Here is a 225,095-nt window from a genome sequence, read left to right on the forward strand (position 1 = left end):
CACGCCGACGTCCTTACCGGCCTGCTCGACCCCGTTTTTCACAACGTTCCAAAACGCATCGTTGGCCTGGCCGTGTGAGACAACCACGATTTCCTGCGCAAACGCAGGAATGGCCAGGGCCAGAGCCCCCGCAGCAAGTGCGCCTTTCACAAATTTCTTCATTTCAGGTTCCTCCCATGATTTCAGTCTGATCTTCCGTCGGGGAACCAGCCCCGATCATCCGGCTGTGCCGAATCTGATTGGCTGCGGCGCAAAACCGAGCTGACGTAAGTTTGAAGAATTTCGATCATTTTGCAACCGGTTTCAAAACTTCTTCCATCCGAACCGGTTTCCCGGAGTGCATTGACAGGGTGGCGGCCTCGGCCATGGCAAGCGCGGCAACGCCATCCTTCAACGAAACCGGCACGTCCGACCCATTCGCAACAGCTTCGACAAAAGCGGCCCATTCCACCCGGTAAGCGGGCATGTAGCGTTCCAGAAAGAAATAGGTTGGCTTCGCCCCAACAACGCCCTCGGCCGTTGATTTGACCACGGTATTTTCAAGCGCATTCTGTACCTGCAACAAGCCCTTGGAACCCAGTAACTCGACCCGTTGATCATACCCATAGGCCGCGCGGCGCGAGTTTTTAATGACAGCAATACGACCATCTGCGTAAGTCATTGTCACCACAGCGGTATCCACATCGCCGGCTGCACCAATCCCGGCGTCGACAAGCGACGATCCGACGGCCGAGATGGTTTGCGGCACATCCCCCATCAAAAAATTCGCCATGTCGAAATCATGAATCATCATGTCCCGAAACAGCCCGCCTGAAACTTTTACATAACTGACCGGCGGAGGCGCAGGATCAAATGATGTAATCGACAGCAGCTCGGCTGTGCCGACTTCGCCCGCCTCCAAACTATCTTTCAGCGCCGAAAAATGCGGGTCAAATCGCCGGTTAAACCCAATCATCACAGGCTTACCCCGCCCGGACACTGTTTTTAAACATTGCACGGCACGGTCCAGGCTCAGGTCAACTGGCTTTTCACACAGAACAGCCTTGCCAGCAGCGGTCGCCGTCTCAATCAGGTCGGAATGCGTATCCGTCGGGGTTGCGATCAAAACCGCATCAATTTGGGGGTCTGCTATGATCTCATCTGATCCGCGCGCTTGCGCCCCATATTCGTTAGCAAGGCTTTCTGCCGCTTCCGGTACAGCGTCTGAGACTGCACAGAGTTTGCTGTTTGAATGGGCCGAAATGGCTTGCGCATGTACACGTCCGATGCGCCCAGCGCCCAGCAAACCTACCTTCAACATGCAGTTCTCCCGAATCTTGGTATTGGGCGTAACAATGATTCTCTTTGCAACCGGTTGCAATATTTTTTTTCAACAGACTTGAGATTTCGCGACAGAACTCTCGAAACGATTGCCCTAAAGGGGCCTGGGGAAGTCTTCATGCAATGCCGTGTACGCCGAAATCCGCGTATTTTCGCATCTACGGGAATCCCCCAATTTCCGAACGCGGTGAATCAGGGTACGTTTCAGTTAAGGAACACACACTACCACTCTGTGACCCCTTAAAAGGGGCTGGCATGACCCCCTCGTCCAGCCCCTTTATTCTTCCTAAACTATTGATGGCTTGGCTAACTCTGATTTGGCAAGAACACAGGCCGGCAAACGTCAGAGCCGCCTTGCTATAGGGCTTTTTCACGGCTGCAAGAGCAGATGCAGCCGTACTTCAGTGCGCAACTTGTGAAAATGGCGATCCCTGAAGGACTCGAACCCTCAACCTGCTGATTAGAAGTCAGCTGCTCTATCCAGTTGAGCTAAGGGACCGCTACGCCCTTCTTGCTGGTTTTACCCGCAGGGTTCAAGAGGCAAGCGCATGAATGCGCTGTTGGGATCGGCCTCGTACCCAAAGATCGGCTCGCAATAGGAATAACCCAAAGCCTCGTAGAGCTTACGTGCCGCATCATATTCCGCCAGATGTGCGGCACCGGTTTCCAGAACAAGGGCTTCAATCCCCTCGGCGCGCGCAATGTCAGCCATGTGCTGCATCATCAGTCGCGCCAACCCACGACCCCGCGCCTGTGCCAGAATGTGCACGGACTTCACCTCGGCGGTTCCGTCCGGCAGCATCTTCAACGCGCCACACCCCAAGGGCTGCTGACCCTCGTAAATCGCCCAAAACCGAATCCCGGGCCCCGCCAGCGACTCAGCATCCATTGTATGGTTGCTTTCGGCAGGGCCTGCCGTTTCGCTATGGGAGAAATGCGCATCTACCACGGCGCGAAGCGCGTCCGAGGTCGGGTCGGCCTTACGAATGTCGATCATTTAGTGAGTCCAGGGACCGCGCCTGTCGGTAGCAAAGTTCTCGCCATAGCCACGGGCACGCAGATTTGGCTTACGTTTGTGCGGCTCGCTGACCTGAACTTCGATGCCGTTGTCCTTGGCGTAATCCAAAGCTTCTTCCTTGGTGTCGAATTTCAAGCGCACCTGAGTCTGCGTATCGTTGGACGACGTCCAGCCCATCAGCGGATCAACTTCACGGGCCGAAGCAGGGGCATATTCCAGAACCCATTTGCGGGTCTTGGCCATCCCCGAAGTCATCGCGTTTCGCGAAGGCTGGTAAATCCGTGCGCGCATGTCGCCTCTCCGTACTCACTTGGCTGAGCTGTTTATGCGTCAGAGCGTGCCCGGGGGCAAGATTGCAATTGTCGCGGCTGTTGCCCGCGAACTGATGTCAGAAATTGTCGTTGGCTTGGGGTAGTTCAGAGTCAAATCAAACAGCGCCGCATCACAAAGTGTCACCAACCGCATGGCATCAGACTGTGTAGAGCGCAATGAATCCGGATCAGCCCTTGCAGACGGACAAAATAAGAACAAATGTAGGGGCCTGATTGCGGAGCCTGCCGATGCCTTACGCCCATTCCGACAAAACCCAACTGACCGCCGAAGATGTGCGCGCCCGCCTGAAACTGGAAGGCGGCAAGCAGTTTGTGATGCACACCGAATTCAACCCCGCGGGCGACCAGCCAACGGCGATCAAGGAACTGGCTGGCGGCGTATTGGACGGCGAGCGCGACCAGGTTCTGCTGGGGGCAACCGGCACGGGTAAAACCTTCACCATGGCCAAGGTGATCGAGGAAACCCAGCGCCCAGCCATCATTCTGGCCCCAAACAAGACACTGGCGGCGCAGCTTTACGGAGAGTTCAAAGGCTTTTTCCCCGAAAATTCGGTCGAATACTTCGTCTCGTATTACGATTACTACCAGCCCGAAGCCTATGTGCCGCGCTCGGACACGTACATTGAGAAAGAATCCCAGATCAACGAACAGATCGACCGGATGCGCCACTCGGCCACGCGGGCGTTGCTGGAACGTGATGATGTGATCATCGTGGCGTCAGTGTCTTGCATCTATGGCATCGGTTCGGTCGAGACCTATGGGGCGATGACGCAGGATCTGAAAGTCGGCAATGAATACGACCAGCGGCAGGTGATGGCCGATCTGGTCGCCCAGCAATACCGTCGCAACGATCAGGCGTTTCAGCGTGGATCGTTCCGGGTGCGGGGCGATTCACTGGAAATCTGGCCCGCCCACCTTGAGGATCGCGCCTGGAAGCTGTCGTTCTTTGGCGAGGAACTGGAACAGATCACCGAGTTCGACCCTTTGACCGGGGAACGCGCCGCCACGATGGAGCAGGTGCGGGTCTACGCAAACTCGCACTACGTGACGCCAAAACCGACCATGCAGCAGGCGATCATCGGCATCAAAAAGGAACTGCGTATCCGGCTCGATCAACTGGTGGGTGAAGGCAAGCTGCTGGAAGCACAACGTCTGGAACAACGCACCAACTTCGATCTGGAAATGCTCGAGGCCACTGGCGTCTGCAACGGGATCGAGAACTATTCGCGCTACCTCACGGGCCGCGCTCCGGGTGAACCGCCGCCAACCCTGTTCGAATTCATCCCCGACAACGCCATTGTCTTTGCCGACGAATCCCACGTCAGCGTTCCGCAGATCGGCGGTATGTACCGGGGCGACTATCGGCGCAAATTCACGTTGGCCGAACACGGGTTCCGCCTGCCCTCGTGCATGGACAACCGCCCCCTGAAGTTCGAGGAATGGGACGCCATGCGCCCGCAATCCGTCTTCGTCTCGGCCACCCCTGCGAAGTGGGAGATTGAACAGACCGGCGGCGTCTTCACCGAACAGGTGATCCGCCCCACCGGCCTACTGGACCCCGAGGTCGAGATCCGCCCGGTCTCGATGCAGGTCGACGACTTGCTGGACGAAGTGCGCAAGGTCGCCGCAAATGGCTTCCGCACGCTTGTCACCACCCTGACCAAACGCATGGCCGAGGATCTGACCGAATACCTTCACGAACAGGGCATCAAAGTCCGCTACATGCACTCGGATATCGACACTCTGGAACGCATCGAAATCCTGCGCGATCTGCGGTTGGGGGCGTTCGATGTGCTGGTCGGCATCAACCTGCTGCGCGAAGGGCTCGACATCCCGGAATGCGGGCTGGTCGCCATTCTGGATGCCGACAAGGAAGGCTTCCTTCGGTCCGAGACCTCTCTGGTGCAAACCATCGGCCGCGCGGCGCGAAATGCCGATGGCCGCGTGATCATGTATGCCGACAAGATCACCGGTTCGATGGAGCGCGCGCTGAACGAAACCAACCGCCGCCGCGCCAAACAGCTTGCCTATAACGAGGAACACGGCATCACGCCTGAGACGGTTAAGAAAAATGTCGAGGACGTTCTGGCCGGTCTCTACGAAGGCGACGTCGACATGAACCGCGTCACCGCCACCATCGACAAACCGATGCACGGCGCGAATTTGGAAGCCCATCTGGACGGGCTGCGCGAGAAGATGCGTAAAGCCGCCGAGAACCTGGAATTCGAAGAGGCCGCCAACATCCGTGATGAGATCAAACGTCTGGAAGCGGTCGATCTGGCCGTCGCCGACGACCCCATGGCGCGGCAATGGGCGGTCGAGAAAACCTCGGAAGATGCGGTGAAATCACGCGGGCGGTCAACGGCTGGCAGGCCGGGGCAGCGAGGTGGGAATGTGAAGAGGCGGAAGCGGTAGATCGAGACCTTTAACCTTTATTTTAGCGTACCGATTTTGAGCCCTCTTCCAAAAGACAAATTAGGAAGGAATAAGCCTTGGCTGGACAAGGACAAGCCGCAGAGAACCAGCACTACGTACCAAAACTAATTCTAAGGAACTTTTTACAAAATGAAGAAAAAGAACAGGTTTCCGTGCTGTCAAAGAGCAAAAAACGGGAGTTCATCACTTCGATTAAAAACATTATGGCGGAACGGCGCTTTAACGAGTTTCGTGTTAACAAGGATTTTCTCGCCTCTTTCGAGGACACTGCCAGCAAGTTAGAGGGAGAAGTTGCGCCAATTTATAGAAAAGTCGTTGAGACTCGAAGGCTTCCAGAGGGTGCCCAACAAAAGGCTCTCATGGCAATATTCGTAGCGTTTCAATTTGTGCGGACGAGGGGGTTCAGAGATCAATTTAAGTTCTTTGATTAGCAGTTGAAAGAGAAGATCGAAAGCACCGGCGGCACAATGGGGGATGTTAAAGGTTACGAACCGCTGACCGAAGATACTCTGAAGAAACAACATCTGGAATTTATCAAAGAGAGCCTCGAGAGGTTTGCCAGCCTCATAGCTGACAAAGACTTTTTCCTAATGGAACCACCTGAAGGACGCTCGTTTTATCTAGGTGACAACCCAGTCTGTTTGCACAACAGTTCAGAGCAAAAGGGCCCCTATGGCAACATCGGACTAGCCGTTCGTGGGATTGAGATTTATTGCCCACTTTCACACAACTTATGCCTCGCAGCGTGGTGCCCAACTATCGTTGACCAACTCCGGCGCAACATTGCTATGAACCGTAGGCACGTTGCTCAGTTGACCCTTTCGCCAAGCGCTGTTCAGCATGGCGACCACAAAGTTATTTCTGAAATCAAGGCTCTTTCCGCAAACCTTGAAAGCTATCTGTCTCAAATTGAATCAGACAATCCTATCGCTTTGGACGGAGAGAACATGGATTTCTTGAATACCCTCCAAGTCGGAACCGCTCGGGAGTTTTTAATCTGCAAGTCCGGCAGCTTCAAATTGGCTCGAGATTTCATAGATAAGGAGGGCGTTGGGGATGGCCGATGGATGACATTTGGTTAGTTCCCCGAGCACTCCACAGTTCAAACTTGCAGCCGAGCTGCTGTCTCCTTCACGTTTGAAATAACAAACGGTTTGTCCAAACGGTTGTCCTGACGAACCCGAACATCCTGACCGACCAAAAAAGGGCGGGTAACTCCCCGCCCTAGCCTTTACCCCTTATCCCAATGGGCAATCACGTCGTACCCAACCGGCGTCGGTGGACCTTCCATAAACTCGGCGAAATGGCCCCACAGCTCGGCCACTTTGGGCGCGTTTGCGTTCGAGGTCGCTTCGCTTTCCACCACCGAGATCACATAGCCTGATCCGTCCTCGTTCATCACGTTGGTAAAGCAATGCATGCCGGGCATGCCCATGATCTCGGATTTCAACTCGTTCATTTTTGCCGTGGCGGCCTCGCGCGTGCCGGGCTTCATTTTGAATTGGGTAATACGTGCAAACATTACTTTCCTCCCTCACGTGACAGAACTGTCATGTGGTGCAACCAGAACGGCCACGCCGCGCGCATCCTAGCACAGGGGACTGGAATCTCAGATTGATACGTGGGATTTTCGGCCATTTTCAACCACGCGCCTCACTGCGCGCAAGCCTCTGACACTTCAGGGTTGCAACCTAGCGCCCCGCGGAACTTGCCTTGCCCTGTTCGGCGGCTATGTCCCCTCTCATGCGTGCAATCCTGACCTCTCTGATCTTTGCCACCCCGGCTTTCGCGTGGGAGGCGACGCTGGGCGATATCTGCACGCTGTCGCATGACACCGGTGCCGCGACGATTTTCCTGACCTATGACCCGTCCGCGCCGCTCTATACACTGACGGTCACTCGGAAAGATCAGGTCTGGGTCCAGTCCCCGTGGTTTGCAATGCGGTTCGAAGGACGAAACCCCATCGAAATCGCCACCCCACGCCATGTCTTGTCCGACGGAGGGTCCGCGTTGACGGTGACAGATACAGGTTTTGGCAATGTGCTGGATGGGTTGGAGTACAACCAAGTCGCTTATGCTTTCACGCAAGACGGGATCGCAGAGTTTCCCCTGAACGATGCAGCGCCTCAGGTACGTATCTTTCGCACCTGTGCAGGCGCGCAATTGTCCTGAATGCGTTGAGTAAATCCACTAAGGACGCACAAACTTGGCATTGCCAACCGCACGTTGCTGCGGCTCTGGGCGGCTTTCTGCTTGCGCGGCCTGCGGTGCAGGCGCCTCGGCAAACCCACAAGCAACGCCGTCTCCATCCGGGTCATTGCGCGTGTGGTACCCCGGCTGGCCTTCGCGGAACGGCCCGATGCCCATGGCCTGCGTCGCGTCGCACCCCGCCAGCGCGATCAGGTGGATCACGGCCTCGTCCCTATTATACTCGGACATCCGTATGAAAACGCCCACCGCGATCAGTACAGTCGTAAGGGGCAGCAATAGTACCATGATCAGTATGCGCACCGGGGACAGTGCCTGTCGGCGCGCGGCCTCGGCCCGCTGGTGCCTACGGGTTGATCTTGGGTTGAGGTCAGGCGCGCCCTGCGTCGGTTTTTTGAACAGCATGACTGGGTCTTACGATGGATATGTGGCAAAGCCGAGGCAATCGGATCGAAAGGTTGGCAGGCCACCGATTTACACTTTAGTGTCGCTGCCAAACCCTGATTGCGAGGTCTCGCCAAACCGTGACCAGTCCCCACCAAACCCCAGACGAAACGGTCCGCGCGCAGGCCAGAGAGCTTTTGGGGCAGGCACGTTTTGCTGCGCTGGCTGTGTTGCACCCCCAAACAGGTTTGCCAACACTATCCCGTATCGCGCTGGCCACGGACAGGGATGGCTGCCCTGTCACGCTGATCTCGTCACTGGCCGAACACACCCAAGCCTTGAACGCCAACCCGAATTGCGCCCTTCTGGTCGGAGAGCCCGAAGAAAAGGGTGACCCGCTGACACACCCCCGCCTGACGCTTCACGCTGTGGCGCTTTGGGTACACCGGGACATGCCAGAGTATGCTCCGCTGCGTGAGCGGTATCTAAGCCTGCGGCCCAAGGCAAAGCTGTATATCGATTTCGCCGATTTCAGCTTTGTCAGGTTCACCATCAAGGATGGTTTACTGAACGGCGGTTTTGGCAAAGCCTATCGCCTAACAACGGTCGATTTCTGATGGTCAACGAACCACGTGGACAGCGCAACTTGCATGTCGCACGACGTGGGAAGCCGTCGAGCCCAGCAAAAGATCCTGCATCCCCGGACGGTGCGACGCCATGATGATCAGGTCGGGTTTATTGGCTTCGGCCCAGTCCAGAATGGTCCGACCAGAATGCCCTTCGATCACCAATCCGCGTGCATTCGGAACCTGCGACGCCAATTCATCCAGCTCGGCCTGAATCGCCTTGCGCGCTTCGGTCAGGTATTCGGGTGGCATGTACGAAATCGCATAGTTCGGAATATGCTCAACCACATGCAACAACGTCACCTGGGCGTCTGGCGTGGCCAACAGCTGAGCCAGTTTCATAGGCCCGGATGTGTCTCTTTCAGCGTCGAATGAGATCGGGACAAGAATGTTGTGATACATAGCGTGAGCCTCCGTTTTGCAGGCTAACTTTGAAACATATTGTTGTTGCAGGCTTTGATTCAGGTCAGGAATCTCAGAATGTCTCGGCCACGTCATACATGACCGGCTCAAAGCTTTTGCACAATTCGTTGATCTTGCGATTGCGGTCGCGCATCTCCGGCGTCCTCAACATGGCAAGGAAATCGTCACGACGCTCCCATTGCGAGTAATTGGCGATACGGGTTTGAGCATCGTTCACATGCAACCCTGCAGACACAAAGCCCGGCTGTTTTGAGATGAAATCGGCATAGGCTTCAGTGAGGGCTTCCAACAGATCCTGACAGGTGCCTGGCGTCATTTCAAAGGTTGTGATTACGGTTTGAACACTGGCGTTTTTGGCGATTTTCGGCATTGGGATTCTCCGTTTGTTTTCCTCAGACTAGCACACCCAACAAAAAGGTCGCCTATTTCCTGCCAGCGCAGTAAAGGAACGCCAGTTGTGCCTGGCATAGCACTAAGAATTGACCGCCCTATTCAGGGCGGCCACTGATGTCTTTATTTGTCCATCCGAATCAAAGCAGTGACTTCGCCCTTAACTTGCTCAGGCCATTTAAGGGTCAAATTAACACCAAGAGACCCCTGCTCGGGTAAAACGTGAGGTGCCGCAAAAACCTGGTTATTGAAAACCCCTGTAAGCCCACCGATCACTGTAACACTATCGCAACTGCGCGCTTTGCCGTTGAACGGCAGTTCGCCATTTGACAAAACCGGCCAAAAACTTGCGGCCGAGTTTTGCTGACGCCGGACTCTCAGAGGATGCGCGGTCTTTTTTGTGACACCGTGATAGGTGTTGTTCTGGAACGTCACATTCGCGTGCTTGTTGTTGTTCAAATTCGCTAAAGACGTATCGATCCTTTCCGCCCGATCTATTGAACCGCTTGTGGCCCTAAACTTGTTTCCAGTCACAGCCAAACCATTCAGGAAATGCCCGGCCCCATAGGGACGCACAATGAAAAAACTGAACCAGGACGGCGCTTGACTTGAATAAAAGTTATTGTCGGTGATGCTCATTGCGCTGAACGAGAATCCGCTGGTGAAAGCGGGTGAGGCATCCCGTTCGTTGGTCCATTCGATGAAACAATTGTCGACATAATTTTCGGCAATAGTGGAACTGTTATACGTGCCGATCATGATCAACCCAGCCGTGCGAACGCCCTGCGGTATGCCATCGCCCTGGAAAAAATGGTTGCCCAAAACCATGTTGTTGTCGCCGCCCAGAACGGCAAAGTGCTTGAAACGCACTGCCTGGTTGTGACGCAGTTTTACGTCATTTGAATTGGTGTTCAGCCCAATTGAAGAACGATCCGTCACATCGAAGGATTCTTCCGCTGACAGGAACTGACAATTGTCGATCAACATCCCCTTGCACCCTGTCGCAATCGAGGTGATCCCCCGGTCTTTGGGGCGACTGACAAAACAATCCTTCAACTGAAATGTGCTGCCCGACGCCGCAAGACGGATGGCGCTGCACCTGCTGTTGCACTGGAATTCAATCTGCTCCATGCCGAACTTGCGCAACGTGTTAAATCCGCTGAAGTCCAGAAGGTACTTGAACGCGTGGAACGTGAAGGTTTGCGTACCCGACGCATCATAGATTGGTGCGTTCAGGATGATCTCACCAGCACCTACGTTTTTTGACCGCACGTAGATTTCGCGGCCAACACCACTGCCCTGCACCAAAGAGCCCACAGGAATATTCGCAACATTGGCGACATTGGTCAGTCGTGTTTTGTCCGAAGGATCATAGGTTGCCACCGATGTGAATGTCTCGGTATCCCAAGCGCTACTGCTTTTGACATCGAACTGACCGTTGCGGATCACGCGGCGGGTGGAAAACCCGCCTTGTTTGTTCGGAACCGTTGCAGCCATGTCAATCGGAGCTGTCACCGAAATTTTGCGACCGCCCAGATCCAGTGATTCATGATCGGTGTTATTCAGCAGCGCCTGAAACGCCTTTTTGAAAGCCAATTCTTCATCGCCAAAGGCCGCTATATAACTTGGCAGATGGAAGTCTTTGGTCAGCAACAGCATCTTGTCATCTGGCATCGTGACTGTGCCTTCAAATTCCATCTCAGAGGCCATGCTGGTGTTTTCCCCAAGATGATAGGTACCTTGCGGCACATAGACTCGACGACCACCAGCTGCCTGATCTGCGGCCTCAAATGCGGTGGAATCGTCGGTTACACCGTCTCCCACAGCGCCGTAATCCCGAACGTCCACCAGGCTGATCATTTCACGAAGGAAAACACTGGTGACGTCGGTGATCTCAAGATCATCAACACGCACCAAAGCACCATTGGCCCCTTCGATGTCCAGACCGAAATGCCCGTAAAGCGCAGCAAGCCCCCAGGGCATATCTACGCCCGGACGCTGGCCGTGCCCACAATGGCCGTGATCTCATGTACCGAGCCATAGCCCGATAGCTGCGTAGCCGGCCCTTGCTCGACAACGCCCGCAACGTGCGCGTCCCCCGCACCGCCTGCCCATGCTGCGACCCGTACAGACGGTAACGGGCCGCTAATTGCTTTCACTCGGGCTTTGACCTGCAAATAGCAGCCGGGCAATATCGGCGTCTGCCCCATATAACGCAACTGCTGCGTGGTGTTCACCTTCAGAATCTCAAGACATCCGCCAAAATCCGCATCTGATGGTACAAATACGCCGGTGCCGGACCCGCCGTAGGTAGGCGAACCGGGCGTCCCGTCCCCCGCAGACCAGACAGTCAGGCCATTCGCAAACTGAGGTGGCATGAACACGATGCCGTCGGTGATTGCCTTGTTCATAGAAAACCCTTTCTCAATCGCGCCGCGCCAATTTGGCGACGCGTCCAAACCTCGTGTTCACGTCCGTCCCGAACGCGCCAGTTTGAATACCGAAAGGGGATTAATCACGGTTCATCGCACCGTGACGGTGGTGTTGCGTCAGACCGCAGGATCCGAGTTGCTCAAAAGCTGAACCCCGTTGATCTTCCAGCCACTCTCCAACGGAACCATCTGATAGTCCAGAATATGAACCAGCCCGTTTCCGTCGGTGATCATTACCTTCTGCCACAATGACCCGGCAATCTCGCGCAGTTCCAGAAAGCGTACATCAGCAGGCCGCCAAACCATTGGATACCCATTGCGTACCATCGCTCCGAAATTGTCCGGGTTTCCGAAGAGACGCTGGATATTGGGGCTGGCAAAGGTAAAGGCCGTGGCAAAATCATCCGCCTTGAAGGCCTGCATCTGGGCCGCGATATTGGCCTCGATCTCGGCGCTCTGGGCAAACGCACCTGAGGCCAGACCGGCACTCAAGGACAGGGCAAGTAGTAAACGACGCATGGGGCTACCTCCTGACGGAACGGTAGCCCCTTGCGGGATCAGGTCAAATCAGACCAGCTCTCCGGCCAGGGCCTTGTCGATCAGCGCAATCGTTTCCGGCACGCCATAGAGGGCAATGAAGCCACCAAAACGCGGGCCTTGCGAGGCACCCAACAGCACCTCGTAGAGTGCGGTGAACCAGCCACGCATCGGGTCGAACCGCTCGCGGCCGATCGAGTAGACCACCGACTGCAGCGCCTCATCCTCGGTGGGGCCATCATATGCTTCAAGCGCTGCCTTCAGTGCCTCCAGCGCCTCACGTTCCTGATCCGTAGGCGCGCGATGCTTGCGTGTCGGTTTGACGAAATCGTTGAAGTAGCGCACGGCAAATCCTGCGGCCTGATCCAAATCAGGATGGCTTTCCGCAGTCGCTTCTGGCGCATAGCGGCGAATAAAGCCCCACAGCGTCTCTTTGTCTTCCGCGCCAGACACCGATGCAAGATTCAACAGCATCGCAAAGGGCACGATCAACGTCGATTCAGGAACGTCACCGCCGTGGATGTGCCAAACCGGGTTGTTCAACTGCGCCTTCAGATCCTGCCCCGGATAGGCACGCAACTGCTGATGATACTCATCGTAAGCTTTCGGGATCACATCAAAATGCATCCGCTTGGCCGTTTTGGGCTTTTGGTACATGAAATACGCCAAGCTCTCTGTTGGCGCATAGGTCAGCCATTCGTCAATCGACACGCCGTTGCCGGACGATTTCGAGATTTTTTGACCGTTTTCATCCAGGAACAGCTCATAGCTGAAATGCTCGGGCGCACGACCACCCAGCACACGGCAGATCGAGTCATATATCTTTTCGTTCGTCGCATGCTCTTTGCCGTACATCTCAAAATCGACGCCCAACGCCGCCCAACGCGCGCCAAAGTCCGGCTTCCATTGCAGCTTCACATGGCCCCCGGTGACGGGAACGGTCCATTCCTTGCCTGTTTCATCGTCAAAGGTCACGGTGTGTGTTTCTGCACAGACCTTTTTCATCGGTACATACATGACCCGCCCGCTTTCAGGGTGCAGCGGCAGGAAAATCGAATAGGTCTGTTGGCGCTCTTCCCGCAAACTCTTGAGCATGATCGCCATGATCTCATCATAGCGTTCAACCGCACGTTTGAGGATTTCGTCAAACTGCCCAGACTCGTAGAACTCCTTGGCCGAGTAGAACTCATATTCGAACCCGAACGTATCCAGGAAACGCCGCAGCATCGCGTTGTTATGCGCGCCAAAGCTGTCATATTCACCAAACGGATCCGGCACCGAGGTCAAAGGGCGTTGTAAATGCTGCTCCAGAATCTCCGGGTTCGGTACATTGCTGGGCACCTTCCGCATCCCGTCCAAATCATCCGAGAAACAGATCAGCTTGGTCGGAATGTCAGAAAGCGCTTCGAACGCACGCTTTACCATTGTGGTCCGAGCAACCTCACCGAAGGTACCGATATGCGGCAGACCCGAAGGGCCATAGCCGGTTTCAAACAACACATACCCCTTTTCCGGAGCACTTTTCTGATAGCGTTTGAGCAACCGGCGCGCCTCTTCAAAAGGCCAGGCCTTGGACGACATCGCGGTTTCACGCAGTTCAGACATTTCAATGTGCTCCATAGGGAAAGGTGCTCTGGTTGCCCCATGCAACCGGACCGGCCCCTCCTATTGTGCCAGTGCAGCATGAGTCAATAAAGCAGTCGCCCGTTTCCTGCCATAACTGACCAGAAACCGGTGTTTCCCCATGCTCAAAGAGCTAAAGTCTCTTGCACTGCTCCGAATACTCGAACGCTTTCTTCAATAGGCCCGAGACGCAGGTTTCACAGCTCAGCCTTACTGAAGCCACAATGCTGGGACGATTGTGCTCTCCGAAACAAAAAAGACACGGGCCGCACGCTCTGGCTTGACCTGCATATTTCACGGGCTTCTCAGGCCATGTATGACTAAGGCAAGATCAGGAAGCTTACCGGACCAGAGGACAGAAGATGCGACGCGAAACCACCAATCTGATCCGCTTTGTGCTTGAGGACATCGTACCGCCAATCTTGCGCGACAGCGCCGCGTTTCACTGGCTCGCACGTCGGGTCTGGGGTGAACATATCACCCGGCTAGCGGCATTCCGCGAACGCGCGCCTTTTCTGACAGACGAAGAATACGAAACCCTGTATCGCGACCATCCGCGCGTTCATGACGGAACCGACAATTCCGAAGCCTGCATAGATCGGATTGCCAAAGACATCATCGGCGACAGCATCTGCGATGTCGGTTGCGGCACCGGCGTTCTTTTGCAGCGTATCCGTGCCCAGCGCCCAGACATAACCGCCATGACCGGCGTGGATTTTGTGGTCGACGACGCGGAAGCTCTGGACAACATCAGCTATGTCGCCGCACGGATCGAGGATCTGCCCTTTGAAGACAACAGCTTCGACACCGTTATCTGCACCCATGTGATCGAGCACCTGTTGGATTATCGCCAAGCGATTGCGGAACTGCGGCGGGTCGCGCGCAAGCGCGTCATCATTGTGGTCCCGCGTGAGAGGGAATACCGCTACAGCTTCAATCCGCACTTTAACTTCTTCCCCTACACCCACAGCTTTTTGCGCGCTGTACATCCCAGCCCGAGCGTACATGTCTGCGAAGATATCGGGCGCGACATCTATTACTGCGAAGACCGCCCTGTGGATCAAAGCAACGAAAAGCCCGTAAAGGATCAGGCGGCATGAGCGCCACCGCGCCAACGGTTCTGATCTGGACGGGCTTGCTGTTGACGCCTGTCATGATCTCCGCCGGTCAGGTGTTGTTCAAGCTTGCAGGCGGGCGGATCGACGGGCGCGACGCCACAGGCTTAGTGGGCGTAGTACACACCCTTTTTGACCCTTTTTTGCTTGTCGCACTTGCGATCTACGGGTCCGCGACGATCCTTTGGATTTACGTCCTCAGACATGTGCCTTTGTCGCAAGCTTATCCGTTCATGGCGCTTAGCTTTGTGCTGGTTCCCCTCGCCTCGTGGCTGTTCTTTGGCGAAACGCTGGGGCTGCGCTATTGGATCGGGGCCGGGCTTTTACTGAGCGGAATGGCGGTGATGAATACCTGACCGGTTTAACCTGCCACACAAACGCGGCAAACAAGATGTTGAACCTGCCCTGCCCCCCTTCTATCCTGCGCCTTTGAAGAACCCCAAGCAGGATGCACCGAATGACCGAGCAAGTTCCCCACCCGATGTCCCCACAGGATTGCCTTGTGGCGATCATGGTTGCGATTTCGGCATCTGACGAAACGATCCGAACCGCTGAACTGGTCAAGATAGAAGTTGCGGTGAACATGCTGCCGGTCTTCGCCGGGTATGACATCGACCGGATGCGCCATGTGTCACAGATCGTTTTTGATCTGTTCGAACAAGAAGACGGCTTGGATGCTCTGTTTGGGCTGATCCGCGACAACCTTCCTGAACGGCTGAACGAAACAGCTTATGCGCTGGCCTGCGATGTTGCCGCCGCAGACGGATCGCTGGCCGAGACCGAGCTGCGTTTGCTGGAAGAAATCCGGTATGAGCTCAGCATCGATCGCTTGCACGCTGCCGCAATCGAACGCGGTGCCCGCGCGCGTCACGCCGTCTGACAACAGGCGTCGTCGGGTTTCACAGCTTAACTGCCATATAGCGAGCCCCACCGTTCAAGCAGTGCGCGTTGCAGCTTTCGCGACCTTCGGTTCCAGCTGCGCGCGCCATCCGGACGTTCACGCTGAGCACGCGGTATTTTCGCGCGTTTCGCCACGTCTGCCGTGAAGATAGCAAAGGCCAGGTCGACCCCGTCTGCTGTTGTCAGGAAACCGCCCAGCCCGGAAACAAAGTTCAGTGTCCCGGTCTTGGCGTCAACCTTAACTGGGTGGTTCTTGACGACTCGACCATTCCGATCGGTCAAGGCAAAAGGTTTCATCAACGGGCGCAATATCCCCGACTTCTGTGCGACCACCAAGGCCGAAACCAGATCTGCGGGTACAATGCGCGAAGCATCACCAAGACCGGAATGATCGACCATGGCGATACCGTTCACACCAAAGCTCTCCAAAGCCCATCGGTTCATCTCGGCCGCCGACTCTGCCAAGTTCCTGGGATAAACACCCCGTGCCTTTGTCGCCGCCAGTCCGACCATCTCAGCCGTCAGATTGGTCGAGTATTTCAGCATCCCACGCAGAATACTCTCCAGCGGATCACTGCGATGCACCACAAGATCCAAGCCCTGCGGGCGCTCTCGTGTCACCTGCACCCGTCCCAGCACGATCCCGTTTGACCGCGCCAGGGTTCGGAACACATCCCCTGCATAAAGCGCGGGTTTACGTACTGGCAACCAGCGGGCTCCGCCATTCCCCAACGCACCTTTGGCCACGGTCCAGCGATCCTGGCGCGCGCTTGGTTGATAGGTATAGATCGGCAGGCTTCGGCTCTCGACGCGCATCGAGGCTACATCCACCGCAGGAACATAGCGTGCACTGCGCGCGTCCATGCTTACGTCATATCCTTTGCCCGCGCGCTTCCACTCAAAGTGCACCCGGTTGAAATTCAACGAAATCCCGCTGATGGCAGGACTGTACCCCACATGATCGGGCTGTCCAGGGTCGATGCTGAAAACAAATGGCAGTGCCCCGTCGTAGACCTTGAACGCACCACGCACCTCGGTAATCCCAGCCTCTCGCAGGTTGGCCGCCATCGAGGCTAGTGCATCAGTATCCAACAGTGGATCCCCACCGCCCGCCAGGATTAAATCGCCATGCAGGATGCCGTTTTCGATCGGTCCATCCGCCACCAGACGGGTTTCAAATCGGTGATCCGTGCCCAAAACGTCCAGGGCATAAAGCGCGGTCAACGCCTTGCCAACGCTGGCGGGGGGCAAGGCGGCCCCTTCTCCAAACACCTCCAGCTGCGCTCCGGTCGCTACATCCGCAACCGCAAACACAACCTCGCCTTTTAACCCGGCCGCAGCCACCAGGCGTTCGGCCCCGCTTAGCGGCACACCGCGGATCTGCGGCCTGAGAGAAACTAGCGGGGCCTGTGCAAGACCTGCTGCCGGGATTAGAGATGCCCCTAATCCCCCCAGAAACACACGACGTGAAAAACGATCAGCCATAGCTGAATTAAAATCCCACAGAATAAAATCGCACAACCTCTCGCTGAGATTATGCGCCCATAGGGGCTATTCCGGCAACACTTGTGCGCGCCACTCTCCGCGCGTTCGGATTTCGGTCGAGCTGACATCAACCATTGGCACGTTCACGAAACACCAGGCCGGGGCTTGCGCCTGACCCAAAAGATGTCGCGCCTGCCCATCGATGCGATACTTTGCATAGACCCGAGCCGCAGGTGACATCCGCGCCGAAATCCGATCCCCCGGCCGCGCGACGACGCCGACTGGCACGCTATCCATGATCAGCCGCCAATCTTTCCAACGATGAAACTGCGCCAGGTTATCCGCCCCCATCAGCCAGACAAACCGAACCTGCGGGTACAGCCGCCGAAGTGCTGCCAGAGTATCCGCTGTCGCCCGCGTGCCCGTCAGCGCCTCGATATCCGTCACGTCGACCTTCGGGTGCTGCATCACGGCTTTCGCGGCTTGCAACCGCCGCGCCATCGGGGCTGGTCCATGCTCCTTCAACGGATTGCCCGGCGAGACCAGCCACCACACCCGATCCAGCCCAAACGCCTTCATCGCCTCGCGCGTGACGTGCACATGGCCTTTGTGCGGAGGATCAAAAGACCCGCCGAACAGCCCGATCACCTGCCCGGGTCGCGCATATGGAATATGATAACGCTCCATCCCCTGCTGATGTTCAGAACTCAAGGGGGTTGTCAATCAACAGGTTGCACCGCATCACCCAGCTTGACACGCCCCGGGCGGAGGACTTCGGCACACCAACCCCCATGCCCGCGCACGGCAGAGTAACCGCCCTGGCCCAGAGCCTCTTCCATCCGACTGCACGGCGCGCAGATCACGGTAAAGCGCAGGATGGCCTCGCCCACCTGCACCTCACGCCCCTTGAGGGCCGCCAGATTGATCCCCGACACCACCAGATTACGCCGTAGGATTTCAGGCGCCACAGGTCCTTGTCCGAGATACGACCCAATCGCCGTCAAATGTTACTGCTGGATCAGAGTCACCGCCCGCTTGCCAGCGCGGCCACGGTCGCCGTCGAGCCCGCCAATGGAGATCACGGCCTCATTCACCTTGACCATTTCCACACGCCGCTCGGGTCGTAGCCCGATCCATTCGACACGTCCCGGCTGCGCCCAACCGGCAATCAGCTTTGCCAATTCAGACAATTTTTACCCCTTGTTTGGTCAAGCCTTTTTAGGTGAAGCCGGCACTAATCGAAATTCACAAAACCACCAGCTTGCCCCGCACGCCGCGCTCAGATATCCAGCGTTCCAACTCAATTTCCCCGACCCAGAGGACGCGACATGGCCGCCTATCAATATGTCTACCACATGCAGGGTGTCTCCAAGACCTATCCCGGTGGCAAGAAGTGCTTTGAAAACATCCACCTGAGCTTTCTGCCTGGTGTGAAAATCGGTGTCGTCGGCGTCAACGGCGCGGGTAAGTCGACTCTGATGAAAATCATGGCCGGCCTCGATACCGATTTCACTGGTGAGGCGTGGGCGGCTGAGGGTGCCAAGGTCGGCTATCTGCCGCAGGAACCGCAGTTGGATGAATCGCTGACCGTCCGCGAAAACGTCATGCTGGGCGTCGCCGCGAAAAAGGCCAAGGTCGACCGTTTCAACGAAATCGCGATGGAGATCGCCGAGAATTATTCGGACGAGCTGATGGAGGAGATGACCACCCTGCAGGACGCGATCGACGCGGAAAACCTTTGGGACCTCGACAGCCAGATCGACGTCTCGATGGAGGCACTGCGCTGCCCGCCGGACGAGGCCAATATCGCCAACCTCTCGGGTGGTGAGAAACGCCGCGTGGCGCTCTGCAAACTGCTGCTCGAAGCGCCCGACATGCTGCTCTTGGACGAACCGACCAACCACTTGGACGCCGAGACCATCGCCTGGCTGCAACAGCACCTGATCGACTACAAAGGCACCATCCTGATCGTCACCCACGACCGTTACTTTCTGGATGACATCACCGGCTGGATTCTGGAACTCGACCGTGGCCGGGGTATTCCTTACGAGGGCAACTATTCCGCGTGGCTGGAACAAAAAGCCAAACGGCTGGAGCAGGAAGCGCGCGAGGACAAGTCCAAGCAGAAGACCCTGCAGCGCGAATTGGAATGGATGCGTCAGGGTCAAAAGGCCCGTCAGGCCAAATCCAAGGCCAGAATCAACGCCTATAACGAGTTGGCCGAGCAGTCCGAACGCGAAAAGCTGACCCGCGCTCAGATCGTCATCCCCAACGGCCAGCGCCTTGGCGGCAAGGTGATCGAGGTCGAGGGTCTGTCGAAACACATGGGCGACAAGCAACTGATCGAAGGGCTGGACTTCGCCCTGCCCCCCGGTGGCATTGTCGGCGTCATCGGCCCCAACGGTGCGGGTAAATCGACGCTCTTCAAGATGCTGACTGGTCAGGAACAGCCCGACAGCGGCACCATCACGCTGGGCGACACGGTCGAACTGTCATATGTCGACCAATCGCGCGACGACCTGAAAGACAACGACACCGTGTGGGAAGCGATCACCGGCGGAGCCGAGATCATCCAGCTGGGCGATGCACAGGTCAATTCCCGCGCCTACTGCTCGTCCTTCAACTTCAAAGGCGGCGATCAGCAGAAAAAGGTCTCGCTGCTGTCAGGGGGTGAGCGCAACCGCGTCCACATGGCCCGCCTGCTGAAAGAGGGCGGCAACGTCCTGCTGCTCGACGAACCGACCAACGATCTGGACGTCGAAACCCTGCGCGCGCTGGAAGACGCGCTGGTCGATTTCGCCGGTTGCGCTGTTGTGATCTCACACGACCGCTTCTTCCTCGACCGGATTTGCACGCATATTCTGGCGTTCGAGGGTGATGCGCATGTGGAATGGTTCGAGGGCAACTTCGAGGATTACGAAGAGGACAAAAAGCGCCGTCTGGGACCGGATGCGTTGGAGCCCAAGCGGTTGAAGCATAAGAAGTTTGCAAGATAGGCGTTTCTGTAGGCGGCAATTTTGCCGCCTTTTTTCCAACCAAAGAAACAGAAATGCAGAAAAAACTTACAGAACTTCGATTTTGGCTGAAACAAGCCCTTTGGTTTGTTCCCTTTGCCTACTTTCTCAACTTTATTTATGCTGTTTACTCCGATCAATCCGGCGGAGCTTTTGGAGACACCTTTGGCGCGGCAAACGCCCTCTTCTCAGGAACAGCTTTACTCTTGTTAGTGCTTGCGGTCAGCCTTCAACGAGAAGAGCTCGAACACGTCAAAAAGGAACGAAATGACACTCTAAAACTCCTTGAAGGGCAAGAAGGTATCAATGAAGCGCAAAGAGTTGCTCTAGAAAAGCAATTGTTTGAAAGTTCCTTTTTCTCTCTATTTTCCCTGATAAACGAGGAGAAAGCCCGGTTGCTATAACAAGAGGGCGCAGCCGGAAAAGAAACAGTTCGCTTAGAACAGTACCGCAGAGCATCCGAGAGTCTCCTCGAAAACAAAGCCATTGAAAGTGAGTTCCATCCCAGTCAGCGGCACCACTTAGATCTAGAAGCAAACAAGATTTTCAACCTCGTTAACTTAATTTCCGCAGCAGTTGCACTAGTCAAAGGCGCAGAAAACAACGAACGCGACACCGAATTTTATACTTCGTTGATTCGAGGCACAGTAGATTACGATACGGCAATTTGCTTCGCCTGGTTTCACGCTTCGATAAATGACAAAAAATCAACCGTGTCATTGGCTTACGAAACTCTTGATATTGAGCAGTCGTTAGCTCCTCTTCACACGAAATGCGTTGACCAAATTTTACGAAAGGAAGAACCGTAAACACATAGTCAGCGAGCGTACGGTGGGTACTCGCACCCGTCACTCCTCAATTTCCGATAATTCAACCAAATCAAATGACTGGTGAAATCACCCATCTTGGTGTTCTCCGAACGCCCCTTCGTTCACGCCACTGCTCCACTCCGGCCCTACCCAACCCGAACGAATATCTCGATGGTTTGATAAACAGGGTTACGTCGCTGGATGCCATCCAGCCGCTCTGAATTGCATAAACACCCCTCGAAGCAACCAAACTCCGGCGTCCCAGTCAAAACTCTAATGGATGATAGCAGTTGCAGCCTTTAAGCTGACCGGTTTCTGCGAAATTTGCCAAGACCAAACAGCCCGGCCAACGCGCCAACCAGCAGCAACCAACTGGCGGGAATCGGGACAGCCGCAAGGTTTGCCTGCGCCACGGCACCTTCCGTTACGCCCTGCTCTTGGTTGGAGCTTTTCCCCAACAACGCCAGTTCTTCAAGATGCCGGTCATGTTCAGAGGGTTCGGGTGCTTGGGTCAAACGGAGATTTTCCCATTCCAACTCTTCACGATGTCTTTCGCTGTCAAAGCCTGAGAAAAGCTCGGATGTAACTTGATCACCGTCAGCAGTCGAACGTTCCGACCCATCTGAAATGGTCAAAGCTTCTGACGCTCCGGCCCAAAACAGAACCGCTAATGTGCAAATAACTCTCATAAACGCCCTCACGACACTACCGTTAAGCATAGCATCCCAGCATCAATTTTCAAACATCACAATAATTGAATTAAAATGAAGACTTATAAGATCAAAAGATACCGTCCAAACAAGACACCTCTGATCCTGTGCCTAAAAGGGCACCAAAGCAAAGCTGCGATTCTCAATAGTCTCGTTATGCGTTTATTCGGAAACCGGGACGACCACCGGTCGTATGAGCCAGGCACGGCAATTCCCACTCTTTGATCAAAGACCCCTTGAATCACTGCAATATGCTCTGGGGCCAAGGTTCAATCCTGGCGATCATCCCTTGCCACATGGCCACCTCAATGCCATATGAAAGGAGCTTACGTTTTTCTATTTCGACCCACTGTCTCCTTTTACGGCGCTCAGTCTATCGATCCAGACAACGACGCCAGGCTGCCGCATCCACGTGGGCAGCACCAAACAGGAGACAACGGATATGCCCGCAGGCACCGTAAAATGGTTCAACACCACCAAAGGCTACGGCTTTATCGCACCCGAAGATGGCGGCAAAGACATCTTCGTTCACATCTCATCCGTCGAGCGTTCGGGCCTGACCGGACTGGCCGACAACCAGAAAGTCACGTACGAGCTGCGCGCTGGTCGTGACGGTCGCGAAAGCGCCGACAACATCCAACTGGCCTAAGCCGGTAAAAGGGTAAGGCGCGTCTTTGCCCTTTTCTATCCGGCCGCCTGCGTGGCGGCCGGAACACATCACGACCACGTGATGTTTGCCCCAGAATTGACCAAATATCATATCATACTGAAACTGTTCTTAAGTTTCCTTGGTCATTCGATGAGGGTTTTCCATGTTTACACGCCGTGTTTTTCTGGCCGGAACAGCAGCCAGCCTGTTGCCGGGAATCGCCAGCGCCAAGAAAGCGGTCGAATATGATCCGACGCCGCAATTCGTGCGCATCAAAAAGCAATTCGTGCCTGGGCAGCTTCTGGTCGCCCCCCGGTCGTTCTATCTCTACTACGTGACCGAACCACGCAAAGCGATCCGCTATGGTTGTGGTGTTGGAAAGGCGGGGCTGGAATTTACCGGATCGGCGACCATCGATGTGAAAAAGGAATGGCCCACCTGGCGTCCGACCGATGAAATGATCGAGCGTGACCCGGTTACCTACGCAAAGTTCAAAGACAATGACTATGTGCAGCCCGGTGGCGGAGATAACCCTTTGGGCGCGCGGGCGCTGTATCTATTCCAGAACGGCGTCGACACATATTTCCGCATCCATGGTACAACGCAGCCGCAAACCATTGGTCATGCAGTGTCAAACGGGTGCGTCCGTATGCTGAACGAACATGTCATTGACCTATACAATCGTGTCCCAATCGGAACAGTGGTCACGGTCGTCTGATCAAAGTCAGGGGGCCGCTGCCTGCCCGACAAGTTCCAGAACGGATGGGCCCAGCGCATCCACGATCCGGGCGACCCCGTCGGCATTTGGATGAATGCCGTCGGCCTGCATGAACTGAGACACTGCGCCGGGATCGCCCTCGGCTGTCAGCCCTTCAAAGAAACTGCTGGCAAACAAGACCCCATAGTCCTGCGCCAATTCGGGGTACATCGCGTCAAATGCCTGTTTGTAGTCCTTTCCGTAATTGCCCGGCGCTTGCATTCCGATCAGCAGAACATCAACGCCGCCATCCCGCGCAACCTCCAGAATTTCGCGCAGGTTGGCCCGTGAGACTGCAGGGTCGATTCCGCGCAATAGGTCATTTCCGCCTAAGGCGACGATCATTCCATCCACATCCGGCGTCAGGGTCCATTCCACCCGCGCAGCTCCGCCTGCCGTTGTGTCACCTGAAACGCCGGCGTTGATCATCTGCACATCCGCGCCCTGCGCCCGAAGCCAACGGTCAAGCTGAGGTACAAACCCGTCTTCTTCCACCAGCCCATAGCCTTGCGTCAACGAATCCCCTAAGGCGGCAATCACCACTTGCTCGGCTGTGGCCGTGAAACCGCAGAAGATAAACAGACCTGTCATCAAAGCCTTGCGCAATGTGGTGATCGCTCCATATCCCAAAGGACCGCTCCTTAATCGGGTAAACCCATGACATCTGCTGTTCTCACCCTCCAAAATGCTGCTTTGTCGCTGGATGGCAATGCCGGGCGGGTCGATATTCTGCATGACATTACGTTGTCTGTGACCAAGGGTGAAACACTGGGCCTGATCGGGCCGTCCGGTTCGGGCAAATCTTCGCTCCTGATGTTGATGGGTGGGTTGGAGCAAGCGACCAGCGGACAGATCACCGCGCTGGATCAGGACCTGACAAGCATGGACGAAGATGCACTGGCCCGCTTTCGCCGCAACAACATGGGAGTGGTGTTCCAAAACTTTCACCTGATCCCGACCATGACTGCGCTTGAGAATGTCGCAACACCGCTGGAGCTGTCAGGGCACAGGGATGCGTTCGACCTGGCCGAGACTGAGCTGGACGCTGTCGGGCTATCGCATCGGCGCGATCACTATCCGGCGCAACTGTCGGGCGGTGAACAACAGCGCGTGGCACTTGCCCGTGCCTCAGCGCCGCGCCCCAAGATTTTGTTGGCAGATGAACCCACCGGGAACCTGGATGAAACCAACGGCGCTGCGATTGTTGATCTCCTGTTTGGACTGCGTCAGAAATTTGATGCGACCCTCGTTCTTGTCACTCACAGCCGTTCCTTGGCGGAACGCTGCGATCGGGTTGTTCGCCTTCGCGATGGACGGATTGCGGAAGAAACTCGGCAGGAGGCCGCCGAATGAGCCTGCGACTGGCGGGGCGGCTCGCCCGTCGCGAGCTGCGCGGAGGCTTGCGGGGGTTTAGGATCTTTCTGGCCTGTCTGGCGCTTGGCGTCGCAGCCATTGCAGCCGTAGGGTCGGTACGGCAAGCCATTCAAACCGGATTGGCGCAAGAAGGTGCTTCGCTTTTGGGCGGCGACGCCCAGCTTGAATTCACCTATCGCTTTGCAGATGAGGCCGAGCGCGCCTGGATGCAGCAAGCATCCGAGCAGGTGTCCGAGATCGTCGATTTCCGCTCGATGGCTGTTGTGCCCCGTGCCGAAGAACCGGAGCGCGCACTGACGCAAGTGAAATCTGTCGACACTGCGTACCCCTTGATTGGTTCGGTCAGACTGGATCCTGACATAACGCTGGATGACGCCCTAAACGGGACATCCGGCTTGCCCGGAGCAGTCATGGAACAAGTTCTGATCGACCGGCTTGGGCTGGCCGTTGGTGATCGCTTCAAGCTTGGGGCGCAGGAATTTGTCCTGACAGCCGCACTGGTGAACGAACCCGACAGCGCGGCAGATGGGTTTGGCCTTGGACCGCGCACATTGGTGAGAACCGAGGCGCTACAGACGTCTGGGTTGTTGGAGCCCGGCACTCTGTTTTCGACCAAATACCGTTTGAACCTGCCAGACACGATCGTCCTTGCCGAAATCGCCGCCGAAGCTGACAAAGCCTTCGACGGCACGGGAATGCGATGGAGCGATGCGCGCAACGGTGCCCCCGGTATTTCCGAGTTTGTCAGCCGCTTGAGCGCCTTTCTGGTTCTTGTCGGCCTCTCGGGCCTTGCGGTGGGCGGCATTGGCGTTTCAGCCGCCGTGCGCGCGTACCTGAGCCAAAAAACAGAAACCGTGGCGACCTTGCGCACCTTGGGGGCTGATCGCGCAACGATTTTTCAAACCTACATGCTTCAGATCGGCGTGCTGTCTGTCATCGGAATTGCGCTCGGCCTGGCGCTGGGCGGGCTGGCTCCGCTGCTTCTGGCGCCTCTGTTGGAAAGCCAGTTACCGGTTCCGGCAGTATTCTCGCTCTATCCACAGCCACTGATTGAGGCCACAATCTATGGGCTGCTTACCGCATTTCTTTTCACGCTTTGGCCATTGGCCAGAACAGAAGACGTGCGGGCCGCAACCCTGTTTCGCGATGCGCTGAGTACGGCCCGAGCGCTCCCACGCCCGATTTATGTCATCGCCAACGCAATTGGTCTCGCATTGCTTGTCACCGTTGCCGCCTGGTTCAGCGGTTCCACACGATTGACCCTTTGGACAAGCGGCGGGCTGGTGGGTGCGCTGGTTTTATTAAACCTCTCTGCCTATGCCATTCGCAAACTGGCCCGGGCCGGAGCTCCTCTGGCACGCGGCCGCCCTGCCCTGCGATGGGCCTTGTCTGCCATTTCAGACCCGCGTGAGGGCGCAGGCTCGGTTGTTCTGTCGCTCGGTCTGGGTTTGTCCGTTCTGGCTGCAGTTGGACAAATCGACGGCACGCTGCGCAACGCAATCTCAGGCAACCTACCAGATGTCGCGCCCTCATATTTCTTTGTCGACATCCAAAAGGATCAGATGCCCGGCTTTACCGATCGCCTGACCTCGGACCCTGCCGTCAGCCGCCTCGAAAGCGCGCCAATGCTGCGTGGGATCATCACGCAGATCAATGGCCGCCCTGCCCGTGATGTGGCTGGTGATCATTGGGTGCTCGAAGGAGACCGTGGTGTCACCTATTCTGCCCGACCCCCGGCAAACGCTAATGTAACCGATGGGGAGTGGTGGGCCGAGGATTATTCGGGCACACCTCAGGTCAGCTTTGCCGCTGAAGAAGCCGCCGAAATGGGCCTGCAACTTGGCGATCAACTGACCGTCAATATCCTTGGTCGCGACATAACCGCAGAACTGACATCCCTGCGCGAAGTGGATTTCTCGACCGCAGGCATGGGGTTCATTATGTCGATGAACCCCTCTGCCCTGTCCGGTGCACCGCATAGTTTCATCGCCACTGTCTATGCAGAAGAGCAGGCCGAGGCTGCCATCCTCAGGGATCTCGCAGGTCAGTTCCCCAACATAACCGCCATTCGCGTACGCGATGCCATCGACCGCGTTTCAGGGCTGCTGGCCGGCATCGCCGCCGCCACATCTTACGGCGCAGGTGTGTCCTTGCTAACCGGATTTCTGGTCTCGATCGGAGCCGCAGCGGCAGGCGAACCTGCCCGCAGATACGAAGCGGCAATCCTGAAAACCCTCGGGGCCAACCGGGGCCGGATCCTGCGCAGCTTTGGCCTGCGCTCTGTCTTATTGGGGGCCGCCGCAGGCTGCGTCGCCTTGCTGGTCGGCATTCTGGGCGGATGGGCCGTTGCCACCTACATTTTCGAGACGGATTTTGCGATTATCTGGTCTTCGGCGTTGGGCATTGTTCTGGCCGGGATCGGCGTCACGCTTTGCGCAGGTCTTGCCTTTGCTCTGCGCCCGCTTTCGGCCCGGCCAGCCCGTATCCTGCGCGCCAGCGACTAAGCTCAGCGCACACAGGCCACGGGCTGCAAAAGCTTCAGCAACGGATCATTGTCACAAACCAAAGCATCCAGCGAAACATCATCGAGAGAAGCATAAAACACTTCGGCCGCGTCCTGCAGCGCCAACCGCAACCGGCAGGCATCCGTCAAGGGGCAGGTATTGTCCGCATCCGCAAAACATTCGGCAATGGGCAAGGCGCCCTCAACGTGCCGGAACACCGCGCCGATCCGAATTTCTTCCGCCGGGCGCGCCAAAGACATGCCGCCATTGCGCCCCCGTTGTGTGCTTAGATAGTCCAACTGGCTCAGTTGGTTGATCACCTGCGCGAGATGATTTTCCGAAATGTTGCACACTTCGGCAATTTCCGACTTGGTGACCAACCTGTCCGGGTGCGCTGCGCAATACATCAAAAGGCGCACGGCAATATTTGTCCGTTTCGTAATCCGCATGAGGGCCTCCCTGAATTCAAGATGCAGCCTTATTGCATGTCCGGGAAAAAAGCGGTTTGACATACATCAATCGATCAAAAGGACGCCTTATCCATGCCTGACCCCTATTTCTTTGGCTATGGCAGCCTTGTGAACCTCGCCACACATGATTTTCCCGACCCGCGTCCGGCAAAACTGAAAGGCTGGAGGCGGGCGTGGCGTCATACCGATCTGCGCCCGGTCGCGTTCCTGACCGCAGTTCCCGACCCCGAGGCTGAGATCGAAGGAATGATCGCGCATGTGCCAAAAAACGACTGGGCCGCACTGGATCAGCGGGAATGGGCCTATGACCGGATTCCGGCAACTGAAGCGATTTCACACCCTCTTTCGCATGAAGTCGAAATCGCGGTTTACGCAGTGCCCCATGACCGGCACAACGCGCCCAGCAATCGCCATCCACTGCTGCTCAGCTATATCGATGTAGTGGTGCAAGGGTATCTCAGGGCGTTTGGACAAGACGGCGCGGACCGGTTCTTCGCCACAACCGACGGCTGGGACGCGCCTGTTGTGAATGATCGGACCGAGCCGAAATATCCCCGCCACCAACAGCTCAAACCTGACGAGACAGCATTTGTAGATGACCGCCTTAAGCGCGCATCGGTAAAGATAATCCAGCCGCACCAACAAAAAGAGGCAGACGAATTGCCTGCCTCTTTCAAATTCTAAATTCATACCGTTTCGGTACGGGGCATTCAGCCCCGTGCGCGGATCACCTGCAGCAAGGGCAGCAGAGCCGCCATTTCCGGCCCCCGCTCCATCCCGGTCAGGGCTTTGCGCAGCGGCATGAACAGGCCCTTGCCCTTGCGGCCTGTTGCCTCTTTCACCGCTTTGGTCCAAGTACCCCAGGTCTCGCCATCAAACGGGCCATCGGGCAACAAAGCGACCGCTTCGGCAATAAACTCACGATCTTCATCGGCAATCAATGGTTCGGCCCCATCGCGGCACAGTTCCCACCAGCCTTTCAGATCAGCCAGAGTGGTGATGTTTTCGCGCGCCATTGCCCAGAAGGGTTCCGCCAAATCAGCCGGAACTCCAGCGTCTTCCACCGCATCAGCTACATCTGTCAGCGGCAGCGATTGCAGGTGCTTTGCGGTCAGAGGGAACAGGTCCTGTACGTCAAACTTGGTCGGTGCCGCACCAAACCGGTTCACATCAAACCCTTCGATCAGTTCCGCCATGTCCGAGCGCAACTCAACCGGGTCAGACGACCCCAGACGCGCCATCAGGCTCAACAAAGCCATCGGCTGCACGCCCTGTTCGCGCAGATCGCGCAGAGCCAAAGTTCCCAGACGTTTCGACAATGCCTCACCCAGCGGGCCGGTCAGTAGCGAGTGGTGGGCAAAACGGGGGCACTGGCCGCCCAGCGCTTCGATGATCTGGATCTGCGTAGCGGTGTTGGTCACGTGGTCCGACCCCCGCACCACATCGGTCACACCCATTTCGGTATCGTCCACAACGGACGCAATCGTGTAAAGCACCTGACCGTCACCGCGGATCAGCACGGGGTCAGAAACTGAAGCAGCATCAATCGAGATGTCGCCCAGAATACCATCAGTCCATTCGATACGCTCATGATCCAGCTTGAAGCGCCATACACCGTTGCCACGTTCGGCGCGCAGGGCGTCTTTCTCGGCATCTGACAGGTTCAGCGCGGCCCGGTCATAGACCGGTGGCTTGCCCATGTTCAGTTGCTTCTTGCGTTTCAAGTCCAGCTCGGTCGGCGTCTCAAACGCCTCATAGAACCGACCCATCTCACGCAGCTTGTCCGCAGCTTCGGCATAGCGATCCAAGCGGTCCGACTGGCGTTCAACCTTGTCCCAATGCAGACCCAGCCACTCCAGATCCTGCTTGATGGCATCGACATATTCTTCTTTCGAGCGCTCGGGATCGGTGTCGTCAATTCGCAGGATGAATGTACCGCCCGCCTTGCGAGCGATCAGATAGTTCATCAGGGCGGTGCGCAGGTTGCCCACATGGATGTATCCGGTGGGCGACGGGGCGAAACGGGTGGTCGTCATGGGTGTCTCCTGTTGGCGCGGCTCTTGTCATAAGACGCGTGTTTTGTCCAGTCGCAGGCCCGCTCACGCGAACGTGGAGTGGCAGCCGCCCTGTTCCGTCCTATCTATTTGAAGCTGGCACCTAAAGGGAGACCCCAAAATGACTTTCAAACTTACACGCCGCGCCGCGTTAGGCGCAGCCGCATCTTTGCCATTTGCGTCTGCCGCTTCACCGCTTCTGGCTGCAGGCTCGGGCACCAAAGCAAACTCGACCATCGCCAAGTCCTTCAAGCTGGGCGACTTTACGGTAACCACGCTGCTGGATGGCAGCATTGCACGCGATGGTGCCAAAGAGATCTTTGGCGGCGGAGCGACAGATGAGGAATTCGCCAAGGTTTCAGCGGACAATTTCATTCCGGCAGATGCAGCCCAGTTTTTTCTTTACCCCTTCACTGGTCAACACAGGTTCTGAACTGGTTCTTTTTGACACCGGATTGGGACAAGGTGGCATTCAGGCAGCTCTGGCTGATGCAGGCGTGACGCCGGACCAAATCGACGTCGTGGTGCTGACACACATGCATCCTGATCACATCGGAGGCATGACCACCAACGACGCACCTACATTTGCAAATGCGCGTTACGTGACCGCTGCGCCCGAATATGATTTCTGGGCGGCGCAGGAGGCGGGCAACCGCGTCGGCGATCTGGTGGCCGCCAAGGTAACCCCACTGGCAGAAAAGATGAGCTTTATCGGCGACGGTGGTGAAGTAACGTCAGGCATCACGGCAGTCGCCGCGTATGGCCACACACCAGGTCATACCGTGTATCATCTGGAAAGCAACGGACAGCGCCTTATCCTGACGGCAGATTTGGCCAACCACTATGTCTGGTCTTTCGCGCATCCCGAATGGGAGGTCCGATTTGACATGGACAAGGCAGCAGCAACAGCCGCGCGTCGCAACGTTCTGGGGATGCTGGCGGCAGATAAGGTGCCGATGGTCGGCTATCACATGCCGTTTCCCGGCGCGGGCTTTGTCGAAACCCGAGGCGACGGTTTCCGCTTTGTCCCGGTCAGCTATCAGATGATAGGCTAAGCCGTTAATACCCCGGATCCGGCCTCACTTTCGAGCCGTCGGTGAACCGCGAAAGGCGAAAGGCGGCCGGATCCACGCAAGGCGTCGTTTCAGCGACAAGATCGGCGATCAACCGTCCGGCGCTTGGACCAATGCCAAATCCATGGCCAGAGAATCCTGTGCCAATGAATAGGCCCTGCAACTCATCAACACCTGAGATCACCGGAATGGCGTCAGGCGTAACGTCGATCATTCCGGCCCAACTTTGCACGACTTCGCTGTTCAGTAGTGCCGGGAACCCTTTGCAGGCGCTACCCCAAGCGTGCCGCAAAACCTTTTGAGACGGTTCAGGGTCCAGAACCCGGCACTTTTCGAACGGGGTCACATCGGTTGGCTGCCAGCGTCGATCCTGACGCGCTTCGATCGTCCAGCGTTTGGACAGGCGAAAGCGCAAGGATTTCCACTCCTGCGCAAAGGCAGGCAAGAACCGATTTGCAAGCCGGAAGCTGTCGGGCACAATGTCCACCGTGTTTTCGTGGCCAGACGCAATGGTATAGCCGCCATCCGCGCGCTTGCGGATCGCAAAATCGTCGGACCACAGCGCAGGCCCAGGCCCATCTTGCACGGGGGATGTGCGAAGCACTGTGTTCAAAACCTTGAGTTGCGGCAGCTCGACGCCCGCGTTGCCAGCAAACAACCGCGACCAGGCCCCACCCGCCAGAACGACGCGTCCGCAAACCACTTTTCCACGCTCGGTAAAGACACCGGAAATGTGCCCATCCTTGGTTTCGACGCTGCGGACTGCACATTGCGTCATGATCACAGCGCCCCGGTCTCGTGCAGCCTCGGCAATAGCCGGAGCAGCCCATTGCGGCTCGGCACGACCGTCCTGCGGCATGTAAAGCGCCGCTGTCAGACCTGTTTGGTGCCCATGCAGTAAATCGGAAAGTTCACCGCCGGACACCATCCTGGCCCCAGTCTGCAATCCCTCAACATGACGCATCCATTTTTGCAGATTAGCCGCGTCTCTTGCACCGGACGCCCCAAACAGTATGCCGGATTGGGTGTAGCCCGTTTTACGCCCCAGACGGTCGTCCAGCGATTGCCAGATACGCAAAGCCTCTTGCATAAGGGGAATTTCCCTGGGATCGCGCATACCCAGACGCACCCAACCCCAGTTGCGAGAACTCTGCTCTGCTGCAATCTGACCTTTTTCACACAAAAGAACGGACGCGCCGCGTTCAGCTAGCTCCAATGCCGTTGAAACGCCGATGATGCCACCGCCAATAACAACAACATCCACATGTTTGGGCAGAGCCAGATCAGATTCAACTGGGGTCGGTTTGGGTGCGGTCATCAATAGGTCTTACATCGGTCGCTTGGACCAGTATGGAGACCTGCCTGCCGCGTATAGGCAATGTGAATTCCGAGCGTTGTTGCAGTATTTTCGACACCTGTGGCCCAGGTGCCGAAATCGGTGTCAGCAACGAGCGTATTAGGCCGCGCCGGACAACTCTGCCCATTTCTGGCGCAAGATCGCCGACAACCCGTTTTGTTTGGATGCCGCTTGATTTGTTACTTCCTTTTGCGGCAGCAACCTCGGAAACTCGGTTCGGAAATTGAGTGCAGCAAGCTCATCCAATTCTCGCTGTTCCTCCATTAGATTGGCGATCGCCGCATCCAGCTTTTCTTCATCCAATTCTTGCGGCTGCGTCTCTATAGACCGCCATTTCAAAGGTGTATGAAGCGAATTGTCATATTCCTTGTACATTTTACCACCACACCGTTCACTCAGACATCTAACCCGGGATGCGTCGCTCGTACCGCGAACCAATTTTACGCGTACAGATTAAATTGCGTCGCACCCGCCCCACATCGGGCAACTTCTAAGCAAAAATGTGGCAGAAAAATGTCGCGCAGGCAAGCTTGAGGCAGCCGTAACCGCCTCAAATCACAATCAATTTCTCACACTTGGGATACAATTTTGCCTAATCTATAGACACTGTTTCCAAACTGGCCGTCCGGCCCCTGGTTTTCAGGTCCGATCGCGCCATCGATTCACAATTGGATAGCGCCGATCCAGCCAGAACGCCCGCTTGCTGAGGCGCGTACCGGGGGCAGACTGGAACCGTTTGTATTCACTGATGTAAATCAGATGTTCGACCCGCCGGGCCTCGGCTACGTCATACCCGGCAGCGACGCAGTCGGCGATTGAGCCATCCTGATCGACCAAAATCTCAAGGATACCGTCCAGAACCGGGTAGTCGGGCAAGCTGTCGCTGTCCTTCTGGTCTGCGCGCAGCTCGGCACTTGGTGGTTTGTCGATAATGGACGGGCGGATCACCTCGCACTTGGGACCCATCATCCAGTCACGATGATTGACGTTGCGCCAACGGCAGGTTTCAAACACGCGGGTTTTGTACAGATCTTTGATCAGATTATAACCGCCATTCATGTCGCCATAGATCGTGGCATAGCCCACTGCGACCTCGGACTTGTTGCCGGTGGTCAACAGCATTTCACCAAACTTGTTCGAGATCGCCATCAGCAACAGTCCACGCAGGCGAGACTGAATATTTTCCTCGGTCAGTCCTTCGTCCAGCCCTGCAAACAAAGGCGCCAGAGTATTCGTTACCGCGGCCCGGCCCTCGGAAATCGGCACAAAATCATAGTGCACGCCCAGCGCCTTGGCGACGGCCTCGGCATCATCCAGCGAAGCCTGGCTGGTATATTCCGATGGCAACATCACACAGCGCACGTTTTCGGCCCCGATGGCGTCAACCGCGATGGCCGCCACCAAGGCAGAATCGACCCCGCCTGACAGACCAAGAAGCGCCTTTTTGAAACCCGTCTTGCCCATATAGTCCCGCAGCGATTGCACCATCGCGCGGTAATCCTGCTCCCATACATCTGGCTGAGGAACGATTTCGGCCGGCGTAATCCGCCAGCCATCGTCACCACGCTCAAGGTCCACTTGTGAGACAGTTTCGTCAAAAACAGGCATCCGGAAGGCCAGCTCTCCACCCGGATTCAGGCCAAAGCTAGCACCGTCAAAAACCTGATCGTCCTGCCCGCCCACCATGTTCAGGTAAATCAGCGGCAGACCTGTTTCGACAACCCGTGCCACCATGTGATTTAGGCGCACGTCATACTTGTTGCGGAAATAGGGCGATCCGTTGGGGATCAGCAGAAACTCGGCCCCGGTTTCCTCGAGCGTTTCTGCGACGTCCGGGTGCCAGCCATCCTCGCAAATCGGGCTGCCAATTCGGAAGTTTCCAACTGAATACGGCCCACCCAACGGTCCGGCATCGTACAGGCGCACTTCGTCAAAAACGGTTTCGTTCGGCAAATGATGTTTCAAAACCTTGCTGGTGATCCGCCCGTTCTTGAGGATCAGGTAGGCATTGAACAGCTTGCCTTCTTCGGCCCAAGGCGAACCGATTGCAATCGCGGGGCCGTCTGCACAAGTTTTGGCCAACGCCTCGACGGCCGCCATGGCCGCTCGGTGAAACACTGACTTCTGAACAAGATCCTGCGTGTTGTACCCGGTGATGAACATCTCGGGGAAAGCCACCAGATCAGCACCGGCCGCCTTGCCTTGTTGCCACGCGGAAACGGCCTTGTCTGCGTTGCCTTCGATGTCGCCCACGGTTGGGTTCAGTTGCGCCAAAGTGATGCGGAAACGGTCGGCCATGCTGCCCTCTTGCCTCGTCAGTACTATTGCCATTTAGCAGATCACCGCGCGAGTAAAAGGCCAATGCGGCAAAAGCCGTTGCCCTGCCTTCGACGGTATCCTAGTTTTGCTTTCAAAGATGCAACCAGCGATGACCCGGCAGGCAGGACCGAAAATGAACGTGATCCGATACTCGATTTTGGCAGCGGGGCTAAGTCTGTCCGCGGCGACAGCGTTTGCGCAGGACGGAACGGTCATCGTCAAAGATGACGAGGTTGGCGGCGTCTATGAAGGCACCTATGAAAACGGTTTGCGTCACGGGACGGGGACGTACAGGCTGCCCAACGGGTTTGAATACACGGGCCAGTGGGTTGAAGGCGAGATTCAGGGTCAGGGCTTGACCCGCTATCCGGACGGGTCGATCTATGAAGGCAGTTTTGCCAAAGGCCAACCCGAAGGGCGCGGTAAGATCGTTTACGCCAATGGCAGCAGCTATGACGGCGAATGGTCCAACGGGTCGATAAACGGTACGGGAATTGCAGAATTTGCAAATGGCACGCGCTATGAAGGTGAGTTCAAAAACGCCCAGCGACATGGCAAAGGCATTCTGACTTTTCCCGACGGATACATCTATGATGGCGACTGGGTTGATGGTCAGCGGCAGGGCAAGGCCAAAGTCACCTACGCGGACGGCAGTGTGTATGAAGGCGACGTCAGTGCAGGTTTGCGCGACGGCACGGGCACGCAAACCATGCCCGATGGAATGACCTATTCCGGTGAATGGGCGCAGGATCAGATCACCGGCACCGGTCGCCTGACCTATGCCAATGGCGATGTCTACGAGGGCGAACTGGTAAAAGGGCGCCGTCAGGGCAAAGGCAAAGTGACCCACGCGCAAGGCGACGTGTACGAAGGCGACTTTGTCGATGATCGCCGCCAGGGCAAGGGCACGTTCACCGGCACGGACGGCTTTGTGTATACCGGCGACTGGAACCAGGGACAGATCGAAGGTCTGGGAGAGCTGACTTATCCCGACGGTTCGGTCTATGTCGGTGATTTTGTTGCCGATCTGGCCGAGGGAACTGGCCGCATCACCTATCCCGATGGATCAACTTATGAAGGCGATTGGATCGCGGGCGTGATCGAGGGTCAGGGCACGGCCACTTATGCCAACGGAATGATCTACAAGGGCCAGTTCAAGAACGCGCAAAGCCATGGCAAGGGCGTCGTGACACGCGCGGACGGTTCGGTCTATGACGGCGACTGGGTCGATGGCGTTCGCCAGGGCAAAGGCAAAGCGACCTATTCCGACGGGACCATCTATACCGGTGATTTTCTGAACGGAAAACGACATGGCAAAGGGGAAATCGTGACCCCTGCCGGTTTCAAATACGTGGGCGACTGGTCCGAAGGTAAGATCGAAGGTGTGGGTGTTGCCACCTATTCGAACGGCGATGTGTACGAAGGCAATTTTGTCGATAACAAGCGCCAGGGCAGCGGAAAGATGCGCTATGCCAACGGGCAGGAAGAAACTGGTATTTGGGAAAACGGAGTCTTGCCGGGCCGGGCCTCTGACCAGCAAAGCGAGTCAGACACGCCGGATCCACAGCCCGCGCCGGATGATCAGGCCGAAACGCCCGAGGCCTCCGACGGGTAAACGCTCACCAAGGAACGGGTTGTCCGGCCCAATCAAAGAAACCGCCGGTATCCTCTGGCGTCAGTCCATTGATCACGGATAACAGGTTTTGGGCGGCGACCTCCGGCTCGACGGCGGGATGCCGATTCAAGTACTTCTGAGTGAACGCAGTTTTCACGGTCCCTGGATGCAAGGCGACACAAATCGCCTGCTTATGCGTCCGCGACAGCTCGATGGCTGAGGTATGGACAACCTGATTTACCGCAGCCTTGGCGGCCCGGTAGCTGATCCAGCCCCCCATCCGATTGTCCCCGATGGATCCCACGCGCGCCGAGAGAACCGCAACAACCGATCGTCCCTTGCGTGGCAAAAGCCTGTGCGCCCGGCTCAGCACCAAAGCCGGACCTACCGCGTTGAGTGCAAATTGATCCATCATCGCCTTGGCTGAAACTGCACGAATTGTCTTTTCCGGTGCAGCGCCTTCGATCTCCAACGCTCCGGATGCGACCAGTATCAAGTCAAAGAGATCGGACAGCCCATCAATGATCGGCAACGCACGGTCAGGGTCAGTAAGATCGAACCCATCCATTGACCGCGACAGACCCGTTACCGAGACGCCTTGCGACTCTAAGGTAGTACAAACCGCAGCGCCAATGCCACCCGAGGCTCCGATGATCAATGCTGTTTTCATCTGCATCCAGCTAGCTGCGCAGAGGGCACAATCAAGTTGGTCTGGAATTAGAAAGCCAGCGCAGGACCTGTTGGACGCAAATTGGCCTTTTCATTCCTGGCGGGCTCTGTATAACCTCAATCCCATGATCAACCGTGCAGATATCCTTTGTGCCGACACCGCCATGCGCGGTGCGTCTCTGCGTGGCCTACTGATCCTAATCCGCCTCTGAGCGTGCCATCCGGCGCGCCCGCTCAGAGGAGGACGCCAGCGCGCCAAGAAGGCTTTAGGACAGACAAGAAAGAGATTCCCATGACAAACGTGACCGACCAAGACCGCGTCTTGATCTTCGATACCACTTTGCGCGACGGCGAGCAGAGCCCCGGCGCGACCATGACCCATGACGAAAAGCTGGAGATTGCCGAGCTGCTGGACGAAATGGGCGTCGACATCATCGAGGCTGGCTTTCCAATCGCGTCCGAGGGTGATTTCAAGGCGGTGTCCGAGATCGCCCAACGCGCGAAGAACAGCCGCATCTGCGGTCTGGCGCGCGCTAACTTCGCCGACATTGATCGCTGTTGGGAGGCGGTGAAACACGCCGAGCAAAACCGGATTCACACGTTTATCGGCACTTCTCCGCTGCACCGCGCCATTCCGAACCTTACAATGGATGAGATGGCCGACAAGATCCACGAAACGGTCAGCCACGCGCGTAATCTGTGCGAAAACGTACAGTGGTCGCCTATGGATGCGACGCGGACGGAGTGGGACTACCTGTGCCGCGTAATCGAGATTGCGATCAAAGCCGGGGCAACCACGATCAACATTCCAGATACTGTAGGATACACCGCACCGGTCGAAAGCGCTGACCTGATCAAACGCCTGATCGAAACAGTTCCCGGCGCGGATGAGGTGATCTTTGCCACCCATTGCCACAACGACCTGGGCATGGCGACCGCGAACTCGCTGGCCGCAGTCGCCGGTGGCGCGCGTCAGATCGAATGCACCATCAACGGGTTGGGCGAACGTGCGGGCAACACCGCGTTGGAAGAAGTCGTGATGGCCCTGCGCACCCGCAATGACATCATGCCTTGGCACACCGGTATCGACACCACCAAGATCATGCATATCTCCCGTCGCGTGGCGACAGTGTCGGGGTTCAACGTGCAGTTCAACAAGGCCATTGTTGGCAAGAACGCCTTTGCGCATGAAAGCGGCATCCATCAAGACGGGATGCTCAAGAACCGCGAAAACTTTGAAATCATGCGCCCCGAGGACATTGGCCTGTCCGGTACTTCTCTGCCGCTGGGCAAACACTCGGGCCGCGCGGCGCTGCGCGACAAGCTTGAGACTTTGGGTTTTGAGGTTGGTGACAACCAACTCAAAGACATCTTCGTGCGATTCAAGGATCTGGCCGACCGCAAGAAAGAGGTGTTTGACGACGACCTCATCGCGTTGATGACGATGGATGATCACGATGACTACCTGCAGCTTGTCTCGATGAAAGTGACCTGCGGCACAGGTGGTCAGGCGGAATCCACGGTCGAGTTGGAAATGGACGGCAAGGACGTTATCGCCACTGAACATGGTGACGGACCGGTGGACGCGACCTTCAAAGCGATACGGGCAATCTATCCCAACACCGCCCGCCTTCAGCTGTATCAGGTTCATGCGGTCACCGAAGGCACAGATGCGCAAGCTACCGTTTCTGTTCGCCTGAGCGAGGATGGCATGATCGCCACAGGCCAGTCAGCCAATACAGACACGGTGGTGGCCTCGGCCAAAGCGTATATCCACGCGCTGAACCGCCTGATCGTACGGCGCGAAAAAGCGGGTCCCGGTGCTGATACGCGTGAGATCAGCTATAAAGACCTGACCTGAACGGCCCAAGGGCTCCCGCACCCGCGGCGGCCCGGCTTCGCCGTCCCTTCTTGGGCTTTGGGCCCGGCAGCGCGCTTATGGCGCGCTGCCGGGCCCAACTTCTTTTCAAAGCTGGTCAAACAAAGTGGACAGACGTTCCACTTCGTCTTCGATGCCAAACGGGGCGTTGATGATGAACATGCCGGAGCCGACCATCCGATGCCCTTGACGAACCGGAGGGAACGTCACCTCGTGACAGACAGCTTTGGGGTAGTTTTGCAACTTCAAAGCACGGGTCATGGGCAGGTGGCGCTTATCCGAAAGGATGGGATACCACAGCGCAATGATACCGACATTCCACTTACGGTGCAGCTTGGCGATGATCCCGGGCAGCCGGTCATAATCGGTTTTCACCTCATAACTCGGGTCGATCAGCAGCATACCCCTGCGAGGTGTGGGTGGAAGCAGGGATTGCGCCAGCGCAAAACCGTCTTGCTGGTAAACCTTGGCCCCAAAGGGCGACATGGCCAAGGCCAGAGCGGCATGTTCTTGTGGGTGAAGTTCCGCAAAATGCAAGCTGTCCTGATCCCGCAGCAGATTGGCCGCAACCAGTGGCGATCCGGGATAAGCAGAGGAACCGTGCCGCGCCTGCACGCGGTGCAAAACGCGCGCCATTGGATGATCATCCCCGAACCAACCCTCTTGCTGTGCACGCTTGATCCCTGCAGCCGCCTCGCCGGTGCGCACGGCTTCGGCCGCATCCAGCTTGTACAAACCCCGCCCGGAATGCGTTTCGATATAGCTGAGCGGCTTGTCCTTGCGTGTCAGATAATTCAGCACCCAGGCCAACAATGCGTGCTTTTGGACATCAGCCAGATTGCCGGCGTGGTAAATGTGTTGATAAGAGAGCATTTTGCCTTCTAAAGTCCCAATCAATAAGGCGGAAAGGTGCTGATTGTCGCGGAATCAGCCCTTTTACCGGGCGTGATGGCACCCTATAAGTCATCCGTCCCGGAACCGTCGAGTCGCGGGCAGTAGAAAAACCGACATACAGGATCAGGGGAAACATGGGGATCTTTGGCAATCTGGGCGGCCTGTTCACAGCGGATATGGCTATCGACCTTGGAACAGCAAACACGCTGGTTTACGTCAAGGGGCGCGGTGTCATCCTGTCTGAACCCTCGGTGGTTGCCTATCACGTCAAGGACGGTGTGAAAAAGGTTCTTGCTGTTGGCGAGGATGCCAAGCTGATGCTGGGCCGGACCCCCGGTTCGATCGAAGCCATCCGCCCGATGCGCGAAGGTGTGATTGCCGACTTCGACACAGCGGAAGAGATGATCAAGCACTTCATCCGCAAAGTGCACAAGCGCTCGACCTTCTCAAAACCCAAGATCATCGTCTGTGTGCCTCATGGTGCGACGCCGGTCGAAAAACGCGCGATCCGTCAATCGGTTCTGTCAGCGGGCGCGCGCCGCGCGGGCCTGATCGCCGAACCGATTGCAGCCGCAATTGGCGCAGGGATGCCGATCACCGACCCGACCGGCAACATGGTCGTCGACATCGGCGGCGGCACAACCGAAGTTGCGGTTCTGTCGCTGGGTGACATTGTTTACGCCCGCTCGGTCCGCGTTGGTGGCGACCGTATGGACGAAGCCATCATCTCGTACTTACGTCGCCAACAAAACCTGCTGGTCGGTGAATCCACCGCTGAGCGGATCAAGACCACCATCGGCACCGCCCGTATGCCCGACGATGGCCGTGGCCAGTCGATGCACATCCGAGGGCGCGACCTGCTGAATGGTGTACCCAAGGAAATTGAGATCAGCCAGGCCCAGGTTGCCGAAGCACTCTCGGAACCCGTACAGCAGATTTGCGAAGCGGTTATGACCGCTCTGGAAACCACTCCGCCCGATCTGGCGGCAGATATTGTGGACCGGGGTGTGATGCTAACCGGCGGCGGTGCGCTTCTGGGTGATCTGGATCTGGCCCTGCGCGAACAGACTGGTCTGGCCGTGTCGATTGCAGATGAAAGCCTGAATTGTGTGGCTTTGGGCACCGGCAAGGCGCTAGAATATGAAAAACAGCTGCGCCACGCGATTGACTACGAAAGCTAAGGCGCGCACCCTCTGCACATAGGGTAAATTCGGCACGAGCAGCACGGGAAGGTAACCTGTGGCAAAAGACCGATCACAGCGCGATGACTACACAACCCCCTTGCGGCGTTTGCTGTTGGGCATCGTTATTCTGTGTTTACTGGGTATCTTTCTGGTCTGGCGTATTGATAGCCCGCGCGTGGAACGGTTCCGTGCGCAGGTGGTAGATACGGTCGTTCCTTCGATGGAATGGGCCATGATTCCCGTAACGGCCACAGTCAATCTTGTGCGCGACTTTCAAAGCTACCAACGCCTGAGCGAACAAAACCGTGAACTGCGCAGCGAATTGCGCCTGATGCGCGCCTGGAAAGAGGCCGCGCTGCAACTAGAGCAGGAAAACGCGCGGTTGTTGGATCTCAACAACGTACGTCTTGATCCGCGCCTGACTTATATCACCGGTGTTGTGATGGCCGACAGCGGCTCGCCTTTCCGGCAATCTGTTTTGCTGAACGTAGGCGAGCGCGACGGTATCGTCGATGGATGGGCCACGATGGACGGCATCGGTCTTGTTGGACGGATCTCGGGTGTTGGTTCCGATACAGCCCGCGTTATTCTGGTGACAGATGCCACCAGCGCCATCCCTGCTACCATCCAACCATCGGGTCAGACTGCGTTGATCAAAGGCGACAACACGCCTGCGCCTGTGGTCGAGTTCCTTGAGAACCGAGAACTGGTTCGCCCCGGAGATCGCGTCATTACTTCAGGCGACGGCGGCGTGTTTCCGGCTGGCCTGCTGATCGGCCAGATTGCAGCGGATCCGGGTGGCCAGTTGCGCGTGCGCTTGTCGGCTGATTTCGAACGGCTGGAGTTTTTGCGGGTTCTGCGATTCAACTCAGCCCCGACCATTCGGGACCCCGGTGGCATCGTCGGCCCCACCCGCCCCGAAGCCGCTCTGTCTCCTGAAGAATTGAGCGATGGATAAACCAGCCTCTCATAACTGGGCCATGCGAGGCCTTTTTGCGGCGCTGGCCTTCTTGGTGCTGTTCCTGCACTTGTTGCCGCTGGATGCACAACCCAACCGCTGGCCCTTTCCTGACGTTCTGATTGCCCTGACCTTTGCCTGGGTGCTGCGTCGCCCAGATTATGTCCCAACCCTGCTGGTTGCGTTCGTGATGTTGATGGCGGATCTTCTTCTGCAACGCCCACCCGGTCTTTTGGCGGCACTGGTTGTCTTTGGATCAGCCTATCTGCGTTCGGCGGCACCCGGTATGAAAGATGCCGGTTTTGTCGGAGAATGGATGTCCGTTGGCGTGGTCATCACGGGCGTCTTTCTGGCGAACAGGGTCATTCTTTCGATCTTGTCTGTGCAACAGGCCGCGTTGTGGCCCGTCATGATCCAGCTTATTCTGACGATCGCCTGCTATCCCGCCATTGTGGGACTCAGCCAAAGCGTGTTCGGGGTCCGTCGCATGTCCGCGTCGGATGCCAGTGCTGTAGGAGGTCGGGCATGAAGCCACGCAAGCCCAAGTCTCAGGGTCTGGCCTATAAACGCCTGCCAAGGCGGGCTCTGCTTCTGGGTGGCCTGCAAGCGGTCTTTGTTGGCGGACTAGCGGCACGTATGCGGTTCATGCAGGTGGATCAGGCCGATGAATATCGCCTTCTGGCCGAGGAAAACCGCATCAACATCCGTCTAATCCCCCCGGACCGCGGGCGGATCTATGACCGGAACGGGCAGATCATTGGCCAGAACTCTCCATCCTACCGTATCGTCATTGTGCGCGAAGACGCTGGTGATGTGGACCAAGTGATCCGCAAGTTATCAGAACTGATCCCGCTGAACGAGGATGAGATCGAACGGGCCATGACCGAGATGCGCCGCTCAGCCCCGTTCTTGCCGGTCACGCTGGCCGATCAGGTCACGTGGGAAGACATATCGAAAGTCGCGGTCAATGCCCCTGCACTGCCGGGTGTCACGCCCGAAGTGGGTTTGACACGACAATATCCACGCTATGAGGACTTCGCCCACATCGTTGGATATGTCGGACCGGTCAGTGACTACGACCTCAGTCAGATCGAAGACCCTGAACCCGTTCTGCGAATCCCCCGATTTCAGATCGGAAAGGTGGGTCTTGAGGCAAGGCAGGAAATCTCATTGCGCGGCAAGGCAGGCGCCAAGCGTGTCGAAGTCAACGCCACCGGTCGTGTCATGCGCGAGCTGGACCGGCAAGAAGGTCAACCCGGGGCCGACTTGCAGCTGTCCGTCGATGCAGACCTTCAACAATACGCCCAAGCCCGTTTGGCCGGGGAAAGCGCCGCCGCTGTCGTGATCGATTGCGAAACTGGTGATCTGCGCGCAATGGCCTCGGCGCCCAGCTTCGATCCCAACCTGTTCGTACGTGGTATCTCGGTCGCGGATTACCGTATGCTGACACAGGACAAGTATCGCCCGTTGGCAAACAAGACGGTCCAGGGCACTTACCCGCCCGGTTCGACATTTAAGATGGTTACCGCGTTGGCAGCGCTTGAGGCCGGAGTCGTCGGCCCCGGCAACACCGTTTACTGCCCCGGCCATCTTAAAGTCGGCAGCCGTCGCTTCCACTGCTGGAAGCGTGGTGGTCATGGTATGGTAGACCTGAACACTTCGCTAAAACGCAGTTGCGACGTGTATTATTACGACGTGGCGATAAAAGTCGGCATCGACAGAATCTCCGAGATGGCCAACACACTTGGACTGGGCATAAAACACGACATCCCCATGTCCGCCGTGCGCGCCGGGCTAGCACCCAATCAGGAATGGAAACAGAAGGTGCATGGCGAAGATTGGCTTATCGGCGATACGGCCAACGCGTCCATCGGACAGGGGTTCATGTTGGCGTCGCCCATGCAACTGGCTGTAATGACAGCACGGATTGCCACCGGACGCGCGGTCTCGCCCCGTCTGGTGCGGTCTGTCAACGGGGTTGAGCAACCTAGCGGTGCAGGTGAACCGCTCACGATCAACCCAACCAATCTCAGACACATCCGAGAAGCGATGTGGTCCGTTTCAAACGACCGTCGCGGCACTGCTTATCGCAGCCGTATCATCGCAGATGATCTCCGCATGGCGGGTAAAACCGGCACAAGTCAGGTGCGCAACATTACCAAAGCCGAACGTGCCGCCGGTGTGATCCGCAACGAGGATCTGCCCTGGGAACGCCGCGACCACGCGTTGTTCGTCAGCTTTGCCCCCTACGACAAACCCAAATACGCCATTGCTGTCGTAGTTGAACATGGGGGCGGGGGGTCCAAGGCGGCAGCCCCGGTGGCGCGGGATATCATGCTTCAGGCCCTTTACAACGGCACGCCGCCACTCGACGCGTATCCCGTCGGCGACCGGGACCGTATCAAGGAACAGCAAAAACGGCTTGAAGGTGACCGTCGTCCCAAAGCGCGTCCTGACGGAAAGGACCGCGCATGAGCTATCTTGAATATGCCGTCAAATCCACACCGTCTGGATTCCGGAAATTCCTCTACATGAACTGGCCCCTGACCCTGCTGCTGATCAGCACGGCCAGCGCTGGATTCCTGATGTTGTATTCGGTTGCGGGTGGTTCGTGGACGCCCTGGGCCGAGCCGCAGATGGAACGGTTCGGTCTTGGCCTGACAGCGATGTTCATCATTGCACTGGTGCCAATCTGGTTCTGGCGCAACATGTCCGTTCTGGCCTATCTGGGCTCGGTCGCTTTGCTGGTGTTTGTTGAACTGTTTGGCACCATCGGCATGGGCGCGCAGCGCTGGATCGACCTTGGTTTCATGCGTTTGCAACCATCAGAAGTCATGAAGGTCGCACTGGTTATGGTGCTGGCGGCCTACTACGACTGGCTGCCGTCGCACAAGACATCCCGACCGCTGTGGGTTTTTATCCCCGTGGCACTGATCATCCTGCCTACCTTGTTGGTTCTGAAGCAACCGGACCTTGGCACATCGATCCTTCTGTTGGCCGCTGGTGGCGGGCTGATGTTTCTGGCGGGCGTCCACTGGGCTTATTTTGCGGCTGTTATCGCTGCGGTCGTGGGTTTGATCGCCGCTGTGTTCAACAGCCGCGGGACGGATTGGCAATTGCTCAAGGACTATCAGTTCCGCCGGATTGACACCTTTCTTGACCCCTCGACCGACCCATTGGGCGCGGGGTACCATATCACGCAGTCCAAGATCGCCCTCGGGTCCGGCGGCTGGAACGGGCGCGGTTTCATGCAAGGAACACAGTCCCGTTTGAATTTTCTGCCTGAAAAGCACACCGACTTCATTTTCACGACGCTGGCGGAAGAGTTCGGATTTGTAGGAGGTATCACGCTGTTGATCCTCTACGCGCTGATCCTTGTGTTCTGTATGGTTACGGCTCTTGCTACCAAGGATCGGTTTTCCTCACTGGTCACTCTGGGCATCGCACTGAACTTTTTCCTTTTCTTTGCCGTCAACATGTCGATGGTGATGGGCATGGCCCCGGTTGTCGGCGTACCTTTGCCAATGGTCAGCTATGGCGGATCGGCCATGCTGGTGCTGATGGCTGCGTTCGGCATCGTCCAAAGCGCACATATTCACCGCCCCCGCTGATCTGAAAGGCCCACGATGCCCGCTAACGTCCTGTTTTCCGCACGCTCTGCTCTGTGGCCCGTGTATGAACCGCTGCTGACTCAGTGCCTGGCTGACGCAAAGGTCGACGCGCGGCTCAGCACGGAATTTAAACCGGATCAGGTCGACTATGTCGTTTATGCCCCCAACGGCGGAGTACACGATTTCACGCCCTTCACCCGTCTGAAAGCTGTACTGAGCCTTTGGGCTGGTATCGAGAAAATCGCGGATAATGAAACGCTGACCGTCCCATTGGCGCGGATGGTGGATCACGGATTGACGCAGGGCATGACTGAATGGGTGGTTGGGCACGTGCTGCGCTACCACCTAGGGATAGACCGGCACATCCTTGTGCAGGATGGCGTCTGGGAACCGGAGGCACCGCCATTGGCAAAAGAGCGTGTCGTCTGCATTTTAGGGCTGGGCACGTTGGGCGAGGCCGCAGCCCTAGCCCTGACTGCGCTTAACTTTCAAGTCACCGGTTGGAGCCGCACCGCCAAAGACATCCCCGGCGTGACCTGCTTGCATGGCTCCGAAGGGCTTCGCCAAGCGCTTTCTCAGGCTGAAATCGTGGTACTATTGCTGCCCGATACCCCCGCCACGGAAAACGCGCTGAATGCCGAAACGTTGGCCTTGCTGCCTAAGGGCGCGCGGATCATCAACCCGGGTCGCGGCCCGCTGATTGATGACGACGCGCTTCTGGATGCGCTGAACTCTGGTCAGGTTGGGCACGCAACGCTGGACGTGTTCCGTGTCGAGCCCTTGCCCGAAGACCATCCCTACTGGACACATCCGAACGTGACTGTGACCCCTCACATCGCGTCTGAGACCCGCCCGGTCACAGCCGCGCAGGTCATTTGCGAAAACATCCGACGTGGCGAAGCCGGTGAGCCCTTTGTGCATTTAGTGGATCGCACGCTGGGTTACTGAATTCAGGCCGCGATCAAGCCGCGGCCTTTCAACAGGGCGTCCACGCCCGGTAATCGACCCCGGAACGCCAGATACAGGTCTTCTGCTTCTCGCGACCCGCCGGTGGACAGAATGTTGTCTTCCAGTGCCTTGGCGCGTTCGGTATCAAAGGCACCGCCCGCCTCTTCAAAGGCGGCGAAGGCGTCAGCATCCATCACCTCGGACCACATGTAGCTGTAGTAGCCCGAGCTATAGCCATCACCGGCAAAGACATGGGCAAAGTGGGGCGTGGCGTGGCGCATCCCGATGGCATGCGGCATCCCGAGGTCCGCCAGAACTTCGGCCTGTTTTGCCATCGGATCTGCCGGGGCATCCCCATCATGGAAGGCCAGATCAACAAGGGCCGAAGCAACATATTCCACGGTCTGGAACCCTTGATCGAAATTAGCGGCTTTCAACACTTTCTGCAGCATCTCCTGCGGCATTGGCTCACCCGTTTCGGCATGGGTCGCAAATTCGGCCAGAACCTCGGGCACTTCCAGCCAGTGTTCGTAAAGCTGGCTGGGCAGTTCGACAAAATCACGCGCGACCGAAGTGCCCGAGATGCTTTCATAGGTCACATTCGACAGCATCTGATGCAGGGCGTGGCCGAATTCGTGGAACAATGTCCGCGCGTCGTCATAAGACAGCAGCGCCGGATCACCCTTGGCAAAGTTGCAGACATTGATCACAACCGGCGCCTGATCTTTCGGGAACTTCGCCTGCGCCCGCATCGCGCTGCACCACGCACCAGACCGTTTCGATCCCCGCGCAAAGTAGTCACCGATGAAAACGGCAATATGCTGCCCGCCACGTGTGACTTCCCAGGCCCGGCAATCCGGGTGATAGAGCGGAACGTCCAGCGGCGCGAATTCCAGCCCGAACAGGCGGTTTGCGCAGGCAAGAGACGCCTCGATCATACGATCCAGTCGCAGATAGGGTTTCAGGGCCGCCTCATCCAGATCGTGTTCCGCCTTGCGCCGCTTTTCGGCGTAATAGCGCCAATCCCAGGCTTCCAGCGGACCGTTGATGCCGTCTTCCTGCATCATCTGCGTCAGGATCTCGGCGTCAGCATCGGCACGGGATTTTGCCGGTTCCCACACCTGCATCAACAGTTCACGCACGCGGTCCGGTGTGCGGGCCATTTCGGTTTCCAGCTTGTAGTCGGCGAAACTGTCATAGCCCAGCAGCTTGGCGCGTTCCTCACGCAGCGCCAAAATCTCGGCCGCAATGTCGCAATTGTCGGTGTCGCCCCCATTGGCTCCGCGCGCGGCCCAGGCGCGATATGCTTTTTCGCGCAGGTCCCGACGGGGCGAGAATTGCAGGAACGGCACAATCAGCGACCGCGACAGGGTCACCACTGGTCCCTGTGCCTCTTTCTCTTGCCCCGCAGCGCGGGCCGCGCCCACGACGAAATTCGGCAGGCCCTGCAGGTCCTCTTCGGTCAGGTCCATGAACCATTCCCGTTCATCCGCCAACAGATTCTGAGTAAAAGACGTCCCCAAAGAGGCGAGGCGAGACTTGATTTCTTGCATCCGGGCGTCGTCTTCGCCTTCCAGCGCCGCGCCAGCACGCACGAAACCGCGATGGGTCAACATCAGCACACGCGCCTGTTCTCCGGTCAGGTTCAGATCATCGCGCCGCGCCCATAGATCGGCCACGCGTTTGAACAGCGCCTTGTTCGAAGAAATGCCGGAAAAATGTGCCGACAGTTTGGGGGAGAACTCTCGCTGCAACTCTTCCCGTCTGGGATTGCTGTCTGCCCCTGCAACCGTGAAAAAGACCGACAGAACCTTGTCCAACTGCTCGCCCGCAGCCTCCAAAGCCTCAATCGTATTGGCAAAGGTCGGAGCGTCAGAATTCTCGGCAATCGCAGCGATCTGATCGTTATGCGCCGTCATTGCCTGATCCAGCGCCGGGGTAAAATCATCGTCCGAAATTTCGGCAAAGGGAGCAATTTCAAACGGGGTGGTCCAGCTGGACAGGATCGGGTTGGTCATTCGGATCTCCTTTGACCCTATAGCTAAGTCGCCAAGGCCTGGTGTTCCAGAACCCACAGCCTGAGGAAAGAAAGGTTAATCGTTCTCGAGGCCGCAAACAGGGCAATCGTCGCGGCGGGTCAGCGTGATTTTTCGGCTTTCGCCGTACAGCGCGTCATAGATCAGCATCTCGCCGCGCAGCGCCGTGCCTGCGCCAGTGATCACCTTGATCGCCTCGACCGCCATCATCGACCCAACAACGCCGGGCAAGGGGCCGATTACTCCGGCCTCAGAACAGGACGGGGCCAGACCGGGGGCTGGCGCTTCGGGGAAAATGCACTGATAGCAGGGGCTGCCGTTGGCCGGGTCAAACACACTCAGCTGCCCCTCCCACTGCGACAAGGCCCCCGAGATCAAAGGCTTGCCAAGCGCGACGGCCGTGCGGTTGGCCAGATAGCGCGTGTCAAAATTATCGGTCCCGTCAAGGATAAGATCGAAGTCGGCAAACAAATCGGTCGCGATCTCTTCGTTCAACCGTCGTTGATAGGGCAGAACCACCACGTTCGGGTTTTGCGCCTCCATCGCTTGTTGGGCCGAAAAGACCTTGGGCATCCCGATATCTGCGTCCCGGTGAATGACCTGCCGTTGCAGGTTGGCGTTCTCGACGATGTCGTCATCTATGACGCCGATTGTGCCCACCCCAGCTGCTGCCAGATATTGCAAAGCAGGGGCCCCCAAACCACCCGCGCCAATCACCAGCACCCGTGCTTTTTTCAGCTTTTTCTGCCCCGGACCGCCCAATTCGCGCAATACGATGTGACGGGCATAGCGGTCCAGCTCGGTCTCGGTAAATCGGTCGGAGGGCATGGTAGGTTCCTGATCTGAAACGGACTCTGCGCGATTGCGCAGGGCTTTCAGCACCCTTCCATACACCAAAACAATCGCGCCGAAACCCACAAGGATCAGCCACATTGCCGCCGAGCCGCCCGTCGCCTGACGCAGCGGATGCCCGTCTGGCAAGATCAGATGAGACAGGATCACTCCGGCCAAAAGCACACTGACCGAAACCACACGCGCTGTTTTTGACGTGCCGGCGATATAGCCCACACCCCAAAGTCCCGCAGCCAGAACAAAAACCAGCAGCATCAGCCGCGCCCGGTTGAGCCAAAGCCGCCGGACCCGCGACCAGTTTCGCCCAATTCCTCAGCCAACTCGAAGGTGGCCTGCACGACAGGCGCGACCACCAGTTGCGCGATGCGCTCACCATGGGCAATTTCGAAGCGGTCCTGACCTGCGTTCATCACGATCACGCCCAAGGGTCCGCGATAGTCACTGTCGATGGTGCCTGGCGTGTTGGGCAGTGTAATCCCGTGTTTCAGCGCAAGGCCCGAGCGGGGACGGACCTGAATCTCGTACCCCTGGGGAATTTCGATACGCAGGCCAGTTGGCACGAGTGTGCGTTGGCCAGGTTCCAACACGATAGGGGTGCCGTCTGGCAGATTGGCGCGCACATCCGCCCCGGCGGCACCAGCCGTTTCGTAAGACGGAAGCGCGACAGCGGGGTCTGCACCGTCTTCGCGGATCACTCGAATTGCAACCATGCCCATGCCTTTCCTTCAGCCTGCCAATGCGTCCGCGATCTTTGCCGCCAGACGCCGAGCAACTTCGTCCTTGCCCAAGCGCGGCCATTCTTCGGTGCCACTGCCCGAGATCAGAATGACCGCATTCTCGGACCCACCCATGATGCCGGTTGCCGGGCTTACATCGTTCGCAACGATCCAATCGCAGCCTTTGCGAAGGCGCTTGGCGGTGGCGTGTTCAACCACATCGTCCGTTTCCGCCGCAAAGCCCACCACCAGCGGCGGGCGGCCCACATCCATCTGGGATACACGTTTCAGAATGTCCGGGTTTTCGGCAAATTCTAGAACCGGCAAACCATCCCGGCTTTTCTTCAGTTTCTTGTCCGATGCGCTTGCCACACGCCAATCCGCGACCGCCGCCGCGAATACACCCGCATCGACGGGCAGAGCGGTATCGACCGCGTCAGACATCTGTTGCGCCGTCTCAACGGGTACGACCTGTACACCTGCCGGAGGGGGCACGTCGGCAGGGCCAGTGACAAAAATCACCTCGGCCCCCAAATGCGCCAGTGCCCGCGCCACAGCAGCACCCTGCGCACCGGACGACCGGTTCGCGATATAGCGCACCGGATCAATCGGTTCATGCGTCGGGCCAGACGTCACCAGCACGCGTTTGCCAGCCAAAGGTCCCGCAGTCAGCTGTGCCTCAATCGCCGCGACAATTTCCAGCGGTTCAGACATGCGTCCCGGGCCGAATTCGCCGCAGGCCATGTCACCCTCATTTGGCCCGACAAAGCGTACCCCATCGGCTTGAAGCTGCTTGAGGTTGCGTTGCGTGGCCGGGTGGTCCCACATCCGTACATTCATCGCGGGCGCGCAAAGAACGGGCGTGTCCGTCGCCATCAAAAGGGTCGACGCCATATCGTTGGCCAGCCCAGAGGCCATCTTGCCCATAAGATCTGCCGTTGCGGGGGCGACAACGATCAGATCGGCCGAGCGCGACAATTGAATATGCCCCATCTCGGCCTCATCGGTAAGATCGAACAGATCGCGATAGACTTTCTCTCCGGCCAACGCAGACACTGACAAAGGCGTCACAAATTCTTCCGCTGCACGGGTCAGAACCGGTGTCACAGCAGCCCCACGCTCTCGCAGCCTGCGGATCAGATCCAGCGACTTATAGGCCGCAATCCCGCCGCCGATTATCAGCAGAATACGTTTGGATGACAGCATGTTCAGCCCTTCCTGTGCCGGTCGGCCCTGACATTAGGCAAGGCCAGCAGGTAGTTCCAGCGATTAATTCTGCACCTGAAACGCCGCACAGGGGTCTTCACGCTCTATCGACGGGCTGTCGATTACCAAGTCGAAGTCGCCATCGATAATGCCATCTTCGGATTGCCCTACCGCAACCACTTTCCATCCTGGCTGAAGGCGCGCAAGATAAGTCGGGATACCCCGATCTGTCCGCGCGTGGCCATTGCCTGTGATCACCGCAACCGGCCCTCCGGTTTCCTCCATGGCGCGCACCACCGCACGGGCCAAAACCGCATCGCGCAAGCGTTGGATCGCAACCATCTGCGGCAGCATTTCAACTGGCAAAGCATCGCAATGAGCGGCCAGTTGATCCGCCTCCCGCGCGGATTGTTCCTCGGGCGACAGCGGCACGGTCAGACCATACCGTGCCGCGTCTGCGCCCAAAGCCGTCGCCGCACCGCGTTCCATCGCTGCGCGCGCAGCTGTGCGGGGCACCATTGCCCCATAGACGGGCGCACTTGAGGCTTGGAAAACCGGGTAATACATACTGAGCGGAGGCCACCCGCTTTCGGCCCATTTAAGGATGCGCCCCAGTTCATCAGGGTCAGACACTGCCTTTTGCGACAGCCGCTGAGCACCCTCTTCTGTCACCATCTCCCATACAACGGCCGATGGTGACAGCGCTTCAAGTGCTTCGGCCTGTATGTGGTGGTGCCTGGGGTTGTCATGTACTTCGCCCAAAATCACCACATCGACGCCCCGCATCGCTGTCAGAACGTCATCAGGGATCAAATCCTTCGCCGCGCCTGAACGCGCGGCGAAAACCGTAAGGCCAAGAACACACACAAGAATCGCAACATGTTTCATGCGATGAAGTGTTGCACCTCGCGCGACTGGGCTTCAAGGTTCTTACGCATTTTTGAAAACGCCGCGGCTTCTAGTTGGCGCACGCGCTCCTTGGACAATCCCAGTTCATCGCCCAAGCTCTCCAACGTTCTGGCGGGTTCGCGCAACTTGCGTTCGCGCACGATGAAACGTTCGCGGTCGTTCAGCGCATTCATCGCGGTCAGCAACCACTCGCGCAGTTGAGCTGTGTCATGGCTGTGCTCAACAGAATCCGCAGCCTGTTCGCGATCATCCTCTAACGCATCGATCCACTCGCGCCCGTCTTCGTCCGCAGACTGAACCGCGTTCAGCGAAAAATCCGAACCGGACAAACGCCCTTCCATCATTTCCACGTCGCGCAGAGGAACGCCAATCTCGGTAGCAATCATCTGATGCAGCTGGTGTCGATCCAACTCCAAGCCTTCGGTCGCCGCCTCACGCTCTAGCCGTGCCTGCACCCGCCGCATGTTGAAAAACAAGGACTTTTGGGATGAGGTGGACCCAGTCCGCACCATGGACCAGTTCCGCATCACATAATCCTGGATGCTCGCCTTGATCCACCACACGGCATAAGTCGAAAAACGCACACCACGGTCCGGGTCGAACTTGTCTGCCGCTTTCATCAGGCCCAACCCGGCCTCTTGAATAAGATCGTTCATCGGCGCGCCATAGCGTTTGAATTTGGCTGCCATCGAAATGGCCAGACGCATATAAGCGGTAATTAGACGGTGCAAAGCCTGTTCATCACGGTCATCCCGCCAGGCGTACGCCAGTTTGAGTTCTGTTTCCGCATCCAGCAGCTCGGCCTTCATCGCTTGCCGGGACATCGAAAAGTCTGTCGCATTATCCAGTGCCATAAACCTCTCCCCTGTTTTGCAGGCGCTGGCCGGACTTGCTTTGCCGACCTATGACCTTTACGCAAAACAGCACCAATCGGATCAACTAAAGGTAAGAATTGTGTCTCCAGATTTAACCTTGGTTCTGGGTGGAGCCTCCTCGGGCAAGTCGGTTTTCGCTGAGGAACTAGTTGTTTCCGCTGGGAAAAGCCGCGTTTACCTCGCGACATCACAAGTGTTTGATAACGAGATGCGCCAGAAGGTTGATCGCCATCTCGTGCAACGCGGCGACGGCTGGAGCACGGTTGAAGAACCCCTTGATCTGGGGCCGGTTCTGGCCCGCTTGTCCCAAGATCAGATTTGCCTGATTGATTGCGCTACAATGTGGCTGAGCAATCATCTGCTGGCGGACACGGATCTGGAAACGGCACAGACCAACCTGCTGGATGCCCTGAACGACTGCCCAGCCCAGGTTGTGATTGTCTCGAACGAGGTAGGTTACGGGATCGTCCCGGACAACGCCCTCGCTCGTCAATTCCGCGAGGCGCAGGGGCGGCTGAACATCGCCTTGGCGGCGCAGGCGGATCTGGTCGTACAGGTGACAGCCGGATTACCATCTGTTCTTAAAGGCCAATTGCCATGACACGCCTGCATCTTGTCCGCCATGGGCCGACACATGCAAAAACCATGGTCGGTTGGTCAGATCTGCCTGCGGACCTGAGCGACACAGCAGCCTTGAGACGCCTGCATGATCATCTGCCGTCCGAGGCACTTGTGATCTCTTCCGACTTGTCTCGTGCCGTGGACACTGCCTCAGCCATTCAGGGCCCGCGCCGGCGCTTGCCTCATAACCCTGACCTTCGTGAGATTCATTTTGGCAGCTGGGAACTGCGTGGTTTCGCCGATATCGAAGCAGATGATCCGGAGCTGGCTTTCGCTTATTGGGATAATCCTGGGGATGTCCGCCCTCCGCAGGGCGAAAGCTGGAACGATGTCCGATCCCGGGTCGATGCCGCAATCGACATGCTTTTAGCCGAGTACACGGGGCACGATCTGGTGATCGTCGCGCATTTCGGCGTGATCCTCACGCAAGTGCAACGCGCTTTGGATCTGGACGGGCAGCAGACCTTTTCGTACCGGATCGACAATCTGTCTGTCACGGACATCGGCTTGGAAGACAACACATGGTCGGTCGGCAAGATCAATCACCTTCCGTGAACTGACCCCGCACAAATCACTGTTTTACTGGGCCACCGGCCTGCGGCATCGTTCAAGCATGACTTATGATTTGTATATCGGTGACCTCCTCTTCTCCAGCTGGTCGATGCGCGGCTGGTTGATGCTTGAGAAGTTCAAACTGCCTTATCGCAGCCACATGATCGGCCTTTATTCGGGCAGCATGAAACAAGACATGGAACCGCTGACCCCGGCCCGACTGGTTCCCGCGCTGCGTCTGCCCGAAGGGACGGTTGTGGGCGAAAGCCTGGCCATGGCCGAGACGCTGGCCGAGCGTCACCCTGAAGCTGGGCTGTGGCCTGCAGATCCCGCAGCGCGGGCAACCGCCCGCTGGCTTTGCGCTGAGATGGTTGCAGGGTTCAGCGCCCTTCGTGGCCAATGCCCGATGCAATTACAGCATGTGTGGCAAGGATTTGTCCCATCATCCCAGACTTTAGCCGATCTTCAACGGATTGAGACACTCTGGGCACACGCGCGGCGTATCTCGGGTGCGCAAGACGGTCCGTTGTTCGGCACCTATTCGCTGGCAGATGTGTTCTACACGCCCGTCGCAGCACGGATCATGGGCTATGGGCTGCCAGTGTCCGAGGTGAACCGGGTCTATTGTTTAGACCTCCTGTCGGACCCAGCCGTGAGACAATGGCGCGCAATGGGTATGACAGTTCAATACAATCCATTCCCCTATCCGCGGGAGTTGTCATCGATGCCCTGGCCGGTCGGAGGGGACTCGAACGCCAAACCGGTATCAGGCGGCCCTTCCCTCAACGAGGCTTGTCCGTACTCCGGCAAACCGGTTGCGGATTTTATGGAATTGGATGGCCAATGCTGGGGGTTCTGCAATCCGTTCTGCCGCGACAAAACCGTGGCTGATCCCGGCGCATGGCCCAAATTCACCGCCTTGCGCATGTCCGTTAACGACTCTTAAACCACACCCATGGCAGCAACGTCCTGTTAACCAAGAACAGGACTGCCATGGTCGCCCGTGCACATACCGTTGCCTTCCAAGGGGTCGATGCCCGCCCGGTCGAAGTGCAATGCGCCGTATCCCCCGGCCTGCCGGCCTTTTCCATCGTGGGCCTGCCAGACAAGGCGGTATCCGAAGCCCGTGACCGCGTGCGCAGCGCGCTGAGCGCGATGGCAATCGCCTTGCCCTCAAAGCGGATCACCATCAACCTGTCCCCCGCCGACCTACCCAAAGAAGGCAGCCATTTTGACCTGCCCATAGCCGTCGCGCTGTTGTCGGCCTTAGACATCATTCCAGCCGATGCCGCAGAAAGCACCGTAGCTTTGGGAGAGCTTTCACTTGACGGCTCTCTGGTCCCGGTGGTCGGTGCTCTGCCTGCGGCAATGACTGCGGCATCTGATGACCGGATGTTGCTTTGCCCCCGCGCCTCCAGCGCCGAGGCGGCCTGGGTCGACGCAACGCAGGTGATCGGCGCGGAGTCTCTCGGCGATGTCGTACGCCACTTCTCGGGCCAATCCCCCCTACCAGCCGCGCAGCCTGGCGAAGTAAACCTGACGCCCAGTGCACGGGATCTGCGTGATGTAAAAGGGCAGGAGCGCGCCAAACGCGCCCTGGAGATCGCTGCCGCAGGTCGTCACCATCTGATCATGATCGGAACGCCGGGATCGGGTAAATCCATGCTGGCCGCGCGGCTTCCCGGCATCCTGCCGCCCCTGACCGCAGTTGAGGCTTTGGAAACCTCAATGATCCAGTCTTTGTGCGGTTTGCTCGACGAAGGCGGCATCAATCGCACGCGCCCGTTTCGCGAGCCCCACCATACGGCCTCGATGGCCGCAATCGTCGGGGGCGGCAAAGGCGCAAAACCCGGTGAGATTTCGCTGGCTCATAACGGCGTGCTGTTCATGGATGAATTTCCTGAGTTTCCACGCACCGTTCTGGAAACCTTGCGCCAACCCATCGAAACCGGTGAAGTTATGGTGGCGCGCGCAAATGCGCATGTGAAGTATCCCTGCCGGTTCATGTTGGTGGCCGCAGCCAACCCTTGCAAATGCGGATATCTGACAGACCCCTCTCGCGCCTGCTCACGCGCGCCGGGCTGTGGCGAGGACTATCTGAACCGCATATCAGGGCCGTTGATGGACAGGTTCGACCTGAGGATTGAAGTACCGCCGGTGGAATTCACTGATCTTGACTTGCCGCCATCCGGCGACAGCTCTGCTACGGTTGCTGAACGGGTCGAAAACGCCCGCGCCATTCAGGCGAACCGATTTCAAGACACCCCACATATGCGCCAAAACGCGGATGCAGAAGGGAAGGTTCTGGAAGAGATCGCAACACCCGATGCAGAAGGTAAAGAGCTGTTGCTGAAAGCGGCAGACCGGTTTGGCCTGTCCGCCCGCGCGTTTCATCGCATTCTGCGCGTGGCGCGCACAATTGCCGATTTGGAAGGATCCGCAAACGTCCACAGATCGCACGTAGCCGAGGCGCTGAGCTTTCGCATCAGCGCCCGGGTCATGGCTTAGATTTTGGCTTCGATGGCCTGCCAGATTTTTTCGGCAATGTTGACGCCGTCAAAGCGCTCAAGCTCTTGAATGCCGGTGGGTGAGGTCACGTTGATCTCGGTCAGATAGTCGCCAATCACGTCGATACCGACAAAGATCTGACCTTTTTCTTTAAGCAGGGGGCCGATGGCCGCGCAGATCTCAAGATCACGCTCTGACAAGCCAATCTTTTCCGGACGCCCGCCTACATGCATGTTGGATCGCGTTTCACCTGCGGCAGGAACCCGGTTGATCGCACCAACAACTTCGCCGTCGACCAAAATCACCCGCTTGTCGCCATTGCTGACGTCCGGCAGAAATTTCTGCACGATCAGAGGCTCACGCGAGAAGCCCGTGAACAACTCGTGCAGAGACGTCAGGTTTCGATCATTGGCATCCAAACGGAACACGCCTGCGCCGCCATTGCCATAAAGCGGTTTGAGGATGATATCGCCATGCTTTTCCTTGAACGCTTTGATCGTTTGCAGATCACGCGCGATCATTGTCGGCGGTGTCAGGTCAGGGAAATCCAGCACCAGCAGCTTTTCCGGATAGTTACGCACCCAGAAAGGGTCGTTGACCACAAGCGTCTGACCCTTGAGACGATCCAGCAAATGCGTGGACGTGATGTAGTGCATGTCAAACGGAGGGTCCTGTCGCAACCAGACCACATCGAAATCAGCCAGATCAACCTCGCGTTCGGGTCCCAAGACGGCCGGATCACCTGCGACCCGCTGCACTGTCATGTCGTGGCCACGCGCTGTGATGCGGCCTTCCTGATAGGCCAGTTGATCCGGCCCGTAGAAAAACAGCGAATGCCCGCGCGCCTGCGCCTCTTCCGCCAGTCGGAATGAGCTGTCGGCGTTGATGTCCACGGCCCCGATCGGGTCCATTTGAAAGGCGATTTTCATGGCGTGTCCCTCAGTTTCACGCCAGATACATGGCCCAGCAGGCCCTGGGGTTCAATGGGCTTAGGCGTGACCAAAGGCGTTTTCGATGATTTGAACTGCGCCAGACCCATCCACCAGAGCCGCGTCAAAGCGCACTTCAGTGAGTTGCCCGTTTGGTTCTTTTTCTAGAAACTGAGCAGCCGAAGCGTAGATTCGATCAATCTGTCTGGCGCTGATCCGGGCCGCCGCCTTTTCAAAACTACTGCTTTTCTTGACTTCGATGAACACAAGCCCAGCCCCGTTGCGCGCGATCAGATCGATTTCACCGCCCGGGCCGCGCCAGCGTCTATGCAGAATGGTCAAGCCGCGGCGCTCATAATCCTCAGCAACCCGAAGCTCTGCCGCCTGCCCGGCGTGGTAGGAAACAGAGCCCTGATTTGTCCGCCGACCCATGTCATCATTTTCCCAGTTTCAGAGCTTTCTGGTAAATCGGTCGGCGCGGCAGGTCATACATTTTTGAAACAAGATCTGCCGCATCCCGAACCGAGTGGCTTTCCAACGCTCGCTTCAGTGCCTCTTCTACATCGGATTCGTTAACGCTTTGCGAATGGCCGCGATCGACCAGCACGACGATTTCACCTTTGACCGTCTTGTCTTGGTACTGCTCGGCCAAATCGGCCAGGGTGCCACGGCGGATCTCTTCGAACTTCTTGGTCAATTCGCGACACAGCGCTGCCTGTCGATCCGCCCCCAGAACCATGGCCAGATCTGACAAGCTGGTGGATACACGTTTTGGGGATTCGTAGAACACAAGCGTGCCGGGAATGTCCTTCAATGCCTCAATCCGGGCGCGGCGTGCCCCGGATGCATTGGGCAAAAACCCTGCGAAAAAGAAAGCGTCTGTCGGAAGACCTGCCAAGGTCAGCGCTGTCAAGGCCGCCGACGCGCCGGGGGCGCAGGTAACCATATGACCGGCCTCAGCCGCCTGCTTGCCCAGATCATAGCCCGGATCCGCAATCAGCGGCATGCCCGCCTCGGACGCATAGGCAACCGATTGCCCCTGCGCCAATGCCTGCATGAGTTTATCGCGCACGCCTGCGCCGCTGTGGTCGTGATAGGCATGGATTCGGCGCCCCTCGAGCGGGATGCCGTGGATTTCCATCAATCGGCGCAGGCTTCGGGTGTCCTCCGCTGCGATCACGTCGGCAGATGCCAGAACATCCAAGGCCCTGAGCGTAATGTCGCGCGCGGTTCCGATCGGAGTGGCAACAAAATACAGGCCCGCAGTCAATCTGATCTTTTGGAAATTCAAAGCTGGACCCTCACAGCGTGACGTTTATTATCGCGGCTCGACAGAACAGAAGCATTCATAGCCGTCGGATCAGGGAGTTTTCATTTAGATGTTCACCGTTTGCAAGCCCGTTAGCAAGTTGGCGAAAGCCGCCGCTGCCCTGACAACCGCGGCGTTTCTGGCCGCCTGTGAACCCGGCGGCCTTGGGGGTGGACCTTCGATCAATACTTCTGCTCCGGTTCCGGTGGCCCTGCTTGTCCCCAGCGGGTCTGGCCAGTCAGGCGATGCGGCATTGGCGCAAAGTCTGGAAAATGCCGCGCGTCTGGCAATGTCTGATCTGCCCAATGTGACAATTGACCTGCGCGTTTACGACACTGCCGGAAACCCGAACACGGCAACGGCCGTGGCCCAGCAAGCAGTTGCGGATGGTGCCAAGATCATTATCGGCCCGGTCTATGCGCAGGCCGCAAATGCCGCCGGGTTGGCGGTGTTGAGTAACAACGTCAACGTTCTTTCGTTTTCGAACAACACCAGCATCGCAGGCGGCAACGTCTTTGTCCTGGGCCCAACATTCGACAATACGGCCAACCGGCTGGCGAACTTTGCGGGCAGTCAGGGCAAGGTCAACACGGTGATCGTGCACAGCAACGACGCCGCAGGCCAATTGGGCCAAGCTGCGATTGCCAACGCGCTGGCCAGCAGCCCGGTCAACAACGCCGGCACTGTTGGCTACGACCGCTCGCAGCAGGGCGTTATCAACTCGGTGCCCACAATCAAAGCAACAGTTGATTCGACCGGAGCCGATTCGATTTTCCTAACTGCTACGACGGCGGGTGCCCTGCCATTGTTCTCGCAATTGTTGCCCGAGGCCGGAGTTTCTCAGGCCACGACGCAATTCATCGGTCTGACGCGCTGGGATATTCCCCCGCAAACATTGGAACTGCCAGGTGTACAAGGCGGCTGGTTTGCGCTGCCCGATCCGTCCAAGGCACAGGCATATCGCCAACGTTACAACGCGACATATGGCGAAGCGCCCCACCCGATCAGCGGTTTGGCCTATGATGGTATTGCTGCCATCGGGGCTCTGGTCAGCCAAGGCAAATCCGACGCTCTGACCTCTGCGGCCCTGACTCAGAACGCCGGCTTCCAGGGCGTCGGCGGCATCTTCCGCCTGCGTCCGAACGGCACCAACGAACGCGGCCTGGCGGTCGCCACGATCCAGAACAAACAGGTGGTTGTTATTGACCCTGCCCCACAAAGCTTCTCTGGCGCCGGCTTCTGATCAGCCGGGCGTCAGCCCTTTGCCTAAGAGCTCATTAATCTGCCCCGCCGAAGACATCTTCGACAGTGCCAACGTCAACGACGCGCTGGCGCTGGCGTTTGAATCATGCACGGACAACAGCAAAGTACGGGCCGAAACGGTGCGTATCTTGCGCGATGCGCAAAAAGCCGGGCGCGCGGCGATTGCCGAAGCCTTTGGCAAACAGCCTTTCGAGGCCCGCGCACTGACACGGTCCTACACCTATCTGACGGATCAGTTGGTCGGAACGGCAATGCAGGTGTCCAGCACACGCCTGCATCCGCTTGCGACACCCACCCAAGGTGAAAAGATCGCGGTTCTGGCGGTCGGCGGTTACGGGCGTGGAGAAATGGCGCCATCGTCGGATGTCGACCTGTTGTTCCTGACCCCCTATAAAATCACAGCCTGGGCCGAAAGCGTCATTGAATCGATGCTATACATTTTGTGGGACCTGCGGCTAAAGGTCGGGCATTCGTCGCGTACGATCAAAGACTGCTTGCGGCTGGGCTCCGAGGATTTCACGATCCGCACCGCCATGTTGGAACAACGCTATCTGGCAGGCGACAGGGCGCTGGCGGACGATTTGGATCAACGCCTGAAAAACGAGTTGTTCAAAGGGACTGAACGCGAATTCATCGAAGCCAAGCTGAAGGAACGGGACGAGCGGCACCTGAAACAAGGTGAGCGCTACATGGTCGAACCGAATGTGAAAGAAGGCAAAGGCGGTTTGCGTGACCTTCAATCGCTCTATTGGATCGCAAAATATGTCTATGGCGTGCAGGACGTGGCCGAATTGGTTCCATTAGGTCTGTTCACCCCAGAAGAGTTTGAGACCTTTGTTCAGGCCGAAGAGTTCCTGTGGGCCGTCCGGTCTCATCTGCATCTGGTGACGGGCCGCGCCACCGAACAGCTGACTTTCGACATGCAGGTCGAGGTGGCCGCACGCATGGGCTATGAAGACCGCGCCGGTCGCCGCGCAGTCGAGGTGTTCATGCAGCGCTATTTCCGCGAGGCCACCCGTGTGGGCGAACTGACTCGGATTTTCTTGACCAAGCTCGAAGCGCTCCACATGAAAAGCGCGCCGTTGCTTGAACGTATTTTCCGCAGAAGCCCAAGAGTAAAGGCCGGGTACAAAGTGATCCACGGACGTCTGGACGTGGCGGACCCGGAAACATTCCTGCTGGACAAGGTAAACCTACTGCGTCTGTTCGAAGAAGGGCTGCGCACCGGCATGTTGATCCATCCCGACGCGATGCGGCTGGTTAGCGCCAACCTGCATCTGATCGACGATGAAATGCGCAACGACAAAGAAGCCAAACGCATTTTTCTGGATCTGATGCTGAAACATGGCAACCCGGAACGTGCCTTGCGCCGGATGAACGAACTGGGCGTTCTATCAGCCTTCTTGCCCGAGTTCGAACACATCGTAGCGATGATGCAGTTCAACATGTATCACAGTTATACGGTGGACGAGCATACCATCCAGTGCATCGTCAATCTGGCCCAGATCGAACGCGAAGAACTGGTGGAATCCCTGCCTCTTGCCTCTTCGATCCTTAAACTTGGTGTCAACCGAAAGGTGTTGTACGTCGCGTTGCTGTTGCATGACATCGCCAAAGGTCGCCCCGAGGATCACTCGATTCTGGGCGCGCAGATCGCACGCAAGGTGGCCCCGCGGCTGGGGCTGAGCAAATCGGAATCCGAAACCGTTGAGTGGCTGGTGCGGTATCACCTGCTGATGTCAGACATGGCGCAAAAACGCGACATTTCAGACCCACGGACCGTTCGGGACTTTGCCAAGGCTGTTCAGACGGTCAAACGGCTGGACCTGCTGACGGTTCTCACCGTTTGCGACATCCGCGGCGTGGGCCCCAACACTTGGAACAATTGGAAAGCCACATTGCTACGCGCCCTTCATGCGGAAACCAAGCGCGCGCTGGAAACCGGTATGGAAGATCTCAACCGCGCCAATCGCGGGGCTGAGGCAAAGAAAGCCCTACGTGCGGAACTGGCAGGATGGACCAAGGCGGACCTAAAAACGGAAACAGCGCGCCACTATGATCCCTATTGGCAGGGCCTCAACTTGGCGACGCATGTCGAATTCGCTGAGATGCTGCGCGCACTGGAACGCGGCGGCGATCCGGGCGCGATGGAAATCAGGCTTGAACCAGACGAAGATCGTGACGCAACGCGAGCCTGTTTTGCGATGGGCGATCACCCTGGCATCTTTGCACGTATTGCCGGGGCTCTGGCTCTTGTCGGCGCAAACGTCGTGGATGCCCGCAGTTACACAACCAAGGACGGCTACGTCACAGACGCGTTCTGGATTCAGGACGCCGAAGGACGCCCCTTCGAAGCCGCGCGCCTGCCCCGTCTGACGCAGATGATCCACAAGACGCTGCGCGGGGAAGTGGTTGCCAAGGAAGCCCTGAAGTCACGCGACAAGATCAAGAAACGTGAACGAGCATTCAACGTGCCGACCCATATCACTTTCGACAATGATGGGTCCGAAATCTACACGATCATCGAAGTTGATACGCGCGACCGCCCCGGTCTGCTCTATGACCTGACCCGGACGCTGGCGGCGGCGAATGTGTACATTGCCAACGCCGTGATTGCGACCTACGGCGAACAGGTGGTGGACGCTTTTTACGTCAAGGACATGTTCGGGCTGAAATACCACTCGGAAAGCAAGCAGCGCGGGCTTGAGGCGAAGCTGCGCAAGGCGATCACCGAGGGTGCCGAGCGTGCAGCCTCATGAAGCAAATCCGGTTGATTTCGGGCTTTTTCACGGTTGGCTTCTGGACACTCGCCAGCCGCATACTGGGGTTTTTGCGGGAAATTCTGCTGACCGCCCTCATTGGCCCTGGGCCGGTTATGGACGCGTTTGTTGCAGCCTTCCGCCTGCCGAACATGTTCCGCCGCTTTTTTGCCGAAGGCGCCTTTAACGCGGCCTTTGTGCCCATGTTCTCGAAGCGGCTGGAAGCGGACGAGAATCCGCAGGGCTTTGCGCAGGATGCGTTCAATCTTTTGGCGCTTGCTGTTCTGGCACTGGTCGGACTTGCGCTGATTTTCATGCCCGGACTGGTTTGGCTGACGGCCGAAGGTTTCTATGGTGATGAGCGGTTCGATTTGGCGGTGGATTATGGGTATGTTGTCTTTCCTTACATCCTGTTCATGTCTCTGGCCGCGCTCTTTTCTGGCGTCCTGAACGCAACGGGGCGGTTCGCGGCCGCAGCTGCCGCACCAGTTTTGTTGAACATCTTTGCCTGCACGGCGCTGATCGCCGGAGCCCTATCAGGCGGCGAGGTCATTCGGTGGCTGATCTTAGTCATTCCGGTTGCGGGCGTCGCTCAATTGGCGCTGGTTTGGGTCGCAACCGAACGTGCCGGCATTCGTATCCGGCCCGGTCTGCCTAAACTGACGCCCGAGATGCGCCGTATGGTCCGCATCGCGGTCCCCGCAGCTCTGGCGATGGGGGTCACGCAGGTCAATCTGGTTGTAGGGCAATTGGTGGCGTCGAAAACCGAAAAGGCCGTGAGCTGGCTGTTTGCGGCAGATCGGCTTTATCAACTGCCACTCGGCGTGGTCGGTATCGCCATCGGTATTGTTCTGCTGCCCGACCTGTCGCGCCGTCTGCGCGCCGAAGACAAAGAAGGCGCGCGCAACGCGTTTTCCCGTGCCGGAGAGTTCATGCTGCTGCTGACCCTGCCTTCGACGGTGGCGTTTCTGGTCATCCCGAACCCGCTGGTCTCAGTCCTATTCGAGCGGGGGCAATTCACCACTGAGGATACCACAGCCACAGCGTTGGCCGTTGCCATCTATGGCATCGGACTACCTGCATTCATGCTGCAAAAACTGTTGCAGCCATTGTATTTCGCGCGCGAGAATACGCGTTCTCCGTTTCACTATGCTGTTGTGGCAATGATCGTGAATGCGGCTTTGGCGTTTGGCCTCTTCCCGCTTGTGGGCTGGATCGCACCCGCCATTGCCGCCTCCATAGCGGGTTGGGCCATGGTCGTTCTGTTGGCCATAGGCGCGCGCAACATGGGAGACGAAGCCCGGTTCGATGACCGGTTCAAACAGCGCGCGGGCCGGATCGTACTTGCCTCTATCGGAATGGGCGCGGTTTTGTACATAGCACTTCAGGCGTTTGGGTGGACGCTGGGCGTTCCCGGTTGGAGATATCTGGCGCTGCTTGTCCTGATTATGGTCGCTGCGACTTCTTACTTCGGCCTGGGCCAACTCATGGGCGCATTCAAACTGTCCGAGTTCAAACGCGCCCTGCGCCGCTCCTGATCAGTCGCGGCGTATGCGCCCAACGATGCGATCCCAGGCGCCGGGTGCGACAAAGAAAGATACTCCGAAACCGGTGGCAAACCCGCCCAGATCGGCGACCCACTCCCAATTGCCGCCGAAGATCAGACCAAACAGGAATTGAATGCCCATCAGGACGGCAATGAGTTGAAAAGCCCGTGCCTGATTTGCGCCAACCAAAGACAGCTTACGCCACAATAACCAGGTAAATGCGCCGATCAGGCCGTAAACTGGTGGAAACCCTCCGATCAGAGGATAGCGCGGGTCCAGCAGAACAGCATAGGCCAACGCGCCCCCGATCCCTGAGACGACAAAAATCAACAGCATGGGGAAGCCGCCAAACACTTCACCGACCATCTTGCCCATGGCCAGAACGAAGACGCAAACAAACACCGCCTGCGTGAAATTGGCTGAGACAAACGGATAGGTCACGAACCGGATCACATGCTCAAATGGCCAGCGCCCGTTCAGCACCATCCAGTCGAAGATATCCGCCGAAAACGCATAGTGTTGTATCGCGTCCAGCCGCCAGCCGACCGCTGTTGGCCCTCCGACCAAACCGCGCGATCCCAGCGTAAAAGCGAGTTCAATGCCGATGATGAACAGAACCAGCGCCACAACAACGGGCGGCAAAGGGTTCACGGCGGGTGTGTAATGCTCACTGCTCATTGGGCGGGCCTTTCGCGGCTGTTGACGTCCCTGTGCCTCATGGGTAAGCGACGGGGGCTGATTTTTCCAGACGGGAGTTCCCTTCGATGACCGAGACCCAGTTCACGCCGCGCGTGTTTTCCGGCATCCAGCCTTCGGGCGGGCTGACCCTGGGCAACTATCTGGGCGCAATGAAGCGCTTTGTGGATATGCAGGGTGCAGATTTCGAAACCATCTATTGCATGGTCGATCTGCACGCGATCACCACATGGCAGGACCCCGCCGCGCTGTCCCACAACACCCGTGAACTGTGCGCAGGCTTCATCGCGGCGGGCATCGATCCTGAACAGTCGATCCTTTTCAACCAAAGCCAGGTGCCCGAACATGCGCAACTGGGCTGGATCTTTAACTGCGTTGCCCGGATGGGATGGATGCAACGGATGACACAGTGGAAGGACAAGGCAGGCAAGAACCAGCAAAACGCATCGCTGGGGCTTTTTGCCTACCCGTCGCTGATGGCGGCTGACATTCTGATCTATCACGCGACCCATGTGCCGGTCGGTGAGGATCAGAAACAGCACCTTGAGTTGACCCGTGATATTGCGATTAAATTCAACAACGACTTTGGCGTCGATTTCTTTCCCGTTACCGAGCCGGTGATCGAAGGCGCGGCCACCCGCGTCATGAGCTTGCGGGACGGGTCCAAGAAGATGTCAAAATCCGATCCGTCAGACATGAGCCGGATCAACCTGACCGACGACGCTGACGCGATTGCCAAGAAAATCCGCAAGGCCAAGACCGACCCGGACGCGCTGCCGTCGGATGTTGACGGGCTGGAGGATCGCCCCGAAGCACGCAATCTGGTCAATATCTACGCGGCGCTGAACGATCAAAGTGTTGAACAGGTTCTGGCCGAGGTAGGCGGCAAGCAGTTTGGTGACTTTAAACCGATGCTGGCCGATCTGGCGGTGGCGAAACTGGCGCCGATCTCGACCGAAATGTCTCGTTTGATGGCAGATCAGGCTGAAATTGATCGCATCCTGGCCCGCGGGGCCGAACGCGCGCGTGAGATCGCAGCTCCGATCCTGCAAAAGACCTACGAAATCGTGGGTATGGTTGGATCAGGAACGCGCTGATTGGGCTGGACCTTCGCCTGACGCGCTCCTAGGGTTTGCCTGAATAACAGGAGGGCGTCATGGCAACCGGCAAGAACATCCGGACCTATTTTGAAGGGCAATGGCACGAGGGCGATGCGCCCATCATGCGCGCAGCCGATCACGGTGCCTGGCTGGGATCGTCCGTCTTTGACGGAGCACGGTATTTTGACGGCCTTGCGCCCGACTTGCATGCGCATTGCGCACGGGTGAACCGGTCCGCCGAGGCCTTGATGCTGACCCCGACAGTCGCGACCAAAAAGATGGTCGAACTGGTACACGAAGGATTGCAGGCCTACGGACCGGACACAGCCGTTTACATCCGTCCGATGTACTGGGGGATCGACGGGGACCAAACCGCGATCGTCCCTCAGGAAAACAGCACAGGTTTCGCCATTTGTCTGGAAGAGATACCGATGGCACCAGAGACCGCCACGGTCACGCTGACGACGACACGCTTCCGCCGTCCTGTGCTGGAAAGTGCGGTCGTAAATGCCAAGGCCGGTTGCCTGTACCCCAACAACGCACGCATGCTGCAAGAGGCACGATCCAAAGGGTTCTCGAACGCTCTGGTTGCTGATGCGATGGGGAACGTGGCCGAAACCGCTACGGCCAACATATTCATGGTCAGAGATGGCGAAGTGTTTACGCCCGCCCCGAATGGCACATTTCTGGCGGGGATCACGCGGGCGCGGCACATCAAGAATCTGCGCGAGGATGGTGTGACGGTTCACGAGACTGTTCTGAGCTTTGAGGATTTTCACGAGGCGGACGAAGTGTTCATGTCCGGCAATATGAATAAGGTCACGCCGGTTACCGCTCTGGACGATACACAATTTCAGGTTGGCCCTATTGCCCGTCGCGCTCGTGGACTTTACTGGGATTGGGCTGCAAGCCAACGCTAGCTCAGCGTTGTGGACGTCTCCAAGTTGCCAGCGCGCAACCTCTGGGGCATGATCCCTGAAACTTGAAGAGGACACCCATGCGTAAGTTTCTAGTTGTTCTGGATGACAGCAGCGAATGCTTGAATGCGATGCGATTCGCCGCAATGCGGGCTGCACATACCGGCGGCGGAGTGACGATCCTGTCGGTGATCCCACCGGACGAATTCAATCACTGGATCGGTGTTGCCGAAACCATGCGTGAGGAAGCACGCGAACGTATCCATGCACATTTCGAGGTCTTCGCAAAATGGATGCGTGACAAACAAAACATCGAACCTGAGTTGGCCATTCGCGAAGGCGATCCGGTGTCGGAAATCATTGAACATGTCCAATCAGACCCCGAAATCGGCGTGCTTGTGCTTGGCGCAGGCACCGACAAGAAGGGCCCCGGTCCGCTGGTGACGCAGTTGACGAAGAATTCGGGCAGCATGCCGCTTCCGATCACTATTGTCCCAGGCGATCTGAGCAAAGAAAAACTGGAAGAGATCACCTGAGGTTCAGAGATGGCGAAAACGATACAGTTCTGGTTCGAATTCGCCTCAACCTATTCCTATCTCAGCGCAATGCGGATCGAAACCGCGGCGCAAGCCAAGGGCGTTTCGATTGAATGGCACCCTTTTCTGCTGGGCCCGATTTTTGCCGATCAGGGCTGGCGGACCTCTCCTTTCAACCTCTACCCGGCAAAGGGGCGTTATATGTGGCGCGACATGGAACGCCTCTGTGCTGCACGGCAATTGCCGTTAGTGCAACCCGATCCCTTTCCGCAGAATTCCCTCGGTGCAGCGCGCCTGACGCTTGCCATTGAGGATCACGCGAAGAGGGCTGAATTTGTCAAGGCGGTCTATACTGCCGAATTTGGGGCCGGCCGCAATATCTCGGACCCAAACATACTGAAGGATTGTCTGAAAACGGCCGACCTGCCATCTGCCATACTGAGTCGTGCGCAGGACCCCGACGTCAAGGCGGCCCTTTTTGCGCAATCCACCCGCGCCAAAGAGCTTGACCTGTTCGGAGCACCCAGTTTTTTAGTCGGAGACGAGTTGTACTGGGGCGATGATCGTCTGGACGCGGCTTTGGATCATGCCGCCTCAATTTAGAACCGTTCCAAATCTTGACTTCCCGCGCCCCTGCGCGCATATCAGAGGCACATCAGACGGAGCTGCCTCATGTTCATCCAGACCGAATCCACCCCAAACCCGGCCACGTTGAAATTTCTGCCCGGCCAAACGGTGCTTGAGGCTGGAACTGCGGACTTCCCAACAGCGGAAGCGGGCGAGAAATCCCCTTTGGCCAAACGCATCTTTGCCGTCAACGGCGTAACGGGTGTGTTCTTCGGTAACGATTTTGTCACTGTAACCAAGTCTGACGACATTCAATGGGATCACATCAAACCCGCCATTCTGGGTGCGGTGATGGAACATTACCAATCGGGCCAAACTGTGATGGGCGCGGATGCGACTGCTGCATCTGGTCATGCAGAACACACTGGCGAAGACGCTGAAATCGTCAATCAGATCAAAGACCTGCTGGACAGCCGCGTGCGTCCGGCAGTGGCTCAGGACGGTGGTGACATTACTTTCCACGGCTTTGATCGCGGTATCGTTTACCTGCACATGCAAGGCGCCTGCGCAGGCTGCCCGTCTTCGACGCTGACGTTGAAGATGGGTATCGAAAACCTGCTGCGTCACTACATCCCCGAAGTGACCGAGGTCCGCCCTGTTGCCGTCTGACCCGACGATTTTGGCATTTGATACATCGGCCGCGCATTGCGCGGCCGCTTTGCTACTTGGCGGTGAAATCGTTGCCTCTCGGGCCGAAGCAATGTCACGCGGGCAAGCCGAGCGCCTAATGCCTTTGCTTGAAGAGCTACTTGCCCAGGCTGGGTGCACATGGTCCGATCTTGACGCCATCGGTGTAGGGATCGGCCCCGGCAATTTCACCGGCATTCGAATCTCGGTCTCTGCCGCGCGTGGGCTTGCCCTGGGTCTTGATACTCCGGTCGTCGGCGTTTCAGGGTTTGATGCTTTGACGAAACTGAGCGATGAGAACCAGCTCCCCTGTATCGCTGCGCCGCGCGATCAGGTTTATGTTCAAGTCCCCGGCAGCAAACCAAGCCTGATGCCAAAGAGCGAGGCCGAGGCGCTTGGGCCTTTGTTTTCCTGCCAGGACCCAGAGAAACAGGTCCAGGCCATTGCCCGCCTGACCGCTGAACGGTGGCACGATGTCAGCGAACCACCTGCGCCACTATACGTCAGACCTGCGGACGCAGCGCCCTCGCGTGATGTGTCACCGGTCTTGTTGGACGAATGACGCCGGACGAGATGGCATCGACTCATGCCGCTGCGTTCACGCAGTCGCGCCCTTGGTCCGCCAGTGAATTTGAAAGCCTGCTGGAGAACGCCTTTACCCACTATGTGGGAGACGCTCGCTGCTTTGCCTTGTATCAAGTGATCGCGGGCCAGGCCGAACTGCTGACAATTGCGACTCACCCCTCGGTGCAACGTCAGGGCCTAGCACTGCAAACAATGCGCAACTGGCACAAACGGGCCGCCGCGTTGCATACAAGCCGGGCCTTTCTGGATGTGGCTGCGGATAATGAGCCTGCAATCGCGCTATACAAACGTTGTGGTTACCATCGTTGCGGGATGCGACCGAACTATTATCCGCGCGAAACGGGCCTAAAAGCCGACGCTCTGGTGATGGAATGCCGCCTGCCCTAAGGGCAAGGGGACATTTTTTGGACCATTTGGTCAGGAATCAATTGACCACGACGGTTGCAAACCCTCTTAATACCCGCCATCACAACAGTTATGCTCGCTAAACGTGGGTAAACGGGACTAATCTAATCCTGTGCCAACATAAAAACTGGGAGACCGAAATGACCCTGATGAAATCCTTGATGGGTGCTGCCGCTGCGGTTGCACTGACTGCGGGTGCCGCTCTGGCCGAACCGGCGCTGATCTTTGATCTGGGCGGCAAGTTCGACAAATCGTTCAACGAAGCGGCACATAACGGCGCACAGCGTTGGGCAAACGAAACCGGCGGCAAGTACCGCGAAATCGAATTGCAATCGGAAGCCCAGCGCGAGCAGGCCCTCCGCCGCTTTGCCGAAGCAGGCGCGAACCCGATCATCACCATGGGATTTGCCATGGCAGACCCGCTCAGCACGGTCGCACCTGACTATCCTGACACCAAATTTGTTGTTGTTGATGTAACCTGGCTGGACGCACCGAACCTTCGTCAGGTCGGCTTCGCCGAACACGAGGGCTCGTACCTTGTTGGAATGATGGCGGCCATGGCGTCTGAGTCCGGCACGGTTGGCTTCATCGGTGGTATGGATGTTCCACTTATCCGACACTTTGGGTGTGGCTATGCACAGGGCGCCAAAGCCGTTAACCCCGAGATCAACGTCATTGCCAACATGACAGGAACAACCCCAGCTGCATGGAACGACCCGGTAAAAGGGTCCGAGCTGACCAAAGCACAAATCAGCCAAGGCGCTGACGTGATTTATGCCGCGGCGGGCGGAACCGGTGTTGGCGTTCTGCAGACCGCAGCCGACGAAGGCATTCTGTCGATTGGCGTGGACAGCAACCAGAACCACCTGCATCCCGGAAAAGTTCTGACCTCGATGCTGAAACGTGTGGACGTTGCTGTTTATGAAGCGATGAAAGCAGGCGACAAGGTCGAAACTGGTGTGTTCGTCATGGGTCTGGCCGAAGACGGTGTTGGCGTGGCTATGGACGAAAACAACAAAGAGCTTGTTTCGGTTCGTATGAGCGACGCTGTGGATGAAGCCCGTAAAGGCATCATCAACGGCGATATCAGCGTTGTCAGCTATTACGAGAACGACAGCTGCCCCGCGCTGCAGTTCTAAGACACATGCGGGGCGGGGGTCTCCTCCGCCTCGCTTCCCACTCTGCCGCGCCGTCTGTGCGGCCCCTTCGGCAATTGAGGACAAGACATGACCGTCCCCGCCATTGAGCTCAAAGGGATTTCCAAAGCCTTTGGGCCGGTTCAGGCCAATAAAGACATTTCCATCAGCGTCGCCCCCGGTACGATCCATGGAATCATCGGAGAAAACGGTGCGGGCAAATCCACGTTGATGAGCATCCTTTTCGGCTTCTACAAAGCCGACAAAGGTGAGATTTGGATCAACGGTACCAAGACTGATATCCCGGACAGCCAGGCAGCCATCGCCTCGGGCATCGGGATGGTGTTCCAGCATTTCAAGCTGGTGGAAAACTTCACCGTTCTGGAGAACATCGTTCTGGGTGCCGAAGATGGCGGGTTGCTGGCCCCATCTTTGGCCAAAGCCCGTAAAGAGCTGAAAGAGCTGGAAGAAGAATACGAGCTGTTCGTTGATCCTGACAAGCGCATCGATGAAATTGGCGTGGGCATGCAACAGCGTGTCGAGATCCTGAAAGCACTGTATCGCAAGGCCGAGATACTGATTTTGGACGAACCAACCGGCGTGCTGACTCCGGCTGAAGCAGATCAGTTGTTCCGCATTCTCGACCGCCTGCGGGCCGAGGGGAAAACGATCATCGTGATCACGCATAAACTGCGCGAGATCATGGAAAACACTGACACCGTGTCGGTTATGCGACGCGGGCAGATGACTGCGACTGTCAAAACGTCCGAAACCAGCCCTGAAGAGCTGGCCGAGCTGATGGTAGGCCGCAAGGTTCTGTTGCAGGTCGACAAGGTCCCTGCGAAACCCGGCAAACCCATCCTGGAAATTGAAAAGCTGAGCGTTTTCGACTCGGCTGGTGTGGAAAGGGTCAAGGGGATCGACCTCACAGTGCGCGCTGGTGAAATCGTCGGCATCGCCGGGGTGGCTGGCAACGGTCAATCAGAGTTGCTTGAAGTTCTGGGCGGTATGCGCCCGGGTCAGGGCACGATCAGACTGAACGGTCAGCCTCTGGCGCTGAGTGGCGCAGGTTCGGACGGTCAGGCCCGCCGCGCCCAGCATATCGCGCACGTGCCGGAAGACCGGCAGCGTGAAGGTTTGATTATGGACTTCCACGCGTGGGAGAACGTCGCCTTCGGCTATCACCGCGACCCTGCTTATAAACGCGGTATCTTTATGGACAATGCCGCCCTGCGTGCCGATACCGAGGCCAAGATCGAGAAATTCGATGTCCGGCCGCCCGACGCATGGCTGGCTGCCAAAAGTTTTTCAGGCGGCAACCAACAAAAAATTGTCGTCGCGCGCGAGATTGAGCGGAACCCAGACCTTCTGCTGGTCGGACAACCAACGCGCGGCGTAGATATCGGCGCGATCGAGTTCATTCACAAGCAGATCGTTGCGCTGCGCGATCAGGGCAAGGCAATCCTGCTGGTTTCGGTCGAACTGGAAGAGATATTTTCGCTATCCGACCGGATTGCGGTGATGTTTGATGGTCACATCATGGGCGAACGCCTGCCTCACGAAACAGATGAAAAAGAACTGGGCCTGTTGATGGCCGGTGTTGCGGGGGAGGCCGCGTAACATGGAAAAAATGCCCAAATGGGCCGATGTGATCCTGATCCCACTGATCAGTTTACTTTTGGCTGCATTCCTGTCGGCGTTGGTGATTCTGGCCATCGGCGAAAACCCGATTGACGCTGTTAAGCTGATGGTAACCGGCGCGCTGGGGTCGACCTATGGTTGGGGCTACACGCTCTACTACGCGACCAACTTCATGTTCACCGGCCTTGCGGTAGCCGTCGCCTTTCACGCCCGGCTGTTCAATATCGGCGGTGAGGGTCAGGCCATGCTGGGCGGGCTTGGTGTCGCAATCATTTGTCTTACGATTCCGTGGCCGCACTGGAGCATTGCTTTGCTCGCTGCCTGCGCCGCTTCGGCCCTATTTGGTGCTGCCTGGGCTGCAATACCGGCCTATCTGCAAGCCAAGCGTGGCAGCCATATCGTGATCACCACGATCATGTTCAACTTCATCGCTGCCGCCGTCCTGAACTATATGCTGGTGAATGTCATGAAACCGGCCGGCTCGCAGGACCCTGCAACGGCGCGCTTCCCAGAAGCCACGCACTTGCCGAGCTTCCAGTCGATGTTCTCGACCGCAGACAATGTTGTGTTCCGGGGGGCGCCTGCCAACATCTCGTTCTTTGTGGCAGTTCTGGCCTGTTTTGTAGTCTGGGCACTGATCTGGCGGACACGGCTGGGCTATGAGATTCGAGCCTATGGTCATTCTGAAACGGGTGCTGTTTACGCCGGCATTTCGCCTGTGCGGATCACTATCATTGCGATGCTGATTTCGGGTGGATTGGCAGGCATGATGGCCATCAACAACGTCATGGGTGAGGCTGAACGTCTGGTGCTGAACCCAACCGAAGGCGCTGGTTTTATCGGTATCGCCGTCGCGCTGATGGGCCGGTCACACCCGTTTGGGGTTTTCCTGGCGGCGCTGTTGTTCGGGTTTCTTTATCAGGGCGGCGCGGAGCTGGCGCTTTGGACACAAATCCCGCGTGAACTGATCGTGGTTATTCAAGCCTTGGTCATTTTGTTCACCGGTGCGCTGGACAACATGGTACGCATGCCGCTTGAGAAACTTTTCCTTGGCATGCGGAAGAGGGCTGAGTGATGGAATTCTTCGTTACCCTCATCCAGGTACTGGATTCGACGATCCGCCTGTCCACGCCCCTGCTTCTTGCGTGTCTGGCTGGTCTTTTTTCGGAACGTGCAGGTATTTTTGACATTGGCCTCGAAGGCAAAATGTTGATGGCGGCGTTCTTTTCCGCAGCTATAGCAGCCGTCACGGGATCTGTCTGGCTGGGTTTGCTTGCTGGTATCGCATCCTCGTTGTTACTGTCCGGGCTGCACGGGTTGGCGTCAATCACCTTCCGAGGCAATCAGCTCATCTCGGGTGTGGCCATCAACTTTCTCGCCTCTGGGCTGACCGTTTTGATCGCCCAAAGCTGGTTTCAGCAAGGTGGGCGTACACCGTCCCTTTTTGGCGGAGGACGGTTCGAGCCCATCAATTTCCCGTTTGCAGAATCGCTCAGCAGTGTACCGATTGTTGGTCCGGTTTATTCCGAATTGCTCTCGGGTCATTCGATTCTGGTCTATGTGGCATTTCTGATGGTTCCAGCGACGTGGTGGGTCCTTTATCGCACACGGTTCGGCCTGCGCTTGCGGGCAGTGGGCGAAAACCCGGCGGCGGTGGATACAGCCGGCGTGTCCGTGGTTGGCCTGCGTTTCGCGGCGGTTGCCATCTGTGGCGTCTTGTGCGGTATCGCGGGTGCCTATCTGGCCACTGCCCTGCAAGCTGGGTTCGTCAAGGAAATGACCGCTGGGCGCGGGTTCATCGCGCTGGCGGCGCTCATCTTTGCGAAATGGCGCCCTTGGCACGCCATGTGGGCTTGCCTGTTGTTTGGCCTTTTGCAAGCCATCGCACTGCGGTTCCAGAACATCGATCTGGGCGGGATCGTGATCCCGGTGCAGGTCATGGATGCCCTGCCCTATATCCTGACAGTTGTGATTCTGGCTGGATTCGTTGGCAAAGCTGTGCCCCCGCGTGCAGGTGGCGAACCCTATGTAAAGGAACGCTGATAAGTCCAGTTCAGGAACAATTCTGGGTCCTGTTCGCTGCAGAGCGGCATGCAGAGTTGATTTTGCATGCCGCACCCGCTCTAAGGGGGTATGCAAGTCTACCTGTCCATAACCAAAGATTCTGTCAGCCCTTCATTTATGTTGGGCGGTGCCGGCAGGAACGGAATTGATCTCACCTTGCATCCAGAAGACTTCTTTTGGCTCATGGAGCCTGGAGGCATGTGACAATGACCTACATGCAACAGACTGCATCAATGGCTTATCATTTGACCGCATGCGGCAGCGCGGAAACGCAAAATACAAAGTGACGGTAATATGTACATCTACCTGCCCATAGCCGAAGTATCGGTGAACGCATTCCTCCTGCTTGGTTTGGGCGGAATGGTTGGCGTCTTGTCCGGAATGTTCGGGGTCGGTGGGGGCTTTCTTATGACGCCGCTGCTGTTCTTCATTGGCATTCCGCCAGCTGTCGCTGTTGCGACCGAAGCCAATCAGATTGTGGCATCGTCCTTTTCCGGTGTACTGGCGCATTTCCGACGAAAAACCGTGGACCTCAGGATGGGAACTGTGTTGCTGATCGGAGGTCTTATAGGCGCTGCTTTGGGTGTGGTTGTTTTCAACTATCTCAAGAGTCTGGGTCAGGTCGATCTGCTGGTTAAGCTGTGTTATGTGGTTTTCCTTGGCGTCATCGGTAGCCTGATGTTCGTGGAAAGTCTAAGGGCCCTGCGCAAGGCCAAAATGGGTGGGGCCGCCCCCGCCAAACGCCGTCAGCGGGGCTGGATCCACGCCCTGCCCTTCAAGATGCGGTTTCGCACATCAGGCCTTTATATTTCGGTCATTCCACCCGTTCTAGTTGGGCTTTTCGTCGGCATTTTGTCTGCAATCATGGGTGTTGGCGGCGGCTTTATCATGGTGCCCGCCATGATTTATCTGCTGGGTATGCCAACAAAGGTTGTTGTTGGCACATCGCTGTTTCAAATCATCTTCGTGACAGCCTTTACCACGATGCTTCACGCCACAACCAACTACACTGTCGACGTCGTTCTGGCAGTACTGCTGCTTGTTGGCGGTGTGATCGGCGCGCAGATCGGTACTGTTATTGGCGCGCGCATGCCAGCGGAACAATTGCGCGTTTTGCTGGCAGCTTTGGTTCTGGCAGTTTGCGGCAAACTGGCGCTTGATCTGCTTCTGGAGCCTGCCGAGCTTTACTCGCTCGGAACAGGTGGAGGACACTGAAGATGCTGCGTTCACTTATTGCCGCATTTTGTCTGTTCTGCCTTCCGGTGTCCGCAGCGGAAGAACAAGTTGTCCTGGGTCTTAGCCAGGATCGCGTTGCAATCACGGCGACCTTTGACGGCTCCGAGATTCTCATTTTCGGGGCCATCAAACGGGAAACCCCGATTCCGTCCGGCCCACCGGTCGAGGTCATCGTTGCTGTCGCCGGCCCATCCGAACCTGTCACCGTGCGCCGTAAGGATCGAAAGCTGGGGATTTGGGTGAACACCGACAGCGTCCTCGTCGATCTTGCGCCCAGTTTCTACGCTGTCGCAACCAGCGGACCATTAAACGAAATTCTCAGCGACACCGATGACCTGCGCTATCGTGTATCGATCGAGCGTGCGATCCGCTCTGTTGGTGCCGCAATGCATATCCGCGGAGCGCAGGATTTTGCAGATGCAGTGGTTCGCATCCGCGAGGAAGAAAAGCTGTATTCCATCCGCGAAGACACGGTGGCTGTAGACGAACAAACCCTGTTCCGCACCTCAATCGACATGCCTGCAGACCTGACAGAGGGGGACTATGTCGCCCGTATCTTCCTGACGCGCGGTGGAGAGGTAGTTTCGCACTACGAAACAACCATTGATGTCCGCAAAGTCGGCCTGGAACGGTTTCTGTACAACATGTCGCGCCAGCAACCTGTCTGGTATGGCTTGATGTCGCTGGTTATTGCGATTGCGGCAGGCTGGGGTGCCTCGACGGCTTTCCGTTTGCTGCGCGAAAAGTAACCTTCATCCCCTGCCGATGTAAGGCATGGTCGTGGCCATGACGGTCATGAACTGAACGTTCGCCTCGGGCGGCAAGGTTGCCATATGCATAACTGACCGTGCTGCGTCCTCAACAGCCATAGTCGGGTCAGGCGTGTCCCCTGCCGCCTGCGCGGCGTCGACAAGACCCTGAACCATCTGTGTGCGGGCGTTCCCGATGTCGATCTGGCCACAGGCAATTCCAAAGGACCGCCCGTCCAGAGACAGGCTGCGGGTCAGTCCGGTAATTGCGTGTTTTGTCGCTGAATAGTGCACAGAGTTCGGACGCGGAACATGGGCGGCAATGGAGCCGTTATTGATGATCCGTCCACCCTGAGGGTCCTGATGCCGCATGATGCCAAAGGCTTCGCGAGCGCACAGGAACATACCGTTCAGGTTGACGTTGACGCTTTGGTACCAATCCTCAAGCGCGATCTCGTCAATCGTGCCACCCGGAGCAAAGATTCCTGCGTTGTTGAACAAGACGTCCAGACGCCCAACCTTGTTCGCGAACTTGCGGAACACGGTCTTCACAGCTTCAGGATCGGTGACATCAGCAGGCAACGAAACTGCGTTGGCATGTTTCTGTGCCAGGGCATTCAACTTGTCCGCACTGCGTGCCAGCATGCCAACCGTCCACCCTTGGACCAGAAACAATTCGGCGGTGGCCAGACCAATGCCAGAGCTTGCGCCCGTCACAATTATGGATGTCATGTCTCTTCCGCCTCCAATGTCAGCGACGCCGCTGGTACAGCCCGTAAGTCATCCACCCGCAGCGGGTATGTTGGCTTTGATAAACGGTTGCGAACCACCCAAATCAACCGCTCTTGCGCCCGAGTGATCGCCACATAGGCCAAACGTTTCCACAAGGGTTGTCCGGCCTCGGTCCGACCCATTAGGGCCGCAGCGTAGATGTCAGGCGCAAAAACTTGAACCGTATCCCATTGCGAGCCCTGCGCCTTGTGGATCGTAACCGCCGCACCGTGCAGGAACGTTGCGCCCATACGCGCGGCAAAAGGAATGAATGGCTCTTCCTCGTTCGGTTTTTCGATTTGTACAATCGACGCAGCGCTGACCTGAGGGTCTTCGGCCCCCATAACGTGCAATCGCGAAAACCCCGGTTTTCGCCCCGGCCCCAGATACACAACCTGAGCCCCCTTGATCAGCCCGCGCGCCTCAAGATCCAGCCGTTTCTTGCGATGTTTTAAAGGCAGTTCGATCCCGTCGCAAATTAGCGGTTCCCCCTCCAACAGCTCGGTCTCTGGTGCGCCATGGACGTTCCTGAACGCCTGAATAAGTCGAATGCGTGTTGCATTGCGCCAAACCAAAACCGGGCTGCGCGCCATCAGGTCGACCTCGACCCGCTGCCCCCAGACCACCCTGTCGTCACGGCGGGCTGTCTCTTCGACCAAACGCTCGAAGTCTTCAAACCCCATTTCGGGGTCTGCCAGAGCATGGGCCAGATCGAGAATCGGGTTGTCCGCATCCTGCCTGTGAACCCGTTGAAGCGTCAGCTTTCGGGGCTCGGGCAAGGCTTCAAAAACCATGCTGCCCGACTGGTTCACCGGTGCCAGCTGCGCCGGATCACCGAATAACAGAAGGGTTGGAAAAATCTCTTTCAGATCCTCGAATTGACGATCATCCAGCATCGACGCTTCGTCGACAAATCCGATGTCCAAAGGTTCGTCGCGTCGCTTCCACCCAGTGATGAAATCTGATCCCCGCAAACCGGCTGCGGCCAGTGCCCCGGGCATGGACTTGTTGTTTTCGTAAAACGCCGCAGCCCGATCCAGGGCTTCATCTGTCAGTCCTTCAATCTCGGGGCGTTCATCGTTGCCCGCCAGCCATTCAGCGATGCGCTCGTATTCCGGGTCGTACACCGGCGTGTAGAGAATGCGATGAATTGTCGTGGCTGGCACACCTCGCAGGCGCAGAACGCTTGCAGCCTTGTTTGTTGGGGCCAGAATGGCAAGACTGCGCTTATCCCTGGATTTCCGGCTTTCATAGTCACCGGACACGACCTGTACCCCGGTCTCAGCCAGCGCCTTGTACAGTTCGGCCAACAGTAGCGTTTTACCCGAACCAGCCTTGCCGATCACGGCCATTACACCGGATTTTCCTGCCCCCGGCAGCTTAAGAAGTGCGTCATCTTCCAGATCGACACCCGCCGCGCGCAGCATCTCGGCGATGCTGTCAAATGCGGCGGCCTGATCATCCGAGAAGGTTACATTTTGCAAAGACATGGCGCGACCCTACAGGGCCGCGCCGACCATCACCAGATGCGGAATGGCGATTTCAGCCGCTCAGGCGGACAGTGCAAATCGGTGCTGCTTTTTGGGCCCAAAAGCCGTGTTGAACCAAAGGCGTGACAGTTCGCGTGGGATGCCCACGCGCTCCGCCACGCGGTTGCAGTCATCTGCAGAGTAAGGCCACAACCCGACCGAGATCTGATCCCGCCCGCTGCCCTGGGTGCCCAGAACCTCGGGCGATGAGCCGATCAGGCGATAGATACGGATCATACGCGCATCAAACACACCGGCGATGTGTGTCAGCCCAAAACCCTCCATCATTTCACCCCCGCTCAGCATAATGGCCCCAGCCGTATGCGGGCCTGCGTCGCGTGACAGGCAAAACCGTGTAACTTCCCAGATCAGCGGGATGCAAATGGGTTTGCCACCGTTAAGATGCCCAAACACCTCGTTGATCATCACCCGACCCGTTGTCGGCAACACCCGCATCGACCCGCCATGACGGCCGTCCGGCTCTTCCCAGATGACATAGAGCGGGTTGAGCGCATCATACTCATCCCGCTCTTCCCCCTGTTCATTGACGTGGACATCCCACCCCAGCCGGGTTTTGAACTGATCCGCTCGATCCTTGAACATCCCCTCTGCCAGAGTTGGAAATCTGTGCAACTCATCGGCATATAAATAACGCAACATGACTTGTTCCCCTTGTCGTCCTGTGCAGGAACGAAAGGGGTACAGAGTCGTGGTTAATGTTGCGTGTGGGGTGCGCGCTGGCCTTAAACCACTATTAAGCCTCGGCTAAGTGCGGTTGCGATTGCATGAGTTGTGTTATGAGCGCCCAATTTGGATCGGGCGCTTTCGATATAAACCCGCAGCGTATGCTCTGATATCGACAGAGAATGCGCCACTTGAGCCCGGCTGTATCCCAAAGCCAAAAGGGTGATCGCGTCAATTTCCCGTGGAGACAGATTACGTTTGGAATCCGGCTGCCTGTCCTCTTCGAACTCAAGCGCTTTGCGATTGATAAAATGCGCAACAAGGATCAAGTCTCGCCCGAAGGTGGAAATAAAGCGCTGCCAGGTCCGATCATCGCAACTGTGGTTTACTGTGAATAGGGCAAACTGCCCGTTCGGGCCCCGGATCGGAATGGAATAGCCCTGATTGCCAACACCGTGGTTTCTGGCATCTTCAAGAAAGGACTTTGCAATCCTGCTCGACCAGTCCAGAGATTTCCAGTCAACCGGATGAAATCTTTGGAAACACCCAAGAATAACCGGATCAATACGATGGTAATTCTTGTCCCGATAGCGTTCGTCCCAAGCATCTGAATATGTGGTGTAACCGTACTGATCACCAGCACCATCGACCCAGTGATAGGTCAGATGTTCGACCTGAAGAATACCACGTAATTGCTCTGCAACATTGCTGAGCTCTTCAAGCGTGTTGGTGTTTTCCAAATCCTGAAGGATTTGACCCAATTCGACTTCTGTTCCCATCCGCGGGCGCTCGTGCCTCGTTCTTCAGGGACGCAATCTCGGCCGCCGCGATCAGCCTTGTGTCATCCAGCTGCTCGGCAAGCGCGCTCAACCCGTTCGCAACGGCGAAAGCATTGAGATCCGACAATACGTCCAATATCCACTCATTCTGCGCCATTAGGGTCTCTCTGAAACAGTTAACGAAGCGTTAACACAACCATAACATGTATAATCTTTTTCGACCTATTCACCGGTTTCTACTCCCCAAAAATGGCGGGGGAGGAAAATGTAAGTGTTTGAAAGTCCGAAAGGCTTTGTCAAAACGCAAAACACCCGCGAACCGGTAAGGCGATTCGCGGGTGTTTTTTTGTCTACAACCCAAATGGGGATCAACCTGCGTCGAGAACTTCTTCCAGGGTTCGCAGGCCAGTGCGGGGCGCTTGAACAAGGACAGACATGTTCCCCGGCTTATGTTCGTTCCGGAGCATCTTCATGTGCGCCTCTGGCAGATCGTTCCAAGTGAACACTTCCGACATGCAGGGGTCCAAGCGACGTTCAACCATCAGCTTGTTTGCAGCAGCCGCTTGTTTGAGGTGCGCAAAGTGCGATCCTTGCAGGCGCTTTTGATGCATCCACATGTAGCGCACATCAAAGGTACAGTTGAAACCTGTTGTACCGGCGCAGATCACGACCATACCACCTTTTTTGACAACAAAGGTCGAGACCGGGAACGTGCTTTCACCGGGGTGTTCAAACACCATATCCACGTTGTTGCCCTTGCCGGTGATGTCCCAAATCGCCTTGCCGAACTTGCGGGCTTCTTTGAACCATTCGGCATATTCCGGCGTGTTTACCGTGGGCAATTGGCCCCAACAGTTGAAGTCTTTACGGTTCAGCACGCCCTTGGCACCTAATCCCATAACGAAATCGCGCTTGCTTTCGTCCGAGATTACACCAATCGCATTCGCACCGGCCGTGTTGATCAGCTGGATCGCATAAGAACCAAGACCGCCAGACGCACCCCAAACCAGAACGTTCTGGCCCGGCTTCAGATCATGCGGCTCGTGGCCAAACAGCATCCTATAAGCGGTCGCCAACGTCAGTGTGTAGCACGCAGCTTCTTCCCAGGTCAGGTGCTTGGGGCGCGGCATAAGTTGTTGTGCCTGAACGCGGGTGAACTGGCTGAAAGAGCCGTCTGGTGTCTCATAACCCCATATCCTTTGGCTGGTCGAGTACATCGGATCGCCGCCGTTGCACTCTTCGTCATCGCCATCGTCCTGGTTGCAGTGGATGACTACTTCGTCGCCGACTTTCCAGCGCTTCACCTTATCGCCAACGGCCCAGACAATGCCTGACGCATCCGAACCGGCAATGTGATAGGGGGCTTTGTGGCCATCAAACGGGCTGATTGGCTGACCCAGGGCGGCCCAGACACCGTTATAGTTTACGCCAGCCGCCATCACCAGAACCAGCACCTCGTTGCTGTCCAGTTCGGGTACGTCGACCACTTCCTGTTGCATTGCAGTGTTCGGCTCGCCGTGGCGTTCCTTGCGGATGGCCCAGGCATACATTTGCTTGGGAACAAATCCCATCGGAGGGATCTCACCCATTTCATAGAGGTCCTTTTCGGGTGCCTCGTACGACGCGATACCGCTTTCGGTGTCCAAAGCCATGCTGGCCTCCTATTCTCAATATCATTGCCGCAACGCAGAATCGCGTGCTTCACAGACTGTGAATATTGACCGCTGGGTAATAATGCAACCGTTTTTGGTTCATATTTGTAATTTTATGACCCAGCAGATGCAGAAAGTTATTTTGCGAGCGCAGTATTCTCAGAATCCCTGTGGTTTAGGGCTGAGGCTGCATAGTACTCCAGCAAATCCTCTCTTTGACCTGAAAGGGCCAGATTGTCCCCCTGGCGGCTTAAGATCCTGCGCTCGACCAACTGATTCAGGGCATTTTCAACCGCCGCTTCGTCTTGGTCTGACGCATGACCGTCTTCGGCCAGCATAGAAAGTATTTGGGAACGAACGACCTCTTCAGATGAAGAACCTTTCTGTTGCAACAACAGGCACGCCGCAGGGGCCGGAACCAGCGGGATCGCTTGCCCGATGCGTTGCATCAATTCCCGGGCCAGATCCGTCATGACATCGTCATCATTCACGGCGCGAAATTCCTTTAGCGAAATGGGCACCCCATATCGCACAGAGGCAACGCCAAACCGCTTGTACCGCCCGATTAGGCGCCGCCAGATCTGCTTGAGGATCCAGCGCGAGATCACGCCAATCCGAGCGCGAAACCTACGCTCGGACCCCAAAGCCGCACGGGTCAGGATGGTATCTTCAAGCACCCGATCATAATTCAACGCCACAGGAACGAATACGACGTCGCGGCCTTCAGGCGAAGTTCCGTCCATAATGTATTTCAGCAAACCCAGCTTTGGGCGACCCAGTGCGCCGGTCAGGCTTAAACCGCCTTCCGGGAACATGGCCTGCGTCACACCCGCTTCGGTCGCGTGGCGCACATAGCAGGACAACACCTGCCTATAGAGCTCACTGCCTGATTTGCGCCGAATGAAGTACGCTCCCATTGCACGGATCAAACGGCTTAGCGGCCAAACGCGCGCCCATTCTCCGACAGCATAAGACAAGGCCGACTGCTGTGCCGCCAGATAGGTCACAAGCACATAGTCCATATTGCTGCGATGGTTCATCACAAAAACCACGGTCGCATCCGGGTCGATGTTCTTGATCGCAGCCTCGTCCTTGTACCCGAGTCGGACCTCGTAAAACGTATTGCTCAGCAGACGGGCGAGCCGAATGGCAAAGCTGAAATAGGCAAAGGCAGAAAACGACGGGACAATCTCGCGCGCGTAGCGGCGCGCTTTTTCAAAGGCGACTGCCTCGGGAATGCCTTCGTCCTGCGCGTGTTGTTGAACCGCCTGCCCGACCTGAGGGTCGTAAATCAGCCGCTGGATCATGTCATGACGCCGCGCCAGCTTGAACGGTTGAATGGGACGTTGAAGCCTTTGATTCAGGCGCGAAACGGCGCGTTCCAATCTACGGCGAAAAAACCATCGCACTGAAGGAAACAGAAAATGCGAAGCAAAAGTGACCATGGCAAAGACCACGATCAGCAGGAAAAGCCAAAGCGGAAGTTCCACGGTTTGCGTCATGGCGGCACATTGCCACCAATCGCAACTGCCCACAATCTGAACAATTGAAGGATGCCGCAACGCAGCGAATTGACATATCCCGAAAATTGCGCTTTAGAACCTCAAGACGTAATTTTATTGCCCACTGAAACACGAGGCCCCCTATGACGCAGACGCAGAAAGATCGCCCTTGGCTCATCCGAACCTATGCCGGTCATTCCACGGCCAAAGCCTCGAACGCACTTTATCGGGGGAACCTGGCGAAAGGGCAAACCGGCCTGTCCGTGGCTTTCGATCTGCCCACGCAAACGGGCTATGACAGCGACCACACCTTGGCACGCGGTGAAGTCGGCAAAGTGGGCGTTCCTGTTTGTCATCTGGGCGACATGCGGGTTCTGTTCGACCAGATCCCGCTAGAGCAGATGAACACCTCGATGACCATCAACGCTACCGCCCCATGGCTTTTGGCGCTTTATATCGCCGTCGCGGAAGAGCAAGGCGCAGATGTGTCGAAATTGCAGGGCACGGTGCAAAATGACCTGATCAAGGAATATCTGAGCCGCGGCACCTATGTTTGCCCGCCCAAACCGTCGCTTAAGATGATCGCGGACGTGGCCGAGTATTGCTATACCAACGTTCCCAAGTGGAACCCGATGAATGTGTGCTCGTACCACCTGCAAGAAGCGGGCGCGACACCAGAACAGGAACTGGCCTATGCGTTGGCCACCGCCATCGCGGTGTTGGACGAATTGCGCCCGCGCGTTCCGGCAGAGGATTTCCCAGCCTTGTGTGGCCGTATTTCGTTTTTCGTGAACGCGGGCATCCGCTTTGTCACCGAAATGTGCAAGATGCGCGCATTTGTCGATCTTTGGGATGAGATTCTGCAACAACGCTATGGTGTCGAGAATCCGAAATTCCGCCGATTCCGCTATGGGGTGCAGGTGAACTCGTTGGGTCTGACCGAACAACAGCCTGAAAACAACGTCTATCGCATCCTGATCGAAATGCTGGCCGTGACGCTGTCGAAAAACGCGCGTGCGCGTGCGGTGCAATTGCCTGCCTGGAACGAGGCGCTTGGGCTGCCGCGCCCCTGGGATCAGCAATGGTCGATGCGGATGCAGCAAATCCTGGCTTATGAAACCGACCTACTGGAATTCGACGACCTGTTCGATGGCAACCCCGCCGTCGATGCCAAAGTCGAAGAGTTGAAAACAGGCGCGCGGGCCGAGTTGGCGAACCTTGATTCGATGGGTGGCGCGGTGGCCTCGATCGAGTACATGAAATCCCGCCTGGTGGACTCAAACGCAGATCGGCTGAACCGTATTGAACGGAACGAAACCGTCGTTGTTGGAGTAAATAAATGGATCGAAGGTGAAGCTTCACCTTTGCAGACCGAAGATGGCGGCATCATGGTTGTCGATCCAGCTGTTGAACAGGAACAGATCGACCGCCTGAACTCCTGGCGCGCTGAACGGGACGACTCGGCTGTTGCAAATGCCCTGGCCGCGCTGCGGGAGGCCGCGCAAACCGGAGCAAACGTGATGGAGCCGTCCATTGCCGCCGCCAAGGCGGGCGTCACCACAGGCGAATGGGCGGAAGAGATGCGCAAAGTCTACGGTACGTATCGTGGCCCAACCGGTGTTTCAGGCTCGGTTTCGAACAAAACCGAAGGGTTGGACGATCTGCGCGCTGCGGTCGACGCGGTCAGTGACAAACTGGGCCGCCGCCTCAAGTTTCTGGTCGGCAAACCGGGATTGGATGGCCATTCCAACGGCGCTGAACAGATCGCCTTCCGCGCCCGTGATTGCGGCATGGACATCAGCTATGAAGGCATCCGCCTAACGCCAGAGGAAATCGTGGATGCTGCACGCGAAGACGACGCGCATGTAATCGGCTTATCTATTCTATCCGGCAGCCACCTGCCACTGGTCGAAGATGTATTGGCGCGTCTGCAAAAGGCGGGGCTGTCCCATATACCGGTTGTTGTCGGCGGGATTATCCCTGATGAAGATGCCGAAAAATTGAAAGCCATGGGGGTGGCCAAGGTTTACACCCCTAAGAACTTTGAATTGAACGCAATTATGGGCGATATCGTTGTTTTGGCAGACCACAAAACACTTGCTGCTGAATAACTGAGCCTTTTCTTTCTTTTTTCCCCGTTTCTGTCCTTGAAATCTTTGGGATGGAATAATCCTGTTTTTGGAAATACGGTGCGCGCCAATACGCACCGTATTTTAATTCAATCGGAGAAGACTGATGGGGATCAATCTCGAACAAATGTCGCGAAAAGAGCTGTTGGCTTTACGTGACGATATAGACAAAGCGCTTGTAAGCGCCGAAAAACGCGAGCGGAGTGCGGCTTTGAAGGCTGCTGAAAAAGCAGCGGCAGAGTTTGGTTTTTCGCTGTCTGAATTGTCCAGCGACGCGCCTCGTGGCGGAAAAGCGCCTAAAACGAAAGCGAAATATCGCAATCCGTCGAACCCGGACCAGACGTGGTCAGGTCGTGGGCGCAAACCCCAATGGGTGCATGACGCCTTGAATGCGGGATCCGATATTTCTGAATTGGAAATTTGATCAGGATAAGTTGAACAAATGACCATTCACATTGGTGCCGAAAAAGGCGAAATCGCAGAAACCGTTCTTTTGCCCGGAGACCCTTATCGGGCAAAATGGGCTGCAGAGACTTTTTTGACCGATGTAAAACAGGTCAATGACGTTCGGGGAATGCTTGGTTTTACCGGCAATTGGAAAGGACATCCTGTAACGATTCAGGGCAGCGGCATGGGGATGCCCTCTCTTTCCATTTACGTGAATGAATTGATCCGTGATTACGGTGCAAAAACCCTGATCCGTATCGGTTCATGTGGCGGCATGCAGGACAGTGTGAAACTGCGCGACGTTATTCTGGCGATGACATCCACCACGCTCAGCACTCCGTCGCGCGGCATCATGAAAGAGTTGAACTTTGCCCCCTGCGCTGATTGGGAGTTGTTGCATTCTGCGACAGCGGCAGCAGCGGCAAAGGGGACGCCAACGCATGTTGGTGGAATCTACTCCTCCGATGTCTTTTATGACGAGCGCCCCGATCTGAACGAACAGATGGTGCGTCACGGCATTCTGGGCGTCGAGATGGAAGCCGCAGAACTGTACATCTTGGCGGCACGCCACAAGTGCAGGGCTTTGGCTGTACTCACTGTTTCCGATCACCTTTTGACCGGAGAAGCTCTGCCGTCGTCTGAGCGCGAGCGGAGCTTTGGTGACATGGTGGAAATCGCCCTTCAGGCGGCTTTCCCGAACACCTGACAAATGGCAGGCACCACCAGGTGCCTGTCGGATTTATCGCCCATGCGTGCGATCATAACCATTGCGCGCCGGGCTTTCCCAACCTTTCAAATCACCTTCAGCGGGTGCGAATGTTTCGACCAGCAGCGGGAAACAGGCCGCCGTGTCCGAGGAATGCTCGGACGAACAATCCCCGCCTGGGCAGGCGCTCAGATTGCCAAGCAGATCAATTTCGGCAAAGAATTCAAGATAATCACCGGGGCGCACAGGTGAGGCCTTCATAAAATATTGACCCGTATCGCGGGTAAACCCGGTGCACATAAAGACATTCAGCACGTCATGCACTGCAAGTTCAGCTTCGGTCAGCGGAAGATCCAAATGATCCGCAAGCGCGCGGGTCAGGTTTGAATGGCAGCAGTGGTGGTATTGCGTACCCGACAACAGGTTGCCCGTATACGGATCACACCGCGTACCAATAACGTCATGGACCGACCCGCCAAAGACGTCGATTCCGTACCATTCCAGTGTGTCTTCAATGATCGTGGCCATAGGGCGCAGATGGGGAAAACTGGACCACATCTGTTCTCCGGTGGTCAGATGCGTTCCATGCAAGGCGCGGGTTTTACCTGAATAGAACCGTTCGGACAGGTCATTGCGGTTCCATATGTTCAAATCACCGACCTGTGGGCCTTCGACGGACGTAATTCGAAAGAAATGCCCTGCCGGCACCTCAAAACAGCGCGCATCGCGCGGGGGAACCAGAACCTCGCCGGTTTTGATTGCGCCTTGGCGCAGGGTTCGCATCCACGACACATCAGGTCGCGGTAATGCGTCGTTCGGGTAGCAGATTACGGGGGCCAGCGCGCGACGCGCCTCAGCATCTTCGGGAACGGGGACAGGGCGTTCAGAACGTGTCATGCGATGCAGACTGGCGCATAACTCTGCCTGCGAAAAGCAGATAATTAGTTGTCGCGCGCCCTCAAACACCGCAAAGGCTGGTCCTGAGAAGTGATTTCAGCGCCGCAGAAGCCACACCGCCAGACACCATGGCTTTTGTCTTGGCGCCACCGACAATTACGCGTCAGCGTAGAATGACGGGCGCGCCAGACAAAATATCCGAATACACCGGCCGCCAACAGAAGCAGAAGAACAGGCATTGCCTTGCTTTGCCGATTAGCAGTCGTAATTCAAGTCTTACGGCCCGTATCAGGCTGCGTTTGCGTATTCGAACAACTCAGGTTCTTTGTCAGCTTTCACGAGTTCTGGCACGTAATACGCCCATGCCTGCTCAAGCAGTTCCAACGCTTCTTGGGCGTCGGTTTTTTGTTTGGAAGTGTCTTTGCTCATTGGAGTGATCCTAGCTTAATCTCATCACTCCTCCCTGCCCCAAAAATAAGGCAACGCAGCCAAGGCCGCATCGCCTAATTTTGCAAGTTGGGCATGCGTTTATCGCAAAACGCAGTGGCGCTTAAACAGCGCGTTCGACCATCATCTTTTTGATTTCAGCAATCGCCTTGGCCGGGTTCAGACCTTTGGGGCAGGTCTTGGCGCAATTCATGATGGTGTGACAGCGATACAGCTTGAACGGATCTTCCAGCTCATCCAGACGTTCGCCTGTGGACTCATCGCGGCTGTCGATAATCCAGCGATACGCATGCAGCAACGCGGCGGGGCCAAGATACCGGTCACCGTTCCACCAATAGCTGGGGCACGAGGTTGAGCAGCTGGCGCACATCACGCATTCATAGAGACCATCCAGTTTCTTGCGGTCCTCAATCGACTGCTTCCATTCCTTCGCGGGACGGTTGGTCTTGGTTTCCAGCCAAGGCATGATCGAAGCATGCTGCGCATAGAAATGGGTCAGATCAGGGATCAGGTCCTTGACCACTGGCATATGCGGCAGCGGATAGATCTTCACGTCGCCCTTGATCTCGTCCATGCCGTAAATGCAGGCCAACGTGTTGATCCCGTCGATATTCATCGCACAAGAGCCACAGATGCCTTCGCGGCAAGACCGGCGGAAGGTCAACGTTGGGTCGATCTCGTTCTTGATCTTGATCAGCGCGTCCAGAACCATCGGGCCGCATGTATCCATGTCGACGAAATAGGTATCAACACGCGGGTTCTGACCGTCATCGGGGTTCCAGCGATAGATCTGGAACTTGCGCACATTGGTGGCACCGTCCGGCTTGGGCCAGGTCTTGCCGGTGGTAATCCGGGAATTCTTGGGCAGGGTCAGTTGAACCATGTCAATTCTCCATTCAGCACAAGGCCGCCTTTCAGCCTGTCCGGGCGCGATCAGACGCCCCTCGATTATAATGCCCCCAGTGGGCAATGTTCACGTCGAAATCCGGCGAGAGCCAGTCCGCAACGCGTTGTGGGTCATCTTTGTCGATATCATAGCGCAGGAAGCGAGGATTTCCGTCGAAATAGGTTTCGACCTCGGTGTGGTGCACATCGTACATATGCGCCCAACCCTGTTTCACCTCATTAGCTGTCTGTCCGTTGGCCTTGCAGCACCGCTCCAGATAGCCGCCACTGGAATGGCTGGCCCTTGAGTTGATCCAATCCTCGCGATTGCGCGTGTTCAGCAAAAAGTATGCGCTTGGATAAGCCGCGTGCAGCTCGCGAAAGAAACGCGAACCGTCCAGCATGAAGCGCGAATTGACAAAGGCAATGTCGGTGAAGGCCCTTACCGCGCCGAACCCATCCAAGGGCCTGCGCCCCATGGCAATATTGGTCATCATGCGATGCGCAAGGTTTTGGCCTTGCTCATCTTCCCAATGCACGGATGGGATTCCGCTGTTATGGAACAGCTTGTGAAACGAGGTCGTCGCACAGCGATTCAACCCGATCAGGATTATCTTTGGATCGCTTGACCCCGACTTCAAAACTTCGACCGTCATGACAAGCACCACGCACGCGCCATCCGCAGGCTGATTGCCTGCATCAGGATCACGGGTATTTGGCGCTTGTGCGTCATTGCCTGCTTTCCCTGCCCTTAGAACGTCCGCGCTTTGGGCGCGATTTTCTGCAGGCTAATACCGCCTTGGTCCTCGGTCGTCAGCGGATCAACGATGACCGGGCGATAGCTCAGCTCAACTGCGTTGCCCTTAACCCGGCTGACCGTGTGAACGCGCCAGTTTTCATCGTCACGCTCGCTGAAGTCCTCGTGCGCGTGGGCACCACGGGATTCCTTACGGGCCTCAGCACCGACGATGGTCGCCAACGCGTTGGGCATCAGGTTGGCCAGTTCCAACGTTTCCATCAGATCGCTGTTCCATACCAGAGACCGGTCAGTGACTTGCAGATCGTCCATCTTAGCGGCAATCGCCGTCATCTTTTCAACGCCCTCGGCCATAGTTTTGGCCGTACGGAACACAGCGGCATCGGCTTGCATGGTTTTCTGCATCTCAAGCCGCAATTCTGCCGTCGGGACCGAGCCGCTGGCATTGCGGACCGCTTCGAACCGATCAAAGGCTTTGTCGACCGACGCCTGATTCAGAACCGGGTTCGGCGCTTCGGCATCCACGACTTTGCCAGCGCGGATCGCGGCGGCGCGGCCAAACACCACGAGGTCGATCAGCGAGTTAGACCCCAGACGGTTCGCACCGTGGACCGAGGCACAACCCGCTTCACCCACGGCCATCAAGCCGGGGACAACAGCCGTTGGGTCGTCGGCGGTGGGGTTCAGAACCTCACCCCAATAGTTGGTCGGAATGCCACCCATGTTGTAGTGAACGGTCGGCAGAACCGGGATTGGTTCCTTGGTCACGTCGACACCCGCAAAAATCTTTGCACTTTCCGAGATACCCGGCAAACGCTCTGCCAGAGCTTCAGCAGGCAAATGCGACAGGTTCAGGTGGATGTGATCCCCTTCCGCGCCGACACCGCGGCCTTCGCGAATCTCCATCGTCATCGAGCGCGAGACATAGTCACGCGGCGCGAGGTCTTTGTACTGGGGCGCATAACGCTCCATAAACCGCTCGCCTTCCGAGTTTGTCAGATAGCCACCCTCGCCGCGCGCACCTTCGGTGATCAGACAGCCCGAGCCGTAGATGCCGGTCGGGTGGAACTGCACGAACTCCATATCCTGCAGGGCCAGACCTGCGCGGGCCACCATACCGCCACCGTCACCGGTACAGGTATGGGCCGAAGTCGCGCTGAAATATGCCCGGCCATAGCCGCCTGTCGCCAGAACAACCATCTTGGCGTTGAAGACATGCATCGTGCCGTCGTCCAGCTTCCAGCAGACGACACCCTGACATTGCCCATCCTCGGACATGATCAGGTCGATGGCGAAATATTCGATGTAGAACTCGGCGTTGTTTTTCAGCGATTGACCATACAGCGTGTGCAGGATCGCATGACCGGTCCGGTCGGCGGCAGCACAGGTGCGCTGTACAGCGGGGCCTTCGCCAAACTCAGTCGTATGACCACCGAATGGGCGCTGATAGATCTTGCCTTCTTCGGTGCGGCTGAAGGGCACGCCGTAATGCTCCAATTCGTACACGGCTTTGGGCGCTTCGCGCGCGAGGTACTCCATCGCGTCGGTGTCACCCAACCAGTCCGACCCTTTGACCGTGTCATACATGTGCCACTGCCAGTGATCCGGGCCCATATTCGACAAGGACGCCGCGATACCACCCTGAGCCGCCACTGTGTGCGAACGGGTTGGGAAAACCTTTGTAACACACGCGGTGCGCAATCCCTGTTCCGCCATGCCCAAGGTCGCCCGCAGACCGGCCCCACCGGCACCGACAACGACCACGTCATAGTCATGCGTTTCGTATTCGTATGCAGCCATTTCTTTCAGCTCCGGGAGTTAAAGGGCAATGCGCGCGATGGCGAAAATGCCAGCCGCTGCCGCGCCATAAGACAGGCAAGTCACCAGAATAATCAGGACCTTTTCGAGCGTGCCGTGAACGTAGTCCTCAAGCATCACCTGCGCACCGTCTGCGAAGTGCTTGAAGCCAACTGCCAGCGTCAACGCTGCAACGATGGCTGGGAACGGCCGCGAGTAATATTCGAGCACCGCATCGAACGGCTGACCCAGAACCGGGCCAAATGTAAAGACAAACAGCGGCACAAGGATCAGCAACGCCACCGAGCTGACTTTCATCGCCCAGAAATGGGATGTGCCGGATTTTGCCGAGCCAAGGCCAGCGGCGCGTTTGCGGTCGGTCAGATAACGCATGTCAGGCCTCCAATCACGCGACGATGACAAGGGTCAGAAGGGTCAACACAACCGATCCGATGACGACGGCCCAACCCAGCTTGGTCGCTGTGGGAAGGTCCAAGCCAACCGCGTTGTCCCAGATCAGATGCCGCACGCCCGCCAGCGTGTGATACCACAGGCCCCAAACGGACAAAGCCATAACCAGATCCCCAAGCACCGAGGTAATCACGCCATTCGCCACGGCGAACGCCTCGGGCGAGGTTGCTGCGGCCAGAAACCACCAAACAATCAACAACGCCGCCAGTAGGAGTGCGTTACCAGTGATGCGTGTCAGGATGGAAGTGACCGACGTCAGCTGAGGACGATAGATCGACAGATGCGGCGAAAGTGGGCGGTTGCCCCGATTTACATCGGCCATGGCGGCTCCTTTTCGGTTGGCTACCGAACGTTTTACTGTTTTTTGCGACACTGTCACGTGCTGCGGTTGCAAAAAACAGCAAATCCACGTCAAATCAGTTGATATTCCCCATATGTGATCACACAAAATAATGTCGTGATCACATATTATATTCCTCATTATCAATGTTAGCGTTTTCAAAGGCAAACGGATGTGATCACGAATCTTTTGTCATGTCACTTCAGCTCTGCGGTTTGCTGCGTCACTTCGCGCAGCAGTTTTCTGCGAATTCGTTCCGGATAGTCCGCGAACCCTGCTGCCGAAACGACAAAAGCACCCTCACCCACGATGACATTCTCAAAGAAATAGGCCGTCAGATCCGGTTCGCTTTCCTCTATGGCCAAGGCATTGACCACAACGCCTCGATCTCGCAAGGCCGCGTGAACTTGCGTCGGCTCGACCCCTTCATTGGATACCCCGTCACCTGACAAATCGATCAGATGCCGGGCGCAGTGAGAAACCGGCTCGAATGAATCGAGCGTTGTTTGAAGCGCTTCCCCAATCGCGGTTGAAAAATTCCGCCAGATACGCGGATCAGCAGAAACTTGATCCGCAAACCGATCCAAAGCTGCGAAACTGTCGATACGGGTCCAAGGGATCGTTATCTGCTGACGCGACGACCCCGTCCATTGTACCAGCATCAACTGTGCCTGCCCCTGCACCAAAGCTTCGGATACAATCGGGTCGCGCAGTCCGGTAGCTAGCCCGTCCATCTGGATCCGATATTCGCTGCTATCGACCGAGCCGGACACATCCACAGCCAAGGCCAAAGCCAGATCACAGGCCTGAGCCGCCGGGGCCAGGCAGACGCCGGCCGATATCGCGCGCAGAAAGTGCATGGTGCAAACCTAGCACGGCTAACACGCAAGTGGTTCACATAACCGTCAGAACTCTTATTGCGGCATAAGCGCCCAATAATCGAGATCCAGAAGAACATCGGGCAAATACCGTCCCTCGTCGTTCTTCAATGCAAACGGAGCGCCCCCTTTGGTTGCCACCAATCGCAGCCGAATCGCACCCACGCCTGGTACGCCGGTTTCCGCTTTGTCCAGAACTTCGGACCACGCCTTGATGGTATCTCCTGCAAAACAAGGGTTTGCATGTGCGCCGCCGTTCAGGCCAACGATCATCTGCGCATTTGCCAAGCCATTGAACGACAGGGTCCGCGCCATCGAAATAACATGACCTCCATAGATCAGCCTGCCTTCGGGCCGGAACGTCAGGTCGAAATGCACTTTGGCCGTGTTTTGCCACAGGCGTGTGGCCAGCATGTGCTCTGCCTCTTCCACGGTGACACCGTCCACATGGTCGATGGTCTCACCGATGTCGTAGTCGCCCCAGCCGTGCGGCTCACCCGCCAAAGCAAAATTGTAGTTCGAGAAATCAAGACCCTCGGGCACGATTAGATCCTGCGGATCAAGAACCTTTTTCAACTCGGGAACAACTGTTTCGGGCGCCGGCGCGTCGACATTTGCTTTGCGCACCATAACCCAACGAACATATTCCAGCACAACCTCGTCCAACTGGTTCAGCCCGCGTGTGCGCACCCATACGACGCCAGTTTTTCCGTTGGAGTTCTGCTTGACCCCGATCACCTCGGACACAGAGCGCAGGGTATCTCCAGAGTACACAGGTTTCAGCCAGCGGCCCTCGGCGTAGCCAAGATTGGCAACCGCGTTCAACGAAACATCCGGTACGGTTTTGCCGAAAACCAGATGGAAGGCGACCAGATCATCAATCGGGCTTTCCGGCAAACCACAATCCCGGGCAAATTCGTCCGACGAATACAGGGCATGACGCGCAGGATAGAGCGCGTGATACAAGCCGCGCTCTCCCTCGGTCACTGTACGCGGTACCGCATGTTGCAGCACCTGCCCGACGGAATAATCCTCGAAAAAACGTCCCGGATTTGTTTTTGCCATTACTGCTGTCCCAGTTTCATTTCAGGGGAATAGTCCGCCTCGACCTCTTTGGTCACGGCCTGCGCACAACGCATAACGTTGTTTGCTATGTCGAAGGCATAGGTCGGGTCGCCATACAGCTCCCACCCTTTGGCCAGCGCGTCAGACACTTTGTGGCAGAAGGCCGATGTGTCTTCCTCGGTCAACAAACGATAGAGTTTTGCCATCTATCAGGTCCCTATGAGCCGAAAGGAGACGGACCGACCAGCCCATGGATATAACCGATAATCCCCAGCAGCACGATTGAAGCCACAAAGAACATCGCGTCTTTGCCGTAAGTGCCAGGCTCAGCCGGTGTCCATTCGGGCTCGGACTTGTTGATCACGATCACTTCGACCACGGCCCAGGCCAGAAGTCCACCAAACAGGATGATCGACACCAAATCGCCGTTCACCAGCAAATGCGCAAAGGCCCACAGCTTGAAACCGCCCAGCATCGGATGACGCAGCTTGTTCAACAACCGTCCCTTTGTACCGGCAGGACTCATCATGTAGATCGCGATCAGCACCAACAGGTTGTTGACGTGGATCAGGAATGTCGGCGGCGCCCAGACAAAGATGAAATCGGTCATACGATAGCCGAAGACCATCAGCAGGATCGACGCGACCAGGGCCAAAGCGACGGCGCCTTTACCCCCGTCGCCCATCGCGGCTCGACGTTCAGGTGCGACGCGTTTGAACAGATGTGCCGCCCACCACAGCGCCACGCCAAGGATCAGAAGAACAAAGCCCATGCTGGCTTACCCCGCTTGCAAAGCTGAAATTGCCTCTGCTTTTGCCAGAATTTCGCGGGCTGTTGCAACGTGCAGGTTCTCAACAATTTTGCCATCGACGACAGCAACACCCTGCCCTTGCGCTTCAACTTCTTCAAACGCCGTGATCTGGCGTCGGGCCAGATCGATCTCGGCGTCAGACGGCGCATAGGCGGCATTTGTGATCTCGACCTGTGCGGGGTGGATCAGTGTTTTGCCATCAAAACCCATGTCACGACCCTGCGCGCATTCTGCGGCCAGACCTTCGCCATCCTTGAACGCGTTATAAACGCCATCAACGATGATCAGACCTTCGGCCTTGGCAGCCAGCAGGCACAGGCCCAGCGAGGTCATAAGTGGCAGACGGTCAGGGCGAAAACGAGTTTGCAGTTCCTTCGCCAGATCATTGGTGCCAATCACGAACCCGGCCATCAGGGGATGGGCTGCGATTTCAGGCGCGTTGAGCATCCCGCGCGGCGTTTCCATCATGGCCCAGATCGGCATATCTCCGGTAATTGCAGCCAGAGCATCGACGTCGGCTGCCGAGTTTACTTTGGGCAGAAGGACAACGTCGGCATCCATGCCGCGCACCGCCTCTGCATCAGCACGACCCCATTCGGTGTCCAACCCGTTGATCCGCACGATCTTGACCCGCGCGCCATAACCACCAGCCGCCAAAGCCGCCTTGAGCGTTTCGCGTGCATTTTCCTTCTCGTCCGCCGCGACCGCATCTTCCAGATCAAAGATAATCGCATCCACAGGCAGAGTGCGGGCCTTGTCCAGTGCCCGGTCTCTCGAACCCGGGATGTAAAGAACCGAACGATAGGGGCGCTGACGAGGATCCATGGACCACTCCCATTGAAATAAAGTTGCGCGGAATGGGGCATTTTTTGCCGGAAAGTTCAAGAAGAAATTTGCCGCAGCGCAGCAAAAGCGACGCAACGTGCTTTGCCTTAACCGAATTTCGTCGCCTCCGCCCCAGCCTGAGCAACAGATGGAATCGAAAGGGCTACGGGATGGAAAAGACACTGCTTAAGATGACAATGGGTCTGGGGATCATGGTTCTGGCGGCACAGCAGGTGCAGGCTCAGGGCCAGAATTGTGCGCCGCGAGAGGATGTACTGAAGCGATTGCATGAAATCTATGGCGAAGAACGCAGGGGCTTTGGGCTGGCCCGGCAAGGCGCAGTCATGGAGCTTTTCGCGGCGAGCGAGAGTGGCAGCTGGACGATCACCATAACCTTACCCAACGGAATCACCTGCTTGGTGGCTTCGGGTCAAGCGTATGAAGTCGTGGCCGAAGCGCTGCCCCCTAATGCCTGATCACGTAAGCGCGTCCAAGATTAGCTTGCTGCCCGTCAAGGTCAGCAACACATAGGCAATTCCAAAGAAAAGGCGCTCAGACATCATGAAATGCGCTCGAACGCCAAGCCACGCGCCTAGAATGGCAAAGGGTGTCAACAACATGTCGGCCAGCGCCGTGTGACATGTGAACAAACCCAAAATCGCGTAAGGCACAAACTTTGTGATGTTGATAACCCAAAAAACCAGCACAGTGCTGGCCTGAAACTCGGTCTTCGGCAGTTTTTGTGACAACAGGTATACCGCTGCGGGCGGGCCTCCTGCGTGGCTGACAAAACTGGTGAAACCGGCGACCAATCCGGCAAAAAGCCCGGCCGACGGTGGCAGGCGATTGGCAAATCCACGCACCCAGCCTCTGGTCTGTGCAATGTGCCAAATAACGAAACCGACCGAAATGCCACCGATCAGTAGTCGCAACAGATCATCATCCGTTGCGTTATACAGCCAAGCACCCAGCGCGACGCCCGGTACTGCGCCCAAAATCAGCAGGCGGGAATCCGGCCAACTCCACCGCTTCCAATAGGGGCCCAGCGTGGCCACGTCGATCACCATCAGGATCGGCAGCATCAGAGCCAGGGCCTGCCCGGGTTCCAGGATCAGCGCCAGAATCGACGAAGACGCAAAGGCCACACCCGAGCCGAAACCTCCCTTTGATATGCCCGCAAAAACCACCGCAGGGATCGCCACTGCAAAAAACATCAGGTTCAATTCGAACATGCGCCGGTTCCGGTTTTGGCTTGTCTCAAAGGCCCTTTAGCGCAACCACACCGGACTCTGCAAACGGTATGCGGTTGTATGCCACGTCGCAGAACCCTTGCCTATTGCCGTTTTAGCGACTAGCACGACCGCGATTTCAAAACCGACCGGAGATATTCCAAATGGCCAGACCCAAGATTGCGCTGATCGGCGCGGGGAACATCGGCGGCACGCTCGCGCATCTTGCAGCTGTCAAAGAACTGGGTGACGTAGTCCTGTTTGACATCGCTGACGGGCTGCCGCAGGGCAAGGCGCTCGACATCGCAGAATCCGGCCCATCCGAAGGCTTTGACGCCTCGATGAAGGGCACAAGCGACTATGCCGATATTGCTGGTGCGGATGTGTGCATCGTGACCGCTGGTGTGGCCCGCAAGCCAGGCATGAGCCGCGATGACCTGCTGGGCATCAACCTGAAAGTCATGAAGTCGGTCGGTGAAGGCATCGCCGCTCACGCACCCGATGCGTTCGTGATCTGCATCACCAACCCGCTGGACGCAATGGTCTGGGCGCTGCGCGAATTCTCGGGCCTGCCGCACAACAAGGTTTGCGGCATGGCTGGCGTGCTGGACTCGGCGCGCTTTGCACACTTCTTGTCGGAAGAATTCAATGTTTCGATGCGCGACGTCACCGCTTTCGTTCTGGGTGGTCACGGCGACACCATGGTGCCTTCGGTGCGCTATTCGACCGTAGCCGGTATCCCACTGCCCGATCTGGTTGAGATGGGTTGGACCACGCAAGAGAAGCTGGACGCCATCGTTCAGCGCACCCGTGACGGTGGTGCCGAAATCGTTGGCCTGCTGAAAACAGGTTCCGCTTATTACGCGCCTGCTACCTCGGCTATCGAAATGGCCGAAGCTTATCTGAAAGACCAAAAACGCGTTCTGCCTTGCGCTGCCTACTGCAGTGGTGAGTTGGGTGTTGACGGTCTGTACGTTGGCGTCCCGACCGTAATCGGTGCAGGTGGCGTAGAACGTATCGTCGACATCAAACTGAACGAAGACGAACAAGCCGGTTTCGACAACTCGGTCAACGCCGTTAAGGGCCTGATCGACGCTTGCAAAGGCATCGACAGCTCGCTGGCTTAAACCAGCACAAATTCTCAGGCTAAAAGCCGGCCCATTTCTGGGCCGGTTTTCTTTTGCCCAGGTCAATCAGGGTCGCGAATGTTGGCGCAAACGTCGCAAATCCTTTTTTTGAATGTGATTTCCGGTGCCTGCACTGTATTTTCGAATCAATCGATCACGCGGCAAATTTTGTGATCACACCCTAAAAAGCCGTGATCACAAATGGTGAAAATCTTCACTAAAATCCTCTTTGCCGTCAAAAAACCCTTTAAACTTGCCCGCTAGACACCCCTATAACGGTTAAACGCAGTCAGACGGGACAATTTCGATGAACATTCACGAATATCAGGCCAAGGCTCTTCTTCGCAGCTATGGCGCTCCGGTTTCCGATGGTCGCGCCGTGCTGCGCGCCGAAGAAGCCAAAACCGCAGCCGGTGAACTGGACGGCCCCCTGTGGGTGGTCAAGGCGCAGATCCACGCAGGCGGGCGCGGCAAAGGTACTTTCAAAGAGGCCGACGCCGGTGAAAAAGGCGGTGTCCGTCTGACCAAATCGGTTGAGGAAGCGGCTGAGGAAGCCAAGAAGATGCTGGGCCGTACTCTGGTCACACATCAGACCGGCCCCGCAGGCAAGCAAGTCAACCGCATCTACATCGAAGCTGGTTCGGGCATCGAACGTGAACTGTACCTAGCCCTTCTGGTAGACCGCCAGACCAGCCGCATTTCGTTTGTCTGCTCGACCGAAGGCGGCATGGACATCGAAGAAGTCGCCGCCGCGACGCCCGAGAAAATCCTGTCATTCTCGGTCGACCCGGCCACCGGATACCAACCTTATCACGGCCGCCGCATCGCCTTCTCGTTGGGTCTGGAAGGCGCACAGGTCAAGCAATGCGTCAAACTGATGAACCAGCTCTACAACGCCTTCGTCGAGAAGGACATGGAGATGCTGGAGATCAACCCGCTGATCGTTTCGGACAGCGGCGACCTGAAAGTGCTGGATGCCAAGGTCGGTTTCGACGGCAACGCGGTCTACCGCCACCCCGACATCGCCGAGTTGCGCGACACGACCGAGGAAGACCCCAAGGAACTGGAAGCCAGCAAATATGACCTGAACTACATCGCGCTGGACGGTGAGATCGGCTGTATGGTGAACGGCGCGGGTCTGGCGATGGCCACCATGGACATCATCAAGCTCTATGGTGCAGAGCCTGCAAACTTCCTCGACGTGGGCGGCGGTGCGACCAAAGAGAAAGTCACCGAGGCGTTCAAGATCATCACCTCGGACGAGAACGTCAAAGGCATTCTGGTCAACATCTTCGGCGGCATTATGCGCTGTGATGTGATTGCTGAGGGCGTTGTCGCCGCGGTTAAAGAGGTCGGCCTGCAGGTTCCGCTGGTCGTGCGTCTGGAAGGCACCAATGTCGAGAAAGGCAAAGAGATCATCAACACCTCTGGCCTCGACGTGATCGCGGCAGACAACCTGAAAGACGGCGCCGAGAAGATCGTGAAAGCGGTTAAGGGGTAGTAAGTCTCGAATGGTTGCTTTTCTCGACAAATACAACATTGCTTATTTTGGTGTCCACAAAGCTGCTGGAACATCCATTAAGCATGTCCTTTATAAAATCGAGACTGGTAATGAGTGGGATGGAAAGATCACGGAACTCCATCCCCGCTATCCGACCAGGCCAGTCCGACAGAGCGATTTTGAGAAAGCCCGCGATTATTGGAGTTTTGCAGTTGTTCGCGATCCAATAAAACGGTTTCTATCTGGTTACCAAAATCGTGTGCACGATTTTGAGGACCTAAAAAAAGTACCTGTCGGTTCGGAGCATCAGAAAAAGCTGATTGGCAAATTGTTCGGAATGCGAAATCAGCAACCGTTCAAAGGTTTCAAGACCAACCCGACGATAGAAGAGTTCATACGAGACTATGACAAATATTGTGACGTAAGCCGTGTAATGTATCTCCATACTTGTCCCATTGATGTTTTTCTGGGGCAAGATATTGGCTTCTTCGACGCTGTTTATACGACGTCCGAATTAGACAGGCTGGCTGCTGATTTGTCTGAAAGGCTGAACACTACCGTTCACATTGGTCGCAGAAATTCCAGCAGCACTACGCCGCCACGTTTCGAAGATTTATCCAAGGAATCCAAAGATTTTTTGGTGCGACATACACAAGCAGACTACGAACTGCTGAGGGCGTTTTTCCCCACCGGGCAAAACCTTATCAACACTTATGAATAGCGCCACGCAGGCGAGTTAACCCAAACAGGAGCACGAAGGAATGGCAGTCCTAATCGACCAAAACATCAAAACGATCCGTCGGAGCGCTATCAGCCTGACGACCAGATCGCCTTTGGTGTGGGCTGTCTGATCTGCCTGAAGAACTTAAACGCATGACCATCCCCATCTTCCTCATAGGTCTTGAACGCGCCACAGGGCGGGCGCGTTTGATGGAGCAGGAGCTGCAAAAGGCAGGCCTGTCAGCGACGCGCGTTAATGCTGTTGATTGCGACGCCGCCACCCGCGAGGATTTCCTGCGCGAGTGCAAGGCCGAGGGGCCGTGGGGCTATTTCCACACCAAGGACATGGCCTGCACCCTCAGCCATGCCAAAGCGTGGGAGGCATTGATCGCCTCGGGCGCTGAACAAGCGTTGATCCTTGAGGATGACGTGTTCCTGAGCCCGGAATTGGCCGATTGGCTGAATGACCCATCTTGGTGGCCCGCGGATGCCGATATCGTCCGGTTTGAACGCTGGCGCAGCACCAAGCTTTATGTCGCGCTTGGGCGCAAGCGCTTGATCCATCTGGGGCGCGAACTGCGCCTGATGCGATCGCGTCATCCCGGGGGCGCGGCGTACGCGCTGACGCGACAAGCGGCGCAGCATTTTCTGGCGCAGAAACCCTATGACATCACATTGGACGGGCTTTTGTTCAATCCATCAGCTTCGGCTGCGGCGCGTCAGATCAACATCTATCAGGTGATCCCGGCCATGGTCGAACAGGGCAACGAAGCCCCCGGCGAATACAATATGGGGGCACCCCGCAGTCGGCCCACAGGCTGGCCATTGGTCCGGCAAAAGATCCGGCGTGGCATTGCTGAAATCAGCAGCGGGCTGCGTACCACGGCCAATCTGGCCCTGGGCCGTGCCACGCTCGAGAAAATATCCTATGCGCCGCATGTTCTGCCGGCGACTGAACCTAATCAATCCAACACCGCCTAGAGAAAGGGACAAAATGGCAGTCCTCATCGACGAAAACACCAAAGTGATCTGTCAGGGCTTTACCGGCTCGCAAGGTACATTCCACAGCGAACAGGCCATTGCCTATGGCACCAAGATGGTCGGCGGCGTGACCCCCGGCAAAGGCGGGATGGAGCATCTGGGCCTGCCCGTGTTCAACTCGGTCCACGAGGCCAAGCATGTGACCGAAGCCAACGCCAGCGTGATCTATGTGCCGCCGCCCTTCGCGGCTGACTCGATCCTCGAAGCGATTGATGCCGAAATGGAAGTGATTGTTTGCATCACCGAAGGCATACCGGTTCTGGACATGATGAAGGTGAAGCGCGCGCTGGAAGGCAGCAAGTCACGCCTGATCGGCCCGAACTGCCCCGGTGTCATCACGCCGGATGCCTGCAAGATCGGCATTATGCCCGGCCACATTCATAAGCGCGGCTCGGTCGGCGTTGTGTCGCGTTCGGGCACCCTGACCTATGAGGCCGTCAAACAGACCACCGATGTAGGTCTGGGTCAGTCGACCTGTGTGGGCATCGGCGGCGACCCGATCAAAGGGACCGAGCATATCGACGTGCTGGAATGGTTCCTGGCCGACGACGAGACCACATCGATCATCATGATCGGTGAGATCGGTGGCTCAGCCGAGGAAGAAGCCGCGCAGTTCCTGGCGGATGAGGCCAAGAAAGGCCGCAAAAAGCCGACCGCTGGTTTCATCGCAGGCCGCACGGCCCCTCCGGGCCGCCGAATGGGCCACGCGGGCGCGATTGTCGCCGGTGGCAAGGGCGGTGCCGAGGACAAGATCGAAGCCATGCGCTCGGCCGGAATCGTCGTGGCCGAAAGCCCGGCGCAGCTGGGTGAGGCTGTGCTGGAAGCGATTGGCTGATATGGCAGCTTCGGCTGTCTAATCCGGGAGGAACGAAACACATGACCTTTAGTGAGGCTGTAAGAACGTGTTTCTCCAAATTCTTCACCTTTTCGGGCCGTGCCTCGCGGCCCGAATATTGGTTCTTTTTTCTGTTCATCGTGATCTGGAACTTGATCGCCGGGATCATCGACTGGCAGTTCTTCACGCAGGTCTCGGTCACTGAAAGCGATGAGGTGAAATCCGTCACCGCCACGTCCAGCCAACCGGTGCAGAGCATTGTCGGCCTGATCGTCTTTTTCCCCCATCTGGCCGTCGCATGGCGGCGGATGCATGACACCGGGCGCAGCGGGCTTTACGCCTTGCTGCCGATCCTTTTGATCCTTGGGGCCTTTGCAGTTTTGATCTTTGGCATTGGCCTTGCCAGCCAGTTCCATGGCGGAACGCTCGACATTTTGTTTACCCGCGCAACATTGCTGATCGTCATTCCGACACTTATCGTTCTGGTGGTGTCGCCCCTTCTGGTGCTGTGGTGGCTGACCCGCCCCAGCCAGCCAGGCACCAACCAATACGGTCCCAACCCACATGAGGTAGCCCAATGACCGAACACTCGCCCAACTCTGCCTTTCATGCTTCAAGCTTCATGCAGGGGCATAATGCCGAATATCTGGAACAACTTTACGCCCAATACACCAAGAACCCCGGTGCCGTAGACGCGGCCTGGGTTGAGTTCTTCAAGGCTATGGGTGACGCCGCGCCGGATGTGCAGCGCGAGGCCGAAGGGCCGTCTTGGGCGCGGACCGACTGGCCGCCCATGCCTGCCGATGATCTGACCGGTGCACTGACCGGGGAATGGGCCGAGATTGACGCCAAAGCGGCGGGTAAGAAGATCAAGGACAAGGCGGCTGACAAGGGTGTTGAGGTCAGCGACGACCAGATCAAACGCGCCGTTCTGGACAGCCTGCGCGCCCTGATGCTGATCCGAGCCTATCGGATCCGGGGCCATCTGGCCGCTGATCTGGATCCGCTGGGGATGCGCGCTGCAACCAATCACCCTGAGCTGGATCCGAAAACCTACGGCTTCACCGATGCCGACATGGATCGCCCGATTTTCATCGACAACGTTCTGGGGCTTCAGGTTGCCTCGATGCGGCAGATCGTCGAGATTGTGAAGCGGACATACTGCGGCACATTTGCTCTGCAGTACATGCATATTTCGAACCCCGAAGAGGCCGCATGGCTGAAAGAACGGATCGAGGGTTACGGCAAGGAAATCGCGTTCACCAAGGAGGGCCGCAAGGCGATCCTGAACAAGATGGTCGAAGCCGAGGGCTTTGAGAAATTCCTGCACGTCAAATACATGGGCACCAAGCGCTTTGGTCTGGACGGCGGTGAAGCGCTGATCCCAGCGATGGAGCAGATCATCAAGCGCGGTGGCGCACTTGGCCTCAGCGACATCGTCATCGGGATGCCGCACCGGGGTCGCCTGAACATTCTGGCCAACGTGATGGGCAAACCGTACCGCGCCATCTTCAACGAATTCCAGGGCGGCAGCTTCAAGCCCGAGGACGTGGATGGTTCGGGTGATGTGAAGTACCACCTCGGGGCCTCCAGCGACCGTGAGTTTGACGGCAATTCTGTGCACCTGTCACTGACCGCCAACCCCTCACACCTTGAGGCGGTGAACCCGGTGGTTCTGGGCAAGGTTCGCGCCAAACAGGATCAGCTTGGCGACACGGATCGCACCAAGGTCATGGCCATTCTGCTGCATGGCGACGCAGCCTTTGCCGGTCAGGGCGTCGTGGCCGAAGGGTTTGGTCTGTCTGGTCTGCGCGGTCACAAGACCGGCGGCACCATGCATATCGTAGTAAACAACCAGATCGGCTTTACCACTGCGCCGCACTTCTCGCGCTCGAGTCCCTATCCGACGGATATCGCGCTGATGGTTGAGGCGCCGATTTTCCACGTGAACGGGGACGACCCCGAGGCCGTGGTGCACGCGGCCAAAGTGGCGACCGAGTTCCGCCAGAAGTTCCACAAGGATGTGGTTCTGGACATCTTCTGCTACCGCCGGTTTGGTCACAACGAGGGCGATGAGCCCATGTTCACCAACCCGATCATGTACAAGAGGATCAAAACGCACAAAACCACGCTGTCTCTGTACACCGAGCGTTTGGTCAAAGACGGCCTGATCCCCGAGGGTGAGATCGAGGACATGAAGGCCGCCTTCCAGGCACATCTGAACGACGAGTTCGAGGCCGGAAAAGATTATAAGCCGAACAAAGCCGACTGGCTGGACGGGCGCTGGTCGCATCTGGACAAGAACAAAGATGAATACATGCGAGGCGAGACCGCGATCACGCCCGAGACTCTGGCCGAGGTTGGTGGCGCTCTGACCCGCGCCCCGGCCGGATTTGCCTTGCACAAAACCGTTGGGCGTCTTCTGGACCACAAAAAGCAGATGTTTGAATCCGGCACTGGTTTTGATTGGGCCACCGGTGAGGCGCTGGCCTTCGGATCACTATTGACCGAAGGGTACCCGGTGCGTCTGGCCGGGCAAGACGCCACCCGTGGCACGTTCAGCCAGCGCCACTCGGGGTTCATCCATCAGGAAACAGAAGAGCGTTACTACCCGCTGAACAACATCCGCCCAGGCCAGTCGCACTACGAAGTGATTGACTCGATGCTGTCCGAATATGCTGTGCTTGGGTTTGAATACGGCTATTCGCTGGCCGAACCCAATGCGCTGGTCCTTTGGGAAGCTCAGTTTGGTGACTTCGCCAATGGTGCGCAGATCATGTTTGACCAGTTCATCAGTTCTGGTGAATCCAAATGGCTGCGGATGTCCGGTTTGGTCACACTGCTGCCGCATGGGTTCGAAGGGCAAGGCCCCGAACACTCATCCGCGCGTCTGGAGCGGTTCCTGCAAATGTGTGGTCAAGACAACTGGATCGTGGCGAACTGCACGACACCCGCGAACTATTTCCACATCCTGCGCCGACAGCTGCACCGCACCTTCCGCAAACCGTTGATCCTGGTGACACCCAAATCGCTGCTGCGCCACAAACTCGCGGTCAGCAGAGCCGAAGAATTTACCACCGGCTCCAGCTTCCACCGGGTGTTGTGGGACGACGCCCAACAGGGGAACTCGGACACCGAACTGGTGGCGGATGACAAGATCAAACGTGTCGTGCTGTGTTCGGGCAAGGTGTATTACGACCTGCTGGAAGAACGTGACGCGCGCGGGATCGACGACATTTATCTGCTGCGGATCGAGCAGTATTACCCCTTCCCGGCCCATTCGCTAATCAACGAGCTTGAGCGGTTCAAAGAGGCCGAGATGGTCTGGTGTCAGGAAGAGCCCAAAAACCAGGGTGCCTGGTCCTTTATCGAGCCCAATATCGAATGGGTTCTGACCCGGATCGGAGCGAAACACAAACGTCCGGTTTATGCCGGTCGCGCAACCTCGGCCTCACCCGCGACGGGTCTGGCCAGCCAACACAAAGCCCAACAAGAAGCGCTGGTTAACGAAGCGCTGAGCACCAAAGGAAAGTAAGCGATGACGATTGAAGTTCGTGTTCCCACGCTTGGCGAGTCGGTCACCGAAGCCACTGTTGCCACATGGTTCAAGAAGCCCGGCGATGCAGTCGCGGTGGACGAGATGCTGTGTGAGCTTGAAACCGACAAGGTTACAGTTGAAGTGCCTTCTCCCTCTGCCGGGGTGATGGCCGAGATTGTAGCCGCCGAAGGTGATACCGTTGGCGTAGATGCTTTGCTGGCGACCATTACAGCAGGCGAAGGCGCGGCCCCTGCCCCTGCGGCAACTGCAGCACCGGCGGCCGCGCCCGCCCAAGCAGGCGGGTCGGTTGATGTCATGGTTCCCACTCTTGGTGAATCTGTTACAGAGGCTACCGTTTCGACCTGGTTCAAACAGGTTGGCGACAGCGTCGCGCAGGACGAAATGTTGTGTGAACTGGAAACCGACAAAGTCTCGGTCGAAGTTCCGTCCCCGGCTGCGGGAGTTCTGGCAGAAATCGTTGCTCCGGAAGGTGCAACTGTGGATGCAGCAGCCAAGCTGGCAGTGATCTCTGGCTCTGCAGCAGGTACCGCGCCCGCGTCAGCCCCGGCAGCAGCAGCGGCCCCCGCTGCGGCAAGCACCGGTAAGGATGTGGCAAACGCACCCTCTGCCGAAAAAGCAATGGCCGAGGCCGGATTGTCAGCTGATCAGGTCACTGGCACCGGTCGCGATGGCCGCATCATGAAAGAAGACGTGGCAAAGGCTGTCTCTTCGGCTCCGGCACCAGCACCGGCGGCACCAGCCCCAGCTGCACAGGCTCCGCGCGCACCGGTTGCGGCCGAAGACGAAGCCCGCGAGGAACGCGTGCGCATGACCCGTCTGCGTCAAACCATCGCCAAGCGCCTGAAGGATGCACAGAATACTGCTGCGATCCTGACCACCTATAACGAGGTGGACATGACCGAGGTGATGGCCCTGCGCAACCAGTACAAGGACCAGTTCGAGAAGAAGCACGGCGTCCGCCTTGGTTTCATGTCCTTCTTTACCAAGGCGTGTTGCCATGCGCTGAAAGAAGTGCCTGAGGTGAATGCCGAGATTGACGGCAACGACATTGTCTACAAGAACTTCGTACACATGGGCGTCGCCGCTGGTACTCCGCAAGGTCTGGTGGTTCCGGTGATCCGCGATGCGGACAGCATGTCCTTTGCCGCGATTGAAAAAGCCATTGCCGAGAAAGGCAAGCGCGCCCGCGATGGCAAGCTAAGCATGGCCGAAATGCAGGGCGGCACGTTCACCATTTCGAACGGTGGTGTCTATGGCTCGCTGATGTCATCGCCGATCCTGAACCCCCCGCAGTCGGGCATTCTGGGGATGCACAAGATTCAGGATCGTCCAATGGTCATCAATGGTGAGATCAAAATCCGCCCGATGATGTATCTGGCGCTGTCCTATGACCACCGGATCGTTGATGGCAAAGGTGCTGTGACTTTCCTTGTTCGCGTGAAAGAGGCGCTGGAAGATCCGCGCCGCCTGCTGATGGACCTGTAATCATGGCAACACATGTACTCTGGCAGGCCGATGTGGCCGATTTCGACGCCTGGCTGAAAGTGTTCAAGGAAGATCGCAAGATGCGTGAGGCCGCGGGTATCCGCGACCTCCACATCTGGCGAGACCCGGACCAGAAGGACCATGCGGTGGCGTTGTTCGAAATCACCAATCTGGAGCGCGCGCAGAATTTTATCGAATCTGAGGAACTCGCCATGCATCACGAACGTGGTGGCGTGGCGCATATTCACACTAAAATTCTGACACCAGTCTAAATCCGATGGCAGAGCGCAAGCGGCAACACATCTGCTTCTGCGCTCTGCCGTCATACACATCAAACTGCAATACGGCGTCTTGCAATGAACGCAGAACTGAAAGCACTGACTTTGGCAGCCCTTTTACAGCTTGTGCAGTTTGTACTTATGGCAGTTCCTGCAAATCTGGAGTTGGGTCCGGGCAAAACCATGTCACCCCGTGACAGGGCCAGATTGGGCGGGACGCTAGAAGATCAGCTCTCGGATGGGACGGCCCGACTATACCGAGCCCTCAACAACCATTTCGAGGGGTTGATCCTGTTTGCCATTGCCTGTGTTGTTGTCACCGTTTCAGGCAAAGAAAACGCACTAACGGCCACCTGCGCCTGGACCTATCTGGCCGCGCGCGTGCTGTATGTTCCCGCATACTATTTCGGTTGGAAACCATGGCGCAGCGTCATTTGGTTCTTCGGGTTTCTGGCCACGACCCTCATGCTTTTGGTGGTTTTGCTATGAGACCGCCAACCCATATCTTGTTCAGAGGTTCCTGCCCTGCAACAGCCCGAATTCTCAAGGAGATCTTCCATGGCAAATTATGACGTTATCGTAATCGGCGCCGGCCCCGGCGGCTATGTTTGCGCCATCCGCTGCGCCCAGCTGGGTTTGAAAACCGCCGTGGTCGAAGGGCGCGACACGCTGGGTGGAACCTGCTTGAACGTAGGTTGCATTCCGTCCAAGGCGCTGCTGCATGCCAGCCATCAACTGCACGAGGCCGAGCATAACTTTGCCAAGATGGGTCTTAAAGGCAAAGCGCCTTCAGTCGACTGGAAGCAGATGCAGACCTACAAGGGCGAGGTGATCGAGGGCAACACCAAGGGCATCGAATTCCTGTTCAAAAAGAACAAGATCGACTGGCTGAAAGGCTGGGGATCGATCCCTGCCGCCGGTCAGGTCAAGGTCGGGGATGAAGTGCATGAAACAAAGAACATCATCATTGCGTCTGGGTCCGAGCCTTCCTCTCTGCCGGGTGTAGAAGTGGACGAGAAGGTGGTCGTGACCTCAACCGGTGCGCTGTCGCTGGGCAAGATTCCCAAGAAAATGGTCGTAATCGGCGCAGGCGTGATCGGGCTGGAACTGGGCTCGGTCTACAGCCGACTGGGGGCGGAAGTAACGGTGATCGAGTTCCTCAAGGAAATCACGCCAGGCATGGACCCAGAGGTACAAAAGACGTTCCAGCGTATCCTCAAGAAGCAGGGCCTTAACTTTGTCATGGGTGCGGCGGTGCAGAAGACCGAAGCGACCAAGACCAAGGCAAAGGTCACCTACAAACTGCTCAAGGACGACAGCGAACACGTGATCGATGCCGATACCGTGCTGGTCGCCACCGGGCGCAAGCCGTACTCCGATGGTCTTGGGCTTGACGCCTTGGGTGTCGAGATGACCCAACGCGGCCAAATCAAGGTAGGTTCCGACTGGCAAACCAATGTGCCGGGCATCTATGCCATTGGCGACGTCACCGAAGGTCCGATGCTGGCGCATAAGGCTGAAGACGAGGGCATGGCCGCCGCCGAACAGGTTGCGGGTAAGCATGGCCATGTGAACTACGGCGTTATTCCGGGGGTGATCTATACTTGGCCTGAGGTTGCCAATGTGGGTGAAACCGAAGCAACGCTTAAAGAACAAGGCCGCGCCTATAAGGTTGGCAAGTTCATGTTCATGGGCAATGGGCGCGCCAAGGCGAACTTTGCCTCGGACGGGTTCGTCAAAATCCTCGCCGACAAGGAAACTGACCGCATTCTGGGCGCTCATATCATCGGGCCTGCCGCGGGTGATCTGATTCACGAGGTCTGTGTCGCGATGGAGTTTGGTGCTTCGGCAGAAGATCTGGCCCTGACCTGTCATGCGCACCCGACCTATTCGGAAGCCGTGCGTGAGGCCGCCTTGGCTTGCGGCGACGGCCCGATCCACAGCTAAGAGTTTTGACCCCGGCAGAAATCAGCTTGTCGGGGTCAACCAAGCATCCAGATAGGTCTCGAGCCTGTCTGTGAATGTCGTTGCGGAATGCAGAGCACAAAACCGCAACGACATGGCCTGAATGGCAAAGGCCTGAACACCTTCGGCCAAAAGCTCGGGTGGCACGTCCTTACGCATATCTGCAGCTTCAAGCCACAACATCACGACCCGAAAGTACCTTTCAAAACAATAGGCTATCGGGCCTATATCTTCGATGGCCGTTGCACCGGAATATCTGATCAACAAATCGAAAACGTATCGCTCGGATGTCATGAAACTGTGCACCGGTTCGAGCGCCACGATGATCTCATTAACTGTCTTGGGTGATGTTCCGGCTTCGGCCTGGTCCAGACACGCATTCAATCTTTCGCCGATCAGGATTTCCATTAGCGCATCCTTGTCGTTGAAATGCGCAAAGAAAGTGCCCTTGGCGACGCCTGCCGCTTTTACCACGTCTTCCACCCGCAAAGCTTGGTAGCCATCACTTCGGACAACCGCCTCAGCAGCCGAGAGAAGCTTGGCGCGGGTTTTGATCGTACGTTTCTGAATCGCCTTTTGCATACCGCTCAATCGCACAGTTTTTGACCGTGGTCAAATTTAATATTGACCGTGGTCATTTTTTATTCTACAAATTGACCGTGGTCATTTTTAGGAGAATCACGATGCAACCCAAGAAAATCCTCATCCTCGACGGACACCCGGCAAAAAGCAGTCTGTCCCGGACCTTTGCCGAAACATATCGGGACGCTGCCCTCAAAAACGGCCATGACGTCCGAATGGTTCATCTGAGCGATCTGCAGTTCGATTTTGATTTCGGTCAGGGCAATTACCACGACTTCAAACCGCTTGAACCGGTTCTGGAACACGTGCTGCAAGACTTTGAGTGGAGTGATCATCTGGTTCTGACCACCCCGATGTGGTGGGGCGGTCTACCCGCGAAACTCAAGGGACTGATCGACCGGACATTCATCCCCGGGCGAACGTTCGACACTCGGAACACGACAAAGATCGGCTTTCCGGCCCCCATGCTGACGGGACGCACCGCACGCGTCATACTGACCTCAGATACACCGGGCTGGTTTATGCGGCTGATCTATCGGCAAGCGCTTATCCGTCAGGTTCGTGATCAGATCCTTGGCTTTGTAGGCTTCAAACCAACCCGCTTCACCTATTTCGCAGGTGCAAGTTACCCAAAACCCGGACACGTAGATCGCTGGATCGAAAAAGTCTCGAGGATCGGAGCAGCCGCGGTTTGAACCCGCAGCCACATGTTTCGCCTACCACATTGTTTTCGCGGCGCGTGCAGCCCATTCACTATCATATTGCGCGCCGCCTTCTTCGCCTTCCGACGCCTCGGACAAAAGCTGCCCAATCGTTGGAAGGACAGCACTCTCGTCCCCGCTGGTCCAGATAGCTGAACGCATCAAAGCACGCGCGCATTGGCTGTAAATCTCGGCGATCTCAACAACGACGACAGCCGCCGGGCGCTTGCCGCCCTTTGCGAAATGCTGTCGCAAACCTTCATCCGCAGTAACGCGAGCGATCCCATTCACGCGAACAACGTTGTTGGAACCCGGAACAAAAAACATAAGCGCAACACGCGGGTCGCGCACGATATTCCGCAGTGAATCCAGCCGGTTGTTGCCACGCCAATCCGGCAGAACCAGCCGTCGCTCATCCAATTCCAGTACAACAGGGCCGTCGTCGCCTCGGGGGCTGCCATCCACACCTTCCGGGCCAACAGTGCTGAGGACGCATAGGCGCGAGGCCATAATCCACTTGCGATACAGGGGCGTCAGTCGGTGAACGACCTTTCGCAAGGATGGCGCGCCGGGCTGGCCATACAATGCTTCCAGCGCTGCAACGTCGTCAATGTACTCCATCCGGATCAAACCCCACTTCGCGCATCAGCTCATTCGAGCGTGTTTCAATCACGTCTTCCAATCGACCAAGAAAATCGTCCCGCTCAACGCCGGGTTCGATTGGCTCAAGAAAATCCACAATCGCAAGACCCGGTTTGCGCATGACCCCGGTTCGGGGCCAGAACACCCCGGCATTTGTAGCCACCGGAACGCAGGGAAATCCCAGACCTTCGTAAAGAACAGCCGTCCCAACCTTGTAGGGTTTCTTGGCGCCCGGCGCGACACGCGTGCCTTGAGGGTAGATCACCAGTTGCCCGGGCTCTGAAAACTCTTTCGCCACATCCTTGACCATCTTAGCCACCGCGGCGCCGCGTTTCCCTCGATTGACCGGAATACAACCAAGGCGACGGGCATACATTCCGATAACAGGTGTAAACAGCAATTCACGCTTCATTATGAACTTCCCATGCGGGATGGCATTGAAGATCATGATGATATCAAGGAACGACTGGTGCTTGGCACCCACGACCACTTCATTCGAAGGCGCGGTTCCCCGAACCTCACAACGAATACCCACCATCCAACGGGCCAGCCACATGGTACTGCGCGCATAGGTTTTACACGCCATCAGGGCCCCCCGCTTCGAGAACAGGGCATAGGGCAGAAACACAATACCAAGGATCAGCATCCAGGCATAGATAACGATCATAAAGACCAAAGAGCGCACCCACTGTAAGGCTGAGAACATCAGGAAAGCTCCTTCAATTTGCGACGGGCCGCAGCCCAGGTGGCGAAAAAGGCAACAGCCGCGCCGAGTATTGGGATGACGATCGGCAGCAACCAGTCCGTGCCCTGAAAGCCAACCCCCGTCAGAAATCCGCCCGCATCCGAGGCCTCGGGCAAAAGCAAAACGCCTGTCATACCCAGCAAAGTCCCGACCAAGGCCCCGAAAAAAGCGCGATAGGTAAAGCGCCGGACAAAAGCCCCGGCGATAAACCCGTCGCGCGCGCCGACCAGACGCAAAACTTCGATGATCTGCGCATTGGCCGCCAGAGATGCGTTTGCCGCAAGCGTGATCATTGCCGCCGTCGCCCCTCCGATCAGCAGGATCGAAATCCACCCCAATCGCCTGAGTGACATTGCGGCTTCGACAAGAGGTTCGCGCCATCGCGTATGATCATCCAGTACCGCGCCCGGCACTTCGGCACCCAGGCGAAGACGCAGGCCCATCACATCCATTCCCGGTTCGCCTTCGGTGATTTCGATAAGCTGTGGGATGGGTAAAGCATCGAGGGGCAGGTCCGGTCCGAACCACGGTGACAGCAATGCGACCTGTTCCTCGGCACTTAGTGCGCGCGCCGATGCAACGCCGGGCGTTTGGCCCAGAACTGTCAGCGCGGCTTCGGTCTGCGCGGCAAGTTGTTCTGCCGGGGCATTGATCCTCAGGGTTGCGGCCCCCGCCAGTTCCGAAGCCCAACGGTCGGCAATCCGGCCGGACGCGAGCGCCAACGCAAGTGCAAACACCACCAGAAATGCCATCGCTCCGGCAACAAACAATGTTAGATGAGCGGTGTATCCGGTTGGGGGAACAACGCGGTTCGCCCGCGTATCGCCGCGCAGCAGAGTACTTACTTCGGCTCTGGTCATAGGTCAGCCCCCGCCAGATGCAGCTTGCGCTGAGAAATGCGCAATACGCGTGCCTGAACCTGACTTTTGGCGGCTCGGATCAGGCTCATGTCATGGGTTGCGATCAATACTGTCTTGCCCATTCTGTTCAACTCGATCAACAGACGCAGCAGACGTTGGGACATTTCCCAATCCACATTGCCAGTGGGCTCGTCCGCCAACACGACATCCGGCGACAGGATGACAGCGCGGGCCAAGGCAGCACGTTGACGTTCGCCACCGGACAACTCAGGCGGATGCGCTTCAAGCCGCGCGCCTAAACCCACCCAGCTTAGCAGTTCGGTCAGATTGTCCTGTTCCGAAGATTCCGAGCGCCCTGAGACCATCAATGGCAAGGCGACGTTTTCGGCCAGCGTCATGTGGTCCAGAAATTGGCAATCCTGATGTACCACACCAACACGTCGGCGCAGCACGGCCAACTGATCCCGATCAAGGGACGAGATGTCCTGATCGAAAACACTCAGCCGCCCCGAGGTTGGCAGCAGGGCCCCATAGCACAGCTTGAGCAGCGTTGTTTTGCCCGCCCCCGAGGGGCCGGTCAGAAAGTGAAACGATCCCGGCTGCAATTGCACCGAGACATCGCTCAGCAACTCGCCGCCACCGTAGGTGTAGCTGACATTTTCCAGCTCGATCACACGTGCCCCCATTATTTGCTGCTCTTCTTGCCCGAGCAGGATGGCGGATTCAATGGCTCTACCGAGTCCAATTGGTGACACTTGGCCCATGAAACCGAAAACGCCCTTTGCTGATGGGTCTTAACGGAATATCATCCCTGAAAAAACTATTATCGGCCCATCGCCCGGCCGGGGAGGCAGCATGCGTCTTACATGTCCGAATTGCGGTGCGCAGTACGAGGTTCCTGACGAGGTTATTCCCGAGGAAGGTCGTGACGTGCAGTGTTCCAACTGTGATAAGACCTGGTTTCAGCCCAAGCACCAGGAAGAACCTGCAGGCGCATCTGCGGAAGACGCACATCCCCCTGCTGAGGAGGAGGCCATAGCCCAGGCAGAGCCCGCAAAAGAGGCTGAAACTGCGGAAGACGCGACCCCTGCGGCGGAAGACACTGCTGCGCCTGCGGGCAATGTCGATCCATCCGTCGCCGACATTCTAAAAGCAGAAGCGGCCCGCGAAGCCGAATTGCGCGCAATAGAAGGCAGCAACCTGGAAAGCCAGCCTGATCTGGGTTTGGACCAACCGCCGGAACCCAAGGTCAAGCCCAAGCGGCCTGCCGCTTCGGAAACCGCTGTTGACGCTGGCCAAAAAGATGCACTGCCCGATGTCGAAGCAATCAATTCCAGTATGCGCGCGACCGAAGCGGAAGAGACCCCTCCGCCGCCCCGCAAATCAGGCGGGTTCCTGCGCGGTTTTGCGCTGATGCTGATCATCGGCGTGGTTCTGTATCTGATCTATGGCAACGCACAGCAGATCGGAGAGGCCGTGCCACAGGCCGACCCACTGCTCAGCTCGTATGTGTCGCTGGTTGATCAGGCACGTATCTGGCTTGAGGCTCAGGCCGGCGCTCAGAACTGAAGTTAAAACCGCTCCAACAGACGCTTGAGGTATTCCAACTCAATCTCGGGGCGGTCCGTTTCTCCGGTCCGGCGACGGATTTCATCCAGCAACTCGCGCGCCCGGCGATAAACGTCTTCGCCCTGCAGCAGGTTTTCATCAGTCGAAATCGAACCACCGGCCCCCGGGTTACGGCCCAGAGGATCGCGATTGTTGGCTTGCGCCTCGCCTTCCTGTGTACCCTGACCCGGCTGGTTTTGCTGGTTCTGAGCCATGGCCTCTCCCAATGAGCGCATCCCCTCGCGCAGCGCTTCCATGGCTTCGGACTGCCGATCAATGGCTTCGGCCAGATCGTCCCCGCGCAGGGCCTGTTCCGCATCGTCCATGGCGCGACCGGCGCGGCCAAGCGCATCCCGGGCCGCGTCACCTTCAGGTGTGCCGGCGCCGGGCAAATTCTGTTGCTGGCGGTTCAACTCATTGCGCAGAGCCTGCTGACGGTCCGCCAGTGATCCTTGACCCTGCTCGCCCTCTCCGGCCTGATCCGAGCCTTGGCCCTGACCACCCTGGCCTTCGTGGCTTTGTCCTCGGCCAAGCCCGCCATTGCGGCCTTCATTGCCCTGACTTTCACCGGATTGCGCACCGGGGTTGAATTGTTCTTGCAAGTCGCGGAACGCCTGATCGCTCAGACCTTGCTGTTCGCGCAGGGTTTCAGCCAGACCTTCCATCGCCTGCTGCCCTTCGGATTGTTGGCCTTGCCCCTGGCCCTGGGTCACGCGCATGTTTTCCATCATCTGCTGGAACTCTTCCAGCGCCTGCTGGGCTTCGGCCATACGGCCCTGTTCCATCAGTTCCTGAATGCGGTCCATCATGCGCTGCAGGTCATCCTGCGACATTTGAAGGGTCTCGCCACTCTGACCAGGCTGGTTTTCACCTTCCTGACCATTCTGCTGAGCAAGACGTTGTAGCTGCTGCAGGTAATCCTGCGTCGCTTCGCGCAACTCTTGCATAAGCTCGGCGATTTCTTCGTCGCTGGCCCCGTTTTGCATCGCTTCGGTCAAACGCTCTTGTGCGCGCCGCATACGTTCCAATGCGTCCGCCAAGGTGCCATCCTCGATCAACACGGCAAGCTCCCACAGGGCTTGCGCGATCTCTTCCTGCTGCTCCGGGTTCAGCGCTCCGTAGGTCTGGAAGGCTTCCAGCCGCCGTAAGGCCACCCGCAAGCGCAGGTAAGCAGTGTCCGACCGGAACAGATCCTCTGGCAGATGAGAGACAGCCCGCAAAAGCTGCGCCACGCGCGGTGCGTTGGAACGCGACCAGAGCAGATCACGCCGCTGTTCGATCACCGCTGCCGCCAGCGGGTCAAAGAATCGACGGGCTGGCAAGGCAGTCATAAAAGGCTCGGACGCAGACTGCTGATCTGCCGCATCCACGGCCATCAACGTGATCTTCACTGGCAGATGGGCCCAGGGGTGCTGTGAAAAATCTTCGATCAGATCTTCGCTGAAATCCGCACGGTCACCGGTGATCGGCATTGGCAATTCGATCTCAATCACCTCTCGCGGCTCAGGCTTGATCGTCAGGCCATGACGGCGATCCACCGCCGCCAGATCCAATTCGATCCGGGCTGATCCCGAGACTACGCCATAATCGTCGCTGGCGACATAGGGCAGCTTCATTTGCCCGCCCGCCTCGGCTTTGGCAGATCCGGCAACGGCGATCTTTGGTGTTGCATCGTCGATGACCTGCACGGCCCATTCGCGGCCTGCAGGGCCATCAATGCGCATTTGGCCTGAACGTTCAGCCACGAACTCCTGTTCGGGATCGATTGCAGCCTCAGTCCCCAAGGTCGAACTGTTCTCGGTCAGGCTATGTGCGCCGACCTCACCATACATCCGCAAGGTAATGCGGCTGCCTTTCGGGACTGACAGCTCTGTATCGGCTTGATCCGCAAGATACAGCGTTGGCAGGCCGGTGTATCTTGGGGGTTCAACCCAACCTTCCCATGTCGGGCCTTGCCCCGCATTTGCGGTTCCGGGCGCCATATCGGCCACCGAACCTACGCGCCACAAAGAGCCAAACAGAACCGCCACCACAAAAGCCAACAGCGCTGCATAGCGCAGCGCGTAAGGATCACGCGACGCCAGCCGCAAGTCAGGTTTGGCGGGTGCAGCAGCTGCAGCGCGCTGCGCCATCCGGTCTTTGTGGGCCTGCCACAGTGCGACCGAGTCCTGATCTGTGGACCCAATCGCTTGATCATCCATCAAGGCTTGTATCGGGCGACCGGGCAGCGTCTCATCCAACCGCATGAGCGCATCTGCACGAGACGGCAGGCTAACCCTTTTCAGCCCCCAAACACCCGCCACAACTATCGAAATCAACGACAGCGCGCCCGCGCCCCAAACGACCTCAACGGCGAATTGGTCTTGCAGACCCAGCATCAGCGCTGCAAGCAGGACCATCAGGATCGAGAACAGCGGCCAGAACGCACGCAATACCTGTTCAGCCACCATACCCATGTGGGTCAACCACAAGGACAGGCGCGGGATGGGCAGGTTCGATCTGTTGGTCACGGCGGGCCTCCGGGTTGGGCCCGCACGGTTATCGCATCAGAGCCACGAAGGTATGGTATCGCGGTTTATGATTTCGTCAAAGCTTGGCCGTTCACGAATGACTGCAAATTGATCACCATTGACCAAAACTTCGGGGATCAGGGGGCGGGTGTTGTATTCGCTGGCCATAACCGCTCCGTACGCGCCTGCGCTGCGGAAGGCGATCAGATCCCCTGATTTCAAAGGCGGCATATTGCGCTGCTTGGCAAAGGTATCCCCCGACTCGCACACGGGGCCCACTATGTCATAGGGTTGCTGTTCCACCCCGGCCGCTGGTTCCTGCACCGCAACGATGTCGTGATGCGCCTCGTACATTGCCGGGCGGATCAGGTCGTTCATGGCCCCATCGAGGATAAGAAAATCGCGACCTTCGCCTGACTTCACGTAAATCACCTTGCTAACCATCAACCCGGCATTGCCCGCGATAAGGCGGCCCGGTTCAATCTCGATCTCACAATCTAGATGTCCGAGTGTCTTCTTGATCAGTGCGCCGTATTCCAACGGAAGCGGCGGCGCGTCATTCGAACGGGTGTAGGGGATGCCCAACCCGCCCCCAAGATCGAGGCGGCGAATATTGTGACCTTCAGCCCGCAACTGTTCGGTCAGTTCAGCAACCTTGGTATAAGCAAGCTCGAACGGCTCAAGCTCGGTCAATTGCGAACCGATATGGACGTCGATCCCGATCACCTCCAGCCCCGGCAGGTTGGCAGCATGGGCATAAACCTCGGACGCGCGTGCAATCGGAATGCCGAACTTGTTTTCGGACTTGCCGGTTGCAATCTTGGCGTGGGTCTTGGCATCCACGTCCGGGTTCACCCGAACAGTGATCGGCGCCACAACGCCCAGCTCCAGTGCGACCGCGTTGATCACGTCCATCTCTGGCTCGGACTCAACGTTGAACTGGCGGATTCCACCTGTCAGCGCGGCACGAATCTCGTCCGCCGTTTTGCCAACCCCCGAAAAGACGATCTTGTCGCCTGCAACGCCTGCGGCTTTGGCCCGCAAATACTCCCCGCCCGAGACCACATCCATTCCTGCCCCCGCCTGCGCCAGAGTCTTCAATATGGCCTGGTTGCTGGCCGCTTTCATCGCGTAGCAAACCAGATGATCAGTGCCGTCCAGCGCATCATCAAACAGCTTGAAATGTCGCAGCAGTGTCGCCGTCGAATAGACGTAAAAAGGGGTTCCGACCGCTGCAGCGATTTCGGAAACAGGGACATCCTCGGCGAAAAGCGCGCCGTCGCGGTAGAGAAAATGATCCATACCCGCGCGCTTAGACCAGAAGGCGACTGCGGATCAATGGATTCCGCACTCAGAAGTCCCGTTAATTTGTGGTGGAAACTCCAACCCGACCATAGCCGGAGATTGAAATACCGCTGCCAGATTGCTTCGGCTCTGCCGCAGGCTCGGGGCGTCGCGCGGACGAGGGTTCACATGCCGCCAGCGCCGCAAATGCCAAAATCAGTCCAACTGTTCTCATGTCAGTGTCTTTTCGTTGAGAGGATCTACGCGTTGTTGCACGCGTCCTAAGTGGGGTAACGGGCCTAGGTGTGCAATATCAAAAGGTTCAGAACCCCAGATAGATACCCAGCGGCCCGCGGCTAAGACCAACGCCCCCTGCAACATAGGTCCCGCTGGTACCGACCCCAATCGTGGCGCTGGCCGTAGGCTGTACCGCAGTGGGCTGCGACGGTTCACCATCGGCCCCGCATCCGGCTAGTATCAGGCCGGACACCACGATCGCCACCACACGAACAGCTGTCATCACACCATTGCCTTCCATCGTTCGATCTGGGCACGCACCTGATCAGGGGCCGTGCCGCCGTAAGATTGGCGCGAGTTTACCGAGTTTTGCACGGTAAGAACAGAATAGACGTCATCGGTGATTTCCGCGTGAACCGATTGCATATCCTCCAGCGTCAGATCAGGCAGGTCGCAGCCTTTGCTTTCGGCCATGGCCACCAGCGACCCGGTAACATGGTGTGCATCGCGGAACGGCAGGCCCAAAACCCGCACCAACCAGTCAGCCAGATCGGTGGCGGTCGAAAAACCGGACCCCGCAGCAGCAGCCAGGCTATCTTGATTGGCGGTCATATCCTTGACCATGCCCTCCATCGCCGCCAGCGCCAGCATCCAGTTATCGGCAGCGTCAAAGACCTGTTCTTTGTCTTCCTGCATGTCTTTGGAATAGGCCAGCGGCAGACCCTTCATCACCATCATCAGCGCCGTGTTGGCCCCATAGATACGCCCCACCTTGGCGCGGATCAGCTCGGCCGCGTCAGGGTTCTTCTTCTGCGGCATGATCGACGAGCCGGTCGAGAAGCGATCGGATAGGGTCACAAACCGGAACTGAGCCGAGGACCAGATCACAAGTTCCTCGGCAAAACGAGACAGGTGGACGGCGCAGATAGACGCGGTCGACAGGAATTCCAACGCAAAGTCGCGATCACTGACCGCATCCAGCGAGTTTGCAGCAGGACGGTCGAAGCCCAGTGCCTCGGCCGTCATGTGGCGGTCGATGGGGAACGATGTTCCGGCCAGTGCTGCAGCCCCCAGCGGAGATTCGTTCATGCGCGCGCGCGCATCACGAACGCGGGACAGGTCGCGGCCAAACATCTCGACATAGGCCATCATATGGTGGCCCCATGTCACCGGCTGCGCTGTTTGCAGGTGCGTGAAACCGGGCATGACCCAATCGGCCCCGGCCTGAGCCTGCGCCAAAAGCGCGCGGATGAGTGCCAGCAGGCCGGTTTCGGCTGCGTCCAACTGATCCCGGACCCAGAGTTTGAAATCAGTCGCCACCTGGTCATTGCGCGAACGACCTGTGTGCAGACGGCCTGCCGGCTCACCAATCACCTCTTTCAACCGCGCTTCGACATTCATGTGGATGTCTTCCAATGCGGTCGAGAATTGAAATTCCCCGTTCTGGATTTCTGACAAAACGGTGAGCAGCCCTTCCCGAATAGCTTCGGCGTCACTATCACTTATAACGCCTGTGGCAGCCAGCATGGCGGCATGGGCGCGCGAGCCTGCGATGTCCTGGGCTGCCATCCGCTGATCGAAACCGATCGAGGCGTTGATCGCCTCCATGATCGCGTCTGGACCGGCGGCAAAGCGGCCGCCCCACATCTGGTTCGAGGATTGATCGGTCATGTAAGAAAACCCGGAGTTGATATGCGCCTATTTCGTCTGATCCCCCTTTATATGGCCCTTGCGCTGGGTGCAAACGCCGCTTTGGCCACCGATGCCGAGACGCTGGCACCGCTGCGGGAAGACAGCCTGAAGCGCTTGATCCTGCATAAAGAGCCCAAGCCTGCCAAATCCATCGAATTCCAGCTGGAAGATGAGGGTGGCGTCGGTACGCTTGCAGATTACGAAGGCAAATACGTACTGCTGAATTTCTGGGCCACCTGGTGTGCGCCTTGCCGCAAGGAAATGCCTCAGATCGCGGAACTGCAGGAAGAGTTCGGAGGCGACAAGTTTCAGGTCCTGACTTTGGCGACCGGCCGAAACTCGCCCGCCGGGATCGAAAAGTTCTTTGAAGAGAACGGCATTGCCAATTTGCCCCGCCATCAGGACCCAAGCTCGGCGGCCGCGCGCGAGTTTGGCGTGATCGCGCTTCCGATCACGGTCATACTGGATCCCGAAGGCCAGGAAATCGCCCGCCTGATCGGGGATGCCGAATGGAACTCGGACAGCGCCAAAACGATCATCTCGACACTTGTAGAAGCAAATAGCTGACGAATAGCGCGGTTACCACCTGTTTGTGCTACACTCGAACCGGCCCAAATGGGCCGGTTTTCGTTTGTGCCCTTATGGGAAGGAGGCTGCGATGAAACCGGTGGTTCTTTTGATCGGAAAGCTGCCAAATGTGATCGGCGATGTGGCCAGGCAACTGGATCACCTGCCTATTCAGTGGCTGGGTGCGCACGACCTTGACGAAGTCCGTAAGCAGTTGGATGCCGAGCCTCGGATCACCTGCGCCATTTTGGGGGCAGGCCTGGATGATACGATTCGCGGAGAGATGGTTGGCATCATTGCCGCCCGTCGTCCGGATATCTGCATCCACCTCAAGGATCGGGCATCAGGTCCTGATGGGCTGGTGCCTTTTGTCCAACGTGTTGTTCAGTACGAAATCCTGGAACGTCTGGAACGTACCTGACGCAACGCCACCTTTGACAGCTCCAACGCGTCTTTGCAGGGTGTGCGCAGGAGGATGGGATGCCGTTGGAAATACTTTTGGTTCTGGTGGTCGGAGGAATCGCCGGAATCACATTGCTTTTGCATCTGACGGGCCATTCGGAGCCTTTTGTGCTGACACCCGAAACCGCACGCGCACAATGGCTGCGGCATGCACCGGACGACACCATCATTGATGTCACGATCTCGAATGACCGTCACGCGGCACTGGTGCGTACCGAAACCGGCGCAGGACTGCTGTGGTCCTTCGGTGCCGACACTGTGGCCCGGCATTTGCTGGATTTCGATTGGATCGAACGCCCCGAAGGCTTTGAAATCCAGTTTCACGACTTCGACACCCCCGGCACTCTTATCCACCTGGACGAAATAGAGCGCGCCCACTGGCGTCACCTGATGGAGCCCAAATGACCGACCAGATCAGTTTCCCCGATGCCGTTCAGTGGGCGGTTCCCTTTTTTGTGGCCGCGATCTTGGCGGAATTTTTGTGGATCGCCGTCAAAGGCAAAGGCGGGAGATACGAAACGCGTGATGCCGTAACTTCGTTGATTATGGGCGCAGGCAATATCGCGTCCGGGTTTCTGCTGGGCTTCATTGCTTATGGCTTTTTCATGTGGCTGTGGCAGATCACACCGCTGGATCTCGGCACGTCGATCCCGGTGATCATTCTGTGCTTTGTGCTGGACGATTTCCGTTACTACTGGGTGCACCGTTTTGGCCACCGCATCCGCTGGGTTTGGGCAAACCACGTCAATCACCACAGCTCACAGCACTACAACCTGACCACCGCTTTGCGGCAGCCCTGGACCTATACCTTTACACTGATGATGGTCGTGCGCGCGCCATTGATCCTGATCGGGTTCCATCCGGCCATGGTCCTGTTTGTCGGTGGATTGAACCTGATCTATCAGTTCTGGATTCACACCGAGGCCATCGGAAAGTTGCCCCGCTGGTTCGAAGCCATTATGAACACGCCCAGCCATCACCGCGCCCATCACGGCCGGAATGCGCGCTATCTGGATTGCAATTATGCAGGCGTCTTCATCATCTGGGACAAGATGTTCGGAACCTTTGTCCCAGAGCAGGAACACGACCGCGTCGATTTCGGACTGGTTCACAATATCGGCACATTCAACCCGTTGCGTGTCGCCTTTCACGAATGGGTCGGCATCTGGCGTGACGCGACCCAGCCCAGTCTGACACTACGTCAACGGCTTGGGTATTGCTTTGCCCCGCCGGGATACAGCCACGATGGCAGCCGCGACAGCTCGGAACAGATCAAAGCCAAACACCTGGTCCGTCATCCGGAAGATCGCGGAACGCCCGGGTTTGAGCGTTTCGACGAAAAACTGCCCACTGGACAGGCAGAGCGGGTCTGACACCAGCGAGCGCAGACCCTTCGCTCTTGAAATTCAGGCTTTGGGGGCCATATCGACACTCATCTGTAGTCAAAGAGTGAACGAGGGTCGGCATGAACCGTTTGGCAGTCATTTCAACCTATGTCGGTTTGTCCGGCCTTTTGCTCGCGATGATTACAGCGTTGAACAGCACTGCACCGGCATGGATCGCCTTGGGCTTTGCTTTGATGGTTACAGGCGTAGTAGGAGCGGTGCTGAGTGCGGCTTCGTCCCTTGCCCGCGCTTGGAGCATCTCTCGATAAATCCTGAATCTGCTGGCTCCTTAACCGCAGATTCATCTGTTTACCCCGAAACTGTGTCGAACCACCTGCCCCGGACATACCGTCTGTCACGGGCTGATGGGAATCGGCGCTATGGGAAACAAGAAACAACTTAATGTGCCCGATGGGTCAGAAAGCCCGCTGAACGCTGCGGTGTCGACTCGCGATCGTTCGATTGTGCAGATGGCAACCGATGCGGTGAAGCACAAACAGTGCAAGTTGGCTTTTCAACCGGTCATGCAGGCAAACGCTCCTAATGGCGTTGCGTTTTATGAAGGGTTCATTCGTGTGCTGGACGAAACAGGGAGGGTTATTCCTGCGCGCGAGTTCATGCCGCAACTCGAAAACACCCCGATTGGCCGGGATCTGGATTGCGTTGCGCTGGAGTTTGGGTTGCGAACACTGGTGAGAAACCCTGAGATTAGGCTATCGATCAATATGTCCGCCCGCTCGATCGGGTATTCTAGGTGGTCGGCAACCCTGGATCGGTTCCTCAAGCGTGACGCCGCACTGGGCGAGCGGCTGATCCTTGAAATTTCGGAAGGCTCGGCCATGCAAGTACCGGAATTGGTGATCGACTTTATGGACCGTTTACAGGATCGCGGCATTGCCTTTGCCCTAGATGACTTCGGTGCCAGTAATTTTTGCTTTCGCCACTTTCGTGAATTCTTGTTCGATGCCGCCAAAATTGATGGGCAGTTTGTCAGGGGTATCAGCAACAACCCCGACAATCAGACACTTGTGCGCGCACTGATCGCAGTGGCTCGCGAGTTTGAAATTTTGGTCACCGCCGAATCGGTTGAAACACGCGAAGACGCTGCGTTTTTGACAGCCAGCGGCGTGGATTGCCTGCAAGGGTACTTGTTTGGCGCGCCAAGTGTCGCTGCCCCCTGGAAGCAGGAAAGCGTTTCAAAAACAGGAAGTTGACCATGGGTCAGTCAGAAAAAATCGTGCTTTTACAACGCTGAGACAAGCTGACCGTTGCTGCATGTGCAGCATTAGGCTATTGCATGAGTACTTGAGCGGGGATCACGGGGCGCTCTTGTTTCGAGGGGGGCTCCTCTCGGCCTGCGCCGTCAGAAATTCCGCTGGCCCATGACGGTAAAGGACTGATCATATGACCAACGTAGTAATCGCATCCGCCGCACGCACAGGTGTCGGCAGCTTCAGTGGTTCGTTTGCGAACACCCCTGCACATGATCTGGGCGCTGCCGTCCTGGAAGCAGTTGTCGAACGCGCCGGTGTGGACAAAGGCGAGGTTAGCGAAACAATCATGGGTCAGGTTCTGACTGCCGCCCAAGGCCAGAACCCTGCACGCCAGGCGCATATCAATGCCGGTTTGCCGCAGGAAAGCGCAGCCTGGGGCATCAACCAGGTGTGTGGTTCGGGCCTGCGCGCTGTCGCGCTGGGTGCCCAGCACATCCAGCTGGGTGACGCCGAGATCGTTGCCGCCGGTGGTCAGGAAAACATGACACTGTCGCCCCATGCCGCTGCCCTGCGCGCCGGTCACAAGATGGGCGACATGAAGTATATCGACACGATGATCCGCGACGGTTTGTGGGATGCCTTCAACGGCTATCACATGGGTCAGACTGCCGAGAACGTTGCCGAAAAATGGCAGATCAGCCGCGACATGCAGGATGAATTTGCTGTTGCTTCGCAGAACAAGGCCGAAGCCGCCCAAAAGGCTGGCAAATTCGCAGATGAAATCGTGCCCTTCACCATCAAGACCCGCAAGGGCGATATCGTGATGGACAAGGACGAATACATCCGCCACGGCGCAACCATGGAAGCCATGGCAAAGCTGCGCCCGGCCTTCACAAAGGATGGCTCGGTTACTGCGGCGAACGCTTCCGGCCTGAATGACGGCGCGGCGGCGACCCTGCTGATGTCAGCAGAAAACGCCGAAAAGCGTGGGATCGAGCCCCTCGCCCGCATCGCCTCTTACGCAACCGCCGGTCTGGACCCGTCGATCATGGGTGTTGGCCCGATCTATGCCTCGCGCAAGGCGCTGAAAAAGGCAGGCTGGTCGGTTGACGATTTGGATCTGGTTGAAGCCAACGAAGCCTTTGCCGCGCAAGCCTGCGCCGTAAACAAGGACATGGGCTGGGATCCGTCGATCGTAAACGTCAACGGCGGCGCAATCGCCATCGGGCATCCGATCGGCGCGTCGGGCTGCCGTGTCCTGAACACGCTTCTGTTCGAAATGAAGCGCCGCGATGCCAAGAAGGGTCTGGCGACCCTTTGCATCGGTGGCGGCATGGGTGTCGCCCTGTGTGTGGAGCGCGATTAAGTGCACTGAAACCTAAATATCAAAGGGCGTCCGTCGGACGCCCTTTTTTGTTACAAAAGGCTCATACCCCTTGGATGCGACGATATTGTCACCCGAAAAAACTAAATCCACGACGAAACAATATTGCGCACGATCACCTCTCAGAGTAACAGCATTACCAAGACGACTAAAATTGAAGGAGTCATAAATGGCACGTACAGCACTCGTCACCGGCGGTTCCCGCGGTATTGGCGCAGCAATTTCCAAGGCGCTCAAAACCGAAGGATACAATGTTGCCGCTACCTATGCAGGCAATGACGAAGCCGCCGCGAAGTTCACCGAAGAAACCGGTATCCAGACCTACAAGTGGAACGTCGCCGATTATGACGAATCCAAAGCGGGTATCGAGAAAGTTGAAGCCGAGGTTGGCCCCATCGACATCGTTGTTGCCAACGCAGGCATTACGCGCGATGCGCCATTCCACAAGATGACGCCCGATCAGTGGAAAGACGTGATTGACACCAACCTGACCGGCGTGTTCAACACCGTACACCCCGTCTGGCCCGGCATGCGCGAGCGTAAGTTCGGTCGCGTTATCGTCATCAGCTCGATCAACGGTCAGAAAGGTCAGTTTGCTCAGGTGAACTATGCCGCGACCAAAGCTGGCGACCTGGGCATCGTAAAATCCCTGGCGCAAGAAGGTGCTCGCGCGGGTATCACAGCAAACGCGATCTGCCCCGGCTACATCGCAACCGAGATGGTTATGGCCGTACCGGAAAAGGTCCGCGAATCCATCATCGGCCAGATCCCGGCAGGTCGTTTGGGTGAGCCCGAAGAAATCGCACGCTGTGTGGCGTTCCTGGCCTCGGACGATTCCCAATTCATCAATGGCTCGACCATCTCGGCCAACGGTGCGCAGTTCTTCGTCTGATCCATTGATCAGTCAAAAAAACGGGCCGGTCCTTTTGGACCGGCCCTTTTCTATCCCGTAAGATCGCGCGCGCTGCGATCAGCGGGAACCGAAAATGCGCTTCCAGAATTGCCAAATGACACGGCTGCGTTCTTGATGGGCGCGCAGGATCGCCATCTGGGCGGCGGGATTTGTCGTCATCTCGATCATGGCTGTCTCCTATTCAAATCAGTTTTATTTGACCTGAGATGAATATGAAGGTTACTTATCGAAGCTACAAACGAGCTTTCTTAGACTTTCAGTTAAGTTTTACTTCACTATGAGCGACTATCTTCCCCCGCTTACCGCGCTCCGTGCGTTTGATGCCGCAGCCCGGCATATGTCTTTCGCGAAGGCGGCGGCAGAGCTGCATGTAACGCCAGCGGCCCTGTCTTTTCAGATCAAATCGCTTGAAGAACATCTGGGCCGACCTCTGTTTCACCGACTGAATCGCGCCGTAGAGCTGACTGAGGCCGGTCGAACCCTGGCACCCGGTACAGCGGAAGGCTTTGCCGCATTGCAAGCTGCGTGGCGCGCCGTGCGCAGGCGAGAGAACGACACCAGCTTGACCGTCACAGCCGGTCCTGCATTGACGGCCAAATGGCTGGCACCACGGCTCTACGAGTTTGCCCGCGCCCATCCTGAGATCGATCTGAAATTCTCGGCCACGCTGCGCAACATGGATCTGGAGCGGGACGACGTGGATGTCGCCATCCGCTTTGGCAATTCCGCTGACGAAGGGCTTTATTCCGTACCGGTCAGAAAAGAATGGCTAACACCGGTCATGACACCGGAACTGGCGGAACAATTCGACACCCCGGAAAGCCTGCGACACGCCCCATTGATCCATGACGATTCGATCAGCTTTCTGACCCCGCCCTGTGACTGGCCCGCTTGGTTCCGCGCCATGGGGGTCGATTTCACCCCAACCCACGGCGCGCATTTTTCAAATGCCGATCACGCAATTGACGCCGCTGTCGCCGGTGTCGGAGTGGCGCTTGGACGACGCGCCATGATTCTCAAAGATCTGACCGAAGGCCGCTTGGTCGCACCCTTCAAAGTAGCCTTGGAAACACAAGGCCGATTCCGGTTTTTATGCCTGCCTGGAGCCGAGAAAAAGCCTCAGATCGCGGCCTTCCGAGATTGGTTCCTGACCGAGATCGAAAAAACCGCGCATATATCAGATGAGTTTGAAATCATACCGATTAAAGAGGTTTCCACCTCATAACTAAAATCCAGCGGAAATCGGATTTTTGGCCGCTTTATTATGGGCATTATTTGACAAATTCACATTCGAATCCGAACCTGCGCCAACCCTACTATGGAACACGACCTGCTTCGCGATTGGCGGAACGATTGGAGTGCGCTGGGCCTGTCGGGCTGGCGTTCTATGTGTGGGACGTCGTGGTCATGCAGGGCGACATTCAAATTCTTGGAGCCTCGTCTTACGCGGCCTCTTTGTTGTCAACGCTGGCTTTAGTTGTGGCCGGGACCGCCGCCTCATCCTGAGGGCTTGCGATCGCGGCCTTGTTGATCACCGGCGGGGCCTTGATCGCGGCCCGCGCCAGCCTGAAATCTTAGGCAGACAGGCGTTCGATCTCTTCTTTCAGCTTAAGTTTCTGTTTTTTCAACTGAGCAATATGAAGATCATCAATGCCCGGCGAGCGTTGGGCTTGTTCCACTTCGAGACCGAGAGATTCGTGCTTTTTCTTCAGTTCCGTCAGATGTGCGCTCACGCTCATTGCGATCCTCCTTGGTTTACGTGTCTGTAGTTCACGTAAGAAGTTGACCACATCGTTTCCACCCTGTCACGCTGCACAAGCACAGAATCTGTAATAAATCCGACAAAATCGGCTGGTCATTGCCGATCGCCGTCAGAACCGGGGCAACGGCGCGGCGTGTCTCAGGACTGCTACGATCTGGTCTGTATAGCTTTCGCCGTCCATTTCATGGCGCTCGCCCGCGTGCAGAATCAATGGCGCATGGAGGCGAAATGCCGCACGCCCCACTTTGCGGGCCCGCAAAATGACCAATTCCGCCTGTCGACCTGCGCGCGCGCAGAGCGGCAACACTTCAACTGAGCCCAGTTTATCCGCGCAGGCCACTATCATATCCGGCAAGCGGTCTGCCTTTTGAATCATGTGCAGATACCCTTGCGGGGCCAGACGCTTGGCCGCCACTGATATCCAGTCGCTCAGAGGGGTGTCCTCGCCCAAAGCAATGCTTCGTCCTGCATCGCTGGCCCGGCTATGCGCTCCGGCGCGGTAATATGGGGGGTTGGCAATGATGTGATCAAACTGGCGCTGTCGAATCTCGGTCGGCAAGGCGGTCAGATCAGCCTCAATCAAATCCAGCTTCACGCTGTTCATTTCCGCATTCCGGCGCGCCAAATCGACATACGCAGGCTGCAATTCAATTCCTGTCAGGTGCAGGCCCGGCACCCGCGCAGACAGGCACAGAATGGCGGCGCCCGCGCCACATCCCAGCTCCAAAACCGACTGATCGGCACTGGCCGGCACTGATGCCGCCAGTAAAACCGGGTCTATTCCGGCGCGATAACCTGAGGCGGGTTGCAGCAGTCGAATCCGGCCACCCAGGAAATCGTTGCAGGTCAAATCATTGTCATCAAAGCGGGTCATCGGCCCAGCGGAATCTCATTATCGCGCATAACACGTTCAGCGCGGGTCAGATCCTCGGCCCGCACCATGAGGCGCCGGGGGAAGATTCCGATACCGCCTTCGAGGATGCTCATATTTACGTCCATCTGAAAGCAGTCTATATCCTCGCCTTCAAGGAGAGCGGATGCAAAGGCCAGGATTGTCGGATCGGTACTGCGCAGTAGTTCTTTCATGGGGATGGATGTAAGGGCAAGGCGAGGCGGAAGTCGAGCCTTGTATCAGGAGTTTGATGACCGTCGACGTGATCTCAAAACCGCATGAGCGCCTCGCTGAACTTTTGGCGGGTGAGATGGAGGCCGTGAATGGCTTGATCCGTACGCGAATGGCGTCGGACCACGCGCCGCGTATTCCGGAAGTTACCCGGCATCTGGTGGAAGCAGGTGGGAAGCGTCTGCGCCCAATGCTGACATTGGCCGCCGCGCAGTTGTTTGGCTATACCGGCGACCACCACGTGCGCCTTGCCGCCACGGTCGAGTTTATTCACACCGCGACACTGCTGCATGACGACGTTGTTGACGAAAGCGCCCAGCGGCGCGGTCGCCCGACCGCAAATCTGCTGTGGGACAACAAATCCAGCGTTCTGGTCGGCGATTACCTATTTTCTCGCAGCTTCCAGCTGATGGTCGAGACTGGGTCGCTGCGCGTTTTGGACATTCTTGCCAACGCTTCGGCTACGATTGCCGAAGGTGAAGTGCTGCAAATGACCGCTGCAACTGATCTGCGTACGGACGAAGATGTTTATCTGCAGGTCGTACGTGGCAAGACAGCCGCACTGTTTTCCGCCGCGACTGAGGTCGGTGGTGTGATCGCTGGCGCGTCGGAAGAACAGGTCAAAGCATTGTTCGACTATGGCGACTCACTGGGCATTGCATTCCAGATTGCGGATGATCTGCTGGACTATCAGGGCGACAGCAAGGCAACCGGCAAGAACGTGGGTGATGATTTCCGCGAGCGTAAGCTGACTCTTCCGGTGATCAAAGCCGTGGCCCAAGCGACGCCCGAAGAACGCGCTTTCTGGGAGCGCACGATTGAAAAAGGCCGCCAACAGGACGGCGATCTTGATCACGCGCTGGGGCTAATGGGCAAATATGCCACGCTGGAACAAACCCGGCAAGACGCCTTGGGCTGGGCCAACAAAGCCAAGGCATCGCTTGAGGTTCTGCCGGATCATGAGATTCGCAGCCTGCTGCGTGAACTGGCAGATTACGTGGTTTCACGCCTCAATTAAGCTGAGTGGCGCGGCACCACCAATCAGGGTGGGCTGCGCCAATCTCATAAGCAGCGAAATGCGCGTCTTTCATCGTCGGATACAGCGCAAAGCAGGTTGACCCCGACCCCGACATGCGCGTGATAAGGGCGCGGTTGGTCGATTGCAGCTCGTCCAGAACCTGTTCGATCTCGCGCGCAGCGCCCATGGCAGGCACTTCCAGATCGTTTCGCTGATCGCTTAGCCACAAGGCACAGTCGTTGGCGTTTTGAAACTCGGGGATGTTCTCAGGCATAGCCGGATTGTCTCTGCTCGCCAGAGCGTTGAACACGGCCCCCGTTGGCACATGCACATTCGGGTTGACCAACAACGCAGGCAAGTGCGGAAGGTTTACAGCAACCAGTTGATCACCAATGCCTTGCATTCTGATCGCTCGGCCCTTTTGACAGACGGGCACATCTGCCCCCAGTGACAAGGGTAAATCCGGTGGAACGGCATGGCCTTGCTGCGCCAAAGCACAAAGCGTTGCGGCGGCGTCCGACGAACCGCCACCGATCCCCGCCCCGTGGGGCAGAGATTTGCGCAGCTCGATTTGCCCGGTCCACCCGACGCCCTCGGCTGCTTTCCACACCAGATTGCGTTTGTCCGTGGGTACCCCATCGGCGAATTCTCCGCCCACCTCCATGGAAAGCACAGGGCCGGAGTTAAATGTCAGCTGATCACCCAAATCCGCAAAAACTACCAGAGAATCCAACAGGTGATAGCCGTCATCTCGACGGCCAGTGACATGCAGGGTCAGATTGATCTTGGCGGGCGCAAACGCCTTAGTTGCCATTGGCGACCTTCAAAGGTTCCGAACCTTCTTCGGCCAGAACGGCATCCAGCCCAACCTCGATCTTGCGGCGAATGCGCTCAGGGTCGGCTTCTCCATCTGTATCTTCGGGATCAATGAAAGACAGGGCCCGCTTCCATTGGAATTCGGCCTCACGCGACCGTCCCACGGCCCAGTAGACATCGCCCAGATGATCATTCACCACCGGATCGACCGGCATCAGCTCAACGGCGCGTTCCATCTGTTCAACAGCCTCGTCATAACGACCCAGACGGAACAGGACCCAGCCCAAGCTGTCGACGATGTAGCCACTGTCCGGGCGGGCTGCCACAGCGCGTTGAATCATGTCCAGCGCTTCATCCAGCTTCTCTTTGCGCTCAACAAGGGAATAGCCCAGATAATTCAACACCTGCGGCTGATCCGGGTTCAGCTCAAGCGCGCGCCGGAAATCAGCTTCGGCCTGGTCCCACTGCTTCAACCGCTCATGGCTGATGCCACGGGCATAATGCAGGAACCAGTTACCCCCCGCCGCGTTATCGGTCAGCGCAATCGCCGTATCATAGGACGTTACTGCCGCCTGATAGTTTTCCTGACGCCGCTGCAGGTCAGCCAAGGCCACATGCACACCCGGAAGGTCAGGATCCTGCGCCGCCAGATTTTGCAGCACTTCCACGGCAGCATCGGTTTTACCTGAGCGGTCCAGAACCTCGGCCCGGCCCAGCTCGGCCGCGTGGTGATCATTGCTGTCTGCCGGAACCATGCGATAGGCGGCAACTGCCAGATCATACTGCTCCAGTTGATCCAGAAGATCTGCACTCAGCAAAATGGCGTCCACATGATCGGGGCGCAGAAAACTGGCCAACCGTGTGTAAAGAAGAACGTAGTCCGGCGACGCCTCAGCGTTCAGCGCGGCCCCAACGGAAAAGAAAATTTCGGCCATACCGTCCTGCGCAGAACGGACATGCGTGAAGGGCAGCGTTTCACCTGCCTCAAGTTGGCTGGTATAGGTTTCTATTGTCGGGTCGCTACCCGCCACAAAGACGTCTTCGAGGAACTGTAAGGCGTCTTCGTTCCGATCCAGCTGAGACAGCACCTCGGTTCGCGCCAAAGCCGCACGACGCGTGAAACGCGCCACCGCACCTTCATTGTCCGCAAAGATCACCTCGGCGCCTTCAAAGTCGCCGATCGAGGCCAATGCCATTGCCTTGTGGTACAACGCAAACTCTTTCAGTCCGTCTTGCGTGGCAACGGTTTCGAACTGTTCCATCGCCTTTGTCATTTCGCCCTGCGCCAAATGAGCCCAGGCGGTCATCAACCCATCCACCAACGGCCCGACACCCTGAGTTTCGGGGTTCCGCGCTAAAAGGACGTCGTATTTGCCATCTGCAATCAGATTTGCCGCAATTGCCATACGCGCGGCCTGACTGGGCAGATTTGCCTGTTCGATCTGCTCGGCAACCGGCAAGGCACGATCAACTTCGCCCAACGCCAAACGCGCCACGACAACGCTTTCCAACAGCAGCGGATTTTGGGAATCGAACTTCAGGGCTTGGGCATAATAACGCTCGGCTGCGGCATAATCACTTTCGTAGATCGCCTGTCGCCCGGCCAGATACGACCCTGCGCCCGAGTCAGAGAACGCCGGAACTGCGACCGACGACATGAGAAGCACGGACAGCGCCGCGCGACGAACCAGGGAAACCACCGAAATCCTGCCTTGCTATCATTGACTGACCATCAAGCTAGGGCTTCGGCTGGCAAGAGGCAATGGCAGAGCCTTCACGACCCTGCCAGTGCCCGCTTTTTTGCTTACATGTTGGGGTAGTTCGGGCCATCCCCACCCTGCGGCGTTGTCCAGGTGATGTTCTGGCTGGGATCCTTGATGTCGCAGGTTTTGCAGTGCACGCAGTTCTGAAAGTTGATGACGAATCGCGGGCCCGCAGTTTCGTCCTCGACAACCTCATATACGCCAGCGGGGCAATAGCGCTGCGCTGGTTCGTCAAACTTGGGCAGGTTGACTTTGACCGGCACCTCGGGGTCGGCCAAACGCAGGTGGCAGGGCTGGCTTTCCTCGTGATTGGTCGCCGCGAAAGACACGTTGGTCAGGCGATCAAATGACAGCACACCATCGGGTTTGGGATAGTCGATGGGCGCGTGCTTACTGGCATCTTCGGTCGAGTCTGCGTCGTTCTTTCCGTGTCCGACCGTCCCGAACATCGAGAAGCCCATGGTATTGGTCCACATGTCCAGACCACCCAACATCAGCGATGCGGTCAGACCCCATTTCGACCAGATCGGCTTGACGTTGCGCACTTTTTTCAGATCGCTGCCGATCGGACCGTCGCGCACATCTGTCTCGTATGCGGTCAACTCGTCACCCGAACGGTCAGCCTTGATCGCGTCATAGGCAGCCTCTGCCGCTGCCTTGCCCGACAGCATCGCATTGTGGTTGCCCTTGATGCGAGGCACGTTGACCATCCCAGCTGAACAGCCCAGCAGTGCCACACCGGGTGCGACCAGCTTCGGCATCGACTGATATCCGCCCTCGGTAATAGCACGCGCACCGTAGGCCACGCGCTTGCCGCCCTTCAGCAGATCGGCAACCATCGGATGGTGCTTGAAGCGCTGGAATTCCATGTAGGGATACAGATGCGGGTTCTTGTAGTTCAGGTGAACCACGAAACCGACATAGACCTGATTGTTTTCAAGATGATAGATGAACGATCCGCCACCCGCGTTGCTGCCCAGCGGCCAGCCCATCGTGTGCGTGACAGAACCTTCCTTGTGCTTGGCCGGGTCGATCTCCCAGATCTCTTTCATGCCAACGCCGTATTTCTGCACGTCCTTACCGGCTTGCAGGTCATATTTGGCGATAACTTCTTTGGACAGCGAGCCGCGCACGCCTTCCGACAGGAAGACATATTTACCATGCAGCTCCATCCCCGGCTCAGTGTTAGGCCCGTACGAGCCGTCAGCTTCCAGGCCAAAGACACCGGCGACAACGCCTTTGACTTCGCCGTTTTCGCCATAGACCAGTTCCGAACACGCCATTCCCGGGAAGATTTCAACGCCAAGCTCTTCGGCCTGCTCTGCCATCCAGCGACAGACATTGCCCATCGAAACGATGTAGTTGCCGTGGTTATTCATCAGCGGCGGCATCGGGAAGTTGGGGATGCGCAGTTTGCCCGCTTCACCCAACATGAAGAAGTTGTCTTCGTGCACGGGCACGTTCAGCGGAGCGCCTTTTTCCTTCCAGTCCGGGATCAGCGCGTCCAGACCACAGGGGTCAAGCACCGCACCCGACAGGATATGCGCGCCAACTTCCGAGCCCTTTTCCAGAACCACGACGTTCAGGTCGGCATCCAGCTGTTTCAGACGGATGGCCGCCGACAGGCCCGCGGGGCCTGCACCCACGATCACCACATCGTATTCCATCGCTTCGCGTTCAATCTCGGCCATCGCGGGCTCCTTAGCTAACTTTCCGAATTGGCGCTTTCTACATGTGGTCGGCGCAATTTTGTTTCACGGCTGATTACATGGTTGCAAAGACCTTGGTCAATCGAAACACGGCGTAACAATGCCGCTATTCGACACTTCAAGCTTCTGGTGTGTCCCCCATCAGATACCTGGGACCGCTACCATTGGATTTTACCCGGTCATCGGGGTTGTAAAGCGCACATTTCGGCAGGCTAAGACACCCGCATCCGATGCACCCATCCAGATTGTCGCGCAACCGCGTCAACGTATCGATTCGTTGATCCAGATGGGCACGAAGCTGAACGCCGATGGCTTTCCAATCCTGCGGTGTCGGCGTACGGTTTCCCGGCAGGACCGACAACACTTCGCGGATTTCCGGCAGGGTCAAACCGAACTGCTGCGCAATCATCACAAAGCTCAACCGCCGAATGTCGGCTCGCTGATAGCGCCGCTGCCCGCCCGAGTTGCGCCAGGGCGATATCAAACCCTGCGCCTCATAATACCGGATAGCCGATACTGCCAACCCGGTACGCTGGGCCAATGCGCCGATTGCCAGCCCTTCTGAAACAGCCATCACATCCTCAAAAAATACCTTGACCTAAAGTTAGGTTTAGAAATTAGCTTGAGTCGGGACAAGCCTAAAAACAGGAGATCCCATGATGGCAACGCTTGAGCATACAAATTTCACAGTCCGCGATCCGCAGGCTTCAGCCGCTTGGATGGAGCAGGTCTTTGATTGGAAAACCCGATGGGAAGGCCCCGCAATTGCAGGTGGTTACACGGTTCATGTCGGATCGGCCCATACTTACCTGGCGCTGTACAAACCGGATGAACCGAAACCTTCGGGCGAAAGCAGCTATGATGTCATTGGCGGCCTCAATCATGTGGGCGTTCTGGTTGAAGATATCGATGCGACCGAAGCCAAGGTTCGAACTGCTGGGTTCGAGCCGCACAACCACGCGGATTATGAACCAGGGCGTCGGTTCTATTTCCGCGACGACAACGGCATCGAATTCGAGGTTGTGCAATATGATTGAGATGATGTGGCTTTACGCCCCTTCCCAGCGATGGCACAGGTCTCGGCACCCTGATCATCGCCACAGACCGCACCCAAAATCCGCACGACGGCGCGAAGTCGCGAATTGATCGCTGTAACCACTGTCACCTCTTGCAATTCACGTGGTATTTGGGTCAGGTAATTGCCAACCTAATATTCGCCCCGACGCTTCTGTGCGGCGGGGCGACTCAATTTATGCGTGGACGTAGAGAGTATGGAAAAGATCCCGATGACGCCTGCGGGCAATGCCGCGCTTGCGGCTGAGCTGAAGAACCTCAAATCCGTTGAACGCCCGGCGATCATCGAGGCGATTGCCTCGGCACGCGAGCTGGGCGACCTGAAGGAAAACGCTGAATATCATTCGGCACGTGAAAAGCAGGGTTTCATCGAAGGCCGCATCAAGGAATTGGAAGGTATCCTGTCGCTGGCCGATGTCATTGACCCGGCAAAGCTGTCCGGTTCTGTTAAGTTTGGCGCAAAGGTGACTCTGGTCGACGAAGACACCGATGAGGAAAAGACCTGGCAGATCGTTGGCGAATACGAAGCCAATATCGAAGCTGGCCTGCTGAACATCAAATCCCCCATCGCTCGTGCCCTGATTGGTAAAGAGGAAGGGGACAGTGTCGAAGTGCGTACCCCCGGTGGCGTGCGTTCTTATGAAATCCTGAGTATCGAGTACACCTAACCGGAGCGCATGAAATGTCCGCGCCCAATCCTGACCCGGAAACCGAAAAACCGACCTCGCTGGGCATTTATGATCGCCCGAAAGCGTCGGCCGTCACTGAAATTGAGATTGCCGCACTGGTGCTTAGCCTGATCTGGCTGGTGGTGTCGGTCGTTTTTCTGGTGCTTCCGGAACAGGGCCAAAACGGTGGCTTTATTGTTACCTTCCTGGCGGTGTTCATGCCCGTGGCCATGATCTGGGTTGCGGCCACGGCAATGCGTGCCAGCCGGGTCATGCGTGAAGAAAGCGCACGGCTGCAAACAGCGATTGATGCCATTCGGCAGGCGTATGTCGCGCAGCAACAGCGGGCCTCTAGTACCTATGAGCCAGCGGTGACGAAAAAGCTGGACGAGATCGCGGCGACCACCCGGAAAACCGAAAATGCGCTGGCGACGTTCTCGACCAAGCGCGCTGCTCCGACTGCAAGATCGGGGCAAGCGCCCGTTCCGGGCGATCAGACCTCACTGGAACTGGGAACGCCTGCGGAAGAGATCGCACCGCCGCTCAGCACCCCGGTCTTTCTACGCGCACTGAACTTTCCAGAAACACAGGATGACACCGAAGGGTTCAATGCACTGCGTGTGGCGCTAAAAGATCGAAAGACAGCGCAAATTGTACAAGCCTCACAGGATGTTCTGACGCTGCTCAGCCAGGAAGGCATCTATATGGATGACCTGCGCCCCGATATGGCCCGGCCAGAAGTCTGGCGCCAATTTGCCCAAGGTACACGTGGTCGCGCGGTTGCCGCGTTGGGGGGCGTGCGCGACAGATCCTCGCTGGCGCTGACCGCAGCACGGATGAAACAGGACCCGATTTTCCGCGATGCAGCCCATCACTTCTTGCGTCGCTTCGACAAGATGATGGCCGAGTTCGAACCCACCGCAAGCGATGCAGAACTGAGCGCGCTGGGTGAAACGCGTACTGCAAGGGCCTTTATGTTGCTGGGCCGTGTGGCCGGAACCTTCGACTAGGACGTTTCCACAGGCCAGGACATCTTTGTCGCGCTGCTAAAGCCGAAGAGGTATTTGAGCGGCCCGGTTTTTTCCTCACCCACTGGCCGGAATCCTTCGCGCTCGTACAAAGCGCGCGCACGCGGGTTTGTATCGATCACATCCAGCTGAACCTCTGACATGCCCTGGCCTCTGGCCTCTTGTTTAATAGCATTCAAAAGGGCCGTACCCACACCTTTGCCACGGGCATCAGCGGCGACAAATATGCCATCCATCTGAAATACCCCCGGTTTCAGTTCACGTTCCAGCAGGCTTAATATGCAGGCGCGCCACACTGCCCCGAACCAGCCATAGGTTCCCGCAAGATCAGACATACTGCCACCGGCCAAACCGCCATCGCGCGTTTTGAACCCTGCCAGCCCCAACATACGGCCTGTTTCATCTCGCGCGACGAGCGCGAAATTCGGGTTCAAAGCGATTTCAAAGAAAGCCAAACCTTTTTCATCTGGCCCCATGACCTTGTACAGCTTGGGCGAGAACGCCTGCCAGAACAGCGCCGCTGCATGCAAGCGTTCGTGATCAGCAAAGCCTGATGAAATCGCAATGGTCAAATACCAAAGCTCCCATACGGAATGAAACGCACTGTATCGCCCGGTTTGATGTGCCGCGCACCATCTTCGATTTCAACCAGTCCTTCGGCCCAGCTGAGCCCGCTGATCCGGCCCGAGCCTTCCGAATGAAACACTTCGACCCTCCCATTTCGCACCCTTGCACGCAGGTATTCACGGCGGCCAGGTTTTTTGCTTTTCTCAAAGGCGGCCGGAACCTCAAACCCTTGCGGTTCCGCCCAGCCTTCGCCCGACATCAGGCCCAGAGCGGGGCGTGCAAAGATCAGGGTGCAGACCATGGCAGCCACCGGGTTGCCCGGAAGGCCAAACACCGGCACGCCTGCCCACAAACCCAAAGCCAGCGGGCGCCCCGGCTTTAACGCGATCCGCCAGTGCTGCATCGCCCCCGCCTCTTGCAACAGGGCGGACACATGATCTTCATCGCCTGCTGATGCGCCTCCGCTGGTCAGGATCACATCAGCCTGTGCTGAGGCTTGGTCCAACCGGTCCCGCAAAGCATTCCGATCATCTGCAACACGCCCCATGTCAACAGGCACAAATCCCATGCGTTCGATCAACGAAAGCAGCATCGGGCGGTTGGCATCGAAAATCTGTCCCGGACCTGCGCTTTCTCCGGGTTCGATCAACTCATCACCGGTCGAGACCACCGCCACACACAACGGCTGACGCACATTCACCTGCGCGATACCCACAGCAGACAGCAACGCGAGATCGGCAGGAGTCAACCGACGCCCGGCGGGCAAAGCCACATCACCTGCCATCACATCTTCACCCGCGCGCCGCGTGTTCGCGCCTTTTTTCAGCGGACCGCGGAAGGCAATATGCCCGTCTTTGACCGTGACATCCTCTTCCAGAATAACCGTATCCACACCATCAGGCAGTGCTGCGCCCGTCAGGACACGCAAAGCCCGACCTTCGGGGACTGAACCGTCAAACGGTATTCCCGCCGCCGCGCGCCCATCAATCAACGGCATGACCTGCGTGCCATCCGGGACGGGACCCGCAAACCCGAACCCGTCCACTGCCGTGTTAGGCTGGGGCGGATTTGAGCGTTGGGCGATCACATCCTCGGCCAGAATGCGGCCACTTGCCTTGGACAGCTCAAGCGTTTCCACTGACGTGATCGGATGCAATCTGTCGCGCAGATAGGCCAATGCCTCGTCTACAGGTGTCCACTCCACCCCGGCAGGCAACGCGAAACAATCGTTTCGCAATGGCGGCGGGGCTATGTTCGGCTTGTCCTGAGCTACACCCAATATCCAACCTTCCTCTGCCGCTGAGACATTCAATTGCGCATCCAACTCCTGCTCTGTCAAACGTGACAGAGTCAAGGCGACCTGTTCGACCTGCCAGGCATCCTTGATCTGCCCCGCTGGCGACGCTCCAAGGGTCAGAGACGGCCAGATCTCTACAAAGGCAACCGGTTTGTCCAATGGCTCAAACGGCCAGACCGCGATCTTTCCCGCAAACCGACGGCGGAGCCGGTTCAGAACCGGCAGCCCCATCATCACCTGCCCGCCAACAGCCCCCGCACCTGCCATCTGCCAGCAGGTGAAGCTGCCCTTGGCCAGGGTTTCTACAACGCGACGGTCCGGGAAAGGGTTGGAATAGTCGGTTTTCCTGCGCGGCAGACCATTGATGTCACGACGCAAACCGTTCATCCAGAACGGGCCTTTTCCGCCAAACTTCAGGTTAATCCGGCCTGCCAGATCAAAACGGTTGTTCGCCTTGGGTGTGTCCTCGACATGCCCTTCGAACCAATCCCACAAAGCCAGTGGATCGTCTGCACTCGTCATCGCCCGGGCAAACCCTGCCGGATAGCCAAACGGGAAATCAAACCCCAAAAACAGGCGACGACCGACCTCAAGCTCGGTACGGATCAGAGCCTCAAGCCACTTTTCGGCGACCATCCTGTTGCGCTGGTATTCAGGCTGCAAAACGTGCCCTTCGCGCGCAGTACAGGCCCAAATTGCATCTTTGCGCGGGGTCGGCCCGGTGTCGTTTCCACCAGACCAATCCACCATGGCAAAGGTCTGGAACAAGCTCACAAACCGACCTCTTTCAGGATGAAGTCCGCGATCGCTGCCGTGTCATTCAGATCAAGAACCGGGCGATCCAAGTCCAGCGGAATGTCACTGGCCACTGCCCTAATGGTCGCGTTCTCGGGGGCCATAAGCGCATGGCACGCCACAGCGCGGAAAGCTTCGACCTTTGGGTGATCTTCGCGCTTGAAACCTTCAATAAGCACCAGATCAACCGGTGAAAGCCGGGCCAAAAGATCGGCCAAAGGTGGCTCTGGCGTGCCGCGCAGCTCTTGCATCACGGCAATTCGCTGACCTGAGGCAAGCAGCACTTCGCTGGCCCCAGCCATGCGGTGGCGATGACTGTCGGTGCCGGGTTGATCCACATCGACACTGTGATGCGCATGTTTGACAGTCGACACCGTAAAGCCCCGGCCTGTGATCTCGGCCACCAATCGTTCCATCAACCCGGTTTTACCGGCATTTTTCCAGCCGGTGACGCCAAAGACCCTCATGCCTGCTCCAACAATGTTCGGGCGCGATCCAGATCTTCGGGCGTATTGACGTTGAAGAACGGGTCAAACGGGTCGGCATCGAACAAAGCCTCTCGCCCATCATGTTTATCGGTCCACAGCACCACCTTGCGCAGCCCATCCGTCAGCGCCGCTCGCAGATCATCGCGCAGCGCGACTGGCCAGAGGCCAAAGGTCGGATGCCGGTTGACCCGTTTGCCGCCGCCAGATTTCAGCGCCTCGTCCCCGGTGCGCGGAGTCGTCGCCAAAACCAGAGGGTGCACCTGCCCCTCTGCCGCATCTTGCAATCGCACCACTAAATCGCGTGGGAAGAACGGCGTGTCAGCAGCAGCGGTCACAATGCTGCCCGCGCCTTGTTCTGCCGCCCAATCGAGCCCGGCCAGCACCCCGGCCAAAGGCCCCGCGAACCCTTCGATTGTGTCAGGAAGCACAGTCAGGTTCAGGTCGGAAAACCGCTCGGGGTCGCCATTGGCATTCAGAGCCAGCCCACTGACCTGTGGCGACAGGCGCTCGATCACATGAGAGAGCAAGCTTTGCCCATCGATTTGTAACAGGCCCTTGTCACCGCCGCCCATCCGGGTCGCCTGCCCTCCTGCGAGGATGATGCCCAGAGGTTTTTTTATCTCATCACTCATCCCGCACTCTTCCGACGATGCTTCTTGTCTTCGGCCGCTACGGTTGACGGGTCCACGTCGCGCAGCAGGCGGTCCTCGCCCGACAGGCAGACAAAGCGCTGTCCGCGCATCCGGCCGATTAGGGTCAGGCCAACCTCGCGCGCGATCTCGACGCCCCAAGCGGTGAAACCCGAACGAGACGCTAATACAGGGATACCCATCATAGCCGTTTTGATCACCATCTCGGATGTCAGGCGACCGGTGGTGTAAAGGATCTTGTCCGCCGCACCTTCGCCTTCGGACAACATCCAACCTGCGATCTTGTCAACGGCGTTGTGGCGGCCCACGTCCTCCATATAGACCAGCGGGTGGTTTTCGCGGCACAGGACCGTGCCGTGAATTGCGCCCGCCTCAAGATACAGCGACGGCGTGCGGTTGATTTTTGAGGCGAGATCGTAGAGCCATGAGGTCCGCACCTGAACCTGCGGTAACTGCACGTCCTCAAGCCCCTCCATCATGTCGCCGAACACCGTTCCAACGGCGCACCCACTGGTGCGTGTCTTTTTCTTCAGCTTGTCCTCATACGATGTCTCACGCGCTGTTCGCACAACAACGGTCTCAAGATCGTCGTCGTAGTCCACGCGGGTAATCTCATCATCCGCCAACAGCATCCCCTGGTTGCGCAGAAAGCCCAGCGCCAGATATTCGGGATAGTCGCCGATTGTCATCGCCGTCACGATTTCCTGGGAATTGAGGAAAATCGTCAACGGGCGTTCTTCGACCACCGAGATCTGGCTGACCTCGCCGTTCTGGTCCACACCTTCAACCGCTCTGGTCAGGCGGGTCGCCCTCGGATCAGGCGCGATAAGATAGTCCGACAGGTCGAATTCCGTGGCCAATTGCAACCCCTTCTCAAGACAGTTACTGCTGCTGGCGTCACCATAGGATTTAGCCATGGCCACTACCACATCCAAGTCTTACTTCTGGAAAGGTTTTCGGGACGGAACGCCCTTTGTCTTTGTCGCCGTCCCCTTTGGTCTGTTGTTCGGTGTTTTCGCAACAGAGGCCGGCCTGGACATTGTTCAAACAATCGCTTTTTCGGCCACCGTGTTTGCCGGAGCAGCCCAATTTGCGGCGCTTCAACTTTTGCAAGACCAAACACCAACGATAATTGTGCTGATCTCGGCGTTGGCGGTGAACCTGCGCGTGGCGATGTATTCCGCGTCTCTCACGCCGTTTCTGGGGGCTGCCCCTCTGTGGCAGCGCGCCTGCGCGGCTTATCTGATCGTCGATCAGTCTTATGCCTGTTCGATCGTGCGGTTCGAGAAAGAGCCTGATCTGACGATCGCCCAGCGCATGTCGTATTTCGTCGGCTCGGTTACACCGATCACGCCGCTTTGGATCTTGGCGACCTGCTTCGGCGCTGTTCTCGGGGCGCAGATCCCCGAAAGCTGGGCACTAGATTTTGCTTTGCCAATTACTTTCCTGGCAATGATTGGACCGATGATGCGTACCCTGGCCCATGTAATCGCCGCATTGGTCGCCATTGTCGTTTCTCTATTGACCGTAGGCGTGCCGTACAATCTGGGCCTGTTGATCGCTGGTGCAGTTGGGATGATGGCGGGCGCGCAGGCCGAATTGATGTTGGAGCGAAGGAAATCATGATCCAGATCGACCCGACCACCATGTGGATCATCATCGTGGGTTTGGCGATAGGCAGCTATGCACTGCGCTTTACCTTCATCGGGCTTGTGGGTGATCGCCCCATGCCGCCCTGGCTGCTGCGACATCTGCGTTATACGGCTGTTGCGATTCTACCCGCACTGATCACACCGTTGGTGGTGTGGCCCTCTGCGACCGGCGGGCAACCGGATATCCCCCGAATGTCGGCGGCGGCGGTTGCGTTGCTTGTGGGTCTGATCAGCAAGAACGTCCTGGCGGCTATCTTTTCAGGTGCCGCCACGCTTTACGGGCTGCTTTATCTACTGACTTGAACCTGCGTCCAACTGATTGAGAAGCGCATTGTTTGCAGCCAACCCTTTTTGCAGATCGGCATCGTCATTTTCGCGATATTCCTGCGTTACGACACCTGTAATCTGCCCAAATTGATCGGAAAGTTTTACCGGGCTGAAAGTGACATCGATCTGTTCAAATCCGGGAACTTGCTGCAACAGACGGGCCGTTGAATTCGCGCAAAACGCGCTGGAAACCGGACCGCTCTGCTTGGCAAGTTGATACGCTATCTCTGCCTGCTGCGGCGTGACAATCAGCGTCTGGATGCGCGCATAATGGCTCTCGCGAGCATGTGAACTTCGATACGCGCGTTCAACAGCCGGTGTTATTCCGTAAAGAACATCGTTCCTCAAAGGGACGACATCAGCGCGAAAAGACCCCGCCGGATCAAAGATCACACGTTCGCTTGCGCCAATCATCAAAGAGGTGTGCGCGCCAGAACCGGTGCGCGTATTGATCATTGTGTACAGCGTCAGCGTGGACGGCCCGGGATCGCTATAAGACCTCGAGACAATCTCCGCCTGATCGGCTTGCGGACGATTAGAGCCCGCACAGCCCGCAACGGTTGCTACCAAAAGGCAGGCGATCAAAATCCTGAGCAAAGTTGCCCCCGATTTGTTTAGGAGGCGAAGACCGCCAGGAACAGGCACAAAAAGGCAATCGCAACCACGCACCATGTGGTGGCTTTGATGAAACCGTTGAAAGTTTTGGTTTGGACGGTGATGTCCATTTCGCCGTGCTTGTGTTCAGCCATGAGTCTCAGAATCCCAGTTCGCGTGTTTGATCTGTTGGATAATAGAAAACCAGACGCCTGTCACCACGTCATTCGCGCGCAGGGTATACTTACCTGAGGATCGAGCACCCCGGATACCCGAACCCCCACCGCCACGGCAGGCCGCTGCATGGCCCACCGCCGAATCGAACGGCACCATACATCGCATCCGCAGTGATCGCGTGCACGTCACGGATTTGCTTGGGTGTCATCTCGTAACGCTCGGCATAATCTTCAGCGTAACGATTTCCGTGTTCCACCACACAAGCATGCAAGGCATCATCTGCTGCAAGACGCGCGTCATAGCTTTCCTCTGCCGTCACCGCGCCGCCCGCGTTGTGATAGGCTTGGTCATGGGTCACGCAACAATATTCCCATGGCGGGTGCTCTTCATACAGCTCGCCGACTTGGGGGAACTGCTTGGCGACCCATCGCCAACTGGCCGAAAGTCCGCCCGAACAGCCGTCGGTTTCGAACGCGGTCAATTCGGCGCTTAGGCTTTGGTCCACAAGGGCACGGTGCGACGGCAGCTCAAAACTGCGCATCAGATCCTGAGACAAGGCAGGCAGCGGCAGCAATGATACGAATAATGCTAAATTAAGGGCTTTCATCACGCATTGCCTCGGTATCGACCTGCAATCCAAACGTTGTTGCCAGCCACAGCAACAATCGCTCACCTGGCCCCATTTCAGCACGCACGCGCAGAACCTCGTTGGCCATGGCCGGGCGGTCGGTGATCAACCCGTCTACACCCATCGAGGCCATTTTGGACATCTGCAACGGATCATTCACCGTCCAGACATAGATATCCTTGCCAGCGTCCTGCACCTTTCGGATCAGCCCCGGTGTCACCATCCCTGCATTGACCGCGACGAATTCACCTTCCAGGCCCGACAGGTCCCCGACGGCAGTTGCCGCCAACACGCCAGACCGCCAGTCGGGGCGCAGCTTCTTCATCTTTTGCACGGCTGGGTATTTCAGCGACATTGTGGCAATGTCGTCCTGCATCCCCAGCTCTTCCACCAGGTTGATCACCCGATTTTCCAGATCGACATCGTGACCATAATATTTCAGTTCAATCAGAACCTTGGATTTGCCTTTGGCCGCTTCCAGCACCTCGCGCAGGGTCGGTGTGCGTTCCGAGGCATATTCCGGCCCGAACCAGCTGCCAATATCGATGTCAGCCACGTCCTCCATGGTGGCGTCCCAAACCTTCAGGTTGACGCCAGCCAGCTTCATGAAGTCGCTGTCATGGGCCACGATGACCACATCATCTGCCGTTTCCTGCACGTCGATCTCGACCCAATCCGCGCCATCCTCAATGGCTTTCAGAACTGCGGCCATGGTGTTTTCCGGCCGTATGGCCGCAGCGCCCCGGTGGCCGATCACCTCGGCATGATCCGGCGCCTGCACACGTTCCAGCAGGCCCTGCCCGAACCAAAGGCCAATACCCAATGCGGCCAGAGCCGCTGCGACAGTTACAAACACGGGCGCGCGGATTTTCCTGGGTTCAGGGTGAGCAACTTCCTTGGCGTCTGAATCAAAAAAACCATCCAGCAAAACGGCAAGTGCGCCCAACGCAGTCGCCGCCAGAACCAACCCCGCCAAAGACCAAAGCCCTGCGATGATTAGGCTAAAGATCAAGGCAAGCTTTAGGCTGCCGCCTTCCTGTATCGGTACCAGCGCAAACAAAAGACTGGCCACCCCTGCGATCAAAGCCGCAATAACAAGCCGCGTCGCCAGCCACAGGGCAAGTTCGACCTTCAATCGCCCACGCTGACCTTCCATCCTCTGCTCGCTTTGCGAGAAAGCCACTCGAGGCGACGCACCTTCAAACAGCACCAGATGCAGCGCCAGCGCCCAACCGGACAGACGCCGGATCAAAACCCAAGCCAACGCCAGAACCACCAATCCGATGAGGACCACCGCCACCTGAAAGGCGGGCGGATGGAAGGTCAGGTAGTAGTTGATGTCATATTCCGTCAACGTCCACCAAGCGATCAGCCCTGCAACGGCCACAAATGGCAGGGCAAGCAGCAAGACGCGTAGAATAAACCGCACCGCAAACCCAAACAGCGCCGGAAAGCGGGACAGGTTCAATGCGAGCGCCGCGCTTCCAGCGCGCCAAGGGTCGCTTTCGCCCATGCGCAAGGACCCGGCCATAACCGAGAACACAAAGACCTCAGCCAGCAAAAACAGGCTGAGCACTGCGATACCCGCGATGAACCCGGCCGGAGACAGCAGGAACATTGCAATGTCCTGATCCGTCAGCGCCGTCTGATCCGACAAAGACACAGCCAGGTTGACCGCCACTGCGACACCCGGCGCAATCAACGCCATCAGCAGCAGGCGCACCGCAATATAGATCGGGACAAAGACTGTACGCCGGGCCCATGCCCCGGCATAGGCATGTGAAACGGCTTGAAAAAATCTGCTCACGCTGTGGCCTCCGAAATGATGCATTCATTCAAAGGCGCGCAAGCGTGAATTGCAAGTCAGCTGTCTTCCAGATCGGCCGCCAAACGGAACCCGATACGGTTGGCGGGTTTGTCTTCAACCGATTTGGGCAATGCGCGCAGCATCACGTTCAACTGGCTGACATGTTGTACCAATTGCGTGCGGGCCCCTGCCCCGTCCGAACCATAGAACGTGATCATATCGGGGTCGAAATATCCCATGCCTTCGATCCGCATCACGCCGGCATCCCCACCGGTAAAGCCCATTGCGACCTCGTGGTCGCCATCCAGCGTCTTTTCAAAGTTCTGGATGTACATGATCAGTCGCTCATAAGCCCATTGCGCCGGGCTTTTGGTTTCAACCGGCTTGTTCAATGGCTCAGGCAGGGTTTTAGTGCCGGATTCAGCATTTGGATCGGCATGAACCTCATGGCATCGTGGCAAGGCGGCGGCTTCGGCGGCCTCGGCCGAGGTTTCAATCTGGTCCTGCATTCTTTTCTACCTTTTGCGCTGATACAGCCAAGCCCCGTCCGCGCGTTGCGTCCGGATCACAGCGTCAATGTGGTAGAGATGATTCATATGTGCAACCGCCTCGACCAGTGCGAGGCCGTATTCGCCCTCGCGGATCGTGCGCTTGAACAGTGGAAGGAAACAGTCGGCCGCAGCTTTGGGTTCGTCCAGATGGTCCAGCAGACGCTCCAACGCGCTATGGTGATTCTCGATCAACTGCTTCATGCGCAGCGGCAGCCCCGTAAAGGGCAGCTTATGCCCACCCAGTACCAGATGATCAGGCCGGGCCAGTGTCTGAAGTCGCTCGCACGCCTCCATCCAGGCCGAAACCGGATCGGCCATGGGCTCGGTTGCATAGACACCCAGATTGGGGCTGATCGAGCTGAGGATCTGATCACCGCTGAGGACCAGATTGTCGTCGCGGCTCCAGAAAGTGGCGTGTTCCGGGGCGTGGCCATTGCCCATATGCACATCCCAGTCCCGCCCGCCCATGCGGATCACGTCGCCCTGCTGTATGCGCGTAAAGCCCAGCGGCATGGGATAGACCGTATCGGCAAAATTGAAGGGGCGATCGTTCATCCGTGCGGTCAGCACCTCGGGCGCCATACCCGCGCTGAGATAGAAATCCAAGGTCTCCTGCGGCCAGGTTTCCTGAACATCCAGCGTAAGCATCCGGGCAAACAGCCACGAAGTGCGACTTGTGACCAGCTCCGCCCCGTGTTCCGACTGAAACCATCCGGCATTGCCGACATGATCGGGATGGTGGTGGGTCACGATCACCCGTCTGATTGGCTTGCCTGCCAAAGGGCCACCCATCAGGGTTTCCCAGATGCGCCGCGTCTTGTTCGAAGACAGGCCGGTGTCGATCACCGTCCAACTGTCGCCGTCATCCAGAGCGTAGATATTGACGTGATCCAGAGCCATCGGCAGGGGTAGACGCATCCACAAAACCCCCTCGGCAATCTGGATGGCTTCGCCTGTCGCAGGAGGTTCGTCCCACGGATATCTGATTCCCAAAACGCGATCCCCGTCCATCAGGCGGCCAACTCATCCAGGCTGAGCGCGAACAGACTATCCGCCCCGCTTTGCACCCGCGCCAGAAGACCCGAATGTTCCGGCAACAAGGCGTAGATATAGTATCGCGCCAACTTGGCCCGTGGTCCATCCGGATCGGCCAGAGCTGCGGTCAGGTGGTAATGCCCGCCCAACACCCGGGCAAACGCCTGCAAATAAGCTGTTGCGCCTGCAAAGCGGTCATTCATATCACTCTGCGCCACCAGCCACTCGGTCGCTTCGCGCAGGGTCTCGCTGGCTTCCCAGACCGGACCGGCCAATTCGGGCATCGTTGCCCGGGCGCGCTCGGCCTGATCTTCGATCTCGTCCAGAAGGTTCGATGCGGCCTCGCCCCCATCCATCATCTTGCGTGCAACAAGGTCCATGGCCTGAATGCCGTCGGTGCCTTCATAAATCGCAGTGACGCGCACATCGCGCGAATACTGGGCCGCACCGGTTTCTTCAATGAACCCCATGCCGCCATGCACCTGCACCCCGGTTTCTGCCACACGAATACCGGTGCGCGCGCCGAAGGACTTGGCGATTGGCGTCAGCAACGCCGCACGCGCAGCCCAATCGGCGTCGTCAGTTGCTTTCGCCATATCAATTGCGGTTGCGTTGGCCAGCAATATCGCACGCGCCGCGAATATGTCAGCCCGCATATCCATGATCATGCGGCGCACGTCGGCGTGATCTATGATCGTACCCGAGGGCGTCCTGCCCTGTTTGCGGTCCATCGCATAGGCCAATGCGTGCTGATAAGCGCCTTCCGCAACGCCAACACCCTGACCGCCAACACCCAGACGCGCATTGTTCATCATGGTAAACATCGCAGCCATGCCACCGTGTTCCGCGCCGACGAGCCAGCCTTTGGCCCCGTCATATTGCATCACACAGGTGGGTGAGCCGTGCAGCCCCATTTTATGCTCAACCGAAACCACTTTCAGATCATTGGCCACGCCCGGTTTGCCATCCGCATCAGGGATGTATTTCGGCACCAGGAACAACGAAATACCCTTTGTGCCGGGCACCCCATCGGGCAATCGAGCCAGAACCAGATGGCATATGTTATCGGCAAAATCGTTGTCGCCCCAAGAAATGAAAATCTTCTGCCCGGTTACCGAATATGTGCCGTCCCCGTTCGGTTCAGCCTTCGAGGTCAGCGCACCCACATCCGATCCGGCCTCAGCCTCGGTCAGGTTCATGGTGGCCGACCATTCGCCAGAGATCATCTTAGGCAGATACAGGGCCTTCAATTCGTCGCTGGCGTGATGCTCCAAAGCTTCAATCTGGCCCTGTGACATCAGCGGTGCCAGTTGCAACGACAGGCACGAGGCGCTCATCATCTCGTTCACAGCAGTGGTGACAGTCATCGGCAGGCCCATACCGCCATGTTGAGGATCGGCGCTGATCCCGACCCAGCCACCTTCGGCAATCGCTTTCCAACCGCCAGCGTATCCCGGAGAGCTGCGCAGCACACCATTCTCAAGCCGCGCAGGCTCCAGATCACCGGCGCGTTGCAACGGGGCCAGTACCTCTTCGCACATCCTGCCAGCCTCAGACAGTATGGCGCTCACCACATCCGCGCTGGCATCCGCGAATGTTTTTGTGGCGGCGACCTGATCGAACCCGACCACATGGTCCAGCAGAAATTGATAATCAGAGATTGGGGCGCGGTAGGGCATGACAACTCTCGAACGTCTAGAGGATCAGAATACATCGGCGGGCTTGGAATCAAACGCAAGCGCCGGTAAGCGTGTTGGTCTGAACCGATTACGTACTCTTCCAAATATTTCAGGCAACCAAAACGCGGCGTCACCAGATATGATCTCATCCGGCACTCAGGAATTGACGGCGAATCCCGACGGAATCGAACGGGCGGCGGACTTGCTGCGTCAGGGCCTTCTGGTCGCCCTGCCGACCGAGACAGTCTATGGACTGGGCGGCGATGCGCGCAATGGCCAGGCGGTCGCGTCGATTTACGAGGCCAAGGGTCGGCCCAGCTTCAACCCGCTGATCGCCCATGTCGCCTCGGTCAGTGCAGCGCAAAGGTTTGCGCAATGGTCAGATCAGGCCGAGCAATTGGCTCAAGCTTTCTGGCCCGGTCCACTAACACTTGTTCTGCCACTACGCGAAGGGCACGGAATATCCGCGCTTGTAACGGCGGGGTTGGACACGTTGGCGGTTCGCGTACCCGCGCATCCCACCGCACGAGCTTTGTTGGCTGCGTTTGATGGGCCGGTCGCTGCGCCTTCGGCAAATCCGTCAGGTCTGATCAGCCCCACAACAGCCGATCATGTATGGGCGGGCCTGGGTGGCAAGATCGCTGCAGTTTTAGATGCCGGACCGTGCGGCGTCGGGCTGGAATCCACCATCGTCGGACTGGCCGGAGAACCTACCTTGCTGCGTCCCGGCGGGGTCGCTCTGGAACAGATCGAACAGGAACTGGGGGTGCATCTGCACGTGCATCAGTCCGGTGATCTTCTGACTGCTCCGGGTCAGCTTCAATCGCATTACGCGCCGGATGCGCCGGTCCGCCTGAATGCCGCGTCGCGTCACGGCGAGGAGGTCTTGCTGGGCTTTGGACCGGTGGATTGTGATCTGAACCTGTCCGTGAACGCCAACCTGACCGAGGCCGCTGCAAACCTCTTTGCATCCCTGCATGAGCTGAACAAGTCCGGGCGACCGATTGCGGTTTCTCCGATTCCAGATGCCGGGCTTGGTGCGGCCATCAACGACCGATTGCGCCGCGCTGCAGCGCCACGTGACAGCTGATCAGGCGCGACCTGCACTGGCGGACAAAGTCAAAGGGTCCACGCCCAAAGTGGCCAAAGCGGCTTCCCATTTCTCATCATCGGGCACGTCAAAGACCAGCTTTGATGTTGCTTCGGTGGTCAGCCAGCCATTCATGGCGATTTCATCTTCCAGCTGCCCCGGACCCCAGCCGGAATAGCCCAGCGCCAACATCGAATTCAGTGGCCCCGTCCCCGAAGCAAGGTCTTCCAGAACATCCAGTGTGGCAGTCATGCTGAATTCTTCCGAAATCTGCATCGAATGAAGGTTAGCTTCATAGTCGGCGCTGTGCAGAACAAAGCCGCGCGACATTTCGACGGGACCCCCAAAATGAACCAATCGCTCGCCAACAACCGGAATACGACACGCGATGTCCAATTGGCTAAGCAAAGTCTTTATTCGCAGGTCCGAGGGTTTGTTGATGATCAGCCCCATCGCGCCGTCATCGCCATAGCTGCACATATAAACCACCGAATGGTCGAACCGCGGATCGCCCATACCGGGCATCGCAATCAACAGTTTTCCGGTCAGATCCATGGGCCGCCATCTCTTTCTCAATTACGTCAACAATGGCCCCGCCACCCCTGTGTTTGCAAGAGAACAACGGGTAATTCGACAGATTTCATTGCAGTGACCGGATCGTGACTTGGAATCCGGCCCCAGCCCGCGCATGTATGGTGTATGAAGATGTCGATCAAATCCACAGCCGCCGTTGCGTTTGCTTGCCTGACCCTATCCTCTCCTGCCACCGCGCAGAGTTTGGATGGAGTGGTGCAACTGGATGTTCTGGATGGCGGTCGAACCGCAAACGGCACCTATCTGAGCGCGTTGAAGCTGACCCTGAAGGACGGCTGGAAAACCTATTGGCGGGCGCCCGGTGATGCGGGCATCCCACCCCAGTTCGATTGGAAACGCTCAAGCAACGTTGGACATGTGGACATCACCTGGCCCGCGCCCGAGATTTTTGACCAGAATGGCTTGCAGTCGATCGGCTATGAAAACCAGCTGATCCTGCCGATTGAAATTACACCGCGAAACCCTGCGAAACCCGTCCGCCTGCAAGGTGAGATGGACCTGGGCGTTTGCAAGGACGTGTGCATCCCCGAACGTCTGGATTTTGACCACACGCTGGACGGTGATGCCGGTCGCAACCCCGCAATTGCTGCGGCTATGGCGCAACGCCCCTACTCAGCACAAGAAGCCCGGGTGAGCAAAGCCACCTGTAACCTAACTCCGACGCAGGACGGAATACAGATCGAGGCTCGGGTGACGATGCCCTCTGCAGGGGGGCGCGAAGTCGCTGTGATCGAGCCGGGAAATCCTGTTCTCTGGGTCTCGCAGCCGGTCTCACAGCGCGAAGGCGATACGTTGGTGGCACAATCCGAAATCGTAAACGCATCAGGCGCGCCGTTTGCGTTGGACCGGTCCGAGATTCGGATCACCGTTCTGGGCGCCAATCACGCGGTCGATATTCTGGGCTGCAGCGCGGGCTGAGCTTGTGACCCGAACTCCTAAGATCGGTGCCTTGGCAGTTGTTCTGCATCAGGATCAGGTTCTTCTGGTGCAACGCAGCAAACAGCCAGATGCCGGTTTGTGGGGCTTTCCGGGCGGCCATGTGGAATGGGGTGAAACCGTTCTGAAAGCCGCGCAACGTGAGTTGCAGGAGGAAACCTCGGTGATCGCAGAGCCGTTGCACTACCTGAAAAATCTGGATCTGCTGCGAAGCGATCCGCAAGGTCAGGTCTTGTCTCATTATCTTCTGGTCAGTGTTGCCTGCCAGTATCTCTCTGGCACGCCCAAGGCCGGTGATGATGCGCTGGATGCACGTTGGTTTCCGATTGACCAGATACGCAAGGGCGACCTGCCGATGAGCGCACGAGTTGTCGATCTAATGGAATATGCTTTGTGCGCGGGTTAAACACCTGCTGACCTGCTGAGCCGCCCATAGAGCAATCCGGACAACAGAACACTTAGTCCCAGAATTGGCACGGCCCCGGCCAGAAATGCGCCCAGCCCCAACTGCAAAGCTGCAATTCCTTCTGCACCGGGGTAAAGACCCTGCAACAATCCAAGCGGCGCGCCGGTGACAGCGGGCCAGACCATCGTCAAACCAAACCAAATCGCCAATACGGCGCCTGTGCTTATCAATGCCACCCGAACCACCCGATCTGGCGCGCGCGCGGCGCGGCGCATGGCGGTCATTGGACGCGCAAAATCGTTTAGAATGGCCAGCAGGGCAGGCACGAGGATCAGGACCAGCAACATCCCAAATCCTAGCCCATAGACCAGAGTGATCACGGTCGGCTTAAGGAACTGCGCCTGCTGCGATCCCTCATAAAGCAGCGGCGCAAGTCCAAGAACCGTGGTCAGCGTGGTCAGCATAACGGGCCGCAACCTGTCGGCTGTGCCCTCGACAATTGACGGCACCAGACCCCGGTCCTGCTGATACCCATCTATCGTTGTCACCAGAACAATCGAGTCGTTGATTATGATACCGGTCATTCCAAGCAATCCAACCACCGTGAACATGCTAAGCGGCACATCCCAGATGTAATGACCCCAGATCGCCCCAACGAGGCCAAAGGGGATGATCGCCATGACCACCAAGGGCCTCGACCAACTTGCAAACACCCAGGCCAGCACAAGGTAGATTCCGGTCAGACACAGGATCAGCCCGGTGCGCGCTTCGGCCAAGAATTCGTTCTCCTGCTCGCTCAGACCCGACATACGCCATTCGACCTGACGTTCGGCAGCAAGGTTGGGTAGAATCTCGTCCTGCATTACACGTTCGATTTCAGCTGCACGCGCCGGGTTGTCCTCGGAAATATCACCTGTGACCGAAACCACCCTGAGGCCATTCTCGCGCCGGACGATGGAAAACCCGGTTTTGCGTTCGACGGAAACGATGTCGGCCAGCGGCACATAAACCCCATCCGGTGAACGCATCAGAGTACGTTCAAGGAAATCTGCCGTCAGCTCGCCCTCGGGCAATTCAACCCGAATTTCAGTGCTGCGCGGGCCATCGGGGAAGGTGGCGGCCTCGATCCCGTTCAGGCGGTTGCGCAACGCGCGGCCCAGCGTTTCGATCCGAAAGCCCAGGGCCTGCCCCTGTGCCGTAAGATCCAGAATGAACTCTTCCTTGTCATAGGCCAGAGTGTCTTCCAGCGCCGAAACCTCGGGGAATTTCGACAATGCGGTCTTCAGATCTTCTGACGCCGCCTTCAGGACATTCACGTCAGAACCATAGAATTGTACGTCAATGGCGTCGCCGCCGGGGCCGGACCGCCAGCCCCGGAAAGTCAACACTTCGACATTCGGGTGCCGTGGAACGAAGTCCTGCAATTCGCCCACAAACTCAAAACTGGAATAGGGCCGCAGGTCGGCATCAATCAATTCGATCGAAATCCCGCCCAGCACGCTGCCGTCTTTGCCGTCTGCCGCCGCCAATCCACGGCCCGCAGTGCCCCCGACCTCGGCCAGAACAAATTCAATCGGATTCTGGCCATAGCGTTCTTCATAAATCTGGCCCAGCTCGTCGGTGGCGTCCTGCAAAATGCGCATCATTTCCAGCGTATCCGACCGAGTCGAGCCTTCGCGCATGATGAACCCGCCACTGACTGAGCTACGTTCAGGCGCGTTGAAAAATCGCCAGTTCACATCGCCACGGATGAACAACGCAATCTGACTGGCCAGAATAGCGATCATCAAAGCCACAACAACGTATCGCGCCCAGATTGCCCAGGCGATCAACGGACGGAACAGGTGGTCCCGCACCCAGCGGAAGCCCCGGTTCACAACACGGTTCGGTAGATCGTACCAGTGTTCCTTGGCAGAATGCGCAATCGCGTGCGCCATATGGTTGGGCAGAATAAGAAAGCATTCAACCAGCGACGCGATCAGAACCGCAATCACCGTGAAAGGAATATCGCGGATCAGCTCTCCGAAGCGACCACCCACCAGGGTCAGACCAAAGAACGCAATCACCGTCGTGACGGTCGCCGCCAGAACGGGCATCGCCATCCTCCGGGCGGCACGTTCAGCGGCTACCACAGGCGGCTCGCCCAGACGACGGGCGCGGAAATCGGCGTGTTCGCCCACCACGATGGCATCATCCACCACGATACCGAGGGTAATGATCAGGCCAAACAGCGATACCATGTTCAACGACAACCCACCAAGATACATTAGCGCAATGGCAGCCGACATGGCCACGGGAATACCCGCAGCAACCCAGAAGGCGATGCGTGCATTGAGGAACAGGAACAGCAGGCAGACTACAAGGCCCAAACCCATCAGCCCATTGTCGACAAGAATGTTCAGCCGGTCGGTGATGGCCTGGGCCCGGGTACGGATTAACTCGATCTTCACACCTTCGGGTACGCTGGCCTGCATCTCGCGGGCGACATCTTCAACCGTGTGCTGGATTTCGATAGCATCGCCCTGGTTTGACCGGTCAACTTGGATAGACATAGCTGGATCATCGCCAACAAAATAGCTTCGTTGCCGTGTAACCCCTTCGACCCGAATCGTCGCGATATCGCCGACCTTCAGTTTCGATCCATCTGTATTTGTCCTTAGCGCAATACCTTCGATTTGCTCGGGTGTGCGTTTTTCTGTTCCCGCCCGTATACGCGCACCGGCGCCCTCCACTGCTCCGGCAGGATCGGTATTTACTTCGGCTCCAATCGCCGCGGCGATATCTGCCATGGAGATGTCATTGATAATCAACTGCGCGGTCGTGACTTCAACGATGATCTGTGGTGCCGCAATGCCCCGGATGGTCGTACGGGTCACACCTGCAGCGAAAAGACGATTGATCAACTCGTCCGTCATCTTCGCCAATTGATTGGTATCAATGGGACCGCTGACGACAAGATCCGTTACGCGATCGCGCCAGGCACCGCGTTTGATTTCGGGCTCTTCTGACCCTTCCGGCAGGTCCGACACACCGTCTACGGCGGTTCTGACTTCCTCGACCGCGCGGGACATGTCCCAGTTTGGCTCGAACTCCAGCCTGACACGGGTCCAACCCGGATGGGAGCTAGCCTCGGTGCTGGTCACCCCTTCAACGGCCAGCAGTGCAGGCTCCAGCAACTGTACAATGCCGGCATCCATGTCCTCCGGCCCGGCACCGTCCCACGTGACGCTGACATCCACGCGCTCCAACACCACATCGGGAAAGAACTGCGCCCGCATATTGGGAATGGCCGCCGCGCCCAGAACCAGCATGACCAACAACAGTAGATTGGCAACGGTCCGATGGCGCGTGAAGTAACTGAGAATGCCGCCCGCCGCGCCGGGTATCTCGCGCATCATAGCGCCTAACCCCCGGCCTTGGTTTCAAGGCGACGCACCAACGAGGCCGGCACGCGCGCTTCCTGCAATTGGCCCAGAAGCTGTGATTTCTCGTCCTGCGGCATTGTCTCGCTGGCCTCGATCTGGGCCACCAGTGCGGCCCGCTTCGATGGGCTTAGCTCAACCATGTCTGGATCCGCCCCGGCTTCTACGCGCAACGGTCTTACGCGCACGCCGGACCCCAGCAGAGGCGTGCGCCCAATGACAACTTCGCGCCCCTCAAGCCCGTCACCCCGCAGCAAAACTTCATCCCCTTGCCTGCGGACCAACTGCACCGGCAGGCTTTCCAGCCGGTCATCCGCGCCCAAGATCAGAACCGTGCCCGACGCATCCAGAGCAGACGATGGCAGGCGATAGACGTTTTCAACCGGCTGTTCTTGCACCGAAACAGTAACAAAATCGCCCGGCTTGAAGCCCGACGCCGCTTGCAGGCGGGCATAGATCAACCGCCCGGTTTGCCCTTCTCCGGCAGAGCCGCTGTCGCGACTGATTTGACCGGCTGCGCTCAGATCAGCGCCGGTGACTTCCAACGACACTGTCACGGGTGCGTTGATCAGAAGATCATTTTCACCCAACAGTCGAACATATTGCGCCGTCGATACCCTGAAAGCCACCTCAAGCGCGTTGGGGTCGACCAGTTCGGCCAGCTTTTCATTGGCAGATACCAAACGCCCTTCCACCAGGGTAACATCGGTCAAAGTGCCGCTAAACCCAGCCCGAATTGTCATGTCTTCAAGATCGCGTTCCGCCGCTTCTAATGTGATGACCGCACGAGCCTGCAAAGTCGTAGCCTGATCAACACGCGATTCCGCTTGCGCCAGCGCGATGCGGCGGGCCAGAACTGCCTGCTGCGCTGAAGTCGCTGCCAGCTCAGCTTCTTCCACGCTGGCAGCGGCACCAACCCCGCGGGATTGCAAGTCGCGTTGGCGTTGCAACGCCCGTTCACGCAGGTCCGCCTGCGCCTCGGCTGATTTCAACTCGTCTTGCGCCAGTAGCAACGAGCGTTCGGCATCGCGTTCTTCAAACTGAGCATCCAAAAGATCGGACTTGGCCCGATCCAGTGCTGATTGTGCATCCGCCGGGTCCAGTTCAACCAGCACCTCACCCACCGAGACCCTACCGCCATCCTCGAAGTCTTCGGCCAGCGCAACCACGCGCCCGCCCAGCGCCGCACGCAATTCCAATCTGCGGCGACTTTGGACTTCTCCAAACGCTTCAAGATAGGGGGTGACGGTTTCCGCTTCAGCTTGAATAACCGACACTGCAAAAACCCTTTCGCGCGCGGGTGGCGCTGCGTCGTCACGCGTCAGAGCGTCCTGCACCGCGCCCACGATGATTTGCGTCGCAACAAACAGCAAAGCCAGCGTTAGAAACGCCAGAAAAATACCGACAAGACTTTGCCGCAAAAATCGCATCAATCAGTTACCCCGGTTGCACCAAGCTGCCGTTCCTAACATGTAGCTGGATCACGAATTATGCCAAGCCACAAAGCGGTTACACGGATTTGAACGTACGACCAGTCTACTTCCGTCGCAGGTGTTCGTCCAATCTGGTCATTATTTCCACAAAATTGCAGGGGCGATGGCGATAATCGAACTGTTTTTCGAGTATCCCGTCCCACGCATCCTTGCAGGCGCCCGGGCTGCCGGGCAGTGCGAACAGGTATGTACCACCGGCAACACCCCCCGTCGCACGTGACTGCACCGCCGAGGTGCCGATTTTCTCCATCGAGATAAGTGTAAACACGGTGCCGAAAGCGACGATCTCTTTTTCATAGACGTCCCGATGGGCCTCGACGGTCACATCGCGCCCAGTCAGGCCTGTGCCCCCGGTCGAGATCACGACATCAATCTGATCGTCCGCCACCCAGGCGCGCAGTTGATCGGCAATCTGATCGCGTTCGTCGCGAACAATCTTGCGATCAGCTACCACATGCCCCGCCTTTTCAATCCGGTCCACCAGAGTTTGGCCCGAGCGATCTTCGTCCAGTGATCTGGTATCCGAGACTGTCAGCACGGCAATTTTAACCGCGATGAACTTTTTGCTTTCGTCAATGCGTGACATCTTGCGTCAGGCCCTTTCCATGATGACAAGCCGAACCGCGAGGGCGGTAAAAATCCCACCCGTTATCCAGCCGATAATACCTGAGGCGCGCGGGTTGCCGATCAGAACTCTGCCAGCGCTTCCGGCGAAGACACCCGCCAAACCATTCACCAAAAACCCGCCAAACGCGATGATCAACCCAAAGATCAGGAACTGCAGCAGGACCGAGCCTGCAGTCGGGTCGACGAATTGCGGGATAAAGGCCAGGACAAACAGAATGACCTTGGGGTTGGTCAGATTGACCAACATTCCGTCTCGAAACGCCATGCGGGTGGATCGCACAGGCGTGTCACACACACACGCGCCGTTTCTAACAGCCCCCCACGCCAAATAAAGCAGATATGCCGCGCCGATCCAGCGGATCACTTCAAACAGCCAGGGCAGCGCCGATACCGCAGCCCCAAGTCCCAGACCAGCAAACAGGACATGAATCATGGACCCTACAGACACCCCGGCACTTGCCGAGACCGAAGGCCATGCGCCCGACCGAAGACCCTGGCCGAAGCAGAACATCATATCGGCACCGGGCGTCAGGTTCAGTGCCAAGGCGGCTGGAATAAAAACCAGTAAAGTCTGAAGTTCGATCACACAGACACCTCAAACCAATTCGGTTTCGGCCCAAGATTGGCCAATTGCGTTCGGCCTAGCGTGCCGCGATAGCCCCAACTTTCGTGTACGTGTCCAAAGACAGCGTGACCTGGCTGAAGCCTCTCTATTGCGTCGCGCACAGCGGTCGACCCAACCGACTGACCTTGCGAGGTCTGATCCCCGTAGCCTTTGGGCGGAGAATGCACGATCAGGACGTCAGCCGCGTCGCATCGGTCGAGCATCTCGGTCGCCGCGCCTTCGGTCAGGTCACAGGACCAGTCGCCAAACGGCGTGGGCGGCACTCCATAACCCAATCCAAACAGGCGAAGCCCGTCGAGTGTCATACTGGACCCGTGCAGGACATGGACACCTTCTGGGGCAGCGTCACTCAGTTCTTCAGCACTTTCGGCATTTCCGGGGATCAGGACCAAGGGCGCTGCGATCCCCGAAAGCATCTGCATTGCCGCATCCAGACCTTGCCTCATGTTGCAATAGTCGCCTGCGCCAATGACCAAATCCGCGTCAACACTGGCCGCCACCAAGTCTGCGGCGCGGTTGCGTGCCATGTGAAGATCGGAAAAAGCCAGAACCTTCATGCAACACCTTTCAGCCGCGCTTTCAATTCCAGCAGATCAGCCCAAGCCTGCCGTTTCATCTGCGGCTGACGCAACAGGTAGGCCGGGTGGAACATCGGGATCACCGGCAAATCCATCGCCTGATCCCAATTGCCGCGCAAACGAGTGATACCCCGTTTTCCCAGCACTGCCTGACAGCTGATATTGCCCATCACCACCAGAACTTCGGGCTTGGCCAACGCCACATGGCGCTCAAGGAAAGGCTTCATCATCCCGATTTCTTCAGGCTTGGGATCGCGGTTCTGCGGTGGCCGCCATGGCAGTACGTTGGTGATATAAACGTTCTCGCGTCGATCCAGATCAATTGCTGCCAGCATCCGGTCCAGCAATTGACCGGCGCGACCGACAAAGGGCTTGCCTTCACGATCTTCGTCGCGGCCGGGGGCTTCGCCGATGATCATCACCTTTGCACCGGGGGTGCCGTCGGCAAAGACAAGCTGCCGCGCCCCGCGCTTTAGTTCGCAATGATCAAAAGCCTCCATCACTGTCCGCAACTGATCCAGAGACTCTGCCCCTTGCGCGGCAGCCTGCGCAACAGCAACCGGATCAACCTGTTTAGGTTTCGCCTGGGGCGTGGGGGTTGCTTCAGCCTTCTTGGGCTTGGGCGACGTATCCGGCAACGCATAACGATCAACCGGCGCATCCCCGATTGCCTCGGTCGCGCCCAGTTCAATCTGCCATTCCAGCAGCGCCCGTGCAGTGTAGTAGTCCAAGCCCGATTCCATACGGATAATTTACCTGCCTAAACGCTGAGGGAAAGCGAATAGGGCTTGATCGGTCGCTCTGTCGCGCCGACCATCAGCGTGCGATGCTCAGAATTCTGCGATTCCTCCTGCTCGGGTTTGTCGTGGCCCTTACCGGCGATCCGGCTTTGGCGACGTTTCACGACACACATGGGCAGTGCCGCGCAGGACAGTTCAAATGTGGCAGCACCTGCTGTTCAGGCGGGCAAAGATGCAGCTTTGATGGCCACTGCATTCCGCTGGGCGGCACCTATTGCGGTGGCGGTCGCACCTGCGGCCCGTTCGAACGTTGCGTGGCCGGTGGAACCAGATGTGCACCCGCGGGCCTGAACAAGTGCACATCTCGTCTGGATTGCCCGGGCGACAGTTTTTGCAACGGGCGTGGCGAATGCGAACGCATCACACCTGACCTGGACACGACACCGCCTAAAACTTGCGACGATGGCCGCACCTGCGCGCGTGGCTCGTCCTGCCTGCCCGGCGGAGGCTGTTCCCGTCCGGGCTGGTTCTTGTGCGAAGAAACCGGTTCGCAATGCCGCCCCGGCTTCAAATGTTCGGCCCATCAGGGCTGCGTGCCGATCAAGGCCATCGACTGCGGTTATGGCAAATGGTGCAAGCCGGGTGAACAATGCCTGCCCGAGGGCGGCTGCGAAAAACTGCCAGAGGGCACGGAACCTTAGGTTGCCTTGGGCCGCACAGCTTCCTATAAGCGGCCCGATTGTCAGACAGGAGCCCGCCCATGCGTTTCGCCCATCGTCACCTTCTTGGCATCGAGCATCTGTCCCAATCCGATATCACCGAAATTCTGGATCTGGCCGAGACCTATGTCGACATGAACCGCCATTCGACCAAGCATTCGGACGTTCTGTCGGGGCTGACCCAGATCAACATGTTCTTTGAAAACTCGACCCGCACGCAAGCCAGTTTCGAACTGGCAGGCAAGCGTCTGGGTGCAGATGTGATGAACATGGCAATGCAGGCCAGTTCGATCAAGAAGGGCGAAACCCTGATCGACACGGCGATGACATTGAACGCGATGCATCCTGATCTGCTGGTGGTACGGCATCCGCATTCCGGCGCGGTCGATCTGCTGGCGCAAAAGGTCAATTGCGCTGTTCTGAACGCGGGCGACGGCAAGCATGAACACCCTACGCAGGCCCTGCTAGACGCCTTGACCATCCGACGCGCCAAGGGCCGACTGCACCGGCTGAATATTGCGATTTGCGGCGACGTGGCCCATTCCCGCGTCGCGCGATCAAACCTGATCCTGCTGGGCAAAATGGAAAACCGTATTCGCCTGATTGGCCCGCCGACACTGGTGCCCAACCAGTTTGCCGAGTTCGGGGCCGAGATCTATGGCGACATGAACGAGGGTCTAAAGGACGTCGATGTCGTCATGATGCTGCGTCTTCAGAAAGAGCGGATGGATGGCGGGTTCATCCCCTCGGAACGCGAATATTATCACCGCTATGGTCTGGATGCCGCAAAGCTGGCGCAAGCCAAGCCTGATGCCATTGTCATGCACCCCGGCCCGATGAACCGAGGCGTTGAGATCGACGGCACGCTGGCCGATGACATCAACCGGTCCGTCATTCAGGAACAGGTGGAAATGGGCGTCGCCGTTCGTATGGCCGCGATGGATCTGCTGGCACGCAACCTGCGCGAGGCCGCATGAGCGATCTGATCGTCGCCCCCCACGAACGCGGCGTCTTGCGCCTGTTCAGGCTGGACATGCGCCCGGAAGAGGCAAAGTTCCTGCGCGAATCGGGTGCCGCCGATCAGGTGCTTGGGGTGGACGGGCTGGACCCCGCACAGATCGATATTTTCCCGTTGTCCGACCTCGAAGACCTCGGGCTGTATGGCTATCTGACCGAAGGCTGCGGCGTGTCCGCAGATCAGTTGGATCAGGACGCTCTGTCCGCGATAGACGGCTGGGTTATGGTCTTGCGCAGCGCTGCGTTCCAAGGACGCCCGGCGATGTTGAAGCCGGACCCTCGTCTGCGGCTGATCGGCCTGTTCACAGAAGAGACCACAAACTGGACCGGAGGGGTCATCGAAACCGAAAGCGCCAAGCCTTTTTCGGCACCGCAAGCCGCTCCAACGGATGACCAGCCCCGCCGTATCGGGTCAGCTATCCTGGCATTGGCCGCGCTTGTGGCCATCGGAGGCATCTTATGGCTGATTCTGTGATCTTCGCCCCGGATAAAGGGGCCTATTTCCGTACCAACGCATGGCTGGCCGCTTTTGGCATGGCCGGTGCCATGCTCGTTCTGTGGCTGATCGGAAATCCTTATATCTGGACCGGAGTACCCGCAGGTCTGGCCGCCATTGGCATCCGCGCCTGGTATCTGGCCTCGGAAGAGCTGGTCGCCAATTGGGAAATGTCGGACACGACCCTGACCGGACCTGGTCCACGCAAGGTGCCTCTGAATCAGATCCAAGCGGTCAACACCATGGGCAGCTTTGTTCAGGTCGTCACCAAAAGCGGCGATAAGCACCTGATCAAATATCAGGCCGACCCTGCCGCCACCAAAGCCGCCATCGAAAGGGCCATACCATGAGCACCGTTCTCTTCACCAACGCTCGCCTGATCGACCCTGAGGCCGGTACGACCTCGACGGGCTGGCTTCAAGTGGCCGATGGCCGGATTGTTGCCCGAGGGGAAGGAAACGCGCCGGGTTCAGACGGGCAGATCATCGATTGCAACGGCAAGTGTCTGGCGCCGGGCATCATAGATATCGGTGTGAAAGTCTGCGAACCCGGTGAACGCCATAAGGAAAGCTATAAATCCGCTGGCCTGGCCGCTGCGGCCGGAGGGGTGACCACCATTGTCACCCGGCCAGACACCAGCCCTGCGATAGATACGCCGGAAACGCTGGAATTCATCACCCGCCGGGCGCAAGCCGATACTCCGGTCAATATGCTGCCGATGGCCGCCCTGACCAAGGGGCGCGAGGGGCGCGAGATGACCGAGATCGGGTTCCTTCAGGATGCGGGCGCCGTGGCCTTTACCGATTGCGATCACGTCATCACCAATACCAAGGTGTTATCTCGCGCGCTGACTTATGCGAAGTCCTGCGGCGCTTTGGTTATTGCCCACCCGCAGGAACCGGGGCTCAGCGCAGGGGCGGCTGCGACCAGCGGCAAGTTCGCGGCCCTCCGCGGCTTGCCCGCCGTGCCGCCAATGGCCGAACGTATGGGTCTGGATCGCGACATCGCCCTGCTGGAAATGACCGGGGCCGCTTACCATGCTGATCAGATCACCACCGCACGCGCCCTGCCTGCGCTGGAACGGGCCAAGCGCAATGGGCTGGACATTACTGCCGGCACGTCCATCCACCATCTGACCCTGAACGAATTGGACGTGGCAGACTATCGCACCTTCTTCAAGGTCAAGCCGCCGCTGCGCTCCGAGGACGACAGGCAAGCGGTAATCGAGGCAGTGCGAACAGGGCTGATCGACATCATCAGTTCGATGCACACCCCACAGGACGAAGAAAGCAAGCGCCTGCCATTTGAAGAAGCGGCCTCGGGCGCAGTGGCATTGGAAACGCTGCTGCCCGCAGCACTTCGCTTGTATCACGCAGATCAACTGGACTTGCCGACACTGTTTAAGGCCTTGGCGCTCAAACCTGCAAAGCGGTTGGGATTGGACAGTGGTCGCCTGTCCAATGGCACCCCGGCAGATTTGGTTCTGTTCGACCCGGATGTGCCTTTTGTGCTTGATCGGTTCGCCCTAAAATCCAAATCGCAAAACACGCCATTTGACGGCCAGCGGATGCAAGGTAAGGTCCTTGCGACTTATGTAGCTGGCCAAGCAGTGTTTCGGAGACCCTGATGCCCATTATCGTAAATACGGCAGAAGACTTGTTCTTTTGGGCAGTGATTGGATACCTGTTTGGGTCCATTCCGTTTGGGCTGATCCTGGCCAAAGTCATGGGGCTGGGCAACCTGCGCGAAATTGGGTCGGGCAATATTGGGGCCACAAATGTTCTGCGCACCGGCAACAAGGCCGCTGCGGCCCTGACGCTGCTATTTGATGCTGCCAAGGGGGCGGCTGCCGTTCTGATCGCACGCGCCTATGCCGGAGAAGACGCGGCCCAGATCGCGGCGCTGATGGCGTTTTTGGGGCATTGCTTCCCGATGTGGCTGGGCTTCAAGGGCGGCAAAGGTGTGGCTACCTTTCTGGGGCTTTGGCTGGCGCTGGATTGGCGCGTTGGCGTGGCCTGCTGCCTGAGCTGGCTGGTTGCGGCGGCAATCTGGCGGATTTCTTCCGTCGGCGCACTTGCGGCAGCGGCGCTGTCGACCACCTGGGTGTTGGTGCTAACAAACGGTTCGACCTTTATACTGGGGATCATCCTGACGCTTATGATCTACTGGCGGCACAGTTCGAACGTGGCGCGGATCAAGGCCGGAACGGAACCGAAAATCGGGAAACCGTGACCGTCACCGACGCATTTTTGTCTGCGTTTCATGCTCTGCCAGAGGGCAGTTTCACCGGCACGTCGCACGGTCGAAGCTATGGTGTCGTGCGTCAACGCATGGCAGGCGGCAGATCACACAAGCTGGTGGCCCATGAACGTGGCGGTTCCGATTACATCAGCCTGAACCTGTACCAGACCCGCAACAGCGGCGCTTTGTTGCGGCCCTGCGAAATGCCCGCCAGCAAAGTCATCGCTTTTGTTCTGGATCTTGTGCCCGACGCAAACAGCTAACCCTGCAATTTTGAACAGAACATCTTTGCTGCTGCACATTCACAATTCATTGTTTTGAACGTGATCGCCCCGCTTCCCAGATCGCTGTCGTGACGGTCAATTACGGTCCGCACAGGACAACAACCGGGGCCCTCGCTCTCGCTTTGACGAGGCTCCATTCACGAAAGGTGAAGCAATGAACACTTTAAAATCTCTGATCGGCGGCGTCGCACTGTCCGTCGCGCTGGCAACTTCGACCCTGGCCGCGGGTGTGGAAATCAACGCAAGCTCGACTGGTCTGGCGATGCAGGGCTATGACCCGGTTGCCTACTTTACCGCCGGTGAAGCAACCAAAGGCGATTACCGCATCACCACCTTGCACAACGACGCGATGTACCGCTTCTCTTCGGAAGAAAACAAAGCTGCCTTTGAAGCCAACCCCGAAGCCTACCTGCCTGCATACGGCGGCTACTGTGCCTTCGGCGCAGCCATGGGCTTCAAGTTCGACGGCGACCCGAACCACTGGAAAATCGTCGACAACAAACTGTACCTGAACCTGTCGCAAGACATCCAGGAGCGCTGGGAAGGCGACATCCCGGGTTTCATTGAAAGCGCAAGCGCGAACTGGGAAAACATCTCAGACAAGACCCCCGCGGAACTGCAAGAGCAATAATCCGCTGAAAATGTCAGGCGTGTCGGCGGCGGAGCGTTCCGCCGCCGCATGTCGTTTGAAGATCCCTCATCTCTTCCTATCTTTTTAGCATCAAACGCGCTCGGTCTTTTAAGAGCGTCAACGTTTCACCCAAGTTGAGACGTTGGGATACAAATTTGTATTCCACTTTCCGAATGTATATATATGAATGATCCGGCTTCCCGTCCGGATCGTATCCACCCTCATAAGTGGGCAATGCCTCACTGGAGCAGAGTGACAAGCGAAAGGAAATGAGATGACATTGAAGAAACTGGCTCTCGTCACTACCGCAGCGACCGTTGTTGCAGGATCAGCCATGGCGCAATCCTCGGGCAACTGGACAGGGTTCTACGGCGGTCTGCAACTGGGCTATGTCGATGTGGACACCAGCGTGTCCGGGGTCGACGGAGATGGCGTGATCGGCGGTATTATCTTAGGTTACGACTATGATTTGGGCGACTGGGTCGTCGGTGGCGGGTTTGACTATGACTGGATGGACGTAGATTTGTCCAACGTTCCAGTTACCGTGGAAGATGTATGGCGTTTGAAAGCGCGGGCGGGCTACAAAGTGAATCCGCAGGGCCTGCTATACGGAATTGCGGGCTATGCCGAAGCGGGAACAGACAACCTCGGAAGCGATGATGGTTGGTTTATTGGTGCTGGCTACGAGCAGATCGTGGCGCCCAATGTGAGCATCGGCGGAGAACTGCTTTACCACGAGTTCAGCAATTTCAACGGAAGCGGCGTCGATGTTGATGCAACGACTCTGCAAATCCGGGCGTCCTATCGGTTCTGACGCATATCAAATAAGCAAGTTGGACCCGGCTTTTTCAGCCGGGTCGCTTTTTAGATATCCAATATCGTGCTGCCGGTTGTCTGTCGCGCTTCAAGCGCACGATGCGCGTCTGCCACCTGATCCAACCCAAAGCGTTGATCCACGTGGATCTTGACCTCTCCGCCTTCGACCTTTCCGAATAGCCTGCGGGCCATTGCCTGACACACCGTATGATCCGCAATATGCGTGAACAAGGTGGGGCGCGTGATCTTCAGAGATCCTTTCTGGCCCAGAACACCGATATTAAAGGGGGGCACAGGGCCTGAAGCATTGCCGAACGAAATCATCATGCCAAGCGGTTTCAAACAATCCAGCGAGCCTTCGAATGTGTCCGCCCCGACCGAGTCCATGACCACATCCACACCCTGGCCCTTGGTAATCTCGGCTACCCGCTCAGCAAAATTCTCGGTTCGGTAGTTGATGCAATGCGCAGCCCCGTTGAACCGGGCCAGACTGCATTTTTCATCCGTTCCTGCCGTCCCGATCAGTGTGATCCCTTCGGATTTCGCCCATTGGCAGGCGATCAACCCTACCCCACCGGCTGCTGCGTGAAACAGCACCGTATCCCCCCGTTTCAGCGGAGTGGTTCGGTGAAAAAGATATTCTACCGTCAATCCCTTCAACATCATCGCCGCGGCGGCGTCAAAGGAAATGCCATCCGGCAGTGGACAAACCTGTGCGGCCGGCATCACTCGGGCCTCGCAATACGCACCGGACGGGGCTGAAGCATACGCAGCCCGTTGTCCGGGCTGCAGGTGCGTTACACCTTCGCCAATAGCTTCAACGACACCTGCCGCCTCCATGCCCAGTGCATGAGGAAGCTCAAGGGGGTACAGGCCAGTACGTTGATAAACATCGATAAAGTTCAAACCACAGGCTTCGTGGCGAATGCGGATTTCCCCCGGTCCAGGCTCACCTACTGCCCTGTCTTCGATCCGCAAAACTTCGGGGCCGCCAAACTCGTGAATCATGACCGTTTTTGCTGTTTGCTGCATACTGACCTCCTCTTGCCGGATTTCAAGCTAACATGACTTCGAAGCAGGGCAATCCGTCCGATGCCAGACTATTGATCGGGAATTGGAAAATCTGTGCTATACTAGGGTCAGGCGTTGCCGGCTGGTCCGGCCACGGGCAACGTGATGCCGGATCCGCCCCGCGGCGCAGTTTTCGCCAGGGAAGGGGAGGAAAATGGCCAAAACAATCGGAAACCCGATCAGCTGGACCGCCCGAAATCTCGGGGCGGCAGGTGATCATGTCTCGGAAAGCGTCTCGCGCCTGGGCAGCGCGGACACCAAAGAGCTGCCAATGGTGCAAACCTTGACGCTGCAAGACCTGCGCGCCTGTCTGCGCGCGGGCTATGACGACTTTCTCGAAACACGGGCGGATGCCGTGTTCATCGTGTTGATCTACCCGATCGCAGGGCTCTTGATGTTCGGCTTTGCTTTGAACATGAATCTGGTGCCGCTTCTGGCTCCACTTGTCGCCGGCTTTGCCTTGATCGGGCCAGTCGCCGCCGTGGGGCTTTATGAGATTAGCCGCAAGCGTGAACAGGGCAGCGCAGTGCATTGGTTGGATGCGTTCGGTGTCTTCAGATCACCGTCCTTCGGTGCAATTCTGGTACTTGGCTTCTACCTCGTCATGCTGCTTTTGGTCTGGCTGATGGTCGCACAAGCCATTCATACTAATACAATGGGCCCTGAAGTACCCGCATCCCTTAGTGCATTTGCCACACAGGTTCTCACCACTTCTGCGGGATGGACGATGATTGTCGCGGGAACCGCTGTTGGTTTTGTGTTCGCCTTGTGCGCATTGGCAGTCAGCGTTGTCAGCTTTCCATTGCTGCTGGACCGCAAGGTGGGGCTGCCAGTGGCGGTTGTGACATCGTTTCGTGTCTTGCGTGAGAACCCCGGCGTCATCCTGACATGGGGCTTCACCGTGGCGGCGCTGCTGTTTCTGGGCGCCTTGCCGATGCTATTGGGTCTGATCGTGGTAGTACCCGTTCTGGGCCACGCCACATGGCATCTATACCGCCGCGCGGTTGCGTGAAGGCGCGGGACAAGCCCGCGCATTTGACACTTAGTCCGCAACCTTGAGGACGATCTTGCCGATGTGGCCAGAGCTTTCCATGCGCGCATGGGCTGCCGCCGCCTCGGCCAGTTCAAATTCACTGTCCATAACTGGGGCAACTTTGCCAGCGTCGAGCAGAGGCCAAACGGCTTCGCGCAGATCCTGCGCAATTTGTGCCTTGGCCAAATCGCTCTGCGGGCGCAGGGTACTGCCAGTCAGGGTCAAACGTTTGACCATCATCATCGCAAAGTTCAGCTCGACCTTCGGACCTTGCAGGAAAGCGATCTGTACCAGACGCCCATCCTCGGCCAGAGCTTTGACGTTGCGTGGGATGTAATCCCCACCCACCATATCAAGGATCAGGTTTGCCCCGCCCTCGGCCCGCATGGTGGCCACAAAATCTTCATCGCGATAGTTGATTGCCTTTTCCGCACCCAGCTTGACGCAAGCCTCACATTTCTCATCGGACCCAGCGGTCGCAAAGACACGTGCACCAAAAGCATTGGCCAGTTGGATTGCCGTTGTCCCGATCCCGCTGGAGCCGCCATGGACCAGAAACCGCTCACCCGCTTTCAGACCACCACGTGTGAACACGTTGGACCAGACGGTGAAAAAGGTTTCCGGCAGGCAAGCAGCCTCTTTCATTCCCATCCCTGCAGGGATCGGTAGGCAATGCGCGGCGGGCGTTGCCACGTATTCGGCATAACCCCCACCCGGCAACAACGCGCAAACCTTGTCGCCGACCGACAACCCCTCGACCCCCGCACCAACCGAGACCACTTCGCCCGACGCCTCAAGCCCTGGCAGGTCGCTGGCACCCGGAGGCGGATCATAGGCCCCTGCGCGCTGCAACGCATCAGGACGGTTCACACCGGCATAAGCTACTTTCAGCACAACTTGTCCGTTACCCGGCTCGGGAACAGGACGTTCGGTCAGTTGTAAAACATCAGGACCACCCGGTTTGGTGATCTCAACAGCGCGCATCATCTGGGTCATAGGCACCTCCTTTGCGCAATGCCTAGCAGGCATACGGGCCGGGGCCTAGCGCCAAGATGCGCTACTTTCGAGGGTTCAGCATCCCCGGAAGGTCAGCCCGCATTTTCATGGGTGCCTTCACTTGACCGGCCAACCAGTTTGGAACGGCCAAGAACGGTTTCAACACCGGATTGTCGCGTACCTGCGCCTTGAGCTTTTCAAACTCCATGACATTTGCGATCCGGCGGTCCAGGAATTCCCAGGTGCGCTGGTGATCGGGGCTGTCATCGCCCAGCCAAAACAGCAACGTCGACGAATAGACCCCCGACAAAGTGGCCCGTTTGGTATACCAGTTCACATCGTCCGAGGTATCGCCCAGCGCATCCCAGATCAGGTCGCAGGTTTGCCAAACCGCCTTGGCCCCATCCGCCGCATGGGTCGGCAGGGAAAACAGGGTCATGCCACGGCGCACTAACTCTTTGTCTTCGACAGCCTGCAACCGGAACCGAACCGCCGCAGCAATCTTGTCGCGGAATTTCAAGTCGCTCAGATCTTCGGATTTGATGCGATTCAGCATCGCCTGATCGCCGCGTGCATGATAGGCCAGCGCCAGATCAACCGCCCCGCGTGGACAAATCGCACGGGCCAGACCATCATCCAGGTCACAATCGGAAATAGTGGCGCGAAAACTGGTTTCCGACCAGCCGTCGAAGGGAACATGGATCAGCATCGCATCCAAAAGCTGCTGTTTTGCATCTTCATAAGTGGTCGTCATGGCAGTTCTCCGGTTGTCGGGACCAGTACTAGACAAGTTAGGGCGGCTTTGCTATACGGCCACTTCCTGCAATTTCCTTGCAACTCTATCTAGAAAGGTGGTGACAACCACATGCAGGTTAGTGTTCGCGACAATAACGTCGATCAGGCGCTTCGTGCCCTGAAGAAAAAGCTGCAGCGCGAAGGCGTGTTCCGTGAAATGAAGCTGAAGCAACATTTCGAGAAACCGTCCGAGAAAAAAGCGCGTGAGAAAGCTGAAGCGATTCGTCGTGCCCGTAAACTGGCACGCAAGAAAGCCCAGCGCGAAGGTCTGCTCTAAGACTTTCCTCATCCAGTTTTGGATGACACTATTTGACGACCCCCGAGGCCCCGCCCGGGGGTTTGTCGTTTCAGGGGCGGTTTTTTTCGCCGACTCGTGGTACTAGGTGTGCGACAAGCCGCCATTTCCCCACCAGCAACATTTTGCCCGGCATTTTGCAGCGCAGAGAATCCCGCTCTGGTAGCATTGCCCTGCCCGAATTCGCCTAATATTTCTGCGCCCCTATCTGACCTCAGCAAGCCGCTTGTAACTGGCGACGTCCAATCGGACGACACTTACAAACGGAGGCTACCATGTCGACTGCAAGTCAAATCGAGCAAGAAATGCTGGCGCTGATCAACGCCGAGCGCACATCACGCGGGCTTACCCCGCTGCAACTGGAAACACAGCTGAACGACTCATCCGAAGATCACAGCAGCTGGATGCTGGATACGGACACGTTCAGCCATACAGGCCAGGGCGGCTCCAGCGCGACACAGCGTATGCAGGATGCAGGTTTTGATCTGTCCGGCAGCTGGCGTACGGGCGAGAACATCGCCTGGCAATCAGAACGCGGCGAGCCCGGCATCAGTGATGACGTCGCGCAGTTGCACGAAAACCTGATGAACAGCCCGGGACATCGAGCAAACATCCTGAACCCTGATTTCGAATATATTGGCGTCGGCATTGAAACAGGTGACATGCAAGGGTTCGACGCGGTAATGGTCACTCAGAATTTCGCTGCCACTGACAGCGCTGTGATGCTGGACGATAACAGCACACCTGTCCCGCCGGTCGACGATGTGGCGGACCCCCAAGACCCGGACGCCGAGACGCCTGACACCGATGTAGCCGAGCCCGAGGATCCAGATACCGAAACGCCTGATACTGACGTGACTGAGCCCGAAGAACCGGACACTGAATCACCCGGCGCTGACGTCGCAGAGCCAACCCCCGAGACACCTGTCGGAGAAGAACCCGACGGATGTTTCGACGTGGCAGCCTTCTTGGCCGAACTGGAAGTTTTCCTGGATAAAGTTCTGGCGCAGATTGATCAGTTCCACTTGGAAACGGACGACATGACGCCGCCGGACATGGCCGAGAATAACATCCAGGTTTCAGACACCGACGAGGTGGACATCGTTGAAGTCGATGACACGGCCCCGATCGATGCGCCTGATGACTCCTGCTTCGGGTTGGACGGCAACGATGACGCCGATATCTATGTGCTCAATTTTTATGGCACAGGCTGCATGATGGAAGCAGCCTGATAGTTCCTGAAATGCGGGGCGGCTGGCTCGCCCCGCATGGCGCTCTCAGTAAATCTTTGGCACGTACAATTCATCCGGCAAAACGCGACGCTCGTATTCCGGGTTATATCGGCGGTCAGGCAGATTGACTTTTTCCTGCGGCACATCCGTGTATGGAACTTTGGTCAAAAGATGCTCGATACAGTTCAGCCGCTCGCGCTTTTTGTCATTGCCTTCGACAATGTACCAAGGGGCTTCAGGAATGTTGGTCCGGAAGAGCATATCCTCTTTGGCCTTGGTGTAGGATTCCCAGCGTATGCGGGATTCAAGATCCATTGGCGACAGTTTCCATTGTTTCATCGGGTCGTGAATGCGCATTAGGAATCGCAATTGCTGTTCTTCATCCGTTATCGAGAACCAATATTTCAGCAGGATAATCCCTGAGCGAACCAGCATTCGTTCGAATTCGGGAACGTCCTGAAAGAACTGCTCAACTTGATCCTCGGACGCGAAACCCATCACCCGTTCGACGCCTGCGCGGTTGTACCATGACCGGTCGAACAACACGATCTCACCCGCAGCAGGCAAATGCGGCACGTAACGCTGGAAATACCACTGGCTCTGCTCGCGACGGCTGGGCGCGGGCAGAGCGACCACACGCGCGACACGTGGGTTCAGACGCTGGGTGATCCGTTTGATAACGCCCCCCTTGCCCGCGCTGTCACGACCTTCGAACAATATACAAACCTTGGCACCGGTGTGCTGAACCCAATCCTGCACTTTGATCAGTTCGGCCTGTAGGCGCAGCAGGTTACGGAAATAGACCTTGCGGTCCAGCATGTCGGGGTGTTGTTCCCGATAAATCTTCCGCACTTCCATCGACAACATCGGCTCGCTGAACTCGATCTCAAAATCTTCGTCCAGCGTGTCTTCCAGTTCGGCTTCAAGCCAGTCTTTGGTGCCACCGTTGTTTTCGTAAGCCAAGGTCAGCTCCTTTTTTGTTATCGGGTTCGAACCATATCGGGCCTGTGTAAACGCCTGATGTCATCAGAAAAATTGATACAGAGGCACCAACGCCCAAATCTGCCGAAGCCTCTGAAATTTCAGACGGGCGCGGGTATATGGTCTTTCCTCTGAATGTGAACGCCCGGACCAAAGGATACAAGCGTAAGAATTGACGCAAGGCGGTATGGCAGAGTGCGTTTTCCTTTGAACGCTTGCATTGCCACGATTTTGTGCGGCACGACGGTCTGGATTTACAGGGTCTAAAGCACGTGACGTTCTTTCTTTCTATTTTATCGGTAATTTGGCCGTGGTTCATCCTGATCGCAGCACAAGTGATGGCGCTTGCAGGCCGCGCTGCTATTGCGCTCTCCCTGCCGGCTCTAATTGTGAGTATTGCATCGACCACTGACCTGATGTCACCTTTGGCGATTGCCGCAGTGGTCCTTGGACTGGCCGGAGCCGCCCTTCTGCCGTACCTGACAGGTCGGATCGCGGTCGCCGGACACGCGCTTTTGATTCTGTGGTGTCTGGCCATGGGGGCGCACCTTCTGCCCGGTTTTCAGAACCTGAAAGTGCTGGATCAGGTGCAGGCTGGCACCGGCAGCGCGAGCTTCACAATGTATCTGAATCTGGACAAGCCGATGGTCTTCTTCGCCGTTCTTCTGGCTTGGCCCGCCATTCTCCACAACGCGATTCCGACCAAAACTGGCGCTTTGGTGGCAGGGCTGTTGCTTTTGCCCGGGCTGTTTGTTTTGGGCTTGGCCTTGGATGCGATACAACCAGAATTTTCGATCCCGCCCTGGTGGCTGGTCTTTGTCCTGTCCAATCTGTTTCTGACCTGCCTGACCGAGGAAGCGTTCTTTCGCGGCTACCTGCAATCCGCGATCAGGTCACGTCTGGGCGCCACTGGCGGAATGCTCGCGGCCAGCGTGCTGTTCGGGTTGGCTCATTTCGGAGGAGGTCCGGCGCTGGTGATCTTTGCCTCCATCCTGGGGCTGGCTTGCGGGCTGGGGTATTATGCAACCCAGAGGCTTTGGGTGCCGGTTGCGATGCATTTCGGGTTCAATCTGTTGCATCTGATAATGTTCACCTACCCTGGACCAGCCTGAAGATCAGACTGGCAGAGCAGTGGTTTTGAACACGGTGCGCAAAGCGAAAGAGCTTTGCATCTGCGCCACCCCGGGCAACCGCGACAGGTATTGCCGGTGAATACGCGCAAAATCCTCGGTGTTTTCTGCCACCACCTTCAGGATATAGTCGGCAGTTCCCGCCATCAGGTGGCATTCCAATACATCAGGAATACGCGCTACAGCCTTTTCAAACGAATCCAGAACCTCTTCGGCCTGGCCTTGCAGGGTAATCTCGACAAAGACGGTCGTCGGTACGTTCATCTTGCGAGCATCCAGCAACGCCACATAGTTGCGAATGAACCCTTCGACCTCGAGACGCTGAACGCGCCGGTGGCATGCGGAGGGGGACAGGTTGACCTGGTCAGACAGCTCCGAGTTCGACATCCGGCCATTTTTCTGCAGAGCAGCCAGAATCTTTCTATCAGTCGTGTCTAAGCCCATTCGCGCAATTCCTTTGCAACAATTTTACTATATACAGGAAATTCTCCCAAAGAAAATTCCCATGGCAGGTTTTCTTTCACAGAAATTGCAAGCCAAACTGCCCATAATTTAGGCAGTTTATGAACGGAGACCCCAATGAAAATCGGTTGCCCCAAGGAAATCAAACCCCAGGAATTTCGCGTCGGCATGACCCCCAACGCTGCTCAGGAAGCGGTCGCACGCGGTCACGAAGTACTGATCGAAAGCGGTGCAGGTATTGGCGCCGGTTTTGACAACGACGCCTACGTTGCCGCAGGAGCGCGCATCATCGACACCGCAGAGGAAGTGTTTGCCACGGCTGACATGATCGTAAAGGTTAAGGAACCTCAGGCCGTTGAACGCAAGATGCTGCGCGAAGGCCAGTTGCTGTTCACTTACCTGCACCTGGCTCCCGACCCGGCTCAGACCCATGACTTGTTGGAGTCGGGCTGTACCGCAATCGCGTATGAGACCGTAACCGATGCAAATGGTGGCCTGCCTCTGCTGGCACCGATGTCCGAAGTTGCAGGCCGTCTGGCACCTCAGGTCGGTTCGTGGACCCTGCAGAAGGCCAATGGCGGCCGCGGCGTCCTGATGGGCGGCGCACCCGGTGTGGGCCCTGCCAAAGTCATCGTGATCGGTGGCGGCGTTGTTGGTACGCACGCAGCAAAGATCGCAGCCGGCATGGGTGCTGACGTCACCGTCCTGGACCGCTCGCTGCCGCGCTTGCGTTATCTGGACGACGTGTTTGGCGGACATTTCAAGAATCAGTATTCGACCGCCGGTGCCACCGCCGAGTTGATTCAGGAAGCCGACATGGTGATCGGTGCGGTTCTGATACCCGGCGCAGCAGCTCCGAAACTGATCTCGCGCGAACAGTTGTCAACCATGAAGCCCGGCGCGGCTCTGGTAGACGTCGCAATTGACCAGGGCGGCTGTTTCGAAACGTCCAAAGCCACCACGCATGCCGATCCGGTGTACGAAGTTGACGGCATAATGCACTACTGCGTCGCCAACATGCCCGGCGCGGTTGCTCGCACGTCCACCATTGCACTGGGCAACGCAACCATGCCGTTCATGCTGTCGCTGGCAAGCAAGGGCTGGAAGCAGGCTTGCAAAGACGACGCGCACCTGTTGGCTGGTCTGAACGTTCACGCCGGCAAGCTGACTTACGAAGCGGTTGGCACTGCCCTAAACCTTGACGTTGTCGACCCGACAACGCTGCTCAACTAAGAACGCTCCTGCCTCTGACCGCGCCTCTTCTCCCAGGGCGCCTTTCAGACGAGAGCAAAGCGTCGCGCCATATGCGCGGCGCTTTTTTGATTCACCGCAACTCACAAAAAAAGCACCGCGCTAATGCGCGGTGCCTGCCTCAGAGGAACGTAAGTATCCCAGCGCCCAATCGACGGGCGGAAGCCCTCAGCCTTGCTTCTGGATCTCCACCGCGTGGGGATAGGGAATCGAGATGCCTTTGTCGTCAAAGGCTTCCTTGATCGCTTTGGTCAGCTCGAATTTCGCATCCCAATAGTCGGCCGCATCGCACCAAAGGCGTGCCGTCAGATCGACCGAACTGTCGCCCAGGTTCGTAACTTTGACCCATGGTTCAGGATCACTGTGAATACGGCTGTCAGCTTTGGCCACGTCCAGAATGATCTGCATCGCTTTGTCAGCGCTGTCGCCATAGTCGATACCGAACACCAGATCGACACGCCGTGTGTCATGGGCAGAGTAATTGGTGATGATCGAACCCCAGGACTGACCGTTCGGTACGATGATCTGCACATTGTCTGGTGTCACCAGCTCGGTGGTAAACAGGTTCAGGTCCTTCACCGTCCCCGCCGTGCCACCGATATCCACATACTGGCCCAGCTTGTAGGGTCGGAACACTACCAGCATAACACCAGCCGCCAAATCGCTGAGCGTCCCTTGCAACGCCAGACCAATGGCCAGCGACGCAGCACCCAGAATGGCGACGATACTGGTGGCCTGAATTCCGAATATGCCCAGGACGGCAACCAGAACCATGGCCAGAATGGCCCATTTGACAAGGCTCGCCATAAAGTTCCCGAGTGTGGGATCGATATGTGGAGTGGAATTGATCCGACGCCGCACCATGCCTCCGACTGCCCCAGCCACAATCCAGCCCAAAACCAGAACGACAAGCGCCTTGACCGCATTCATGATCAGCGGGGCGTACTCGCCCACCTGTGTTACGACCTCATCCACGCGCATCTCCTTTCAACAGCAAGAAACCCGCGAGGTTTTCGCGGGGGGTCACCGGATTGTGAGCTAAGATTGCGTTTCGGTCTAGGTGCGAGTTTCGCCGGATTTCCCCGTTGTTCGTCAAAAAACACGGCCTGACCGGAGATGCACAGGGCGAAGGGCTTACATGACGGCGGATTGGCCCCTAGCTTTTACCAGATATTCAAACAGGAGCCCCCAATGGCGGACAACACAGCTCATCCGATTATGGCCCGCTGGCCTGCCCAATCCCCGGACAAGATCCAACTCTACTCCTATCCGACACCAAACGGCGTCAAAGCATCGATCATGCTTGAGGAAACCGGCCTGCCTTATGAGGCTCATCTGGTGACGCTCGCGGATGCAGATGTCAAAAGCCCCGAGTTTCTATCGCTGAATCCGAACAACAAAATCCCTGCCATTATTGATCCCAACGGCCCGGACGGTGAACCGCTTGCCCTGTTCGAAAGCGGCGCGATCCTGCTGTATCTAGCTGAGAAGTCAGGAAAGTTGTTGGGACAAAGCGCTTCTGACAAGCACCGTATCACCCAATGGCTGATGTTTCAGATGGGCGGCGTTGGGCCAATGTTCGGTCAGCTTGGCTTTTTTTACAAATTCGCAGGCAGCGAGATCGAAGATCCACGCCCACGCGAACGCTATATCAACGAAGCCAAGCGCCTTTTGAACGTTGTTAACACCCAGTTGGAGGGGCAGGACTGGATCGCTGGCGAGTTTTCCGTCGCAGACATCGCCCTTGCCCCGTGGCTGAATGCGTTGGATTTCTACGGCGCAAAAGACGTTGTCGGCTGGGACGACCATGTCAATGTCGTCGCCTATGTCGACCGATTTATGCAGCGCCCGGCAGTGCAACGCGGCAAAAACATACCTGCGCGCGATTAAATGGCTTGGCAGATGAAAGGGTGCCTTGGCCGGCACCCTTCTCGCATTGCTCAGCCCGGCAAAGCGCCGGTGAGAACATAGCGCAGGATTTCAACGACCTGAGCAGGTTCTTCAGCAACGGCCAGTGCGGCAGCATCAACCTCTTTCAGCGCGTGTTGATGATCAGGGCCGTGCAACACGATGATCGACTTGCCAAGCGCCGCCGCATAACCTGCGTCAAAGGCGGCGTTCCACTGTTTGTACTTGTCGCCGAAGCGGACAACCACCACGTCCGCATCCGCAATCCCCTTGCGTGTGCGGATCGCATTGACCATCGCGCCCTTGTGGTCATGCCAATACTTGTTCGGCTCGGCCCCTAGAATGGCCACACCGCAATCGTCGCTGGCGGCATGATCGGTCACAGGGCTGTTGAATGTCATATCCAACCCTTGCGCGCCCTCAATGATCTGTTCCCGCCAGTCGGTGTGAATTTCGCCCGAGAGGTAAACGTTCAGCATCTTTAGTCCTCCGCAAACGCAGAAAGGGCGTCGTCGGCCCCTTCATCTTTTCAAAAATACTATCGCCGATGGCGATCCTGAGTTACCCGCGCAGGACGCCACCGGTCGCCTTGGTGACTTTGGCGATGATCTTTTCGGCCACCGCTTCGATGTCTTTTTCTTTCAGCGTCGTGTCTGTCGGTTGCAACCGCACAGTGATGGCCAGAGATTTCTTACCTTCACCCAAGCTGCCACCGATGAATTCGTCAAAGACACGTACATCCTCGATCAGCGCCTTGTCAGCACCCGCTGCAGCATTCACCAGCGTCAGCGCCTCGACGCCTTCATCGACGACAAAGGCAAAGTCACGTTCGACCGCTTGAAGATCTCGCAGTTCCAAAGCGGCACGGGTGGCACCTGATTTGCGGGGCAGAGGCACCTCGTCAGGCCAGATGGTAAACGCCATCGCCGGGCCCTTGATGTCCATCGCCTGCAGCACACGCGGGTGCAATTCACCGAACACACCCAGCACCTTTTTCGGACCCAAACAAATCTTGCCGTGACGCCCCGGATGCCACCAGGCATCCCCGTCGCGCAGGATCTGTACCTTCGCCGGTGCACCGATGGCAGCCAGTATAGCCTCAGCATCTGCCTTGGCGTCAAACACGTCCACCGGCCGCGAAGCACCGTGCACATCCTTGGGGCCGGAGCGCCCAACCAGCAAGCCGGTGATCTGGGTTTTCTGGTCGCCGGGTTCACCGTCATGGAACACCGGGCCAACCTCGAACAGAGCCACGTCTGCATAGCCGCGTGCCTGATTGCGGGCAGCGGCCTGCAACAGACCCGGCAGCAAATCCGGGCGCATGTGGCTCATCTCGGAAGAGATCGGGTTTTCCAGTTGGGTTGCATCGTCGCCACCACCGAACAGCGCTGCGGACGCCTGATCAATGAAGGTGTAGCTGACGCATTCATTATAGCCAAGCGCCGCGCAGGTGCGGCGCGCCATGGACTGGCGGCGCTGCATCGGTGTCATAACCGCCTTCGGGATTCCATCCGTCACACGTGGCAACGGTTTGCCCTGCAACTTGGTCAGCGACGCAATCCGCGCGACCTCTTCCACCAGATCGGCCTCGCCCAGAACGTCTGGTCGCCAGCTTGGCACATGAGCCATCTCACCCTCAAGGCGGAAACCCAGGCGGGTCAGGGTCTGACGCTGTTCGCTTTCGGGAATATCCATACCGACCAGAGACTGCACCCGTGCCGCGTCCAGCTTATACGCCCGCCCGTGGTTCGGGGTCTTGCCCGCTTCGACCACGTTGGACGCTTCGCCCCCACAGATATCCAAGATCATCTGGGTTGCGTGCTCCAACCCTTCGCGGGTGTATTCCGGATCAACGCCGCGTTCGAACCGATAGCGTGCGTCCGAATTGATCTTGAGCGCACGACCCGTCAGCGCGATCTGCACATGATCCCAGAACGCGCTTTCCAGGAAGACATTAACCGTCTCTTCGGTGCAGCCTGTTTCCTCGCCCCCCATGATACCGGCGATCGATTCCGGGCCTTTGTCGTCCGAAATCAACATCATGCCCGGCTGCAGGGTGTATTCTTTCTCATCCAGTGCGACCAGCGTCTCACCACCTTTGGCGCGATGCACCCGCAGGTTGCCTTGGACCTTGTCCGCATCAAACACGTGCAGCGGGCGGTTGTGGTCGAAGGTCATATAGTTGGTGATGTCCACCAAGGCCGAGATCGGACGCAGGCCAATAGCCTTCAGCTGATCCTGTAGCCACTGTGGGCTGGGGCCGTTCTTGACGCCGCGGATCAGACGCCCGGTGAAATGCGGCGCGCCGTCCAAAGTGTCTTCGTCAATGCTCACCTTGATCGGGCACTCGAAATCCCCGGGAACCGGCGCATAGTCACGCTGTTTCAGCGTACCGATACCACGCGCGGCCAGATCACGCGCGATCCCTTCAACGCCCAGCGCATCGGGCCGGTTCGGCGTAATCGCAATCTCGATCATCGGATCGACCTTCGACGGATCGTTCTCGGCCAGCCAGTCCACAAATTTGTCGCCAACTTCACCGGTAGGCAGCTCGATGATGCCGTCATGCTCCTCCGACAGCTCCAGCTCACGTTCCGAGGCCATCATGCCAAAGCTTTCGACGCCCCGGATCTTGCCGACGCTGATGGTGATATCCAGACCGGGGATGTACATGCCCGGCTTGCAAACCACGACGGTGATGCCTTCACGCGCGTTCGGGGCCCCGCAGATGATCTGTAGATCACCCTCATCTGTTTCAACCGTGCAGACCCGCAGCTTGTCAGCGTCCGGGTGTTTCTCGGCATGTTTGACATGGCCCAGCGTAAAGCCCGCCAACCGGTCCGCCGGGTTCACGATCTCTTCGACCTCCAGGCCGAGGTCGGTCAGCGCCTCGGCGATCTCATCAACCGAAGCGTCAGTGTCGAGGTGGTCTTTCAGCCAGGACAGAGTGAATTTCATTGCACGGGGCCTTTTTTGGCAAACATCCAGTCGGCACAGGCAATGGCAAAGAATGGACCAAGGTGCAAGCGCTGTGCGTCACGGATAGGTGGGGGTGCGGCCCAAAAGCTCGTCCAATTGTCGCCCGATCCAGCCATGCGGGATGAAATGCCCGCCCGGATGGGTGTCCAGCACCACTTGTCCCTGCGCGCAATCAGTCCATTCCACACGGCTGAGCGTCAGGATCGGCACCACGCTCCAATCGCCGCGCGGGGTCGCTCCGTTGCAGTTGTACTTTTCCCGCCACAGCGACACCGGATAGGTCGTGTCGCCATTCGCGCCATAGGGAAAATCCATCACAGTATCGCTAAGGCCGTGGACATGGCGCGCCTCGTGCGGGCCTTCGGGGCAGTTTTCGGTCTGGCGAATGCTGCCCGCTACGGCCAGCAAGGCGGCAACGTCATTGCCCGACTGGCAGACATAGCGCCACGCCATCGCGCCGCCGAAGGAATAGCCCGAGACATAGATGCGATCCGGGTCAATCGGATAGCGCTTGGCCACGTCCTCCAGCACTCGATCAGCAAAAGGCACATCGCCAGTGTCCGAGGTCCAGAAATCCCAGCTTTTGCCCAGCCCGTTCGGGGCCACTAGTAACACGCCCCGCAGCTTGGTCGCTCCGGCAATGCGCTCATGGTTCACGACCACGGTCCCTTGCCGCGCCCAGCCGTGGAAATGCAGCAATACGGGCAAAGGCGTTTCGCCGTCCCAGCCCTCAGGCTCCAACACATGATACGAGCGGTCGCCGACCTCACAGGCCGTGTCGCCGTGGCAGTCGGTGTTCCATGGTCCCATGGCGAAGGCGGGTGAGGCGGTCAGAAACAGAAGGCAAAGCAGTCGATAAATCATGCGCCTGACCCTAGCCAGCCGGAGCGCCAAGTCACGTCACATTTAAGTCAATTTTTAGTTGCTCTATTCTAGTCTCATCTAAATTTAATGAGTTCATTTTTGACAAATTACCGTTTCAATTCATTTCGCATAGCATCAACCAATTGTTTTCTGGCAAATGCAATGTTCTCGAAATGAGATCGCTCTTTTCCATCAGACGAGGTCACCGTTTGGGCTTCATCCATGAATCTCGAATTCGTAGCAACGACTAAATCGGCAGACGTTTCTCGAACCGCTTGCCTCGCAAACAACTGAATTTCGCCCTTTAGCGCCCAAAGTTGACGAACATCTTCGTGGTGCGACCACCCTAGATCAAGCGGGACCCTTAAAACACTTTCAATTTGGGAAATGAAAGATCGATAGAGCTGACGTCGTTCTTTGTGCTCTTCAACTCTCCTATCTCTGCTCTTTTGCCAAGGATAAGCCCAGAACGCTACTATTAACGCGGTAAAGCTGCCAACGGTGGCAGCAACTAAAGTTGCAAGCCCTGCCATCAAACTTCGACTGTCGGGCTCCAATAGAAACTCAATCACCGAGACAAACCACCATGCAGGTTCGGCATATCCAGAGCCGCAAACCCGTAGTGGCGCAACCACCGCAAGTCGGAATCAAAGAACGCCCGCAAATCCGGAATGCCGTATTTCAGCATCGCCAGACGGTCGATCCCGATACCAAAGGCAAAGCCTTGATAGACCTCAGGATCAATCCCACCGGCGGCGATCACCTTGGGGTGGACCATGCCAGAGCCGAGGATCTCCATCCAGTCGTCGCCCTCGCCGATCTTCAGCTGGCCGTTGTCCCAGGAACAGCGGATATCGACCTCGGCCGACGGTTCGGTGAAGGGGAAGTGCGAGGCGCGGAAGCGCAGCTCGACGTCGTCGACCTCGAAAAACGCCTTCACGAACTCTTCCAGAACCCATTTCAGGTTCGCCATCGAGATGTCTTTGTCGATGGCCAGCCCCTCGACCTGATGGAACATCGGGGTGTGGGTTTGGTCATAGTCGGCGCGATAGACACCGCCCGGACAGATCACGCGGATCGGTGCGCCCTGTTTCTCCATCGACCGGATCTGCACAGGGGACGTGTGCGTCCGCAGCACATGCGGCGGGCGATTGTCGCCCTCGGCGCGGTGCATGTAGAACGTATCCATCTCGGCCCGCGCAGGGTGGTGGCCGGGAATGTTCAGGGCGTCGAAATTGTACCAGTCGGTTTCGATCCGCGGCCCTTCGGCCACCGAGAAGCCCAGTTCGGCAAAGATCGCGGTTAGTTCCTCGGTCGCCTGGCTGATCGGATGGATCGAACCCTGACGGCGCGCGCGGGTCGGCAGGGTGACGTCCAGCCATTCGGTGCGCAAACGTTCATCCAGCGCGGCATCGGCCAGCGCAGCCTTTTTGGCGGACAGAGCCGAGTTGATCTCATCCTTCAGGGCGTTCAGCGCGGGGCCTGCAATCTGACGTTCCTCGGGCGTCATCTTGCCCAGCTCGCGCATCTTTAGCGCAACCTCGCCTTTTTTGCCGACAGCCGCGACGCGGATCGCCTCAAGCGCGTTTTCGTCGCCTGCTTCGGCGATTTGGCCCAGATATTTTGCCTTAAGATCGTCCATGACGGCCCTCTGAATTTGGTCGAGAACCTGCTATCGGCCCCGCCCCGCGAATGCAAGCGGGACGGTGCGGATCAATAGCTGTATTCCGGGAAAATCCGGGTCAGGTCGCCATTCCAGTCGCCATTGTAGTGATCCAGCAACTCATCTGCCGGAACCTTACCAGTGTCGATGCTTTCCTTGAGCGCGTTCAGGAAATGCGTCTCATCCGGGACCAGCCCCCCTGCACCGGGGCGCGCGCGGGCCTTCAACCCGGCCTCAGAGATCGCAACAACCTCGCGCGCCAGATCGTGCATGTTGATGTCGCCGACCTGCGCCTGAAGGCCATTGACCGCAGCTTGTACGCGCAGTTCCTCGCGCGTTTCCGCATCCCAGCCCTTAACCAGATCCCACGCCGCGTCCAGCGCGCCCTGATCGTAAGTCAAACCAACCCAGAAGGCGGGCAGCGCACACAAGCGACGCCACGGGCCACCATCCGCCCCGCGCATCTCCATGTATTTCTTGATCCGCGCTTCGGGGAAGGCGGTGGTCAGGTGATCGGCCCAATCGCTGAGGGTCGGTGTTTCACCCGGCAGAGCAGGCAATTCCCCTTTGAGGAAGTCGCGGAACGACATGCCCAGCGCGTTGATATACTGGCCGTCGCGATAGACAAAATACATCGGCACATCGAGCGCGTATTGCACGTAACGTTCGAACCCAAAGCCGTCTTCGAACACAAAAGGCAGCATACCCGTCCGGGCGTCGTCCAGATGCCGCCAGATATGGCTGCGCCAGCTTTTCTGGCCATTGGGCTTGCCTTCAAAGAAAGGCGAATTGGCAAACAAGGCGGTCGCCACCGGCTGAAGCGCCAGCGCAACGCGCAGTTTCTGCACCATGTCGGCCTCGGAACCGAAGTCGATATTGACCTGAACCGTGCAAGTGCGCCGCATCATGGCGCGGCCCATGGTGCCGACCTTTTCCATATAGTCGTTCATCAACCGATAACGCCCTTTCGGCATCAACGGCATTTCCTCGTGGGTCCATATCGGGGCCGCGCCCAGACCAATGAAACCAACGCCGATCTCGTCGGCGATGTCCTTCACCTCACGCAGGTGGGTGTTTACCTCATCGCAGGTCTCGTGGATCGTCTCAAGCGGGGCACCGGAAAGTTCCAGCGCGCCACCAGGTTCCAGGCTGACATTTGCACCGTCTTTTTCAAGACCGATCAGCTTGTCGCCTTCGCACACTTCGCCCCAGCCATGGCGATCCCGCAGACCTTCCAGCACGGCCACAATCGAGCGTTTGCCTTCAAACGGCAGCGGCTTCAGCGTGTCTTTGCAATAGCCGAACTTTTCGTGCTCGGTGCCGATGCGCCAGTCTTCTTTGGGTTTGCAGCCTGATTCCAGATATTCGGCCAGTTGCTCATGGCGTTCGATCGGACCGCCGCCGGACTGAGGGATGGACATGAACCGTGCTCCGATCCTGATGTGTCTGTCTTGAAGGTCAGTCGTGGTCGTAAATGACGCCAGTGTCAATGCAACCGCAAATGTGCCGGGCGCGATGGGGTGCGTTCCCAGATGACGACGGGATGTCGTGATTTACCGTTGAGTTCCGACAGCATCTGTTCGGTTTTCAGCCCAGGCAGGCTAGAGAACACATCAAACAAAGCCTCTGCCCCTTCTGCATTCACAGGAATGTGAAGCGCCGGCTGTCCCGACTGATCCAAAACCCAATGCGCCGGGCTTGAGGTCGGGTCGAGCGCAAGCCGTTCAATCTCGCGAGTCGCCACGATGCCGCCATCCAAAGGACCCAGATAGGTGATCTGACCTTCATCCACGGTCACCACACCCTGCCCACCTGCGCCGGTTCTGAATCGGGCGCGCTGTACACCGATGACGGCCAACGCCGCAGACACCAAGATCAAGAGCCAACCCAGCCATGCCAGCAACCCACCCGGCCCGCTGACCCAGCTAAGGCCCATAATCAGGACAAAGCCAGCAACCACCACTTCGCGCCAGCGCCACAGCGCCAGTTTTGCTTCGGGTCGGATGAAACTCATCTGTAACCTCCCACAGAAACACCCGAATATGGTGCCTGGATTGCTTCAAACTTCATGGAAGAGAAATCGTGCACCAGTTGGCGATTTTCAATCCCACCCTCACGGGCCAACTGCGTCTGCCACAACTTTCCGCTTTCCGCCCATTGCAATAAGTCGCCAAAACGGTCCGCCCATTCCCATCCTGAGCAACAAATTGCCTGCCCGTCGTGAGGCGGCAACAAGGCATACTGACTGGAAATAAGTGCGCGGTTATTTTCTCCTATCGTGAATGTTTGCCTCAAACTCCAGTTTTCGACCAGGTCCAGCCTCAGTTTTATTTCATACTTTTCGCCGCCCGCACGGACCCAACCCCTTTGCTGCAGGCGAGATAAGACGAGATCTCCCATGTGAAACCCGTCAGTCGAATTTGGGAAGCTGTCGGCCTCGGCTGCTCTCAGGCCGTCGGGCAGGTCTTCAGGAGGCGTTGCGCCGTTCAGCCAAAGCCTGCCGTCCGCAGTGAAAGCGCCGCCGCCGAACCAGCTGTCGGATTGGGGCCAGTACGCGATCGCAGTAAGCCAGGGCGCCTTGGAAACGGCCGTCCAGCAGCGACCACCTTTGCACGCGAAGTAGACCAGATGTCGGCCTGACGGGGAAAGATCGCATCTGTGTTCGTGGATTCGGGCCCCAAGCCATTGCCCAAGCCTTACAGTGCCGACGCTGCGGTCCCACATCAATACAGCAACTTGTTCGGTCGGACCTCGACGCAAAACAATTGCTTGATCTGACCCCAAAGCCGTTAAAACGTGCAGCCGGGGCGGTGGTGTCACGCCCAATCCCCCAGCACCTGCTGCCACATCGTCAACGCCGCCACAGCCGCCGTATCCGCCCGCAGGATGCGCGGGCCAAGGCTGACCACATGCGCATATGGCAGAGCTGACAGTCGGGCGCGTTCTTTCTCAGAAAAGCCACCTTCGGGGCCGACGAGAATCGCCCATGGCCGTCCTTTTTCATTAGCAGCCAATCGCAGGGCTGAGCCGACCTCGGCCTCGTTGCAAAACATCAACTGACGGTCCTCGGGCCAATTATCTAAGACACGATCCAGCCGCTGCAGATCGGTGACTTCGGGTACGAAGGTGCCGCCGCATTGTTCCGCGGCCTCGACCGCATGGGCCTGCAAGCGATCCTGACGGATGCGTTCGGAATTGGTAAACTCGGTCTGTACCGGCAGGATGCGAGCCGCGCCCATTTCGGCAGCTTTTTCAACGATAAAATCCGTGCGGGCTTTTTTGATAGGTGCAAACAGGAACCACAAATCGGGCGGCAATTGCAAAGGTTTGGTCTGCGTGGTGCAACTCAGTACTCCACCCCGCTTTCCGGCTTCGACCACTTCAGCCAACCACTCGCCATCCTTGCCATTGAACAAGGCTACGGCCCCACCAACCGTCAGTCGCATCACACCAAACAAATAATGCGCCTGGTCGCGCGTCAAAGGAACCGATTGCCCCTGACCCAAGGGCTGCTCTACATACAGTCTGATCTTCGCACTCATGAGACCTTACATATGCAAGGCAATGCCCCAACACCAGACGGTCAAGTCGCCGATGCTGTCACCGGCAACTGGGTCGATACCTATGCGCCAGCCTTCACCCGCCCTTATCTGCGCCTCAGCCGCGCGGACCGGCCCATTGGAACATGGCTGTTGCTGATTCCATGCTGGTGGGGCTTGGCCTTGGCCATCCTGCATGACGGCCAGCCCCGATGGGAAGATCTGTGGATCGCCATTGGCTGCGCATTTGGCGCTTTTCTGATGCGGGGGGCGGGGTGCACCTGGAACGACATCACAGACCGGGACTTCGACGGGCAGGTTGAACGCACACGTTCACGCCCGATTCCCTCGGGTCAGGTCAGCGTCCGACAGGCAGCGGCCTGGATGATCCTGCAATGCCTGCTGGCACTTGGCATTCTGCTCAGCTTCAATCAAGCAGCCATAGCGATGGGCGTACTGTCCTTGCTGCCGGTGACAATTTACCCTTACGCCAAACGGTTCACATGGTGGCCGCAAGTGTTTCTGGGCCTGGCCTTCAACTGGGGCGCGCTTCTGGCCTGGGCGGCGCATAGCGGCTCAGTCGGGTGGCCTGCAATTTCGCTATATCTGGCGGGGATCGCGTGGACTCTGTTCTATGATACGATCTACGCCCATCAAGACGCCGAGGATGACGAGTTGGTGGGGATCAAATCCACAGCACGCCTGTTTGGCGAAGACACGGCGAAGTGGCTGAAGTACTTTCTGGTGGCAACCGTTTCATTTATGGGATTGGCCATCATCGATGCAGGCGTGCCGGATGCTTCGATTCTGGCGCTGGTTGTTGCGCTTTGCGGTCCCTGGGCAATGGGCTGGCATATGATGTGGCAGCTGCGCGGTCTGGATCTGGAAGATAACGCCAAGCTGCTGCAATTGTTCCGGGTCAACCGCGACACCGGCTTGATTCCGCTGATCTTCCTTTGCGTCGCCTTGCTGCTCTGATTGCACCTGTCGAATGAGGGCTGTAAAGATCGGCCCAAACGCCTGAGGAGTGCCAAACCCAAGCATGCGTCCGCCGTATTCTATCGCTGTTTCACTGATCTTTCTGGTCTCAGCCGGGCTGTCTCTGTTGGCGGCCAGCTATGCCGTCACAAAAATCGAAGAGACATCTGAATTCACCGTAAGGCGGTCACTTGACCTCAAAGGTCATGACTGGGCCGAGGTTGAATCCGACGGTTTGCGCGTGATCCTGACCGGCACCGCACCAGATGAGGCCACACGGTTCAACGCGTTGACTGTGGCCGGGACCGAAGTCGACACATCCCGCGTGATCGACGAAATGGAGGTCGAGGCCACCTCGGCGCTGGCCCCACCCCGCTTTTCAGCAGAGATCCTGCGCAATGACGGCGGCATCTCGATCATCGGTCTGATCCCCGCCAGTGAGGACAGGGCGAGCCTGATTGACCGGCTGCGCAACCTGGATCGGAGCGTTGCAGTGTCGGATCTGATGGAAACGGCAGATTATCCCAAGCCCGATGGCTGGGATGCCGCAATATCTTACGCCATCGAGGCATTGGCGCGGTTGCCTCGTGCAAAAGTTTCCGCCAGCTCTGGCTTGGTCAAGATCACCGCGATTGCGGACAGCCAAGAGGAAAAACAACGGCTTGAACAGGATCTGACGCGCGCCGCACCGCCCAGCTTGCGCGTCGGCTTGGCAATCTCGGCCCCTCGCCCCGTCATCACACCCTTCACACTGCGCTACCTGATAAATGATGAAGGCGGGCAGTTTGACGCCTGTTCCGCCCAGGATGAAAAGGCGCGCGATCGCATCGTGGCCGCCGCGCGCGAGGCGGGCTTGCAAGGCACCTATTCTTGCACCATCGGTCTGGGAGAACCCTCACCCCGCTGGCCCGAAGCCGCCGAACAGAGCATTCAGGCTCTGTCCGAAATCGGCAAGGGCACCGTGACGCTGTCTGACGCGGACATCACGCTGGTCGCGGCGCAAGGCACAAACCCTGCCCTTTTTGATCGGGTGGTGGGTGAGCTTGAAACTGCCTTGCCGCCGGTCTTTGCACTGCACGCCGTGCTGCCGGAACCCGAGACTACGGATGCTTCAGGCCCGGTTGAGTTTTCCGCAACCCGCAGCCCTGAGGGCTTGGTACAAATGCGGGGGCGCCTGGGCGATGAGACCCTGCGGGACATGGTCGACAGCTATGCCCGTGCCGCATTTGGCTCTAATCAAGTTTATACCGCCACACGCATTGTGTCCGATCTTCCCGCAGATTGGCCTGTGCGTGTTCTGGCCGGGCTCGAGGCATTGGCGCAGCTGCATAACGGGGCATTGACCGTGACACCTGAAATGGTCGAACTGAGCGGGATCAGCCACGAAGAAGACGCCAAGGCCCGCATCGCAAGGCAGTTGTCCGACAAGCTGGGTGAGGGGCAGGAATTCACCCTGATGATCACTTATCAGCCTCCACCAGAGCCTGAAGATGCCCTGCCCGACCCGGAAGTCTGCGAACAACAGATTGCTGAAGTTCAGGCTTCTCGCAAAATCGCGTTCGAACCCGGATCAACCACGATCGCTTCAGATTCGCGCGACACGGTGAACCAGATTGCCGATATCTTGCGGGACTGCGGACCGATCCGCCTTGAGATTCAGGGCCACACCGACAGCCAGGGCCGCGAAGAGATGAACCAGCAGCTCAGCCAGGCACGTGCGCAGTCGATTCTGAACGAGTTGCGCGGACGGCGCATTCCCACCAGCAGCTACACCGCCGTGGGATATGGCGAAACGCAGCCCATCGCTGATAACGACACCGAAGAAGGTCGGGAAGAAAACCGCCGAATTGAATTTCGTCTGATCCGTCCCGAACCTGTTGAAACCAGCGAAACAGGTCTCGAAGCGCTTGAGACTGAGACAGAATCCGACACGCCCGAGACAGACCAGACTGACACAACCGCATCAGATGCGGATGCAGAGGACCAGTAAGTTGAACAGAACCGAATTCATAATCGCCACGGCCATCATTCTGTTTGCGGCCTTCTGCATGGGATGGTTTGCCAACTGGTTGGCTCACCGCCTGTCCCTCGTACGCCAAAGCGACGTTGCTGATCTGGACCGGATGAGCCAGGAGTTGCACGAGGCCGAAGAAACCCGTGATCAAGCCATTACTTATCTGCAACAGCGTGAAGCCGAGTTGACCAACCAACTGACGCAGACCGAAGCTGAGCTGGCCGCCGCGATGGACGGCCTGCGTGCCGCGCGGCAAGAGGCCGAAGAATTACGCGGGCGGATTAACAACGCCGACTGACGCGCCTCTCACGTGGGCGGATCACAAAACCTGCGCAAGATCGGCGATCAGGTCCTCTGGGTCTTCAAGGCCAACCGACAACCTGAACACGCCGTCCCCTGCAAAGTCCCGATAGCTTTCCAGCTGCGCCCCTTCCAGACGGAAAGAGGTCTGCATCAAAGCGTCGGTGCCCATCCAAAAGATCAGGCTGCGATGGTGGCCCAGCGACACGGCATAGTGAACGATCTTCAGTTTTTCGATCATCTGCTGGGCCAGTGCTTCTCCGGTCGCGTTGTCGCCCACCTGAAAGGTGATCATGCCGGATGTGTTTCGCATCTGCCGTTGCGCCAATTCGTATTGCGGGTGTGATTTCAGACCCGGATACACGACTTTGGTGACGGCCCCACGTGTTTCAAGCCATTCGGCAACCTCCATGGCACCCGCCTGATGTGCCTGCATTCGAAGCGGCAAAGTGGCCATACCCCGGGCAATCATCCACGCGTTGAAAGGTGACATGATGCTGCCGTGATGAATGGCGGACTCGTTACGAATCTTCTCAATCAACTCTTTGCGGCCCGCCACCGCTCCGCCAATGGCATCACCATGACCGCCTATGAACTTGGTCACGGAGTGCATGATCAGATCGACGCCCAAATCTTTGCTGGGTTGACCCAGCGGAGAGGCAAAGGTGGCATCACAGGACAACAATGCCCCGGCATCTTGTGCAATGGAGGAAACCGCCGCCAGATCGGTCAGTCGCCCGATTGGGTTAACCGGTGTTTCCGTATGAATCAGCCGCGTGTTCGACCTGATCGCCGCTGATACCGCCGCCAGATCAGACATGTTGACCGTGCTGACCTCGATCCCCAAGCGCGGAAGCGTATCCCGCGCCAGCTCGGCCACGCCCGCATAAGACACGTCAGAGACGATCACGTGATCCCCGGCGGACAGGAACGTCAGGAAAATCGCAGTAGCAGCCGCCATGCCTGACGCCAGACAGATACAATCCTCGGTGCTTTCAAACGCGCTTATTTTGGCTTCAAGCGTCCGCACGTTGGGGTTGGCCCAACGCCCATAGAGGTATGGAGCCTCTACCTCGAGATCATGGGCGGAAAACCCAGCCACCTGGCCGGTGACAAAAGTCGAGGACATATGCAAAGCCGGTGCAGATGCACCGTTGGACGAGTCCGGTTCTTCGCCCACATGAATCGCCCGCGTCGCAAGGCCCTTATTTCTCAATTCGTTGTTCATGGGGTTGCCCTCTTGATCCGTATGTTCGGATTAAGCGCGAGCCAAACGCCAACGTCTAGAGGGGAAATGTGCCAAGTATAGTTTAAAAATCGACCACAACGTTCACCCCGCATTTTATGCTTTGCATCAATAGCGGTTCAGTGCGTCTGACAACATGAAGACTACAACACTGGAGGAAGGATCAGCGGAACAGGCTAATTAGCAGTTCTGAACAAACGATAGGTGAGAGACGAATTGATCGGCGTGTTTTGGCCTACACGCCCAGTTCGACTTCAACTTCATTAATAAATTCAATAATATGAATTGGTGCGATTTTGCCTGCACATACTTAAGTCCGCTATCCAACAAAACTGGAGTGAACTATGTATCTCAAGCCAATATTGAAGACTGCCGCAACATTAACAGCACTTGCCGCGACATCCGCTTTTGCCTCAAGCGATGTGATACCGTCCGAGAACGACACCTTTACAAAATGGGGCGAAGAATCTGGTTGGACTATCTTTGTCGATGAAACACGTGGATCATGCTTGATTGAGCGCGTGGATGAGAACAACAATGTCGTTCAAATGGGCCTGACTAAAGATCAGGAAATGGGCTATCTTGGTGTCTTCACGCAAAACGACATCGGCTTGAAAGGTAAGAAGGAAAAAATCTTCTTGTCACTTGACGGAAACGTTTATGAGGCCGAAGCACGCAAGAAAACCAAGCATTTGGCTGAAGGATATACCGGAGGCTATATCTTGGCGAACAACGCGCAATTCGTTGATGACGTTATGAAAAAATACGAAATGACGGTGTTCCCCGAAAAAGAGTTCGCGTTCACTGTAAGCCTGGACGGAACGCTGAAGGCCATTGAAGCCGCTCGCACATGTAATTCCGAACAGAGCAGCTAAAGTCTTGTGTTCAACTCCGGCACCTGAACTTGGGTGCCGGACGTTCCTACCACCGGGTTAATGCGTCTTCGTCTTCGTCCTTGGCGGCGACCCATTCCGCACCGGTTCTGGTGATTTCTTTCTTCCAGAACGGGGCGCGGGATTTCAGGTAATCCATCAGGTATTCAGCCGCCTCGAATGCATCTTTGCGATGCGGCGCGGCCGTGGCCACCATCATGATCCGGTCGCCTGGGGCCAGGCGACCGTGGCGGTGGATCACCAACACATCGCCCAGTGACCAACGATCCTTTGCTTCCTGGGCAATCTTGGTCAGAGCTCGTTCGGTCATACCCGGATAGTGTTCGATCTCCATCACATCCAGATCACCGCTTGCAAGATCGCGCACAACACCGGTGAACGTGACGATGGCACCGTTGGCGTCATCCCCTGCAGCAAAGGCGTTGGCCTCGGCCCCCAGATCGAATGGCTCTTCCTGAACAGCGATCCGCATCGCTTAACCGCCGGTCATCGGTGGGAAAAACGCAACCTCACGCACACCGGTCAGCGAGGCATCAAAATCCGACAACTCTTGGTCCAGTGCTACCCGCAGGGCCGATAAATCGGCAAAGGCCGCCGCATAACGCTCTTCCCTTGCGCACAGTTCCGAGACCAGATCGCTGACCGTTGCAGCGCTGGTTTCGACTTTTTCCTTTGGCAAACCGATGCGTTCGCGCACCCATGCAAAGTACAGCACATCCATCGCTTAGCTCTCCTTAAGATGCGGCATGGCTTTACGTAAGTAGTCATAGCCGGTGATCAATGTCAGTGTTGCGGCGATCCACAAAAGCCACAGCCCGATTTGGCCAGCCCAGTACATGCCTTCAAAATTCCAGCGCAGGTGGTTTACGTCTTCAACCTGCCCCGCAATGATCTGCTCGACCAGATCGGCATCCATGCCGAAACTTGCCATCACGGCATAGTGTTCAAAGATACCTTGCGAAAACAGAACCGCGATGGCGATCATCTGCGCAGTGGTCTTCCACTTGGCCAGTTTCGTAACTTTGAGTGTCCCCGCTACATCACCCAGATACTCGCGCAGGCCCGAGACAAAAACCTCGCGAAACAGGATCACCGTCGCGGGCAACACCAGCCACGGTGTCCAGTGTTCAGTCGAATAGCCCACCAGGATCATCAATGCGATTACAACCATCGCTTTATCGGCAATCGGGTCCAGCATCGCGCCGATCTTGGTTTCCTGCTTCCAGGCGCGGGCCAGATACCCATCGAACCAGTCGGTAATAGCCGCCGACAGAAACAGGATCAAAGCGAACCAATCCGCATATGGCCGGGTGAAATACAAAAACATGACGGCCAGACCGGGCGCCGCCAACAGGCGCAGGACGGTCAGAATATTGGGCAAGTTCCACTTCATGGCTGGGACCCTATATCGACGCTGCGGGACAGAAAAGCCAATCAGACAAAAAACTGCGCGGATCACAGAAGCTTGGTCAAAGCGCCGCAGGCCTTTGGTCCTGTATCTCTTGGCCTTTCCGGGCTTTGCCGTCAGATTGCGGCGAAAGCCCAGATCGGAAGTGTCAGATGACAGCCCATATTCAAACCGATGCCCGCGCGAACATGATTGGCAGCCTATGGATGATTGCCGCAATGGCGGGTTTTGCGCTTGAGGACGCGCTGCTCAAAGCGTCCTCGGCCGTGGTGCCGATCTGGCAAGTCCTGGTTGTGTTTGGCGCTGGTGGATCACTTGTTTTTGCTGCGGTAGCATTGATGCGCGGAACGCGCTTGATGCATCCTGACGTGCTGTCTCGGCCGATGAAGGTTCGGGTCCTGTTCGAAGTTCTGGGGCGGTTGTTCTATGTTCTGGCCATAGCGCTCACGCCATTGTCCTCGGCCACGGTGATTTTGCAGGCCACACCGCTTGTCGTGGTCGCAGGTGCAGCGTTGTTCTTTGGTGAAGCGGTAGGTTGGCGGCGGTGGAGCGCTATTTTCGTGGGTATGCTTGGTGTTGTCGTGATCCTGCAGCCCACCGGCGACAGCTTTTCATTGCTGTCGATTCTGGCCGTTCTAGGCATGCTGGGATTTGCGGGGCGTGATTTGGCCAGTCGCGCAGCACCTGCCACGCTGGGAACCGAAGTCTTGGGATTCTACGGGTTTCTCAGCATCATCGTTGCGGGGCTCGCCTATCGGTTTTGGGAAGGCGTGCCGATGGTTTCGCTTGATCTACATACCAGCCTGCATCTGACCGGAGCGGTGCTGATGGGCGTTTTGGCTTATTCTTCGCTGATGAAGGCCATGCGCACAGGCGAAGTTTCCGCTGTGACCCCATTCCGCTATACGCGACTATTGTTCGGCATCGGCTTGGGCGTGCTCATGTTCGGCGAAAGCCTCGATCCCGTAATGTGGATCGGCAGCGCGTTGATCGTGGCTTCGGGGCTATACATCCTGTGGCGTGGACGACGCGCCTAGCCCTTGTCGTGGAAGAAATCGTAAACCTTCTGCGCCAGCCCGGCCGAGATCCCCTCGACCGCTTTCAGATCGGCCAGATTGGCCCTGCTGACTGCCTTGGCGCTGCCGAAATGCGTCAACAAGGCACGTTTGCGCGCAGCCCCTACACCGGGAATTTCGTCCAACGGCGTGGCCCCGACGGCCTTTGCCCGTTTCGCGCGATGGGTACCGATGGCGAACCGATGCGCCTCATCCCTTAAGCGTTGGATGAAATACAGCACCGGGTCGTTGCGCTTCAGGGCAAAGGGGCGCTGACCGGTCCGATGAAACTCTTCCTTGCCGTGATCGCGATCGACCCCTTTCGCAACCCCGACCATTGGAATGTCTGCGACCCCATGGGCCTGCATGATCTCATGCACCGCACTCACCTGCCCTGCACCGCCGTCAATCAGCAAAAGATCGGGCCAGAGCCCTTTTTCCCGATCCGGGTCTTCTTTTTGCAAACGGGTAAAGCGGCGGTTCAGTACCTCTTTCATCATGCCGAAATCATCGCCCGGCGTCAGATTGTCACCATGAATGTTGAATTTGCGATAGGCGTTCTTCATGAAGCCCTCGGGCCCCGCAACAATCATTCCACCGACCGCGTTGGTGCCCTGAATGTGCGAGTTGTCGTAAACCTCGATCCGTTCCGGTGGCGCGTCCAGATCAAACGCTTTGGCCACCCCGCGCAACAGTTTGGCCTGCGTTGCGCTTTCGGACATGCGGCGAGCCAATGACTCGCGCGCATTTCGCAAGGCGCCCGCCACCAGTTCCTGTTTCTCACCGCGCTGCGGAACAAGGATCTCCACCTTGCGGCCTGCCTTCTCGGTCAGGGCCTCCTGCATCAGATCGGCGTTTTCGATCCCGTCCGATAGGATCAGCTGCCGGGGCGGTTCCTTGTTGTCGTAGAACTGACCAAGGAACGCCTCCATCACCTCAGCGGGCGAAACATCGGGGCCGACACGCGGATAGAAATCCTTGTTGCCCCAGTTTTGATTGGCGCGGATGAAGAACACCTGCACACAAGCCTGGCCGCTATCCATATACAGGCCGATCACATCCGCCTCGGCCACGCCGCGCGGGTTGATACCCTGGGACGTCTGAACTTGCGTAAGTGCCCGGATGCGATCACGCAGACCGGCGGCACGTTCAAACTCCATCGCCTCGGACGCGGCCATCATCTGCTCGGCCAGATCCTCCTGCACCTTGGTGGATCGGCCTGACAGGAAACGCTCGGCGTCCTTGACGCTTTCGCGGTATGCCTCTTCCGAGATCAACCCGACGCACGGCCCTGAACAGCGTTTGATCTGATAGAGCAGACAAGGCCGCGTTCGGCTGTCAAACATGGAATCCGAGCAGTTGCGCAGCAGGAACGCCTTTTGCAACTGGTTCAACGTGCGGTTCACCGCCCCTGCACTGGCGAAGGGCCCAAAGTAAGCACCCTTTTCCTTCTTCGCCCCGCGATGCTTTTTGATCTGGGGAAAGGCGTGGTTCTTGGCGACCAGAATGTTAGGAAAGCTCTTATCGTCGCGCAGCAGCACGTTGTACTTGGGCTTGAGCTGCTTGATCAAGTTCTGCTCAAGCAGCAACGCCTCGGTCTCGGTCCGGGTTGTCAGGAACATCATCGAGGCGGTCGAAGCGATCATCTTCTCGATCCGGCCAGAATGCCTCGGGCGTGTGTAATTCAACACCCGCGCCTTCAGGTTGCGTGCCTTACCCACATACAGTACCCGACTATCCGCATCCAGCATCCGATACACACCGGGCGAACTGTCCAGCGTTTTTGCATAGCGCTGAATGCAGGCATAACCGGTCGGAGAAGAGTCGCTGTGGGTGGTCATAGGCTTTTGATATGATTCTCTTGGACTGGCTGCAATCTCAGGCCTCTCAAATCAAGAGGAAACAAATCCACGACTTCTGTGGATAAGTGTGAAGATAAGTTTCTGCTGGATCGGAAATCCCCTTGTTTCATTGCCTCTTCCTTGATTTGCACAAAAAATGGGCAATAAATTAACGCTTTGATTCTAAATGATATTTTTTCAATCACTTAGCAAGTGTATGAAAAAAAAGACATTTTTGTAACGCGCAGGTAACACGAATGAGAGCAGTGCAAAACTTGCAGCGAAATTGCTTATTCTACGCCGAGCACGTCGGGTGTTTTCCAACCCAGATGCTGCCCCCCATCAACGCATAGAAGTTGCCCAGTGACCGCGTGCGCGTCCAGAAAATACCCCAGCGCAGCGGTGATATCCGAAGGGTTCGATCCGCGTTCCAGAACCGTGTTGGATCGTTGCGCCTGAAAATGCTGTTCGCTTTGGCGATGTCCCTGAACCGTCGGACCCGGACCAATCGCGTTGACCCGAATGTCAGGTGACAGGGCCTGAGCGGCCGTTCGGGTCAGGGCCCACAGCCCCATTTTCGCGATGGTGTAAGACATGAACTCTGGCGTCAGTTTTCGCACCCTCATGTCCACCATGTTGACGATCAAGCCCGCGGCCAAAGGCTCTTCGTTTTCATCCATTCCCGCGGTCAGACCCTGTTCCGCCATAGCCTGCGTCAGTACGAATGGAGCACGCAAATTACTGTCTAGATGGCGGTCCCAGCTTTGGCGGGTTGAGGTATGAATATTGTCGTATTCAAAGATCGACGCGTTGTTCACCAGACATGTGATCGGGCCGCCCAGCGCCTCAGCCGCGTTCGGCAACAACGCCTTAACCTGAGCTTCGTCCAGCAGATCGGCCTGCAATGCCTCAGCATGACGCCCAAGGGCCTGTATCTTGGCGACCGTTTCCTGCGCGGGCTGTTCGGATGTAGCGTAGTGCACCGCTACATCGTAACCACGACCCGCCAGATACAGCGCCATGGCCCGGCCCAGACGGATACCGGCACCGGTCACTAAAGCTCGGGTCATGCTTCACCTCATTTTGTCAGATCACACCAGCAATACGGTGACATAAAGCACATAAAGGAAAGTCAACACCAACCCCCATACGCGCGAGATATCCTGTTTGAGGAACACAAACGGGATCAGCAGCAGCGATGCGCCCAACATAACCCACAAGTCGAACCGCAGGAACTCGGGATCAACCGGTATGCGGCCGAACCACGTTGCAATCCCGATGATGGCCAAAAGGTTGAACATGTTCGAACCGATCACGTTACCCAACGCCACATCAGCCTGTCTGCGCAATGCAGCCATAACTGTCGTCGCCAGCTCGGGTAAAGAAGTTCCGACCGCGATCAGAGTCAAACCAATGACCGTTTCACTAACGCCATAGGTCCTTGCGATAATGGTCGCGTTGTCCACCAACAGATGCGCCCCCATTGGCAAGCCAACCAGCCCCAGGATCAAGTAAATCGACACCTTCCAATAGGGCATGTCGGGATCAGCTTCTTCCAGTCCCTCAAGCTCTTCATCTACGCAGGCTTCACCGCAAGCTTTGCGATGGGCCTTTGCCTCGCGAAAGGCGTTCAACAAGACCAGGCCCAAAGCCGCCAGCAGGATCAGGCCGCTGAAGAAGGTAAAGGTTCCACAGAAGGCCAAACCGATGAACAGAACTGTCGCCATCAACATGAAGACATAGTTCCGGCGGCTGTTACATTCGCTGGTGTGCAAGGTCGCAAGCAGCGCGGGAAGGCCCAGAACCAACAAAATATTCGCCGTGTTGGATCCGACAACATTGCCCAGCGCAATGCCCGGGGCATTCTCTTGCAAAGCGCTGATCGCAATCAAAAGCTCTGGCGCGGATGTGCCAAATGCCACGATCGTCAGGCTCACGATCAAAGCCGGAACACCTAGGCGCAAGCTCAGGTTCACGGCACCACGCACAAGGGCGTCGCCCGCCAGCAACAGAATCAACAGGCCAAGACCGGACAGCAGCCAAGTGGTAATCAAGTCCGGCCTCCTTTTTCACAGGCGCAGGGGCCTTTGCCGATACGATACCGCCCGCAGCGCGGGCATTTCGCAGAGCTCAGTTTCTTTTGCCCGGGAAAGCGCAGCTTACCGAACATTGCCAATACGCCCATGGCAATCAGGAAAAGGGTGACGGCCTTGATGATCACGCTACAAACCGAAACGCGCGAAGGCAGCACGCTCCTCTAATCCGGCGATTGCATCCTGTGCCAGGCTGGCCCCAAAGCGTGTCCAGATCGGTTTGCGCACGCCGTAACGGCGGAATTTGACCTTTTCGCCGAAGCGTTCCTGCATCTTGGGTTTGAGGTGGGCAATGCCATCAATCAGGCCCAACTCTTGCGCACGCCGCGCCAGCCAGACTTCACCCGTGAAAAGATCGGCACTTTGATCCAGCTTGTCCCCACGTCGCGCTTTGACATGATCTATGAAGTTTTCGTGGATGTCCCCCAACAACCCCTGCAGACGGGCCACGTCCTCTTTCTTTTCCGGAGCAAACGGATCCAGCATCGACTTCGATTCTCCAGCCGTGTGCACGCGCCGCTCAAGCCCCTGACGCGCCAGAAAGACATGAGCGCCAAACCCGGCCGAGATCACACCGATCGAGCCCAGAACCGAACTGTCATCAGCCCAAATCTCATCCGCGGCCGCAGCCAGCCAATAGCCACCCGAGGCCGCGACATCCTCGACAAAGGCAATCACAGGCACGTCCAGCTCTTCCGACAAACGTCGGATACGGGCACCGATCAGCGAACTTTGCACAGGGGACCCGCCTGGGGAATTAAGCTCAAGCGCCACGGCAGCGGGTTTTCCCTTGCGAAACGCTTTTTCCAGAACAGGAGCCAAGGTCGTGTCGTTCAACGCACCACGGCCCGCCATTCCAATGGCGCCGGACAGGCGGACAACGGCCACGCAGGGGTGTTTATTAACAAACGGCAGGCTGAGTTTCATGGGTGCCGATGTAGAGTGCCGCCAACCCGTAAACAAGGGACTCATTCGGCCTTAAACGCGACGTGAACCAAATTCCCACACTCAACGGGCAAAAATGCAACGCCTGACGAAAGTCAGCTGCGTATCCGCCAACCGGTTTTGAAAATCCAGCCGATGACCGCCAAACAGCCCCCAGTAAAAGCGAGAATGGCCAGAAGACTAAAGACAATTGGTACGTCCGCTAACCCATAAAAAGACCAGCGAAAGCCCGAAATCAGATAAACCACCGGATTGAACAACGTGATCGTCTGCCACAACGGTGGCAGCATCGAGATCGAATAAAATGTGCCGCCCAGAAAGATCAGCGGCGTCACCACAAGTTGCGGCACCAGTGACATCTGTTCGAAATTGCTGGCCCAGATTCCAATGATGAAGCCCAGCAACGAAAAGCTGAGGCAGGAAAGGATCAGAAACGCAGCCATGGCAAAGGGATGTTCAATCCGAATATCCACAAAAAAAGTAGCGGTTGCCAATATCACCAAACCGACGAACAACGCCTTGGTGGCTGCGGCACCAACATATCCGATCACGATCTCGATGAAATTGACCGGCGCGGACAGCAGCTCATAAATAGTGCCAAGAAACTTCGGGAAATATATCCCGAAAGACGCGTTCGAAATCGACAGCATCACCACAGACAGCATGATCAGCCCCGGCACGATGAACGCACCATATGAGACGCCTTCGACTTCCTGAATGCGGCTGCCGATAGCCGTGCCAAATACCACGAAGTACAACGACGTGGACAGAACCGGTGAGAAAAAGCTTTGCGCGAGAGTGCGGAAGAACCGGGTCATTTCGAACCGGTAGATGGCGGCAATTGCAGTCCAGTTCATGCCATTTCTCCGGATACAAGATTGACGAATATCTCTTCCAGACTCGATTGCCGTGTCTGTACGTCCCGCAGGATCAACCCGGCTTGTGAGACGTCATTCAGCAGTGTCGTGATACCCGTGCGGTCCGCGTGGGTGTCATAGGTGTAAATCAAGACATCCCCCGCACCATTCAGTGTCAGGTTGTGCAGCGCAAGACTGTCTGGAATCTGCGCGATGGGCTCTGTCAGCATGACCTCAATCTGCTTTTTACCCATCTGTGCCATCAGTGAGTCCTTGTCCTGCACCAAAAGCAGCTCACCCTTGTCGATGACCCCGACACGATCTGCAATGGCTTCGGCCTCTTCGATATAATGGGTGGTCAGAATGATTGTGACCCCGTCCCTTTTAAGCTCGGCCACGATTTCCCACATGTCTTTACGCAGCTCGACATCCACACCGGCAGTGGGTTCATCCAGAAACAGAACGCGGGGCTCATGAGCCAGTGCTTTGGCGATAAGCACCCGACGTTTCATACCGCCAGACAATTCCTTGATCGCATTGTTGCGCTTGTCCCAAAGGGACAGTTTCCGCAGAATCTCTTCGATCCGCGCATTGTTTTTGCCAAGCCCGAACAGCCCCCGCGACAGGCGTACGGTGTTCCAAACCTTCTCAAACGGTTCCAGCGCAATTTCCTGCGGCACAAGCCCGATCATCCTACGCGCAGCGCGGTAATCGGCCTGAATATCATGCCCTCCCACCGTGACCTCACCGGAACTTGGGGTGGTGATCCCGCAGATGGTCGAGATCAAGGTTGTCTTTCCGGCACCGTTTGGCCCCAACAGGGCAAGAATCTCACCCTCTTCAATGTCCAAGGACACACCTTTCAGCGCCTCAAACCCATCGGCGTAAGACTTGCGCAGATCTCTGATGGACAAAATTGTCGTCATATCCGTTCCCCGTTATGGCGTGGACCCTATCGCGCCAAACCTGAGTATAACAGGTCAATTCAACATCGTTTGACACACATCTGCCTTACAGGCGACGATCTGCGCCACTAACATCCGCCTTGCAATCCGCAGCCTGCTCGCAAACTCTGCCCGAAACGGAGGGTGCAGATGCTAAAGGGAATTCGTGTCGTCGAAATCGAAGGTTTGGGCCCCGGCCCGTTTGCCGCCATGCAACTGGCCGATTTGGGCGCTGATGTGATAACCATTCATCGCAAAAGCGGTGCTGTCACACCCGGAATGCCAGAACGCTCACTTCTGGATCGCGGAAAGCGGTCCATCGCGCTTGACCTGAAAGACCCTGATGACCTGGAAACCGCCCTGTGTCTGATCGGCACCGCAGATGCCTTGATCGAAGGCTTCCGCCCCGGTGTGATGGAAAAGCTGGGCCTTGGCCCCAAACCCTGCCTGGCCCGTAACCCGAAGCTTGTCTATGGACGCATGACGGGCTGGGGCCAGGATAGTCCGCTGGCTGACACAGCCGGGCATGATCTCAACTATATCGCCCTATCCGGAGCGCTCTGGTATGCCTCTCATCCCAACCAGCCCCCGCAGACACCCGCAACTCTGGTGGGCGATATTGGCGGCGGAGCCATGTATCTCGTCGCGGGTCTTCTGGCCGGTCTTATTAACGCGCAACGCACTGGTGAAGGTACAGTTGTCGATGCTGCAATATATGACGGTTCAGCCCATATGATGAACCTTCTGATGACCATGCGCCAAACAGGCAATCTGTCCGATACGCGCGGTGAAAGCCTTTTGGACGGCCCACACTGGAGCCGCACATATACGTGCGCTGATGGCGGCTTCATTTCGGTCCAATGCCTCGAACCCAAGTTTTACGCCCAGTTCTTGCAGATCCTGGGTCTCGCCAAAGATGCCGAATTCCAAATCCAATATGAGCGCACGCTTTGGCCCGACCTAACCCAACGCCTTGCCGAAATCTTCGCCAGCCAACCGCGCGACCACTGGGACGCCGTGTTTCGCGGTACAGATGCCTGCGTCGCCCCGGTGCTCAACCCGCAAGAGGCGCAGGAACACCCGATGAACACTCATCGCAACACTTGGCAAGACATCGACGGCACTCTCCAAGCCGCCGCCGCGCCTCGGTTTTCAAATCATCAATGGAACCCCAGACCCAGCCCAACACGCGGAGAGCACACAAAAGACATCCTCGCGCAGATCAACGACCCACGCTGATCCGCTCTTCATCTGGCCACAAATACCTCGGGGGATGAATTGGTCGCAGACCAAGAAGGGGGCTGGCCCCCTTTCACCAGCTTACCGTGCGCGCACTGTGTCGATCATCAACTGCACATTCTCAGGATCCGCATCTGGCGTGATCCCGTGGCCCAGGTTGAAGATATGTGGCCCCTTCGAGAACGCCTCAACAATGCGCCGCGTCTCGTCCACCAACGCCTGCCCGCCCGTCACCATATGGGACGAGGCCAGATTGCCCTGCACACAGCCATCAGCCTGCACATGCTCGGCCGCCCATTCCGGCGACACCGAATTGTCCAGCGCGACGCAATCTACACCTGTTGTTTTGGCAAACCCGATATACCCGTCGCCCGCCTCACGCGGGAATCCGATGACCGGTATGCCTGGATGGCGTTCCTTGATGGCCTGAGTAATCACCCGGCACGGTTCGACCGCGTATTTCTGGAACGCCTCACCTTTCAAGGACCCCGCCCAACTGTCAAAGATCTTGACCACCTCGGCCCCGGCTTCGATTTGCGCGGACAGGTACTCGATCGTTGCGGCGGTGATGCGATCCAACAAAGCCTCAAACAGCGCGGTGTTCCCTTCCCGCAACGCGTGCGCGGGGCCCTGATCTGGCGTGCCGCGCCCTGCGATCATGTAGGTAGCAACGGTCCAGGGCGCGCCAGCAAAACCGATCAGAGTGGTTTCCGACGGCAATTCGCGCGACAGAATTCGTACCGTTTCATAAACGGGCGACAGTGTTTCATGAATCGCGTCAACCGGTTTTAGCGCGTCAAACTCGGATTGCTGCGTGATCGTCGACAGGCGCGGGCCTTCACCGGTCACAAACCACAGATCAGCGCCCAGCGCCTGCGGCACCAACAGGATATCGGCAAACAGGATCGCGGCATCAAACCCGTAACGACGGATCGGTTGCAATGTGACTTCGGCCGCAAGCTCAGGGTTATAGCACAAGGACAGGAAATCGCCGGCCTGTGCGCGGGTGGCGCGATACTCGGGCAAATACCGGCCCGCCTGACGCATCATCCAGATCGGCGGCACATCCTGCACCTCACCCGCCAGCGCCCGCAGCAGTTTCTTTGTCTCGGCCATATTCGCCCCCAGTCATCCGGTTTTCGCAACGGGTCGTCCTTCGGCGGCAATTTGTCAAGCTCAGCCCCCATTGTCAGGGCAATGTGACGCGACTAAAGCTGTGGGCATGACTGTGAATTTGCCCACACCCGCATCGCCCCTCAGAATCGGCACCCGTGGCTCGCCGCTTGCTTTGGCGCAGGCTCATGAAACGCGCCGACGCCTGAGTGATGCCTTCGACCTGCCCGAAGATGCATTCGATATCGTGGTGATCAAAACAACGGGCGACAACCGCGCCATGATTGATGCCGATCGACCGCTGAAAGAGATCGGCAACAAGGGTCTGTTCACCAAAGAAATCGAAGAAGCGATGCTGCGCGCTGAAATCGACATCGCCGTGCATTCGACCAAAGACATGCCGGTCGCACAGCCCGACGGCCTTGTGCTGGATACTTTCCTGCCGCGCGAGGACGTGCGAGATGCGTTTATCTCCCCGCGCTTGGGCTCCATCCACGAACTGCCCGAGGGTGCCGTTGTTGGCACCTCCTCGCTGCGTCGCCGTGCTCAATTGCTGAACCGACGTCCTGATCTGAAGGTGGTCGAATTTCGTGGAAACGTTCAGACGCGACTGAGAAAGCTGGAAGATGGCGTGGCGGATTGCACCTTCCTGGCGATGGCGGGAATTCGACGTCTGGGTATGGATGATGTCCCGGCAAGCGCCATTTCCCCTGACGATATGCTGCCCGCCATTGCGCAAGGCACCATCGGCATTGAACGGCGTAGCGACGACATGCGTGCGGCAGAAATGCTTGAGGCGATTCACCACGCGGAAACAGGCCAACGGCTTGCGGCCGAACGTACGTTGCTGGATGCTCTGGACGGGTCATGCGAAACACCGATCGCGGGGTTGGCCGAAATCAACAATGGCACCCTCAGGTTGCGTGGCGAAGTTCTGCGACCAGATGGAACGGAAACCGCCAGTCGGGATATGACGGGCGCAATCACAGACGGGCCGGAAATGGCCCGCGCGATGGCTGCCGAATTGCTTGCGCAAGCTGGACCGGATTTATTTGATTGGAAAAATTCAAAATAAATTCTTCGAGTGTGAACTGGGTCACTGTAAAAGGCGATTTCTTCAGGCATTAAAGTGACATACCAACCAGGAAGTCAGGTCAGTCTCGAAAGTATCGAAAAGTTTTCAGATTGCGGTGATTTAATCAGTATTCGAGGGGGCGAGACTGGCCCCTGACTTCCAGAGGTGACGGGTCGCAGTTGTTATCAACAGCGACCCGTTTTTTTGCAATGATCAGGAAATTGCAGCCACGGCGTGGCGTACGGCTTCTCTGGTCTGATCCAGATCGGCCTCGGTCACCGCCAATGACGGGTACAGCTTGCCCGGGGCTTTGAATATCCCATGTGACCGCAAAGCCGCGTTATATGTTGCGTTGCGCGCAGGGTCATCATGACTGGCGCTGCGGTAATCCCTGCATTCGGTCTTGGTAAAATAGACGTCGAACAAAGTCTCGTCGCCGCAAATCCGATGCGGAATGCCGGCTTCGTTCAACACGTCTTTCTGCATGTCTTGCAACTGCCGCCCGATACCGCGCAAGTGTTCATAGGCCCCGTCACGCCGCAGGATCTCCATTGTTTTCAACCCCGCAGCCGAAGCCACCGGATTGCCTGACAAAGTGCCCAATTGCATCAGCCAGCCGTCTTCACCGACTTTCGATTTGTCGAAATGCTTCATGATCTCGGCGCTGGCGCCTAAAGCCGCCAAAGGAAACCCGCCGCCGGTGATCTTGCCCAAGGTGCAGATATCCGGGGTCACGCCATAACGTTCCTGCGCCCCGCCATATGCCAGACGGAACCCGGTGACGATCTCATCGAAGATCAGCAGCACATCGTGTTTGTCGCACAAATCCCTCAGCCCTTGCAGGTACCTGGGCAAGGGCGGAATGATCCGCTGCAACGGTTCGACCAAGATCGCCGCCACATCGTCATGCTCATCCAACAGGGCCGCGACAGCCTCAAGATCATTGAACGGCGCGATCAGCATCTGTTCGGCCACGCTCACGGGAATTCCGGCACTGTCGGGCACGGCCTGAGGGAAATTGACCCGACGACTGGGCGCCAGACTCATCTGCGCTTCGGCGCTCATCCCGTGATAGCCACCTTCGAACTTGAGGATCTTGTTGCGACCCGTATAGGCCCGTGCCAGCCGAATGGCATACATGTCAGCTTCGCCACCTGACGCAACAAACCGCACCTGATCACAGCAGGGGACGGCCTCGATGATGGCTTCGGCCAGTTCGATACCCTTTCTGTTATTGGCAAAGAAGGTCATGCCTTGCGGCAACTGTTCCAGAACGGCCTCCATCACCTCGGGGTGACCATGACCCAGCAGCATCGGACCTGAGCCGATTAGATAATCGACATATTCGTTCCCGTCCTCGTCCCAGACACGGCTGCCTTCGCCACGGGCGATGATGATACCCGGATCAAAATTGCCAAACCCGCCTGCGGGTAACACAGACTTTGCGCGGGCGATCCATTCGGATTGAGTTTTGATCTTCAACATGTGACCCGATCTCCAACTTCAATGTGTTCAGTGTTTATCGATAAACTGCGACCGGGGTGCCAAGCGCATTTTCGTCCGGATGCACACCCAGTCCCGGGGTTTCGGGCAGGTGCAGGTGACCATCAATATTGCGCGGGCCACGACCGCCCGCAATATCGACCGTAATCATATCCTGACACGCCCAGACTGCGTGGCAATTGTCATCCGGGATGGTGGCCGCCAGATGCAGCGCCTCGGTATCGGCCAGAACCGTGCCGCCGGTGGCCATCACAAACATATCGATACCATGGGCCAGCGCGATATCCCGCATCCGAGCCGCCTTGGTCAGTCCACCAACTCGGTTCAGCTTGATCCCGAAAATTTCGGCAATACCATCGCGCGCGATCCGGGCTGCATCCTGCAAAGTCACCAGAGTTTCATCCACGGACACAGGCGAGGCATGCAGCCCCGAGATTGCCGCAATATCGTCCAGCGTCTCGCCGGGCTGTTCGAACATCACGTTCAGATCTTCGCAAGCGCTCATCACCCGCAGGGCTTGCTGACGAGACCAACCCCGATTGACGTCATAGAGGACAATCTCGCCCGGTCGCCGGATGCTTTCCACATCGCGGACCCGAGCGATATCGCGTTCCACGTTACCACCAATTTTGACCGAATGCGCAATGTAACCCCGGCTGCGATAGCGTTCCATCACTTCGCGGGTTTCTTCGACAGTCTTCGCTCCTACCGACGATGCAATCGGGCGCGGTGTGCGCGACCCACCGCCCATAAGATCGGCAATGGGCAGACCTGCGGCCTGACCTGCAATATCCCAACAAGCCATATCGATCGGGCTTTTGGCGTAAAGATGCCCGGGCAATGCCAGATCCATCGCCCGCTCCACGTCCAATACCTTGCGCGGATCAAGGCCCAGAATGAAAGGTGCCATCGTTTCGATACCGGCGCGAATGCCTGGTCCGTGAGCAGGAACATAGGTGTGCCCCCAAGGGGTGCCTTCGCCCCAGCCGACCAGACCGGAATCGGTTTCGATCTTCACAATCGTCGCATCGAGCGTTTCGAACTTCAGCCGCCCGCCAGACAGCCAATAGGGGTGCTCCAACGGCAGATCCACATGGTAGACGGTTATGGTCTTGATCTTCATAGTGCGTACTCCGCCACCGGCGCACCGAGGCTTTCAAAGTCAGGTGCCACGCCCAAACCCGGCGTGTCGGTTGCGTAGAGTTTCCCGTCTCGGGCCGTCGGCCCACCGATGCCGGTTGATCGAGTGTTGTAGTTCATCAGATCAGTTGTGTTCTGCAGATACTCGGGCGGGGTTGAGGCCGCAAAATGTGCCACTACAGACGTCGTAATTTCGCCCCCCCACGTGTCTTCGCTGACGACGGGGATGCGGTTGTCTATCAGATAGTCCCGCACACGCCGCGCTTTGCTGATGCCGCCGAGGTTCGAGATCTTCAGACAGCATATTTCGGCCCCACGATCCGCAACAATCCGCTGCGCCATTTGGATGCCTGTTACACATTCATCCAGTTTCATTGGTTGATCGGCCACACGGCGCACCTGTTGGCATTCCTCGTAGGTACGACAGGGTTGTTCAAGGATGAAGTCCAGGTCGCGCGTCGCGCGCGCCACCCGAATTGCATTGTCAACACGCCACCCCTGATTGGCATCGGCCATCGCTTTTTCGTCCGGCTCCAACAGCGGAACAGTCGTCCGTATCCGATCGATGTCCGTGGCCCAGTCACCCCCGACCTTGACCTGAAACTGGCGGTAGCCCTGATCGCGATAGACATTCATCTCGGCTACCGTTTCATCCACCGCTTTCTGCGGGGCCACCCGGTACATCGGCGCACCGTCGGTCAGCTTGCCGCCCAGCAACATCCAAAGCGGCTGATCACACACCTTACCCAAAATGTCCCAGCAGGCTGAATCGAAAGGAGACTTGGCATACCCATGGCCCTGAACCAGTTGATCCATCAACTGTTCGATCCGTCCGACCTGACGCGGGTCTTCACCCAACAGTTTCGGCGCAACAAGCCGCGCCAGGGCTGTTACGCCCTCGGAATGAGCGACCATATAGTTTTCGCCACACGGCGTGAACTCACCACAGCCCTGAATACCCGCGTCAGTATCCATAACCACGACCGAGGCGATGGCCGTTTTGATAGCGTTTCCGGCGCCCCAGACATAAGCACCACCGACATAGGGCAGCCCTGTCTGATAAACCCGAATTCGTGTGATCTTCATTGCGCATCCATTCTGGGTAGATCTCCCATGCCCTCACCGCGCCACAGCACAAAGGTCAGGATCGGTTGATCCGTTGTGACCATGGCATGGCTTTGCCAACTGGAATGCAGACGTGTCTGGTTGGGACCAACAAAAGCCGCATCACTCTCAACCTTGAACACCGCGCCACCAGCCAGCGTCAGATAGATTTCTTCGGCTTGATGGCTGTGCCAGTCATAGATCAGCCCAGCCCCCCAATACCCGATATAGCCACGCAGCTGAGTTGAATGAAAATGGCCGGTTGGGCCAAACAGCTCGTAATAGCCATACCGGCTGAGAAAATCCGCGCCGACCTCTTCCTCTGTGTATGTCTGTTTCCAATGGGCCAGATGAGTGGTTGCCTTGACTGCGTCGATCAACGGCTGAGTCAGATCGCTCCCCCGAAAGTCGCAGTCCCGCACCAGATCTGCCGCAGGAACATGACTTGGCTCTGACATCGCAACAGACAGATCAGAAGGCCATGCGCCAAAGGCCGACAGGTCAGGATGTGCCTGATGCACATGCCGCGCGGCCTCCAAAACGCTGTCCAGTGTCATGGAATCACCACTATGTTTCCGGTGTGCTCTTTGGCGATGAAGGCAGCTTGTGCCTCACGCAACTCCTCCAACGGATATGTCGCTGCCAAAGCCGGTTTGATTTCACCGGCCTCAATGTAACTCACAAGGTTCGTCATCACCTGCGGGTCAATCACGGTCGAACCCGTAAAAGTCAGGTCGCGCAGATAAAAGGTGCGCAGGTCAAACTCGACCATGGGTCCGGCGATTGCACCTGAGCAGGTGTAACGTCCGCCGCGTTCTAAAATATCGATAAAGTGCGCCCAATAGGGACCACCGACCACATCGGCGACCACGGTGATCTTTTCGTCACCCAACGCCGTGCGCAGGTTTTCAGGCGCCCGAGGTAGAACCTTATCGGGACCAAGCGCCGCCACAGCGGGATGCTTCGCTTCAGATGCCATCGCGATGACCCGCGCACCGCGCCGCTTGGCCAATTGCACCAACGCGCCGCCCACACCGCCCGATGCTCCGGGCACCAGCACGGTGTCTTTGTCGTTCACATTGGCTCGGGTCAACATTCCTTCGGCGGTAGAGTAGGAACAAGAGAACGTTGCCAGCTCTGCATCCGACAGATCCGAGGAAATCGGCACAGCATTGACCGCAAGGGTCGTCGCGTATTCAGCGAACCCACCATCGCGTTCCGAACCAAAATAACCGGCCTTGTCCATGTTGCCGGGATCAGCGGAATCACGCAGCCAACCGTCGGTAATCACACGCTCACCCACGCGCCGGGGGTCGACCCCTTCGCCAACAGCGACAATACGCCCGCAAATGTCAGCCCCCTGAATTCGTGGGAAAGTTATTGGGTTGCCACCCCAAGTAGGGTCTTCTTCGCCAACCTCTTCAAACGCGCCGCCGGTTGTGGCATCGGTCACAGTCTTGGAGTACCAGCCAGATCGCGTGTTAACGTCGGTGTTGTTCAAGCCGCAGGCCCCAACCTTGATCAACACTTCTCCAGTCGCCGGTTCAGGACGCGGCCAATTTTCGTGCAGGACCATCTGTTCCAGCCCGCCATGGCCCATCGTAACCATAGCCTTCATTGTTTCAGGCAAGCTCATTTAGCGTTCTCCACCAATGCGTTAGGACAGGACAACACTGTCAGTGTCTTGCCCGCTTTCAGAAATGTCCGGTCAACGCGCGCCTCACAACGCGCTTGGCCCTCCCCTAGGAGCAACGCGCAAGCACCATTGTATCCGCCTTCAACCCACGTCATGTTCTGATCAAAGCACCGACAAGCTGCAGCCATCGCAGACACTGGAGGTGGCGTTTTGTGCGCGGGCATGGTCGTTCCTCATTCCGAGTCGCGTTTCTGCTCGACACGCTAATTTCACATTTGTACCATCGTCAATCATGAATGACACAAACATATCACAAACCGTTCTGAAGCGACTGACTGAAGAATGGAACGCCCTAACGCCAGAGGCGCAAAAAGCCGCGCGTTATGTGTTGGAAAACCCAACAGATGTGGGGGTTTCGACCGTCCGTGAAATAGCAGAGGCCGCCAAAGTTAAACCCAACACATTTGTGCGGATGGCGCGGCAGGTCGGCTTTGACGGGTATGACGATTTCCGGGAACCCTTTCGCGACGCTATTCGCAAGGGGCAAGCCTCTTTTCCTGACCGTGCCCGCTGGTTGCAGGACATCGGCAAATCTGGGGAACTGGGCACGCTTTATGCTGACATGGTTGGCGCAGCGATCCGCAACATTGAAGAAACCTTTGCCGGAATTGATGCCGACCGCCTGAAGAAAGCGGCAGAAGACATTTGGAACTGCCGGCAGATTTTCACTTTGGGGGTGGGCGTCAACAATTCGAACGCACGCAATTTCACCTACCTGGCGTCCACAGGGATGAAGCAATTCCACGCTATTCCACGCCCGGGATCAACACCGGTTGACGATTTGGCTTGGGCTGATGAACAGGACGTATTGATCGCCATCACCTGCCATCCTTACCGCACGGAAGTGATTGAGGCGATCAAACTGGCGCGGCAACAGGGACTGACCGTTGTGGGGATCTCGGACAGCCCGGCAAGCCCTGTGATACTGAACGCGCATCACGGTTTTGTTGTGTCCGCAGACACGCCCCAATTCTTCCCTTCCTCCGTTTCGACCATAGCATTGCTTGAAACTCTGCTGTCATTTGTGATCGCCGTTTCCAGCGACGAGATTGTTGAACGGGTCGAACGTTTCCATCGCCGGCGGCATCAACTTGGCCTTTACGCCTTTGAACCGGATTGATCCCCTCTAACTGGCGTTTTCGGCAAAACCTTTGACCCGCAGGTTTCGCGTGGCCCAAACCTCACTTCCGGTGCCTTAAACGCGAATCCTGACATGCCTGTGCTTCTCAGATGTTGAAATTCTGGGAGTGATACGTGTCCAATTTCAACGCGTACTGCCTTGAACCTGTTCTATTTCAAGGATTTCCGGGAATTTGAAGAAAACTGTCAAACCGTCGACAAATGGCCTTGTATTTCCAGCGTTTGCAAGGATATACCCGTCGGCGGAGACGTGGCCGAGTGGTCGAAGGCGCTCCCCTGCTAAGGGAGTAGGCGGGAAACCGTCTCGAGGGTTCGAATCCCTTCGTCTCCGCCATCCACCACAAATGTATCCCGCCATTTCGGTCTGTGCAGGGGCGCAGCTAAACGCTCGCTTTTTTGCGTCAGCCAATCAGCACTGCACGGATCATCGCATAGAATTCAGGTTATCGCAGAATATACCTCGGCAATTCGCTGGACGGTCCAATAGCAGGCGATGGCTGCGCATCCCACTGCCAAGCCCACACGTGTGGACATCCACAAACTGGCATTCGTGCGGTGGCAAATCACTAGCGCGGGCCATAGCGCTAGAATGATGACGACCTGGCCAATCTCAACGCCAAGATTGAAAGCAAGCAGGCTCTGCCAGATATCTGGTGATGTAACTTGCAAGATCTTGTGCAGTACAAAGCTGAAACCCAGCCCGTGCAACAGACCAATAAGCGAGGTCAGCAGGACCATTTTGGCCTCAGACTGCGCCTTGCTCGCGTTGCTCATGAACGCAGCGGCGGCCGCAATAACGATTGAAATCGCGATTCCGGTTTCGACGGCGGGAACAAACCACGCGCCTGATGGTACAAACCCAAAAAAGCCAAGAGACAACGTGATGCTATGCCCGAAAGTAAAGCCGGTTGCGCGCAACAATAATGCTCTGAGTGTCTGAGCGCCGATGACCAGACACACAACAAACAGAACATGATCCAACCCTTCCAGGATATGACGGATACCTTCCCAGACAAAACTCAGAAAACCTCCGTACCCTGCTTGCTTGATCTCCAAAGGCTCGATCATCAGGCCCCGAGAGCGCAAAATCTGTGGTGTTTCAGATGCGTAGTCGAGAATTAGATTGGCCGTTTGATCCTGACCCGGCAGGCCGGGGTCCAGCATATTGGCAATGCTGTATGATTGGACTGGGCGATCACTCTTGTAGTTCAGGACAAGATCGACAATCGTGTCACCGACGTAGAGCGGTGGCGCAAGGTCTGTTTCAAATTCAACGGCTCTTTGAGCTTCGTCCAAAGTCGCAAATCCGGGCTCATTTCCTACCCGATGCAAGCGAATTGCCTCAACCATTCCCCTGAGACGCTGATGATCGATCGACAGATGCAAGCCGTCCTCGGCCAATTGCCCCAATCCTTTGGGATCGTTCATAAAAGCCTGCAAGTCGACAAAGTGGACCAATTGACCATCACGCATGGCATTTGTCGTAAATGGTGCAGCTTCCGGCAGGGCATCGCCGTCGGAGTTGCCAAGCTTGTCCGCAACCAAATAGGGCATGGGCGTACGCATGTAGATTCGCAAGCCGTCCTCGGTATGCTCGACATGCGAAATTCGAACGTTGAGGTTCAGTAGAAAATGCGCCGAGGCAGATAGAGCCAGAGACAAAAGCAAGGTGACAACCAAGATGCCTAAAGCACAGTATTTTTGTCTTAGACACTTACGCATTTGGATCGCGAGCCTCGATTACAGTTAGTCCATTCAGTTTCCATTGACCGGCTTCCGGCACGATCTCGATCAGCGCTCGAAACGTTACAGCACGTATGTGGGCGTGCCCCCAATGGCCCCCTTCTGCCTGTACCGACCATTTAACCAACGTCTGAAAGCCGCCCGGTTCAGAGGTCGGATCGAGACGCTCCAATTCTGGACTGCCAATGTCAGTTGCTGCGGCGAGGCTGCCCCCCGGCGTGCGGATCGTGAGGCCCCGTTCAATCTCTGCTGCGATGTCGTCCAAAGACGCCGCAGTTACAATTGGCGTCAGTTCTGCCTTTCTCGCGGTCGGCGTCGTTTCCAAATTCACTGTGTTCAAATTCTCGATCATCGAACGCAAAATGCCTGCCGCAGTCTGCGGATCGGGAGGCGACGCGTTCCGCCAGGCCAATTCCGTAAAAGATCCAGAGAAATAGACGGTCGCCGGGACAGCGAAAATCAAGACCGCAAGACTGACGCGTTTTAGGACTTTTCCTGTGCCTGCCAGCACCAAAAGCAGCGATACGGCGCTAATGATCCCTGTAGCCCAAGCTAACCCGGGCCTTGACCCTTCTGGCCGTACCACGGGTATTTGCGAGACCGATTTTCTTTCATATTTCAGTAGGTGGTTTTGCCAGTGGAATTTCGGGTCCACAGGGGTCACCGCCCCGAAAAATGGTCCGGCAACGTCGTTGGAAATCGTTGCAACACGGGAAATCTTTTCATCAAACATGTCCCATGTGACCGTCACGTGTTCAGGAAGGTCCGCCAAAGGAAAAGATAGGATCGCTCCAACAAATGCATTGTTCGAGGACACTTCCTTTCCGGGTTCGACAACCTGAAAACCCTTTGACGTTAGCGTCAAAAGTTCTGCCGTTGCTATTGCCGGCTGAGCGGGTTTTCCATCGATGGACACCGCATTACGCGACGACAAAAGTTTTGCGGCCTTTTTTGTAATCTTTGCGCCGTGTTGTGGCGAAAGCTTATCGCCCACCCCGACTGTTTCATCAATCCAAGGTGCCAATTCGTGCAATCGGATCAGGGTTTCATGCCGAACTTCCCGCGGCTCAATATATAGAAAGGTCGATGTCCCATCCTGGTTTTTTCGATTCAGGTTTTTAGCGGAGAACCGGGAATACCAAGGATCAGCCCAGTGAATTTTCAATTCTGCCGGTTTTGAAAGGAACTTGAAATCCGTGACCGGAACGTCCCGATCAAAGACCTGCATACCGATGGTCGCAAGCGGTTCACCTTCCCGCGACGGTGGCAGAATAGTCAGCGTTTTGGGGTTTGGGGACAGAAACGGGTAGAACACGTTGACGAACAAGACGCGTGGATCGGTTGGCGGACTGGGAACAATTTGGCCAGAGAACGGATCACGCTGACCCGCAAGCGGCGACGCACGGTCTATACGCTTTCTGTATTCCACTTTTCTGATCTCAGGCGAAAGCGCCGGCCCATCACCTATAATAACTGACAGACCCAGGCTTTCATCGTGTTCAGGACTTTGCTTCAGACGACGCCCATTTCCCCCATGATCTGGCACCCATCGCTGGGGTAACAAACCTGCAAAAAGCGAGACATCGTCGACGTAGATTTCAAGATCCAAATAAACGCCATCCTCTGTGACATGAAAGATGGCGATGTTGGGTGCGACCTCGGACCCGTTGAATAGAACTACATCTGCCAAAACAGTCTGCGTGCTAGCGGCAAAAAAACCGAGCACCAGCAGTTGTCGATTCAGATACCGCCAAACTTGAATGTTATTCACCCTCGAAATTCAACAATGCCCAAAGTTCTACGCGCGATCCTACCGTAGTGCCCTTCCGAGCAAACCGATTTGGGCCGACGACATACCGCAATGACTGAAAATGGACATAGGCTCCGCAGTCTCTGGGCTGGTTTCACAAGCCTTGGCGACAATAGCACCCGCGCAACTTGAACCGGACGCAACCCGTGGCTTTATAAGATTTCCCAGTTTCACATACAGCCGGGCAAGACCGCTTCGCCTACCTAGTTATTGATCCGGCATTGGCGGTGGCGTGTAACCCTCCCATTTGCCCGCTTTGACTTTGTCTGACGGTTCTTTTTCTTTTGAACGCGGGGCATTGATGTACTCGTCGCTCACAGATGGTGGTAGCACATAGTCGTCAACACTCGCTTCCCGAACAACGATCTGGTCTTTGGTCACGTTGATCACCTGAAGATCCCGTGCAAGCGTGAGTGGTCCATCGTACGTCGAACGGACGCCTTCCAAAATCGCCTGGTAGTTTTCGGGCGAAAGAACAGAGTGATAGCCCAGCGCCATACGCGGTTCGACCGCGGACATCACTTTGCCAAAGGCCGCGGGTTCGGTATGAACGCGGGTGGCAACATAGGTCGCCTGTTTCATATCCCAGCCAAAGTACGGGGCCAGTGCATCAGGTGGAAGAAACGCCTCATGAGAAGCGATGTCCGCTCCTTTGGCATATTCGACATACCATTTGTTCGGGTAAGTATCTCCGCCGAAGACGTATTTCAGTCCATTCCATTCCAAAGAATAACTCACCGAGCCATCTAAGCTGTGGATCGCAGGCCAGGACCGGATCGTGACGTCGTTCTCCTGATAAACGATCTCGTTTTCCTGCATGTAATCGAATTCAGTGACTTCAAGCTTGGCGCCATCATCCGGCAGCGCTCCCGTACGTGTGGCCAGATCCCAAGCATAGGCTTTTGACATGCCCTCAACATAGGCTTTGGTGCCCAGTTCATCTTCTGATCCAGACGGGCCGAAGATGCGGAGCGGAGTGTATCTTCCCGACAGCCACCCCCCCACATGCAGACCCATGAAGTCTCCAACATGGTCGACATGCAAATGGCTGAAGAAAACCTTGTCGATCTTGGCAAAATCCGGTCGCAGCGAAAATAAGTTTCCGGTGGCACCAGTTCCAACATCAAACAGAAAAACTTCGCCGTTCCCAAGTTCGACATAAAACGAAATCGAAACGGCCGCCTTGGTTTGGTTTGGCATCCCGGTCCCCAATGCCGTGATACGCATCTCATCCTCAGCAAGGATTTCGGTGTTTGGGAAGTACGATGCGGGATAGACACCGTTTTCGATTTCAGAGGCGCTTCGACCGGTCGGCAATGCGTTTTGCGCCAAGGCGGAGCCAGCCAAAGTGAGACTTAACGCGAGAAACGTATAGGTTGCGGATTTTGTGATGCTATTCATTGATCCCCCTACTTTGCTAGGCGCTTCGGAGAACACGATATCGTGAACTCCTGGTTCACCATAGACTTATCTACGGTACTCCCATAGACTGCTCTATGTCAAACAAAGAATGCTAAAATCTGAATGTCCGAAACTGTCACCCGAGCGTCACCTCGAAACGCTGCAACCAAAGAGGATTGGATTTTGCTGGCATACAAAGTCCTCAACGAGGGCGGCGTTTCCGCGATAAAGATCGTGCCAATGGCAAAGCGACTGAACCTGACCAGCGGCAGCTTCTACTGGCATTTCAAAAATGTCCGGGAACTTTTGGACGAAGTGCTCAGATATTGGGAGCAAGAGTTGACGGACAATGTGATCGAAATAGCAAAAGCGTTTGAAGGCTCACCTGAAGACCGCATTCTCCTACTCATGAAGAAGGTCATTGCAGAAAATGCAGCCGTGCCTGATCACGCCGTTTCAGTCTGGGCGAACACTGATCAAAAAGTGAAAGCAACGTATCAAAGAACCATCGGCAAACGCTTCCGATTCGCCGCGTGGATGTTTGAACAAGCCGGGTTTTCAGTTGAAGACGCGAAATCACGCGGACGGCTTATGGTTACATCGTTAATGGGTGACTCTTCGACTGGCCTGAAAGAACAAGGCAATTGGGAAGAGGTAATAGAACGGGAACACGCTATCCTGATCGGGAAATAGACGATCAAAATTTCCAGAACGGCGCAATACTGGCCAATTTCAAGTCTGGCAATCAGTGCAGTTAGTGTCCGTCGCCATGTTGTTTTTGGGGCTGTTGATGGTCTGATTTAGGTTCGAGACTCATAGCCTATAAATGACGAGCGCTGCGAGTGCTATAACCCATCCAAATACTCCATTCTTGGTCACAAGTTGAGGTGTTGCGTGGATCAATTGAACCCACCGAGCAAATCTGCCGTTCAGTTTTCATGCGGTTTATAAGGGTCTGGCGCCCCTGGAGGGATTGGTGGGTATTTTTCGAACGTAGCGATGTGTTCCTGCAATTGAGGCAGCGCCTTTTCGGCCGCCCATGTGTGCGGAAAAAGTACGCTTTCACGCTCATGTGGATCGTTCAAAAGATTGTAGACCCTTGGCGTGTCGAAGGACTCTGTCGCTCCGAAGGCCGTCGTATTCTCTTTGAAAAGAACCTTCCAATCCTTCCATTTGACGCCAAAAATCTGTTCCCCCATGTAAACGATCACGCCTTCTCGGTTCGAGTTTGGCTGGGCACCCAGAAAGAACCCGGATTGATCGATGCCATCAAAGGCTCTGTCTTCAGGCACCTTGCCACCTGCAAACGCTGCAAGTGTTGGGTAGAGGTCCATCGAGTGGACGATATCGTTGCTTTCTGAACCTGCGGGAATCTTTCCCGGCCACTTAATCGCGAATGGCACGCGCATGCTGCCTTCAAGGCTGGTGAAGAGAGTGCCCCGCCATGGCCCGGCCGTACCATGCACCGCCGGGACCGGTGACACGTTGGCGTTTCCAACCGGCAGAGCTTCAGGGCCGTTGTCAGCAGTAAAGATCACCACCGTGTTGTCCGAAATGCCCGCACTTTCAAGCGCATCGACTATCCGACCGATGTAGGTGTCTGTCTGCCGCAATATGTCCGCCCAAACGCCTTTCCCAGTGGCTCCGTCAAACTCTTTGGACACGATATTTGGATAGTGTGTTTGAGTGTAGGCAAGATAAACGAAAAACGGCGCCTCTTCCTTGCTCTTGTCTTCGATGAAACGGATAGCCTTCTTTGTCAGGTCACCGTCTATCTCGCCGCGATAGTCCAGGTCGTAGTCCCGCGCCACAGTCGCAGGTTTGCCCGCAACACCCTGCATGACAACAGGTTCTTCCATGTTTGCGTCGGCAAAGCCCGGGAGCGAGCGCCAAACGGTTACATCAGTAGTCTCAACACCGTAAAACACATCGAAACCCTGGTTCGTGGGATAGCGCCCTTCAGTCCAGCCGAGGTGCCATTTTCCATACATGGCCGTGTTATATCCTGCGTCCTTGAGCATCTCGGCCATAGTGATCTCCCATTGAGTCAGACCGTAGACACCGCCGCCCAGAGGGACTGTATGGTTACCGCTTCTGATGCCATAGCGCCCCGTCATGGTTGCTGCGCGAGAGGGAGTGCACTGACTTTCAACATTGAAGTTTGTAAGCCTCAATCCCTCAGCGGCCAGCGCGTCCATTTCAGGAGTGGCCGTTCCACGGATTATGCCGCCACCGTTAAATCCCGGTTCACCCCAACCGAAGTTATCAAGAAATATGAAAACGATATTCGGCTTGTCCTGAGCTGAGGCGGTAGTGCCGACCAGAAAAGACAGCAACAGCAGGATTATTGGATAAAACAGAGTCATGCAGAAGCTCCCCCAAAAATACAACTTCGTCGACATTGGCGAAAAAATGGACCAAGGGTCAAGACTGGCGCCCCTTGTGGGCTCGCAACGGCCTTGCGGCGATGAAGCTGACCAAATTTGGTTCTGCTCCCGATAGCAGCCATCGCCAGATTTGCGATGCTCCCGGCTGTTCAACACCTTGACCCAATGTGTCGACATTCTTGCCCCACAGTAGTCGTTCACACAAATCGGACTGACCGACCGCTCCGTGCCAAGTCTGACACATCCACATGTTGAGTTTCTTAGCTTTGCTTACTGAAACTGCGACGATGCATGTGCATCACCACCGGTGCGATCACCGGCTGGAGAACCCACTTGGATTGACAATTAAGCAACAAGAAAAGCCGCAGGCAGTAAGGCAAGATGCCCAACATCAATCTGGATCAGTTTAAGTAGTTCTGAATTCCATCACGTAGGCAAGATATTGTGGTTCACCCTGAACAAGTTGTCGGGGTCATAGTTGCCCTTGATCTTGGAAAGCTTCTCACCGTTGTCACCATATGCTCCGGCCATGTGGTCCTCTTCGTCTTCGGGCATGAAGTTGACATATGCACTTCCGCTCGCGTGCGGTTGCATCTGGTCGTAAAGTTTTCGCGCCCAATCAATACATTCGGCATCCTTGCCGGGGTCTTCCCAACGCGTGTGAACATTCATGATGAAATGGGCGGATCTTTGGGGATAGGCGGTCGAACCGGCCTGAACACGTGCCATTGCGCCACCCACATGGGCAATAAAGACTTCACACGCCGGGTCTGGAAGACTGGAAATCGCTTTCAGAAGTCCTGAGATTGCGTCCGAAGAAAGTGCGTCGAAATCGTGGCTTTTCCAGTAATTCCTGGCACCTGGTGTCAACAACGGGTCGAAGGCGGCCTGCCAATCTACGAACTTATGGGGCGAGATCACATCGACAATAGGTTCACCAAGCGCGCGCAATGCCGTCATGGCTTTTTCACCTTCGTCCATCGGTCCGCTGTAGCAGGCTGCAAAGATCAGCACCTCGCGCCCATGCCACTCAGCCGGCAGGAAAGGCAGAGGAGGCGCTTTTCGCATCACGCTCCAAACGGTCAACTCATCCGGGGAATTGTCTGCAATGGTGGCGAATTCGGCCAGAAGCTCTGGCGCTTTCTCTATCGGATGAACAATGAGGCCAGACAAAACATCGGGTCCGAGTTCATGCAGTTGGAACTCGAATGAGGTCACAACACCGAAATTCCCACCCCCACCACGGATGGCCCAGAAAAGTTCAGGGTGGCTTGCGGGCGAGGCGGTTACAATGGCACCGTCCGCAGTCACGACCTCCGCTGAGAGCAAGTTGTCGATCGTCATGCCAAATTTCCGAGTGGTCCATCCAAAGCCGCCGCCAAGGGTAAGACCCGCAATACCCGTGGTCGAGTTGATGCCGACAGGAACAGCCAGCCCGTGTGCCTGAGTTTCGCGATCCACATCTCCTAGCAGCGCTCCAGGCGCAACCCGAGCAGTCTTGGTGACGGGGTCGACGTGCACGGACCGCATCTGGGACAGATCGAGCATTACAGTTTCATCTGCAACAGCGTGACCGGCAATCTGATGTCCACCAGAGCGAACAGACATAACGAGGCCGGCGTCCCGAACAAAGTTCACGGCCTTCTGCACGTCACTGGCCCCCAGCGCGCGGATTACGAAGCCTGGGTAACGTTCGAACATGCTGTTCCACGTTGTTCTTGCATCCTCATATTCAGGGGAGCCCTTCTGATAGGCCCCGCCACGAAGCGATGCATCAAGAGCGCCCAACGCGTCTTGCTCCACTGTTGCCGTACCACCGTCGAGTGTTTTCAGATCAAACATGCGTAAGCCTCCCTATTGTCAGGTCGGGCTTCTTGCAGCGCTGCCTCAGTCGATTTTTTTCCGTCGCGTGGTCCCGCGAAGGCGTTTCACTAAATTGGGAAAAAAATGTTGCAGGTCAGGCAAAAATTCCTGGGTCGATGCGATCCACAGGTGTTATCACGTCGGCGGGAATATTCAGGCGTTCGGCCGCCTTTCTCAGGCTTTCCTCATCCGGGGCTTCGTACAAGCAGTACGTTTTGCGCTTGTCTGCACTGAGAAACGAGAAAATCCACTCGACGCCGACTTCGTCATTGATCTCTTTGATGTGAATTTTGTCATCGTCTGTGACGTTAAGCTGCTCGGCGAAATTTCTTTCAATTATGTACCTTGGCATGAAGTCCCCCAAACCAGATTTTTTACCTTAACTCGCTACTCCTTCGAGCTTTGACCTTAGGGAAACCATACTCAATTTCTGTGAAGTTGCCAACGCTTCCCCTTCCAGTTGAAACGCTTGTTCCACATCGTCCGGCCGTCCCCGCCGCCTCAATGCGGATGCATAAGCCGCCTTGCTATGCGCAACCCAAGGCGGACATTTCATGCGGGTGTCGATTTCTATGGCCTTCTGGAACATCGCGTCAGTGACATCCCAATCTTTCAATACCGCGCTCAAACTGCCCAAGCGTCGCGCGGCTGCGCCAGTGCAAACTGTGGTTGCCCCTGCGGTGATCGTCAGGTCTTCGTATGGGGCGAGCATGTCAAAGAGAGTCTTAGCGTGTTCCTGATGCTCAACGGCGACACATATGTCCGCCAGATATGACAATGTCGTTGAATACATGGCGTCGGGAGGAAGATCGAAACCATTGGCAGCCATTTCATTCAGTATCCGTTCGGCAGGTTCCTTGTATCCAAGCTCGGCAGCGATAAGGCCAAAGCCGGGCTTCCACGAAATGTCTTCAGGGCTGTCTGTCATGAGTTGCTTGATCACAGGCGCAACCTCGTGCAGCCGGTTTTGTTCGCGGCGGATGGTGAACATCTGAACCCCAAAGACGCCCTCTACATGTTCCCCATGGGTCTTCCGACCGATCTTTACCGCTTCGGTGGCGTGTTTCTCTGCTTGCTCAAAATCGCCGTCCATTATTGCAACCATGGCGCGTGCGTGTTTCTGAACCCAATAGAGTTGCAGATGATTGTCCTTTTCCGAAATCTCAGTGAGCAATTCCAGTGAATGGTCCATCAACGCGCGGTCTGCCATCTCGGCACCCACAAACAGGCTGAGAGTGCGATCTCGCCCTTGATCGATGCTGCCAAGATGCTCGGCCACACCATGCATAGCCTCCAGGTTTTCGCGCCAATGGCGGGCGTCTCTTCCCTTCCGCGCAACAAATGGGGCCCCGAAATGCATCATCATTACCGAGAACTGGGATTTATAATCACCTAGTTTCGCGGCCAGTTCCATGGATTGCTGGCCGTAACGCGCCCCTTCGGAAAATTGACCAACGAACATGTGGGCGCGTGCAAGCTGGCTCATCAATCTACACCGACGGACTTCATCATCATCGGGCAAATCCCTCAGCGCACTATCGCAGAGATCAATTGCCTCACCGTGCCTTTCGCTGGACATCATACATGAGTCAGCGAAGTGGTTGGCCGCGTCAGCGGCCAGCTCTACGTTATGCAAGGCCCGGGCTGCGTTGGAAGCGTCCTTCAGAACCGCTATCCCTTCGGGCAATTGGCCCAAGCTGTCATGGCTGCGACCAACCAGGATCTTGCTTTTGATCAATTCTGAATCAGAGTCTGAGCCTAGATTTTCAGCAGCTCGTAGAGTTTCCTTAGCGTTGGTCATCGCTTCCTGGCTGGCAGATCGCGCCAACGCCATTTCTGTCGCAATCTGCCATTTTTCGAACGCAGCCCCCCAATCCTCAGCTTCTGAAAGGTGGCGGGCGACCAGTTCGGGACGTCGCTCGATCTCAGCGGACCGTGTTCGTATCAACGCACGCGCCACGTCTGCATGTTGCTGTTTTCGGGTCGAGCTCAGCATGGACTGATAGGCGGTATCGCGAATAAGGGCATGACGGAATACAAAATGCCCGCGATTGTGACCGCTTTCGAAGATTATGCCGGTTCGAGAAAGCTCTTCGAGGCATTTGTTGATACCAGAATCTGCAAGACGCATCGCTGCATTCAATATGCTTGGCTCAAACTCTCGGCCAATAACAGAACTTGTAAGTGCGACTTGTTTTGCCTCGGGCGAAACCGCGTCGAGACGCGCCATCAACGCGCCTTTCAAAGACGACGGTATGTGGATTTGCCCGTGCTCTCCCGCCTCGACAATCGCTCGGGTCAGCTCTTCCACGAACAAAGGTACACCGTCGGTCTTTTCAATGATCGTAGCAATCAGGGCGTCATCCGGTTTCTTGCCTGTAATGTTTTCGACAAGGTTTGAGACATGCGCAGAATCGAACCGGCGCAATACCAGAGACTGAACGTGCGTGTCCCCGTCGTCTCGAGCCAGTTCCCACCCGGGTCTGTGGGTTATCAGGATCATCAGAGGAAGATCGGTGCAGATCGATTTAAACCGCTCCAACAAGGCTTGGGTGGAAGGATCGATCCAATGAGCATCTTCGACGCACAGAATTACCGGGCGCACGCTTGATCGCACTTGCACGGTGTGGATCAAAGTTTGGATTGTTATGTCGCGCTGCTCCTGCGGTGACATCTCGAGCACCTTTTGGGCGAGCGCACTACGAGGTGCGACCAACGCTGCAAAGACAGGCAGAACTTGTTCCCAGTCCAGCCCGCGCCGCCCTTCAAGCATATTCCGAACATGTTCAAGGATCAGATTGTCGTCGAACCCCGGTTCGACCCCAGCGTCCTGGGAAATTCGTTGGGCAACCGGATGAAAGGGGCTACTGCTGAGATAAGGGGAACAGTTCAGTCTTATGACATCGGCTTGGTCGCTTGCGGCGATGTCAGCAAGAAATTCTTCTGTAAGTCGCGATTTTCCAATCCCGGGTTCACCAGACAGCAGAACAACCTCTCCGTGACCATTCTGAGCACGTTGCCATGATTGCAGTAGTATCCCTTTTTCGTAGTCGCGGCCAATCATCGCGCTGGCGGCATCATCGCGATGTGAAGCTCGAAACCGGCTTTCCGCACTGCGCTCAGACACCACTTTCAACAGAGTACGTGGTTCAGCAAAACCTTTTAGCTCTGTCTTCCCAAGGGGTTGAAATTCAAATATCCGATGCAAGGCTGTCTCGGTTTCCTCCACGGACAATACGACCGAGTTTGGCTCTGCATGTTCCTGAATCCGCGCCGCAAGATTGACGACCGGGCCAGTCATAGCCCCTTCTTCATATGTATTTTCGCCGATGGTGTCGCCGACCACTACATCGCCGCTTGCAACACCCAGCCTCACCGACAAGCGCTCTCCGTCGGGTGTATTGAGTTCCCCGACGCGCCGAACAGATTCAAGACCGGCTTTTATCGCCCGAATTGCGTGATCTTCGTAAGCCCTCGGCCAGCCAAAAAACACAAGAAGACCGTCTCCCAGATATTTTGCAACGTAGCCGCCATACCGGCTGACGGCTCCGGCAACGGCGTCTTGGTAGTTCTGCAGCAAGCCCCGCATGTCTTCGGGATCAAGACGATTGGTGAGTTCCGTCGAACCGACCAGGTCGGCAAACAAAACCGTTACGTGACGCCTCTCTGCAGTGACCGGTTCACTATGCTTCCGTATAAGCAGATCATCACTTTGCGCATTATCTGAGGTGGGCGCTTGTTCACGAACTGCTTGTGATGACGAGGTTACGTACTGTTGGTCGGCGCGTTCGTGGATTGCAGCGAGGATGATCTTGCGATGACCAAGGCTCACCCCGAGTTCCTTTAAGTCGTCGCCAGACAATAGTGGTAAAACACGCGCATCAATATCGTTTTCCGCAAAAACATCTGCGTACTGACTCAGGTCGAGATCATTTAACCACTGGTCTATTTCAGCCGACATCTTAGGATCATGCTGAGATACGCTGCGCTAATCAAGAACTCTTCCTGTTTTGCGATGGCGGCCATCGGCACCTTGTTGATCCGCTCGCAAACCAATTTAAGGTCCAATAGCTGAGCGTCTTCGCGTGATACTACCTCGGTCGATATGTCTTTGAGAAGCTCGGTGTCGTAGGTGCAGACGAAAGGTTCCGGATTGGCGCATTGAAAGACTGTGACCTTGGCTTCGCTGTCCCGTTCTAGCCGCATGGCGACGCTATTGTGGTCAGTCAACATTTCCTGACCTTGTACGTTCACGGAGCCAAAATTGAAGGTCATCCTAGCAATTGGGGGCGAGCGTGTTTACAACACAACGGTTTCGGTTCGTTGGCTTGTCTTCTGAAGCCTCTTCCATATCGTTTGATTGATCTTCCCGTATCGGTAGGATGGATTAACCTTCAAAACTGTTTGGGGTTCAGAATGTACAGGTATGTGTTGACAACATTGGCTTTGTGTTATGCAAGCTTACTTCAAGCTGCTGGTATGGAACGCTGGGGTGAATCCGGCGATTGGACAATCCTGATTGATCCCGAAAAGGGCAACGGCTGCCTTGCGTGGAAACCGTTTGAAGGTGACATGACCGTTGAAATTGGCGCAGCGCCCAATCAGGCTGGCGGGTTCTTTGCGGCCTACAATCCCGCCTGGGTTCAAATCGAGGACGGGGCGACCGGGATCGTACAGTTCGATTTTGGTGATGCGAGATTCGAAGGCGAAGCGGTGGGTGTCTTCAAGAATGGTGTGCCCGGTGGCTACGCCTTTTTCGACAACCCGGCGTTTGTAACTGAATTCGGAAAGCGTCAAAGCGTCACGATT

At 57.1% G+C, this 225,095-nt stretch carries 228 protein-coding genes, 2 tRNA genes and 4 pseudogenes (2 of these 234 cut by a window edge); 105 read left to right on the top strand and 129 right to left on the bottom strand.

Annotated elements, in window-relative coordinates; genetic code table 11:
- The 5 genes from GOV91_RS06460 to GOV91_RS06480 all read right to left on the bottom strand — a co-directional run.
- Positions 1-162, bottom strand: partial view of a sugar ABC transporter substrate-binding protein gene (locus GOV91_RS06460; RefSeq protein WP_171234882.1) — the 5' portion only. It extends 759 nt beyond the left edge of the window; the window shows 162 of its 921 coding nt (coding positions 1-162); its start codon is at positions 160-162; its stop codon lies beyond the left edge, outside the window.
- A 124-nt stretch (positions 163-286) separates the two neighbouring features.
- On the bottom strand, positions 287-1,300 hold the full coding sequence (iolG, locus tag GOV91_RS06465; protein ID WP_171234883.1) for an inositol 2-dehydrogenase: 1,014 nt from the start codon (positions 1,298-1,300) through the stop codon (positions 287-289).
- Between the two features lie 442 nt (positions 1,301-1,742).
- Positions 1,743-1,819, bottom strand: a tRNA-Arg gene (locus GOV91_RS06470).
- A 21-nt stretch (positions 1,820-1,840) separates the two neighbouring features.
- The gene (locus GOV91_RS06475) at positions 1,841-2,317 is read right to left on the bottom strand and encodes a GNAT family N-acetyltransferase (protein WP_171179319.1); all 477 of its coding nucleotides are present in this window, start codon (positions 2,315-2,317) and stop codon (positions 1,841-1,843) included.
- Positions 2,318-2,629, bottom strand: a complete 312-nt coding sequence (locus GOV91_RS06480; RefSeq protein WP_171105518.1) for an ETC complex I subunit — start codon at positions 2,627-2,629, stop codon at positions 2,318-2,320.
- 269 nt (positions 2,630-2,898) lie between these two features.
- Here GOV91_RS06480 and uvrB point away from each other — a divergent pair, with 269 nt between their 5' ends.
- Positions 2,899-5,085 carry an excinuclease ABC subunit UvrB gene (uvrB, locus tag GOV91_RS06485; protein ID WP_171234884.1) on the top strand — a complete coding sequence of 729 codons (2,187 nt, stop codon included), beginning with the start codon at positions 2,899-2,901 and terminating at the stop codon, positions 5,083-5,085.
- A gap of 77 nt (positions 5,086-5,162) precedes the next feature.
- Positions 5,163-6,188 (top strand): annotated as a pseudogene (locus GOV91_RS22650) (DUF4238 domain-containing protein).
- Between the two features lie 149 nt (positions 6,189-6,337).
- On the opposite strand, the gene GOV91_RS06500 reads toward GOV91_RS22650, so the two are convergent.
- Positions 6,338-6,628 carry a hypothetical protein gene (locus GOV91_RS06500; RefSeq protein WP_171234887.1) on the bottom strand — a complete coding sequence of 97 codons (291 nt, stop codon included), beginning with the start codon at positions 6,626-6,628 and terminating at the stop codon, positions 6,338-6,340.
- Positions 6,629-6,849: 221 nt separating this feature from the next.
- Between GOV91_RS06500 and GOV91_RS06505 the strand changes: the two genes are divergently transcribed.
- A complete protein-coding gene (locus GOV91_RS06505; RefSeq protein ID WP_171234888.1) occupies positions 6,850-7,278 on the top strand; it encodes an excinuclease ABC subunit B in 429 nt (142 codons plus the stop codon).
- Between the two features lie 18 nt (positions 7,279-7,296).
- Here the strand turns inward: GOV91_RS06505 and GOV91_RS06510 are convergent, their stop codons facing one another.
- Positions 7,297-7,719, bottom strand: coding sequence for an excalibur calcium-binding domain-containing protein (locus tag GOV91_RS06510; protein WP_171234889.1), 423 nt, complete (start codon positions 7,717-7,719; stop codon positions 7,297-7,299).
- 119 nt (positions 7,720-7,838) lie between these two features.
- On the opposite strand from GOV91_RS06510, the gene GOV91_RS06515 reads away from it, so the two are divergent.
- Positions 7,839-8,315 carry a pyridoxamine 5'-phosphate oxidase family protein gene (locus GOV91_RS06515; RefSeq protein WP_171234890.1) on the top strand — a complete coding sequence of 159 codons (477 nt, stop codon included), beginning with the start codon at positions 7,839-7,841 and terminating at the stop codon, positions 8,313-8,315.
- A gap of 3 nt (positions 8,316-8,318) precedes the next feature.
- On the opposite strand, the gene GOV91_RS06520 is transcribed toward GOV91_RS06515, so the two are convergent.
- The 5 genes and pseudogenes from GOV91_RS06520 to GOV91_RS06540 all read right to left on the bottom strand — a co-directional run bounded on the left by GOV91_RS06520 (position 8,319) and on the right by GOV91_RS06540 (position 13,711).
- Positions 8,319-8,726: a universal stress protein gene (locus tag GOV91_RS06520; RefSeq protein ID WP_171234891.1), complete on the bottom strand. Its 408-nt coding sequence runs from the start codon at positions 8,724-8,726 to the stop codon at positions 8,319-8,321.
- A gap of 73 nt (positions 8,727-8,799) precedes the next feature.
- Positions 8,800-9,117: an antibiotic biosynthesis monooxygenase gene (locus tag GOV91_RS06525; RefSeq protein ID WP_171179307.1), complete on the bottom strand. Its 318-nt coding sequence runs from the start codon at positions 9,115-9,117 to the stop codon at positions 8,800-8,802.
- A gap of 143 nt (positions 9,118-9,260) precedes the next feature.
- A pseudogene (locus GOV91_RS06530) lies at positions 9,261-11,548 on the bottom strand (glycosyl hydrolase family 28-related protein).
- A 138-nt stretch (positions 11,549-11,686) separates the two neighbouring features.
- The gene (locus GOV91_RS06535; RefSeq protein WP_171179302.1) at positions 11,687-12,088 is read right to left on the bottom strand and encodes a DUF4864 domain-containing protein; all 402 of its coding nucleotides are present in this window, start codon (positions 12,086-12,088) and stop codon (positions 11,687-11,689) included.
- Positions 12,089-12,136: 48 nt separating this feature from the next.
- The gene (locus GOV91_RS06540) at positions 12,137-13,711 is read right to left on the bottom strand and encodes a lysine--tRNA ligase (protein WP_171234892.1); all 1,575 of its coding nucleotides are present in this window, start codon (positions 13,709-13,711) and stop codon (positions 12,137-12,139) included.
- A 380-nt stretch (positions 13,712-14,091) separates the two neighbouring features.
- On the opposite strand from GOV91_RS06540, the gene GOV91_RS06545 reads away from it, so the two are divergent.
- From GOV91_RS06545 to GOV91_RS06555, 3 genes are all read left to right on the top strand, one after another.
- A complete protein-coding gene (locus GOV91_RS06545) occupies positions 14,092-14,829 on the top strand; it encodes a class I SAM-dependent methyltransferase (RefSeq protein WP_171179300.1) in 738 nt (245 codons plus the stop codon).
- The gene (locus tag GOV91_RS06550) at positions 14,826-15,200 is read left to right on the top strand and encodes an EamA family transporter (RefSeq protein ID WP_171093518.1); all 375 of its coding nucleotides are present in this window, start codon (positions 14,826-14,828) and stop codon (positions 15,198-15,200) included. The genes GOV91_RS06545 and GOV91_RS06550 overlap by 4 nt, the downstream gene beginning before the upstream one ends.
- Positions 15,201-15,301: 101 nt before the next feature.
- Complete coding sequence (locus GOV91_RS06555; RefSeq protein WP_171093520.1) at positions 15,302-15,724, top strand: tellurite resistance TerB family protein; 423 nt, start codon at positions 15,302-15,304, stop codon at positions 15,722-15,724.
- 26 nt (positions 15,725-15,750) lie between these two features.
- On the opposite strand, the gene dacB is transcribed toward GOV91_RS06555, so the two are convergent.
- The 4 genes from dacB to GOV91_RS22870 all read right to left on the bottom strand — a co-directional run bounded on the left by dacB (position 15,751) and on the right by GOV91_RS22870 (position 18,419).
- The gene (gene dacB, locus GOV91_RS06560; RefSeq protein ID WP_171234893.1) at positions 15,751-17,229 is read right to left on the bottom strand and encodes a D-alanyl-D-alanine carboxypeptidase/D-alanyl-D-alanine-endopeptidase; all 1,479 of its coding nucleotides are present in this window, start codon (positions 17,227-17,229) and stop codon (positions 15,751-15,753) included.
- A gap of 66 nt (positions 17,230-17,295) precedes the next feature.
- Entirely contained in the window at positions 17,296-17,916 is a 621-nt protein-coding gene (locus GOV91_RS06565) for a nicotinate-nucleotide adenylyltransferase (RefSeq protein ID WP_171235042.1), read from the bottom strand.
- A gap of 32 nt (positions 17,917-17,948) precedes the next feature.
- Positions 17,949-18,197, bottom strand: a complete 249-nt coding sequence (locus GOV91_RS22865; RefSeq protein WP_371732273.1) for an MOSC domain-containing protein — start codon at positions 18,195-18,197, stop codon at positions 17,949-17,951.
- A 39-nt stretch (positions 18,198-18,236) separates the two neighbouring features.
- Positions 18,237-18,419: a hypothetical protein gene (locus tag GOV91_RS22870; protein WP_371732274.1), complete on the bottom strand. Its 183-nt coding sequence runs from the start codon at positions 18,417-18,419 to the stop codon at positions 18,237-18,239.
- A gap of 138 nt (positions 18,420-18,557) precedes the next feature.
- On the opposite strand from GOV91_RS22870, the gene ettA reads away from it, so the two are divergent.
- On the top strand, positions 18,558-20,225 hold the full coding sequence (ettA, locus tag GOV91_RS06575; RefSeq protein WP_171234894.1) for an energy-dependent translational throttle protein EttA: 1,668 nt from the start codon (positions 18,558-18,560) through the stop codon (positions 20,223-20,225).
- A 53-nt stretch (positions 20,226-20,278) separates the two neighbouring features.
- Complete coding sequence (locus tag GOV91_RS06580; RefSeq protein WP_171234895.1) at positions 20,279-20,647, top strand: hypothetical protein; 369 nt, start codon at positions 20,279-20,281, stop codon at positions 20,645-20,647.
- Between the two features lie 704 nt (positions 20,648-21,351).
- Here GOV91_RS06580 and GOV91_RS06585 read toward each other — a convergent pair.
- Positions 21,352-21,741 (bottom strand): hypothetical protein, encoded by a 390-nt coding sequence (locus tag GOV91_RS06585; RefSeq protein WP_171234896.1) that lies wholly within the window; start codon positions 21,739-21,741, stop codon positions 21,352-21,354.
- 463 nt (positions 21,742-22,204) lie between these two features.
- Here GOV91_RS06585 and GOV91_RS06590 point away from each other — a divergent pair, with 463 nt between their 5' ends.
- Positions 22,205-22,411, top strand: a complete 207-nt coding sequence (locus GOV91_RS06590) for a cold-shock protein (RefSeq protein WP_050604132.1) — start codon at positions 22,205-22,207, stop codon at positions 22,409-22,411.
- Positions 22,412-22,574: 163 nt separating this feature from the next.
- Complete coding sequence (locus tag GOV91_RS06595) at positions 22,575-23,129, top strand: L,D-transpeptidase (protein ID WP_171179290.1); 555 nt, start codon at positions 22,575-22,577, stop codon at positions 23,127-23,129.
- Positions 23,130-23,135: 6 nt separating this feature from the next.
- On the opposite strand, the gene GOV91_RS06600 is transcribed toward GOV91_RS06595, so the two are convergent.
- The gene (locus GOV91_RS06600; protein ID WP_371732275.1) at positions 23,136-23,798 is read right to left on the bottom strand and encodes an arylesterase; all 663 of its coding nucleotides are present in this window, start codon (positions 23,796-23,798) and stop codon (positions 23,136-23,138) included.
- Positions 23,799-23,825: 27 nt separating this feature from the next.
- Between GOV91_RS06600 and GOV91_RS06605 the strand changes: the two genes are divergently transcribed.
- Positions 23,826-24,521: an ABC transporter ATP-binding protein gene (locus GOV91_RS06605; RefSeq protein ID WP_171179288.1), complete on the top strand. Its 696-nt coding sequence runs from the start codon at positions 23,826-23,828 to the stop codon at positions 24,519-24,521.
- A complete protein-coding gene (locus tag GOV91_RS06610) occupies positions 24,518-27,046 on the top strand; it encodes an ABC transporter permease (protein WP_171234897.1) in 2,529 nt (842 codons plus the stop codon). The genes GOV91_RS06605 and GOV91_RS06610 overlap by 4 nt, the downstream gene beginning before the upstream one ends.
- A 2-nt stretch (positions 27,047-27,048) precedes the next feature.
- Here GOV91_RS06610 and GOV91_RS06615 read toward each other — a convergent pair whose 3' ends face one another.
- Complete coding sequence (locus GOV91_RS06615) at positions 27,049-27,495, bottom strand: Rrf2 family transcriptional regulator (protein ID WP_171179277.1); 447 nt, start codon at positions 27,493-27,495, stop codon at positions 27,049-27,051.
- Positions 27,496-27,588: 93 nt separating this feature from the next.
- Between GOV91_RS06615 and GOV91_RS06620 the strand changes: the two genes are divergently transcribed.
- Positions 27,589-28,200: a gamma-glutamylcyclotransferase family protein gene (locus GOV91_RS06620; protein WP_171234898.1), complete on the top strand. Its 612-nt coding sequence runs from the start codon at positions 27,589-27,591 to the stop codon at positions 28,198-28,200.
- Between the two features lie 26 nt (positions 28,201-28,226).
- Here the strand turns inward: GOV91_RS06620 and gltX are convergent, their stop codons facing one another.
- Entirely contained in the window at positions 28,227-29,552 is a 1,326-nt protein-coding gene (gltX, locus tag GOV91_RS06625; protein ID WP_171234899.1) for a glutamate--tRNA ligase, read from the bottom strand.
- Between the two features lie 139 nt (positions 29,553-29,691).
- On the opposite strand from gltX, the pseudogene GOV91_RS06630 reads away from it, so the two are divergent.
- Positions 29,692-30,625: pseudogene (locus tag GOV91_RS06630) on the top strand (MBL fold metallo-hydrolase).
- A gap of 4 nt (positions 30,626-30,629) precedes the next feature.
- On the opposite strand, the gene GOV91_RS06635 reads toward GOV91_RS06630, so the two are convergent.
- The 3 genes from GOV91_RS06635 to GOV91_RS06645 form a co-directional block, all read right to left on the bottom strand.
- Complete coding sequence (locus tag GOV91_RS06635) at positions 30,630-31,961, bottom strand: FAD-binding oxidoreductase (RefSeq protein WP_171234900.1); 1,332 nt, start codon at positions 31,959-31,961, stop codon at positions 30,630-30,632.
- 138 nt (positions 31,962-32,099) lie between these two features.
- Positions 32,100-32,375: a hypothetical protein gene (locus GOV91_RS06640; RefSeq protein WP_171179267.1), complete on the bottom strand. Its 276-nt coding sequence runs from the start codon at positions 32,373-32,375 to the stop codon at positions 32,100-32,102.
- 264 nt (positions 32,376-32,639) lie between these two features.
- Complete coding sequence (locus GOV91_RS06645; protein ID WP_171234901.1) at positions 32,640-34,298, bottom strand: NAD+ synthase; 1,659 nt, start codon at positions 34,296-34,298, stop codon at positions 32,640-32,642.
- Positions 34,299-34,452: 154 nt separating this feature from the next.
- On the opposite strand from GOV91_RS06645, the gene GOV91_RS06650 reads away from it, so the two are divergent.
- Entirely contained in the window at positions 34,453-35,934 is a 1,482-nt protein-coding gene (locus tag GOV91_RS06650; RefSeq protein WP_171234902.1) for an MORN repeat-containing protein, read from the top strand.
- Between the two features lie 4 nt (positions 35,935-35,938).
- On the opposite strand, the gene GOV91_RS06655 is transcribed toward GOV91_RS06650, so the two are convergent.
- A complete protein-coding gene (locus tag GOV91_RS06655) occupies positions 35,939-36,604 on the bottom strand; it encodes an SDR family NAD(P)-dependent oxidoreductase (protein ID WP_171234903.1) in 666 nt (221 codons plus the stop codon).
- Positions 36,605-36,895: 291 nt separating this feature from the next.
- Between GOV91_RS06655 and GOV91_RS06660 the strand changes: the two genes are divergently transcribed.
- Positions 36,896-38,464 (top strand): 2-isopropylmalate synthase, encoded by a 1,569-nt coding sequence (locus tag GOV91_RS06660; protein ID WP_171179258.1) that lies wholly within the window; start codon positions 36,896-36,898, stop codon positions 38,462-38,464.
- Between the two features lie 105 nt (positions 38,465-38,569).
- Here the strand turns inward: GOV91_RS06660 and GOV91_RS06665 are convergent, their stop codons facing one another.
- The gene (locus GOV91_RS06665) at positions 38,570-39,355 is read right to left on the bottom strand and encodes a 23S rRNA (adenine(2030)-N(6))-methyltransferase RlmJ (protein WP_171179256.1); all 786 of its coding nucleotides are present in this window, start codon (positions 39,353-39,355) and stop codon (positions 38,570-38,572) included.
- A gap of 155 nt (positions 39,356-39,510) precedes the next feature.
- Between GOV91_RS06665 and GOV91_RS06670 the strand changes: the two genes are divergently transcribed.
- From GOV91_RS06670 to GOV91_RS06695, 6 genes are read left to right on the top strand one after another with little or no spacing between them, the layout of a single operon-like run.
- Positions 39,511-40,557 (top strand): rod shape-determining protein, encoded by a 1,047-nt coding sequence (locus tag GOV91_RS06670; protein WP_039523195.1) that lies wholly within the window; start codon positions 39,511-39,513, stop codon positions 40,555-40,557.
- 58 nt (positions 40,558-40,615) lie between these two features.
- On the top strand, positions 40,616-41,518 hold the full coding sequence (mreC, locus tag GOV91_RS06675) for a rod shape-determining protein MreC (RefSeq protein WP_171234904.1): 903 nt from the start codon (positions 40,616-40,618) through the stop codon (positions 41,516-41,518).
- Complete coding sequence (locus GOV91_RS06680; protein WP_171234905.1) at positions 41,511-42,047, top strand: rod shape-determining protein MreD; 537 nt, start codon at positions 41,511-41,513, stop codon at positions 42,045-42,047. Before mreC ends, GOV91_RS06680 begins: the two co-directional genes overlap by 8 nt.
- A complete protein-coding gene (gene mrdA / locus GOV91_RS06685; protein WP_171234906.1) occupies positions 42,044-43,993 on the top strand; it encodes a penicillin-binding protein 2 in 1,950 nt (649 codons plus the stop codon). The genes GOV91_RS06680 and mrdA overlap by 4 nt, the downstream gene beginning before the upstream one ends.
- Positions 43,990-45,129, top strand: coding sequence for a rod shape-determining protein RodA (gene rodA, locus GOV91_RS06690; protein WP_171179247.1), 1,140 nt, complete (start codon positions 43,990-43,992; stop codon positions 45,127-45,129). The genes mrdA and rodA overlap by 4 nt, the downstream gene beginning before the upstream one ends.
- Before the next feature lie 15 nt (positions 45,130-45,144).
- Positions 45,145-46,077, top strand: a complete 933-nt coding sequence (locus GOV91_RS06695) for a glyoxylate/hydroxypyruvate reductase A (protein WP_171234907.1) — start codon at positions 45,145-45,147, stop codon at positions 46,075-46,077.
- Positions 46,078-46,079: 2 nt separating this feature from the next.
- On the opposite strand, the gene GOV91_RS06700 is transcribed toward GOV91_RS06695, so the two are convergent.
- The 6 genes from GOV91_RS06700 to GOV91_RS06725 form a co-directional block, all read right to left on the bottom strand.
- Positions 46,080-48,095 carry a M3 family metallopeptidase gene (locus GOV91_RS06700; RefSeq protein ID WP_171234908.1) on the bottom strand — a complete coding sequence of 672 codons (2,016 nt, stop codon included), beginning with the start codon at positions 48,093-48,095 and terminating at the stop codon, positions 46,080-46,082.
- 75 nt (positions 48,096-48,170) lie between these two features.
- Complete coding sequence (locus GOV91_RS06705; protein ID WP_171234909.1) at positions 48,171-49,220, bottom strand: molybdopterin-synthase adenylyltransferase MoeB; 1,050 nt, start codon at positions 49,218-49,220, stop codon at positions 48,171-48,173.
- Entirely contained in the window at positions 49,220-49,675 is a 456-nt protein-coding gene (gene dut, locus GOV91_RS06710; RefSeq protein WP_171234910.1) for a dUTP diphosphatase, read from the bottom strand. Before dut ends, GOV91_RS06705 begins: the two co-directional genes overlap by 1 nt.
- Before the next feature lie 15 nt (positions 49,676-49,690).
- Positions 49,691-50,887, bottom strand: a complete 1,197-nt coding sequence (gene coaBC / locus GOV91_RS06715) for a bifunctional phosphopantothenoylcysteine decarboxylase/phosphopantothenate--cysteine ligase CoaBC (RefSeq protein ID WP_171234911.1) — start codon at positions 50,885-50,887, stop codon at positions 49,691-49,693.
- Between the two features lie 63 nt (positions 50,888-50,950).
- Positions 50,951-51,775, bottom strand: coding sequence for a ChaN family lipoprotein (locus tag GOV91_RS06720; protein ID WP_171179235.1), 825 nt, complete (start codon positions 51,773-51,775; stop codon positions 50,951-50,953).
- Positions 51,772-52,650, bottom strand: a complete 879-nt coding sequence (locus GOV91_RS06725; RefSeq protein WP_171179233.1) for an RNA polymerase factor sigma-32 — start codon at positions 52,648-52,650, stop codon at positions 51,772-51,774. The genes GOV91_RS06720 and GOV91_RS06725 overlap by 4 nt, the downstream gene beginning before the upstream one ends.
- Before the next feature lie 100 nt (positions 52,651-52,750).
- Between GOV91_RS06725 and cobU the strand changes: the two genes are divergently transcribed.
- Genes cobU through GOV91_RS06745 form a run of 4 tightly spaced genes read left to right on the top strand, consistent with a single transcriptional unit; the run spans position 52,751 to position 56,352 of the window.
- Positions 52,751-53,272 (top strand): bifunctional adenosylcobinamide kinase/adenosylcobinamide-phosphate guanylyltransferase, encoded by a 522-nt coding sequence (gene cobU, locus GOV91_RS06730; protein WP_171179231.1) that lies wholly within the window; start codon positions 52,751-52,753, stop codon positions 53,270-53,272.
- Entirely contained in the window at positions 53,269-53,847 is a 579-nt protein-coding gene (locus GOV91_RS06735) for a histidine phosphatase family protein (protein ID WP_171234912.1), read from the top strand. Before cobU ends, GOV91_RS06735 begins: the two co-directional genes overlap by 4 nt.
- A 58-nt stretch (positions 53,848-53,905) precedes the next feature.
- Positions 53,906-54,790, top strand: coding sequence for a glutathione S-transferase (locus GOV91_RS06740; protein WP_171234913.1), 885 nt, complete (start codon positions 53,906-53,908; stop codon positions 54,788-54,790).
- Positions 54,791-54,837: 47 nt separating this feature from the next.
- Entirely contained in the window at positions 54,838-56,352 is a 1,515-nt protein-coding gene (locus GOV91_RS06745) for a YifB family Mg chelatase-like AAA ATPase (RefSeq protein ID WP_171234914.1), read from the top strand.
- Here GOV91_RS06745 and gshB read toward each other — a convergent pair.
- Genes gshB through rsmI form a run of 3 tightly spaced genes read right to left on the bottom strand, consistent with a single transcriptional unit; the run spans position 56,349 to position 58,572 of the window.
- Positions 56,349-57,281 carry a glutathione synthase gene (gene gshB / locus GOV91_RS06750; RefSeq protein WP_171234915.1) on the bottom strand — a complete coding sequence of 311 codons (933 nt, stop codon included), beginning with the start codon at positions 57,279-57,281 and terminating at the stop codon, positions 56,349-56,351. The genes GOV91_RS06745 and gshB overlap by 4 nt on opposite strands.
- 60 nt (positions 57,282-57,341) lie before the next feature.
- Complete coding sequence (locus tag GOV91_RS06755) at positions 57,342-57,713, bottom strand: YraN family protein (RefSeq protein WP_171234916.1); 372 nt, start codon at positions 57,711-57,713, stop codon at positions 57,342-57,344.
- Positions 57,714-57,717: 4 nt separating this feature from the next.
- Entirely contained in the window at positions 57,718-58,572 is an 855-nt protein-coding gene (rsmI, locus tag GOV91_RS06760; RefSeq protein WP_171234917.1) for a 16S rRNA (cytidine(1402)-2'-O)-methyltransferase, read from the bottom strand.
- 88 nt (positions 58,573-58,660) lie between these two features.
- On the opposite strand from rsmI, the gene GOV91_RS06765 reads away from it, so the two are divergent.
- The 3 genes from GOV91_RS06765 to murJ are packed head-to-tail and all read left to right on the top strand — an operon-like array spanning position 58,661 to position 64,150.
- Positions 58,661-59,833, top strand: a complete 1,173-nt coding sequence (locus tag GOV91_RS06765; RefSeq protein WP_171234918.1) for a penicillin-binding protein activator — start codon at positions 58,661-58,663, stop codon at positions 59,831-59,833.
- A complete protein-coding gene (locus GOV91_RS06770; RefSeq protein WP_171234919.1) occupies positions 59,793-62,612 on the top strand; it encodes a [protein-PII] uridylyltransferase in 2,820 nt (939 codons plus the stop codon). Before GOV91_RS06765 ends, GOV91_RS06770 begins: the two co-directional genes overlap by 41 nt.
- Complete coding sequence (gene murJ / locus GOV91_RS06775; RefSeq protein ID WP_171234920.1) at positions 62,609-64,150, top strand: murein biosynthesis integral membrane protein MurJ; 1,542 nt, start codon at positions 62,609-62,611, stop codon at positions 64,148-64,150. Before GOV91_RS06770 ends, murJ begins: the two co-directional genes overlap by 4 nt.
- On the opposite strand, the gene GOV91_RS06780 is transcribed toward murJ, so the two are convergent.
- Positions 64,151-64,837, bottom strand: coding sequence for a rhomboid family intramembrane serine protease (locus GOV91_RS06780; RefSeq protein ID WP_171234921.1), 687 nt, complete (start codon positions 64,835-64,837; stop codon positions 64,151-64,153).
- Between the two features lie 86 nt (positions 64,838-64,923).
- Between GOV91_RS06780 and trpS the strand changes: the two genes are divergently transcribed.
- The 13 genes from trpS to GOV91_RS06845 all read left to right on the top strand — a co-directional run bounded on the left by trpS (position 64,924) and on the right by GOV91_RS06845 (position 76,478).
- A complete protein-coding gene (trpS, locus tag GOV91_RS06785; RefSeq protein ID WP_171234922.1) occupies positions 64,924-65,952 on the top strand; it encodes a tryptophan--tRNA ligase in 1,029 nt (342 codons plus the stop codon).
- 59 nt (positions 65,953-66,011) lie between these two features.
- Entirely contained in the window at positions 66,012-66,875 is an 864-nt protein-coding gene (locus tag GOV91_RS06790) for a branched-chain amino acid aminotransferase (protein ID WP_171234923.1), read from the top strand.
- A gap of 77 nt (positions 66,876-66,952) precedes the next feature.
- Positions 66,953-67,408 (top strand): universal stress protein, encoded by a 456-nt coding sequence (locus tag GOV91_RS06795; protein WP_171179206.1) that lies wholly within the window; start codon positions 66,953-66,955, stop codon positions 67,406-67,408.
- A 9-nt stretch (positions 67,409-67,417) separates the two neighbouring features.
- Positions 67,418-68,011, top strand: coding sequence for a 2-hydroxychromene-2-carboxylate isomerase (locus GOV91_RS06800; protein ID WP_171234924.1), 594 nt, complete (start codon positions 67,418-67,420; stop codon positions 68,009-68,011).
- A 69-nt stretch (positions 68,012-68,080) separates the two neighbouring features.
- Positions 68,081-68,644, top strand: a complete 564-nt coding sequence (locus GOV91_RS06805) for a NifU family protein (protein ID WP_171234925.1) — start codon at positions 68,081-68,083, stop codon at positions 68,642-68,644.
- A complete protein-coding gene (tsaB, locus tag GOV91_RS06810; protein WP_171234926.1) occupies positions 68,634-69,224 on the top strand; it encodes a tRNA (adenosine(37)-N6)-threonylcarbamoyltransferase complex dimerization subunit type 1 TsaB in 591 nt (196 codons plus the stop codon). Before GOV91_RS06805 ends, tsaB begins: the two co-directional genes overlap by 11 nt.
- Positions 69,221-69,634, top strand: coding sequence for a GNAT family N-acetyltransferase (locus GOV91_RS06815; protein WP_171234927.1), 414 nt, complete (start codon positions 69,221-69,223; stop codon positions 69,632-69,634). The genes tsaB and GOV91_RS06815 overlap by 4 nt, the downstream gene beginning before the upstream one ends.
- Before the next feature lie 158 nt (positions 69,635-69,792).
- Complete coding sequence (locus GOV91_RS06820) at positions 69,793-70,791, top strand: BMP family protein (protein ID WP_171234928.1); 999 nt, start codon at positions 69,793-69,795, stop codon at positions 70,789-70,791.
- Positions 70,792-70,878: 87 nt separating this feature from the next.
- Positions 70,879-72,408, top strand: coding sequence for an ABC transporter ATP-binding protein (locus GOV91_RS06825; RefSeq protein ID WP_171179194.1), 1,530 nt, complete (start codon positions 70,879-70,881; stop codon positions 72,406-72,408).
- 1 nt (position 72,409) lies between these two features.
- Entirely contained in the window at positions 72,410-73,504 is a 1,095-nt protein-coding gene (locus GOV91_RS06830) for an ABC transporter permease (RefSeq protein WP_171234929.1), read from the top strand.
- A complete protein-coding gene (locus tag GOV91_RS06835; protein WP_171179190.1) occupies positions 73,504-74,472 on the top strand; it encodes an ABC transporter permease in 969 nt (322 codons plus the stop codon). The genes GOV91_RS06830 and GOV91_RS06835 overlap by 1 nt, the downstream gene beginning before the upstream one ends.
- A gap of 315 nt (positions 74,473-74,787) precedes the next feature.
- Complete coding sequence (locus GOV91_RS06840) at positions 74,788-75,708, top strand: sulfite exporter TauE/SafE family protein (RefSeq protein ID WP_171179188.1); 921 nt, start codon at positions 74,788-74,790, stop codon at positions 75,706-75,708.
- A 2-nt stretch (positions 75,709-75,710) separates the two neighbouring features.
- Positions 75,711-76,478 carry a TIGR02186 family protein gene (locus tag GOV91_RS06845; protein ID WP_171234930.1) on the top strand — a complete coding sequence of 256 codons (768 nt, stop codon included), beginning with the start codon at positions 75,711-75,713 and terminating at the stop codon, positions 76,476-76,478.
- Positions 76,479-76,481: 3 nt separating this feature from the next.
- On the opposite strand, the gene GOV91_RS06850 is transcribed toward GOV91_RS06845, so the two are convergent.
- The 6 genes from GOV91_RS06850 to GOV91_RS06875 all read right to left on the bottom strand — a co-directional run bounded on the left by GOV91_RS06850 (position 76,482) and on the right by GOV91_RS06875 (position 83,395).
- Positions 76,482-77,210, bottom strand: coding sequence for an SDR family oxidoreductase (locus GOV91_RS06850; RefSeq protein WP_171234931.1), 729 nt, complete (start codon positions 77,208-77,210; stop codon positions 76,482-76,484).
- Positions 77,207-78,739, bottom strand: a complete 1,533-nt coding sequence (locus GOV91_RS06855; RefSeq protein ID WP_171234932.1) for an ATP-dependent RecD-like DNA helicase — start codon at positions 78,737-78,739, stop codon at positions 77,207-77,209. Before GOV91_RS06855 ends, GOV91_RS06850 begins: the two co-directional genes overlap by 4 nt.
- A gap of 60 nt (positions 78,740-78,799) precedes the next feature.
- The gene (locus GOV91_RS06860; protein WP_171234933.1) at positions 78,800-79,438 is read right to left on the bottom strand and encodes an acyl-homoserine-lactone synthase; all 639 of its coding nucleotides are present in this window, start codon (positions 79,436-79,438) and stop codon (positions 78,800-78,802) included.
- Positions 79,439-79,521: 83 nt separating this feature from the next.
- Positions 79,522-80,241, bottom strand: coding sequence for a LuxR family transcriptional regulator (locus tag GOV91_RS06865; protein WP_171234934.1), 720 nt, complete (start codon positions 80,239-80,241; stop codon positions 79,522-79,524).
- Positions 80,242-80,609: 368 nt separating this feature from the next.
- On the bottom strand, positions 80,610-81,893 hold the full coding sequence (gene ccrA, locus GOV91_RS06870) for a crotonyl-CoA carboxylase/reductase (RefSeq protein ID WP_171179175.1): 1,284 nt from the start codon (positions 81,891-81,893) through the stop codon (positions 80,610-80,612).
- A gap of 137 nt (positions 81,894-82,030) precedes the next feature.
- Positions 82,031-83,395, bottom strand: coding sequence for a 1-acyl-sn-glycerol-3-phosphate acyltransferase (locus tag GOV91_RS06875; RefSeq protein ID WP_171234935.1), 1,365 nt, complete (start codon positions 83,393-83,395; stop codon positions 82,031-82,033).
- A 143-nt stretch (positions 83,396-83,538) separates the two neighbouring features.
- On the opposite strand from GOV91_RS06875, the gene GOV91_RS06880 reads away from it, so the two are divergent.
- The 3 genes from GOV91_RS06880 (at position 83,539) to deoD (ending at position 86,677) form a co-directional block, all read left to right on the top strand.
- On the top strand, positions 83,539-85,506 hold the full coding sequence (locus GOV91_RS06880) for a protein meaA (RefSeq protein WP_171234936.1): 1,968 nt from the start codon (positions 83,539-83,541) through the stop codon (positions 85,504-85,506).
- Between the two features lie 124 nt (positions 85,507-85,630).
- A complete protein-coding gene (locus GOV91_RS06885; RefSeq protein WP_171179162.1) occupies positions 85,631-85,948 on the top strand; it encodes an H-NS family nucleoid-associated regulatory protein in 318 nt (105 codons plus the stop codon).
- An 18-nt stretch (positions 85,949-85,966) separates the two neighbouring features.
- Positions 85,967-86,677, top strand: a complete 711-nt coding sequence (deoD, locus tag GOV91_RS06890) for a purine-nucleoside phosphorylase (protein ID WP_171234937.1) — start codon at positions 85,967-85,969, stop codon at positions 86,675-86,677.
- 33 nt (positions 86,678-86,710) lie between these two features.
- Here deoD and GOV91_RS06895 read toward each other — a convergent pair whose 3' ends face one another.
- The 12 genes from GOV91_RS06895 to GOV91_RS06950 all read right to left on the bottom strand — a co-directional run bounded on the left by GOV91_RS06895 (position 86,711) and on the right by GOV91_RS06950 (position 95,850).
- Positions 86,711-87,574, bottom strand: coding sequence for a DUF1989 domain-containing protein (locus tag GOV91_RS06895; protein WP_171234938.1), 864 nt, complete (start codon positions 87,572-87,574; stop codon positions 86,711-86,713).
- A gap of 288 nt (positions 87,575-87,862) precedes the next feature.
- The gene (locus GOV91_RS06900) at positions 87,863-88,003 is read right to left on the bottom strand and encodes a hypothetical protein (protein WP_171234939.1); all 141 of its coding nucleotides are present in this window, start codon (positions 88,001-88,003) and stop codon (positions 87,863-87,865) included.
- Positions 88,004-88,124: 121 nt separating this feature from the next.
- Complete coding sequence (locus GOV91_RS06905) at positions 88,125-88,904, bottom strand: succinate dehydrogenase iron-sulfur subunit (RefSeq protein ID WP_171234940.1); 780 nt, start codon at positions 88,902-88,904, stop codon at positions 88,125-88,127.
- Between the two features lie 31 nt (positions 88,905-88,935).
- Positions 88,936-89,562: a sulfotransferase gene (locus GOV91_RS06910; RefSeq protein WP_171234941.1), complete on the bottom strand. Its 627-nt coding sequence runs from the start codon at positions 89,560-89,562 to the stop codon at positions 88,936-88,938.
- Positions 89,563-89,657: 95 nt separating this feature from the next.
- Positions 89,658-91,463 carry a succinate dehydrogenase flavoprotein subunit gene (gene sdhA / locus GOV91_RS06915; protein ID WP_171234942.1) on the bottom strand — a complete coding sequence of 602 codons (1,806 nt, stop codon included), beginning with the start codon at positions 91,461-91,463 and terminating at the stop codon, positions 89,658-89,660.
- Positions 91,464-91,481: 18 nt separating this feature from the next.
- Positions 91,482-91,853 carry a succinate dehydrogenase, hydrophobic membrane anchor protein gene (gene sdhD, locus GOV91_RS06920; RefSeq protein WP_171234943.1) on the bottom strand — a complete coding sequence of 124 codons (372 nt, stop codon included), beginning with the start codon at positions 91,851-91,853 and terminating at the stop codon, positions 91,482-91,484.
- A gap of 13 nt (positions 91,854-91,866) precedes the next feature.
- A complete protein-coding gene (gene sdhC / locus GOV91_RS06925; protein WP_170346368.1) occupies positions 91,867-92,253 on the bottom strand; it encodes a succinate dehydrogenase, cytochrome b556 subunit in 387 nt (128 codons plus the stop codon).
- Between the two features lie 215 nt (positions 92,254-92,468).
- Complete coding sequence (locus GOV91_RS06930) at positions 92,469-93,131, bottom strand: DUF1194 domain-containing protein (RefSeq protein WP_171179150.1); 663 nt, start codon at positions 93,129-93,131, stop codon at positions 92,469-92,471.
- A gap of 54 nt (positions 93,132-93,185) precedes the next feature.
- Entirely contained in the window at positions 93,186-94,214 is a 1,029-nt protein-coding gene (locus GOV91_RS06935) for a MaoC family dehydratase (RefSeq protein WP_171234944.1), read from the bottom strand.
- A complete protein-coding gene (locus tag GOV91_RS06940) occupies positions 94,214-94,420 on the bottom strand; it encodes a DUF1737 domain-containing protein (RefSeq protein WP_171234945.1) in 207 nt (68 codons plus the stop codon). Before GOV91_RS06940 ends, GOV91_RS06935 begins: the two co-directional genes overlap by 1 nt.
- Before the next feature lie 11 nt (positions 94,421-94,431).
- On the bottom strand, positions 94,432-94,986 hold the full coding sequence (locus GOV91_RS06945) for an NnrU family protein (RefSeq protein WP_171179144.1): 555 nt from the start codon (positions 94,984-94,986) through the stop codon (positions 94,432-94,434).
- A gap of 6 nt (positions 94,987-94,992) precedes the next feature.
- Entirely contained in the window at positions 94,993-95,850 is an 858-nt protein-coding gene (locus tag GOV91_RS06950; protein ID WP_171234946.1) for a CoA ester lyase, read from the bottom strand.
- 170 nt (positions 95,851-96,020) lie between these two features.
- Here GOV91_RS06950 and GOV91_RS06955 point away from each other — a divergent pair, with 170 nt between their 5' ends.
- Positions 96,021-96,326 (top strand): hypothetical protein, encoded by a 306-nt coding sequence (locus GOV91_RS06955; RefSeq protein ID WP_171234947.1) that lies wholly within the window; start codon positions 96,021-96,023, stop codon positions 96,324-96,326.
- Here the strand turns inward: GOV91_RS06955 and GOV91_RS06960 are convergent, their stop codons facing one another.
- A complete protein-coding gene (locus GOV91_RS06960) occupies positions 96,327-97,082 on the bottom strand; it encodes a sulfite exporter TauE/SafE family protein (RefSeq protein WP_171234948.1) in 756 nt (251 codons plus the stop codon).
- 161 nt (positions 97,083-97,243) lie between these two features.
- On the opposite strand from GOV91_RS06960, the gene mdh reads away from it, so the two are divergent.
- The 11 genes from mdh (at position 97,244) to lpdA (ending at position 109,572) form a co-directional block, all read left to right on the top strand.
- On the top strand, positions 97,244-98,206 hold the full coding sequence (gene mdh, locus GOV91_RS06965) for a malate dehydrogenase (RefSeq protein ID WP_171093679.1): 963 nt from the start codon (positions 97,244-97,246) through the stop codon (positions 98,204-98,206).
- 307 nt (positions 98,207-98,513) lie between these two features.
- Positions 98,514-99,707 carry an ADP-forming succinate--CoA ligase subunit beta gene (gene sucC / locus GOV91_RS06970; RefSeq protein ID WP_171234949.1) on the top strand — a complete coding sequence of 398 codons (1,194 nt, stop codon included), beginning with the start codon at positions 98,514-98,516 and terminating at the stop codon, positions 99,705-99,707.
- A gap of 10 nt (positions 99,708-99,717) precedes the next feature.
- Positions 99,718-100,428, top strand: a complete 711-nt coding sequence (locus GOV91_RS06975) for a sulfotransferase family 2 domain-containing protein (RefSeq protein ID WP_171234950.1) — start codon at positions 99,718-99,720, stop codon at positions 100,426-100,428.
- 152 nt (positions 100,429-100,580) lie between these two features.
- Positions 100,581-101,408, top strand: coding sequence for a glycosyltransferase family 25 protein (locus GOV91_RS06980; protein ID WP_171234951.1), 828 nt, complete (start codon positions 100,581-100,583; stop codon positions 101,406-101,408).
- Positions 101,409-101,421: 13 nt separating this feature from the next.
- Positions 101,422-102,303 carry a succinate--CoA ligase subunit alpha gene (gene sucD / locus GOV91_RS06985; RefSeq protein ID WP_171093685.1) on the top strand — a complete coding sequence of 294 codons (882 nt, stop codon included), beginning with the start codon at positions 101,422-101,424 and terminating at the stop codon, positions 102,301-102,303.
- Between the two features lie 41 nt (positions 102,304-102,344).
- Positions 102,345-102,884, top strand: coding sequence for a DUF805 domain-containing protein (locus GOV91_RS06990; protein WP_171234952.1), 540 nt, complete (start codon positions 102,345-102,347; stop codon positions 102,882-102,884).
- Entirely contained in the window at positions 102,881-105,838 is a 2,958-nt protein-coding gene (locus tag GOV91_RS06995; protein ID WP_171234953.1) for a 2-oxoglutarate dehydrogenase E1 component, read from the top strand. The genes GOV91_RS06990 and GOV91_RS06995 overlap by 4 nt, the downstream gene beginning before the upstream one ends.
- Positions 105,839-105,841: 3 nt before the next feature.
- On the top strand, positions 105,842-107,347 hold the full coding sequence (gene odhB, locus GOV91_RS07000) for a 2-oxoglutarate dehydrogenase complex dihydrolipoyllysine-residue succinyltransferase (protein WP_171179124.1): 1,506 nt from the start codon (positions 105,842-105,844) through the stop codon (positions 107,345-107,347).
- Between the two features lie 2 nt (positions 107,348-107,349).
- Complete coding sequence (locus GOV91_RS07005) at positions 107,350-107,619, top strand: hypothetical protein (RefSeq protein WP_171234954.1); 270 nt, start codon at positions 107,350-107,352, stop codon at positions 107,617-107,619.
- 84 nt (positions 107,620-107,703) lie between these two features.
- Complete coding sequence (locus tag GOV91_RS07010) at positions 107,704-108,114, top strand: MAPEG family protein (RefSeq protein WP_171234955.1); 411 nt, start codon at positions 107,704-107,706, stop codon at positions 108,112-108,114.
- A 69-nt stretch (positions 108,115-108,183) separates the two neighbouring features.
- A complete protein-coding gene (gene lpdA, locus GOV91_RS07015; protein WP_171234956.1) occupies positions 108,184-109,572 on the top strand; it encodes a dihydrolipoyl dehydrogenase in 1,389 nt (462 codons plus the stop codon).
- A 21-nt stretch (positions 109,573-109,593) separates the two neighbouring features.
- Here lpdA and GOV91_RS07020 read toward each other — a convergent pair whose 3' ends face one another.
- Positions 109,594-110,172 (bottom strand): TetR/AcrR family transcriptional regulator, encoded by a 579-nt coding sequence (locus GOV91_RS07020; RefSeq protein WP_171234957.1) that lies wholly within the window; start codon positions 110,170-110,172, stop codon positions 109,594-109,596.
- 101 nt (positions 110,173-110,273) lie between these two features.
- Here GOV91_RS07020 and GOV91_RS07025 point away from each other — a divergent pair, with 101 nt between their 5' ends.
- On the top strand, positions 110,274-110,867 hold the full coding sequence (locus GOV91_RS07025; RefSeq protein ID WP_171234958.1) for an NAD(P)H-dependent oxidoreductase: 594 nt from the start codon (positions 110,274-110,276) through the stop codon (positions 110,865-110,867).
- Between the two features lie 21 nt (positions 110,868-110,888).
- Here the strand turns inward: GOV91_RS07025 and GOV91_RS07030 are convergent, their stop codons facing one another.
- From GOV91_RS07030 to GOV91_RS07045, 4 genes are read right to left on the bottom strand one after another with little or no spacing between them, the layout of a single operon-like run.
- Positions 110,889-111,494, bottom strand: coding sequence for a pyridoxamine 5'-phosphate oxidase family protein (locus tag GOV91_RS07030; RefSeq protein ID WP_171234959.1), 606 nt, complete (start codon positions 111,492-111,494; stop codon positions 110,889-110,891).
- On the bottom strand, positions 111,481-112,221 hold the full coding sequence (locus GOV91_RS07035; protein ID WP_171179110.1) for a 1-acyl-sn-glycerol-3-phosphate acyltransferase: 741 nt from the start codon (positions 112,219-112,221) through the stop codon (positions 111,481-111,483). Before GOV91_RS07035 ends, GOV91_RS07030 begins: the two co-directional genes overlap by 14 nt.
- Positions 112,221-113,120, bottom strand: a complete 900-nt coding sequence (locus GOV91_RS07040; protein WP_171234960.1) for an ABC transporter permease — start codon at positions 113,118-113,120, stop codon at positions 112,221-112,223. Before GOV91_RS07040 ends, GOV91_RS07035 begins: the two co-directional genes overlap by 1 nt.
- Positions 113,117-113,794, bottom strand: coding sequence for an ATP-binding cassette domain-containing protein (locus tag GOV91_RS07045; protein ID WP_171179442.1), 678 nt, complete (start codon positions 113,792-113,794; stop codon positions 113,117-113,119). The genes GOV91_RS07040 and GOV91_RS07045 overlap by 4 nt, the downstream gene beginning before the upstream one ends.
- 181 nt (positions 113,795-113,975) lie before the next feature.
- Here GOV91_RS07045 and GOV91_RS07050 point away from each other — a divergent pair, with 181 nt between their 5' ends.
- Positions 113,976-114,689 (top strand): zinc-ribbon domain-containing protein, encoded by a 714-nt coding sequence (locus tag GOV91_RS07050; RefSeq protein WP_171234961.1) that lies wholly within the window; start codon positions 113,976-113,978, stop codon positions 114,687-114,689.
- A gap of 2 nt (positions 114,690-114,691) precedes the next feature.
- Here the strand turns inward: GOV91_RS07050 and GOV91_RS07055 are convergent, their stop codons facing one another.
- The 5 genes from GOV91_RS07055 to argH form a co-directional block, all read right to left on the bottom strand.
- Positions 114,692-117,184, bottom strand: a complete 2,493-nt coding sequence (locus GOV91_RS07055; RefSeq protein ID WP_171235044.1) for a TIGR02302 family protein — start codon at positions 117,182-117,184, stop codon at positions 114,692-114,694.
- 90 nt (positions 117,185-117,274) lie between these two features.
- Positions 117,275-118,540 carry a diaminopimelate decarboxylase gene (gene lysA, locus GOV91_RS07060; protein WP_171234962.1) on the bottom strand — a complete coding sequence of 422 codons (1,266 nt, stop codon included), beginning with the start codon at positions 118,538-118,540 and terminating at the stop codon, positions 117,275-117,277.
- 61 nt (positions 118,541-118,601) lie between these two features.
- Complete coding sequence (locus tag GOV91_RS07065; protein ID WP_171179102.1) at positions 118,602-118,757, bottom strand: hypothetical protein; 156 nt, start codon at positions 118,755-118,757, stop codon at positions 118,602-118,604.
- 87 nt (positions 118,758-118,844) lie between these two features.
- The gene (locus GOV91_RS07070) at positions 118,845-119,042 is read right to left on the bottom strand and encodes an argininosuccinate lyase (protein WP_171093711.1); all 198 of its coding nucleotides are present in this window, start codon (positions 119,040-119,042) and stop codon (positions 118,845-118,847) included.
- Complete coding sequence (gene argH, locus GOV91_RS07075; RefSeq protein WP_171234963.1) at positions 119,042-120,430, bottom strand: argininosuccinate lyase; 1,389 nt, start codon at positions 120,428-120,430, stop codon at positions 119,042-119,044. The genes GOV91_RS07070 and argH overlap by 1 nt, the downstream gene beginning before the upstream one ends.
- Before the next feature lie 21 nt (positions 120,431-120,451).
- Here argH and GOV91_RS07080 point away from each other — a divergent pair, with 21 nt between their 5' ends.
- From GOV91_RS07080 to GOV91_RS07125, 10 genes and pseudogenes are all read left to right on the top strand, one after another.
- A complete protein-coding gene (locus GOV91_RS07080; RefSeq protein ID WP_171179099.1) occupies positions 120,452-121,018 on the top strand; it encodes a TlpA disulfide reductase family protein in 567 nt (188 codons plus the stop codon).
- A gap of 91 nt (positions 121,019-121,109) precedes the next feature.
- A complete protein-coding gene (locus GOV91_RS07085; RefSeq protein WP_171234964.1) occupies positions 121,110-121,439 on the top strand; it encodes a hypothetical protein in 330 nt (109 codons plus the stop codon).
- 59 nt (positions 121,440-121,498) lie between these two features.
- Complete coding sequence (locus tag GOV91_RS07090) at positions 121,499-121,885, top strand: hypothetical protein (RefSeq protein WP_171234965.1); 387 nt, start codon at positions 121,499-121,501, stop codon at positions 121,883-121,885.
- Positions 121,882-122,853, top strand: a complete 972-nt coding sequence (locus GOV91_RS07095; protein ID WP_171234966.1) for a sterol desaturase family protein — start codon at positions 121,882-121,884, stop codon at positions 122,851-122,853. Before GOV91_RS07090 ends, GOV91_RS07095 begins: the two co-directional genes overlap by 4 nt.
- A gap of 92 nt (positions 122,854-122,945) precedes the next feature.
- On the top strand, positions 122,946-123,134 hold the full coding sequence (locus GOV91_RS07100; RefSeq protein ID WP_171179092.1) for a hypothetical protein: 189 nt from the start codon (positions 122,946-122,948) through the stop codon (positions 123,132-123,134).
- A 111-nt stretch (positions 123,135-123,245) separates the two neighbouring features.
- On the top strand, positions 123,246-124,079 hold the full coding sequence (locus tag GOV91_RS07105; protein WP_171179090.1) for an EAL domain-containing protein: 834 nt from the start codon (positions 123,246-123,248) through the stop codon (positions 124,077-124,079).
- A gap of 190 nt (positions 124,080-124,269) precedes the next feature.
- Entirely contained in the window at positions 124,270-125,445 is a 1,176-nt protein-coding gene (locus tag GOV91_RS07110) for an acetyl-CoA C-acetyltransferase (RefSeq protein WP_171234967.1), read from the top strand.
- A gap of 187 nt (positions 125,446-125,632) precedes the next feature.
- The gene (gene phbB / locus GOV91_RS07115) at positions 125,633-126,355 is read left to right on the top strand and encodes an acetoacetyl-CoA reductase (RefSeq protein ID WP_171234968.1); all 723 of its coding nucleotides are present in this window, start codon (positions 125,633-125,635) and stop codon (positions 126,353-126,355) included.
- A gap of 298 nt (positions 126,356-126,653) precedes the next feature.
- The gene (locus GOV91_RS07120; RefSeq protein ID WP_171234969.1) at positions 126,654-127,601 is read left to right on the top strand and encodes a transcriptional regulator GcvA; all 948 of its coding nucleotides are present in this window, start codon (positions 126,654-126,656) and stop codon (positions 127,599-127,601) included.
- Between the two features lie 140 nt (positions 127,602-127,741).
- Positions 127,742-127,954, top strand: a pseudogene (locus GOV91_RS07125) (EamA family transporter); the annotation flags it as partial.
- Here the strand turns inward: GOV91_RS07125 and GOV91_RS07130 are convergent.
- The 3 genes from GOV91_RS07130 to GOV91_RS07140 form a co-directional block, all read right to left on the bottom strand.
- The gene (locus tag GOV91_RS07130; RefSeq protein ID WP_083445267.1) at positions 127,951-128,115 is read right to left on the bottom strand and encodes a YdcH family protein; all 165 of its coding nucleotides are present in this window, start codon (positions 128,113-128,115) and stop codon (positions 127,951-127,953) included. The pseudogene GOV91_RS07125 and the gene GOV91_RS07130 overlap by 4 nt on opposite strands.
- 132 nt (positions 128,116-128,247) lie before the next feature.
- Positions 128,248-129,012 carry a tRNA1(Val) (adenine(37)-N6)-methyltransferase gene (locus GOV91_RS07135; protein WP_171234970.1) on the bottom strand — a complete coding sequence of 255 codons (765 nt, stop codon included), beginning with the start codon at positions 129,010-129,012 and terminating at the stop codon, positions 128,248-128,250.
- Positions 129,009-129,224 carry a DUF2007 domain-containing protein gene (locus tag GOV91_RS07140; RefSeq protein ID WP_050604033.1) on the bottom strand — a complete coding sequence of 72 codons (216 nt, stop codon included), beginning with the start codon at positions 129,222-129,224 and terminating at the stop codon, positions 129,009-129,011. The genes GOV91_RS07135 and GOV91_RS07140 overlap by 4 nt, the downstream gene beginning before the upstream one ends.
- 56 nt (positions 129,225-129,280) lie before the next feature.
- Between GOV91_RS07140 and GOV91_RS07145 the strand changes: the two genes are divergently transcribed.
- The gene (locus GOV91_RS07145; protein WP_171234971.1) at positions 129,281-130,279 is read left to right on the top strand and encodes a polyprenyl synthetase family protein; all 999 of its coding nucleotides are present in this window, start codon (positions 129,281-129,283) and stop codon (positions 130,277-130,279) included.
- On the opposite strand, the gene GOV91_RS07150 is transcribed toward GOV91_RS07145, so the two are convergent.
- The 4 genes from GOV91_RS07150 to soxR all read right to left on the bottom strand — a co-directional run bounded on the left by GOV91_RS07150 (position 130,272) and on the right by soxR (position 135,141).
- Positions 130,272-131,093 (bottom strand): 4-(cytidine 5'-diphospho)-2-C-methyl-D-erythritol kinase, encoded by an 822-nt coding sequence (locus tag GOV91_RS07150; RefSeq protein WP_171234972.1) that lies wholly within the window; start codon positions 131,091-131,093, stop codon positions 130,272-130,274. The two genes, GOV91_RS07145 and GOV91_RS07150, sit on opposite strands and share 8 nt — an antisense overlap.
- On the bottom strand, positions 131,083-132,795 hold the full coding sequence (locus tag GOV91_RS07155; protein ID WP_371732277.1) for a tetratricopeptide repeat protein: 1,713 nt from the start codon (positions 132,793-132,795) through the stop codon (positions 131,083-131,085). Before GOV91_RS07155 ends, GOV91_RS07150 begins: the two co-directional genes overlap by 11 nt.
- Before the next feature lie 104 nt (positions 132,796-132,899).
- Complete coding sequence (locus GOV91_RS07160) at positions 132,900-134,549, bottom strand: electron transfer flavoprotein-ubiquinone oxidoreductase (RefSeq protein ID WP_171234973.1); 1,650 nt, start codon at positions 134,547-134,549, stop codon at positions 132,900-132,902.
- Positions 134,550-134,685: 136 nt separating this feature from the next.
- The gene (soxR, locus tag GOV91_RS07165) at positions 134,686-135,141 is read right to left on the bottom strand and encodes a redox-sensitive transcriptional activator SoxR (RefSeq protein WP_171179080.1); all 456 of its coding nucleotides are present in this window, start codon (positions 135,139-135,141) and stop codon (positions 134,686-134,688) included.
- A gap of 82 nt (positions 135,142-135,223) precedes the next feature.
- On the opposite strand from soxR, the gene GOV91_RS07170 reads away from it, so the two are divergent.
- The 3 genes from GOV91_RS07170 (at position 135,224) to GOV91_RS07180 (ending at position 137,319) form a co-directional block, all read left to right on the top strand.
- The gene (locus GOV91_RS07170; RefSeq protein ID WP_171179077.1) at positions 135,224-135,604 is read left to right on the top strand and encodes a VOC family protein; all 381 of its coding nucleotides are present in this window, start codon (positions 135,224-135,226) and stop codon (positions 135,602-135,604) included.
- A gap of 234 nt (positions 135,605-135,838) precedes the next feature.
- Positions 135,839-136,309: a transcription elongation factor GreA gene (gene greA, locus GOV91_RS07175; RefSeq protein WP_171179075.1), complete on the top strand. Its 471-nt coding sequence runs from the start codon at positions 135,839-135,841 to the stop codon at positions 136,307-136,309.
- A gap of 14 nt (positions 136,310-136,323) precedes the next feature.
- Positions 136,324-137,319 (top strand): hypothetical protein, encoded by a 996-nt coding sequence (locus tag GOV91_RS07180; RefSeq protein ID WP_171179073.1) that lies wholly within the window; start codon positions 136,324-136,326, stop codon positions 137,317-137,319.
- Here the strand turns inward: GOV91_RS07180 and GOV91_RS07185 are convergent.
- From GOV91_RS07185 to GOV91_RS07205, 5 genes are read right to left on the bottom strand one after another with little or no spacing between them, the layout of a single operon-like run.
- The gene (locus GOV91_RS07185; RefSeq protein WP_253282890.1) at positions 137,316-137,909 is read right to left on the bottom strand and encodes a GNAT family N-acetyltransferase; all 594 of its coding nucleotides are present in this window, start codon (positions 137,907-137,909) and stop codon (positions 137,316-137,318) included. The genes GOV91_RS07180 and GOV91_RS07185 overlap by 4 nt on opposite strands.
- On the bottom strand, positions 137,906-139,951 hold the full coding sequence (glp, locus tag GOV91_RS07190; RefSeq protein ID WP_171235046.1) for a gephyrin-like molybdotransferase Glp: 2,046 nt from the start codon (positions 139,949-139,951) through the stop codon (positions 137,906-137,908). The genes GOV91_RS07185 and glp overlap by 4 nt, the downstream gene beginning before the upstream one ends.
- A gap of 20 nt (positions 139,952-139,971) precedes the next feature.
- A complete protein-coding gene (gene mobB, locus GOV91_RS07195) occupies positions 139,972-140,463 on the bottom strand; it encodes a molybdopterin-guanine dinucleotide biosynthesis protein B (protein ID WP_171234974.1) in 492 nt (163 codons plus the stop codon).
- Positions 140,460-141,116, bottom strand: a complete 657-nt coding sequence (mobA, locus tag GOV91_RS07200; protein ID WP_171234975.1) for a molybdenum cofactor guanylyltransferase MobA — start codon at positions 141,114-141,116, stop codon at positions 140,460-140,462. The genes mobB and mobA overlap by 4 nt, the downstream gene beginning before the upstream one ends.
- Positions 141,113-142,051, bottom strand: coding sequence for a formate dehydrogenase accessory sulfurtransferase FdhD (locus GOV91_RS07205; protein ID WP_254440608.1), 939 nt, complete (start codon positions 142,049-142,051; stop codon positions 141,113-141,115). The genes mobA and GOV91_RS07205 overlap by 4 nt, the downstream gene beginning before the upstream one ends.
- On the opposite strand from GOV91_RS07205, the gene GOV91_RS07210 reads away from it, so the two are divergent.
- Both GOV91_RS07210 and GOV91_RS07215 read left to right on the top strand, forming a co-directional pair.
- Positions 142,050-142,760: an AzlC family ABC transporter permease gene (locus GOV91_RS07210; protein WP_171234976.1), complete on the top strand. Its 711-nt coding sequence runs from the start codon at positions 142,050-142,052 to the stop codon at positions 142,758-142,760. The two genes, GOV91_RS07205 and GOV91_RS07210, sit on opposite strands and share 2 nt — an antisense overlap.
- Positions 142,757-143,089 carry an AzlD domain-containing protein gene (locus GOV91_RS07215; protein ID WP_171234977.1) on the top strand — a complete coding sequence of 111 codons (333 nt, stop codon included), beginning with the start codon at positions 142,757-142,759 and terminating at the stop codon, positions 143,087-143,089. The genes GOV91_RS07210 and GOV91_RS07215 overlap by 4 nt, the downstream gene beginning before the upstream one ends.
- Here the strand turns inward: GOV91_RS07215 and GOV91_RS07220 are convergent.
- The 7 genes from GOV91_RS07220 to GOV91_RS07250 form a co-directional block, all read right to left on the bottom strand.
- The gene (locus GOV91_RS07220; protein WP_171234978.1) at positions 143,078-143,710 is read right to left on the bottom strand and encodes a hypothetical protein; all 633 of its coding nucleotides are present in this window, start codon (positions 143,708-143,710) and stop codon (positions 143,078-143,080) included. The genes GOV91_RS07215 and GOV91_RS07220 overlap by 12 nt on opposite strands.
- Before the next feature lie 17 nt (positions 143,711-143,727).
- The gene (locus tag GOV91_RS07225; RefSeq protein ID WP_050604020.1) at positions 143,728-143,862 is read right to left on the bottom strand and encodes an aa3-type cytochrome c oxidase subunit IV; all 135 of its coding nucleotides are present in this window, start codon (positions 143,860-143,862) and stop codon (positions 143,728-143,730) included.
- An 89-nt stretch (positions 143,863-143,951) separates the two neighbouring features.
- Positions 143,952-144,491: a hypothetical protein gene (locus tag GOV91_RS07230; protein ID WP_171179066.1), complete on the bottom strand. Its 540-nt coding sequence runs from the start codon at positions 144,489-144,491 to the stop codon at positions 143,952-143,954.
- Positions 144,478-146,319 carry a glycerophosphodiester phosphodiesterase family protein gene (locus GOV91_RS07235; protein ID WP_371732280.1) on the bottom strand — a complete coding sequence of 614 codons (1,842 nt, stop codon included), beginning with the start codon at positions 146,317-146,319 and terminating at the stop codon, positions 144,478-144,480. The genes GOV91_RS07230 and GOV91_RS07235 overlap by 14 nt, the downstream gene beginning before the upstream one ends.
- A gap of 56 nt (positions 146,320-146,375) precedes the next feature.
- Positions 146,376-146,828: a DUF6173 family protein gene (locus GOV91_RS07240; protein ID WP_171179064.1), complete on the bottom strand. Its 453-nt coding sequence runs from the start codon at positions 146,826-146,828 to the stop codon at positions 146,376-146,378.
- Positions 146,829-146,834: 6 nt separating this feature from the next.
- Positions 146,835-147,881, bottom strand: coding sequence for an MBL fold metallo-hydrolase (locus tag GOV91_RS07245; RefSeq protein ID WP_171234980.1), 1,047 nt, complete (start codon positions 147,879-147,881; stop codon positions 146,835-146,837).
- The gene (locus tag GOV91_RS07250; RefSeq protein ID WP_171234981.1) at positions 147,881-149,584 is read right to left on the bottom strand and encodes an acyl-CoA dehydrogenase; all 1,704 of its coding nucleotides are present in this window, start codon (positions 149,582-149,584) and stop codon (positions 147,881-147,883) included. Before GOV91_RS07250 ends, GOV91_RS07245 begins: the two co-directional genes overlap by 1 nt.
- Before the next feature lie 139 nt (positions 149,585-149,723).
- Here GOV91_RS07250 and GOV91_RS07255 point away from each other — a divergent pair, with 139 nt between their 5' ends.
- Complete coding sequence (locus tag GOV91_RS07255) at positions 149,724-150,674, top strand: L-threonylcarbamoyladenylate synthase (RefSeq protein ID WP_171235048.1); 951 nt, start codon at positions 149,724-149,726, stop codon at positions 150,672-150,674.
- Here GOV91_RS07255 and GOV91_RS07260 read toward each other — a convergent pair whose 3' ends face one another.
- Positions 150,675-151,229: a YqgE/AlgH family protein gene (locus GOV91_RS07260; protein WP_171179061.1), complete on the bottom strand. Its 555-nt coding sequence runs from the start codon at positions 151,227-151,229 to the stop codon at positions 150,675-150,677.
- Between the two features lie 144 nt (positions 151,230-151,373).
- Between GOV91_RS07260 and GOV91_RS07265 the strand changes: the two genes are divergently transcribed.
- Positions 151,374-152,186: a protein-disulfide reductase DsbD domain-containing protein gene (locus GOV91_RS07265; RefSeq protein ID WP_171234982.1), complete on the top strand. Its 813-nt coding sequence runs from the start codon at positions 151,374-151,376 to the stop codon at positions 152,184-152,186.
- Between the two features lie 4 nt (positions 152,187-152,190).
- Positions 152,191-152,610: an NUDIX hydrolase gene (locus tag GOV91_RS07270; protein ID WP_171234983.1), complete on the top strand. Its 420-nt coding sequence runs from the start codon at positions 152,191-152,193 to the stop codon at positions 152,608-152,610.
- Here GOV91_RS07270 and GOV91_RS07275 read toward each other — a convergent pair.
- From GOV91_RS07275 to GOV91_RS07300, 6 genes are all read right to left on the bottom strand, one after another.
- Positions 152,607-156,008, bottom strand: coding sequence for an efflux RND transporter permease subunit (locus GOV91_RS07275; RefSeq protein WP_171234984.1), 3,402 nt, complete (start codon positions 156,006-156,008; stop codon positions 152,607-152,609). The genes GOV91_RS07270 and GOV91_RS07275 overlap by 4 nt on opposite strands.
- A 5-nt stretch (positions 156,009-156,013) precedes the next feature.
- Entirely contained in the window at positions 156,014-157,462 is a 1,449-nt protein-coding gene (locus tag GOV91_RS07280; RefSeq protein ID WP_171234985.1) for an efflux RND transporter periplasmic adaptor subunit, read from the bottom strand.
- Between the two features lie 106 nt (positions 157,463-157,568).
- On the bottom strand, positions 157,569-158,111 hold the full coding sequence (gene moaB, locus GOV91_RS07285) for a molybdenum cofactor biosynthesis protein B (RefSeq protein ID WP_171234986.1): 543 nt from the start codon (positions 158,109-158,111) through the stop codon (positions 157,569-157,571).
- Between the two features lie 6 nt (positions 158,112-158,117).
- Positions 158,118-158,738 carry a LysE family translocator gene (locus tag GOV91_RS07290; RefSeq protein ID WP_171234987.1) on the bottom strand — a complete coding sequence of 207 codons (621 nt, stop codon included), beginning with the start codon at positions 158,736-158,738 and terminating at the stop codon, positions 158,118-158,120.
- Positions 158,735-159,334, bottom strand: coding sequence for a metallophosphoesterase (locus GOV91_RS07295; RefSeq protein ID WP_171234988.1), 600 nt, complete (start codon positions 159,332-159,334; stop codon positions 158,735-158,737). The genes GOV91_RS07290 and GOV91_RS07295 overlap by 4 nt, the downstream gene beginning before the upstream one ends.
- Positions 159,331-160,098 (bottom strand): uracil-DNA glycosylase family protein, encoded by a 768-nt coding sequence (locus GOV91_RS07300; protein ID WP_171234989.1) that lies wholly within the window; start codon positions 160,096-160,098, stop codon positions 159,331-159,333. The genes GOV91_RS07295 and GOV91_RS07300 overlap by 4 nt, the downstream gene beginning before the upstream one ends.
- 83 nt (positions 160,099-160,181) lie before the next feature.
- Here GOV91_RS07300 and GOV91_RS07305 point away from each other — a divergent pair, with 83 nt between their 5' ends.
- The 9 genes from GOV91_RS07305 to GOV91_RS07345 all read left to right on the top strand — a co-directional run bounded on the left by GOV91_RS07305 (position 160,182) and on the right by GOV91_RS07345 (position 166,297).
- A complete protein-coding gene (locus tag GOV91_RS07305) occupies positions 160,182-160,796 on the top strand; it encodes a scavenger receptor class F, member 2 (protein ID WP_171234990.1) in 615 nt (204 codons plus the stop codon).
- A 59-nt stretch (positions 160,797-160,855) separates the two neighbouring features.
- A complete protein-coding gene (locus GOV91_RS07310) occupies positions 160,856-161,791 on the top strand; it encodes an aspartate carbamoyltransferase catalytic subunit (RefSeq protein ID WP_171234991.1) in 936 nt (311 codons plus the stop codon).
- The gene (locus GOV91_RS07315) at positions 161,788-162,306 is read left to right on the top strand and encodes a hypothetical protein (RefSeq protein ID WP_171234992.1); all 519 of its coding nucleotides are present in this window, start codon (positions 161,788-161,790) and stop codon (positions 162,304-162,306) included. Before GOV91_RS07310 ends, GOV91_RS07315 begins: the two co-directional genes overlap by 4 nt.
- Complete coding sequence (locus GOV91_RS07320) at positions 162,291-162,677, top strand: hypothetical protein (protein ID WP_171234993.1); 387 nt, start codon at positions 162,291-162,293, stop codon at positions 162,675-162,677. Before GOV91_RS07315 ends, GOV91_RS07320 begins: the two co-directional genes overlap by 16 nt.
- On the top strand, positions 162,674-163,954 hold the full coding sequence (pyrC, locus tag GOV91_RS07325; RefSeq protein WP_171234994.1) for a dihydroorotase: 1,281 nt from the start codon (positions 162,674-162,676) through the stop codon (positions 163,952-163,954). The genes GOV91_RS07320 and pyrC overlap by 4 nt, the downstream gene beginning before the upstream one ends.
- Entirely contained in the window at positions 163,954-164,559 is a 606-nt protein-coding gene (plsY, locus tag GOV91_RS07330; protein ID WP_171179041.1) for a glycerol-3-phosphate 1-O-acyltransferase PlsY, read from the top strand. Before pyrC ends, plsY begins: the two co-directional genes overlap by 1 nt.
- On the top strand, positions 164,556-164,831 hold the full coding sequence (locus GOV91_RS07335; RefSeq protein ID WP_171179039.1) for a hypothetical protein: 276 nt from the start codon (positions 164,556-164,558) through the stop codon (positions 164,829-164,831). Before plsY ends, GOV91_RS07335 begins: the two co-directional genes overlap by 4 nt.
- Positions 164,832-165,006: 175 nt before the next feature.
- Positions 165,007-165,483 carry a YHS domain-containing (seleno)protein gene (locus tag GOV91_RS07340; protein WP_171234995.1) on the top strand — a complete coding sequence of 159 codons (477 nt, stop codon included), beginning with the start codon at positions 165,007-165,009 and terminating at the stop codon, positions 165,481-165,483.
- Between the two features lie 274 nt (positions 165,484-165,757).
- Entirely contained in the window at positions 165,758-166,297 is a 540-nt protein-coding gene (locus tag GOV91_RS07345; RefSeq protein ID WP_171234996.1) for an outer membrane protein, read from the top strand.
- 50 nt (positions 166,298-166,347) lie between these two features.
- Here the strand turns inward: GOV91_RS07345 and GOV91_RS07350 are convergent, their stop codons facing one another.
- Entirely contained in the window at positions 166,348-167,331 is a 984-nt protein-coding gene (locus GOV91_RS07350) for a quinone oxidoreductase (protein WP_171179034.1), read from the bottom strand.
- A 193-nt stretch (positions 167,332-167,524) separates the two neighbouring features.
- On the opposite strand from GOV91_RS07350, the gene GOV91_RS07355 reads away from it, so the two are divergent.
- Complete coding sequence (locus GOV91_RS07355) at positions 167,525-168,382, top strand: DUF2189 domain-containing protein (RefSeq protein WP_171179032.1); 858 nt, start codon at positions 167,525-167,527, stop codon at positions 168,380-168,382.
- Positions 168,383-168,412: 30 nt separating this feature from the next.
- Here the strand turns inward: GOV91_RS07355 and GOV91_RS07360 are convergent, their stop codons facing one another.
- A complete protein-coding gene (locus GOV91_RS07360) occupies positions 168,413-169,399 on the bottom strand; it encodes an NAD(P)H-quinone oxidoreductase (protein ID WP_171179030.1) in 987 nt (328 codons plus the stop codon).
- Between the two features lie 61 nt (positions 169,400-169,460).
- Positions 169,461-170,153, bottom strand: coding sequence for a COQ9 family protein (locus tag GOV91_RS07365; protein ID WP_171179028.1), 693 nt, complete (start codon positions 170,151-170,153; stop codon positions 169,461-169,463).
- A gap of 111 nt (positions 170,154-170,264) precedes the next feature.
- Here GOV91_RS07365 and rpsU point away from each other — a divergent pair, with 111 nt between their 5' ends.
- Positions 170,265-170,471, top strand: a complete 207-nt coding sequence (gene rpsU / locus GOV91_RS07370; protein WP_005614280.1) for a 30S ribosomal protein S21 — start codon at positions 170,265-170,267, stop codon at positions 170,469-170,471.
- Between the two features lie 293 nt (positions 170,472-170,764).
- On the top strand, positions 170,765-171,721 hold the full coding sequence (locus tag GOV91_RS07375) for a CAP domain-containing protein (protein ID WP_171234997.1): 957 nt from the start codon (positions 170,765-170,767) through the stop codon (positions 171,719-171,721).
- A 45-nt stretch (positions 171,722-171,766) separates the two neighbouring features.
- Here GOV91_RS07375 and ppk2 read toward each other — a convergent pair whose 3' ends face one another.
- The gene (ppk2, locus tag GOV91_RS07380) at positions 171,767-172,684 is read right to left on the bottom strand and encodes a polyphosphate kinase 2 (RefSeq protein ID WP_171179019.1); all 918 of its coding nucleotides are present in this window, start codon (positions 172,682-172,684) and stop codon (positions 171,767-171,769) included.
- A gap of 290 nt (positions 172,685-172,974) precedes the next feature.
- On the opposite strand from ppk2, the gene GOV91_RS22875 reads away from it, so the two are divergent.
- Positions 172,975-173,814 carry a CPBP family intramembrane glutamic endopeptidase gene (locus tag GOV91_RS22875; RefSeq protein WP_171234998.1) on the top strand — a complete coding sequence of 280 codons (840 nt, stop codon included), beginning with the start codon at positions 172,975-172,977 and terminating at the stop codon, positions 173,812-173,814.
- Between the two features lie 3 nt (positions 173,815-173,817).
- Here GOV91_RS22875 and GOV91_RS07390 read toward each other — a convergent pair whose 3' ends face one another.
- The gene (locus GOV91_RS07390; protein WP_171179015.1) at positions 173,818-174,276 is read right to left on the bottom strand and encodes an Lrp/AsnC family transcriptional regulator; all 459 of its coding nucleotides are present in this window, start codon (positions 174,274-174,276) and stop codon (positions 173,818-173,820) included.
- A 135-nt stretch (positions 174,277-174,411) separates the two neighbouring features.
- Here GOV91_RS07390 and ald point away from each other — a divergent pair, with 135 nt between their 5' ends.
- A complete protein-coding gene (gene ald, locus GOV91_RS07395; protein WP_171234999.1) occupies positions 174,412-175,527 on the top strand; it encodes an alanine dehydrogenase in 1,116 nt (371 codons plus the stop codon).
- Positions 175,528-175,713: 186 nt separating this feature from the next.
- On the opposite strand, the gene GOV91_RS07400 is transcribed toward ald, so the two are convergent.
- Positions 175,714-176,520: a mechanosensitive ion channel domain-containing protein gene (locus tag GOV91_RS07400; protein WP_171179011.1), complete on the bottom strand. Its 807-nt coding sequence runs from the start codon at positions 176,518-176,520 to the stop codon at positions 175,714-175,716.
- A 216-nt stretch (positions 176,521-176,736) separates the two neighbouring features.
- Between GOV91_RS07400 and GOV91_RS07405 the strand changes: the two genes are divergently transcribed.
- Positions 176,737-177,435, top strand: a complete 699-nt coding sequence (locus tag GOV91_RS07405) for a glutathione S-transferase family protein (protein WP_171235000.1) — start codon at positions 176,737-176,739, stop codon at positions 177,433-177,435.
- A gap of 50 nt (positions 177,436-177,485) precedes the next feature.
- Here the strand turns inward: GOV91_RS07405 and GOV91_RS07410 are convergent, their stop codons facing one another.
- From GOV91_RS07410 to GOV91_RS07450, 9 genes are all read right to left on the bottom strand, one after another.
- On the bottom strand, positions 177,486-177,932 hold the full coding sequence (locus GOV91_RS07410; protein ID WP_171235001.1) for a YtoQ family protein: 447 nt from the start codon (positions 177,930-177,932) through the stop codon (positions 177,486-177,488).
- Between the two features lie 82 nt (positions 177,933-178,014).
- Positions 178,015-180,411 carry a phenylalanine--tRNA ligase subunit beta gene (gene pheT, locus GOV91_RS07415; protein ID WP_171235002.1) on the bottom strand — a complete coding sequence of 799 codons (2,397 nt, stop codon included), beginning with the start codon at positions 180,409-180,411 and terminating at the stop codon, positions 178,015-178,017.
- 78 nt (positions 180,412-180,489) lie between these two features.
- Positions 180,490-181,296: a PHB depolymerase family esterase gene (locus tag GOV91_RS07420; protein ID WP_171235003.1), complete on the bottom strand. Its 807-nt coding sequence runs from the start codon at positions 181,294-181,296 to the stop codon at positions 180,490-180,492.
- A 107-nt stretch (positions 181,297-181,403) separates the two neighbouring features.
- The gene (locus GOV91_RS07425) at positions 181,404-181,868 is read right to left on the bottom strand and encodes a hypothetical protein (RefSeq protein ID WP_171235004.1); all 465 of its coding nucleotides are present in this window, start codon (positions 181,866-181,868) and stop codon (positions 181,404-181,406) included.
- Entirely contained in the window at positions 181,865-182,938 is a 1,074-nt protein-coding gene (pheS, locus tag GOV91_RS07430; protein WP_171235005.1) for a phenylalanine--tRNA ligase subunit alpha, read from the bottom strand. Before pheS ends, GOV91_RS07425 begins: the two co-directional genes overlap by 4 nt.
- Positions 182,939-183,009: 71 nt before the next feature.
- A complete protein-coding gene (locus GOV91_RS07435) occupies positions 183,010-184,380 on the bottom strand; it encodes a glutamate--cysteine ligase (protein ID WP_171235006.1) in 1,371 nt (456 codons plus the stop codon).
- Positions 184,381-184,445: 65 nt separating this feature from the next.
- Positions 184,446-184,973 carry a hypothetical protein gene (locus tag GOV91_RS07440; RefSeq protein ID WP_171235007.1) on the bottom strand — a complete coding sequence of 176 codons (528 nt, stop codon included), beginning with the start codon at positions 184,971-184,973 and terminating at the stop codon, positions 184,446-184,448.
- On the bottom strand, positions 184,970-185,359 hold the full coding sequence (locus GOV91_RS07445; RefSeq protein ID WP_171235008.1) for a hypothetical protein: 390 nt from the start codon (positions 185,357-185,359) through the stop codon (positions 184,970-184,972). Before GOV91_RS07445 ends, GOV91_RS07440 begins: the two co-directional genes overlap by 4 nt.
- 416 nt (positions 185,360-185,775) lie before the next feature.
- Positions 185,776-186,501: a 16S rRNA (uracil(1498)-N(3))-methyltransferase gene (locus GOV91_RS07450; RefSeq protein ID WP_171235009.1), complete on the bottom strand. Its 726-nt coding sequence runs from the start codon at positions 186,499-186,501 to the stop codon at positions 185,776-185,778.
- 12 nt (positions 186,502-186,513) lie between these two features.
- Here GOV91_RS07450 and ubiA point away from each other — a divergent pair, with 12 nt between their 5' ends.
- The 3 genes from ubiA (at position 186,514) to GOV91_RS07465 (ending at position 189,788) form a co-directional block, all read left to right on the top strand.
- Complete coding sequence (ubiA, locus tag GOV91_RS07455; protein WP_171235010.1) at positions 186,514-187,476, top strand: 4-hydroxybenzoate octaprenyltransferase; 963 nt, start codon at positions 186,514-186,516, stop codon at positions 187,474-187,476.
- A gap of 64 nt (positions 187,477-187,540) precedes the next feature.
- Complete coding sequence (locus tag GOV91_RS07460; protein WP_171235011.1) at positions 187,541-189,466, top strand: OmpA family protein; 1,926 nt, start codon at positions 187,541-187,543, stop codon at positions 189,464-189,466.
- A 1-nt stretch (position 189,467) separates the two neighbouring features.
- Positions 189,468-189,788 carry a hypothetical protein gene (locus tag GOV91_RS07465; protein ID WP_171235012.1) on the top strand — a complete coding sequence of 107 codons (321 nt, stop codon included), beginning with the start codon at positions 189,468-189,470 and terminating at the stop codon, positions 189,786-189,788.
- Positions 189,789-189,809: 21 nt separating this feature from the next.
- Here GOV91_RS07465 and GOV91_RS07470 read toward each other — a convergent pair whose 3' ends face one another.
- Positions 189,810-191,018: a PLP-dependent aspartate aminotransferase family protein gene (locus tag GOV91_RS07470; protein WP_171235013.1), complete on the bottom strand. Its 1,209-nt coding sequence runs from the start codon at positions 191,016-191,018 to the stop codon at positions 189,810-189,812.
- 362 nt (positions 191,019-191,380) lie between these two features.
- Here GOV91_RS07470 and GOV91_RS07475 point away from each other — a divergent pair, with 362 nt between their 5' ends.
- Complete coding sequence (locus tag GOV91_RS07475; RefSeq protein ID WP_171235014.1) at positions 191,381-191,911, top strand: hypothetical protein; 531 nt, start codon at positions 191,381-191,383, stop codon at positions 191,909-191,911.
- A gap of 46 nt (positions 191,912-191,957) precedes the next feature.
- On the opposite strand, the gene GOV91_RS07480 is transcribed toward GOV91_RS07475, so the two are convergent.
- From GOV91_RS07480 to pgsA, 3 genes are read right to left on the bottom strand one after another with little or no spacing between them, the layout of a single operon-like run.
- A complete protein-coding gene (locus GOV91_RS07480; protein ID WP_171235015.1) occupies positions 191,958-192,401 on the bottom strand; it encodes a molybdenum cofactor biosynthesis protein MoaE in 444 nt (147 codons plus the stop codon).
- Between the two features lie 3 nt (positions 192,402-192,404).
- Positions 192,405-192,650, bottom strand: a complete 246-nt coding sequence (gene moaD, locus GOV91_RS07485; RefSeq protein ID WP_171178980.1) for a molybdopterin converting factor subunit 1 — start codon at positions 192,648-192,650, stop codon at positions 192,405-192,407.
- A gap of 3 nt (positions 192,651-192,653) precedes the next feature.
- On the bottom strand, positions 192,654-193,322 hold the full coding sequence (gene pgsA, locus GOV91_RS07490) for a CDP-diacylglycerol--glycerol-3-phosphate 3-phosphatidyltransferase (RefSeq protein WP_171235016.1): 669 nt from the start codon (positions 193,320-193,322) through the stop codon (positions 192,654-192,656).
- 167 nt (positions 193,323-193,489) lie between these two features.
- On the opposite strand from pgsA, the gene GOV91_RS07495 reads away from it, so the two are divergent.
- Complete coding sequence (locus tag GOV91_RS07495; RefSeq protein WP_171178977.1) at positions 193,490-194,374, top strand: DMT family transporter; 885 nt, start codon at positions 193,490-193,492, stop codon at positions 194,372-194,374.
- On the opposite strand, the gene uvrC is transcribed toward GOV91_RS07495, so the two are convergent.
- From uvrC to GOV91_RS07525, 6 genes are all read right to left on the bottom strand, one after another.
- Positions 194,371-196,233, bottom strand: a complete 1,863-nt coding sequence (gene uvrC, locus GOV91_RS07500; protein ID WP_171235017.1) for an excinuclease ABC subunit UvrC — start codon at positions 196,231-196,233, stop codon at positions 194,371-194,373. The two genes, GOV91_RS07495 and uvrC, sit on opposite strands and share 4 nt — an antisense overlap.
- Before the next feature lie 290 nt (positions 196,234-196,523).
- The gene (locus GOV91_RS07505) at positions 196,524-197,303 is read right to left on the bottom strand and encodes an SDR family oxidoreductase (RefSeq protein WP_171235018.1); all 780 of its coding nucleotides are present in this window, start codon (positions 197,301-197,303) and stop codon (positions 196,524-196,526) included.
- A 21-nt stretch (positions 197,304-197,324) separates the two neighbouring features.
- Positions 197,325-198,284: a calcium/sodium antiporter gene (locus GOV91_RS07510; protein ID WP_171235049.1), complete on the bottom strand. Its 960-nt coding sequence runs from the start codon at positions 198,282-198,284 to the stop codon at positions 197,325-197,327.
- A gap of 171 nt (positions 198,285-198,455) precedes the next feature.
- Positions 198,456-199,253, bottom strand: coding sequence for a S49 family peptidase (locus GOV91_RS07515; RefSeq protein WP_171235019.1), 798 nt, complete (start codon positions 199,251-199,253; stop codon positions 198,456-198,458).
- Between the two features lie 113 nt (positions 199,254-199,366).
- Positions 199,367-200,128: an ABC transporter permease gene (locus tag GOV91_RS07520; RefSeq protein WP_171235020.1), complete on the bottom strand. Its 762-nt coding sequence runs from the start codon at positions 200,126-200,128 to the stop codon at positions 199,367-199,369.
- Entirely contained in the window at positions 200,125-201,054 is a 930-nt protein-coding gene (locus GOV91_RS07525) for an ABC transporter ATP-binding protein (RefSeq protein WP_171178965.1), read from the bottom strand. The genes GOV91_RS07520 and GOV91_RS07525 overlap by 4 nt, the downstream gene beginning before the upstream one ends.
- Positions 201,055-201,222: 168 nt before the next feature.
- Between GOV91_RS07525 and GOV91_RS07530 the strand changes: the two genes are divergently transcribed.
- Entirely contained in the window at positions 201,223-202,311 is a 1,089-nt protein-coding gene (locus GOV91_RS07530; RefSeq protein WP_171235021.1) for a CaiB/BaiF CoA-transferase family protein, read from the top strand.
- An 81-nt stretch (positions 202,312-202,392) separates the two neighbouring features.
- On the opposite strand, the gene hemE is transcribed toward GOV91_RS07530, so the two are convergent.
- Positions 202,393-203,427, bottom strand: a complete 1,035-nt coding sequence (hemE, locus tag GOV91_RS07535) for a uroporphyrinogen decarboxylase (RefSeq protein ID WP_171235022.1) — start codon at positions 203,425-203,427, stop codon at positions 202,393-202,395.
- A gap of 106 nt (positions 203,428-203,533) precedes the next feature.
- Here hemE and hemC point away from each other — a divergent pair, with 106 nt between their 5' ends.
- On the top strand, positions 203,534-204,499 hold the full coding sequence (gene hemC / locus GOV91_RS07540; protein ID WP_171235023.1) for a hydroxymethylbilane synthase: 966 nt from the start codon (positions 203,534-203,536) through the stop codon (positions 204,497-204,499).
- 213 nt (positions 204,500-204,712) lie between these two features.
- Here the strand turns inward: hemC and GOV91_RS07545 are convergent, their stop codons facing one another.
- From GOV91_RS07545 to GOV91_RS07565, 5 genes are read right to left on the bottom strand one after another with little or no spacing between them, the layout of a single operon-like run.
- Positions 204,713-205,984: an aspartate aminotransferase family protein gene (locus GOV91_RS07545; protein ID WP_171235024.1), complete on the bottom strand. Its 1,272-nt coding sequence runs from the start codon at positions 205,982-205,984 to the stop codon at positions 204,713-204,715.
- Positions 205,985-206,018: 34 nt separating this feature from the next.
- Entirely contained in the window at positions 206,019-207,125 is a 1,107-nt protein-coding gene (locus GOV91_RS07550) for a mandelate racemase/muconate lactonizing enzyme family protein (RefSeq protein WP_171235025.1), read from the bottom strand.
- The gene (locus GOV91_RS07555; RefSeq protein WP_171235026.1) at positions 207,122-208,228 is read right to left on the bottom strand and encodes a mandelate racemase/muconate lactonizing enzyme family protein; all 1,107 of its coding nucleotides are present in this window, start codon (positions 208,226-208,228) and stop codon (positions 207,122-207,124) included. The genes GOV91_RS07550 and GOV91_RS07555 overlap by 4 nt, the downstream gene beginning before the upstream one ends.
- The gene (locus GOV91_RS07560) at positions 208,225-208,803 is read right to left on the bottom strand and encodes a dimethylsulfonioproprionate lyase family protein (RefSeq protein ID WP_171178950.1); all 579 of its coding nucleotides are present in this window, start codon (positions 208,801-208,803) and stop codon (positions 208,225-208,227) included. The genes GOV91_RS07555 and GOV91_RS07560 overlap by 4 nt, the downstream gene beginning before the upstream one ends.
- Positions 208,800-209,882, bottom strand: coding sequence for an alcohol dehydrogenase family protein (locus GOV91_RS07565; protein WP_254440609.1), 1,083 nt, complete (start codon positions 209,880-209,882; stop codon positions 208,800-208,802). The genes GOV91_RS07560 and GOV91_RS07565 overlap by 4 nt, the downstream gene beginning before the upstream one ends.
- A gap of 292 nt (positions 209,883-210,174) precedes the next feature.
- Between GOV91_RS07565 and GOV91_RS07570 the strand changes: the two genes are divergently transcribed.
- Both GOV91_RS07570 and GOV91_RS07575 read left to right on the top strand, forming a co-directional pair.
- Positions 210,175-211,062: a MurR/RpiR family transcriptional regulator gene (locus GOV91_RS07570; protein ID WP_171235027.1), complete on the top strand. Its 888-nt coding sequence runs from the start codon at positions 210,175-210,177 to the stop codon at positions 211,060-211,062.
- A gap of 264 nt (positions 211,063-211,326) precedes the next feature.
- Positions 211,327-211,416, top strand: a tRNA-Ser gene (locus GOV91_RS07575).
- A 104-nt stretch (positions 211,417-211,520) separates the two neighbouring features.
- Here GOV91_RS07575 and GOV91_RS07580 read toward each other — a convergent pair.
- The 3 genes from GOV91_RS07580 to gntH all read right to left on the bottom strand — a co-directional run bounded on the left by GOV91_RS07580 (position 211,521) and on the right by gntH (position 216,036).
- Positions 211,521-212,750: a HupE/UreJ family protein gene (locus GOV91_RS07580; protein WP_171235028.1), complete on the bottom strand. Its 1,230-nt coding sequence runs from the start codon at positions 212,748-212,750 to the stop codon at positions 211,521-211,523.
- Between the two features lie 46 nt (positions 212,751-212,796).
- Positions 212,797-214,515, bottom strand: coding sequence for a hypothetical protein (locus tag GOV91_RS07585; protein WP_171235029.1), 1,719 nt, complete (start codon positions 214,513-214,515; stop codon positions 212,797-212,799).
- A gap of 327 nt (positions 214,516-214,842) precedes the next feature.
- Positions 214,843-216,036 (bottom strand): guanitoxin biosynthesis MBL fold metallo-hydrolase GntH, encoded by a 1,194-nt coding sequence (gene gntH / locus GOV91_RS07590; protein ID WP_171235030.1) that lies wholly within the window; start codon positions 216,034-216,036, stop codon positions 214,843-214,845.
- Positions 216,037-216,159: 123 nt separating this feature from the next.
- On the opposite strand from gntH, the gene GOV91_RS07595 reads away from it, so the two are divergent.
- Positions 216,160-216,729: a TetR/AcrR family transcriptional regulator gene (locus GOV91_RS07595; protein ID WP_171235031.1), complete on the top strand. Its 570-nt coding sequence runs from the start codon at positions 216,160-216,162 to the stop codon at positions 216,727-216,729.
- 236 nt (positions 216,730-216,965) lie between these two features.
- Here GOV91_RS07595 and GOV91_RS07600 read toward each other — a convergent pair whose 3' ends face one another.
- The 5 genes from GOV91_RS07600 to GOV91_RS07620 form a co-directional block, all read right to left on the bottom strand.
- Positions 216,966-218,402, bottom strand: coding sequence for an arylsulfatase (locus tag GOV91_RS07600; RefSeq protein WP_171235032.1), 1,437 nt, complete (start codon positions 218,400-218,402; stop codon positions 216,966-216,968).
- A gap of 447 nt (positions 218,403-218,849) precedes the next feature.
- Positions 218,850-220,265: an FAD-binding oxidoreductase gene (locus GOV91_RS07605; RefSeq protein ID WP_171235033.1), complete on the bottom strand. Its 1,416-nt coding sequence runs from the start codon at positions 220,263-220,265 to the stop codon at positions 218,850-218,852.
- 115 nt (positions 220,266-220,380) lie between these two features.
- Entirely contained in the window at positions 220,381-220,638 is a 258-nt protein-coding gene (locus tag GOV91_RS07610) for a DUF4242 domain-containing protein (protein WP_171092613.1), read from the bottom strand.
- 27 nt (positions 220,639-220,665) lie between these two features.
- On the bottom strand, positions 220,666-224,247 hold the full coding sequence (locus GOV91_RS07615) for an adenylate/guanylate cyclase domain-containing protein (RefSeq protein ID WP_171235034.1): 3,582 nt from the start codon (positions 224,245-224,247) through the stop codon (positions 220,666-220,668).
- Positions 224,232-224,519 carry a hypothetical protein gene (locus GOV91_RS07620; RefSeq protein WP_216599819.1) on the bottom strand — a complete coding sequence of 96 codons (288 nt, stop codon included), beginning with the start codon at positions 224,517-224,519 and terminating at the stop codon, positions 224,232-224,234. Before GOV91_RS07620 ends, GOV91_RS07615 begins: the two co-directional genes overlap by 16 nt.
- A 183-nt stretch (positions 224,520-224,702) precedes the next feature.
- On the opposite strand from GOV91_RS07620, the gene GOV91_RS07625 reads away from it, so the two are divergent.
- Positions 224,703-225,095 carry the 5' portion of a hypothetical protein gene (locus GOV91_RS07625; protein WP_171235035.1) on the top strand. The gene runs 108 nt beyond the window's last position, so the window shows 393 of its 501 coding nt (coding positions 1-393); its start codon is at positions 224,703-224,705; the stop codon falls past the right edge of the window.

The organism is Ruegeria sp. HKCCA6837 (assembly GCF_013034475.1).
GTDB lineage: Bacteria > Pseudomonadota > Alphaproteobacteria > Rhodobacterales > Rhodobacteraceae > Ruegeria.

Excerpts from the sequence above, each read along its gene's own strand:
- GOV91_RS06635 (WP_171234900.1), bottom strand. The coding sequence starts at position 31,961 with ATGACCGCACCCAAACCGACCCCAGTTGAATCTGATCTGGCTCTGCCC.
- GOV91_RS06740 (WP_171234913.1), top strand. The coding sequence starts at position 53,906 with ATGACTTATGATTTGTATATCGGTGACCTCCTCTTCTCCAGCTGGTCG.
- GOV91_RS06650 (WP_171234902.1), top strand. The coding sequence starts at position 34,453 with ATGAACGTGATCCGATACTCGATTTTGGCAGCGGGGCTAAGTCTGTCC.
- GOV91_RS06905 (WP_171234940.1), bottom strand. The coding sequence starts at position 88,904 with ATGGTTCAACTGACCCTGCCCAAGAATTCCCGGATTACCACCGGCAAG.
- GOV91_RS06725 (WP_171179233.1), bottom strand. The coding sequence starts at position 52,650 with ATGGCACTGGATAATGCGACAGACTTTTCGATGTCCCGGCAAGCGATG.
- GOV91_RS06865 (WP_171234934.1), bottom strand. The coding sequence starts at position 80,241 with ATGGGAACAGAAGTCGAATTGGGTCAAATCCTTCAGGATTTGGAAAAC.
- GOV91_RS06930 (WP_171179150.1), bottom strand. The coding sequence starts at position 93,131 with ATGCACTTTCTGCGCGCGATATCGGCCGGCGTCTGCCTGGCCCCGGCG.
- GOV91_RS07090 (WP_171234965.1), top strand. The coding sequence starts at position 121,499 with ATGCCGTTGGAAATACTTTTGGTTCTGGTGGTCGGAGGAATCGCCGGA.
- GOV91_RS06610 (WP_171234897.1), top strand. The coding sequence starts at position 24,518 with ATGAGCCTGCGACTGGCGGGGCGGCTCGCCCGTCGCGAGCTGCGCGGA.
- GOV91_RS07130 (WP_083445267.1), bottom strand. The coding sequence starts at position 128,115 with ATGAGCGTGAGCGCACATCTGACGGAACTGAAGAAAAAGCACGAATCT.
- GOV91_RS07280 (WP_171234985.1), bottom strand. The coding sequence starts at position 157,462 with ATGCGATTTTTGCGGCAAAGTCTTGTCGGTATTTTTCTGGCGTTTCTA.
- GOV91_RS07600 (WP_171235032.1), bottom strand. The coding sequence starts at position 218,402 with ATGACTCTGTTTTATCCAATAATCCTGCTGTTGCTGTCTTTTCTGGTC.
- lpdA (WP_171234956.1), top strand. The coding sequence starts at position 108,184 with ATGGCAAATTATGACGTTATCGTAATCGGCGCCGGCCCCGGCGGCTAT.
- GOV91_RS06660 (WP_171179258.1), top strand. The coding sequence starts at position 36,896 with ATGACAAACGTGACCGACCAAGACCGCGTCTTGATCTTCGATACCACT.
- GOV91_RS07410 (WP_171235001.1), bottom strand. The coding sequence starts at position 177,932 with ATGCTGAACGTTTACCTCTCGGGCGAAATTCACACCGACTGGCGGGAA.
- GOV91_RS07405 (WP_171235000.1), top strand. The coding sequence starts at position 176,737 with ATGGCGGACAACACAGCTCATCCGATTATGGCCCGCTGGCCTGCCCAA.
- GOV91_RS07040 (WP_171234960.1), bottom strand. The coding sequence starts at position 113,120 with ATGACCAGAGCCGAAGTAAGTACTCTGCTGCGCGGCGATACGCGGGCG.
- rodA (WP_171179247.1), top strand. The coding sequence starts at position 43,990 with ATGAGCTATCTTGAATATGCCGTCAAATCCACACCGTCTGGATTCCGG.
- GOV91_RS06840 (WP_171179188.1), top strand. The coding sequence starts at position 74,788 with ATGTACATCTACCTGCCCATAGCCGAAGTATCGGTGAACGCATTCCTC.
- GOV91_RS07340 (WP_171234995.1), top strand. The coding sequence starts at position 165,007 with ATGAACACTTTAAAATCTCTGATCGGCGGCGTCGCACTGTCCGTCGCG.
- moaB (WP_171234986.1), bottom strand. The coding sequence starts at position 158,111 with ATGTCACGCATTGACGAAAGCAAAAAGTTCATCGCGGTTAAAATTGCC.
- GOV91_RS07095 (WP_171234966.1), top strand. The coding sequence starts at position 121,882 with ATGACCGACCAGATCAGTTTCCCCGATGCCGTTCAGTGGGCGGTTCCC.
- GOV91_RS07545 (WP_171235024.1), bottom strand. The coding sequence starts at position 205,984 with ATGTTGAAGATCAAAACTCAATCCGAATGGATCGCCCGCGCAAAGTCT.
- GOV91_RS07150 (WP_171234972.1), bottom strand. The coding sequence starts at position 131,093 with ATGGCAACTAAGGCGTTTGCGCCCGCCAAGATCAATCTGACCCTGCAT.
- ettA (WP_171234894.1), top strand. The coding sequence starts at position 18,558 with ATGGCCGCCTATCAATATGTCTACCACATGCAGGGTGTCTCCAAGACC.
- GOV91_RS07065 (WP_171179102.1), bottom strand. The coding sequence starts at position 118,757 with ATGAGAACAGTTGGACTGATTTTGGCATTTGCGGCGCTGGCGGCATGT.
- ubiA (WP_171235010.1), top strand. The coding sequence starts at position 186,514 with ATGCAAGGCAATGCCCCAACACCAGACGGTCAAGTCGCCGATGCTGTC.
- pheT (WP_171235002.1), bottom strand. The coding sequence starts at position 180,411 with ATGAAATTCACTCTGTCCTGGCTGAAAGACCACCTCGACACTGACGCT.
- GOV91_RS06820 (WP_171234928.1), top strand. The coding sequence starts at position 69,793 with ATGACCCTGATGAAATCCTTGATGGGTGCTGCCGCTGCGGTTGCACTG.
- GOV91_RS07620 (WP_216599819.1), bottom strand. The coding sequence starts at position 224,519 with ATGTTGACTGACCACAATAGCGTCGCCATGCGGCTAGAACGGGACAGC.
- GOV91_RS07505 (WP_171235018.1), bottom strand. The coding sequence starts at position 197,303 with ATGACCCGAGCTTTAGTGACCGGTGCCGGTATCCGTCTGGGCCGGGCC.
- GOV91_RS07250 (WP_171234981.1), bottom strand. The coding sequence starts at position 149,584 with ATGCCCTACCGCGCCCCAATCTCTGATTATCAATTTCTGCTGGACCAT.
- GOV91_RS07450 (WP_171235009.1), bottom strand. The coding sequence starts at position 186,501 with ATGAGTGCGAAGATCAGACTGTATGTAGAGCAGCCCTTGGGTCAGGGG.
- GOV91_RS06555 (WP_171093520.1), top strand. The coding sequence starts at position 15,302 with ATGACCGAGCAAGTTCCCCACCCGATGTCCCCACAGGATTGCCTTGTG.
- GOV91_RS06535 (WP_171179302.1), bottom strand. The coding sequence starts at position 12,088 with ATGCGTCGTTTACTACTTGCCCTGTCCTTGAGTGCCGGTCTGGCCTCA.
- sdhD (WP_171234943.1), bottom strand. The coding sequence starts at position 91,853 with ATGCGTTATCTGACCGACCGCAAACGCGCCGCTGGCCTTGGCTCGGCA.
- GOV91_RS07205 (WP_254440608.1), bottom strand. The coding sequence starts at position 142,051 with ATGGCTAAATCCTATGGTGACGCCAGCAGCAGTAACTGTCTTGAGAAG.
- sdhC (WP_170346368.1), bottom strand. The coding sequence starts at position 92,253 with ATGGCCGATGTAAATCGGGGCAACCGCCCACTTTCGCCGCATCTGTCG.
- argH (WP_171234963.1), bottom strand. The coding sequence starts at position 120,430 with ATGACCGATCAATCCTCGAACCAGATGTGGGGCGGCCGCTTTGCCGCC.
- GOV91_RS06900 (WP_171234939.1), bottom strand. The coding sequence starts at position 88,003 with ATGAGCAAAGACACTTCCAAACAAAAAACCGACGCCCAAGAAGCGTTG.
- GOV91_RS06845 (WP_171234930.1), top strand. The coding sequence starts at position 75,711 with ATGCTGCGTTCACTTATTGCCGCATTTTGTCTGTTCTGCCTTCCGGTG.
- GOV91_RS06525 (WP_171179307.1), bottom strand. The coding sequence starts at position 9,117 with ATGCCGAAAATCGCCAAAAACGCCAGTGTTCAAACCGTAATCACAACC.
- GOV91_RS07105 (WP_171179090.1), top strand. The coding sequence starts at position 123,246 with ATGGGAAACAAGAAACAACTTAATGTGCCCGATGGGTCAGAAAGCCCG.
- GOV91_RS06765 (WP_171234918.1), top strand. The coding sequence starts at position 58,661 with ATGTTCACCGTTTGCAAGCCCGTTAGCAAGTTGGCGAAAGCCGCCGCT.
- GOV91_RS07230 (WP_171179066.1), bottom strand. The coding sequence starts at position 144,491 with ATGAAAGCCCTTAATTTAGCATTATTCGTATCATTGCTGCCGCTGCCT.
- moaD (WP_171178980.1), bottom strand. The coding sequence starts at position 192,650 with ATGGATGTGCTGTACTTTGCATGGGTGCGCGAACGCATCGGTTTGCCA.
- gntH (WP_171235030.1), bottom strand. The coding sequence starts at position 216,036 with ATGAATAGCATCACAAAATCCGCAACCTATACGTTTCTCGCGTTAAGT.
- GOV91_RS07595 (WP_171235031.1), top strand. The coding sequence starts at position 216,160 with ATGTCCGAAACTGTCACCCGAGCGTCACCTCGAAACGCTGCAACCAAA.
- GOV91_RS07530 (WP_171235021.1), top strand. The coding sequence starts at position 201,223 with ATGCTAAAGGGAATTCGTGTCGTCGAAATCGAAGGTTTGGGCCCCGGC.
- GOV91_RS07245 (WP_171234980.1), bottom strand. The coding sequence starts at position 147,881 with ATGGACGGGGATCGCGTTTTGGGAATCAGATATCCGTGGGACGAACCT.
- dacB (WP_171234893.1), bottom strand. The coding sequence starts at position 17,229 with ATGGCTGATCGTTTTTCACGTCGTGTGTTTCTGGGGGGATTAGGGGCA.
- GOV91_RS06540 (WP_171234892.1), bottom strand. The coding sequence starts at position 13,711 with ATGTCTGAACTGCGTGAAACCGCGATGTCGTCCAAGGCCTGGCCTTTT.
- GOV91_RS06790 (WP_171234923.1), top strand. The coding sequence starts at position 66,012 with ATGGCAACCGGCAAGAACATCCGGACCTATTTTGAAGGGCAATGGCAC.
- GOV91_RS07470 (WP_171235013.1), bottom strand. The coding sequence starts at position 191,018 with ATGAACAACGAATTGAGAAATAAGGGCCTTGCGACGCGGGCGATTCAT.
- GOV91_RS06880 (WP_171234936.1), top strand. The coding sequence starts at position 83,539 with ATGACGCAGACGCAGAAAGATCGCCCTTGGCTCATCCGAACCTATGCC.
- GOV91_RS06550 (WP_171093518.1), top strand. The coding sequence starts at position 14,826 with ATGAGCGCCACCGCGCCAACGGTTCTGATCTGGACGGGCTTGCTGTTG.
- GOV91_RS07140 (WP_050604033.1), bottom strand. The coding sequence starts at position 129,224 with ATGAAAGAACTACTGCGCAGTACCGATCCGACAATCCTGGCCTTTGCA.
- greA (WP_171179075.1), top strand. The coding sequence starts at position 135,839 with ATGGAAAAGATCCCGATGACGCCTGCGGGCAATGCCGCGCTTGCGGCT.
- GOV91_RS06830 (WP_171234929.1), top strand. The coding sequence starts at position 72,410 with ATGGAAAAAATGCCCAAATGGGCCGATGTGATCCTGATCCCACTGATC.
- GOV91_RS06520 (WP_171234891.1), bottom strand. The coding sequence starts at position 8,726 with ATGTATCACAACATTCTTGTCCCGATCTCATTCGACGCTGAAAGAGAC.
- GOV91_RS06580 (WP_171234895.1), top strand. The coding sequence starts at position 20,279 with ATGCAGAAAAAACTTACAGAACTTCGATTTTGGCTGAAACAAGCCCTT.
- deoD (WP_171234937.1), top strand. The coding sequence starts at position 85,967 with ATGACCATTCACATTGGTGCCGAAAAAGGCGAAATCGCAGAAACCGTT.
- phbB (WP_171234968.1), top strand. The coding sequence starts at position 125,633 with ATGGCACGTACAGCACTCGTCACCGGCGGTTCCCGCGGTATTGGCGCA.
- GOV91_RS06860 (WP_171234933.1), bottom strand. The coding sequence starts at position 79,438 with ATGTTGCGTTATTTATATGCCGATGAGTTGCACAGATTTCCAACTCTG.
- GOV91_RS06620 (WP_171234898.1), top strand. The coding sequence starts at position 27,589 with ATGCCTGACCCCTATTTCTTTGGCTATGGCAGCCTTGTGAACCTCGCC.
- GOV91_RS07495 (WP_171178977.1), top strand. The coding sequence starts at position 193,490 with ATGACAGCCCATATTCAAACCGATGCCCGCGCGAACATGATTGGCAGC.
- uvrC (WP_171235017.1), bottom strand. The coding sequence starts at position 196,233 with ATGACCACCCACAGCGACTCTTCTCCGACCGGTTATGCCTGCATTCAG.
- GOV91_RS06480 (WP_171105518.1), bottom strand. The coding sequence starts at position 2,629 with ATGCGCGCACGGATTTACCAGCCTTCGCGAAACGCGATGACTTCGGGG.
- GOV91_RS07570 (WP_171235027.1), top strand. The coding sequence starts at position 210,175 with ATGAATGACACAAACATATCACAAACCGTTCTGAAGCGACTGACTGAA.
- GOV91_RS06745 (WP_171234914.1), top strand. The coding sequence starts at position 54,838 with ATGGTCGCCCGTGCACATACCGTTGCCTTCCAAGGGGTCGATGCCCGC.
- dut (WP_171234910.1), bottom strand. The coding sequence starts at position 49,675 with ATGGTTGCAATTCGAGTGATCCGCGAAGACGGTGCAGACCCCGCTGTC.
- GOV91_RS07240 (WP_171179064.1), bottom strand. The coding sequence starts at position 146,828 with ATGCAGGACCAGATTGAAACCTCGGCCGAGGCCGCCGAAGCCGCCGCC.
- pyrC (WP_171234994.1), top strand. The coding sequence starts at position 162,674 with ATGAGCACCGTTCTCTTCACCAACGCTCGCCTGATCGACCCTGAGGCC.
- GOV91_RS06695 (WP_171234907.1), top strand. The coding sequence starts at position 45,145 with ATGCCCGCTAACGTCCTGTTTTCCGCACGCTCTGCTCTGTGGCCCGTG.
- GOV91_RS06510 (WP_171234889.1), bottom strand. The coding sequence starts at position 7,719 with ATGCTGTTCAAAAAACCGACGCAGGGCGCGCCTGACCTCAACCCAAGA.
- GOV91_RS06640 (WP_171179267.1), bottom strand. The coding sequence starts at position 32,375 with ATGTACAAGGAATATGACAATTCGCTTCATACACCTTTGAAATGGCGG.
- GOV91_RS07080 (WP_171179099.1), top strand. The coding sequence starts at position 120,452 with ATGCGCCTATTTCGTCTGATCCCCCTTTATATGGCCCTTGCGCTGGGT.
- GOV91_RS07515 (WP_171235019.1), bottom strand. The coding sequence starts at position 199,253 with ATGAAACTCAGCCTGCCGTTTGTTAATAAACACCCCTGCGTGGCCGTT.
- GOV91_RS06995 (WP_171234953.1), top strand. The coding sequence starts at position 102,881 with ATGACCGAACACTCGCCCAACTCTGCCTTTCATGCTTCAAGCTTCATG.
- GOV91_RS06700 (WP_171234908.1), bottom strand. The coding sequence starts at position 48,095 with ATGACCAACCCGATCCTGTCCAGCTGGACCACCCCGTTTGAAATTGCT.
- GOV91_RS06705 (WP_171234909.1), bottom strand. The coding sequence starts at position 49,220 with ATGCTGCTGGTTTTTGTTCTGGCTGCGGGACTTTGGGGTGTGGGCTAT.
- GOV91_RS06855 (WP_171234932.1), bottom strand. The coding sequence starts at position 78,739 with ATGTCTTTGCAAAATGTAACCTTCTCGGATGATCAGGCCGCCGCATTT.
- GOV91_RS07520 (WP_171235020.1), bottom strand. The coding sequence starts at position 200,128 with ATGAACTGGACTGCAATTGCCGCCATCTACCGGTTCGAAATGACCCGG.
- GOV91_RS07170 (WP_171179077.1), top strand. The coding sequence starts at position 135,224 with ATGATGGCAACGCTTGAGCATACAAATTTCACAGTCCGCGATCCGCAG.
- GOV91_RS06945 (WP_171179144.1), bottom strand. The coding sequence starts at position 94,986 with ATGGGCTTTGTTCTTCTGATCCTTGGCGTGGCGCTGTGGTGGGCGGCA.
- GOV91_RS07610 (WP_171092613.1), bottom strand. The coding sequence starts at position 220,638 with ATGCCAAGGTACATAATTGAAAGAAATTTCGCCGAGCAGCTTAACGTC.
- glp (WP_171235046.1), bottom strand. The coding sequence starts at position 139,951 with ATGGTGGATTGGTCTGGTGGAAACGACACCGGGCCGACCCCGCGCAAA.
- GOV91_RS06780 (WP_171234921.1), bottom strand. The coding sequence starts at position 64,837 with ATGAGCAGTGAGCATTACACACCCGCCGTGAACCCTTTGCCGCCCGTT.
- GOV91_RS06755 (WP_171234916.1), bottom strand. The coding sequence starts at position 57,713 with ATGGGTCGGCGGACAAATCAGGGCTCTGTTTCCTACCACGCCGGGCAG.
- GOV91_RS07565 (WP_254440609.1), bottom strand. The coding sequence starts at position 209,882 with ATGAGCTTGCCTGAAACAATGAAGGCTATGGTTACGATGGGCCATGGC.
- GOV91_RS06935 (WP_171234944.1), bottom strand. The coding sequence starts at position 94,214 with ATGGCAAAAACAAATCCGGGACGTTTTTTCGAGGATTATTCCGTCGGG.
- GOV91_RS06940 (WP_171234945.1), bottom strand. The coding sequence starts at position 94,420 with ATGGCAAAACTCTATCGTTTGTTGACCGAGGAAGACACATCGGCCTTC.
- GOV91_RS07420 (WP_171235003.1), bottom strand. The coding sequence starts at position 181,296 with ATGATTTATCGACTGCTTTGCCTTCTGTTTCTGACCGCCTCACCCGCC.
- GOV91_RS07070 (WP_171093711.1), bottom strand. The coding sequence starts at position 119,042 with ATGACAGCTGTTCGTGTGGTGGCGATCGTGGTGTCCGGCCTGATACTA.
- GOV91_RS07055 (WP_171235044.1), bottom strand. The coding sequence starts at position 117,184 with ATGGGTATGGTGGCTGAACAGGTATTGCGTGCGTTCTGGCCGCTGTTC.
- pgsA (WP_171235016.1), bottom strand. The coding sequence starts at position 193,322 with ATGAAGTGGAACTTGCCCAATATTCTGACCGTCCTGCGCCTGTTGGCG.
- GOV91_RS07050 (WP_171234961.1), top strand. The coding sequence starts at position 113,976 with ATGCGTCTTACATGTCCGAATTGCGGTGCGCAGTACGAGGTTCCTGAC.
- GOV91_RS06645 (WP_171234901.1), bottom strand. The coding sequence starts at position 34,298 with ATGGCCGACCGTTTCCGCATCACTTTGGCGCAACTGAACCCAACCGTG.
- GOV91_RS06605 (WP_171179288.1), top strand. The coding sequence starts at position 23,826 with ATGACATCTGCTGTTCTCACCCTCCAAAATGCTGCTTTGTCGCTGGAT.
- GOV91_RS07475 (WP_171235014.1), top strand. The coding sequence starts at position 191,381 with ATGTATCTCAAGCCAATATTGAAGACTGCCGCAACATTAACAGCACTT.
- GOV91_RS07555 (WP_171235026.1), bottom strand. The coding sequence starts at position 208,228 with ATGAAGATCACACGAATTCGGGTTTATCAGACAGGGCTGCCCTATGTC.
- GOV91_RS07560 (WP_171178950.1), bottom strand. The coding sequence starts at position 208,803 with ATGACACTGGACAGCGTTTTGGAGGCCGCGCGGCATGTGCATCAGGCA.
- GOV91_RS07025 (WP_171234958.1), top strand. The coding sequence starts at position 110,274 with ATGCAACCCAAGAAAATCCTCATCCTCGACGGACACCCGGCAAAAAGC.
- GOV91_RS07310 (WP_171234991.1), top strand. The coding sequence starts at position 160,856 with ATGCGTTTCGCCCATCGTCACCTTCTTGGCATCGAGCATCTGTCCCAA.
- trpS (WP_171234922.1), top strand. The coding sequence starts at position 64,924 with ATGACCGAGACCCAGTTCACGCCGCGCGTGTTTTCCGGCATCCAGCCT.
- GOV91_RS07315 (WP_171234992.1), top strand. The coding sequence starts at position 161,788 with ATGAGCGATCTGATCGTCGCCCCCCACGAACGCGGCGTCTTGCGCCTG.
- sucD (WP_171093685.1), top strand. The coding sequence starts at position 101,422 with ATGGCAGTCCTCATCGACGAAAACACCAAAGTGATCTGTCAGGGCTTT.
- GOV91_RS06960 (WP_171234948.1), bottom strand. The coding sequence starts at position 97,082 with ATGTTCGAATTGAACCTGATGTTTTTTGCAGTGGCGATCCCTGCGGTG.
- coaBC (WP_171234911.1), bottom strand. The coding sequence starts at position 50,887 with ATGCTGTCATCCAAACGTATTCTGCTGATAATCGGCGGCGGGATTGCG.
- GOV91_RS07360 (WP_171179030.1), bottom strand. The coding sequence starts at position 169,399 with ATGACCCAGATGATGCGCGCTGTTGAGATCACCAAACCGGGTGGTCCT.
- GOV91_RS06835 (WP_171179190.1), top strand. The coding sequence starts at position 73,504 with ATGGAATTCTTCGTTACCCTCATCCAGGTACTGGATTCGACGATCCGC.
- GOV91_RS06805 (WP_171234925.1), top strand. The coding sequence starts at position 68,081 with ATGTTCATCCAGACCGAATCCACCCCAAACCCGGCCACGTTGAAATTT.
- GOV91_RS07010 (WP_171234955.1), top strand. The coding sequence starts at position 107,704 with ATGAACGCAGAACTGAAAGCACTGACTTTGGCAGCCCTTTTACAGCTT.
- GOV91_RS06850 (WP_171234931.1), bottom strand. The coding sequence starts at position 77,210 with ATGACATCCATAATTGTGACGGGCGCAAGCTCTGGCATTGGTCTGGCC.
- GOV91_RS07320 (WP_171234993.1), top strand. The coding sequence starts at position 162,291 with ATGGCTGATTCTGTGATCTTCGCCCCGGATAAAGGGGCCTATTTCCGT.
- hemC (WP_171235023.1), top strand. The coding sequence starts at position 203,534 with ATGACTGTGAATTTGCCCACACCCGCATCGCCCCTCAGAATCGGCACC.
- mdh (WP_171093679.1), top strand. The coding sequence starts at position 97,244 with ATGGCCAGACCCAAGATTGCGCTGATCGGCGCGGGGAACATCGGCGGC.
- sdhA (WP_171234942.1), bottom strand. The coding sequence starts at position 91,463 with ATGGCTGCATACGAATACGAAACGCATGACTATGACGTGGTCGTTGTC.
- GOV91_RS06735 (WP_171234912.1), top strand. The coding sequence starts at position 53,269 with ATGACACGCCTGCATCTTGTCCGCCATGGGCCGACACATGCAAAAACC.
- GOV91_RS07435 (WP_171235006.1), bottom strand. The coding sequence starts at position 184,380 with ATGTCCATCCCTCAGTCCGGCGGCGGTCCGATCGAACGCCATGAGCAA.
- GOV91_RS07525 (WP_171178965.1), bottom strand. The coding sequence starts at position 201,054 with ATGACGACAATTTTGTCCATCAGAGATCTGCGCAAGTCTTACGCCGAT.
- GOV91_RS06595 (WP_171179290.1), top strand. The coding sequence starts at position 22,575 with ATGTTTACACGCCGTGTTTTTCTGGCCGGAACAGCAGCCAGCCTGTTG.
- lysA (WP_171234962.1), bottom strand. The coding sequence starts at position 118,540 with ATGGATCATTTTCTCTACCGCGACGGCGCGCTTTTCGCCGAGGATGTC.
- GOV91_RS07135 (WP_171234970.1), bottom strand. The coding sequence starts at position 129,012 with ATGACCCGCTTTGATGACAATGATTTGACCTGCAACGATTTCCTGGGT.
- GOV91_RS06500 (WP_171234887.1), bottom strand. The coding sequence starts at position 6,628 with ATGTTTGCACGTATTACCCAATTCAAAATGAAGCCCGGCACGCGCGAG.
- GOV91_RS07460 (WP_171235011.1), top strand. The coding sequence starts at position 187,541 with ATGCGTCCGCCGTATTCTATCGCTGTTTCACTGATCTTTCTGGTCTCA.
- GOV91_RS07615 (WP_171235034.1), bottom strand. The coding sequence starts at position 224,247 with ATGTCGGCTGAAATAGACCAGTGGTTAAATGATCTCGACCTGAGTCAG.
- GOV91_RS06505 (WP_171234888.1), top strand. The coding sequence starts at position 6,850 with ATGCGTGCAATCCTGACCTCTCTGATCTTTGCCACCCCGGCTTTCGCG.
- iolG (WP_171234883.1), bottom strand. The coding sequence starts at position 1,300 with ATGTTGAAGGTAGGTTTGCTGGGCGCTGGGCGCATCGGACGTGTACAT.
- GOV91_RS06895 (WP_171234938.1), bottom strand. The coding sequence starts at position 87,574 with ATGACACGTTCTGAACGCCCTGTCCCCGTTCCCGAAGATGCTGAGGCG.
- pheS (WP_171235005.1), bottom strand. The coding sequence starts at position 182,938 with ATGGACGATCTTAAGGCAAAATATCTGGGCCAAATCGCCGAAGCAGGC.
- uvrB (WP_171234884.1), top strand. The coding sequence starts at position 2,899 with ATGCCTTACGCCCATTCCGACAAAACCCAACTGACCGCCGAAGATGTG.
- GOV91_RS06885 (WP_171179162.1), top strand. The coding sequence starts at position 85,631 with ATGGGGATCAATCTCGAACAAATGTCGCGAAAAGAGCTGTTGGCTTTA.
- GOV91_RS06590 (WP_050604132.1), top strand. The coding sequence starts at position 22,205 with ATGCCCGCAGGCACCGTAAAATGGTTCAACACCACCAAAGGCTACGGC.
- GOV91_RS06955 (WP_171234947.1), top strand. The coding sequence starts at position 96,021 with ATGGAAAAGACACTGCTTAAGATGACAATGGGTCTGGGGATCATGGTT.
- gshB (WP_171234915.1), bottom strand. The coding sequence starts at position 57,281 with ATGAAAATCGCCTTTCAAATGGACCCGATCGGGGCCGTGGACATCAAC.
- hemE (WP_171235022.1), bottom strand. The coding sequence starts at position 203,427 with ATGGCCGAGACAAAGAAACTGCTGCGGGCGCTGGCGGGTGAGGTGCAG.
- GOV91_RS06800 (WP_171234924.1), top strand. The coding sequence starts at position 67,418 with ATGGCGAAAACGATACAGTTCTGGTTCGAATTCGCCTCAACCTATTCC.
- ccrA (WP_171179175.1), bottom strand. The coding sequence starts at position 81,893 with ATGGCTTTGGACACCGAAAGCGGTATCGCGTCGTACGAGGCACCCGAA.
- GOV91_RS07345 (WP_171234996.1), top strand. The coding sequence starts at position 165,758 with ATGACATTGAAGAAACTGGCTCTCGTCACTACCGCAGCGACCGTTGTT.
- GOV91_RS06825 (WP_171179194.1), top strand. The coding sequence starts at position 70,879 with ATGACCGTCCCCGCCATTGAGCTCAAAGGGATTTCCAAAGCCTTTGGG.
- GOV91_RS07145 (WP_171234971.1), top strand. The coding sequence starts at position 129,281 with ATGACCGTCGACGTGATCTCAAAACCGCATGAGCGCCTCGCTGAACTT.
- GOV91_RS07365 (WP_171179028.1), bottom strand. The coding sequence starts at position 170,153 with ATGACGACCACTTATGAAGATGCAAAACAGCAGCTTTTGGATGCGATG.
- GOV91_RS07225 (WP_050604020.1), bottom strand. The coding sequence starts at position 143,862 with ATGGCTGAACACAAGCACGGCGAAATGGACATCACCGTCCAAACCAAA.
- GOV91_RS07030 (WP_171234959.1), bottom strand. The coding sequence starts at position 111,494 with ATGGAGTACATTGACGACGTTGCAGCGCTGGAAGCATTGTATGGCCAG.
- GOV91_RS07210 (WP_171234976.1), top strand. The coding sequence starts at position 142,050 with ATGGCCACTACCACATCCAAGTCTTACTTCTGGAAAGGTTTTCGGGAC.
- GOV91_RS07255 (WP_171235048.1), top strand. The coding sequence starts at position 149,724 with ATGATCTCATCCGGCACTCAGGAATTGACGGCGAATCCCGACGGAATC.
- soxR (WP_171179080.1), bottom strand. The coding sequence starts at position 135,141 with ATGGCTGTTTCAGAAGGGCTGGCAATCGGCGCATTGGCCCAGCGTACC.
- mrdA (WP_171234906.1), top strand. The coding sequence starts at position 42,044 with ATGAAGCCACGCAAGCCCAAGTCTCAGGGTCTGGCCTATAAACGCCTG.
- GOV91_RS07440 (WP_171235007.1), bottom strand. The coding sequence starts at position 184,973 with ATGAGTTTCATCCGACCCGAAGCAAAACTGGCGCTGTGGCGCTGGCGC.
- GOV91_RS07020 (WP_171234957.1), bottom strand. The coding sequence starts at position 110,172 with ATGCAAAAGGCGATTCAGAAACGTACGATCAAAACCCGCGCCAAGCTT.
- murJ (WP_171234920.1), top strand. The coding sequence starts at position 62,609 with ATGAAGCAAATCCGGTTGATTTCGGGCTTTTTCACGGTTGGCTTCTGG.
- GOV91_RS07100 (WP_171179092.1), top strand. The coding sequence starts at position 122,946 with ATGAACCGTTTGGCAGTCATTTCAACCTATGTCGGTTTGTCCGGCCTT.
- GOV91_RS07035 (WP_171179110.1), bottom strand. The coding sequence starts at position 112,221 with ATGTTCTCAGCCTTACAGTGGGTGCGCTCTTTGGTCTTTATGATCGTT.
- GOV91_RS06615 (WP_171179277.1), bottom strand. The coding sequence starts at position 27,495 with ATGCGGATTACGAAACGGACAAATATTGCCGTGCGCCTTTTGATGTAT.
- GOV91_RS07605 (WP_171235033.1), bottom strand. The coding sequence starts at position 220,265 with ATGTTTGATCTGAAAACACTCGACGGTGGTACGGCAACAGTGGAGCAA.
- GOV91_RS07355 (WP_171179032.1), top strand. The coding sequence starts at position 167,525 with ATGGCCAAAACAATCGGAAACCCGATCAGCTGGACCGCCCGAAATCTC.
- GOV91_RS06990 (WP_171234952.1), top strand. The coding sequence starts at position 102,345 with ATGACCTTTAGTGAGGCTGTAAGAACGTGTTTCTCCAAATTCTTCACC.
- GOV91_RS07480 (WP_171235015.1), bottom strand. The coding sequence starts at position 192,401 with ATGCGGATCGCTGTTCAGGAAGAGCCATTCGATCTGGGGGCCGAGGCC.
- GOV91_RS06910 (WP_171234941.1), bottom strand. The coding sequence starts at position 89,562 with ATGACGGTCGAAGTTTTGAAGTCGGGGTCAAGCGATCCAAAGATAATC.
- GOV91_RS06475 (WP_171179319.1), bottom strand. The coding sequence starts at position 2,317 with ATGATCGACATTCGTAAGGCCGACCCGACCTCGGACGCGCTTCGCGCC.
- GOV91_RS07260 (WP_171179061.1), bottom strand. The coding sequence starts at position 151,229 with ATGGATCTGACCGGAAAACTGTTGATTGCGATGCCCGGTATGGGCGAT.
- sucC (WP_171234949.1), top strand. The coding sequence starts at position 98,514 with ATGAACATTCACGAATATCAGGCCAAGGCTCTTCTTCGCAGCTATGGC.
- odhB (WP_171179124.1), top strand. The coding sequence starts at position 105,842 with ATGACGATTGAAGTTCGTGTTCCCACGCTTGGCGAGTCGGTCACCGAA.
- GOV91_RS06680 (WP_171234905.1), top strand. The coding sequence starts at position 41,511 with ATGGATAAACCAGCCTCTCATAACTGGGCCATGCGAGGCCTTTTTGCG.
- GOV91_RS07375 (WP_171234997.1), top strand. The coding sequence starts at position 170,765 with ATGTCGACTGCAAGTCAAATCGAGCAAGAAATGCTGGCGCTGATCAAC.
- GOV91_RS07160 (WP_171234973.1), bottom strand. The coding sequence starts at position 134,549 with ATGGCCGAGATTGAACGCGAAGCGATGGAATACGATGTGGTGATCGTG.
- GOV91_RS07265 (WP_171234982.1), top strand. The coding sequence starts at position 151,374 with ATGAAGATGTCGATCAAATCCACAGCCGCCGTTGCGTTTGCTTGCCTG.
- GOV91_RS06980 (WP_171234951.1), top strand. The coding sequence starts at position 100,581 with ATGACCATCCCCATCTTCCTCATAGGTCTTGAACGCGCCACAGGGCGG.
- GOV91_RS06545 (WP_171179300.1), top strand. The coding sequence starts at position 14,092 with ATGCGACGCGAAACCACCAATCTGATCCGCTTTGTGCTTGAGGACATC.
- GOV91_RS07550 (WP_171235025.1), bottom strand. The coding sequence starts at position 207,125 with ATGAAGATCAAGACCATAACCGTCTACCATGTGGATCTGCCGTTGGAG.
- GOV91_RS07300 (WP_171234989.1), bottom strand. The coding sequence starts at position 160,098 with ATGGAATCGGGCTTGGACTACTACACTGCACGGGCGCTGCTGGAATGG.
- GOV91_RS07350 (WP_171179034.1), bottom strand. The coding sequence starts at position 167,331 with ATGCAGCAAACAGCAAAAACGGTCATGATTCACGAGTTTGGCGGCCCC.
- GOV91_RS06795 (WP_171179206.1), top strand. The coding sequence starts at position 66,953 with ATGCGTAAGTTTCTAGTTGTTCTGGATGACAGCAGCGAATGCTTGAAT.
- GOV91_RS07390 (WP_171179015.1), bottom strand. The coding sequence starts at position 174,276 with ATGGGCTTAGACACGACTGATAGAAAGATTCTGGCTGCTCTGCAGAAA.
- GOV91_RS07005 (WP_171234954.1), top strand. The coding sequence starts at position 107,350 with ATGGCAACACATGTACTCTGGCAGGCCGATGTGGCCGATTTCGACGCC.
- GOV91_RS07120 (WP_171234969.1), top strand. The coding sequence starts at position 126,654 with ATGAGCGACTATCTTCCCCCGCTTACCGCGCTCCGTGCGTTTGATGCC.
- GOV91_RS07085 (WP_171234964.1), top strand. The coding sequence starts at position 121,110 with ATGAAACCGGTGGTTCTTTTGATCGGAAAGCTGCCAAATGTGATCGGC.
- mobB (WP_171234974.1), bottom strand. The coding sequence starts at position 140,463 with ATGAGGGTCTTTGGCGTCACCGGCTGGAAAAATGCCGGTAAAACCGGG.
- GOV91_RS06720 (WP_171179235.1), bottom strand. The coding sequence starts at position 51,775 with ATGAAACATGTTGCGATTCTTGTGTGTGTTCTTGGCCTTACGGTTTTC.
- GOV91_RS06655 (WP_171234903.1), bottom strand. The coding sequence starts at position 36,604 with ATGAAAACAGCATTGATCATCGGAGCCTCGGGTGGCATTGGCGCTGCG.
- GOV91_RS06875 (WP_171234935.1), bottom strand. The coding sequence starts at position 83,395 with ATGACGCAAACCGTGGAACTTCCGCTTTGGCTTTTCCTGCTGATCGTG.
- GOV91_RS06975 (WP_171234950.1), top strand. The coding sequence starts at position 99,718 with ATGGTTGCTTTTCTCGACAAATACAACATTGCTTATTTTGGTGTCCAC.
- GOV91_RS07445 (WP_171235008.1), bottom strand. The coding sequence starts at position 185,359 with ATGGGAGATCTCGTCTTATCTCGCCTGCAGCAAAGGGGTTGGGTCCGT.
- GOV91_RS07275 (WP_171234984.1), bottom strand. The coding sequence starts at position 156,008 with ATGATGCGCGAGATACCCGGCGCGGCGGGCGGCATTCTCAGTTACTTC.
- mobA (WP_171234975.1), bottom strand. The coding sequence starts at position 141,116 with ATGAGTGATGAGATAAAAAAACCTCTGGGCATCATCCTCGCAGGAGGG.
- gltX (WP_171234899.1), bottom strand. The coding sequence starts at position 29,552 with ATGACGACCACCCGTTTCGCCCCGTCGCCCACCGGATACATCCATGTG.
- GOV91_RS07305 (WP_171234990.1), top strand. The coding sequence starts at position 160,182 with ATGCTCAGAATTCTGCGATTCCTCCTGCTCGGGTTTGTCGTGGCCCTT.
- GOV91_RS07215 (WP_171234977.1), top strand. The coding sequence starts at position 142,757 with ATGATCCAGATCGACCCGACCACCATGTGGATCATCATCGTGGGTTTG.
- plsY (WP_171179041.1), top strand. The coding sequence starts at position 163,954 with ATGCCCATTATCGTAAATACGGCAGAAGACTTGTTCTTTTGGGCAGTG.
- GOV91_RS07295 (WP_171234988.1), bottom strand. The coding sequence starts at position 159,334 with ATGAAGGTTCTGGCTTTTTCCGATCTTCACATGGCACGCAACCGCGCC.
- GOV91_RS06565 (WP_171235042.1), bottom strand. The coding sequence starts at position 17,916 with ATGGAGCGTTATCATATTCCATATGCGCGACCCGGGCAGGTGATCGGG.
- GOV91_RS06585 (WP_171234896.1), bottom strand. The coding sequence starts at position 21,741 with ATGAGAGTTATTTGCACATTAGCGGTTCTGTTTTGGGCCGGAGCGTCA.
- GOV91_RS06670 (WP_039523195.1), top strand. The coding sequence starts at position 39,511 with ATGGGGATCTTTGGCAATCTGGGCGGCCTGTTCACAGCGGATATGGCT.
- GOV91_RS06950 (WP_171234946.1), bottom strand. The coding sequence starts at position 95,850 with ATGGATCCTCGTCAGCGCCCCTATCGTTCGGTTCTTTACATCCCGGGT.
- GOV91_RS07110 (WP_171234967.1), top strand. The coding sequence starts at position 124,270 with ATGACCAACGTAGTAATCGCATCCGCCGCACGCACAGGTGTCGGCAGC.
- GOV91_RS07180 (WP_171179073.1), top strand. The coding sequence starts at position 136,324 with ATGTCCGCGCCCAATCCTGACCCGGAAACCGAAAAACCGACCTCGCTG.
- GOV91_RS06815 (WP_171234927.1), top strand. The coding sequence starts at position 69,221 with ATGACGCCGGACGAGATGGCATCGACTCATGCCGCTGCGTTCACGCAG.
- rpsU (WP_005614280.1), top strand. The coding sequence starts at position 170,265 with ATGCAGGTTAGTGTTCGCGACAATAACGTCGATCAGGCGCTTCGTGCC.
- GOV91_RS06665 (WP_171179256.1), bottom strand. The coding sequence starts at position 39,355 with ATGCTCTCTTATCAACACATTTACCACGCCGGCAATCTGGCTGATGTC.
- ald (WP_171234999.1), top strand. The coding sequence starts at position 174,412 with ATGAAAATCGGTTGCCCCAAGGAAATCAAACCCCAGGAATTTCGCGTC.